This is a genomic window from Luteibacter anthropi, assembly GCF_011759365.1.
GTDB lineage: Bacteria > Pseudomonadota > Gammaproteobacteria > Xanthomonadales > Rhodanobacteraceae > Luteibacter > Luteibacter anthropi.
Genome location: NZ_JAARLZ010000004.1, coordinates 57,672 through 285,766 on the forward strand (window position 1 = coordinate 57,672; position 228,095 = coordinate 285,766).

The 228,095-nt window shown below is 64.8% G+C and carries 210 protein-coding genes, 1 tRNA gene and 1 riboswitch (2 of these 212 cut by a window edge); of the genes, 135 read left to right on the forward strand and 76 right to left on the reverse strand.

All coding sequences use genetic code 11. The features are described from left to right. The 3 genes in view from HBF25_RS08260 to HBF25_RS08270 are tightly spaced (at most 33 nt apart) and all read left to right on the forward strand, a layout consistent with a single transcriptional unit that may run on beyond the window. A protein-coding gene (locus HBF25_RS08260; RefSeq protein ID WP_166947395.1) for a sensor histidine kinase crosses the window boundary here: on the forward strand, positions 1-424 show its end. Its footprint begins 1,373 nt before the window's first position; 424 of the gene's 1,797 nt are visible here — the last part of the coding sequence; its start codon lies off the left edge, out of view; it ends in the stop codon at positions 422-424. Beyond that, positions 421-870 carry a response regulator gene (locus tag HBF25_RS08265; protein ID WP_166947396.1) on the forward strand — a complete coding sequence of 150 codons (450 nt, stop codon included), beginning with the start codon at positions 421-423 and terminating at the stop codon, positions 868-870. Before HBF25_RS08260 ends, HBF25_RS08265 begins: the two co-directional genes overlap by 4 nt. 33 nt (positions 871-903) lie before the next feature. Next, positions 904-2,445, forward strand: coding sequence for a response regulator (locus HBF25_RS08270; RefSeq protein ID WP_166947397.1), 1,542 nt, complete (start codon positions 904-906; stop codon positions 2,443-2,445). Positions 2,446-2,545: 100 nt separating this feature from the next. Here HBF25_RS08270 and HBF25_RS08275 read toward each other — a convergent pair whose 3' ends face one another. From HBF25_RS08275 to HBF25_RS08285, 3 genes are all read right to left on the reverse strand, one after another. Then, the gene (locus HBF25_RS08275) at positions 2,546-3,712 is read right to left on the reverse strand and encodes a M23 family metallopeptidase (protein WP_166947398.1); all 1,167 of its coding nucleotides are present in this window, start codon (positions 3,710-3,712) and stop codon (positions 2,546-2,548) included. A gap of 172 nt (positions 3,713-3,884) precedes the next feature. Beyond that, a complete protein-coding gene (locus tag HBF25_RS08280) occupies positions 3,885-5,282 on the reverse strand; it encodes a sigma-54-dependent transcriptional regulator (RefSeq protein WP_166947399.1) in 1,398 nt (465 codons plus the stop codon). Between the two features lie 67 nt (positions 5,283-5,349). Continuing rightward, positions 5,350-6,996, reverse strand: a complete 1,647-nt coding sequence (locus HBF25_RS08285) for a sensor histidine kinase (RefSeq protein WP_166947400.1) — start codon at positions 6,994-6,996, stop codon at positions 5,350-5,352. Positions 6,997-7,281: 285 nt separating this feature from the next. Here HBF25_RS08285 and sucC point away from each other — a divergent pair, with 285 nt between their 5' ends. Next, the gene (sucC, locus tag HBF25_RS08290) at positions 7,282-8,442 is read left to right on the forward strand and encodes an ADP-forming succinate--CoA ligase subunit beta (protein ID WP_166947401.1); all 1,161 of its coding nucleotides are present in this window, start codon (positions 7,282-7,284) and stop codon (positions 8,440-8,442) included. Positions 8,443-8,456: 14 nt separating this feature from the next. Next, positions 8,457-9,332, forward strand: coding sequence for a succinate--CoA ligase subunit alpha (sucD, locus tag HBF25_RS08295; protein ID WP_166947402.1), 876 nt, complete (start codon positions 8,457-8,459; stop codon positions 9,330-9,332). Positions 9,333-9,657: 325 nt separating this feature from the next. Here sucD and HBF25_RS08300 read toward each other — a convergent pair whose 3' ends face one another. The 5 genes from HBF25_RS08300 to HBF25_RS08320 all read right to left on the reverse strand — a co-directional run bounded on the left by HBF25_RS08300 (position 9,658) and on the right by HBF25_RS08320 (position 15,334). Continuing rightward, positions 9,658-10,755 carry a reprolysin-like metallopeptidase gene (locus HBF25_RS08300; RefSeq protein WP_166947403.1) on the reverse strand — a complete coding sequence of 366 codons (1,098 nt, stop codon included), beginning with the start codon at positions 10,753-10,755 and terminating at the stop codon, positions 9,658-9,660. A gap of 118 nt (positions 10,756-10,873) precedes the next feature. After that, positions 10,874-11,626 carry a L,D-transpeptidase family protein gene (locus HBF25_RS08305; RefSeq protein ID WP_166947404.1) on the reverse strand — a complete coding sequence of 251 codons (753 nt, stop codon included), beginning with the start codon at positions 11,624-11,626 and terminating at the stop codon, positions 10,874-10,876. A 38-nt stretch (positions 11,627-11,664) separates the two neighbouring features. Next, entirely contained in the window at positions 11,665-12,756 is a 1,092-nt protein-coding gene (locus HBF25_RS08310; RefSeq protein ID WP_166947405.1) for a dipeptide epimerase, read from the reverse strand. 9 nt (positions 12,757-12,765) lie between these two features. After that, entirely contained in the window at positions 12,766-14,172 is a 1,407-nt protein-coding gene (locus HBF25_RS08315) for a C40 family peptidase (protein ID WP_243853135.1), read from the reverse strand. 13 nt (positions 14,173-14,185) lie between these two features. Next, a complete protein-coding gene (locus HBF25_RS08320) occupies positions 14,186-15,334 on the reverse strand; it encodes a DUF819 family protein (RefSeq protein ID WP_166947406.1) in 1,149 nt (382 codons plus the stop codon). Between the two features lie 286 nt (positions 15,335-15,620). Here HBF25_RS08320 and HBF25_RS08325 point away from each other — a divergent pair, with 286 nt between their 5' ends. Next, a complete protein-coding gene (locus HBF25_RS08325; protein ID WP_341778061.1) occupies positions 15,621-16,256 on the forward strand; it encodes a M15 family metallopeptidase in 636 nt (211 codons plus the stop codon). 56 nt (positions 16,257-16,312) lie between these two features. Then, positions 16,313-17,929, forward strand: a complete 1,617-nt coding sequence (locus HBF25_RS08330) for an NAD+ synthase (protein ID WP_166947408.1) — start codon at positions 16,313-16,315, stop codon at positions 17,927-17,929. 269 nt (positions 17,930-18,198) lie between these two features. Here HBF25_RS08330 and HBF25_RS08335 read toward each other — a convergent pair whose 3' ends face one another. Continuing rightward, entirely contained in the window at positions 18,199-19,026 is an 828-nt protein-coding gene (locus HBF25_RS08335) for an outer membrane protein assembly factor BamD (RefSeq protein ID WP_166947409.1), read from the reverse strand. 69 nt (positions 19,027-19,095) lie between these two features. On the opposite strand from HBF25_RS08335, the gene rluD reads away from it, so the two are divergent. Further along, positions 19,096-20,070, forward strand: a complete 975-nt coding sequence (rluD, locus tag HBF25_RS08340) for a 23S rRNA pseudouridine(1911/1915/1917) synthase RluD (protein WP_166947410.1) — start codon at positions 19,096-19,098, stop codon at positions 20,068-20,070. A 4-nt stretch (positions 20,071-20,074) separates the two neighbouring features. Then, positions 20,075-20,818 (forward strand): peptidoglycan editing factor PgeF, encoded by a 744-nt coding sequence (gene pgeF / locus HBF25_RS08345; RefSeq protein WP_166947411.1) that lies wholly within the window; start codon positions 20,075-20,077, stop codon positions 20,816-20,818. A gap of 489 nt (positions 20,819-21,307) precedes the next feature. On the opposite strand, the gene otsA is transcribed toward pgeF, so the two are convergent. Both otsA and otsB read right to left on the reverse strand, forming a co-directional pair. After that, positions 21,308-22,744, reverse strand: coding sequence for an alpha,alpha-trehalose-phosphate synthase (UDP-forming) (otsA, locus tag HBF25_RS08350; protein WP_166947412.1), 1,437 nt, complete (start codon positions 22,742-22,744; stop codon positions 21,308-21,310). Beyond that, positions 22,741-23,526 (reverse strand): trehalose-phosphatase, encoded by a 786-nt coding sequence (gene otsB, locus HBF25_RS08355; RefSeq protein WP_166947413.1) that lies wholly within the window; start codon positions 23,524-23,526, stop codon positions 22,741-22,743. The genes otsA and otsB overlap by 4 nt, the downstream gene beginning before the upstream one ends. A gap of 176 nt (positions 23,527-23,702) precedes the next feature. Here otsB and clpB point away from each other — a divergent pair, with 176 nt between their 5' ends. The 9 genes from clpB (at position 23,703) to HBF25_RS08400 (ending at position 33,897) form a co-directional block, all read left to right on the forward strand. Further along, positions 23,703-26,285: an ATP-dependent chaperone ClpB gene (gene clpB, locus HBF25_RS08360; RefSeq protein ID WP_208392489.1), complete on the forward strand. Its 2,583-nt coding sequence runs from the start codon at positions 23,703-23,705 to the stop codon at positions 26,283-26,285. A 124-nt stretch (positions 26,286-26,409) separates the two neighbouring features. Next, positions 26,410-26,706 carry an FmdB family zinc ribbon protein gene (locus HBF25_RS08365; protein ID WP_166947415.1) on the forward strand — a complete coding sequence of 99 codons (297 nt, stop codon included), beginning with the start codon at positions 26,410-26,412 and terminating at the stop codon, positions 26,704-26,706. Positions 26,707-26,804: 98 nt separating this feature from the next. Continuing rightward, positions 26,805-27,359, forward strand: coding sequence for a DUF3011 domain-containing protein (locus tag HBF25_RS08370; protein ID WP_243853136.1), 555 nt, complete (start codon positions 26,805-26,807; stop codon positions 27,357-27,359). A gap of 96 nt (positions 27,360-27,455) precedes the next feature. After that, positions 27,456-29,222, forward strand: coding sequence for an aspartate--tRNA ligase (gene aspS, locus HBF25_RS08375; protein WP_166947416.1), 1,767 nt, complete (start codon positions 27,456-27,458; stop codon positions 29,220-29,222). A gap of 16 nt (positions 29,223-29,238) precedes the next feature. Further along, positions 29,239-29,874, forward strand: a complete 636-nt coding sequence (locus tag HBF25_RS08380) for an esterase/lipase family protein (protein ID WP_166947417.1) — start codon at positions 29,239-29,241, stop codon at positions 29,872-29,874. Positions 29,875-30,088: 214 nt separating this feature from the next. After that, positions 30,089-30,835: a YebC/PmpR family DNA-binding transcriptional regulator gene (locus tag HBF25_RS08385; protein ID WP_166947418.1), complete on the forward strand. Its 747-nt coding sequence runs from the start codon at positions 30,089-30,091 to the stop codon at positions 30,833-30,835. A 43-nt stretch (positions 30,836-30,878) separates the two neighbouring features. After that, positions 30,879-31,400: a crossover junction endodeoxyribonuclease RuvC gene (gene ruvC / locus HBF25_RS08390; protein WP_166947419.1), complete on the forward strand. Its 522-nt coding sequence runs from the start codon at positions 30,879-30,881 to the stop codon at positions 31,398-31,400. Beyond that, positions 31,397-31,993, forward strand: a complete 597-nt coding sequence (gene ruvA / locus HBF25_RS08395; protein ID WP_166947420.1) for a Holliday junction branch migration protein RuvA — start codon at positions 31,397-31,399, stop codon at positions 31,991-31,993. The genes ruvC and ruvA overlap by 4 nt, the downstream gene beginning before the upstream one ends. A 5-nt stretch (positions 31,994-31,998) precedes the next feature. After that, the gene (locus HBF25_RS08400; protein WP_166947421.1) at positions 31,999-33,897 is read left to right on the forward strand and encodes a potassium transporter Kup; all 1,899 of its coding nucleotides are present in this window, start codon (positions 31,999-32,001) and stop codon (positions 33,895-33,897) included. 64 nt (positions 33,898-33,961) lie between these two features. Here HBF25_RS08400 and HBF25_RS08405 read toward each other — a convergent pair whose 3' ends face one another. Together HBF25_RS08405 and HBF25_RS08410 are read right to left on the reverse strand one after the other, a co-directional pair. Next, complete coding sequence (locus HBF25_RS08405; protein ID WP_166947422.1) at positions 33,962-34,732, reverse strand: hypothetical protein; 771 nt, start codon at positions 34,730-34,732, stop codon at positions 33,962-33,964. Between the two features lie 19 nt (positions 34,733-34,751). After that, positions 34,752-35,111 (reverse strand): hypothetical protein, encoded by a 360-nt coding sequence (locus HBF25_RS08410; protein WP_166947423.1) that lies wholly within the window; start codon positions 35,109-35,111, stop codon positions 34,752-34,754. Positions 35,112-35,477: 366 nt separating this feature from the next. On the opposite strand from HBF25_RS08410, the gene HBF25_RS08415 reads away from it, so the two are divergent. The 11 genes from HBF25_RS08415 (at position 35,478) to queC (ending at position 43,889) form a co-directional block, all read left to right on the forward strand. Next, positions 35,478-35,732 (forward strand): hypothetical protein, encoded by a 255-nt coding sequence (locus tag HBF25_RS08415; protein ID WP_166947424.1) that lies wholly within the window; start codon positions 35,478-35,480, stop codon positions 35,730-35,732. Between the two features lie 156 nt (positions 35,733-35,888). Then, positions 35,889-36,929 (forward strand): Holliday junction branch migration DNA helicase RuvB, encoded by a 1,041-nt coding sequence (ruvB, locus tag HBF25_RS08420; RefSeq protein ID WP_166947425.1) that lies wholly within the window; start codon positions 35,889-35,891, stop codon positions 36,927-36,929. Beyond that, entirely contained in the window at positions 36,926-37,324 is a 399-nt protein-coding gene (gene ybgC, locus HBF25_RS08425) for a tol-pal system-associated acyl-CoA thioesterase (protein ID WP_166947426.1), read from the forward strand. The genes ruvB and ybgC overlap by 4 nt, the downstream gene beginning before the upstream one ends. A gap of 42 nt (positions 37,325-37,366) precedes the next feature. Continuing rightward, positions 37,367-38,050 carry a protein TolQ gene (gene tolQ, locus HBF25_RS08430; protein ID WP_166947427.1) on the forward strand — a complete coding sequence of 228 codons (684 nt, stop codon included), beginning with the start codon at positions 37,367-37,369 and terminating at the stop codon, positions 38,048-38,050. Positions 38,051-38,065: 15 nt separating this feature from the next. Further along, a complete protein-coding gene (gene tolR, locus HBF25_RS08435) occupies positions 38,066-38,509 on the forward strand; it encodes a protein TolR (RefSeq protein WP_166947428.1) in 444 nt (147 codons plus the stop codon). Further along, a complete protein-coding gene (locus HBF25_RS08440) occupies positions 38,496-39,437 on the forward strand; it encodes a cell envelope integrity TolA family protein (RefSeq protein ID WP_166947429.1) in 942 nt (313 codons plus the stop codon). The genes tolR and HBF25_RS08440 overlap by 14 nt, the downstream gene beginning before the upstream one ends. A gap of 124 nt (positions 39,438-39,561) precedes the next feature. Further along, positions 39,562-40,878: a Tol-Pal system beta propeller repeat protein TolB gene (tolB, locus tag HBF25_RS08445; protein WP_166947430.1), complete on the forward strand. Its 1,317-nt coding sequence runs from the start codon at positions 39,562-39,564 to the stop codon at positions 40,876-40,878. 255 nt (positions 40,879-41,133) lie between these two features. Beyond that, on the forward strand, positions 41,134-41,643 hold the full coding sequence (pal, locus tag HBF25_RS08450; RefSeq protein ID WP_166947431.1) for a peptidoglycan-associated lipoprotein Pal: 510 nt from the start codon (positions 41,134-41,136) through the stop codon (positions 41,641-41,643). 3 nt (positions 41,644-41,646) lie between these two features. Continuing rightward, a complete protein-coding gene (gene ybgF, locus HBF25_RS08455; protein ID WP_208392490.1) occupies positions 41,647-42,486 on the forward strand; it encodes a tol-pal system protein YbgF in 840 nt (279 codons plus the stop codon). Between the two features lie 4 nt (positions 42,487-42,490). Further along, positions 42,491-43,183, forward strand: a complete 693-nt coding sequence (gene queE, locus HBF25_RS08460; RefSeq protein WP_166947432.1) for a 7-carboxy-7-deazaguanine synthase QueE — start codon at positions 42,491-42,493, stop codon at positions 43,181-43,183. A 22-nt stretch (positions 43,184-43,205) separates the two neighbouring features. Next, positions 43,206-43,889, forward strand: coding sequence for a 7-cyano-7-deazaguanine synthase QueC (queC, locus tag HBF25_RS08465; protein WP_166947433.1), 684 nt, complete (start codon positions 43,206-43,208; stop codon positions 43,887-43,889). On the opposite strand, the gene HBF25_RS08470 is transcribed toward queC, so the two are convergent. Then, complete coding sequence (locus HBF25_RS08470; protein WP_166947434.1) at positions 43,880-44,860, reverse strand: AraC family transcriptional regulator; 981 nt, start codon at positions 44,858-44,860, stop codon at positions 43,880-43,882. The genes queC and HBF25_RS08470 overlap by 10 nt on opposite strands. Before the next feature lie 102 nt (positions 44,861-44,962). On the opposite strand from HBF25_RS08470, the gene HBF25_RS08475 reads away from it, so the two are divergent. Further along, positions 44,963-46,183: an MFS transporter gene (locus HBF25_RS08475; RefSeq protein ID WP_166947435.1), complete on the forward strand. Its 1,221-nt coding sequence runs from the start codon at positions 44,963-44,965 to the stop codon at positions 46,181-46,183. A gap of 19 nt (positions 46,184-46,202) precedes the next feature. On the opposite strand, the gene HBF25_RS08480 is transcribed toward HBF25_RS08475, so the two are convergent. Continuing rightward, positions 46,203-47,870 (reverse strand): M4 family metallopeptidase, encoded by a 1,668-nt coding sequence (locus tag HBF25_RS08480; RefSeq protein WP_166947436.1) that lies wholly within the window; start codon positions 47,868-47,870, stop codon positions 46,203-46,205. Between the two features lie 302 nt (positions 47,871-48,172). Continuing rightward, positions 48,173-48,910, reverse strand: coding sequence for a helix-turn-helix domain-containing protein (locus HBF25_RS08485; protein ID WP_166947437.1), 738 nt, complete (start codon positions 48,908-48,910; stop codon positions 48,173-48,175). 114 nt (positions 48,911-49,024) lie between these two features. On the opposite strand from HBF25_RS08485, the gene HBF25_RS08490 reads away from it, so the two are divergent. Together HBF25_RS08490 and HBF25_RS08495 are read left to right on the forward strand one after the other, a co-directional pair. Next, a complete protein-coding gene (locus HBF25_RS08490) occupies positions 49,025-49,585 on the forward strand; it encodes an NADPH-dependent FMN reductase (RefSeq protein WP_166947438.1) in 561 nt (186 codons plus the stop codon). Beyond that, positions 49,582-49,737 (forward strand): XapX domain-containing protein, encoded by a 156-nt coding sequence (locus HBF25_RS08495; protein ID WP_166947439.1) that lies wholly within the window; start codon positions 49,582-49,584, stop codon positions 49,735-49,737. The genes HBF25_RS08490 and HBF25_RS08495 overlap by 4 nt, the downstream gene beginning before the upstream one ends. Before the next feature lie 57 nt (positions 49,738-49,794). Here the strand turns inward: HBF25_RS08495 and HBF25_RS08500 are convergent, their stop codons facing one another. From HBF25_RS08500 to HBF25_RS08510, 3 genes are all read right to left on the reverse strand, one after another. Then, entirely contained in the window at positions 49,795-50,097 is a 303-nt protein-coding gene (locus tag HBF25_RS08500; protein WP_166947440.1) for a hypothetical protein, read from the reverse strand. Positions 50,098-50,133: 36 nt separating this feature from the next. Beyond that, a complete protein-coding gene (locus HBF25_RS08505) occupies positions 50,134-50,409 on the reverse strand; it encodes a hypothetical protein (RefSeq protein ID WP_166947441.1) in 276 nt (91 codons plus the stop codon). Positions 50,410-50,630: 221 nt separating this feature from the next. Then, entirely contained in the window at positions 50,631-50,978 is a 348-nt protein-coding gene (locus tag HBF25_RS08510; protein ID WP_166947442.1) for a hypothetical protein, read from the reverse strand. 227 nt (positions 50,979-51,205) lie between these two features. On the opposite strand from HBF25_RS08510, the gene HBF25_RS08515 reads away from it, so the two are divergent. From HBF25_RS08515 to HBF25_RS08635, 25 genes are all read left to right on the forward strand, one after another. After that, complete coding sequence (locus tag HBF25_RS08515) at positions 51,206-51,406, forward strand: hypothetical protein (protein WP_166947443.1); 201 nt, start codon at positions 51,206-51,208, stop codon at positions 51,404-51,406. A gap of 53 nt (positions 51,407-51,459) precedes the next feature. Beyond that, positions 51,460-51,939: a hypothetical protein gene (locus HBF25_RS08520; protein ID WP_166947444.1), complete on the forward strand. Its 480-nt coding sequence runs from the start codon at positions 51,460-51,462 to the stop codon at positions 51,937-51,939. A 188-nt stretch (positions 51,940-52,127) separates the two neighbouring features. Next, complete coding sequence (locus tag HBF25_RS08525) at positions 52,128-52,331, forward strand: hypothetical protein (RefSeq protein ID WP_166947445.1); 204 nt, start codon at positions 52,128-52,130, stop codon at positions 52,329-52,331. Next, entirely contained in the window at positions 52,328-52,798 is a 471-nt protein-coding gene (locus tag HBF25_RS08530; protein ID WP_166947446.1) for a lysozyme, read from the forward strand. The genes HBF25_RS08525 and HBF25_RS08530 overlap by 4 nt, the downstream gene beginning before the upstream one ends. Further along, positions 52,795-53,262, forward strand: coding sequence for a lysis system i-spanin subunit Rz (locus HBF25_RS08535; protein ID WP_166947447.1), 468 nt, complete (start codon positions 52,795-52,797; stop codon positions 53,260-53,262). Before HBF25_RS08530 ends, HBF25_RS08535 begins: the two co-directional genes overlap by 4 nt. Positions 53,263-53,773: 511 nt before the next feature. Continuing rightward, positions 53,774-54,715 carry a phage tail tube protein gene (locus HBF25_RS08540; RefSeq protein ID WP_166947448.1) on the forward strand — a complete coding sequence of 314 codons (942 nt, stop codon included), beginning with the start codon at positions 53,774-53,776 and terminating at the stop codon, positions 54,713-54,715. Positions 54,716-54,768: 53 nt separating this feature from the next. After that, on the forward strand, positions 54,769-55,191 hold the full coding sequence (locus HBF25_RS08545) for a hypothetical protein (protein WP_166947449.1): 423 nt from the start codon (positions 54,769-54,771) through the stop codon (positions 55,189-55,191). Positions 55,192-55,220: 29 nt separating this feature from the next. Continuing rightward, the gene (locus HBF25_RS08550) at positions 55,221-55,487 is read left to right on the forward strand and encodes a phage tail assembly chaperone (protein ID WP_425483455.1); all 267 of its coding nucleotides are present in this window, start codon (positions 55,221-55,223) and stop codon (positions 55,485-55,487) included. A gap of 7 nt (positions 55,488-55,494) precedes the next feature. Then, on the forward strand, positions 55,495-56,418 hold the full coding sequence (locus HBF25_RS08555; RefSeq protein ID WP_166947451.1) for a phage tail tape measure C-terminal domain-containing protein: 924 nt from the start codon (positions 55,495-55,497) through the stop codon (positions 56,416-56,418). Then, a complete protein-coding gene (locus HBF25_RS08560) occupies positions 56,411-56,749 on the forward strand; it encodes a phage tail protein (RefSeq protein ID WP_208392491.1) in 339 nt (112 codons plus the stop codon). The genes HBF25_RS08555 and HBF25_RS08560 overlap by 8 nt, the downstream gene beginning before the upstream one ends. Continuing rightward, positions 56,746-57,453 (forward strand): phage minor tail protein L, encoded by a 708-nt coding sequence (locus HBF25_RS08565; RefSeq protein ID WP_166947453.1) that lies wholly within the window; start codon positions 56,746-56,748, stop codon positions 57,451-57,453. Before HBF25_RS08560 ends, HBF25_RS08565 begins: the two co-directional genes overlap by 4 nt. Then, on the forward strand, positions 57,450-58,208 hold the full coding sequence (locus HBF25_RS08570; RefSeq protein WP_166947454.1) for a C40 family peptidase: 759 nt from the start codon (positions 57,450-57,452) through the stop codon (positions 58,206-58,208). The genes HBF25_RS08565 and HBF25_RS08570 overlap by 4 nt, the downstream gene beginning before the upstream one ends. Positions 58,209-58,219: 11 nt before the next feature. Next, positions 58,220-58,900 carry a tail assembly protein gene (locus HBF25_RS08575; protein WP_208392492.1) on the forward strand — a complete coding sequence of 227 codons (681 nt, stop codon included), beginning with the start codon at positions 58,220-58,222 and terminating at the stop codon, positions 58,898-58,900. 49 nt (positions 58,901-58,949) lie between these two features. Then, positions 58,950-59,630 carry a tail assembly protein gene (locus HBF25_RS08580; protein WP_166947455.1) on the forward strand — a complete coding sequence of 227 codons (681 nt, stop codon included), beginning with the start codon at positions 58,950-58,952 and terminating at the stop codon, positions 59,628-59,630. Positions 59,631-59,694: 64 nt separating this feature from the next. After that, entirely contained in the window at positions 59,695-63,288 is a 3,594-nt protein-coding gene (locus tag HBF25_RS08585; RefSeq protein ID WP_166947456.1) for a TipJ family phage tail tip protein, read from the forward strand. A gap of 309 nt (positions 63,289-63,597) precedes the next feature. Further along, positions 63,598-64,293, forward strand: coding sequence for a hypothetical protein (locus HBF25_RS08590; RefSeq protein WP_166947457.1), 696 nt, complete (start codon positions 63,598-63,600; stop codon positions 64,291-64,293). A gap of 33 nt (positions 64,294-64,326) precedes the next feature. After that, on the forward strand, positions 64,327-65,505 hold the full coding sequence (locus HBF25_RS08595) for a hypothetical protein (RefSeq protein WP_166947458.1): 1,179 nt from the start codon (positions 64,327-64,329) through the stop codon (positions 65,503-65,505). Between the two features lies 1 nt (position 65,506). Then, positions 65,507-65,881, forward strand: coding sequence for a tail fiber assembly protein (locus tag HBF25_RS22395; RefSeq protein ID WP_166947459.1), 375 nt, complete (start codon positions 65,507-65,509; stop codon positions 65,879-65,881). Between the two features lie 17 nt (positions 65,882-65,898). Further along, on the forward strand, positions 65,899-67,029 hold the full coding sequence (locus HBF25_RS08605; RefSeq protein WP_166947460.1) for a hypothetical protein: 1,131 nt from the start codon (positions 65,899-65,901) through the stop codon (positions 67,027-67,029). Between the two features lie 71 nt (positions 67,030-67,100). Beyond that, positions 67,101-68,252, forward strand: a complete 1,152-nt coding sequence (locus HBF25_RS08610; RefSeq protein WP_166947461.1) for a hypothetical protein — start codon at positions 67,101-67,103, stop codon at positions 68,250-68,252. Positions 68,253-68,277: 25 nt separating this feature from the next. Continuing rightward, entirely contained in the window at positions 68,278-69,351 is a 1,074-nt protein-coding gene (locus HBF25_RS08615) for a hypothetical protein (protein WP_166947462.1), read from the forward strand. Positions 69,352-69,667: 316 nt separating this feature from the next. Then, a complete protein-coding gene (locus HBF25_RS08620) occupies positions 69,668-70,450 on the forward strand; it encodes a hypothetical protein (protein WP_166947463.1) in 783 nt (260 codons plus the stop codon). Positions 70,451-70,531: 81 nt separating this feature from the next. Further along, entirely contained in the window at positions 70,532-71,785 is a 1,254-nt protein-coding gene (locus tag HBF25_RS08625; RefSeq protein ID WP_166947464.1) for a hypothetical protein, read from the forward strand. Between the two features lie 36 nt (positions 71,786-71,821). Further along, on the forward strand, positions 71,822-72,850 hold the full coding sequence (locus HBF25_RS08630; protein WP_166947465.1) for a tail fiber domain-containing protein: 1,029 nt from the start codon (positions 71,822-71,824) through the stop codon (positions 72,848-72,850). 161 nt (positions 72,851-73,011) lie between these two features. Further along, on the forward strand, positions 73,012-74,112 hold the full coding sequence (locus HBF25_RS08635; RefSeq protein WP_166947357.1) for a hypothetical protein: 1,101 nt from the start codon (positions 73,012-73,014) through the stop codon (positions 74,110-74,112). A gap of 63 nt (positions 74,113-74,175) precedes the next feature. Here HBF25_RS08635 and HBF25_RS08640 read toward each other — a convergent pair. The 7 genes from HBF25_RS08640 to HBF25_RS08670 all read right to left on the reverse strand — a co-directional run bounded on the left by HBF25_RS08640 (position 74,176) and on the right by HBF25_RS08670 (position 82,309). Further along, positions 74,176-74,251, reverse strand: a tRNA-Lys gene (locus HBF25_RS08640). Between the two features lie 65 nt (positions 74,252-74,316). After that, complete coding sequence (locus tag HBF25_RS08645; RefSeq protein ID WP_208392493.1) at positions 74,317-75,261, reverse strand: DedA family protein/thiosulfate sulfurtransferase GlpE; 945 nt, start codon at positions 75,259-75,261, stop codon at positions 74,317-74,319. 75 nt (positions 75,262-75,336) lie between these two features. Beyond that, positions 75,337-76,722, reverse strand: a complete 1,386-nt coding sequence (locus tag HBF25_RS08650; RefSeq protein ID WP_166947466.1) for a sensor histidine kinase — start codon at positions 76,720-76,722, stop codon at positions 75,337-75,339. A 143-nt stretch (positions 76,723-76,865) separates the two neighbouring features. Then, the gene (locus tag HBF25_RS08655; protein ID WP_166947467.1) at positions 76,866-77,555 is read right to left on the reverse strand and encodes a LuxR C-terminal-related transcriptional regulator; all 690 of its coding nucleotides are present in this window, start codon (positions 77,553-77,555) and stop codon (positions 76,866-76,868) included. Positions 77,556-77,643: 88 nt separating this feature from the next. Continuing rightward, on the reverse strand, positions 77,644-79,551 hold the full coding sequence (locus HBF25_RS08660; protein WP_166947468.1) for an ATP-binding response regulator: 1,908 nt from the start codon (positions 79,549-79,551) through the stop codon (positions 77,644-77,646). Positions 79,552-79,641: 90 nt separating this feature from the next. Continuing rightward, positions 79,642-80,568, reverse strand: coding sequence for a LysR family transcriptional regulator (locus HBF25_RS08665; protein ID WP_166947469.1), 927 nt, complete (start codon positions 80,566-80,568; stop codon positions 79,642-79,644). A gap of 13 nt (positions 80,569-80,581) precedes the next feature. Further along, positions 80,582-82,309, reverse strand: coding sequence for a glutamine--tRNA ligase/YqeY domain fusion protein (locus tag HBF25_RS08670; protein WP_166947470.1), 1,728 nt, complete (start codon positions 82,307-82,309; stop codon positions 80,582-80,584). Positions 82,310-82,411: 102 nt separating this feature from the next. Here HBF25_RS08670 and HBF25_RS08675 point away from each other — a divergent pair, with 102 nt between their 5' ends. Both HBF25_RS08675 and HBF25_RS08680 read left to right on the forward strand, forming a co-directional pair. Then, on the forward strand, positions 82,412-82,684 hold the full coding sequence (locus tag HBF25_RS08675; RefSeq protein ID WP_166947471.1) for a putative signal transducing protein: 273 nt from the start codon (positions 82,412-82,414) through the stop codon (positions 82,682-82,684). Positions 82,685-82,713: 29 nt separating this feature from the next. Further along, positions 82,714-83,232: an adenine phosphoribosyltransferase gene (locus HBF25_RS08680; protein WP_166947472.1), complete on the forward strand. Its 519-nt coding sequence runs from the start codon at positions 82,714-82,716 to the stop codon at positions 83,230-83,232. On the opposite strand, the gene HBF25_RS08685 is transcribed toward HBF25_RS08680, so the two are convergent. After that, positions 83,226-83,816, reverse strand: coding sequence for a hypothetical protein (locus tag HBF25_RS08685; protein ID WP_166947473.1), 591 nt, complete (start codon positions 83,814-83,816; stop codon positions 83,226-83,228). The genes HBF25_RS08680 and HBF25_RS08685 overlap by 7 nt on opposite strands. Before the next feature lie 46 nt (positions 83,817-83,862). Next, positions 83,863-84,780 carry a DNA-binding transcriptional regulator OxyR gene (gene oxyR, locus HBF25_RS08690; protein ID WP_166947474.1) on the reverse strand — a complete coding sequence of 306 codons (918 nt, stop codon included), beginning with the start codon at positions 84,778-84,780 and terminating at the stop codon, positions 83,863-83,865. Positions 84,781-84,932: 152 nt separating this feature from the next. Here oxyR and HBF25_RS08695 point away from each other — a divergent pair, with 152 nt between their 5' ends. The 3 genes from HBF25_RS08695 to HBF25_RS08705 all read left to right on the forward strand — a co-directional run bounded on the left by HBF25_RS08695 (position 84,933) and on the right by HBF25_RS08705 (position 89,266). Then, positions 84,933-85,481 (forward strand): peroxiredoxin, encoded by a 549-nt coding sequence (locus HBF25_RS08695; RefSeq protein WP_166947475.1) that lies wholly within the window; start codon positions 84,933-84,935, stop codon positions 85,479-85,481. 231 nt (positions 85,482-85,712) lie between these two features. Further along, entirely contained in the window at positions 85,713-86,255 is a 543-nt protein-coding gene (locus HBF25_RS08700; RefSeq protein ID WP_166947476.1) for a carboxymuconolactone decarboxylase family protein, read from the forward strand. A gap of 329 nt (positions 86,256-86,584) precedes the next feature. Continuing rightward, complete coding sequence (locus HBF25_RS08705; protein WP_166947477.1) at positions 86,585-89,266, forward strand: M1 family metallopeptidase; 2,682 nt, start codon at positions 86,585-86,587, stop codon at positions 89,264-89,266. A 71-nt stretch (positions 89,267-89,337) separates the two neighbouring features. On the opposite strand, the gene HBF25_RS22535 is transcribed toward HBF25_RS08705, so the two are convergent. The 3 genes from HBF25_RS22535 to HBF25_RS08720 are packed head-to-tail and all read right to left on the reverse strand — an operon-like array spanning position 89,338 to position 94,275. Next, positions 89,338-91,281: an ABC transporter ATP-binding protein gene (locus HBF25_RS22535; protein ID WP_166947478.1), complete on the reverse strand. Its 1,944-nt coding sequence runs from the start codon at positions 91,279-91,281 to the stop codon at positions 89,338-89,340. Next, entirely contained in the window at positions 91,212-94,088 is a 2,877-nt protein-coding gene (locus HBF25_RS08715) for a type 2 lanthipeptide synthetase LanM family protein (RefSeq protein WP_166947479.1), read from the reverse strand. The genes HBF25_RS22535 and HBF25_RS08715 overlap by 70 nt, the downstream gene beginning before the upstream one ends. A 4-nt stretch (positions 94,089-94,092) precedes the next feature. Beyond that, positions 94,093-94,275, reverse strand: coding sequence for a DUF6229 family protein (locus HBF25_RS08720; RefSeq protein WP_166947480.1), 183 nt, complete (start codon positions 94,273-94,275; stop codon positions 94,093-94,095). Positions 94,276-94,617: 342 nt separating this feature from the next. On the opposite strand from HBF25_RS08720, the gene HBF25_RS08725 reads away from it, so the two are divergent. Then, complete coding sequence (locus HBF25_RS08725; protein ID WP_166947481.1) at positions 94,618-95,631, forward strand: LacI family DNA-binding transcriptional regulator; 1,014 nt, start codon at positions 94,618-94,620, stop codon at positions 95,629-95,631. 1 nt (position 95,632) lies between these two features. Here the strand turns inward: HBF25_RS08725 and HBF25_RS08730 are convergent, their stop codons facing one another. Continuing rightward, positions 95,633-96,781 carry a Gfo/Idh/MocA family protein gene (locus HBF25_RS08730; protein ID WP_208392495.1) on the reverse strand — a complete coding sequence of 383 codons (1,149 nt, stop codon included), beginning with the start codon at positions 96,779-96,781 and terminating at the stop codon, positions 95,633-95,635. 104 nt (positions 96,782-96,885) lie between these two features. On the opposite strand from HBF25_RS08730, the gene HBF25_RS08735 reads away from it, so the two are divergent. Continuing rightward, positions 96,886-97,773: a phytanoyl-CoA dioxygenase family protein gene (locus HBF25_RS08735; protein WP_166947482.1), complete on the forward strand. Its 888-nt coding sequence runs from the start codon at positions 96,886-96,888 to the stop codon at positions 97,771-97,773. Here HBF25_RS08735 and HBF25_RS08740 read toward each other — a convergent pair. Together HBF25_RS08740 and HBF25_RS08745 are read right to left on the reverse strand one after the other, a co-directional pair. Beyond that, entirely contained in the window at positions 97,767-98,666 is a 900-nt protein-coding gene (locus HBF25_RS08740) for an alpha/beta hydrolase family protein (RefSeq protein WP_166947483.1), read from the reverse strand. The genes HBF25_RS08735 and HBF25_RS08740 overlap by 7 nt on opposite strands. Positions 98,667-98,810: 144 nt before the next feature. Then, positions 98,811-99,746: an alpha/beta hydrolase gene (locus tag HBF25_RS08745; protein WP_243853137.1), complete on the reverse strand. Its 936-nt coding sequence runs from the start codon at positions 99,744-99,746 to the stop codon at positions 98,811-98,813. Between HBF25_RS08745 and prmC the strand changes: the two genes are divergently transcribed. Both prmC and HBF25_RS08755 read left to right on the forward strand, forming a co-directional pair. After that, positions 99,745-100,563 (forward strand): peptide chain release factor N(5)-glutamine methyltransferase, encoded by an 819-nt coding sequence (gene prmC / locus HBF25_RS08750; protein ID WP_166947484.1) that lies wholly within the window; start codon positions 99,745-99,747, stop codon positions 100,561-100,563. The two genes, HBF25_RS08745 and prmC, sit on opposite strands and share 2 nt — an antisense overlap. A gap of 406 nt (positions 100,564-100,969) precedes the next feature. Continuing rightward, complete coding sequence (locus tag HBF25_RS08755; RefSeq protein ID WP_166947485.1) at positions 100,970-103,021, forward strand: glycosyl hydrolase family 18 protein; 2,052 nt, start codon at positions 100,970-100,972, stop codon at positions 103,019-103,021. 138 nt (positions 103,022-103,159) lie between these two features. Here HBF25_RS08755 and dxs read toward each other — a convergent pair whose 3' ends face one another. Continuing rightward, positions 103,160-105,055 (reverse strand): 1-deoxy-D-xylulose-5-phosphate synthase, encoded by a 1,896-nt coding sequence (gene dxs / locus HBF25_RS08760; protein ID WP_166947486.1) that lies wholly within the window; start codon positions 105,053-105,055, stop codon positions 103,160-103,162. Positions 105,056-105,167: 112 nt separating this feature from the next. Then, entirely contained in the window at positions 105,168-105,776 is a 609-nt protein-coding gene (locus tag HBF25_RS08765; protein WP_243853138.1) for an HNH endonuclease, read from the reverse strand. Positions 105,777-106,042: 266 nt separating this feature from the next. Between HBF25_RS08765 and HBF25_RS08770 the strand changes: the two genes are divergently transcribed. After that, positions 106,043-106,804, forward strand: coding sequence for a SapC family protein (locus HBF25_RS08770; RefSeq protein WP_166947487.1), 762 nt, complete (start codon positions 106,043-106,045; stop codon positions 106,802-106,804). A gap of 778 nt (positions 106,805-107,582) precedes the next feature. Here the strand turns inward: HBF25_RS08770 and HBF25_RS08775 are convergent. The 3 genes from HBF25_RS08775 to HBF25_RS08785 all read right to left on the reverse strand — a co-directional run bounded on the left by HBF25_RS08775 (position 107,583) and on the right by HBF25_RS08785 (position 110,531). Next, positions 107,583-108,059: a GNAT family N-acetyltransferase gene (locus tag HBF25_RS08775; RefSeq protein ID WP_166947488.1), complete on the reverse strand. Its 477-nt coding sequence runs from the start codon at positions 108,057-108,059 to the stop codon at positions 107,583-107,585. A gap of 181 nt (positions 108,060-108,240) precedes the next feature. Beyond that, positions 108,241-110,010: an acyl-CoA dehydrogenase C-terminal domain-containing protein gene (locus HBF25_RS08780; protein WP_166947489.1), complete on the reverse strand. Its 1,770-nt coding sequence runs from the start codon at positions 110,008-110,010 to the stop codon at positions 108,241-108,243. A gap of 26 nt (positions 110,011-110,036) precedes the next feature. Continuing rightward, entirely contained in the window at positions 110,037-110,531 is a 495-nt protein-coding gene (locus HBF25_RS08785; protein WP_166947490.1) for a hypothetical protein, read from the reverse strand. Between the two features lie 146 nt (positions 110,532-110,677). Here HBF25_RS08785 and HBF25_RS08790 point away from each other — a divergent pair, with 146 nt between their 5' ends. Continuing rightward, positions 110,678-111,160, forward strand: a complete 483-nt coding sequence (locus tag HBF25_RS08790; RefSeq protein WP_166947491.1) for an SET domain-containing protein — start codon at positions 110,678-110,680, stop codon at positions 111,158-111,160. A gap of 159 nt (positions 111,161-111,319) precedes the next feature. Here the strand turns inward: HBF25_RS08790 and fusA are convergent, their stop codons facing one another. Then, on the reverse strand, positions 111,320-113,359 hold the full coding sequence (fusA, locus tag HBF25_RS08795; protein WP_166947492.1) for an elongation factor G: 2,040 nt from the start codon (positions 113,357-113,359) through the stop codon (positions 111,320-111,322). 302 nt (positions 113,360-113,661) lie between these two features. Here fusA and HBF25_RS08800 point away from each other — a divergent pair, with 302 nt between their 5' ends. Further along, positions 113,662-114,657 (forward strand): hypothetical protein, encoded by a 996-nt coding sequence (locus HBF25_RS08800; protein WP_166947493.1) that lies wholly within the window; start codon positions 113,662-113,664, stop codon positions 114,655-114,657. 45 nt (positions 114,658-114,702) lie between these two features. Then, the gene (locus HBF25_RS08805) at positions 114,703-116,721 is read left to right on the forward strand and encodes a hypothetical protein (RefSeq protein ID WP_166947494.1); all 2,019 of its coding nucleotides are present in this window, start codon (positions 114,703-114,705) and stop codon (positions 116,719-116,721) included. Here HBF25_RS08805 and HBF25_RS08810 read toward each other — a convergent pair. Then, positions 116,714-117,199 (reverse strand): RDD family protein, encoded by a 486-nt coding sequence (locus tag HBF25_RS08810; protein WP_166947495.1) that lies wholly within the window; start codon positions 117,197-117,199, stop codon positions 116,714-116,716. The two genes, HBF25_RS08805 and HBF25_RS08810, sit on opposite strands and share 8 nt — an antisense overlap. 121 nt (positions 117,200-117,320) lie before the next feature. On the opposite strand from HBF25_RS08810, the gene HBF25_RS08815 reads away from it, so the two are divergent. The 7 genes from HBF25_RS08815 to HBF25_RS08845 all read left to right on the forward strand — a co-directional run bounded on the left by HBF25_RS08815 (position 117,321) and on the right by HBF25_RS08845 (position 126,255). Next, positions 117,321-117,671, forward strand: a complete 351-nt coding sequence (locus HBF25_RS08815; protein WP_166947496.1) for a hypothetical protein — start codon at positions 117,321-117,323, stop codon at positions 117,669-117,671. Positions 117,672-117,703: 32 nt separating this feature from the next. Further along, the gene (gene xerD / locus HBF25_RS08820; RefSeq protein WP_166947497.1) at positions 117,704-118,633 is read left to right on the forward strand and encodes a site-specific tyrosine recombinase XerD; all 930 of its coding nucleotides are present in this window, start codon (positions 117,704-117,706) and stop codon (positions 118,631-118,633) included. Between the two features lie 90 nt (positions 118,634-118,723). Then, entirely contained in the window at positions 118,724-119,461 is a 738-nt protein-coding gene (locus HBF25_RS08825; RefSeq protein WP_166947499.1) for a DsbC family protein, read from the forward strand. Between the two features lie 370 nt (positions 119,462-119,831). Next, the gene (gene purL, locus HBF25_RS08830; RefSeq protein WP_166947501.1) at positions 119,832-123,695 is read left to right on the forward strand and encodes a phosphoribosylformylglycinamidine synthase; all 3,864 of its coding nucleotides are present in this window, start codon (positions 119,832-119,834) and stop codon (positions 123,693-123,695) included. 16 nt (positions 123,696-123,711) lie between these two features. Continuing rightward, on the forward strand, positions 123,712-124,560 hold the full coding sequence (locus HBF25_RS08835; RefSeq protein WP_341778062.1) for a glycosyltransferase family 2 protein: 849 nt from the start codon (positions 123,712-123,714) through the stop codon (positions 124,558-124,560). Further along, on the forward strand, positions 124,557-125,456 hold the full coding sequence (locus HBF25_RS08840; protein ID WP_166947505.1) for a DMT family transporter: 900 nt from the start codon (positions 124,557-124,559) through the stop codon (positions 125,454-125,456). Before HBF25_RS08835 ends, HBF25_RS08840 begins: the two co-directional genes overlap by 4 nt. Positions 125,457-125,529: 73 nt before the next feature. After that, positions 125,530-126,255, forward strand: a complete 726-nt coding sequence (locus HBF25_RS08845) for a FadR/GntR family transcriptional regulator (RefSeq protein ID WP_243853139.1) — start codon at positions 125,530-125,532, stop codon at positions 126,253-126,255. Between the two features lies 1 nt (position 126,256). On the opposite strand, the gene HBF25_RS08850 is transcribed toward HBF25_RS08845, so the two are convergent. Together HBF25_RS08850 and HBF25_RS08855 are read right to left on the reverse strand one after the other, a co-directional pair. Then, positions 126,257-126,451, reverse strand: a complete 195-nt coding sequence (locus HBF25_RS08850) for a YbdD/YjiX family protein (RefSeq protein WP_166947507.1) — start codon at positions 126,449-126,451, stop codon at positions 126,257-126,259. A gap of 10 nt (positions 126,452-126,461) precedes the next feature. Then, complete coding sequence (locus HBF25_RS08855) at positions 126,462-128,537, reverse strand: carbon starvation CstA family protein (RefSeq protein ID WP_166947509.1); 2,076 nt, start codon at positions 128,535-128,537, stop codon at positions 126,462-126,464. Between the two features lie 190 nt (positions 128,538-128,727). Here HBF25_RS08855 and def point away from each other — a divergent pair, with 190 nt between their 5' ends. Beyond that, on the forward strand, positions 128,728-129,264 hold the full coding sequence (gene def / locus HBF25_RS08860; RefSeq protein WP_166947511.1) for a peptide deformylase: 537 nt from the start codon (positions 128,728-128,730) through the stop codon (positions 129,262-129,264). Positions 129,265-129,562: 298 nt separating this feature from the next. On the opposite strand, the gene HBF25_RS08865 is transcribed toward def, so the two are convergent. The 3 genes from HBF25_RS08865 to ettA all read right to left on the reverse strand — a co-directional run bounded on the left by HBF25_RS08865 (position 129,563) and on the right by ettA (position 132,710). Then, positions 129,563-129,946 (reverse strand): DNA-binding protein, encoded by a 384-nt coding sequence (locus HBF25_RS08865; protein WP_166947513.1) that lies wholly within the window; start codon positions 129,944-129,946, stop codon positions 129,563-129,565. 123 nt (positions 129,947-130,069) lie between these two features. Next, the gene (pyrF, locus tag HBF25_RS08870; RefSeq protein ID WP_166947515.1) at positions 130,070-130,882 is read right to left on the reverse strand and encodes an orotidine-5'-phosphate decarboxylase; all 813 of its coding nucleotides are present in this window, start codon (positions 130,880-130,882) and stop codon (positions 130,070-130,072) included. Between the two features lie 169 nt (positions 130,883-131,051). Then, positions 131,052-132,710 (reverse strand): energy-dependent translational throttle protein EttA, encoded by a 1,659-nt coding sequence (gene ettA / locus HBF25_RS08875; protein WP_166947518.1) that lies wholly within the window; start codon positions 132,708-132,710, stop codon positions 131,052-131,054. Positions 132,711-133,086: 376 nt separating this feature from the next. Here ettA and glyA point away from each other — a divergent pair, with 376 nt between their 5' ends. The 12 genes from glyA to HBF25_RS08935 all read left to right on the forward strand — a co-directional run bounded on the left by glyA (position 133,087) and on the right by HBF25_RS08935 (position 144,054). Continuing rightward, complete coding sequence (gene glyA, locus HBF25_RS08880; RefSeq protein ID WP_166947520.1) at positions 133,087-134,343, forward strand: serine hydroxymethyltransferase; 1,257 nt, start codon at positions 133,087-133,089, stop codon at positions 134,341-134,343. A gap of 3 nt (positions 134,344-134,346) precedes the next feature. Further along, positions 134,347-134,862, forward strand: a complete 516-nt coding sequence (gene nrdR, locus HBF25_RS08885) for a transcriptional regulator NrdR (RefSeq protein WP_166947522.1) — start codon at positions 134,347-134,349, stop codon at positions 134,860-134,862. A gap of 206 nt (positions 134,863-135,068) precedes the next feature. After that, the gene (gene ribD / locus HBF25_RS08890) at positions 135,069-136,136 is read left to right on the forward strand and encodes a bifunctional diaminohydroxyphosphoribosylaminopyrimidine deaminase/5-amino-6-(5-phosphoribosylamino)uracil reductase RibD (protein WP_166947949.1); all 1,068 of its coding nucleotides are present in this window, start codon (positions 135,069-135,071) and stop codon (positions 136,134-136,136) included. Between the two features lie 279 nt (positions 136,137-136,415). Next, the gene (locus HBF25_RS08895) at positions 136,416-137,405 is read left to right on the forward strand and encodes a Gfo/Idh/MocA family protein (RefSeq protein ID WP_341778063.1); all 990 of its coding nucleotides are present in this window, start codon (positions 136,416-136,418) and stop codon (positions 137,403-137,405) included. A 276-nt stretch (positions 137,406-137,681) separates the two neighbouring features. Next, positions 137,682-137,831, forward strand: a riboswitch (FMN riboswitch). 126 nt (positions 137,832-137,957) lie between these two features. Continuing rightward, positions 137,958-138,599 (forward strand): riboflavin synthase, encoded by a 642-nt coding sequence (locus tag HBF25_RS08900; protein WP_166947526.1) that lies wholly within the window; start codon positions 137,958-137,960, stop codon positions 138,597-138,599. A gap of 13 nt (positions 138,600-138,612) precedes the next feature. Further along, complete coding sequence (gene ribB, locus HBF25_RS08905; RefSeq protein ID WP_166947528.1) at positions 138,613-139,704, forward strand: 3,4-dihydroxy-2-butanone-4-phosphate synthase; 1,092 nt, start codon at positions 138,613-138,615, stop codon at positions 139,702-139,704. A 10-nt stretch (positions 139,705-139,714) separates the two neighbouring features. After that, positions 139,715-140,644 (forward strand): muramoyltetrapeptide carboxypeptidase, encoded by a 930-nt coding sequence (gene ldcA, locus HBF25_RS08910; RefSeq protein ID WP_166947530.1) that lies wholly within the window; start codon positions 139,715-139,717, stop codon positions 140,642-140,644. A gap of 45 nt (positions 140,645-140,689) precedes the next feature. Continuing rightward, on the forward strand, positions 140,690-141,157 hold the full coding sequence (ribH, locus tag HBF25_RS08915) for a 6,7-dimethyl-8-ribityllumazine synthase (RefSeq protein ID WP_166947532.1): 468 nt from the start codon (positions 140,690-140,692) through the stop codon (positions 141,155-141,157). Then, positions 141,154-141,588: a transcription antitermination factor NusB gene (gene nusB, locus HBF25_RS08920; RefSeq protein ID WP_166947534.1), complete on the forward strand. Its 435-nt coding sequence runs from the start codon at positions 141,154-141,156 to the stop codon at positions 141,586-141,588. The genes ribH and nusB overlap by 4 nt, the downstream gene beginning before the upstream one ends. Before the next feature lie 34 nt (positions 141,589-141,622). Beyond that, positions 141,623-142,576 (forward strand): thiamine-phosphate kinase, encoded by a 954-nt coding sequence (thiL, locus tag HBF25_RS08925; protein ID WP_166947536.1) that lies wholly within the window; start codon positions 141,623-141,625, stop codon positions 142,574-142,576. After that, a complete protein-coding gene (locus HBF25_RS08930) occupies positions 142,573-143,076 on the forward strand; it encodes a phosphatidylglycerophosphatase A family protein (protein WP_166947538.1) in 504 nt (167 codons plus the stop codon). Before thiL ends, HBF25_RS08930 begins: the two co-directional genes overlap by 4 nt. Before the next feature lie 9 nt (positions 143,077-143,085). Beyond that, positions 143,086-144,054, forward strand: coding sequence for a potassium channel beta subunit family protein (locus HBF25_RS08935; protein WP_166947540.1), 969 nt, complete (start codon positions 143,086-143,088; stop codon positions 144,052-144,054). A gap of 187 nt (positions 144,055-144,241) precedes the next feature. On the opposite strand, the gene HBF25_RS08940 is transcribed toward HBF25_RS08935, so the two are convergent. After that, positions 144,242-144,976, reverse strand: coding sequence for a 16S rRNA (uracil(1498)-N(3))-methyltransferase (locus HBF25_RS08940; RefSeq protein ID WP_166947542.1), 735 nt, complete (start codon positions 144,974-144,976; stop codon positions 144,242-144,244). An 88-nt stretch (positions 144,977-145,064) separates the two neighbouring features. On the opposite strand from HBF25_RS08940, the gene HBF25_RS08945 reads away from it, so the two are divergent. Then, the gene (locus HBF25_RS08945; RefSeq protein ID WP_166947544.1) at positions 145,065-145,691 is read left to right on the forward strand and encodes a 2-hydroxychromene-2-carboxylate isomerase; all 627 of its coding nucleotides are present in this window, start codon (positions 145,065-145,067) and stop codon (positions 145,689-145,691) included. Here HBF25_RS08945 and HBF25_RS08950 read toward each other — a convergent pair. After that, complete coding sequence (locus HBF25_RS08950; protein ID WP_166947546.1) at positions 145,688-147,058, reverse strand: adenosylmethionine--8-amino-7-oxononanoate transaminase; 1,371 nt, start codon at positions 147,056-147,058, stop codon at positions 145,688-145,690. The genes HBF25_RS08945 and HBF25_RS08950 overlap by 4 nt on opposite strands. A gap of 58 nt (positions 147,059-147,116) precedes the next feature. Here HBF25_RS08950 and gspN point away from each other — a divergent pair, with 58 nt between their 5' ends. From gspN to mazG, 5 genes are read left to right on the forward strand one after another with little or no spacing between them, the layout of a single operon-like run. Beyond that, the gene (gene gspN, locus HBF25_RS08955; RefSeq protein WP_166947548.1) at positions 147,117-147,890 is read left to right on the forward strand and encodes a type II secretion system protein N; all 774 of its coding nucleotides are present in this window, start codon (positions 147,117-147,119) and stop codon (positions 147,888-147,890) included. After that, positions 147,887-148,675, forward strand: coding sequence for an inositol monophosphatase family protein (locus HBF25_RS08960; protein WP_166947550.1), 789 nt, complete (start codon positions 147,887-147,889; stop codon positions 148,673-148,675). The genes gspN and HBF25_RS08960 overlap by 4 nt, the downstream gene beginning before the upstream one ends. Continuing rightward, a complete protein-coding gene (nudE, locus tag HBF25_RS08965; RefSeq protein WP_166947552.1) occupies positions 148,672-149,229 on the forward strand; it encodes an ADP compounds hydrolase NudE in 558 nt (185 codons plus the stop codon). Before HBF25_RS08960 ends, nudE begins: the two co-directional genes overlap by 4 nt. Further along, positions 149,229-150,047: a 3'(2'),5'-bisphosphate nucleotidase CysQ gene (gene cysQ, locus HBF25_RS08970; RefSeq protein WP_166947554.1), complete on the forward strand. Its 819-nt coding sequence runs from the start codon at positions 149,229-149,231 to the stop codon at positions 150,045-150,047. The genes nudE and cysQ overlap by 1 nt, the downstream gene beginning before the upstream one ends. After that, on the forward strand, positions 150,044-150,832 hold the full coding sequence (gene mazG, locus HBF25_RS08975) for a nucleoside triphosphate pyrophosphohydrolase (protein ID WP_166947556.1): 789 nt from the start codon (positions 150,044-150,046) through the stop codon (positions 150,830-150,832). Before cysQ ends, mazG begins: the two co-directional genes overlap by 4 nt. 672 nt (positions 150,833-151,504) lie before the next feature. Here mazG and HBF25_RS08980 read toward each other — a convergent pair. Beyond that, the gene (locus HBF25_RS08980; RefSeq protein ID WP_166947558.1) at positions 151,505-152,026 is read right to left on the reverse strand and encodes a hypothetical protein; all 522 of its coding nucleotides are present in this window, start codon (positions 152,024-152,026) and stop codon (positions 151,505-151,507) included. 165 nt (positions 152,027-152,191) lie between these two features. Between HBF25_RS08980 and HBF25_RS08985 the strand changes: the two genes are divergently transcribed. From HBF25_RS08985 to HBF25_RS08995, 3 genes are all read left to right on the forward strand, one after another. After that, entirely contained in the window at positions 152,192-152,956 is a 765-nt protein-coding gene (locus HBF25_RS08985; protein ID WP_166947560.1) for a DUF4097 family beta strand repeat-containing protein, read from the forward strand. A gap of 110 nt (positions 152,957-153,066) precedes the next feature. Beyond that, on the forward strand, positions 153,067-153,837 hold the full coding sequence (locus tag HBF25_RS08990; protein WP_166947562.1) for a GIN domain-containing protein: 771 nt from the start codon (positions 153,067-153,069) through the stop codon (positions 153,835-153,837). Between the two features lie 3 nt (positions 153,838-153,840). Then, a complete protein-coding gene (locus HBF25_RS08995; RefSeq protein ID WP_208392496.1) occupies positions 153,841-155,010 on the forward strand; it encodes an SLC13 family permease in 1,170 nt (389 codons plus the stop codon). 1,020 nt (positions 155,011-156,030) lie between these two features. Here the strand turns inward: HBF25_RS08995 and HBF25_RS09000 are convergent. Next, a complete protein-coding gene (locus tag HBF25_RS09000) occupies positions 156,031-156,957 on the reverse strand; it encodes a LysR family transcriptional regulator (RefSeq protein ID WP_166947564.1) in 927 nt (308 codons plus the stop codon). A 121-nt stretch (positions 156,958-157,078) separates the two neighbouring features. Here HBF25_RS09000 and HBF25_RS09005 point away from each other — a divergent pair, with 121 nt between their 5' ends. Then, complete coding sequence (locus HBF25_RS09005; RefSeq protein ID WP_166947566.1) at positions 157,079-157,780, forward strand: SDR family NAD(P)-dependent oxidoreductase; 702 nt, start codon at positions 157,079-157,081, stop codon at positions 157,778-157,780. 3 nt (positions 157,781-157,783) lie between these two features. Here HBF25_RS09005 and HBF25_RS09010 read toward each other — a convergent pair whose 3' ends face one another. From HBF25_RS09010 to HBF25_RS09030, 5 genes are all read right to left on the reverse strand, one after another. Then, positions 157,784-159,067, reverse strand: coding sequence for a polyhydroxyalkanoate depolymerase (locus HBF25_RS09010; RefSeq protein ID WP_166947568.1), 1,284 nt, complete (start codon positions 159,065-159,067; stop codon positions 157,784-157,786). A 79-nt stretch (positions 159,068-159,146) separates the two neighbouring features. After that, a complete protein-coding gene (locus tag HBF25_RS09015; RefSeq protein WP_166947570.1) occupies positions 159,147-159,911 on the reverse strand; it encodes a class I SAM-dependent methyltransferase in 765 nt (254 codons plus the stop codon). Between the two features lie 26 nt (positions 159,912-159,937). Then, positions 159,938-162,214 carry a xanthine dehydrogenase family protein molybdopterin-binding subunit gene (locus HBF25_RS09020; protein WP_166947572.1) on the reverse strand — a complete coding sequence of 759 codons (2,277 nt, stop codon included), beginning with the start codon at positions 162,212-162,214 and terminating at the stop codon, positions 159,938-159,940. Then, positions 162,211-162,762 carry a (2Fe-2S)-binding protein gene (locus HBF25_RS09025; protein ID WP_166947574.1) on the reverse strand — a complete coding sequence of 184 codons (552 nt, stop codon included), beginning with the start codon at positions 162,760-162,762 and terminating at the stop codon, positions 162,211-162,213. Before HBF25_RS09025 ends, HBF25_RS09020 begins: the two co-directional genes overlap by 4 nt. 47 nt (positions 162,763-162,809) lie before the next feature. Then, entirely contained in the window at positions 162,810-164,123 is a 1,314-nt protein-coding gene (locus HBF25_RS09030; protein ID WP_166947576.1) for an amino acid permease, read from the reverse strand. A gap of 386 nt (positions 164,124-164,509) precedes the next feature. Here HBF25_RS09030 and HBF25_RS09035 point away from each other — a divergent pair, with 386 nt between their 5' ends. The 3 genes from HBF25_RS09035 to murD are packed head-to-tail and all read left to right on the forward strand — an operon-like array spanning position 164,510 to position 169,756. Beyond that, the gene (locus tag HBF25_RS09035) at positions 164,510-167,071 is read left to right on the forward strand and encodes a bifunctional aspartate kinase/diaminopimelate decarboxylase (protein ID WP_166947953.1); all 2,562 of its coding nucleotides are present in this window, start codon (positions 164,510-164,512) and stop codon (positions 167,069-167,071) included. Beyond that, positions 167,068-168,417 (forward strand): UDP-N-acetyl-alpha-D-muramoyl-L-alanyl-L-glutamate epimerase, encoded by a 1,350-nt coding sequence (gene murL / locus HBF25_RS09040; protein WP_166947578.1) that lies wholly within the window; start codon positions 167,068-167,070, stop codon positions 168,415-168,417. Before HBF25_RS09035 ends, murL begins: the two co-directional genes overlap by 4 nt. Continuing rightward, complete coding sequence (gene murD, locus HBF25_RS09045; protein ID WP_166947580.1) at positions 168,404-169,756, forward strand: UDP-N-acetylmuramoyl-L-alanine--D-glutamate ligase; 1,353 nt, start codon at positions 168,404-168,406, stop codon at positions 169,754-169,756. Before murL ends, murD begins: the two co-directional genes overlap by 14 nt. A gap of 226 nt (positions 169,757-169,982) precedes the next feature. On the opposite strand, the gene HBF25_RS09050 is transcribed toward murD, so the two are convergent. Together HBF25_RS09050 and fliK are read right to left on the reverse strand one after the other, a co-directional pair. Beyond that, positions 169,983-170,246 carry a flagellar biosynthesis protein gene (locus tag HBF25_RS09050; protein ID WP_166947582.1) on the reverse strand — a complete coding sequence of 88 codons (264 nt, stop codon included), beginning with the start codon at positions 170,244-170,246 and terminating at the stop codon, positions 169,983-169,985. Continuing rightward, positions 170,243-171,397 carry a flagellar hook-length control protein FliK gene (fliK, locus tag HBF25_RS09055; protein WP_166947584.1) on the reverse strand — a complete coding sequence of 385 codons (1,155 nt, stop codon included), beginning with the start codon at positions 171,395-171,397 and terminating at the stop codon, positions 170,243-170,245. The genes HBF25_RS09050 and fliK overlap by 4 nt, the downstream gene beginning before the upstream one ends. A 126-nt stretch (positions 171,398-171,523) precedes the next feature. Between fliK and tgt the strand changes: the two genes are divergently transcribed. The 4 genes from tgt to secF all read left to right on the forward strand — a co-directional run bounded on the left by tgt (position 171,524) and on the right by secF (position 176,078). Beyond that, positions 171,524-172,657 (forward strand): tRNA guanosine(34) transglycosylase Tgt, encoded by a 1,134-nt coding sequence (tgt, locus tag HBF25_RS09060; RefSeq protein WP_166947586.1) that lies wholly within the window; start codon positions 171,524-171,526, stop codon positions 172,655-172,657. Positions 172,658-172,797: 140 nt separating this feature from the next. Continuing rightward, positions 172,798-173,151, forward strand: a complete 354-nt coding sequence (gene yajC / locus HBF25_RS09065) for a preprotein translocase subunit YajC (RefSeq protein WP_166947588.1) — start codon at positions 172,798-172,800, stop codon at positions 173,149-173,151. Between the two features lie 67 nt (positions 173,152-173,218). Continuing rightward, positions 173,219-175,096, forward strand: a complete 1,878-nt coding sequence (gene secD / locus HBF25_RS09070) for a protein translocase subunit SecD (RefSeq protein WP_166947590.1) — start codon at positions 173,219-173,221, stop codon at positions 175,094-175,096. A 13-nt stretch (positions 175,097-175,109) separates the two neighbouring features. Beyond that, on the forward strand, positions 175,110-176,078 hold the full coding sequence (gene secF / locus HBF25_RS09075; RefSeq protein WP_166947592.1) for a protein translocase subunit SecF: 969 nt from the start codon (positions 175,110-175,112) through the stop codon (positions 176,076-176,078). Between the two features lie 76 nt (positions 176,079-176,154). Here the strand turns inward: secF and HBF25_RS09080 are convergent, their stop codons facing one another. After that, positions 176,155-176,394 (reverse strand): hypothetical protein, encoded by a 240-nt coding sequence (locus HBF25_RS09080; protein WP_166947594.1) that lies wholly within the window; start codon positions 176,392-176,394, stop codon positions 176,155-176,157. Positions 176,395-176,597: 203 nt separating this feature from the next. Between HBF25_RS09080 and HBF25_RS09085 the strand changes: the two genes are divergently transcribed. Next, positions 176,598-176,933: a hypothetical protein gene (locus HBF25_RS09085; RefSeq protein WP_208392497.1), complete on the forward strand. Its 336-nt coding sequence runs from the start codon at positions 176,598-176,600 to the stop codon at positions 176,931-176,933. 9 nt (positions 176,934-176,942) lie between these two features. On the opposite strand, the gene HBF25_RS09090 is transcribed toward HBF25_RS09085, so the two are convergent. Continuing rightward, positions 176,943-177,317, reverse strand: coding sequence for a response regulator (locus tag HBF25_RS09090; RefSeq protein WP_166947596.1), 375 nt, complete (start codon positions 177,315-177,317; stop codon positions 176,943-176,945). Between the two features lie 136 nt (positions 177,318-177,453). Between HBF25_RS09090 and HBF25_RS09095 the strand changes: the two genes are divergently transcribed. From HBF25_RS09095 to HBF25_RS09110, 4 genes are all read left to right on the forward strand, one after another. Beyond that, positions 177,454-178,767 (forward strand): two-component system sensor histidine kinase NtrB, encoded by a 1,314-nt coding sequence (locus HBF25_RS09095; RefSeq protein WP_166947598.1) that lies wholly within the window; start codon positions 177,454-177,456, stop codon positions 178,765-178,767. An 81-nt stretch (positions 178,768-178,848) separates the two neighbouring features. Next, positions 178,849-179,703: a flagellar motor stator protein MotA gene (gene motA / locus HBF25_RS09100; RefSeq protein ID WP_166947600.1), complete on the forward strand. Its 855-nt coding sequence runs from the start codon at positions 178,849-178,851 to the stop codon at positions 179,701-179,703. A gap of 6 nt (positions 179,704-179,709) precedes the next feature. Beyond that, a complete protein-coding gene (gene motB / locus HBF25_RS09105) occupies positions 179,710-180,708 on the forward strand; it encodes a flagellar motor protein MotB (protein WP_166947602.1) in 999 nt (332 codons plus the stop codon). A 131-nt stretch (positions 180,709-180,839) separates the two neighbouring features. Continuing rightward, positions 180,840-181,067: a hypothetical protein gene (locus tag HBF25_RS09110; protein ID WP_166947603.1), complete on the forward strand. Its 228-nt coding sequence runs from the start codon at positions 180,840-180,842 to the stop codon at positions 181,065-181,067. A 9-nt stretch (positions 181,068-181,076) separates the two neighbouring features. On the opposite strand, the gene murU is transcribed toward HBF25_RS09110, so the two are convergent. Together murU and HBF25_RS09120 are read right to left on the reverse strand one after the other, a co-directional pair. Continuing rightward, positions 181,077-181,757, reverse strand: coding sequence for an N-acetylmuramate alpha-1-phosphate uridylyltransferase MurU (gene murU, locus HBF25_RS09115; RefSeq protein WP_166947605.1), 681 nt, complete (start codon positions 181,755-181,757; stop codon positions 181,077-181,079). Continuing rightward, the gene (locus HBF25_RS09120; RefSeq protein WP_166947607.1) at positions 181,754-182,767 is read right to left on the reverse strand and encodes an aminoglycoside phosphotransferase family protein; all 1,014 of its coding nucleotides are present in this window, start codon (positions 182,765-182,767) and stop codon (positions 181,754-181,756) included. Before HBF25_RS09120 ends, murU begins: the two co-directional genes overlap by 4 nt. Positions 182,768-182,927: 160 nt before the next feature. On the opposite strand from HBF25_RS09120, the gene HBF25_RS09125 reads away from it, so the two are divergent. Next, positions 182,928-184,205 carry a nucleotide sugar dehydrogenase gene (locus HBF25_RS09125; RefSeq protein ID WP_166947609.1) on the forward strand — a complete coding sequence of 426 codons (1,278 nt, stop codon included), beginning with the start codon at positions 182,928-182,930 and terminating at the stop codon, positions 184,203-184,205. 225 nt (positions 184,206-184,430) lie between these two features. Here HBF25_RS09125 and HBF25_RS09130 read toward each other — a convergent pair whose 3' ends face one another. From HBF25_RS09130 to HBF25_RS09160, 7 genes are all read right to left on the reverse strand, one after another. After that, on the reverse strand, positions 184,431-187,469 hold the full coding sequence (locus HBF25_RS09130; RefSeq protein WP_166947611.1) for a TonB-dependent receptor: 3,039 nt from the start codon (positions 187,467-187,469) through the stop codon (positions 184,431-184,433). A gap of 325 nt (positions 187,470-187,794) precedes the next feature. Then, complete coding sequence (locus HBF25_RS09135; protein WP_166947613.1) at positions 187,795-189,102, reverse strand: ammonium transporter; 1,308 nt, start codon at positions 189,100-189,102, stop codon at positions 187,795-187,797. Then, positions 189,092-189,430 (reverse strand): P-II family nitrogen regulator, encoded by a 339-nt coding sequence (locus HBF25_RS09140; protein ID WP_166947615.1) that lies wholly within the window; start codon positions 189,428-189,430, stop codon positions 189,092-189,094. Before HBF25_RS09140 ends, HBF25_RS09135 begins: the two co-directional genes overlap by 11 nt. 146 nt (positions 189,431-189,576) lie before the next feature. Continuing rightward, positions 189,577-190,497, reverse strand: a complete 921-nt coding sequence (locus HBF25_RS09145; protein ID WP_166947617.1) for an efflux RND transporter periplasmic adaptor subunit — start codon at positions 190,495-190,497, stop codon at positions 189,577-189,579. Beyond that, positions 190,494-191,270 carry an ABC transporter ATP-binding protein gene (locus HBF25_RS09150; RefSeq protein ID WP_166947619.1) on the reverse strand — a complete coding sequence of 259 codons (777 nt, stop codon included), beginning with the start codon at positions 191,268-191,270 and terminating at the stop codon, positions 190,494-190,496. Before HBF25_RS09150 ends, HBF25_RS09145 begins: the two co-directional genes overlap by 4 nt. Next, entirely contained in the window at positions 191,267-192,400 is a 1,134-nt protein-coding gene (locus HBF25_RS09155) for an ABC transporter permease (RefSeq protein ID WP_166947621.1), read from the reverse strand. Before HBF25_RS09155 ends, HBF25_RS09150 begins: the two co-directional genes overlap by 4 nt. After that, entirely contained in the window at positions 192,400-193,743 is a 1,344-nt protein-coding gene (locus tag HBF25_RS09160; protein WP_166947623.1) for a TolC family protein, read from the reverse strand. The genes HBF25_RS09155 and HBF25_RS09160 overlap by 1 nt, the downstream gene beginning before the upstream one ends. A gap of 403 nt (positions 193,744-194,146) precedes the next feature. On the opposite strand from HBF25_RS09160, the gene HBF25_RS09165 reads away from it, so the two are divergent. From HBF25_RS09165 to HBF25_RS09205, 9 genes are all read left to right on the forward strand, one after another. Continuing rightward, complete coding sequence (locus tag HBF25_RS09165; protein WP_166947625.1) at positions 194,147-194,599, forward strand: SUF system Fe-S cluster assembly regulator; 453 nt, start codon at positions 194,147-194,149, stop codon at positions 194,597-194,599. A gap of 14 nt (positions 194,600-194,613) precedes the next feature. Beyond that, a complete protein-coding gene (sufB, locus tag HBF25_RS09170) occupies positions 194,614-196,074 on the forward strand; it encodes a Fe-S cluster assembly protein SufB (protein WP_166947955.1) in 1,461 nt (486 codons plus the stop codon). Continuing rightward, the gene (locus HBF25_RS09175) at positions 196,074-196,475 is read left to right on the forward strand and encodes an ACT domain-containing protein (protein ID WP_166947627.1); all 402 of its coding nucleotides are present in this window, start codon (positions 196,074-196,076) and stop codon (positions 196,473-196,475) included. The genes sufB and HBF25_RS09175 overlap by 1 nt, the downstream gene beginning before the upstream one ends. Positions 196,476-196,495: 20 nt before the next feature. Then, entirely contained in the window at positions 196,496-197,281 is a 786-nt protein-coding gene (sufC, locus tag HBF25_RS09180) for a Fe-S cluster assembly ATPase SufC (protein WP_166947958.1), read from the forward strand. Beyond that, positions 197,278-198,594: a Fe-S cluster assembly protein SufD gene (sufD, locus tag HBF25_RS09185; protein WP_166947629.1), complete on the forward strand. Its 1,317-nt coding sequence runs from the start codon at positions 197,278-197,280 to the stop codon at positions 198,592-198,594. The genes sufC and sufD overlap by 4 nt, the downstream gene beginning before the upstream one ends. 14 nt (positions 198,595-198,608) lie before the next feature. Beyond that, positions 198,609-199,856, forward strand: coding sequence for an aminotransferase class V-fold PLP-dependent enzyme (locus tag HBF25_RS09190; RefSeq protein ID WP_166947631.1), 1,248 nt, complete (start codon positions 198,609-198,611; stop codon positions 199,854-199,856). Positions 199,857-199,995: 139 nt separating this feature from the next. Further along, positions 199,996-200,526, forward strand: coding sequence for a GNAT family N-acetyltransferase (locus HBF25_RS09195; RefSeq protein ID WP_166947633.1), 531 nt, complete (start codon positions 199,996-199,998; stop codon positions 200,524-200,526). Next, on the forward strand, positions 200,526-200,840 hold the full coding sequence (locus HBF25_RS09200; RefSeq protein WP_166947635.1) for a non-heme iron oxygenase ferredoxin subunit: 315 nt from the start codon (positions 200,526-200,528) through the stop codon (positions 200,838-200,840). The genes HBF25_RS09195 and HBF25_RS09200 overlap by 1 nt, the downstream gene beginning before the upstream one ends. 95 nt (positions 200,841-200,935) lie before the next feature. Next, a complete protein-coding gene (locus tag HBF25_RS09205) occupies positions 200,936-201,712 on the forward strand; it encodes a CPBP family intramembrane glutamic endopeptidase (RefSeq protein WP_243853141.1) in 777 nt (258 codons plus the stop codon). A 6-nt stretch (positions 201,713-201,718) separates the two neighbouring features. Here HBF25_RS09205 and HBF25_RS09210 read toward each other — a convergent pair whose 3' ends face one another. Continuing rightward, complete coding sequence (locus HBF25_RS09210; RefSeq protein WP_166947639.1) at positions 201,719-202,480, reverse strand: MipA/OmpV family protein; 762 nt, start codon at positions 202,478-202,480, stop codon at positions 201,719-201,721. A gap of 135 nt (positions 202,481-202,615) precedes the next feature. Between HBF25_RS09210 and HBF25_RS09215 the strand changes: the two genes are divergently transcribed. The 4 genes from HBF25_RS09215 to HBF25_RS09230 are packed head-to-tail and all read left to right on the forward strand — an operon-like array spanning position 202,616 to position 206,652. Next, the gene (locus HBF25_RS09215; RefSeq protein ID WP_166947641.1) at positions 202,616-203,329 is read left to right on the forward strand and encodes an HAD-IB family phosphatase; all 714 of its coding nucleotides are present in this window, start codon (positions 202,616-202,618) and stop codon (positions 203,327-203,329) included. Beyond that, positions 203,326-204,732 carry an aspartate aminotransferase family protein gene (locus tag HBF25_RS09220; RefSeq protein WP_166947643.1) on the forward strand — a complete coding sequence of 469 codons (1,407 nt, stop codon included), beginning with the start codon at positions 203,326-203,328 and terminating at the stop codon, positions 204,730-204,732. Before HBF25_RS09215 ends, HBF25_RS09220 begins: the two co-directional genes overlap by 4 nt. A 17-nt stretch (positions 204,733-204,749) precedes the next feature. Further along, positions 204,750-205,814: a GNAT family N-acetyltransferase gene (locus HBF25_RS09225; protein ID WP_425483451.1), complete on the forward strand. Its 1,065-nt coding sequence runs from the start codon at positions 204,750-204,752 to the stop codon at positions 205,812-205,814. Further along, positions 205,792-206,652 carry an arginase family protein gene (locus tag HBF25_RS09230; RefSeq protein ID WP_166947645.1) on the forward strand — a complete coding sequence of 287 codons (861 nt, stop codon included), beginning with the start codon at positions 205,792-205,794 and terminating at the stop codon, positions 206,650-206,652. Before HBF25_RS09225 ends, HBF25_RS09230 begins: the two co-directional genes overlap by 23 nt. A gap of 554 nt (positions 206,653-207,206) precedes the next feature. On the opposite strand, the gene HBF25_RS09235 is transcribed toward HBF25_RS09230, so the two are convergent. Next, a complete protein-coding gene (locus HBF25_RS09235) occupies positions 207,207-208,223 on the reverse strand; it encodes a YeiH family protein (RefSeq protein WP_341778066.1) in 1,017 nt (338 codons plus the stop codon). Between the two features lie 93 nt (positions 208,224-208,316). On the opposite strand from HBF25_RS09235, the gene HBF25_RS09240 reads away from it, so the two are divergent. After that, positions 208,317-209,204 (forward strand): LysR substrate-binding domain-containing protein, encoded by an 888-nt coding sequence (locus HBF25_RS09240; protein WP_166947647.1) that lies wholly within the window; start codon positions 208,317-208,319, stop codon positions 209,202-209,204. 684 nt (positions 209,205-209,888) lie between these two features. Here HBF25_RS09240 and HBF25_RS09245 read toward each other — a convergent pair. From HBF25_RS09245 to HBF25_RS09265, 5 genes are all read right to left on the reverse strand, one after another. Continuing rightward, complete coding sequence (locus HBF25_RS09245) at positions 209,889-210,881, reverse strand: two-component system response regulator (RefSeq protein WP_208392500.1); 993 nt, start codon at positions 210,879-210,881, stop codon at positions 209,889-209,891. Further along, the gene (locus tag HBF25_RS09250) at positions 210,878-211,447 is read right to left on the reverse strand and encodes a chemotaxis protein CheB (protein ID WP_166947649.1); all 570 of its coding nucleotides are present in this window, start codon (positions 211,445-211,447) and stop codon (positions 210,878-210,880) included. Before HBF25_RS09250 ends, HBF25_RS09245 begins: the two co-directional genes overlap by 4 nt. Continuing rightward, the gene (locus HBF25_RS09255) at positions 211,444-212,283 is read right to left on the reverse strand and encodes a CheR family methyltransferase (protein WP_243853142.1); all 840 of its coding nucleotides are present in this window, start codon (positions 212,281-212,283) and stop codon (positions 211,444-211,446) included. Before HBF25_RS09255 ends, HBF25_RS09250 begins: the two co-directional genes overlap by 4 nt. Before the next feature lies 1 nt (position 212,284). Next, positions 212,285-215,941, reverse strand: coding sequence for a response regulator (locus tag HBF25_RS09260; RefSeq protein WP_166947651.1), 3,657 nt, complete (start codon positions 215,939-215,941; stop codon positions 212,285-212,287). Positions 215,942-216,042: 101 nt separating this feature from the next. Beyond that, positions 216,043-216,837, reverse strand: coding sequence for a CPBP family intramembrane glutamic endopeptidase (locus HBF25_RS09265; RefSeq protein WP_243853143.1), 795 nt, complete (start codon positions 216,835-216,837; stop codon positions 216,043-216,045). A 201-nt stretch (positions 216,838-217,038) separates the two neighbouring features. Between HBF25_RS09265 and HBF25_RS09270 the strand changes: the two genes are divergently transcribed. From HBF25_RS09270 to HBF25_RS09280, 3 genes are all read left to right on the forward strand, one after another. Continuing rightward, positions 217,039-218,700 carry an FAD-dependent oxidoreductase gene (locus tag HBF25_RS09270; protein WP_166947653.1) on the forward strand — a complete coding sequence of 554 codons (1,662 nt, stop codon included), beginning with the start codon at positions 217,039-217,041 and terminating at the stop codon, positions 218,698-218,700. Between the two features lie 658 nt (positions 218,701-219,358). Further along, positions 219,359-219,568, forward strand: a complete 210-nt coding sequence (locus tag HBF25_RS09275; RefSeq protein WP_166947655.1) for a hypothetical protein — start codon at positions 219,359-219,361, stop codon at positions 219,566-219,568. Continuing rightward, the gene (locus tag HBF25_RS09280; RefSeq protein WP_166947657.1) at positions 219,565-219,780 is read left to right on the forward strand and encodes a hypothetical protein; all 216 of its coding nucleotides are present in this window, start codon (positions 219,565-219,567) and stop codon (positions 219,778-219,780) included. Before HBF25_RS09275 ends, HBF25_RS09280 begins: the two co-directional genes overlap by 4 nt. A 521-nt stretch (positions 219,781-220,301) precedes the next feature. Here HBF25_RS09280 and HBF25_RS09285 read toward each other — a convergent pair. Next, on the reverse strand, positions 220,302-221,903 hold the full coding sequence (locus HBF25_RS09285; protein ID WP_166947659.1) for a peptide chain release factor 3: 1,602 nt from the start codon (positions 221,901-221,903) through the stop codon (positions 220,302-220,304). A 181-nt stretch (positions 221,904-222,084) separates the two neighbouring features. Here HBF25_RS09285 and leuS point away from each other — a divergent pair, with 181 nt between their 5' ends. The 5 genes from leuS to mutL form a co-directional block, all read left to right on the forward strand. Further along, positions 222,085-224,832 (forward strand): leucine--tRNA ligase, encoded by a 2,748-nt coding sequence (gene leuS, locus HBF25_RS09290; RefSeq protein WP_166947661.1) that lies wholly within the window; start codon positions 222,085-222,087, stop codon positions 224,830-224,832. 2 nt (positions 224,833-224,834) lie between these two features. Continuing rightward, entirely contained in the window at positions 224,835-225,377 is a 543-nt protein-coding gene (locus HBF25_RS09295; protein ID WP_166947663.1) for an LPS-assembly lipoprotein LptE, read from the forward strand. Between the two features lie 13 nt (positions 225,378-225,390). Further along, positions 225,391-226,401 carry a DNA polymerase III subunit delta gene (holA, locus tag HBF25_RS09300; protein ID WP_166947665.1) on the forward strand — a complete coding sequence of 337 codons (1,011 nt, stop codon included), beginning with the start codon at positions 225,391-225,393 and terminating at the stop codon, positions 226,399-226,401. Between the two features lie 5 nt (positions 226,402-226,406). Beyond that, positions 226,407-227,039, forward strand: a complete 633-nt coding sequence (gene nadD / locus HBF25_RS09305; RefSeq protein ID WP_425483456.1) for a nicotinate-nucleotide adenylyltransferase — start codon at positions 226,407-226,409, stop codon at positions 227,037-227,039. Positions 227,040-227,118: 79 nt separating this feature from the next. Next, on the forward strand, positions 227,119-228,095 hold the 5' portion of the coding sequence (mutL, locus tag HBF25_RS09310; RefSeq protein ID WP_166947669.1) for a DNA mismatch repair endonuclease MutL. It continues 859 nt past the right edge of the window; the window shows 977 of its 1,836 coding nt (coding positions 1-977); it begins with the start codon at positions 227,119-227,121; its stop codon lies beyond the right edge, outside the window.

Below are 228,095 nucleotides of genomic sequence, written 5' to 3' on the forward strand. Positions count from 1 at the left end.
CATACGCGACCGCCGCATCGAGTGGCGCGTGGCGCCGCTGCCGATCGTGGTAGGCGACGAAAACATGTTGCGCACGGTGTGGCAGAACCTGCTGGGCAACGCCGTGAAGTACACCGGCAATCGCGAAATCGCGAAGATCGAGGTCGGTCTTGATCGTACGAGCTCTGGCGATTACGAGTTCTTCGTACGCGACAACGGCGCTGGCTTCGATATGCAATACGCGGGCAAGCTGTTCGGCGTGTTCCAGCGGCTGCACCGTGCTTCCGAATTTCCCGGCAACGGCATCGGCCTTGCCAACGTGCGACGCATCGTCGCCCGCCATGGAGGGCGGACCTGGGCCGAGGGCGAAACCGACCGCGGTGCCACCTTCCATTTTTCTTTGCCGGCCTCCGATCTACCGGGTGCCAGAACGGGTGACTCATGAACCAGCGCGAGAAACTGCGCACCATCCTCCTCGTCGAAGACTCGATGGCCGACGCCGAGATGGCGATCGATGCGCTTCGCGAGGCCAAGCTGGCCAATCCCATCGTGCACCTGGAAGATGGCGTGGATTGCCTCGACTGGCTGCATCGCCGCGGCGCCTATGCGAATCGCGAGGAAGGCGATCCGTCGGTGATCCTGCTCGATATCAAGATGCCGCGCATGGATGGCCTGGAGGTACTTCAGCATCTGCGTGACGACGAGCGCTGGAAGCGCGTGCCGGTGGTGATCCTTTCGTCCTCGCGTGAGGAAAGCGACCTGGCCCGCAGCTGGAACCTGGGTGTGAATGCTTATGTGCTCAAGCCCGTCGATGTCGATCAGTTCTTCCGCGCCGTACAGACGCTCGGCCATTTCTGGGCCGTGCTGAACCAGCGGCCCGACGGCGGCTGAGCGCGCGGACGTCAGGTAAGGATCATTCTCGCCATGAGTGCTCAAGACCATAAGGTCAGGATTTTGCAGGTCGAGGATAGTCCCCTCGATGCGGAACTGGTATTGACCGAGCTCGATCATGACGGGCTCGACTACGACGTACGCCTGGTCGATGACGAGGCCGCCTATCTCGATGCCCTCGATACTTTCCGGCCGGATATCGTTCTTTCCGACCTGAGCATGCCGGTGTTCAGCGGCGAACGCGCGCTGGAACTGCTGCGCGAGCGGAATACCGAGATACCCTTCATCTTCATCTCCGCAACGCTGGGCGAAGAAGCGGCCATCGCCGCGCTGCGCAACGGCGCCACCGATTACATCCTCAAGCAGAACACCGCGCGCCTGGCTTCGGCCGTGCGGCGCGCGCTGCGCGAAGCCGAGGAGCAGCGGGCGCGCATGCGCGCGGAGCAGGAGCTGATCCGTGCGCAACGCTTCGAAAGCCTGGCGTTGCTTGCGGGTGGCCTGAGTCACGATCTGCGCAACCTGTTGCAGCCGCTGCTGCTTGCAGGCGACACGCTGGAAGATTATGCGGACGACCCGCGGCTGGCGCGCCTGGGCACGCTGGTGCGTGACTGCGGGCGTCGTGGCCTTGAAATGGTGTCGTCGATGCTGTCCTTCGCGCGAGGCGCACGTCGCGCCGAGCAGGTGCGGCTGGGTGCCTTGCTCGACGCGCTGCGCCTGCTCATGCAGGGCAGCGTGCCGCGCAATATTGCGATGGAAGTGGACGTCGTCGATGCCGAAGTGACGTTCGAAGGCAACCATACGGAATTGCAGCAGTGTCTGCTCAACCTGTGCCTCAATGCGATCCAGGCGATGCCCGAGGGTGGCCGCCTGCGTATCGAGACGGCACAGGTCACGCTCGCGGACGACTTCTTCGCCGATGGCGAATCCACGGCGCCGGGACGTTACCTGCGGTTGTCGGTGATCGATTCGGGCCAGGGCATGTCGCCAGATGTATTGCAGCGCCTGTTCGAGCCGTTCTTCACCACGAAGGAAACCGGCACGGGCCTGGGGCTGCTGTCGTGCAAGCGCATCGTGGCAAGCCATGGTGGCCTCATGCGCGTGCGGAGCCGGGTGAACGAGGGGACGCAGTTCCATCTCTATCTGCCGCTGAACGTCGAGCACGACGAACATGGCGATCCGATGCTGATCGAGCCGTCGCTCCAGGGCGAGGCAGAGCGGGTGCTCGTGGTGGTGGAAGAAGCCACGCAGCTGTCGCTGCTTGTCGATACGCTGGATGCCTACGGCTATCAGGCAGGCGCCAGCCAGAGCGGCACGGCCGCGCTGCAATGGATCGAGGCGCATGGCGTGCCGGATCTGGTGGTGATGGACGCCGACATGAACCTGTTCACGGGCGTGCGCACGCTGGCGGCGTTGCTTGACCACGGTTACACCGGTGCGGTGCTGCTGCTGGCACGCAAGGATTCCCCGCCGAATCTCGACGAACTGCCGCAGCTCGATCGCCTGCATGTTCTCGAAAAACCCATCCAGTCGCGGGCGCTGTTGCGCAAGGTCCGCGAGGCGCTCGAAGAAGCCTGAGCACTGCTGCTCTTGTAGGAGCGCGCCTTGCGCGCGACCGGTCAATGCGATGGATTGAAGATTGTCGCGATACCGGTCGCGCGCAGGCGCGCTCCTACAGTCAACGGGGGGTGGGGAAGGATACGACTGTGTCGTTCAACGGCAGCTCGTTCTTCGAGTGCCGCACGGGAGCCGGTTTCCATGGATCGCCCATGCCGAACAGCTGCCCCTCACTCTCCGGGCCAAAGCTGTCCAGCGCCTCGAACACATAGGGAATGCCTTCGGACCCCTCGAACGCCGCCGCATCGGCAACCTGGAAGTGCAGGTGCGGCGCTGCGGAATTCCCCGACTGTCCCAGCGCACCGATGACGGCGCCACGCGCCACATGCTGGCCGGTCTTTACCTTGACGCTACCCTTTTCCAGGTGCGCGTACCCCGCATACCGGCCTTGCCCCAGATCGAGCACCACATAGTTGCCGAACAGCCCGTCGAGCGAGAGCGAGGCCGGTTCCGGCTGCGCCTCCAGCGGCGCATGTTCGTCCTGCCCGTCACGCATGGCCACGACGGTGGCATCGGCGACGGCCAGCACCGGCGCGCCATAGCCATACCAGTCGCTGTGTCGTGTCGCATGAATGTCTTTTACCGGTCGGAACGCACGCCCTTTCTTGTCGATGCCCACCAGATCGAGGGCGTAGCGCTGGGGAATGGTGAGCGATCCGTTGACTGCGACAAGGCTGCCCCAGTGATGTGAATGCGCATTGCCGGGTCCTTCGTGGGCCAGCCATTGGCCGCCGCGGACAGGCGGACCCAGCCGGATCGGTGTCGCGCCGCTTAGCGGTGTCGTGATTCCGTCCAGCACGAAGCCGGCCGGACCGGTGAAAGCGACGCGATGTTTCAATGTGTGCGGGCTGCTGCCCTCGGGCAAGGTGAGCCACAGGTAGAGAACGCCGCGCTTGCCGGGCTGGATCGTGGGTGGCTGGTTTTCGTCCGGCGAAGGCCGTATCGCGGCGGCAATGCCCGCCTGGTCCAGGTGCAACAGTGCATGCCCCAAGTCATCACTGACATCGATCGCGGTGGGTACGAGCGGCCCCGTATCGCCATAGAAGTTGGTGACGTGCAGCTCGTAGGCGAGATGCATGGCGCCATCGTTGCCACGGAACGGTGTCGGAGCGAAAGGAATGCGGGCTTCTACCGGTGCTGGCGTCGTCGCGCCGGCCATGCCGGCGAACAGGACACACGCGGCCAACGCAAGACGCCATGCAGACACGGCGCGATAGATCGATGTCATGGATGAGCCTCCCCCGGCGTCACCCTAGCCTAGCACTGTAGGAGCGCGCCTTGCGCGCGACCGGTTATCGCGAAAGCGTCCGCGTGGCGTGGCCTTTCGTTGCGCGAAGGGTTCGTGCCAGGGTGCGCCAAAAGCGGTCGCGCGCGAGGCGCGCTCCTACAGGGGAGGGCGGTTAGTCGATGCCCAGCTTTTTCAGCTTGTAGCGGAGGGCCCGGAAGGTGATGCCGAGCTTTTTCGCCGTGGCGGTCTTGTTATAGCGGGACTCCTCAAGCGCCTTGACGATGGTGTCTCGCTCGATGTTGGAGATGTAGTCCTCCAGCGAGCCATCGGTGACGACGTTGAGCGGTGCGGGCGGCGCGGCCACGGGCGTGGTTTCGGCCGGTGCTGGCGCTGCCGGCGCCGGTACGGTGCGCTGGGGCAGCATCAGGTCGTCGGCTTCGATCGATTCGCCCTCGCACATCGCCATGGCGCGTTCGAGGATGTTTTCCAGCTCGCGCACATTGCCGGGGAACTGGTACGACTCCAGGGCGGCCAGCGCCTCGGGCCTCAGGCGGTTCGGCGTCGTGCCTGCCTCGTTGGCGAGCTGGCGCAGGATGAACTCGGCCAGCCTGGGCACGTCGCCGCGACGCTCGCGCAGCGGCGGCACGCGCAGTTCGATGACGTTGATGCGATAGAACAGGTCCTGGCGGAACAGTCCCTGCTCGACCAGTGCGGCGAGGTTTTTGTGCGTGGCCGACAGGATGCGTACGTCGACGGGAATCTCGTCGCGACCACCGATGGGGCGCACGGCCTTTTCCTGGATGGCGCGCAGCAGCTTCACCTGCATGTGCAGGGGCAGCTCGGCGACCTCGTCGAGGAACAGCGTGCCCCCCTGCGCAGCCTGGAACAGGCCTTCCTTGTCCACATGGGCACCGGTAAAGCTGCCCTTGCGGTGACCGAAGAACTCGCTCTCCATCAGCTCGGATGGAATGGCGCCGCAGTTCACCGGTACGAAGGTGCCGGCCGAACGCGGTCCCAGCTCATGGATCAGGCGGGCCACCAGCTCCTTGCCCACGCCGGATTCCCCGGCGATGTAGACCGGTGCCTGGTTGCGCGCCAGCTTGGCGATCTTCGAGCGCACTTCGGTCATGACCGCCGAGTCGCCGATCAGGCGGTCGGCACCCGGGGCCGCCTTGGGGGCGCCCGCTTCGGCCTTGCGCTCTTCGGAGAGCCGCAGCGCCGTGCGCACAAGCCTGCGCAACAGCTGGATATCGACCGGCTTGGAGACGAAGTCGAAGGCACCGGCCTTCAGCGCGTTGACCGCGGCATCGACGTTGCCATAGGCGGTGATCATCGCCACCGGCATGTCGGGATGGGTGGCCGCGATGAGCTCGATGATTTCCTGGCCACTGCCGTCAGGCAGCCGCATGTCGGTGAAACACAGGTCGTAGCGGCGCGCAGCCAGTGCGCTCCGCGCCTCGGCGACGCTTCCCACGGCGTCGACGTCGAGTTCCATCCGACCGAGGGTGATGGTCAGCAACTCGCGGATGTCCCGCTCGTCGTCGATGACCAGAACGGTCTGCTTGCTCATGGGGTCCGAAAGGTTCGGTGAAGGCGCCCAATGTAACCGCCCCGGCCGTTCAGGCAAAGGGCGAAAGTCACGCCCTGGCCGCCATCAGGGGCATGCCGACGCTGCGGGCCGGGGGTGTGAGGCTGAGGCGGAAGCAGCTTCCGCCGCCTGCGACGCGCACGTATTCGAGCGCGGCCTGGTTGGCTTCACTCATCTGCCGGGCCAGGTACAGGCCAAGCCCGGTGCCGTATTCGTGGGTGGTGAAGAAGGGTTCGAAAATCTGTGCGGCCACCTTCGGTGGGATGCCGGGACCCCGGTCGATGACCTCCAGCGTCGGCACGCCGGCCTCGGAGTGGCGGGCCACGACCATCACCCGCGCGGCCTCGCCGGGAATGCGACCGTAGCGCAGCGCGTTCTGCACCAGGTTCCAGATGACCTGTTGCAGGTGCTGCGGGTCGGCCACGGCGGCTACCGGCTCACTGCCCGACACGGCGCGCAGGATATCGTTGCCCAGGTCGTTGCCCTGGCGATACTCCGCCACGAAGTGATGCACCCACTTGCTGAGGTCCAGTGTCTCCGGGCGCGAACGCTCGCGGCGGGAAAGTTGCAGGATGTTCTCGATGATCTCGTTGAGCCGCGCGCAATGGTTGTTGATGATCTCGACCATGCGCAGGTCGGTGTCGTTCATGTCGGTGGACTCGGCCAGCAGTTGCGCCGAGTAGTGGATCGCCGCGAGGGGATTGCGGATTTCATGGGCGATCGATGCCGACAGCCGGCCCAGCGAGCTGAGCGTGAGTTCTTCCGCGCGACGCGACAGCAGCGAGGTGTCGTCGAGAAAGATCAGCACGTGGGAATCGTCGTTCGCGGCCAGGCGCGAGAAGCGGGGCACCACTTCCGGGGTGCCGTCCGCGAGCGTGGTGGCGCTTTCGTCCAGCTTGCCCGAGGTGCGCCAGTGGTAGAGCCGTCGTGACAGCTCAGGCGCCAGCGTGCCGAGGTCGCGCTGGTCGGCGGATGGATTGCCCATCAGCATCCAGGCCGATTCGTTGAGCTGGTGGATGCGGTTGCTCTCGTCGACCAGCAGCACGCCGGTCTTCATGCGGCGGATGATCAACTCGTTGACCTGGGCAAGGTTGGCCAGGTCGATGCCGCGTTGTTCGGCCAGGGCTTCCGAGGCGCGGATATTGCGGCCGAGCATGTAGCACAGCGAGGCGCAGGCGAAGTAGGCCGCGCCGAACAGGCCGTATTCCACCAGTTCGCGGTCGGAGGTGTCCCGGGAATCGGCGATGTCGAACACCGAGTGGCCCAGCATGCCCAGGGTGGCCAGCGCGGCGAAGAACATGGACAGGCGCAGGGGCAGCAGCAGGGCGCCCGTGGCGATGTTCACCGCCAGCATCATCGAGATGCCCATGCGCACGTCGTGCATGAGCACCAGGGCCATCAGGGCGGCCACGATGTCCAGGATCAGGCCCGTGGACACCACCAGCACGGGCCGATGCAGCGATTGCCGGGTGCGGGCGACCATGACCAGGGCCGCCAGCAGGTAGGCCATGCCCATCAGGCGGGCCAGCAGCGGATCGGGCAGGGAGGGCCATGCCATGTGCTCCGGGCGGAAGGCCAGGGCGGTGTACACCGCCGCCTGTCCGAGCCGGAAGTAGTTGAAAAAGAACAGTTCGTGGCGTGCCGTGGCCGGCGTCGTGCTGGATCGGCTGGGCGTCGGCGGCGCGGGCGTGGACACGGGACGATTCTCTCCGCAGGCGACTCCGAAAGGCCGCAGGTGACAACCAGTATAGGCGCCGGGAACCGCGCGGCAACACGCCCTGCGGCCGGTCCGGCCGGCCCCGGCCGGGCACCATGCGCGGGCGAATGCGGGTCGCGCCCCTTTCCTTCCGGGGCGCCATACAGGAAAATACGCGGCCGTATTGCGTGAAAAAGGCGCAATCGCTCCATCCCCACACCCGTGCGTGTCGTTCGCGGCCGCGCGCTTTTCTCACGTGTTTCTCCCGTTCGCTCGAGGTATCGAATGAATTTCCACGAGTACCAGGCCAAAGAACTGTTCGCGAAGTACGGCATCGCCGTGCCCCCGGGCAAGGTAGCCAACTCGCCCGACGCAGCCGTCGATGCCGCCAAGCACCTCGGCGGTTCCCAGTGGATGGTCAAGGCCCAGATCCACGCCGGTGGCCGTGGCAAGGCCGGTGGCGTCAAGTTCTGCCGCAGCCTGGATGACGTCCGTGCAGCCGCCAAGGGCATGCTCGGCACGAACATGGAAACCTACCAGTCGGCCGGCCGCGCGCTGCCCGTCAACCTGGTTCTGGTGACCGACGCGACCGACATCGCGAAGGAACTCTACCTCTCGATCCTCACCGATCGTGACACCAAGTCGATCTCGTTCATCGCCTCCAAGCACGGCGGCGTGGACATCGAGCAGGTGGCCGCCGAAACGCCGGAAGACATCCACACTTTCCAGGTGGATTTCGTCGAAGGCCTCCAGCCGTACCAGTGCCGCGATCTCGGGTTCAAGATGGACCTGAACCCGAAGCAGGTCGGCCAGCTCGTCAAGATCATGCTTGGCCTGTACAAGCTGTTCAATGAAAAGGATCTTGCGCTGGTCGAGCTCAACCCGCTCGCCATCCTCGAAGACGGCAACCTCGCCGCCCTCGACGGCAAGGTCAACTCCGACGACAACGCCGAGTTCCGTCACCCGGACCTCGCCGCCATGCGCGACCTCACGCAGGAAGACGCCGCCGAAGCGGCCGCCGTCCAGCACAACCTCAACTACGTCACCATGGACGGCACCATTGGTTGCATGGTGAACGGCGCTGGCCTGGCCATGGCCACCATGGACGTCATCAAGCTGGCAGGCGGCGAGCCGGCCAACTTCCTCGACGTCGGCGGCGGCGCCACCAAGGAGCGCGTCTCCGAGGCGTTCAAGCTCATTCTCTCGTCCGACAAGGTCAAGGCCATCCTGGTCAACATCTTCGGCGGCATCGTCCGTTGCGACCTCATCGCCGAGGGCATCATCGCGGCCGTGAAGGAAGTGGGTCTGCAGATCCCCGTGATCGTGCGCCTGCAGGGCACCAACGTCGAGAAGGGCCGCGAACTGCTGGCCAACTCGGGCCTGGCGATCACGCCGGCCGACGATCTCAACGATGCGGCCCGCAAGGCCGTGGCCGCAGCGGCCTGAGGAGCGATAAATCCATGAGCGTCCTGATCAACAAGAACACCAAGGTCCTCGTCCAGGGCTTTACCGGCCAGCAGGGTACCTTCCACGCCGAGCAGGCTGTCGACTACGGCACCAAGGTCGTCGGTGGCGTGACCCCGGGCAAGGGCGGTACCGAGCACATTGGCCTGCCGGTCTTCAACACCGTGCGTCACGCCGTCGACCAGACGGGCGCCGATGCCTCGGTCATCTTCGTGCCGCCTCCGTTCGCGGCTGACTCGATCCTCGAAGCCATCGACGGTGGCATCAAGGTCATCGTGGCCATCACCGAAGGCATTCCGGTGCTCGACATGATGCGCGTCAAGAACGTGCTGAAGTCGCACCCGGACGTCGTGCTCGTCGGTCCGAACTGCCCGGGCGTCATCACCCCGGGTGAGTGCAAGATCGGCATCATGCCAGGTCACATCCACAAGCCGGGCAAGGTCGGCATCGTTTCGCGTTCGGGCACCCTGACGTACGAAGCGGTCTTCCAGACCACGAACGAAGGCCTCGGCCAGTCCACCTGCATCGGCATCGGTGGCGACCCGATCAACGGCCTGAACTTCATCGACTGCCTGAAGCTCTTCCAGGACGATCCGCAGACCGAAGGCATCATCATGGTCGGCGAAATCGGTGGCAGCGCAGAAGAAGACGCCGCTGAGTTCATCAGCCAGTACGTCAAGAAGCCGGTCGTGTCGTTCATCGCCGGCGCCTCGGCCCCTCCGGGCAAGCGCATGGGCCATGCCGGTGCGATCATCTCGGGCGGCAAGGGCACGGCGGAAGCCAAGTTCGCCGCGCTGGAGAAGGCAGGCGTCACCACGGTGAAGTCGCCGGCCGACCTCGGCAAGACCCTCGCCGGTCTGATGAAGAAGTAAGAAGCATCGTTCCTTCCGGACCGATCAAAAGCCGCGACCCCCGGGTCGCGGCTTTTTTATGTGCAAACGCGCACCCCGCCCTGTAGGAGCGCGCCTGCGCGCGACCGGTCATGAAACGTATGCCCCGGTTCCACGGATAGGTTTACCGCGCCGCCGGTCGCGCGCAAGGCGCGATCCTACAATGGCGAGGCTCCCGAACCTTGCACTATGCCCTGTAGGAGCGCGCCTGCGCGCGACCGGTCATGAAACGTATGCCCCGGTTCCACGGATAGGTTTACCGCGCCGCCGGTCGCGCGCAAGGCGCGCTCCTACAGTGGTGGGGTGCTTAGTTGATGATGGCGGGGCCGCGGTCGGCGTGACCGGTGGATCGTGGTCCCTCGACGATATAGGCCCTCATCCGACGCATGTTTTCGTCCGAATAGGTATAGCAGTTGGCACGGAACGCGGAGGCGGCCGGGTACATGTTGCTTTCGCAGTACCAGGCCCAACGGAAGCCCAGCTTCGCGTTGTCATGGGTGGCGCCGAACAAATGCCCCAGTTCGTGGGCCACGATCCGGTAGCGCCCGGTGATGGCGGACAACGCGGCGTTGCCTTCCTGCCAGGCGATACCTGTGACACCGGGCTGCGGATCCAGCAGGGTTACCAGCATGAATTTGTTGAGATGCGTGTCGTCGAAGTCGATGTCTTCGGCCTCTGCCCATGATTGCGCGATATGGGTCCAGTCCTGTAGTGCTCTCGAATGCATGTAAGGAATGTTCGTGATGCCTTCGACGAAAGCGTGATAGCTGACATCGAATCGCACGAAAGGCAACGCGGAGCCGATGGCATCGCTGAGCCACCACGCGACGTAGCCTGCATGAATCTGCGCGGGCGTCATGTAGTCCTTGATATCGTCATGGACGAAGATATTGAGCTTTACCGACCGGGATACCACGCCTTCTGGCAGCCCTTCGGAGCGCCTGGAGCGTTGCAGGGGCGCGCCGCCCGGAGTGCCACCACCGGCATCGGGAATGACGATGTTTTCGACCCGGGATTCGCCAGCCGAATATCCCGCCACGTGCATGCCGTCCTCCTGCGGCTGGCTGATGTCGATGTGCCCGTTCCTGCGGGTGAGAACAACGGGGCTATCGCTATACGTGCCCCGGAAGAGACGCCCCTGGGATTCATCGGGGAAGCCGATGGAAACGGGAAGTTCGGCGTCGATCGTCAATGCGGCGGACGCTTCCGTGGCGAGATCACGCTTTTCGCGTTCACGTTCCACCGGAAGGTCGAGCGTGAAAGGCAGGCCCGATGCCACGCCGAGGTCGAACGCCGCGACGACATCTTCCGTGCGCAAGGTGGCGCCATGGGCCCAGTTGGAAAAACTCATGCCTGCCATGAGCACCGCGGCCAGTGCCGGTATTTTCTTCGCCATGATCGTCACGCGTTGCTCCATCGTCCTGTTGGAAGCCCTTCACTCTAGAGCGAGGTGCGTGTCCGTGAATGCGTGTTTTACAGGCAAGGCGGCAGGACGACAGAAATATCGGCGCAGCCCGTGGCGCTCAGGGTGGCGGAAGCTTCCAGGCATCGCGAAGGCGCATGTACTCTGCCCTGGGAAGCAGGACGAAGACGGGATTTGCCTTCGGATCGAGCCATGCGAGCAGGCGCTCCATCGTTGCGTCCGTCATCGCCGTACAGCCGGCGGTGGTCGAGTCGGAAGCGCGCCAGAGATGGGCGAAGATGCAGCTGCCACCGCCCGGACGATTTTCAGGATTGTTCTCGATGACAAAGCCCAGCCGGTACAAGTGGTCGCCATTCAGATGAAGATCACGGCGCATCGGTTCGGTCGATCCTGCGACCGCCGCTTTGCCGACCGTATCTGCGTCCACGAGCTGGTTGTAGTAAGGCGACCCATCGACATCCACGCAGTAATCCGTAGCGGTGAGGCCTGTATACGGCATCGCAGTGCGTTGCGAAGCCGCATAGCCGAAGGCCTTGCCGATATGGAACACGCCGGCCGGGCTACGGTTGTCTCCCTCGTGCTTTTGGGGGCCGTCCTGTGGCAATGGATGAAGGCCGGTTCCCCACGCGCTTCCGTTCTTGCCGATCACGACATCCGCTGCCGGGCCTTCCTCCTTCCACGAGGACCCGTGGCGGACATAGGTGCGCAGCGTGCCATGGTTGGCCTGCCAGCCGTCGGTAGTCACCACGATCATCTGCCGGGCGTCGGCCCAGTTATGTGGCGCTCCGGTCGGCAGCACGGCAGAAGACCACGCGAACACGGCGACGTAGGACAGCAGGACGGCTATGCGCATGATGATTCCTGGTGAAACCCATGGCGACATGGGTAGTGTCAGAGCGGTTCAAGACCCTGGATGCCTCGTATTCCCAGTCCGGGCTCATCCGCGATACTGATCTGCGCAGCGTCGAAGAGAGTGCTGCTGTCCACCGGATCGAAAGCGCATAGCGCTGGCACATCGAGGTCGATCTTCGTGATGACGTCGGCCCTGGCTGTCGCCACATGAGCGGCAGCAGCAACACCGATACCCGATTCGAGCATGCAACCCATCATGCATTCCATGCCGTGTTCGCCGGCGATGTCGGCGATGCGAAGCGCAGCAGAGATGCCACCGGCTTTCATCAGCTTGATGTTCACGATGTCGGCGGCCCGCATGCGGATCAGCTCCAGCACGTCCCTGGGGCCGAAAACGCTCTCGTCCGCCATGACCGGCGTATGCACACGCTCCGTGATGTAGCGCATGCCTTCCAGGTCGTGTGCTTTCACCGGCTGTTCGAGTAGCTCCGGGTGGATGCCCTTGTTTTCCAGCGCATGCAGCACGCGCACCGCATCCCTTGCCTTCCAGCCCTGGTTGGCGTCCAGCCGCAGCGTTGCGCGGCCCTGTACGGCGTCGTGGATAGCCCGGATGCGGTCGAGATCCGTGCCGATCTCCTTGCCGACCTTGATCTTCAGCGAGGGGAAGCCGTTTTCAACGGCCGCGAGTGCATCGGCAACCATCTTGTCGATGCCATCGACGCTGATGGTGATATCGGTGGTCATTACAACGGGGCTGCCGCCCAGGAGCCGGTAAAGCGGCGCGTCATGCAACTGCCCCCATAGATCGTGCACGGCCATCTCCAGTGCAGCCTTTGCACTGGTGTTGTGCGCCATCGCCTGCTGGATGCTTCGTGTGATCCGGTTGAGATCGGCGATGTCCATGCCGATCAGTCGCGGGCCGATATGGTGCCGTATGGCGTCGATGATCGACGCATGGGTGTCGCCGGTGATTACGGCGGTGGCAGGCGCGCTGCCGTAGCCCGTACGACCGTCATCGGTATGCACGGTGACCACGACGTCTTCGACATGATCGACCTGGCGCAAGGCCGTCTTGAAGGGCGTCTTCAAAGGAGCGCGGAGCATGCCGAGGCGGATATCGGTGATCTTCATGGTGAGCCGTCAGTGCGCTGCCGGCCGGATGCGCACGATGCTTGTCATGCGGTCGACGAAGCTCTGGGTATCGTTGAACATCAAGGGCAGCAGCGGTGTCACAGCAACTTCATTCAACGTGATGCCGCGCATGGTTCCATCGGCCTGCCGGTAGGCGATGCCGCCGACGTCGTGGATCACATAGGGCTCGCCGTTGATCCGGCCGATCACCATCATGACGTGGCCGGGGATATAGACCAGGTCGCCGACGTCCAGTGCGGCGATGGCCTTGCTTCGCGCCTCACGGGAATCCTTGTCGGTATACACAGTGTGGTCCAGGCCGGGGCTGATGCTCTGGTCCCCGGTATTGCGGGGCATCTGCACACCCATGCTGCGATAGACATCGGAAACGAACCCGCTGCAATCGCGACCATTGAAGGCATGGCCCCAGCCGTAACGCTCGCCGAGGAAGCGGAAAGCCTGGCGCACGATGTTGGCGCGGGTCAGCGGGAGATAATCCGGCGCCGAGTCTTCGTTGCGTTGAAGCAGCGCGGGGTGAAACGACAGCGAACCATCGGCGGCGCGTACAGGAAGGCTGAGCACCCAGGATGTGTAGGGGCTCTGGCCGTTCACAGGCTGGTCGGCCGGTGCCTTCGTATCCAGCGGAACACGCGTACCCATGTCGAGCTGAAGCTCGGACAGGGCGGGCATGTCGGGCGTGTAAACCGTGCGTGGCTTGGCGCCGGTCACTATGCGGTATGGGGTGGCGTCTGCATGGGCAAAGACGTCGGTCGACGTTCCCGTCGCGGTATCCGCGGCGTGCACCCAGGCTGCATAACGGGGGCTCACCACGAAATGCCATAGTCCGTCGCGACTGGTATGCACGATGACGAGCGGATCTCCTGGAAAGAGCGCGCTTTCCTGGAAGCGATCGATATCCGTGTCGTCAGGGTGGCTGAAGACACGAAGGTCGGTAGGGTAGCCCCGCAGTGCCGTGCGTCGTATCGCCATGCCATAGCGAGGCGTTGTGGTTTCGGGGATGTGGTCCAGCGCCGCGTTGGCGAGGATGTCATCGATAGCGCTGGCCGTGACAGGCTTGCCGACGCTGTCGAACAACGGTTTGTCCGGGCGCTTCGTGAGCTTTGCTATCCAGCCGCTCACGGTTGCCCGCGGCAGCGTGGGCGACAGATGCCGGATGTCGTGCATGGAAGGGTCGAGCCGGACGATGCGTTCGTTCAAGGCGGCAATGGCCGTGCTATCCAGGATGACATCGTCCGGACGGCCCAGTGTGCCGATCCAGAAACCCGGTGTCAGTTGGGCCTCACCGATGCCGGGAACGCCCGAGGGCGGTATGGCGGCATCGGTTGCATAGGCAGGCAGGGCGCCTGCGACGGCGAGTGCAACGGCAAATAGTGTGCGACGCATGATGAGATTCATGTCCCGATCCCTGTCACGAGGCCAGTGACGAAAGCACGGAGGCGACGACGAGGCCAAAGCCCGTGCCAAGGATATATCCCAGCAAGGCCAGCAGGATGCCCACCGGTACCAGCGAGCGCGAATAAGTGGCGGCAAGTACCGGCGTTGCTGCCACGCCGCCGATGTGGGCCAGTGACGAGATGCCGCAAAGATACAGGTCGAAATGGAACAATCGCGCGAAGAGGCACAGCAGGATCGCGTGAAGCACGATGACCGTGACGCCGCAAAGGAGATAAAGCGGCGCGGCAGCGATGCCGGCAAAACTGCTTTGCGAGGCGAGCACCGCCACGACGGAAATAAGCAAGGCGCTTGAGATCGCTTGCGCGCCAGGAAGCCGGGTCAGCGGCGTATGTGCGGCCACCAGGCCGGCAATCGTAGCGATGAGAATGGTCCATGTCGTGGCCGAAATCATGCTGCCGACAGGCAACCGTGCGCCCATCAGCGAAGACAGCGCGGCCACCCCCAGGGCCAGTCCCAGCCACAGCAGCACGCTATCCCCTGTGGCGGGTGCGCGCGGTGCGGTATCGGCTACCACGAGGCCTGCGCTGGACGTGGCACGCGTCCAGCGGTTGAAGGCGGGGGCCAGTCGCGCCACGGCAAACAGCACCACCACCCACATCGAATAACACAGCGCATCGGTGAGCAGGGTCGTGGCAAGCGCAGCATCGGACATGCCAATGGCCTGCTTTACCGCAATCATGTTTGCCGTGCCGCCGACCCAGCTCCCGGACAGCGATGCCAGCGGCATCCAGCCATCGCCTGGCATCCAGTGGCGGAACAGCAGGTACGCGGTAACGAAGGCGATGAACAGGCTTACCGATGTGCATGCGAAGACACCGAGCACGCGCGGACCCAGCGCGAAGATCGCCCGCAGGTCGCAGTTGATCATCAGCAGGAAGAGCAGGGCGGGCACCAGTCGTGCGACCAGCATGTCCTGCGCGCCATGTATCTCGGGCGACGTGCTCCATAGCCCGGCGACGGACAGCGCGGTGACGGTGAGATAGGTGAGCACGATGGGCGGAAGGACGTTGAACACCTTCCAGCCGTAGCGACGTTCGATGGCGGGCCAGAAGCCCGCTGCGAGCAGCATGACGGCCAGATAAGGCCATACCGACTGGATCACGCGCCCCTCCCGGGATGTGGCCACGCCCCCAGCATACCCCCTCCGGCCCCGACTGTAGGAGCGCGCCTCGCGCGCGACCGCCACGCATCTATCGCACCCGTCCCACGACACCCCATCCCGCCACATTGCCGACAAGAAACGAATGACGTAGCGTCCCCGGCACGCCTCCGGCTGCACAGGCCCACCGATGCGCTTCGCAGACACATTCCCGGTTTCGCCGCACACGGCCACGAAACACGTGCACCTCATCGGTGCCGCATGCCTTTTCCTGACAGCTAGCCTTCCGGTGGCGGCCCATTCGCCAACCGATGCGCCAGATGCCGGCCTCACCGATATCCGCACCCTCGTCCCCGATATCGCCGAAGACATCCGCTACGCAGGCAGCGACAATTTCACCGGTGCAGTGATCGATGGCTACCGTGCACCCAAATGCCTCCTTCGTACCGCCGCGGCGAAGGCGCTGGCTTCGGCGGAAGCGGACCTGCGCCGCCAGGGCTACCGCCTGAAACTCTGGGACTGCTATCGCCCCGCACGGGCGGTGGCGGCTTTCGTGCGCTGGGCAGGTGAGCCCGAGGACGGTCGCACGAAGGCAGCGCACTACCCGGCACTCGACAAGCGCCAGCTGCTCGGCGAATACATCGCGCCGGTATCGGGTCACAGCAAGGGCGCCACGATGGACCTGACCCTCATGCGCTGCGAGGCCGGCCACTGCACGCCGCTGGACATGGGTACGCCGTTCGACTTCTTCGATCCGCGTGCACATACCGATGCCCCGGGCATCACGCCGGCACAGCGGGCCAACCGGCAACGGCTGCTGCGGGCGATGTCGGCTCATGGCTTCGTGAACTACGCCGCGGAATGGTGGCATTACACCCTGCCGGCGGCGGCCTCGCAGGCTGCCATGGACGTACCGGTGGAATAGTCCCGGGGCGCGACGGGAGTATCATGGCGCGATCCCCGAGACCGTACGGATTCTCCATGTCCACCCTTCGTTTCGCCCTGGCCCAGTACGATTTCCCGGTCGGCGCCACCGCCGGCAACGCACTGAAGGTCAAGGCCCTGGCCGAGGAGGCACGCGATCGCCTCGGCGCCTCGCTGGTCGCCTTTCCCGAACTCACCCTGTCCGGCTATCCGCCCGAAGACCTGCTCCAGCGCCCCAGCTTCCTCGAAGCCTGCACGCGCGAGCTGCAAACCCTGGCGCCGGGCATCAACGGCATATCAGCCGTCGTCGGCCACCCGGACACACGGGGTGAGGTGTTCAACGCCGCCTCGCTCATCCGCGAAGGCAAGGTCGAATGGACGTATCACAAGCAGGCGCTGCCCAATTACACGGTGTTCGACGAGAAGCGCTACTTCCGTCATGGCGAAGCGACCCGTGTCTTCACCATCGAAGGCGTGCGCGTGGGCATGCTGGTGTGCGAAGACATCTGGGAGGCCGAGCCGGCCGCTCATGCGGCGCAGGCCGGTGCCGAGCTGATCCTGGTCATCAACGCATCGCCCTACGATCATCGCCAGGCCGCAACCCGCGAGGCGCTGCTGCGCCAGCGTGCCACCGACAACGGTGTGGCCATTGCCTACGTGAACCTCGTGGGCGGCCAGGACGACCTGCTTTTCGACGGACATTCGCTGCTGGTGCAGCCCGATGGCGAGATCGTCGCGCGGGCGCCGTCGTTTGAGGAAATGCTGCTCACCGTCGAATACGACAGCGACACGCGCCGCCTCACGGCCGTCGACTGGCCGGCCACGGATACGCGCGACGCCGAAGCCATCATGTATGCCGGCCTCGTCCGTGGCGTGCGCGACTACGTGGGCAAGAACCACTTTTCCGGCGTGCTCCTGGGCCTGTCGGGCGGTATCGACTCCGCCTTGACCCTCGCCATCGCGGTCGATGCGCTGGGCAAGGACAAGGTCACGGCGGTGATGATGCCCACCGAATACACCTCCGACCTGTCGCTGCGCGAGGCCAAGGCCCAGGCGGAGCACCTGGGTGTCGAATACCACGTGCTGCCGATCGAAGGCATCTATGAGGCGTTCACCGGCGCGCTGGCTCCGGTATTTGCCGGTCGCGACCCGGACATCACGGAGGAAAACCTGCAATCGCGCACGCGCGGCGTGCTGCTGATGGCCATGTCGAACAAGACCGGCCGCCTGCTGCTGTCCACCGGCAACAAGAGCGAGATGGCGGTGGGCTACGCCACGCTCTACGGCGACATGTGCGGCGCCTATGCGCCGCTGAAGGATCTCTACAAGACCGTGGTCTACCGCCTGTCGCGCTGGCGCGCGGCCATCGACGGCGCCATTCCCGAGGTGGTGATCGATCGTCCGCCGTCGGCCGAGCTGCGTCACGACCAGGTGGACCAGGATTCCCTGCCGCCCTATGACGAGCTCGATGCCATCCTCGAGATGTTCATCGAGGGCGAGGCCTCGGCCGAGGACATCATCGCGGCCGGTTACGACGATGCCACCGTGCGCCGGGTCATCCGCATGGTCTTCGTCAACGAGTTCAAGCGCCGCCAGGCGGCTCCGGGACCGCGCGTCACCACCAAGGCCTTCGGCCGCGAACGGCGCTACCCAATCACCTCAGGCTGGCGCTGACCCGGTCGCGCGCCGACGCGCTTCTGCAAGGGCTTTGGGGCGACCTTCCCCGCCTGCCGTCGTTCCAGCGAACGCTGGAACCCAGCGCGGGGCAGTGGGTTGTCGCGAGGGAATTACCTACGCCAAAGCCGATACAGCGGCCCTTGCCATGCTGGGAAACCGAGGCGCTGGGTTCCTGTTTTCACAGGAACGACGAGCGGGAGGTTGTCGTTCCATCGATGATTTTGCAGTGAGCATAAAAAAGCCGGCTTTCGCCGGCTTTTTTTGGATCAATGGTGACCCGAGAACGGGATCGCCTTGCGCCACGTCGAAGGGTGGTGCGGCCAGGTCGGATCGGTGAGATACGGGTGGTCCGGGTAGTTCAGGGCCAGCACCGAGCGGGTCTGGTCGGCCAGCGGCTTGCGATCGAGCGCGAGGTAGCTGCGGGTGAGGATCGCCAGGGCGTCGGCCGTTTCCGGCGACTGCTGGTAGTGCTCGATCACGTACTGCGAGCGGTTGGCCGAGGCGATGTACGACTTGGTCCGCAGGTAGTACTCGGCCACGTTGATCTCGAAGCGGGCCAGCTGGTTGCGCAGGAAGATCATGCGCTGGCGGGCGTCCGTGGCGTACGAGCTGTTCGGATAACGGCGGGTCAGCTGGCTGAAATCGTCGAAGGCCGTGAGGTTGTAGCCCTGGTCGCGACGGGTCGCGGCGCTCTCCCCGCGCTGGAAATAGCGCTCGATGAAGCCGCTCGTGCGATCAAAATTGATCAGACCCCGCAGATAGTAGGCATAATCTGCATGCTTATGGGTCGGAAACGTCTTGATGAAGCGGTTGATCGTCGAGTACGCGTCGTCCGGCTTGTTGTCCTTGTACTGCGCGTAGGCGAGCTCAATCTGAGACTGCTCGTTGATGTCACCAGACGGGAAGCGGGCGATCAGGCGCTGGTAGGCCTTGGTCGCGGCGGCGTAGTCAGAGTGCTCTAGCGAATCGTGGGCAGTGGCGTACAGCCGGTCGACCGGCATGGTGTCGATCGTTTCCTTCTTGCTGCGGAACATCGAGCAGGCGCTCATCGACAGGGCGAGGACGAGCAAAATGATGATCTTGGTTGCACGCATTGAGAGAGTTCGGATGCTTGAGCGAATGGGCATGATAGCCGAAACCGGCCCCCGGCCGGGTGAGGGCCTATGAGGACGTTACGACACGAAGCCACGGTGCCCCTGACGGCGGCCGGACGGCGTTTCGACCAGTCACTGGCCGAGATGTTCCCCGATTATTCCCGATCCAGGCTCACGGCGTGGGTCAAGGAGGGCAAAGTGTTGCTGGACGGGGCCCCCGTGGCTCCCCGGCACCTGCTGCGGGGCGGCGAAACGGTGGTGCTGGAGGCCGAGCTGGCCCCCGAGGTAGACGCCCAGCCGGAGGACATCGCCCTGAACATCGTCCATGAGGACGATGACCTGATGGTGGTCGACAAGCCCGTGGGGCTGGTGGTCCACCCCGGTGCCGGCAATCCGGCGGGCACCATGCTGAACGCGCTGCTGCACCATGCGCCGAGCCTGGCCGAACTGCCCCGAGCGGGCATCGTCCATCGTCTGGACAAGGACACCGCCGGCCTCATGGTGGTGGCCAAGTCCATCGCGGCGCAGACGGCGCTGGTGGGCATGCTGTCTCGCCATGACGTCCATCGGCAGTACGAGGCCGTGGTGCTGGGCACGATGGTGGCCGGCGGCACGGTGGACGAGGCTATCGGCCGCCACCAGCACGATCGCCTGAAGCAGGGCGTTCGCGATGTGGAAATGGGCGGCAAGGAAGCGGTCACGCACTACAGGGTCCGTGAGCGTTTTCGTGCCCATAGCGTCATCCAGTGCAATCTGGAGACCGGGCGTACCCACCAGATCCGCGTCCACATGGCCCATATCGGCCATCCGCTGGTGGGCGACCAGCTCTACGGCAACGGCCTGCGCCTTCCGCGTGGCGCCAGCCAGGAACTGATCGACGCCCTGCGTGGCTTCCGCCGCCAGGCACTGCACGCCGAGAAGCTGGCCTTCGAGCACCCGATCACCGGTGAATACCTGGAGTTCAACTCGCCCCGTCCGGCCGACCAGGAGGAACTGATCGAGGCCCTGCGTGCCGATACGGTGCTGAACCCCATCGAGGACTGACAGCGTGCCCCACGAGTGGATCGTCCCGCACTGGAACGCGCCCGCGAGCGTGGGCGCGGCCGTTTCGACGCGGCTGGGGCCCGGGATGTCCGAGGCGCCTTACGACCGGCTCAACCTGGGCCTGCGTTCAGGCGACGAGCCGTCCACGGTGCTGGCCAACCGGTCGGCACTGAGGGATGCCCTGGCATTGCCATCGGATCCGCTGTGGCTGCGCCAGGTCCATGGCACCGCCGTGGCGGAAGGCGATGGCGGCGGCTTCGAACCGGAGGCCGATGCCGCCGTGGCTCGTGGTCCGGGCCGCGTGCTGGCGATTCTCACGGCAGACTGTCTGCCTGCCCTGTTCGTTTCCGCTGACGGGCAGACGATCGGTGCAGCCCACGCGGGCTGGCGTGGGCTGGCGGCCGGTGTGCTGGAGCGCACCGTGGAGCAGATGGGCGGCACGGATATCCAGGCCTGGCTGGGGCCGGCTATCGGGCAGGCTTCGTTCGAAGTCGGCGAGGAAGTGAGGGCTGCCTTCGTGGATACCGATGCCCGCGCGTCCTCAGCCTTCGTGGCGAACCGGCCGGGACACTGGCTCTGCGATATCTATCAACTGGCGCGACTGAGGCTTTCCTCGGTCGGCGTCAGACATGTGTCGGGGGGCGGTTTCGATACCCGCACGGACGACAGGCTTTATTCGTATCGTCGCGACGGCGCAAAAAGCGGCCGGTTCGCCTCCCTGATCTGGACAAACCCTTCGTCGCGTTGATGACCCAGCCCGTCGTTCCTGTGCAAACAGGTACCCAGCGCCCCGGTTTGCCGGCAGGGGGAGGACGCTTCAACGGTTTTACGTAGGGTATTTCGTCGCGACAGCCGATTGCATCGCGCTAGGTTCCAGCTTTCGCTGGAACGACGGCTTCGGGTGGGATTGCCGCCACCTGCCCACCCGTCGTTCCTGTGAAAACAGGAACCCAGCGCCCCGGTTCACCGACAGGGTGAGGGCGCTTTAACGGTTTTACGTAGGGTATGTCGTCGCGACACCCGATTGCATCGCGCTAGGTTCCAGCTTTCGCTGGAACGACGGCTTCGGGTGGGATTGCCGTCACCTGCCTACCCGTCAGCTTCGGGTGGGATTGCCGCCACCTGCCTACCCGTGGGCTGAGGTTGGGATTACCGCCACCTGCCTGTCCGTCGTTCCTGTGAAAACAGGAACCCAGCGCTCCGGTTCACCAGTACAGCGAGAGCGCCCCATCGGCTTTCAATGCGCGGCCGGCCCTCCGGGCGGTGACATGACCGGTGAGGGCACGTAGATCTCCGGCTTCACCTTGGGCGGCTCCATCAAGGCATGCAGAAACGCATTGCGCCATGCGGTGATGTCATTGCGCTCCAGCACGTCCATCATCGACTGCCAGCGCATCCGGCGTTCCTTCAGCGGCATGTCCAGCGCACGATGCAAGGCGTCCGATACCTCATCCAGGTCGGAAGGGTTCACCAGCAGCGCGGCGTCCAGCTCCTGCGCGGCACCGGCAAAACGCGACAGCACGAGCACGCCGGGATCTTGCGGATCCTGGCAGGCCACGTATTCCTTGGCGACCAGGTTCATGCCATCGCGCAGCGGCGTGACCAGCCCCACCTTGGCGACACGGAAATACCCCGCCAGCACCTTATGGGCGAACGACTTGTTGACGTAGCGGATCGGTGCCCAGTCCGGCTCGGCATACTGGCCGTTGATATGGCCCGCACTGCGTTCCAGCTCCCGGCGAAGTGAACGGTATTCGGGTACGTCGGAGCGCGACGGCGGCGCAATCTGCAACAACGACACACGACCGCGCATGTCCTTGTGATCGCGCAGCAGGCGCGCGAAGCCTTCGAACCGCTCCGGAAGCCCCTTCGAATAATCCAGCCGGTCCACACCGATGATCAGCGATCGATCATCGAGCGACGCCTTCAGCTTCGACACCGCGCCACTGTCCTCCGCACGATGCGCCAGCTCTACCGCCTCGGCCGTATCGATGCTGATGGGAAAGACACCGGCACGGAAAATCCGCCCGTTCGCTGCACGGATACGGCCGCCGGTGCGCATCGCAGCACCGAGTTCGTGCAGGAAATAATCCTCGAGCGCACGCAGGTCACGCTGCGTGTGCAGGCCGACAAGATCGTACGACGCCAGCGATTCGAGCAGTTCGCGATGGCGCGGCAGCGTAATAAGCAACCCCGCCGCCGGAAGCGGCGTATGCAGGAAGAAACCGATGCGGTTCTCCACCCCCAGCTCGCGCAGCATCGCTGCCAGCGGAATCAGGTGGTAATCGTGCACCCAGACGATGTCGTCCTTCTTCAGCAGCTTCGCCACGCGCTTGGCGAAGATGCGATTGACCCTCAGGTAGCCCTCGAGGTGATCGCGGCGATAGTCCACCAGGTCGCCGCGATAATGGAACAGGGGCCACAGGGCGCGGTTGGCGAAGCCACTGTAGTAGTCGTCATGATCCGCCTTGGACATGTCGATGGTGGCATAGCTGATGTGGCCATCCTCGACTTCGTGCAATTCCTTGCCGGTTTCGGCAGCGAGGTTGCCGCTCCAGCCGAACCACAGGCCGCCCATTTCCTGCAGGGCGGCATTCATCGCGGAGGCCAGGCCGCCGGTTTGCGTCTGCTTGGGCAGCGCCACGCGATTCGATATGACGACTAGTCGGCTCATCTTGCGGTTGCGGCTCCTCGCTTCAGTCGTTTGTTCACGTCATCCAGCCAATCCTGAACATCGGCCGGGCTAGACAATGTGAACGTCGCGCATGACGGTGTGCGGTCACCCACGCGTATCGCATGGCCTGCGCGCGCCAGGACGACGGCAAACGCGTGTTCGTCGGTGAGGTCGTCGCCCAGGTAGATGGGCGTGCGTCCGCGAAAAGGCGGTTCATCGAGGAAGGCGGCCACGGCCACGCCCTTGTCCATGCCCCGCGGCTTGAACTCATAGACATGGCTACCTGGTTGCAGTTCGAAGCCGGGAAAGGCCGCGACCAGCACGGGAGCCCTGCGTCGTAGTTCGTCTTCGTACCCGGGGTGCTCGCGGCAATGCAGCGCCACCGACCAGCTCTTGTCCTCGACCCGTACCCCGGGCAACTCGCGGGCCATGGCATGCGCCGCCGCGCGCAGTTTCGCCAGTTCGTCACGATCCACGGGCATGGTGCGGGTGTGGCCGGAAACATTGCGCCGTTCCAGTCCGTGCTGGCCGGCAGCGGCCCAGCGGGGGCGATCAAAGATGCGATCCAGGCCGTCGATGGCCCGGCCGCTGACCAGCGCGAGGGCGCCGCCGAGGGTATCGTGCAAGGCGTCCAGCGTCGCCATGAGGCCGGTGGCCGGGGCCACCTTGTCGGGATCGTCGGCGAAGGCAAGCAAGGTGCCGTCGGCGTCCAGGAACAGGGCGCAGTCGGGGGCGAGCAGGTCGAGCGGTGGGCGGGGCAGGATGTCGCGGGAGGCTGTCACGGGGACTCCGGGGCGAGGCAACCGGTCGAGGATGCCTGTACGGACGTGAAAAAAGCGCTGCCAAAGACACCCCGTGCACCGTTGAAGCCGCAGGATCTCACCCGCATCTGTGACGGCAGAGGCGGTCGCGGGGGAGGGCCCCGGGGCACGCCAGAACCTTTGGGAGAAACCATACGATGCGAATGGACAGACTTACCTCGCGTTTCCAGCAGGCGCTGGCCGACGCGCAGTCGCTGGCCGTGGGCCGCGACAACAACATGCTCGAACCGGTGCATGTCATGGCGGCCCTGCTCGACCAGCAGGGGGGCTCGACCGGCCCGTTGCTCACGCAGGCCCAGGTGAACGTGCCGGCCTTCCGCCAGCGCGTGGGCGAGATCCTGGAACGGCTGCCGCGCGTGAGCGGGCAGGAAGGCAACATCAATATCGGCAACGACCTGAGCCGCGTGCTCAATCTCACCGACAAGCTGGCCCAGCAGCGCGGCGACCAGTTCATCGCCAGTGAGCTGTTCGTGCTGGCGGCGCTGGAAGACCGCAGCGAACTGGGCGGTGCGCTGAAAGCCGCCGGTGCCACGAAGGAGCGCCTGGAGGCCGCCATCGACAAGCTGCGCGGCGGCGAAAAGGTGCAGTCGGAAAATGCCGAGGAACAGCGCCAGGCCCTGGAGAAATACACCATCGACCTCACCGAGCGCGCCGAGAGCGGCAAGCTCGATCCGGTGATCGGGCGCGACGAGGAAATCCGCCGCACGATCCAGGTGCTTCAGCGTCGTACCAAGAACAATCCGGTGCTGATCGGCGAGCCGGGCGTGGGCAAGACCGCCATCGTCGAAGGCCTTGCACAGCGCATCGTCAATGGCGAAGTGCCCGAAGGGCTACGCGACAAGCGCGTGCTGTCGCTCGACATGGGCGCGCTCATCGCGGGTGCGAAGTTCCGTGGCGAGTTCGAGGAGCGCCTGAAGGGCGTGCTGAACGACCTGTCCAAGCAGGAAGGTCGCGTGATCCTCTTCATCGACGAGCTGCACACGATGGTCGGCGCCGGCAAGGCCGACGGTGCGATGGATGCCGGCAACATGCTGAAGCCTGCGCTGGCGCGTGGCGAACTGCATTGCATCGGCGCCACTACGCTCGACGAGTACCGCAAGTACGTCGAAAAGGACGCGGCACTGGAACGACGCTTCCAGAAAGTGTTCGTCGGTGAGCCCAGCGTGGAAGACACCATTGCGATCCTGCGTGGTCTCAAGGAACGCTATGCGGTGCATCACGGGGTGGAGATCACCGATCCGGCCATCGTCGCCGCGGCCACGCTTTCCTCACGCTATATCCCGGACCGCCAGCTGCCCGACAAGGCCATCGACCTGATGGACGAAGCGGCTTCGCGCATCCGCATGGAAATCGATTCCAAGCCGGAAGAACTCGATCGCCTGGAGCGTCGTCTTATCCAACTCAAGATCCAGCGCGAGATGCTGAAGAAAGAGCAGGACGACGAATCGAAGCAGCGCCTGGCCACGCTGGAAAACGATATCGACAAGCTGGATCGCGAGTTCTCCGACCTCAACGAGGTGTGGAAGTCCGAAAAGGCCACCCTGCAAGGCGCCACCAAGATCAAGGAGCAGATCGAACAGGCCCGCCTGGAACTGGAAGGCGCGCAGCGTCGCCAGGATTACGGTGCGATGAGCGAGATCCAGTACGGCCGGCTGCCCGCGCTGGAAACCCAGCTCGCTGCCGCACAGAAGGCAGAAAAGCAGGACTTCACGCTATTACAGGATCGCGTCACCGCCGAGGAGATCGCCGAGGTGGTAGCCCGCTGGACGGGCATCCCCGTGGCGAAGATGCTCGAAGGCGAGCGCGAAAAACTACTGCACATGGAAGATGCGCTGCATGATCGCGTCGTCGGCCAGGAAGAAGCCGTGCGTGCGGTATCCGATGCGATCCGTCGTGCGCGCGCGGGTCTGTCCGATCCGAACCGGCCGTATGGTTCGTTCCTGTTCCTGGGCCCCACGGGCGTGGGCAAGACGGAACTGTGCAAGGCGCTGGCGGATTTTCTCTTCGACACGCAGGACGCCATGGTCCGCATCGACATGAGCGAGTTCATGGAGAAGCACTCCGTGAGCCGCCTCGTGGGCGCACCTCCCGGTTACGTGGGTTATGAAGAGGGCGGCTACCTCACCGAAGCGGTGCGTCGTCGTCCGTACAGCGTGATCCTGCTCGACGAGGTGGAGAAGGCGCATCCGGATGTGTTCAACATCCTGTTGCAGGTGCTGGACGATGGTCGCCTCACGGACGGCCAGGGCCGCACGGTGGACTTCCGCAACACGGTCATCGTGATGACGTCGAACCTCGGCTCCAACCTCATCCAGGAGCAGGCCGGCGACAGCGAAGCCGACTACATGCAGATGAAGGCCTCGGTGCTGGGCGTGGTGCAGGCGCATTTCCGCCCGGAGTTCATCAACCGTCTCGACGACCTCGTGGTGTTCCGTCCGCTGGACAAGAAGCAGATCCGCTCCATCGCGCGCATCCAGCTGGAATACCTGGGCAAGCGGCTGGCTGATCGCCAGCTGGGCCTGGATGTCTCCGACGCGGCGCTCGACCTGCTGGGCAGTGCCGGCTTCGATCCGGTATACGGCGCGCGGCCGCTCAAGCGTGCGATCCAGCAGCAGCTGGAAAACCCGCTGGCCCAGCGCATCCTGCGCGGCGAGTTCTCACCCGGCCAGACGGTCCGGGTGGATTCGGACGGCAACCACCTCCGTTTCGAGGCGGCGTGACCCACCCTGTAGGAGCGCGCCTGCGCGCGACCGGTAAAACCGGAATGCCCGGCAAACCCCGTTCGCGCGCAAGGCGCGCTCCTACAGGCCATAATGCGCGGCTGAGATAGCCGGAAATCCTTTCATGCCCATCTACGAATTCCAGTGCCAGGCCTGCGGCCACCGCTTCGAGCGCCTGCAGAAGATGTCCGACGCCGACCCGTCCAACTGCCCGCAATGCGGCGAGCCACGGGTGGGCCGCATGCTCAGCGCGCCGCAGTTCCGGCTGGCCGGTGGCGGCTGGTATGAGACCGATTTCAAGAAAGACGGCGACAAGAAGCGCAATCTCGTCGAAGGATCTTCCGGCGCACCGGCGGCCGGCAGTGCCCCAGCGGCGCCAGCCAGCACCAGCAGCACCCCGTCGGGCGGCTCCGACGCCTGACGGCGCAATGTTGGCGCAAGAAATCGTTCAATCCGCGTTGCAAATTCCTGCGCTAGCGTACGTCCCAAGATCCATCTGAACGACGATAGGAGTGGGGTATGCGCGCTGTACTGGGTGGCCTTGCCGTGGTGGCGATGGCGTTGACGATGAGTGCGGTGTCCCTTCCGGCGCATGCACAGCGCTACGGCGGGACCATCGATTGCGGCAGCAGCGACAACCGTCCGGGCCGCTGCCCGGTACCGTGGCGTGACGCCCGGCTGATCCGCCAGGACTCGAACTCTCCCTGCATCCGCGACCGCACCTGGGGCGTGGATCGCGACGGCATCTGGGTGGACCGCGGCTGCCGCGGCATCTTTGCCGACGCTGGCGGTGGCTGGGGTGGTGGTCGTCCGGGCTGGGGCGGCGACCGTCCGCCTCCGCCGCCTCCGGGCTGGGGCGACCGTCCCTCCTGGGGTGGTCCGCAGCAGACCATCGACTGCGGCAGCAGCAACGGTCGCTGGGGGCATTGCAACATCGACACCCGTGGCCGCGTGCGTCTGGTGCGCCAGAACTCCGATTCGCCCTGTGACGAAGGCCGTACCTGGGGCGTGGATGGCAGCGGTATCTGGGTCGACAAGGGCTGTCGGGGCATCTTCTCCGTAGGCGGTCGCTGAGCCCGGCAAGGGTAGGGAAGACCCCGGATCGTGCTACGATCCGGGGTCTTTTCCCATGCCACAGACCGCTTTCGCGGTAGCCGGAGCTTCAAGCGCATGCGCACCCATTTTTGCGGCCTCATCGACGAGTCGCTGATCGGCCAGGACGTCACCCTCTGCGGTTGGGTGAACACCATCCGCCTGCAGAGCCACACGGCCTTCGTCGATCTGCGTGACCACCACGGCATCGCCCAGGTCGTCATCGAACGTGAGAATGCGGATGCCTTCGCGGTTGCCGGCGAGCTGGGTTACGAATACGTGGTGAAGGTCACCGGCCAGATCCGCAAGCGCCTGTCGGTGAACGACAAGCTCAAGACCGGCACCGTCGAGCTGGTGGCCGAAAAGGTCGAAATCCTCAATGCCGCGCGCGACCTGCCGTTCGCGCTGCACGAGACGCCCAACGAGGACATGCGGATGACCTACCGCTACCTCGACCTGCGTCGCCCCGAAATGCAGCACATGATGCGCACGCGTACATCGCTGGTCCGCGCCCTGCGCCGGTACCTCGACGATGCCGGCTTCCAGGACATCGAGACCCCGATCCTCACCAAGGCCACGCCGGAAGGCGCGCGCGATTACCTCGTGCCCAGCCGCGTGCACCCGGGCCAGTTCTACGCGCTGCCGCAGTCGCCGCAGCTGTTCAAGCAGATCCTGATGATGGCGGGCTTCGACCGCTACTACCAGATCGCCCGTTGCTTCCGCGACGAAGATCTCCGCGCCGACCGCCAGCCGGAGTTCACCCAGCTCGACCTCGAGTTCGCCTTCGTCGAAGAGCGTGACGTGCAGGACTTCGTGGAAGACCTGATCCGCCACGTGTTCCGCGAGGTGCGTGGCGTGGAGCTGGACGCCAGCTTCCCCCGCATGACCTACGCGGAGGCCATGCGCCGCTTTGGTTCCGACAAGCCCGACCTGCGCAATCCGCTGGAACTGGTCGACATTGCCGACGCGGTGAAGCACATCGAATTCAAGGTGTTCGCCGAACCGGCGAACGATCCCGCCGGTCGCGTCGTCGCACTGCGCGTGCCGGGTGGCGCCGCGCTCTCCCGCAAGGAGATCGACGGCATGGCGGAATTCGCCGCCAGGTACGGCGCCAAGGGCCTCGCCTGGCTGAAGGTCGACGACCTGGCCAAGGGCCGCGAGGGCATCAATTCGCCGGTAGCCAAGTTCCTCGACGATCCCGCGCTGGAGCAGGTACTGAAGCTCTCCGGTGCCGCCGACGGCGACATCGTGTTCTTCGGCGCAGGCCGCTGGAAGACGGTCACCGACTTCATGGGCGCCGTGCGCCTGAAGGTCGGCCGTGATCGCGACCTGGTGGAAAACACCTGGAAGCCGCTGTGGGTCACCGATTTCCCGATGTTCGAGTACGACGACGAAGAGCAGCGCTACGTGGCGCTGCACCACCCGTTCACGGCACCCAAGGTCGACGACATCGCCGACCTGCGCACGAATGCCGCCGTCGCGGTGAGCCGTGGCTACGACATGGTGCTCAACGGCAACGAGATCGGTGGCGGCTCCATCCGTATCCATCGTCCGGAAATGCAGAGCGCCGTGTTCGAACTGCTGGGCATCGGTGCGGAAGAGGCCGAGGGCAAGTTCGGCTTCCTGCTCAAGGCCCTGCGCATGGGCGCGCCGCCCCACGGCGGCCTGGCCTTCGGCATCGACCGCATCGCCGCCCTCATGGCCGGCACCGAGTCGATCCGCGACGTCATCGCCTTCCCGAAGACCACCAGCGCGCAGGATCTGATGACCGACGCGCCGTCGCCGGTTTCCGAGCCACAGCTGAAGGAGCTCCACGTCCGCGTGGCGGCGGAGGCCAAGGCCTGATCCGGGCCAGCCGCCGATGAGCACCCCGCCTGACGATGTCCTGCTTCTCCATGGTCTGTGGATGCGGGGCTTCGCCATGGCGATGCTCCACCGGCGGCTTAAGGACGACGGTTTTCGCGTCCACCAGTTCGAATACATGAGCGTCGCCGCGCCGCCCGAACAGGCCATCGCGCGGCTGCGCAAGCGCATCCGCGCCCTGGCACCGGCGCCAGTCCACGTGGTGGGGCACAGCCTCGGCGGCATCCTGGCCCTGCTGGCCTGCCGTGAAGACGACCTGCCCACCGGCCGCATCGTCTGCCTGGGTTCTCCACTCAACGGCAGCGGCGCGGCCCGCGGCCTCACGCATCGTTGGGGCGGCGACATGCTCCTGGGTCGCTCCCGCGAGTTGCTGGAACACGGCCTGGACCACTGGGATGGCGGCCGCGAGGTCGGCATGATCGCCGGCCGGCAGCCCATGGGCCTGGGCGCTTTCGTAGGGGAGCTGGGCGACGAGCACGACGGCACCGTTGGCGTGGCGGAAACCCGCCTGCCGGGCCTGGCCGATCACTGCGTGCTGGAAACCAGCCACACGGGCATGCTCGTTTCGGCCGACGTCGCCCGCCAGGTAGCCTTTTTCCTCCGCGCCGGCCATTTCGAGCCCCACCCCCCGTAGGAGCGCGCCCCGCGCGCGACCGCCCAGGCGCCGGTCACCCATTCCCTTGTAGGAGCGCGCCTTGCGCGCGACCACCCAAGGCCGGGCAACAGGCCAGGGGCTCGCCAGTCTTAAAGCGCGAGGCCCCCCAGGTCGCGCGCAGGCGCGCTCCTACATGCAACCCACTTCCGCTAGAATCCCGCCCCTGTCCGTCCGGTAACTCCAGGAAACGCCCATGGGTAGAGGCCCGTCCATCGAAGGTCGCAAGAATGCCGAAGACGCCAAGCGCGCCAAGGTGTTCACGAAGCTGATCCGCGAAATCACCATCGCCACGCGTGGCGGCGTGCCCGACCCCAATGGCAACCCGCGCCTGCGCGCTGCCATGGACAAGGCCCTGGCCGCCAACATGACCAAGGACACCATCGAGCGCGCCATCAAGCGCGGCTCGGGTGCCGACGGCGGTGCCGACATGCACGAGATCCGCTACGAGGGCTACGGCCCGGCGGGCACCGCGCTCATCATCGACTGCGTCACTGACAACCAGACCCGCACCGTCGCCGACGTGCGCGCGGCGCTGAACAAGCTCGGCGGCAACATGGGCACCACCAATTCGGTGGCCTTCCAGTTCACCCGCGTGGGCCAGGTGCTGGTACACACCGGTGGCGATGCCGACGTCGAGGCGAAGCTTGAAGAAGCCGCCATCGAGAACAACGCCGAAGATATCGTCATAGAGAACGGCATCGGCACGGTGCTGCTGGCGGCCGACCCGGTCGCGGTGGAAGCCATGCGCAAGGCGCTTGCGGAAGCAAAGTTCGACGTCGAAAGCTCCGACGTGGTGATGCGCCCCAACGGCCCTCTCGTCACCCCGACGGGCGAGGCCCTCGAGCAGTTCGAGAAGCTGCTCGAACGCCTCGACAGCCTCGACGATGTCGACGAGGTCTATCACAACGCCGTGCTTCCCTCGGAAGCCGGGGACGCGTGAGGCCCTTCGGGCCCCACGTCGTTCACGCGTTTCCCTCGCTGTCATGACCCGCATCCTAGGTATCGATCCGGGTAGCCAGCGCACGGGCGTCGGGGTGATCGACGTGGCGGACAACGGCGCGCTGAGCCATGTCTGGCACGGCGCGCTGGCTGTCGCCGGGGAGGCTACCTTCCCGCTGCGCCTGAAACGCATCTTTGACGAACTCTGCGCCATCATCGGTACGCACGTTCCGGCGGAAGCCGCGATCGAGCGCGTGTTCATGGCCCGCAACGCCGACTCCGCCCTGAAACTGGGGCAGGCGCGTGGTGCGGCTATCTGTGCCGTGGTCAGCCAGGGAATCGTCGTGCACGAATATGCTGCGACCGAGGTGAAGCAGGCAGTGGTCGGTACCGGCCGCGCCGACAAGACCCAGGTCCAGCACATGATCGGGATGATCCTCGGCCTCAAGGGGCCGTTGCAGGCGGACGCCGCCGACGCACTGGCGATCGCCATCGCCCATGCGCACACCCGATCCAGCATTGAACGCGTGGGTATCCCGCGCACGGCCTGGAGACGACGCCGATGATCGGTCGCTTGCGCGGCACCCTGATAAGCAAGCAGCCTCCGTCGCTCCTCGTTGAAGTGGGCGGCGTGGGTTACGACGTCGATGCACCGATGTCGACCATCTACGACCTGCCGGCCACCGGCAAGGAAGTGATCCTGCTCATCCATTACGCGGTGAAGGAAGACGGCGTTTCTCTTTACGGCTTCATGCACGAAGCCGAGCGGGCCATGTTCCGCAACCTGCTGAAGGTGAGCGGCATCGGCGCAAAGATCGCGCTGGCCGTGCTCTCCGGCGTATCCACCGATGAGCTGTCGCGCCTGGTGCACACGGGCGACGTGGTGGCGCTGACCAAGATCCCCGGCATCGGCAAGAAAACGGCCGAACGCATGGTGGTGGAGCTGCGCGACCGCGTGGATGCCACAGGCGTGCGCTTGCCCGTGTCCACGTCCGCCGGCGCCGCACCGCTCGATCCGGCGGGCGAAGCCACCGTGGCGCTCCAGCAACTCGGCTACAAGCCGCCTGAGGCCCTGCGCCTCGTCACCAAGGTGAGCGCCGAAGGCGACACCGCAGAAACCATCATCCGCAAGGCGCTTCGCGCCGCGCTGGGAAGCTGATACCCATGGGCATGACTCACGCCGAAGAACTCCGCAACGCGCACGGCAAGAAGCTGGCGACTCTCGCCCTTGGTGCCATCGGCGTCGTCTTCGGCGACATCGGCACCAGCCCGCTGTACACCATGAAGGAGACCCTTGGCACGCACGGCATGACGCCCCAGCCGGCGGCCGTACTCGGCGTGCTGTCGCTGATCTTCTGGTCGCTGCTGATCGTGATCTCGCTCAAGTACGTCACCTTCGTGATGCGGGCGGACAACAAGGGCGAGGGCGGCATCATGGCGCTGATGGCGCTGGCCCAGCGCAGTGTCAGTGGCTCGCCGCGCGCTCGCTGGGTGCTGGCGGCCATCGGTATTTTTGGTGCCTCGCTGTTCTATGGCGATGGCGTCATCACGCCCGCCATGTCCGTACTGTCCGCAGTGGAAGGTATCGAGGTGGCTGCGCCATCGCTGGATACCTACGTGTTGCCCATCTGCCTTGTGATCCTGCTGGCGCTCTTCGCCATCCAGCGTCATGGCACCAACCTGGTCGGCAAGGCCTTTGCGCCTGTCATGTGCGTGTGGTTCATCGTGGTAGCCATACTCGGCCTGCGCCAGGTGATCCAGCATCCGCAGGTGCTGTGGGCGGTGAATCCCACCTACGCCGTGCAGTTCTTCATGGAGCACGGCAAACAGGCCTTCATCGCCCTGGGTGGCGTGGTGCTGGCGCTTACCGGCGGTGAGGCGCTGTATGCCGACATGGGCCACTTCGGCAAGAAGCCCATCCGCTATGCATGGTTCTTCTTTGTACTGCCGGCCCTGCTGATCAACTACTTCGGTCAGGGCGCGTTGCTGCTCAGCGACCCGTCGGCCATCGAAAACCCGTTCTATAAGCTCGTGCCCGAGTCGCTGCTCTATCCGATGATCGCCCTGGCGACCGCGGCGGCGGTGATTGCTTCGCAGGCCGTGATTTCCGGTGCCTTCTCGATGACCCGCGAAGCCATGTCGCTGGGCTACTCGCCGCGCATGGCCGTGGTGCACACCTCGCGCGAGATGTCCGGCCAGATCTTCGTGCCGTGGATCAACCGCATGCTGCTGGTGCTGGTACTGCTGGCGGTGGTGGGCTTCCGTTCGTCGAACAACCTCGGCGCGGCTTACGGCATTGCCGTGACCGGCACCATGACCATGACGACCCTGCTGGCCCTGGTGGTCGCCAAGCGCCGCTGGAACTGGCACTGGTCGGCCGTGATCACCGTTGGCGTCATTTTCCTCATCGTGGACCTGGCATTCTTCGGCGCCAACGCGCTCAAGATCGCCCATGGTGGCTGGTTCCCGCTGGTGCTTGGCGTGGTGATCTTCACTGTGATGACCACCTGGCGTCGCGGTCGCGACCTCGTGGTACGCGAGATCAAGCAGTCGGGCCTGGCCCTGGCACCGTTCGTCGAGAACATCGCCGACCATCCGCCGCTGCGCGTGCCGGGTACGGCCGTGTTCCTCACGGCCAACCAGCACTCCGTGCCGCACGCGATGCTGCACAACCTCAAGCACAACAAGGTGCTGCATGAGCGCAACGTGCTGCTCACCGTGGAAATGCTGGAAACGCCTGTGGCGGAATACGACGAGCGCATGGAGCTCATCGAGTACGGCGGCGGCTTCTATGGCCTGCAGCTGCGTTACGGCTTTGCCGAAGACCCGAACATTCCCGTTTCCCTGCAACGTGCCAGCAGCCTGGGCATCGACTTCGACATGATGGACACCACGTTCTTCCTGTCCCGCGAAAACATCGTGGCCGACGCCCGCCGCCCCGGCATGGCGCTGTGGCGCGACAAGCTGTTCGCCTTCCTGGCACGCAACGCGATGCCGGCCACGGCGTTCTTCCAGATTCCGGGTAATCGCCTGATCGAGTTGGGCGCCCAGGTCGAGATTTGATCGATGCCGATAGATGGCTGCTGTAAGGTAGCCATCGTCAGCGATCAAGGCTTGCTAAAGACCATCAGCTCTCGACGAGTTTGCGCGCGATATCGAGAAGTCTCGCCTGATTCTCCGCGCGGGCCTCCGGATGAAGCGGCTGCAGTTGCAATGAATAGAGCTTCCGCTCGTTGGCCCAGCCGATGGTTACGAGAGTACGTCCCGAGGCGTCGCGGGCCGTCCTGGCGGTGCCCGGCTGGCCATTGACCTCGATATTCACCCATTCCTTGATCATGGTGACGGACTCTTTTCCTGCAGCGTGATCGGTTTCATTGAGGATCACGACGCCAAGTTCAGGGACGTCGAAGCTGCGCCCCAGCCCTGTCCACTTTCCACGGACGTGGCTACCGCCGAAGCGGACCTCCAGCAAGCTCGCCGCCGATAGTTCGGATGATCCCAGGTCTACCGGTTCGACCAGGAGATCATCTTTAACATCTCCAAGGGAGGCAAAAGCCCGATCATGTCGAGGCACATGACTAAGCTCAGACGCCGATCTCATTGCCGCCCGGGTGCTGGCGACTTCGCTGACCTCGGCCGAATAAAATCCTTGGCTGCGCTGTTGTGCGATCTGTTTTCGCTCGATGTCGGCGTACTCCGCCGTGCTCCAGGATTCGCTCAAAGGAACAATGTGCAGCCCGGGTGCCGGATTGACTTTACCCAGATCGACCCCCTCGTCATGCGCGTCCTGAATCTGTGAGCGGGACAGTGTCGGTAGCGACATGCCGGAACTTGCAACGGCATGCGCGTGAGCCGGGGGTACGTAGCTGGAGAGATAGATGACAGACAAGGCGTACATTAGATTTCGGGTTGTCATCTCACCATTCTCCCAGGTTGCAATCGGTGGCAATCGTTTGTGTGTAGCGGTGCAAGCCTTGTTCGTCGACGAATAGATGCGTTCCGGTTACTGTGTTTCGATTCCTGTCGAATTGATCTCCTGCATAGGATCGCCAGGTAAAAGCTTTTCGTGCCGCTACCGTATGTCCGTGAACCGCCCCGAGCCCCGTGTGGGCGCTATAGGTGGTCATCCAATGCTTATTGAACTGTGGTCGGTCGTAGGTGACTGACTCATTGATGGCGCCAGCGACGCAATTCGCACGGCTGAGTGCTTTGATGGTCGCGGAAGCATCTGCCGCTGCTGTAGCGAAAACAGCCGCTGCAAATATTCGAGCTTTCATTCGTACTCCTTAAAGTGTCGCCCATAAGGGCCTCGACAAATTAGGACCACGTCCAAAAGCCGTGCAGTCGCCGCTGCCCGGTGGTGCGTGTGTGATTGAGTGGCCTGACGATGTTGGGGGCGCCCGACGTTCCCTAATGCCCCTGTGCGCGGCAACTGGTTTGCTTTCTTAGCCCGCAACATGCCGCCGTCGCCCTTGTAGGAGCGCGCCTCGCGCGCGACCGCTACTGCGAAAGCCAGACTCGAAATTCGGCCCGTCAAGCATCTTATCCACAGCGGTGAAGGGCATCAGGGCTCGCCCTGAATGCCGCTCCTGCGACGCCTCGCAAGGAACATCGGGCCGTGCCGATATCTGCTTGAAGACCTGATGCATACCTTGAAGGAAAGCGGCGGATCCATCACCCTGGTGAAGGAAGCCATCAACGTTGATATTCATGGATATCCGGGGGTGCTGAAGGTGTCGCGATCCGACGATGGGATGACCAGTCTTTCTCTCGGTTGGGTGACCGATCGCTCCGTGTACCGCCTGGACCTCCAGCCATTGGACCATCAGCAGGTACAGGCCAACCGGGAGGCGTTGCTGGCGGTAACCCGGGCGCTAGGCGCCGCAGGTAAACGCTGACCTGTAGGAGCGCGCCTTGCGCGCGACCGGTTTTCGCGATGGCGTACCAGCCTGCGTAATGGGTTTCGCGAAAAACGGTCGCGCGCAGGCGCGCTCCTACAGGGGTGTGGCATCGCCGGAGGGCTGTCCGCTGCGGGGGCATGCCATAATGCGCACATGTCCGACCATCGCATCATTTCCGCTGCCGCCGCCATGGACGACGAGGCGTTGGAAGCCAGCATCCGCCCCAAGCGCCTTGCCGAATACCTCGGCCAGAAGGCGGTGCGCGAGCAGATGGCCATCTATATCGAGGCGGCACGGCGACGGGGTGGGGCGCTCGACCACGTGTTGATCTTCGGGCCTCCCGGCCTGGGCAAGACCACGCTGTCGCATGTCATTGCGAACGAAATGGGCGTCAATGTCCGTTCCACGTCAGGCCCGGTGCTCGAGCGCGCAGGCGATCTCGCCGCGCTGCTGACCAACCTCGAAGCCAATGACGTCCTCTTCGTCGACGAAATCCACCGCCTGTCGCCCGTGGTGGAGGAAGTGCTCTACCCGGCGATGGAAGACTTCCAGATCGACATCATGATTGGCGAGGGCCCTGCGGCCCGTTCGATCAAGCTCGACCTGCCGCCCTTCACCCTCATCGGCGCCACGACCCGCGCGGGCATGCTCACCGGCCCGCTGCGCGACCGATTCGGCATCATCCAGCGCCTTGAGTTCTACAGCGTGGACGAACTGGCGGCCATCGTCCGTCGTGCGGCCCGCATCATCGGCGTGGATTGCGAAGTGGAAGGCGCGGAAGAAATCGCGCGCCGCTCGCGTGGCACCCCTCGTATCGCCAACCGCCTGCTGCGTCGCGTGCGCGACTACGCGGAAGTACGCGGCGACGGCCGGATCACCCGCGACGTGGCCCGGGCCGCCACCGACATGCTGCGGATCGACGCCGAAGGCATCGACGACCTCGACCGCCGCCTGCTGGGTACCATCATCGAGAGTTTCGATGGCGGGCCCGTCGGCGTGGAATCCCTGGCCGCCGCCCTCAGCGAGGATCGCGGCACCCTGGAAGACGTGGTGGAGCCCTACCTGATCCAGCAGGGTTTCCTGGTGCGGACCGCCCGCGGCCGTGCAGCCACGGCCAAGGCCTGGCGCCACCTGGGGCTCACGCCCCCGCCGAAGCAGTCCGCCATGCCCGACCTGTTCTCCGGCGACTCATGAGCGAGTTCACCTGGCCCATCCGCATCTACTGGGAAGACACCGATGCCGGCGGACTCGTCTACCACGCCAACTACGTCCGCTACTTCGAGCGGGCGCGGACGGAATGGCTGCGCTCCCATGGGATCGACCAGTCCGCCATCCGTGAATCCACCGGCCTGGCCTTCGTACTCAAGCACATGCACCTGGATTTCCATGCCCCGGCCCGTCTGGATGATGAACTCCTTGTAAGCGTGGCCGTCAAAGAGGCGCGGTCTGCCAGTATCCTGTTCAGCCAGAGCGTCGCCCGGGGGGAAACCCTCCTGGTCCAGGCCGAGGTCCGCGTCGCGATGGTCAACCTCGACACGATGCGCCCGGCGAAGATCCCGGCCGAACTGTTTCCTGCTTTCTTTTCCTAATCAACCCAAGCCTTTGATATTCCGGCGGAGAGCCTTCTTGCGATGAACGGTGGACTCAATATTTTCAAGCTTGTCGCGGAAGCGAGCCTGCCCGTGCAGCTGGTCATGCTGCTCCTGCTGGGGTTCTCCTTCCTGTCGTGGATGATCATCATCCGCAAGTTCTCGCAGCTGAAGCAGGCTCACACCAATGCCGAAGCCTTCGAGGACCGCTTCTGGTCCGGTGCCGACCTCGCTGCCCTGTTCCGTGAAGTGGGCAACCGCGAAGGCCAGAGCGGCATGGAGAACGTCTTCGAAGCCGGCTTCCGTGAGTTCGCCCGCCAGCGCCAGCGCCGCGTGACCGATGCCAACCGCGTGATGGAAGGCGCCGAGCGCGCCATGCGCGTGGCCGGCACCCGCGAGATCGGCAAGCTGGAGTCCAACCTCGAATTCCTGGCCAACGTGGGTTCGATCAGCCCCTACGTGGGCCTGTTCGGCACGGTGTGGGGCATCATGGGCGCCTTCCAGGGCCTGGGCGAAATGAAGGACGTCACCATCGCCGTGGTGGCCCCGCACATCTCCGAGGCGCTCATCGCCACGGCCATGGGCCTGTTCGCCGCCATCCCGGCCGTGTGGGCCTACAACCGTTACGCCAACAAGGTCGAGCGCATCGCCTCGCGCTACGAGGTCTTCCAGGAAGAATTCTCCTCGGTGCTGCAGCGCCAGATCCATACCGACGACGCGGCCTGAGCCGGAGCGTAAGCAATGCGCACTTCTTACCGCCGTCAGAAGCGGAAGCTCAAATCCGAGATCAACGTCGTGCCGTATATCGACGTGATGCTCGTGCTGTTGATCATCTTCATGGTCACCACGCCGATGATGAACCTCGGCGTGGACATCCAGCTGCCGCAGACCAATGCCAAGTCGCTCCAGGACAAGAAGGACCCGATCGTCGTTTCCGTCGACGAAAACGGCCAGATCTACCTGACGGCCAATGGCACCAAGCGCGAGCCGGTCAGCGAGGATGAATTCCGCAAGAAGGTCACCGCGTTCCACGATGCCAACCCCGAACTCCAGGTCCTGGTCGCGGGCGACCAGCGCGTGGGCTACGGCAAGGTGTATTCGATCCTCCCGATCCTCCAGGAAGCGGGCGTCTCCAAGATCGGCCTGATGAGCCAGCCGCAGTCCGCGCAGAATGGAAAACCGTAACGGTACCCCCCGCGCGGTCGTCCTGGCCGCGCTTCTCCACCTGGGCATCGTGGCCTTCCTGGGCCTCGCGGTGATCCCATGCTCGGACTACGAAAAGTGGGCCGAGGCCATCGGGCTGCCTGCGGAATGGAATCCGCTGAAGTGTCCCGCGCCGATCCAGCTGCCGGGCCAGATCATCGAGGCCACGCTCATCGGTCCCACGGGCGCGCCGCCGCCGAAGCACTCGCAGAAGCCGGTGCCCAACACCGTGCCGCCGCCGCCCACACCGCCCACGCCTCCGCCGCCGCAGCCCGAGAAGCCGGTGGTGAAGACACTGCCGCCGCCGCCGAAGCAGCCTGACGTCAAGGATCAGGAAAAAATCGTCGACGACGCCGTGCAGAAGGCCGAGGACGCCAAGAAGCTCCAGGAAGAAAAGCAGCGCCAGCAGCAGGCCGAACTGGACGCGCAGCAGGAGCAGAAGAAAAAGGAAAAGCAGAAGGAGATCGACGAGATCTTCAAGCAGCTCGATGCCGCGAAGTCGCAGACCAAGCAGGCCGACACGAAGAAGAAGCAGGCCGATCAACAGCTGAAGGACCTCCAGAACGCCAAGGACGACGGTCGCGACGACCTGCCCTTCGCCGAGAAGGCCCAGACGGGCCAGAACGGCAAGGACAACAGCAAGCAGGCGGCCTACATCGCGGCGATCCAGAACGCGGTCACCCCGAACTGGCTGCGTCCGGACAACACCCCGGCGGCGCCCTGTACGGTGCACATCGTGCAGATCCCCGGTGGCCAGGTACTGAGTGCCAAGGCCGATGCCAGCTGTCCTTACGACGCGGCAGGCAAGGCGTCGATCGAGAACGCCGTGCTCCGCTCGCAGCCCTTGCCGTACCAGGGTTTCGAGGATGTCTTCCAGCGCAACCTCACCTTCACGTTCCGACCGCAATGATGTAACGAGCCCCGTTCCGGCCCCTGGCCGGGGCGGGGTGGTTCAGACAGGGGTCATGCTTGGCATGGCTACCGCGTTAAGATTCCGTCGCCGTCTCTCCCTCCAGGTCGCAATGAACCAGCCCATGCGCAGAACGCTCTCCCGACTCGTCATCCTCCTGGCCGCGTTGACCGCTTTCGTGGCCGGGCCCGCCGTCGCCCAGTCGCTCAACGTGGATATCGTGGGCGGCCTCAAGACGGCCACCCCCATCGCCGTGGTGCCCTTCGCCCAGGCCGGCGGCGCGCCGCTGCCGACCGACGTGGCCGACGTCATCCGCGCCGATTTCAACCGCTCCGGCAAGTTCCGCTCGCTGGACAAGAACGACATCGTCGAGACCCCGTCGCAGGGCTCCGACATCAAGTTCGCCACCTGGCGCCTGCTCAAGCAGGACTACCTCACCATCGGCCGCATCAGCGATGCCGGCGGCGGCATGGTCAAGGTCGATTACGAACTGTGGGACGTGAACCGCCAGCAGAGCCTGCTGGCCCAGTCGTTCACCGCCCCCACGGGTGACCTGCGTGGCGTGGCCCACCAGATCGCCGACCAGATCTACGAAAAGATCACCGGCGTCCGCGGTGCCTTCTGGACCCGCATCGCCTATGTCACCGCCGTGGGCGTGGGCAACAACACCACCTACTCGCTGATCGTGGCCGACTCCGACGGCTTCAATCCGCAGGTCGTGGCCCGCTCGCGTGAGTCCCTGCTTTCGCCGGCCTGGTCGCCGGACGGCAGCAAGATCGCCTACGTCTCGTTCGAGAGCGGCAACTCGGCCGTGTACGTGCAGAACATCTCCACGGGTTCGCGTAGCCTGATCGCCTCGCACCCGAAGGGCATCAACAGCGCTCCCGCCTGGTCGCCGGATGGCAGCAAGCTGGCGGTGAGCCTGTCCTACGTGGGCAACCCGGAGATCTTCATCATCGACGTCGCCAGCCATGCCGAGACCCGGCTGACCAACAACTTCGCGATCGATACCGAGCCGACCTTCACCCCGGACGGCCAGAGCATCATTTTCACCTCCGATCGCTCGGGCAAGCCGCAGCTCTACCAGACCTCGATCAGCGGCGGTAACGCCACCCGCATCACCTTCCAGGGTGGCTTCAACGCCAGCGCCGACGTGAGCTACGACGGCAAGCAGATTGCGATGGTGCAGGGCAACGGGAACGTGTATCGTATCGCTATCTTGGACCGTAGCCTGGGTGGGCAGGTGCGCTTCGTTTCCCCCGGTAACGTGGACGATTCGCCCAGCTTCGCACCCAACGCGAGCATGCTGCTCTACGCGGCATCGCAGGGTACGCGTGGCGTCCTGTATGCGGTTTCGGCAGACGGTCTCGTGCGTCAGCGCCTGGTCCTTTCGGACGGCGACGTGCGCGAGCCGGCCTGGGGGCCCTACCGACAGCGTTGAGGGCGCACCCGAAAGGGTAGCGACTTCAACAACGTCCCAGGGAAGGGCGCGGAGATTTCCGCGCCTTTTCCTGCGGACGAACGATTGAAGGAACACCCGGCAGTCGCCTGACGGCGGCTGACGGAGCGAAGGCGTAGGGTGCGGGACAGCGCCCCGTCGACGTGGATGCAAGTAGAAAAACAGCCGGACAACCGGCGGTGTCTGTCCCGAAACCGTAAATCGACTGTCGGAACTCAACTGTTGAAGGAACGTCCCATGAACAAGACCGTTACCATCACCCTGGCCGCCCTGCTCTGCGTTGGCGCGGTCGCTTGCTCCAAGAAGCAGGTCAAGACCCCGCCGGCACAGCCGTCGGAGCCGGTCGCCCAGACCCAGGTCCCCACCAACGACGGTAAGTACCAGCCGTCCGATCTCGACACCGACGCTTGCCTGCGCCAGCGCGTTGTCTACTTCGACTTCGACAAGAACGACGTCAAGCCGGAGTTCCAGCAGATCATCGCCTGCCACGCCAAGTACCTGCGTGACCGTCCGCAGTCCGCCATGACCCTCGAAGGCAACACCGACGAGCGTGGCACCCGCGAGTACAACCTGGGCCTCGGCGAGCGTCGTGGCAATGCCGTCTCCAGCGCCCTCCAGGCTGCTGGTGGTTCGGCCAGCCAGCTCAACGTGACCAGCTACGGTAAGGAAAAGCCGGTCTGCCGTGAGCACAACGAAGACTGCTGGTCCAAGAACCGTCGCGTTGAGATCGTCTACACCGCGAAGTAAGTAATGAAGAAGACTCTGGCTAACAGTTTCACGGCCAGGCTTGGCGTGGCGGGCGCGATTGCGTCCGCCACGCTTTTTGCACTGCCCGCCATCGCCCAGGATCGCCTCAGCCTCGCCGACCGCGTGTCGCGGCTTGAGCAGCAGAGCCAGGCCAACGCCGGCAACACCTCGCTGGTCAACCAGGTCAACGACCTGCAACAGCAGCTGTCGCAGCTGCAGGGCCAGATCGAGGAGCTGCAGCACCAGAACCAGCAACTCCAGGATTCGCAGAAGGCACAGTACGCGGACGTCGATTCGCGCCTGGGTCGTCTGGAAAAGGGCGGTGCTCCCGCCCAGGCTCCGGCCACCGCACCGGCGCCGCAGGCTTCCGCTCCGGCTCCGGCCGCTCAGCAGCAGCCGCAGGCCGCTGCTCCGGCACCTGCCGCCGCGTCCAGCAGCCCGGGGCAGGCCGCGCCTGCCGAGCAGGCCGCCTACGATGCCGCGTTCAAATCCCTGCGTGGGGGTGACTACGTCACGGCCTCGCGCGGTTTCCGTGATTTCCTCACCAAGTACCCGGACAGTCCGCTCGCACCCAACGCCTATTACTGGCTGGGCGAGTCGTACTACGTGACCATGAACTACCCGGTGGCCATCGAGGCGTTCCAGCGCCTGGTGAAGCAGTTTCCGCAGAGCGAGAAGGTCTCCGATGGCCTGCTCAAGGTCGGCTATTGCCAGATCGAGCTCAAGCAGCAGGATGCCGCCATTGCCACGCTGAAGCAGGTCACCACCAAGTATCCGGGTACCAAGGCCGCAGGCCTCGCACAGGAACGCCTGCGCCGCCTGCAGCGCCAGACGGCCAACTGATCCCATGAACGGCAACACCGCAACTCCGGCGGGCGTTCCGCCGGTCGCTCCCGTCCGGGGGCGCCTGCGGATCACCGAGATATTCCACTCCGTGCAGGGCGAGGCCGATGCCATCGGCTGGCCCACGGTCTTCGTGCGCCTTACCGGCTGCCCGCTCCGCTGCGTGTGGTGCGACACCGAGTATTCCTTCCACGGTGGCCAGTGGCACGACATCGACGACATCGTGGCCCAGGTGGCCAGCTATGGCGCGCGCCATGTCTGCGTCACCGGCGGCGAGCCGCTGTCGCAGAAGCGCTGCCTCATCCTGCTGCGCAAGCTGTGCGATGCGGGGCATGACGTATCGCTGGAGACTTCCGGCGCCATCGATGTCTCCAGCGTCGATCCGCGCGTGCGCAAGGTCATGGACCTCAAGGCGCCGGATTCCGGCGAGAGTGCGCGCAACCTGTGGTCCAACCTCGACCACCTGCTGCCGCACGACCAGGTCAAGTTCGTGATCGCCAGCCGCGGCGACTTCGAATGGTCGCGCGACGTGGTTCGCGAGCATGCGCTCGACCGCAAGGTGATGCCGCTGTTCTCCCCGGTCTGGGGCAAGGTGGAGCCGCGCGAGCTCGCCGAATGGATCATCGAAGAACGACTGCCGGTGCGTTTCCAGCTGCAGCTGCACAAGCTGCTATGGAACGACGCCGCCGGTCATTGAGTAATTTCTACAAGGGCTAGCCATGAATACCTCGAACACTCCCCGCAAGGCCGTCATCCTCGTCTCTGGCGGCATGGATTCCGCGGTCACGATCGCGATGGCCCGTGAGCAGGGTTTCGAGGTGTATGCGCTCAGTGTCGCCTATGGCCAGCGCCACAGCTCCGAGCTGGAAGCCTCCGAGCGTGTATCGAACATGCTCGGCGCCAAGCGCCACAAGACCGTGCACGTGGACCTGCGCAGCATCGGCGGCTCGGCACTCACCGACGACATCGACGTGCCGGCCGACGGCGGCGAAGGCATCCCGGTGACCTACGTGCCGGCGCGCAACACCATCATGCTGTCCATCGCGCTGGGCTGGGCCGAAGTGCTTGGTTCCACCGACATCTTCTGCGGCGTCAACGCTGTGGATTACTCCGGCTATCCGGATTGCCGCCCGGCCTTCATCGACGCGTACGAAGCGCTGGCCAACGTTGCCACCAAGGCAGGCGTGGAAGGCGCGGGGATCCGCATCCATGCACCGCTCATGCACATGGGCAAGGGTGACATCGTGCGCGAGGGCGTACGCCTGGGCGTGGACTTCTCGCAGACGGTGAGCTGCTACAACGCCGACGACGAAGGTCGCGCCTGCGGCCATTGCGATGCCTGCCGCCTGCGTGCGGAAGGCTTCGCCAAAGCCGGCGAGAAGGACACCACGCGTTACGTGTGAGCTTCGGTCTGCCGCGCCGAACGCGCGGCGCCCGGCGGATAACCCAGCGTGCGCTTGAATGCACGGCTGAACGCGGCCAGTGACCCGTAGCCAAGACGGAAGGCCACGCTTTCGATCGGTTCGCGTGCGTGACCGATCCACTGCGCGGCCAGTCGCATGCGCAACTCGGTGAGATAGCGAACCGGCGTCATGCCGGTGACGGCGAGAAAGCGCTCGGCGAACACCGAGCGCGACGTGCCCATTTCATCGGCCAGTTCTGCCACGGTCCAGTTGCGCCCCGGTTCGCGGTGCAGCGCGACGATGACCTTGCCAAGGCGCGGATCGCGCAGGGCTTCCACCCATCCGGTGGCATCGCCGCAGCCGCATTCCACCCAGCCGCGCACGATAAAGGCCGAGACCACGTCGGCAAGACGGGCAAGAATGCCGGCGAAGCCAGCGCGACGTGTAAGCGACTCACGCTCCATGGCCGCAAGCATCGCGCATAGCTCCGGGTAGCGATCGAGCAGGGTGCCGACCAGCATCACCTCGGGCATCGAGCTCACCAGCATCTGCATGCTGCCCAGGTCGAACTCCATGCATGCGCTGAAAAGAAGCGCGCCATCGTGCTCTACCGGGACATCCTTCTGTGCACAACTTTCCACGGTGGGGCAGATGGGCACGCTGTGGAAGATCGAGAGATCCTTGCAGGGTGATACGTCGGGAGACGACAGGATCTGGTGTTCGCCACCGCGCGGCAGCAGCACCGCGTCTCCCGTATTCAGTTCATACAGCTGGCCCGATGCACTGCGCAGCCAGACAGGCCCCTGGCCCACGAAATGAAACTGTGCCCGGTCCGGCAGCTCGCCGAAGTCGAGCCCGAACGGCCGCGGCATCTCCACGCGACGGTATTTCACGCCCACCAGCCGCATGCCCAGCAGGAGTTCGCTGGCGGGGTCGGCATCGGCAGGCGGCTGGGAAACGTAGGCGACCATGGGTGTTCCGGACGATGGATCAATAAGTGCGGATTCTATGTCATAGACCGTCCGGCTGCGCGCCCCTAAACTAACCTCAGTCTTTTCTCATTCCCTATAGCCATGAATCCAGCCATTTCCTCCCCGGAAGGCGGCGTCGCGCCCGAAAAAGCCAACTGGGCAGCCGTGTTTTCCATGACCCTCGGTGTGTTCGGCCTGGTAACGGCCGAATTCCTGCCCGCAAGCCTCCTCACTCCCATGGCTGCCAGCCTCGGGGTGACCGAGGGCGTGGCCGGCCAGACGGTGACGGTGACCGCCGTCGTCGCCATGATCGCCAGCCTGTTCACCGCCTCGGCTACCCGTAACCTCAACCGGCGCTACGTGCTGCTGGGCTTTTCGGTGCTATTGCTCGCCTCCAACTTCATGGTGGCCTTTGCGCCGAGCCTGCCGGTCGTGCTCGCTGCACGCGTGGTGCTTGGTATCGCACTGGGTGGCTTCTGGACGATGGCGGCGGCCACGACCATGCGCCTGGTGCCGGAGGCCTACATCCCGCGCGCGCTGTCCATCCTCTTCAGCGGCGTTTCGCTGGCGACCATCGCGGCAGCACCGCTGGGCAGCTATTTCGGCGGCCTGATCGGCTGGCGTGCGGTGTTCCTGATCGCGGCGGGCATCGGTGCCGTGGCCTTTGCCTGGAAGCTCGTCGCGCTGCCGAGCATGGCATCGAACGGCAATACCAACCTGGGCACGCTGGTGCAGGTGCTGAAGCGCCAGGGCGTGGCACGCGGCATGTTTGCCTGCATCCTGGTGTTCACCGGGCACTTCGCGTTCTTCACTTACCTGCGTCCGTTCCTTGAAACGGTGACCGGTGTCAGCGTCAACGGACTGTCGGCGATCCTGCTGGGCTTCGGTGTCGCGAACTTCGTGGGCACGTCACTGACCGGCCTGCTGCTGGAGCGCAGTCTCTGGGTGACGCTGGTGATCATGCCTTTCGGTATGGCCTTGATTGCACTGATGCTGATCGCTTCTGGCACCATGCCGATGTTCCACGCCGTGATGGTGTCGCTGTGGGGCATGGCCTTCGGTGCCATTCCCGTCGCGTGGACCACCTGGGTCACGCGTATCGTGCCGGATGAAGCGGAGAGTGGCGGCGGCCTGATGGTAGCGGCGGTACAGCTTGCCATCACCACGGGTGCGGCCATGGGTGGCGTGGTCTTCGACGCGGCCGGTGTAAAGGCGGTGTTCCTCGCCAGCGCGCTCGTGTTGTTGCTTGCAACGCTGGTGATCTCGCTCGGCTTCCGTGCGCACACCACGTTCGATACCGTGGCCGAAGACGGGGCGGCATAAGCCGCCCCGCGTTTCCCGCTTAGTTGACCGACACCGCGCTCCATGCGGTGGCAACGGCCTGCGACTCCGTGGAATTCGCACCATAGAGATCGTTCGCCGCCTTGATGGTGGCAGCACGTGCATCGGGATAGGTGCTTGTCGAGGTGAAGTACACGCTCAGCGCGCGGTACCAGATCTTGCCCGCCTTATCCCGGCCGATACCGGCGAAGCTGGTGTTGCCGTTGCAGACCAGATCCTTCGGCTGGTAGTTGAAGCCGCTCGGCACCACCGGGCCTTCCGCCAGCAGGTAGAAGAAGCGGTTGCCCACACCCGAGCTGTAGTGCGGATCGTAGACACCACCCTGGGTGGTCTTCGAGGCGGTGAAGCCGCCCGACGGATAGCAGCTGAACGAGCGGCCGTCGGCGTCCTGCTTGAACATCAGGCGCAGTGCCTTCGTGCCGTTCGGGTTGCTGGAATACACCGCTTCGCCGATCAGGTAGTTGCCCGGATGCCCCGGTACGTTGGCGTTGAACTCGACCAGCGTGCCGAGGATGTCGGAGTTAGCCTCGTTGAGACCGCCGCTATCCTTCACGCTGTAGTAGCCGAGGTTGGCCGTGGCGCTGTTCACGCCATGGCTCATCTCATGGCCGGCCACATCGAGTGCCACCAGCGGCAGGTAACCCTGGCTGATGTTGCCGTCGCCGTAGTACATGCTCTTCGTACTGGCATACCAGAACGCATTGACGTAGTTCTGACCGACATGCGCATACGACTTCACGCCCTTGCCGTCGTTGAAGATGCCGGTGCGTCCATGCACGTTCTTGTAGTAATCCCACGTGGCAGCGACGCCGAAGTAGATATCCGCACCCACCGTGGCACGGTCGGACGTGGCGTTGTTGCCCCACGTATTGGTCGTGCTGGTATACAGCGTGGCCGACGAGGTGTTGAAGACATCCGACGGATTGTGCGCATCGTAGGTCGCGCCATTGCCGCGCGACGGATCGACCAGTTGGAAGCCGCCGCTCACCGAATTCGTGGTGATGCTGACATTGCCCAGCGTGAGCGACTTACCCGTGCCCTGGGCCGCTGCCGTTTCCACCTGGTCGTCAAGGCCGAGGATCGTGCCGGTCTGCGCATCCACGTAGTAGATGATGTCGCCGATGGGCACGCCGTCGTTACGTTCGCCGAGCACATGCACCTGATAAGCGAGGGTCGGCGCAACGCCACGTGCATACAGTGCCAGCGACGTTTCCGGCACGCCATTGATGTCGCCCGGGAAAGCGGCGGCCGCTTCGACACGCGCCTGGTCGGCGCTGATCTTCGGCGTCACCGAAGGACGCTTCGCGGTGGCGAGCTTCATGCTCACGCTGTTGAGCACGCCGCTGCGCGAGTGCGAAACGACATCGCCGCCAATGACAGGAAGACCACCGAAGAAGCGATCCAGTCGTACGTGCTCCGTGCCATCGGCATCCACGATGACATCGCGGGCCTTGAACTGGTCGGAACCGGACGTCGCCTGCGACGTCGAGAGTGACAGCGTCCTTGCCGAGCGCGACAGATTGGTCGCAGGCAGGCTGAAGCTGTCGGGATGGGCGTTGACGAGGCTGAGGGCCCGGTCGATGACGGCCTGGCGATCGACGTCGGCGGCAGACGCCGAACCGACGATGCCGAACACGGCAGCGGCAAGCAAGGTAATACGAAGTCGCATACTTCCTCCCTAGATGGACATGTGCGCGTCACGGCCTCGCATGTACCGTGGGCACGTATGGGCGTCGGCCCCCACCGACGCGAAATCGCGGATCAGTCGATCCGCGGGCATCGAGGATGGCATGGCGGGGATCATGAAAAACGCCCTTGTCGTTTCCGTGGAAGAACGACCTGTTCCCTGTAGCGGGGTAGGGTATTCGTGATTTCTTGCGTTATGCAAAGGGATCAAATGCACAAAAACGGCGACCAGGTTATCTCGCGAAACGTAGGGATATCCGGGCTTCGTCGAAAGCTTCGGCTCGACTAAAGCCCGAGCTCCTTAAGATATTCGCCGGGCGGTACACCCATGAGGCGCGCGAAGGCCGTGGAGAAACTACTGGCACTGCGATAACCCACATCCAGTGCCACTGCGATCAGTGGCTCTCCCTGGATCATGTGCTCGATGGCCATCACCACTCGCATGCGATCACGCCACTGGCGGAAACCAAGGCCGGTATCCTCCTGAAACTTTCGCGCCAGCGTGCGCTCGCTCGTGCCGACGCGCACCGCCAGTTCGGCAAGTGATTCGGACGAAGCAGGATGCTCGCGCAGATAGCGAGTGATGCTTCGTACGCGTTTGTCGCTGCCGTCAGGTATCGAAAGCATCGAACCTGCCTTGTACTGCTCCAGCTGAACGACCAGAAGCTCGCGTATGAGATCGCGTTCGCGATCATCCGCGATGCCCAGCCATGCCGTTCGCTTGACCAGTTCAAGGGCGAGGCCCGAGAGGGGTAACAGCACGCAATGATCGGGCAGCGCCCTTGCGTCCTCCGCCGGCAGATGCATGCGGATCAGTTCGCACACCTTTGGATAACTGGCCGCGTGCTCGTGCCGGGGTGGTACCCACACAGCCGTGCCCGGTGTCGCCAGATGCCATCCGGCGTGGTCCTGGATGCGGACCGTCCCATCAAGTGCGAGCGTGAGCTGGCCCTCGTGATGCGTGTGCAGATGAACCTCTGCGCCCGCGGGGTGGGTAACCCTGTTAGCGCGGAAAACGGGCATGGCGGGAGTCGAGGGCATCGTGACCGGGCGACAAAACGATTTGGCCGATTGGCGAAATAAAGGCTTCTTTGTTTCGCCTAACGTACTCCCATCGTCTACCAAAGGTAAATCGTCATGTGCCCCACCCGTATTCTTGGTATCTCCGGGAGCCTGCGCTCCGGCTCGCACTCCGATGGCATCCTGGCCAGCATTGCCGACATGCTTCCGGATAACGTCGCCTGGTCCACGCTGGACATCGGCGAACTGCCGCACTACAACGCCGACCTCGAGGCCAGCGCACTTCCGGCGGCCGTACTACAGGCGCGTGCCAAAGTAGAGGCTGCTGCCGCGGTTGTCCTCGCCGTACCCGAATATAACCACGGCATTCCCGGTGTACTGAAGAACACCCTGGACTGGCTCTCGCGTCCGGTCAGGGCCAGCTGCATGATGGGTAAGCCGGTATTCTTCGTCACTCAGTCGGCAGGTACGCTCGGTGGTGTACGCGCTCAATGCCAGCTGCGTGAAACACTGGCCTCGATGTTGTGTGAACTGCCGCCCATGAAAGAAATGGTAGTAACGCATGCAGGCGAAAAGATTCGTGGCGGACGCATCTGCGACGAAACCACTGCGCAGTTCATCGAGGCCCAGCTGCTCGCCTTTCTCGATCGCTATGTCCCTCTCGGAGAGATCGCATGACCACGGCCTTGATCGCACTCGCGACCGGACTCGTAGTCGGTGCCCTGTTCGCCTGGCTGCGTCTTCCGATTCCCGCACCGGCAAGCCTCCCCGGCATTGTCGGCGCCGTAGGCTGTTTCCTCGGTAGCGTCATCGTCCAGTCCTTCCGCTGAACACGACGCATAGTGGGGATGTCGCGCGCAAGGCGCACTCCTGCAAGAGCGGCCCCGTCAGCCCAGGCGGCGCGTCGGCTTGACGCGGTGACGATGATGCGTGCCTCCGCGTATGCGGCGGCGCTTTACGGCATCTTCAAGATCTTCTTCGATGCGTTCTGCGAGGTCGTCGCCATCACGCGTGTAGATGCCGACCAGTTCGTCATCGGGAGCCGTACCCGGATATTCGACCGTTACCATGCCATCGGGTCCCACGCAGACGGCCCGTGCGGATTCAAAGGTAAGAATCGCCGCCGCCGCACGACTGGCGCAGGTCGCCGTGGTGTGCTTGCCCAGGCGGCCGCAGTGTCGTTCACTCATCTCTTGCTCCATGGCTGGCGTTTTCGATGCCAGAGTTCAGATCGAATACCTGTCGATGGCGGTTTCCACGGAGTCGCGATCGATGCGTTCGTGGGTCATCGTCGTGAGCTTCGCGACGATTTCTTCCATGTGCTCGTCAATGATGGTGTCAAAGACCACGGCTACGTCACGGGGATGGGCTTCCACCAGCGAGCCGTCGCGCAATTCCACGTCGAATGGCAGCCGAAGGAAGTTCTCGTTACCGCGTCCGGATGCAGGCGGTGCGAACGGAGCGAGCGCTTTCGCCAGGGTCGGGTGCATGCCCTTCATCATGATTCTCTCCCGTAACCGACCGGGACGGTCGGTGCGAAAGTAGAATACGAAATGCATAGAATGACGTCAATACGATTTGTATAAAATCACGTCAAACCGTATGCGTACTGCATAGTTTGTTTATGCTGCGTTCACTAAAAAGCGTGACTTGTCATAAAGAGAGCGGTTTTACCTTGCTTCCGCAGCCGCGGAAGTCCGTAAGGTGACAGCGCTCCTTTGGGCTACTTCGACGTGCCGGAGCCCCCCCGCATGGCCCGGACCATCGCCAGAACGGCCTGCTGCTGCTCATCGCTGAGCCCGCGCATCTCGCGCGCCGTCGCTGCTGGCAGCTTTTCTTCCACGAGCTCCACCTGACCCTCGGTGATCGAGTCCAGATCGGTCTGGAGTACGTCCAATAGTGCTTTCAGCTCTTCCATATCCCAGCGCGACCCCCTGGTGCCGTTGAACCATGACGCGACGGTGGAGTAAGCACGCTCGATGCCGCGGCGGCTGAGTTCCGCCAGTACATCGTCGTTCTTGAGTCCGAGGGCGTCTCGCCGTGCTGTGAGATTCGCAGATATCTTGCTCATAGATTGAGACGCTTGGTACGCGCGGCTTTCAGGGGTGGTTCCCAGCCTAAGCGCGGGCTTGCATTCGTATTATACGATATGTATTGTTATTCACGATGCGAATCGTATAAATAAGGTTCGCGAAGGACAGGACGATCGACTGCAGCGATGCCGGACCTGTCGATACCGCGCGGGCCGCTCCACGGGGATGTCCCGCGTCGATTCCACTCCATTGTCCGGAGAACGCCATGGACGATCTTGATCGCGCCGAATCCTATGAATCCATCGCGCGGGAAGCCGCGCTCCACCGTCACGCGGCACGTCCCCGCTTCATTCCCGACTGCGAAGCCTGCGGCGTGGTTCCCGCCCATGTCACCTCCACGGGCGTGACATGGCGCTTCTGCTCCGACTGCGCCGAAGAACACCTGAAGAAACGACGCGACGCCTGATTCCCTACGCGGCAGGCCTGCATGACGACGTACCCATCGAGAAGGAGAGAGCCATGACGATTTCAAGCGACGTTTCCCATGCGTCATTCCGCGAGCGGGTGCATGCGCTGGTGGGGCATACGACATGGCGCGAGTCTTCCGGTGGCGGCCCACGCTACCGCAACGGCATTCCCGGCGATCACATGATCGCCGCGGCGCTTTCCTTCGGCCGTGCGCATGCGGAGGATATCGGCCCGGATATCGCATTCGACATCGCGACGGGGAGGGCAGGTCACTACGGCCGCGTCTGTGCGGCCCTGGGCAAGGCCCTCGGTCGCGATCGTTCAGTGCTGGTGCGACGAAATCGCGCGTGCCTGGGGCACGTGAGCATGGCGGCTTATCATGTCGTGATGGGCACCCCGTGCCCGGCCATGCCTGCCGGCATGGCCGAAGCCGACTGGCGCAACCTCGTCGCCGCCGGCGCCTGTGTGCTCGAACGCATGGCGGAAGATGCACTGGCACTCGCAGCGCGAAAGGCGCGTTTCGCCGCGTAGGCAAACCACGCTTGACAAGGTTTCAAACTGCGAGAAACTTTCACCATCGACTTCATATGCCCCGCCTTCGCGGGGCTTTTTTTTTGGCCGCCCCATCGCGCAGCCCCGATATCCCCACCCGTCACGTCACGACCCGAGGTCGTGACGCATCTTGTGCGAGTTCGACTCGCTCCATTACCGGGAGCACCATGATCACTAAGGACCTGGCGGCCGAATCCGGCGTTGCCCTGGCAAGACTTACCCCACCCGCTGCCGTCGTCACCGCCTCAGCCAGCGGTTACTCACTGCAGGACTGGACCTATATCGGCACCCTGGCCTTCCTGCTCATGCAGGGCGCCTACCTCGCCTGGAAATGGTGGAGGGAATGGCACTACAAGAGGCTGGCGCCATGAACGGCCGCTCGCTCGGAACCGTGACGGCCGTTGTGGTGACGGCAGCCGTTGCACTGGTCGCGCAGTTCGAAGGTACACGCTACGTGGCCTATCCCGATCCGGCCACTCGCGGTGCACCGTGGACCATCTGCAAAGGGCATACACGCAACGTCAAGGAAGGCGACACTGCGACGCGGAAGCAGTGCGACGATTGGCTTCGTGCGGATCTGGACGAAGCCAACGACGCGATCAATCGCTGTATATCGGTTCGACTCAACGACAACCAGCGGGCGGCCCTGATGTCGGCCGTGATGAATGCCGGGCCATCGCTGGTTTGCGGATCGAGTCTCCAGCGAAAGGCGAATGCCGGCGATCTGATGAGCATGTGTGGTGAACTGTCGAGATGGATTTACGCAGACGGGCGCGTGCTGCCTGGCCTGGTGAGGCGTCGTTCTGAGGAACGTGCCCTATGTGAGCGCAAGCCATGACCAGCGTTCGCATCGCAGGAACCGCAGGCTTCCTTCTTTGTATCGCGCTGGCTTATACAGCCGGGCACCGAATCGAAAGTCTTCGCGCTGACGCACAACTGGCCGCGTTCCAGAAACGTGCCGCCGAAGAACGGGATGTGGCAAACCAGGCCCAGCTACAGCGGGAACGGAACCAGGCGGCTGCCTTCGACCAGGTGGCCGCCCACTACGAGGAAGAACGGCAACATGCAAAGACCGAAGCTGATCGCGTCATCGCCGATCTTCGCGCTGGCACTCTGCGCCTGCGCGACCGCTGGGCCACCCAGATGCTCGCCGGCAAAGCCCTGGCTGCCACCCGTGCCGCGAGAACTGATGCAGGCACCGCAGACCGAGCGCAAAGTGCGGGACGAATTGTTCGAGCCGCCGTCGAATGCGACGCACAAGTCCGTGGACTCCAGTCCATTCTGACGAAGGAAAGAGAATGAACGATGCATCATTGAAGGAGCTGCTAGCGAACCAGCGCCTGCACGTGCGGGGAAAGTCGTTCGCCAGCGCGAAAATGGAATTTCTTTGTATAGAAAGCACCAAGGCCCGCATGCGTTCCCAGGGGATACGTATCCCGCCTGCGATGGCATCCGTGGATCACCGAAGGCGACGCGGAAAATCGTCCGTCCAGGGTGTTGACAAGGTTTAGATCTGCGCGAGAATTTCATCGTGGGGTGATTTCGTCACCGGACCACGGCATTTGCGATACCCGACGAACTATCGTCCCTGAACCCGCCTTTGCGGGTTTTTTATTGCCTGTCTGGTCAAGAACGGACCCGAGGCTTCGCTGAAACGATGTCCTTCTCGCCTCATCCACAGGCGAGAAGGCCGTTGCCATCGAGCGATACATCGCTCGCTCTCCTTCCGGCCGTGAGGCTGGTCTTCCACATGCCTTCCCATCCCCATGGACGGGTGGCTTCGCGTCATCTCTTTATTCGGGAGAATTCGTACATGACTGCTGGCATTGCCGCATCGGGCGCTCGCGCCGCTTACTATTTCGTCCTCGAGAACGCCGACGGCACCACGCCTGCCACCCCGGCGTTCAAGCCCCTCCGACTCACCCAGAACGGCCTGGTGGAACAGGCCAACGAGATCCAGTCCAATGAACTGGCGGCGGACCGCCACCGTCGTTCGGCACGCCGGGGCGCCACGAGCGTCAGCGGTGATATTGCCGCCGAACTGTCCTACGGTTCGTTCGACGACCTGCTCGAAGCCGCGTTCTGTGGCACCTGGGCTTCGGACGTACTGAAGACTGGCGCGACACGGCGTAGCTTCGCCATCCTCAAGCGCAACCTCGATATCAATGTCGACACGATCTATCGCGGCTGCCAGATCAACCAGCTGAAGTTCGCCTGTCCGCTGCAGGAGAAGATCACGGTGACGTTCTCGGTTGTCGGCAAGGCAGAAGAGTCGTACACCGTGCCGGCAGGTTCCACGTTCGCCACGCCGTCCACCAGCGACTACATGACCACCTTCGAAGGTTCGCTCGATCTCGATGCCGCTCCGCTGGGTGCCGCGACCGAACTGAACATCACGCTCGCCAACAACATCGAAGCCAAGTATGGCCTGTTCAAGCGTCCCGCCTATGCGATGAAGATCGGCATGATCGACGTGACCGGCGATCTCTCCGCGTACATCGAAGATGCGGCGCTCAAGGACAAGTACCGCAACGAAGTCGACACGGCGATGGTCGTCACCATGGCCGACAAGGCCAGTGGCGGCAACAGCTACGTGCTGACCCTGCCGCGCGAGCGCTTCACTTCGGCGAAGGACACCTTCAATGCCGACGACCTCGGTGTCCAGCAGCTCAACTTCCGCTCCCTGTATGACGCAACCTCCACGACGGAACTGATGATCCGACGCGTGGCGGCGGCTGCACCGGGCGGTAACTGACGGGCCCCGCGGGCCCGGTCGACCGACATCAACCTCTCATCATGGATTACGACGTGACCGACACCACCCACCTCGCAACGGTCGCAGCCGATATGGCTGCCTTCGCTACCCGAAAAGTCTCCAACGAAGGCATCCGCCTGCCGCTGGCCTTGCCTGACGGTACGCCGAGTGATCGCTACCTGGTCGTCCGCAACTATCGTTGCGATGCCTATCGGGCCAAGCTCAACCAGATCCGCGATCGCATCGCGGAGCATGGCAAGGCCAGCGATGCACAGCACGAAGCCGATCGCGTGGCGCTCATTTCCAGTCTCATCTCAGGCTGGAACTTCGAAATGCCGTGTACGCCGGAGAACGTGGCGGCTTTCCTGGCCGAAGCGCAGCTGGTCGCGGAACAGGTGGATCGCGTCGCCATGGAGGACGAGCGTTTTTTCGGCAAAGGTTCGACACCTTCCTCCGATGGATCGAAGGTGAACTGAAGCTCGACCGGGTCCGCGGCACGCGGACCATCCGGCAACACCTCCATGCGCACTGGAAAACCACCGGCAGGAAGCCGTTGGCGTTGACCGCGCACGGAGCATGCCCCGAAGGTTTCGGATTTCTCGTCGATGTGTTCAGGCGGTTGTCGCGCCAGCGCTGCCGCTCCACAGGCGTCGATCCGATCACCCTGGGCGACATCGACGCCTTCCAGCGACTGGAAGGCGTCTCCTTGCGACCCTGGCAGGTCCAGGCCATCGAGCAGATCGATGTGCTCTGGCGAGCCGTAAGCATATGAGGTCATCATGACGGACGAAGTCGCTCGTCTTGCCGTCACCGTCGACAGCGCGTCGGCGGCAAGCGCAACAAGCATGCTGGATACCCTGAAGGACGTTGCGTCTGCCGCCGAAACGGCGTTCAAGTCCCTGTCCCAGGCGCTGGGTCCTGCTTCCACCCAGTTCGACAAGCTGGCAGACCAGCTCAAAGGCGCGCGAACCGGCAAGGAAACCAAGAAAGATTCAAAGGACCTGGCAGACGTCGCGCAGAAAACGATGGAGGATCTGGCGGCCAAGGCGGCGGATTCCGCGGGCGTGTTCACCAAGGTGGTCGGTGACCTGAACACCGGCCTGGCCGATGTCCTTGCATCGGCGGCATTGAAAGGCAAGGCGAACATCAAGGGGTTGGTAACCAGCATCCTCACGGAAGTGGCGAAGCTGGAAGCCAGTCGCCTGGCGGCAGGCCTGCTCAGTTATGCCATCAATCTGTTTCTGCCAAGGAACAGCATCGATTCACCCAGTAATTTCAGCCTCACGGGTGGTGAATACAGTGGTCCGGGTTCGCTTTCCACGAGCTGGGCGGGCGATGGTACCGGTTCGAGTGCCGGGCTGGGCAGCCTGTACGGCCTTGGCTCCGGCACAAGCTCCGATTTTAGCGGGTTCAACCTCATGCAGTCGTATGCATCGCCGAGTGTGGATACCTCGTCGATCGTACCGGCGTCGTTCGCAGCACCCATGGCGTTCTCTGCACCCGACGTGGGAGCGTCCAACGCCCAGGTCGCCGTCACCGTGAACGTGGGTAGCGATGGTGGCGTATCCGGTGGCATGACATCGCACGACGCGGACGGCTTCGGCCGCGAGATGGGGCAGCAGATGCAGGCGGTCGCGGAACAGGTGGTCGCCAGGAACCTTCAGCCGGGCGGAAAATTGTGGAGGGCCAATGGCCGTGTCTGATGTATTCGATTTCGCCGTGGATGCCGGTACCAACGGCACGACCACGTTCCGCGTGAACAAGACCGCGTTCGGCGACGGTTATACGCAGCGCGTCCAGGACGGCATCAATAGCTCGAGCCGCCGCTGGAACATTACGGTCGCTGATCGTTATGACGATGAGATCCAGCCCATCAAGGCATTTCTCGACGCGCATGCCGGTGCCCGTGCATTCCTCTGGGCTCCACCCAACGGTGTACAGGGGCGTTATGTTTGCGAGACGTATAGCGAGACCCCGGCCATAGCGGGTCTCACCACGCTCACCGCGGTCTTTGAAGAGGACTTCGCACCGTGACCTTATTTGCCGATATCCAGACGCTGCAACCGGGTGCCTGGGTCGAGCTGTTCGAACTGGACGCTCGACCGATCACCGGTGGTGGTGCGGGTGATGTTCTGCACTTTCACGGCTATACGCAGCTTGGACCGATCACCTGGCAGGGTATTGCGTATGAGCCGTGGCCCGTAGAAACCCGTGGCTTTCGCCTTGATCCCGAGCAGCCGCCCGTGCCGACGTTGAGCGCGGGTAACGTGGATGGCCGGATGACAGCTCTTTGCCTGGCTTACCAGGACCTTGTCGGTGCTCGCCTTACGCGTCGCCGGACGCTCGGGCGATATCTCGACGCCGTCAATTTCCCAGGGGGCAATGCCACGGCCGATCCCGAGCAGGAGGTCGCGCCGGAGTTGTGGTTCATCGAACGCCGCTCCGCCGAGGACAAGACGCAGGTGACCTGGGAGCTTTCAAGCCCGATGGACTTCGGCAATCGCCAGCTCCCCCGTCGGCAGATCGTTGCCAACGTCTGCAGCTGGCTGGCGATCGGTGGGTATCGGGGGCCGAACTGCGGTTACACCGGTCCTGCGGTGGCTACCGCCGACGATACGCCCACGAGCGATCCGTCGCTGGATCGTTGTGGCGGGCGGATTTCATCGTGCAAGATGAGGCAGTGGCCGAACGACGAGTTGCCTTATGGTTCGTTCCCGGCGGCGGCGCTGATCAAATGACGCCCGAAACGCGAGCGGCGATCCATGGCCACGCACTCGCCGATTATCCCAGTGAGAGCTGCGGCCTGGTTGTCGTACGCAAGGGCAGGGAGCGCTACATGCCTTGCCGGAATGTAGCGGCCGACCCGAAAGCCCACTTCGTGCTTTGTCCACAGGACTACGCGATGGCCGACGATGCGGGTGAGATCGTCGCCATCGTGCATTCCCACCCCGATGTGCCGGCGCGTCCTTCAGAGGCCGACCTCGTGCAGTGCGAGGCATCGGGTATTCCCTGGATCATCGTCAGCGTGATGCCGGGAGCATCGTGTCCCGTGGTGACCGATACGCATATCGTGGAGCCGACGGGATACAAGGCACCCCTGGTGGGACGCTCCTGGTCGCACGGTACCTTGGATTGCTGGGCACTGGTCAGGGATTGGTATGCGATGGAGCGCGGTGTATCCCTGCCCGATCCCTATCGGGCCGACGACTGGTGGAACGACGGTCACTCCGATCTATATGGCGATCGCGCCATGGAAAGCGCGGGCTTCTTTCGCATCGATCTTGAATCCGTTATCGCCGGCGATGTGATCCTGATGCAGATAAGAGCAGCGAACCTGGTGCCAAACCATGCGGCGATCTACCTCGGCGACGGATTGATCCTGCACCACCTTTACGGCCGGTTGAGTTCCCGCGATGTCTTTGGCGGGTACTGGCAGGAGGTGACCCGTTCGGTGTGGCGACACGCTTCCTCGTCGTTGGTTACAACCGAATAAGAGGAAAAGACATGACAGCAACGACGGTCCTGCTTACCGGCGAGGCCCGAAAACGGTTCGGCGCCGAATTCAGGCTTCATCTGGAAACGCGAACTCCCGCCGAGGCCATTCGGGCATTGTGCGCCACGGTTGTGGGCTTCCGGGATTATTTGTTCTCTGCCCGCGGACGGGGCATCGAATTCGCCGTCTGGCGAGGCCGGGGTGGCACGGCGGAGAACATCGGCTACGGACAGCTGCGTGAACCCGCGGGCGATACGATCCGCATCGCACCGGTGCATCTGGGCTCGAAGAATGGCGGTGTGCTGCAGACGATCGCGGGTGCCGTGCTCTTTGTCGTCGGCGGGCTGATTTCCGGCTGGACGATGGGTGCCGGCTCCGGTATCGGTGGCGCGATGATGTCCGCGGGTATCGGCATGATGGTGGGTGGCGTGGTCCAGATGCTGACGCCGCTTCCCAGGCTCAACCAGAGTATCGAGTCATCCGGCAACCAGCCCAGCTACATCTTCAATGGTGCCGTCAACGTCACCGCCCAGGGAAACTGCGTGCCGGTGTTGTATGGCGGCCCACTTGAGATCGGAAGCACCGTGATGTCCGCAAGGATCGATGCGATGGATTACAGTTCCCGGCCGACCAACGTCGGTATGGGCACGCCCCGGGGAAATGCGAAGACATCGCTGTACGAACCCGAATGAATGCATGGGTGGTCCTGTGATAAAGCGGATCATCTTTACTGGAGAAGCCATGACAGCCACCACTGTCTTACTTAGCGGCGAGGCGCGAAGGCGCTTCGGTCGGGAATTCAAGCTCCATCTGGACACCAATACACCGGCCGAGGCCATTCGTGCGTTGTGTTCGATCCTCGGCGGGTTTCGCGCGTATCTCATGAATGCCAGGGAGCGAGGCATGGAATTCGCCATCTGGCGGGGTAGCGGCAAGCAGGCGGAGAACCTGGCCTACGATCAGCTCAGGGAGCCGGCCGGTGGCTTGATCCGTATCGTTCCCGTCCATGCAGGCGCAAAGAATGCCGGTGTGCTCCAGACCATTGTCGGGGTCGCCCTGGCCGTGGTGGGAAGCATCTACCTGCCGGGCTCGACCGGCTTTGCCAAAGGTCTGTTCGCCAGCATGCAGGCGACCGGTATCGGCATGGCTGCCGGTGGTGTCGTGCAGCTGCTGAGCCCGCAGCCGAAGCTGCAGGCCAAGGCCGACAAGCCCGAAAACCAGGCCAGCTACCTCTTCAACGGAGCGGTGAACACGACAGCCCAGGGAGGCTGCGTACCCGTGTTGTACGGTGGCCCGATGGAAATCGGCAGCACGGTGATCTCCGCGCGCATGGATGCGGTGGATTACAGCTCGCGGCCCTCCAACGTGGGGCTGGGCACGGCCACGGGCAACCTCAAGCAGACGCCCTACGACGCCGCCTGACGCGTCCTGCAGACCCAGATCAATCACCACGGCCCGCTTTCGCGGGCCTTTTCATGGAATCCGCATGGGAATCGATCCTCGCATTACCGGCGCCAAGGGCGGCGGTAGCTCGCACACGCCTGTCGAAGCGCCTGACACCCTGCGTTCGATCTCTTATTTCCAGATCGAGGACGCACTGTCGGAAGGTGAAATCGGCGGCCTGGTCAATGGCCTGCAATCGGTACGCCTCGACGGTACGCCGGTGGCGAATCCCGACGGCAGCCTCAACTTCAAGGGTGTCTCCGTCCAGGTACGCGCAGGTACCCAGGACCAGAGTTATATCCCGGGCTATGGCTCGGTGGACAACGAAATCTCCATATCCACCGAGCTGAAGTCCGAGTCGCCATGGGTGCGCGCCGTCAACAATACGCAGTTGTCCGCCGTGGCCATCACCTTGCAGGTCGATGCACTACAGAAGAACAACGCCAAGAACGGTGACATCAACGGCTATCTCATCCAGTACGCCATCGATGTGTCTACCGACAACGGCGCTTACCAGACGGTCATCAACGGTGCCTTCAACGGTAAGTCCAGCGGACCTTACCAGCGTACGCATCGCGTCGATCTTCCCCAGGCTACCGCCGGATGGAACGTGCGCGTGCGTCGCCTGACCGCGAACGCACACAGTGCGACCACGGCGGATACAACCCGGGTCGTATCGATGACGGAAATCATCGATGCGAAGCTTCGCTATCCCAATACCGCGTATGTCGCCATCAGCGGTGACGCGTCCCAGTTCCAGAATATTCCTGTCCGTTCCTACGTCTGCTTCGGTCGCCTGCTTCGTGTGCCGTCGAATTACGATCCATCCACGCGAACTTATTCAGGCGTGTGGGATGGCTCATTCAAGGCCGCGTGGACCGATAATCCGGCCTGGATCCTCTACGACATGGTGTCGAACAACCGCTTCGGCCTGGGCGACCTGATCGATGCGTCGCTTGTGGACAAATGGGAGTTGATGCGCATCTCGCAGTACTGCGACCAGCTCGTGCCGGATGGCAAGGGCGGGCAGGAGCCCCGCTTCCGGTGTTCTGTCTACCTTCAGAGCCGCGAGGACGCCTTTCGCCTCATCGGTGACATGGCTTCCGTCTTCAGTGGCGTCAGCTACTGGATGGGCGGCGCGATTACCACCGTTGCGGACATGCCGCAGGATCCGGTGTACACGTACTCGGCCGCGAACGTCATCGACGGCAACTTTTCCTACCAGAGCAGCCCGCGAAAGACGCGCTTCACCACGGCCCTGGTGACATGGAACGATCCGGAGAGCAACTTCCGGCAGCGCGTCGAGTATGTGTCCGACGATGCGGCCATCGCGCGATACGGTATCCAGCCGACCGAGTTCGTTGCCTTCGGCTGCACGAGCCAGGGCCAGGCCCACCGACGGGGGCTGTGGTCGCTGCGTACCAGCCAGTACGAAACCGACTCCGTGACCTTTGCCGTGGGCCTGGAAGGCCTGCGCGCGGCGCCGGGCCAGATCATCCGCGTGCAGGATCCGCATCGCGCGGGCATGCGACAGGCCGGTCGTCTCAGTGCGGCGACGACCACCACGGTTACCCTGGACAAGGCTCCCGGCGAAGCGGTGGTTGGCGACACCCTGACGGTGCATCTGCCTGGTGGTATGGCCGAAACGCGTACGATCACCGGCATCGACGGCCTCGTCTTCACCGTGAGTCAGCCGTTTACCGATGCACCGGTCGCGGAATCGGTATGGACGGTGGAAAGTGCCACCCTGCAGACGCAGACCTATCGCATCCTGAGCGTTAGCGAAGATACCGGCCAGAATGAGATCCGCTTCACGATCAATGCTGTCCAGCATAACGCCAGCAAGTTCGAGTCGATCGACAAGGGTGCACAGATCCAGGTGCCCCCGATCAGCAAACTACCCGTAGGCGCACAGGTACCTCCCTCCAACGTCCGCATCGGCGGCCACGTGGTGGTGGAACAGGGCATTGCAAACAACGTGATGACCATCGAGTGGGACGCGGCCAAGGATGCGGCCAGTTACAAGGTCGAATGGCAGAAAGACAACGGCGCCTGGATTCCGGCGGGTACGGTAGCGACTACCTCGATCGATGTGGTGGGTGTCTATACCGGTACCTACGTTGCGCGGGTGACGGCATACAACGCGGCAAATACACCGTCGCTGGCGGCGATGAGTGCCCCCACGGCGATCACCGGCAAAACGGGCGCGCCGCCGGCCATGACCAGCTTGAGCTGCCAGAGCCTGGTCTTCGGTATCGGCATCAAGTGGACGTTCCCGGAAGGCGCCACCGATACGCAGCGTACGGAAATCTGGGCAAGCACCACGCCGCAGCGCCCGGACGCAGATAACCCTGCCGTCGTGCCATATCACCTTGGTGACTATGCGTATCCTTCGAGCAGCACGGAACTTCACGGCCTCATGGCCGGCACATCGTTGTACTTCTGGGGTCGTCTGGTCGACAAGGCCGGCAATATCGGTCCGTGGTATCCACAGACAGGGGCGATCAACGGCCAGAGCAGCAGTGATGCGAGTGCGATTCTCGACGTACTCACGGGTCAGATCGAGAAGGACCAGCTCGCCCAGGATCTGCGCAGCACCATTGACTCGGTGGCTGACCTGCAGTCGTTCGTGAAGCCGCCGGCGCCCTGGGACACCACTCACGCTTATGCAGTGGGTGATGCGGTCAGCAAGGATGGCCGGATGTACCGTGCCCTGGTGGCGGTGCCATCCGGAGGCGTCGTACCCGGTACGGATTCCCATACCTGGCAGGATGTTGGCGCGGCGGTCCAGACCGCTACCGGCCTTGCGCTGGGCATGGCGGATACTTCGCTCAAGGTCGAGCAGCTGGATGGCGTGGTCAAAGCCACCGCCGAGAAGACGGACTCCGTTTACGCCGAAGTGAACCCGATCGGCGCGGGCGAGATGACCGGCGAGCCGGCTGGCAGCGTGACGCGCATTCCGTCGGCAGGCTTTTATGTGCAGACGATCGCGCAGGTCGATAACGACCACGCTCTCGGTCGCCGCATCGAGACCACGCAGGCCCAGATCGGCGATGTCCGTTCGGCAGTTACCGTGGAAACGCAGGCGCGCATCGATGGTCAGAATGCGCTGGCGTCCCAGGTGACCTCCGTGGATGCCAAGGCAGGGACGGCACAGGCCACGGCACAACAGGCGTTCAATGTGGCTGCCGGCCTGGATGGCAAGGTATCGGCAACGCTCAGCTCGAAGGTGGCCATTACCGCAGACGGCCAGTATTACTCCGCCGGCTATGCGGTGGGTATCGACAACAGCACCGGACCCGTCCAGTCGCGGTTCCTGGTCATGGCGGATCGCTTTGCAGTCTTGCCGAGCACGGGCGGCGGATCGGCCGTTTCTCCATTCGTCATCCAGAATGGCCAAACCTTCATCAACCAGGCGCTGATTGGCACCGGCTGGATCACGAACGCGATGATCGGCAATGTCATCCAGTCCACGGCCGTGGACAGCACCGGCAATCCGGTATGGAAACTGGACAAGAGCGGACAGATCAGCCTGCGCAGTTCGTCAGCCGCAGGGCGCGTTGAGCTGGACGGTACAGGTGGGCGCGTTTACGACGCGAACGGCACCTTGCGTGTTCGCTGGGGTATCTGGGGGTGATATGGCGTCGGGATATCAGGTTTTCGATGAGCGCGGGCAGGTCGTCCTGGATACGACGGCGCGTACAGGACGCATTTTAGGATCCGTGAAACTGCAAGGCGCTGTCGGACGAATGGATATTCCCGGCATTGAAGGCACGCCTTTTGTGTTGGTGCCTCAGTGGCCTAGGTCAATGGGCAGCGGGCAGTTTGGAAATGCCTCCATGGGGGGATCCGTGTCGTTCTCCGGAGCGACGCTTTCCTGGTCGTTCAACACCGGGTTCGGTACCACGTTCACCGGATCGACCCTCGTTTACTACGGAGCTTATTGATGTCGGTCGGCTATCAGGTATTGAACGATGCAGGCGGCATCCTTCTGGATGCGAACTATCCCAATCTGGCTCTTATCGCAAAAGGTACGGTGAACATCGGAACGAATACCTATGCAGGTGGCTGGTACGGTCAGTTAAACGTACCTGATACAGGCCCGTCCATGGTGTTCATACGTAGCCCGGGCTTCGCCGCGGTCCTGGGGGTGGACGCCGGCGTGATCCAATACTACCTGGGCAAGGGGTCGACGAGTTTCGATTACTGGGTTTTCGGGCCACCGCAGGACGTCGGCGCGAGATTCGGCATGCAGGTCTTCACCGATGACGCCCGGCTCGCCTTCGATGCGGCACAGCGATACCTGCGGGTCATCGGTTCGATCAATACGAACACCGGCCTGATCTTTCCGGATCAGGGTGGTGTCGGTCCCGTTCAGTCCTTTGCATTGCCGGGCGGAACGCCGGCGGTATGTTTTGTCGATCCGGGGTTCCAGTATCAGGTACTCACGGGCGATGGCGTATGGGGCGGCTTTACCTTTCGCACCGTTGCGCAATGCGCGATGCGCATATCGGGACAAAGCCTGGATATTGCACTTGTCCAGAACGTCGGATCACTTGACCTGCCCGGCAATGTCCGGGTGAACACCCGGGGAGGCGGTGCACCCATATCGGTCATTCTCGCGGATGTATCGGGGTTCTGAGGGCGCCTTTCGCATAGTGAAATGGAGTAAATCATGCAGTTCTCCAGAGTCGATTTTCGTCCGATCGCCAGTAGCGGAGATGACGTAACGGCAGCCCTGAAAAAACTCGATCTCAACTTCGGCGACCTGCAATCGGCACTCTCCGACAGTGGTGAGATCGGTGCCAGGCAAATCCAGCTTGAGGCGAAGATGAATCGCCTGGCGACCTCGATGTCGGCCTATCGCAACCGCCTAATCAACGGAAACTTCGATTTCTGGCAGCGTGGATCGTTGGGTACCGTTCCAGCGTCTTCATCGCGTTTTCTGGCGGATCGCTGGCGCGTAAGGACGGTAGAGTCGAAGGTAGACGTCGCGCGCGTACCGCTTGGCGTGTGGGCACCTGTCTTTCCAGGATGCGGCCGTTACGCCTTCCGTGCGACGGTGTCCAGTGCGGGTACGCAGAGTTCCTATGCCGTGCTGGCACAGGCCGTCGAAGATGCAGCAACGCTGGCAGGTGGAAAAGTAACCTTGTCGTTCTGGGCCTACGTCAGCAGCCCGGCCGGCATCGGTGTCGAGCTGGTGCAGAGCAACGGAGGGAATGTGACCACCGGTATCGGTTCACGCAAGTTCGTTGCCTCTACCGTCGGTACCTGGAGCCGCTATGCGACGACGATCGACGTGCCGGCGTTATCTGCACCAGAAGGGTCGGGTGATAACCTCCAGGTGATCATCTGGCTGGATGCAGGAAGCGATTTTGCAGCGCGGTCCGGTGGTGTCGGAAACCAGTCGGCAACCATCTGTATTTCGCAGATCCAGCTTGAAACGGGAGACCAGCTGACGTCGTTCGAGCGCAGGCCTTATGCGATCGAACAGCAGCTGTGTGAGCGCTATTTCCAGAAGAGTTTCGATATCGACCAGCCCCCCGTCAGTACGATCTCGGCACAGCCCAGAGCAAACATGGTGTATGCCGATACCGGCGTGGTGGCCTCCGTACCCTTGCGTGTCCGCATGCGGGTACCGCCAGCGCTGACGTTCTGGGGATCATCGACCGTTCCGTCGTCCGGCAACAACTGGGTGATTCTTTCCGGGACAGGGTGGCAGGCAGGTCAGACGGCGCCCTTCATCGTGACGGAAAGCGAGTTCTCGTGCACGACGATATTTCCTCCGGGCGGGTTCAACACCATCAAATCCATTTACGTCCAGGGCAGCTGGACGGCAGACGCGGAGTTATGAAATGGCTCGTTACCAGCTGACATCCAATCCCGGCTATGTGCATGACACTGAGACCGGTGCATTCGTACCTCGTACCGGTACTTATCAATCTGATCTGTTCCAGGCATGGCTCGATCAGGGCCACGTTCCCGATCCCGTACCTGCCCTTTCTCCGGAAGAAATCCTGTCGTTCAATATAGGACGCCAGCGTGACCTGCTCCGTAGCGCTGCCGAGGCCATCGCTCCGCTGCAGGATGCAACCGACCTTGGCGTTGCCACACAGGAAGAAGCCAACGCGCTCAATGGATGGAAGGCCTATCGCGTCCAGTTGAACAGGGCGGATACAAGCGTGGCAAACCCTGCATGGCCGGCTGTACCCGGCCAATCGGCGGGCTGACGATGCAATTCTCCAGAGTGAGCTTCGTTCCGGTTTCCATCGGCGGTGACGACGTCACCGGTGCCCTCCGAAAGCTAGATCTCAACTTCGGCGATCTCGGGCAGTCCCTCGGCAACGCTGCAGGCATGAACGTCGGTACGGTCGAAGGTAGCGTTGCGGCGGGAAACGATGACCGGTTGACCAGGGATATCTGGCGCAACAAGATACTCAATGCATCATTCGACGTGTGGCAACGCGGGCCGGGGCCGTTTACGAACGGTTATACCGCTGACCGCTGGCTTACCACCAGCGCGGGAAATACCTGTGTCGTGGATCGATTCCCACTAGTGGCAGGGGCCTCGTCGTCACGTAATGCCGTAAGGTGTTCAGTGGCATCTGTACCCGGCGATGGCAGTTTTTCCGCGCTACAGCAACGTATCGAGGATGTGGTCACGCTTGCCGGGAGCACGGTGACTGTGTCGTTCCTTGCATCGGCTTCCTTGGATGGCAAGCGCATCGGTGTCAACCTGGAGCAGAACATGGGGCCCGGCGGCTCCGCGGTCGTGCAACTTCCGGGGCAGTCAATCGCCCTTTCCGGGAGCCTGCGTCGATACACACTGCACTTCGATCTTCCATCGCTATCGGGCAGGCTCATCGGGGCATCGGGAAGCGATTTCCTGGAATTGATCTTCTGGTTGGATGCGGGTCCTTCTTTTGCCATGCGGTCGGGATCCATTGGCCAGCAGAGTGCGACTGTCTATATCAGCGATGTGGAGGTGAAGCCCGGCACCGTGGATACGGTCTTCGAGCGTCGGGATCGCGCGGCTGAACTGGCCTTATGCCAGCGTTATTACGAGAAGAGCTACAACCTGGAAACGAAGCCGGGGGCGATCGAATGGCAGGGGCGCGTTTGCATCGACAGCAATGGTATCTCGCATGGCACGACCATCATCATGAAGGAGGGTTTTTCTGTAAGGAAACGGAAGTCGCCCGTCATCACGGGATACTCTGCCGTCGATGGAGCCGTCAACCAGGCAGCTCAAAGTGATAGTTCGAATACTGGCCTGGGGATAAGGGTGGTCGGTGAAAGTGGCTTCGAATGGTTCGTGAACAACGCACCTGGTGCCGGTGGCGCTTATTTTCACTGGACGGCCGACGCTGAGCTTTGATGCTCGGGGGCCTCGTCCAGCACAGACCGTGCTTTCACTGACTCATCCGCCGGCCCTATGAGGATATTGCAATGAACTTCTCACGTGTCAGCTTCCAGCCGATCCAGACGGGCGGCGACGACGTCACGGGTGCCCTGCGAAAACTGGATCTGAATTTCGGATCGCTTGCCTCGGCATTGGGACCGGTATCCGCCATGAATACGGGGACCGTGGCCGGTACCGTGGCGGCGGGTGATGATCCCAGGCTTGTGTGGGGCGGATTCCGGAATGTACTCATCAATCCGTCGTTCGACATCTGGCAGCGGGGCGTGGGGCCCTTCTCTGTGGGCTACACCGCTGACCGTTGGCTGGCCAGCAATGTCGGCCTGTCCTGCATCAGCGAAAGAATTCCCATGTCACTCGACGTGTCGACGTCGCGCTACGCAATCCGGCATACCATCGCGTCGACTCAGGCAAGTAACAGCTATTCTGTCTTTCAACAATGCATTGAAGGCGTGGGTACGTTGGCGGGACGAACAGTCACCGTATCGTTCCTGGCATCGGCTTCCGTTGCGGGAAAGCGCATTGGCGTAAATCTGGAACAGTATTTCGGCGCTGGTGGATCCGCGGCTTCCGGCGTCGCAGGACAGTCGGTGAGCCTTGACGGTACCTGGCGTAGGTATTCATTGACTTTCGACCTGCCTTCGATCAGCGGGAAGGTGCTCGGAGCCGATCACACCGATTTCCTGAAGCTGAACATCTGGCTGGATGCAGGTAGCAGCTTCGGCCCGACATCGGGATATGCCGGACAGCAGAGTGGAGTGGTCTGCCTTGCCGATGTGGAGCTGAAGGCCGGTGAGGGGGATACCGGGTACGAGAATCGCCCGCTGGCCCTGGAACTCCAGCTTTGCCAGAGATACTTCGAGAAGTCCTATGGCATGGACGTGCGTCCCGGTACGCCCCAGGCAGGCGGATTTCTGAATGAATGGACGCCCGGACTTGCTTCGGCGGTGGCGTTCAGCCGCCCCGTGTACTTCAGGGTACCCAAGCGTGTGACACCTGCCATCACCTTGTATGCCAGCGTATCTGGTGCATCCGGAAAAATCTCCGACGGCGGTGCCGCAACCGACATCGCCGCCGCCATCTACACGGCGACCGATTCGGCTTTCACCTGGACTTCCACTATGAAGTCCACAAACCAGATCAATTACGGCATGCACTTTACTGCGGATGCCGAGCTATAACGAATCCGATCGGGGGAATCTGGTAATGGAATTCAGCAGGGTAGATTTTGGCGCCATGAAGGATGGCGGGGACGATGTGACCGGAGCACTTCGGAAACTTGACCTCAATTTCAGCCAGTTGAACTATTCGCTGGCTGACCAGGGTGAGATCGGTCAGCGTTTTGTTCGTCTGGAAAGGATAATCGGTGGACTCGGAGACGCAGCGAGCCGGAACGTGGGGCTCGGGGCGGGCACTGTGGCCGCGGGCGATGACCGGCGCTTCTCGGATCTGGCGGATCGTGCGGCCCAGGCCAGATCCGTGGCGGATGGAGCGCTTCAACGATCAGGCGGCGTGGTGTCAGGCTCAGTCATGGTGGGACGCGATGCCGTTCCTGCGGGTAAGCTTGATGTTCGCACGGGCGCAGGCGGCTATATCTTCCGCACATTCAATAGCGGGGTGATCGACGAGCCCATCATCGACGGCGTCAACGACACCAACGATGCTTTTGGCATGTTCGGTGTCGGCGGCGCGGTCTTCAGCTACCTCTCGCGGTCAGGCGACGGACGTCTTCTGATGCGTATGAACCCAGTCATGAGCCTGGATTCGGTAAATGCGGCTAACAGTACGTTCCGGGCGATGCAGTTCACCGCAACGGGATTTACGTTCAATGGTGGAAATATCCAGGTCAATGGAAGCATCGTGGCCACCGGATCGGTTACGCCATCGGATGAGCGACTGAAGAAGAATATACGGCGACGTGATGTGAAGCGCGGAATGGCTCTGTCACTTGCAAATGCTTTCTCCGAGTGGGACCTCATCGACGGCGGACAACATCAGGCCGGCGTGGTAGCGCAGAAAGCATTGGATATATGTCCGTTCTGGGTTACTGAGGTTGATTATTGCGCGACTCCGGTATTTGTCGATGGCAAGACCGAGATGGTTGCATCGGAGTCTGTGAAGCGTCTTGCAGTCGATGCCAAGGGTATGGCCCTGGAAGCAAGCATGGACAACGCACTTGCCATCGAAGAGCTACGTCGTGATCTGAAAAGTGCCGTCGCACGAATTGCAGATATCGAATCCGTAATTTGCGAAAGAATCGATCAAAAGCAGATTAAGTAGCGATATTCCATAAGATCCACGGAGATAGCAAGATGCCACAGGGATTGCAGGTCTGGGACAGGAATGGAAGTTCCACCCTTGATGTCAGCGACAGTCTTACCCGTGTTCTCGGGATGATTCAGACCAAAGGTGGCGACGGTGATAGCGGATCTTTCAACGATGATCGGCTTCTCTCCGGGAGGCCATGGTTTGCGATTGTTCTTCAAAAGGTGGAGTTCGTCATGCCAGCGGTAACCATTAGCGGATCCACGATCAGCTGGGCTTCCGAGAAGTACTTCAATACATCTGCGTGTAACTTGTACTACGGGGTCTATTGATGTCGAGCGCAGGATGGATCGTTTCCAATGACACTGGGAATCTCGTTATTGATTCCCAGTCGAAGAATCTGGCGCTTCGTTACAAAGGGTATGTGACGTCCGCCCAGGGTACGCCGACGGGAGGCTCCCAATATATGGGGATCGACATGGCATATGACCGGGTTATTCAGATTCCTTTGAGCGTACGTAACCCCGTAATTGCCATTCGTCCGGATTCATCCTCGGCGCCATCGTCGCCCTTTGGCGACTGGTCGAGTGCTTCTAACCTCGCCACCCTTTCCCATATGGCGTCGCTTGGGGGCGACCTTTACCAGTTTGAGTTCTGGTACAGGGGGGCCTTTACTTACTACGTGTTCGACGAGCCACAGGCCCCGAGCGACGCAGATGGTGCAGGACTGAGAGTATGGAACGAGCGCGGAGAACTTTGCTTCTCGTCTGCTTTCCAGTACATGCGCATCGCGAGTTCGTTCGTTGGTTCATTCGATATGGATGGCCCCTATGCTCGTGTCAATCACGTGCCGGAGCCATCCGGAAAGGCGTATGCCCTGGTCCAGAGCAAGAGCCATTCGCAGGAATACAAGGTGGGTGAGCCTGTGGAGCACCAGAAGTACGGCATTGTCACCACGAGTAGCTTCGTGCTTCGCTCGCCGGGTTTTGGCATAGGACTTGTCATGGGCATTATGAACTTCAGTGGGTACTTTTTCTTCAACCAGCAGGTCATACCCGGCCTTGGAACCTTTCTCAAGGGATCAAGTCTTCTGGTCGATGTCACTGGATATTGAGGAAGGTCGACGCGTGCCCGATGGCGTCTTTCAAACGCCAGTTCAACATCATTCAATTCCCCTATATCCAGGAAGCTAATTATGGATTTCTCAAGGGTCAATTTCGTGCCATTGCAAATGGGCGGCGACGATGTGACAGGAGCCCTGCGCAAGCTTGATCTGAACTTTGGCGCGCTAGGCGATGCCCTTGTTGATCAGAACGCCATCGATAAACGACTGGGTAACGTCGAAACCATCGTGGCGGGTCTCGGACAGGCATCCGTCATGAACGTGGGCAATCGCGCTGGTACGGTGGCAGCCGGCGACGACACCCGGTTCAACATGGGTGCCTGGCGCAACAAGGTCATCAATGGCAACTTCGACTTCTGGCAAGGTGGCCTGAACGTGACGGCGCCGGGTGGCCCCAATACCATTATCTGGGGTCCCGACCGCTTCCTCGGGCAGGCATATACCGGCTCGAGCGGAAGCGGCAGTTCCACGGTCAGTCTGTCTGCGCAGGCATTTCCGGCCGGCCAGACGGAGGTTCCCGGCGATCCGGCTTACTTCGCCAGGCTTCAACCTGTATCGCTCGCCACGCTTGGTGGTGCAGGAGGGATCATCCGTGTCGGCCATTACATGGAAAACGTGGCTACGTTGAATGGTCGCTACGTTGCCGTATCCTTCTGGGCCAAGTCGAATGCATCTCGAACCATCGCCGTAGCGTTGCAGCAGAACTTCGGAAGCAATGGATCGACCTCGGTCGTCAAGAGTACGTCCTTGTCGATCAGCGCCAACTGGGCCCGATATACGGTCAGGTTCCCGGTAGGCGGCATCGTGGGGAAAACGATAGGCGACAATAGCAACCTGTTCCTTGGTATCTACCTTTTCAACAATGACAGTACCGGGGGCGTGGTTCCTGTTGGTAGCTGGACGACCGGTCAGTACCTGGATCTTTCACAGATACAGGTTGAGGAGGTGGATGATCCGGCTGCTCCGGCGACACCATTCGAGCGCCGGCCCATGTCCGTCGAGGAAGCTCTTGTCCGTCGTTATACGACCACCAGCAAACTTTACATGATTGGTCGCTGGGGTTCGGCGACGAATGTCAGGTTCTACAACCAGTATGAAGTTCCCATGCGACGTACGCCCGATTGCATCCTGCAGAGCACGACATTCGGTTGTGAAATGGCCCAGGTCGCGGCGTATACGATGTCGAACGCCAGCATCGCCCAGTACTCGGGGGATAACCGCCAGTGTTTCATTGATTTCTCGGGCAGCCCCAATGGAACGCCTTCCGGTGGCGCGATGGCGCAGATGAATAGCAGTGGCGTCGTTCTTTTCCGCGCCGAGTTCTGATTGTTCCGAAGCCAAGGATACTCAGCGGAGGTATGAATGGAGTTTTCACGTATCAATTTTCGGCCTGTCGTCGAAGGTGGGGACGACGTCACGCGTGCGTTTCGAAAGATTGACCTGAACTTCGAGTCGCTGGGTACGGCATTCTTGCCTACAGGCGAGGTGGGGGCGCGGTTGACGGCACTGGAAACGGTGGCTGGGGAACTGGGCGACGCGGCCCGCAGGAATGTCGGGGCGGTGGCCGGAACAGTCGCCGCCGGGGACGATCCCCGGTTTCTCGCGGTCGGCGATGTGGCAGGCTCTGTCGCCGCAGGAGACGACTCCCGTTTTGCCTCGAACGCTGCTGCTGCGGGGGCTGCCCAGATGACGGCTAACAATGCGTTGCCCCGATCCGGTGGATCGATTACGGGTGCTATCAGCGCGAAGCTCGGGGGTGTGGTTGCCTTTGGAACGACCGGCTCGGCAAATATCGGTGGCCTGGTATATAGCGACTATTTCCAGAACACCATCGCCGACGTCAGCGGAAATATCTTCATGCGTCTGCAATGCGTGGATGTCACGGGTGGCGCGACCTACTCGCGGCTGGTCACTTCGCATTTCGATGGAACGAATGCCTCGTTCATGTTTCAGCACAATGGCGTTGCCCAGGCTACAACGTGGCAGAGCACGTCGGATGCCCGGCTGAAGCGCCACATGGTCGTTCTCACCGAGCCCCTCGACAAGATCGATGCGATCGTCGGGTATGAGTCCTATGAGAAGCGGGTGCTTGGTAACGCCACCGATTCCGAGGGGAACTCCGTTCCCGCTCAATACACGCGTACGTGTGGCGTGCTTGCGCAGGACGTCAAGCAGGTGCTTCCTGCGGCCGTCGACAACCTCGGGTCCGGTTGGGATACGAACGACAAGCCGATCGATGACGTGCTTGGCGTCAACGACGCGGGTCTGTCGGCACTCTTCGTCGAGTGTATCAAGGCTCTGAAAGCCCAGAATGCACTGCTGTCACAGCGCGTGTCATTGCTGGAGGCCGGGTCGGTCTCGCAGAAATCCGTTTCTAAACCAGATCGGTAGCCGCTGGCATGGATGGGCGATGCCGCCATCTTGAGTGGCAAGGCGAGCAGTCCCGGGAATATCCATTCTCGCAGCAATTTTATTGGAAAGTCTGGGTTCCAGCGTAAGGGCCTGATGAGGGGATTTCCTTGCTTTTCCTATTCGCAATTTAAGGAGGCCATATGGCGATGAATATCCAGAGAATAAACTTCGATCCCATCGGCGGTGACAGCGTAACGGCTGCTTTCAGAAAGCTGGATCTTGATGTGGGTGAGGTTGTCAATGCTATAGATGGCGATGGCTCGACCACATCAGGTATTTCGAATCGACTTGCCCTGGCCGAAAATAAACTCGGTGCACTTGGCAACGTATCTACGAGGAACATCGGTACATCGGCTGGCACGGTGGCTGCCGGAGACGATGCGAGATTCCTGACTGTTGGTACGACACCCGGTACGGTGGCTGCCGGTGATGACGCGAGAATCACCAGCGCATTGCCGAAGGTCAATCCGACGTTCAGCGGCGGCTCCGGTATCGGCCGGACAGGCGTCAAGTTCGAATATGCATTCAGGGTCAGCAACGGCAATTCGGACAATGGCATCGGAGGTGCATACGGTGAATGGGCGGGGGATCTGACGCCGGCCGTACAGATCGACTGCCAGGCTCCGTCCAGTCATTACATGGGTATCAGGTGGACGCACTGGGGCGTCAAGCACCTGGCGGCGATTCATGCATACGAGGGTGGTGCCGGCAGCCCGACCACACTCATCGGCTTTCACATTGCGGGCAAAACAAATAGCCACATTTTCGACAGCAACGGAAACGCCTTCTTTGCCGGTACGCTGTCACAGAACTCCGATTACCGGATCAAGGCAAACGCCAGCTCGCTATCTGCGCCAGAGGTTGCTGCCGGCCTGCGTGTCCTCAATCCCCTGACGTATAACGACACCCGCCGGCCGGCGACGGACAGGCCGCTGGTTGGACTGTTCGCTCATGAGCTGCAGGCTCAGTTTCCACTGCTCGTGGATGGCGAGAAAGATGCGGTGCAAACAGAAATGGTGTGGGTGGGGGACACGACGCCATATCTACCGGGCATGGAACCATCTGATTACACGCCGCCACATCAGGAGAGCCGGCAGATGCCTCTCTTGCAGAACGTGAATTATGTCGGACTGGTACCGTACCTGATTGCCGGCTGGCAGCACAGCGATCAGCGCCTCGGCGCTTTGGAAGCAGAGATCGGCGCGCTACGTACTCAGGTCGAGGCACTGCTGGCGCGTTGACGACGATGGCGGACGGTCTGTCGAAGGGCGCTGGTATACAACACAGCAACCGCGTGACGCGAATGGTGGGTCGTGACGGACTCGAACCGTCGACCTACGGATTAAAAGTCCGCTGCTCTACCGACTGAGCTAACGACCCATGCGCACGAAGCCGGCTAGTTTAGTCGGCGCGGGAGGGGGGCACAAGTCGGAAGGCGAGTTTGTTCAGGTGGTCGCGACGATCGCCTGCACGTCCCGGCCGGCCGCACGCCAGGCGTCGAGGCCGCCCGTGAGGGGATGGACGTTGGAAAAACCCAGTTTCACGAGACGTTCGGCCACCTTGGCGGCGGAGGCTTCGTTGGGGCACGAGCAGTAGACCACCACGGAGCTGTTCCGGGGCAGTGTCGCCAGGGCGGCGTCCGCGGAGGCGAAGTCGAACAGGTGGGAGCCAGGTATCACGTAGGGATCGGTGCGGCGGCTGGCGGCGGAGCGCACGTCGACGATGAGCGCGCCCGGGTCCGTGGCGAGCAGCAGTACCAGTTCGTCCACGGAAATCCGTGCGCGTCGGAAGCTCATGATGAGCAACTGGCGGCGGACGAAGCGAAAGCCGATCCAGACCAGCAGGCCGACGACGGCCAGGGCCGCCAGACCGATACCGAACTGGCGCAGCAGTGAGAGTACGGCATCGATCTGCCGGTAGAACACCAGTCCCACGACGAGACCCACGGCGATCCAGAGCGCGGCGCCCAGCAGGTCGTAAAAGGTGAAACGCGAGAACCGCGTATCGCCCGCACCTGCGATGGGAATCGCGACCAGCGACAGGCCCGGCACGAAGCGGGCGATCAGCAGCAGCTTGACGCCACGTTTCTCGAAAAAACCGCTGGCGCGACGTACGCAGGTATCCGGTGACAGGGAGATCCGGCACAGGCCGTCGAGCACGCGGTAGCCGAAGCGGCGGCCGGTGAGGAACCACGCGGCATCGCCCGCGAAGGCGCCGGCCAGCGCACCGATGAAGGTGGACAGGATCAGCAGCGGCGAGTGCGCGGTGGCCAGGCCGCTGCCCACCAGGATGAGGGTGGGCATGGCCGGGACGGGCAGGCCGATGGCGGCCGCGAAGGTACCCACGAACGCCACCATGGGCGCCGTTTCCGACCAGTTGACGCTTGTCACGAACCCATCCTCGATGGCCCCACAGGGAGCCCGACAAAGATACGCCGGTCGGCTCGCCGACGACAGGGGCTGGCGTCAGGGCGTGGTGAATCGTGAGACGGGCGGCACGCCCCGGGGCAGGCCTGCCCCGGCACCGGGCAGCTTCACCCAGTACAGCGTGCCCCGGCCGGGAATGGAGCGGGCACCGATCCGGCCGCCCAGGGTATCGACGATGCGGCGCGCGACGGCCAGTCCGAGGCCAAGGCCCGGATGACCGGGCAGGCGGGCGAGTCCGTCGAACAGCCGGGCCAGTTGGTCGGGCTCGAAACCCATGCCGTTGTCGCGGACTTCCAGGCGGATGTCGTCGCCACGCCGGCGGATGGCGACGAGCACGCGCCCGTGCGGCGTGCTGGCGATGGCACTGACCAGGAGGCGGTGCAGCAGCTCGCCCAACAGGGCGGGGTCGCCGTGCAATGCCGTGCTGCCGCCACGCCAGCGCAGCGTGACGCCTTGCCGTCCGGCATCGCCGGCGGTGACGGTGCGCTGCCGCACGAAGAGGTCGGCGGCCAGCAGGCGTACCGGCGCGGGTTCGACGGCGCCGGCGTCGAAGCGGGCGAGATCGAGCATGCCGTCCAGGAGCTCGCCCAGGCGCGTGAGGTTGCCACGCATCTGCGACTGCACGGCGCGCTGGCGGACGTCGTCACCGGGTTGCATGCCCGCCACGAAGAGGGAGAGAGCATGCAGCGGCTGGCGGAAGTGATCGCCCAGCTGCTCGATGAAGCGCGTGTTGCGCGCGATGTCGTGCAGGCGCAGCCGCATCGCATGGGTCATGGCCAGCTCGTGCCGGTGGCGCACGTCGTCGAGTTCGGCCAGCAGGCCATCGAGCGCTTCGGCTTCGCCTTCGGCGGAATATCGCGTCACGGGCTGGCGACGATGCAGCGCATGTTCCACTCTCACGCGGATGGCTCGCAGCGTTACGGCCGTCTCGTTTTCGATGCTGCGCAGGCAGAGGAACAGCGTATAGACAATGCCGGCCACCAGCCACAGGCCCATGAATCCGGCGGCCACGCGACGCTCGTACAGCGATGACGCATCCGAGACGGTCTCCAGTTCGCCGGAGGGGGTATTCAATCGTACGGTCAGGGTATGTCGCGTCGATAGCCGGCGTTCGCTGTCCACTACCAGCGTATTGCCGTCGTCCTTGCGCAGCGATGCACGCCCCGTGGGAACACTGCGTGCCAGCGTCCTGGCCATGGCCACCCGAAGTGCATCGTCACCTGCATTGCGCGGCAGTGCCGCCGCAATGCGAATGGCCTGGATGCGGGCAACGTTGCGCGCCTCGGCCGAGATCGCCTCGGCGTGCAGATAGATGAGTGCGGCGACCAGGGCGAGGGCGATCAGGGTTATCGGCAGCAGGCCCTTGCGGACGATAAGCCGATGGGGCGACGCGGTCCTGCCATGAAAGGAATGCGACGCGATCATGAAAGCGGCCCTTGGGGCGCGTGGTCTCATGACGAATGTAGGGGACCGCGAGATGCCGCGCGATAGTCAAGGGGGCGTAACCGGGCGGCCTAGTGCTTCTGGCGTATGCCTTATGGAGCGGGCATGCCACGGGATTCGCGCGGTCAGTCGATCAGGTGTTGCGCGGCGACCAGCGCCTCCAGGCGGTTGCGCACGTGCAGTGCGCGGAAGATGGCGGCGAGGTGGATCTTCACCGTGCCCTCGCTGATGCCCAGATCGGTGGCGATGCGCTTGTTCGGCTTGCCCTTGGCCAGCAGGCCGAGCACGTCGATCTGCCGGTCCGTCAGGATGGTTGCCAGGCGTTCCTTGGCGACGAGCTTGTCGTTGCCTTCCGTTGCGAAGCTCATGGTGTTGTTCGACGGAGCCGGTGGCTTCATCGCTTCGGGCGGTACGTAGATGCCGCCGCCCAGCACGAGGCGCACGGCGTTGAGCAGCACGTCCGGTGGCGAAGACTTGGGAATATAGCCCTGTACGCCCAGATCGAGGACATGGCGGATGGCGTTGGAATCCTCCGTGCCGGAAAGCACGACGACGGGCCGCTTGCGACTCAGGCCGTTTTCATCCTCGGTTTCCCGCAGTGCCTCCACGGCATGCCTGATGTGCTCGATGCCATCGGCACCGGGCATGGCCATGTCGATCAGGGCCAGTTCGGGGAGTGGTTTTTCCGCGAGCCGGCTACGCAATTGCGCCACCGATTCGGCTTCGACGAACTGGACATGATCGCCCAGCTCGAGGAGCTTGATCTTCACTCCGTCGATGATGAGCCGATGATCGTCCGCGATCAGAATACGCATTCCAGTCCCTCCGCCTGTGGTGCCACAGGCTACCCCGTACGGGGAAACATAGCCTTCCCCCGGTCCGCGGGCAAGCAGGCCATTCGGCTCAGACGGCTGCCCGATGGACAGAAAGGGCAGAAACCATTACATCGTGAAGCCGGTCGGGAGAAACCGGCTTGTAAAGCACGGGTGTCGTGCTCGGGTCGACGTTTCGCAGGAAATCGCTGCGGGTCTCGCCTGTGATCAGCACTCGTGCGAAAGGCGGCGGATCGCCGGGGCGGCGACGGTAGTAGCGATCGAGCAGGGCGATCACGTCCAGGCCCGTGCCTTCGCGCAGGCGCAGGTCGGAAATCACGATGTCCGGAGGCTGCATCCACAGGTGCACGGCTTCCATGGCCTGCTGTGCATCCTCTGCGGTCATCACTTCGCATCCCCAGCTGCCCAGCAGATAGCTGATACCGGCGAGGATGCTCGGCTCGTCGTCGATCACCAGCACCCGCATGCCGGTGATGTCCTGCCGCACGACCGGCGCGCTGGCGACCGGCGCCGGCGTTTCGATTTCGCCTGGCTGTGTCTCGGGCAGCGTGATGGAAAACACGCTGCCGCGCCCCGGCCTGGAGCGCACGGTGGTTTGCGTGCCGAGCAGGCCGCCCAGCTTCTGCACGGTGGACAGGCCCAGTCCCAGGCCACGCCGGGGACCTTCGTTGCGACCGGCTTCGGGGCCATTCTCCACACGATAGAACTCGTCGAAAATGTGCTGGAGGTGCTCCCGGGCGATGCCGGGGCCGGTGTCCCATACATCCACGCGCACCGTGCCGTCCCGGCGGCGACGGGCTCCGACGAGAACGCCGCCGCAACGCGTGTAGCGCAGCGCATTGCTCACGAGGTTGTTGAGGATGCGGGCCAGCATGGTGCGATCGGTGCGCACCCACAGGTCGGTGGTGCGCACGACCAGGCGCAGGTCGTGCTGTTCGGCCACCATGCGGAAATTCACGCTCACTTCCTCGAACACCTCGTCCAGCGGCACGTCGCGATGTGCCGCTGGCATGGCACCGGTTTCGAGGCGGGAAAGGTCCAGCAGTTCGCTGAAGAGGTGATCGAGCGCTTCGACGCATTCCTGGATGTGGGCGATGCGGTTGAGCCTGACCGGGTCGTATTCGTCCACGGCCAGCCCGGACGAGAACAGGGTCAGCGCATAGAGCGGCTGGCGCAGGTCGTGCGAGGCGGCGGCAAGGAAACGTGCCTTGGCGACGCTGGCCGCTTCCAGCGCGGCGTTCTTTCGTGCCAGTTCCTCGGTGGCATAGGCGATCTCGCGTTCCATGCCGATCTGGGCGTGGAGCAGCTTCGACGCAGCGCCGTTGAAACCACGCTGGAGGTCGCCGATCTCGGTGTCGTCGGTGATGGGCACCACCACGGTGCGATCGCCCAGACCGAGCTGGCGCACGGCAATGGCGAGGTTGCGTAGCGGGGCGCTCAGCCAGCGGGCGGTGGACCAGCCGATCATGGCGGCGATCAGCAGACTCATGCCCAGCCAGAGCAGGGCGTTGTGCACGCTGGCCCGTTGCGCCGCCACGGCGTCTTCGACGCTCACGTCCACCGTCACGGCGCCGACCACGCGATGGCCTTCCGGATCGAGCACCTGGCGTGACACGGTAAGGCTTTCGTCGTCGTCCACGGAGCCGTTGCCGCGATCCACCAGCATGCCGCCATCCGCATCGCTGATCCGCACGCGGGAGACCTGGGGCAGTTGCACGATGGACTGCGCGATGCGGCCCAGTTCGTGTCGCTCGCCGTCGCGCAGGGCCTCACCGGATATCGAGGCGGCCTGCTGGGCGATGGCGTCGGCGGTGGAGCGGCCCATGTCGCGCAGGCTGTCCATCTGGTGACGGGTAAGCAGGGTGACCAGCAGGATCGCGCTGATCGCCGTGGGCACCAGGGCGACGCAGGTCAGGCGCTGCACGAGCGACGTGCGGCGCCAGACTTTTTCCAGCCATGAAGCGGGTACGTCACGCATTCGCCATTCCCTGTCCCGTGCCGCGCGGGGCGACGAGGGAAAGCCTAGCGCACTTCGCGGGAAAGGCCGTATCTGCCTTCTGGCTGGCGGTCAGGGCGGCGAAGGTCGTGTAGTGCGGCCGCCGACGTTGCCGCGGTCGGCATGCTTCATCAGCTCGATCAGCCGGCGCGCCGCAAGGCCCAAGGGGCGTTCGCGGGACCACACGATGTCCACCAGCAGGTGCAGCTGGTTGCCGGTATTGTCGAACTCGATGGCAAACAGCTCGCCGGCCTCGATCAGCGGCTGCGCCAGTGCGCGTGGCAGCAAGGCCCAACCCAGCCCGGCCTGCACCAGGCGCAGCGTGGCGGAGGGGTTGTCGGTGTGCCAGACACTACGCGAGAAGATGAGGCGGGAGTCCACGTGGGTGCCGCTGCGGCCGGTCATGACGATCTGGCGCAGGTCCAGCAGGTCTTCCAGGCGAAGCCGGCGTCGCCGCTGGCCCGGTGGACGAAAACCTGCCGCCACCACGGCGACCATGGTGTCGCTGTCCACCACCTCGAAGCCTTCGCGCTCGTCCAGGTGCTCCCGCTGGAAGGCAATGGCGAGGTCTACCTCACCCTCGTGCAGCAGCCGCAGCGCGTCGCGTTGCGGCGCCGAGGTCACGTCCACTTCCAGCGAGGGAAACTCGCCGGCCAGCACGGCCAGCGGATCGGTCCACGGTGCCGAGACCAGTTCCGGTACCACGGCGATGGTCAGGCGGCGTTCGAGGCCGTGATGCAGGGAAAGCGCGTCGGCCTCCATCTGCCGGAGCTGGCTGGCGATGTGCCGGGCCCGGGGTTCCAGCGCACGGGCGGCATCGGTGGGCTGGGGTTCGCGGCCGCTGCGATCGAACAAGGCCACGCCCAGGTCCGTTTCCAGCTGGGAGATCGTCATGCTCACGGCCGATGGCACCCTGCCCAGGGCTCGCGCGGCGGCCGAGAAGGAGCCGCGGTCGAGGACGGTCAGGAAGACGTTCACGCTCTCGCTGGAGAGGGCCATGATCTATCAGTGCTTATGCCTGCTTTGCCCACGAATCGCGCAGCGTGACCACGCGATTGAACACGGGGGCGTCGGCCGTGTGGTCGTGCATATCGGCCACGAAATAGCCGAGGCGCTCGAACTGCATGCGGTCTTCGCGGCTGGCGTGGGCGGCGGCCGGTTCCACGTAGCCCCGCACGACACGGCGCGATTCGGGGTTGAGGTGGTCCTTGTAGGTCTTGCCGTCGGTGTCGTCGTCCGGATCGGTGACGTCGAACAGGCGGTCGTACAGGCGCACTTCGGCAGGGACGGCATCACGGGCGCTGACCCAGTGGATCGTGCCCTTCACCTTGCGATCCGCACCCGGCAGCCCGGTGCGCGAATCGAGGTCGAGCGAGCAACGCAGCTCGACGATATCGCCCGCTTCGTTCTTCACCACTTCGTCGCAACGCACGATACCCACGCCGCGCAGGCGCACTTCGCCCTCGGGCTTCAGGCGATGGAAGCCCTTCGGCGGCACCTCGGCGAAATCCTCGCGCTCGATCCACAGTTCGCGCGAGAAAGGCACTTCGCGCGTGCCGAAGGATTCGTCCTTCGGATGGTTCGGGAAGACCAGCGTTTCGCGATGATCGTCGGCCAGGTTGGTGATGACGAGCTTCACCGGGTCGATGACGGCGAGGCGGCGCGGGGCGCTGCCATCGAGGTCTTCGCGCACGCAGCCTTCCAGCACGCCCATGTCGATGATGCTGTTCTGCTTGCTGACGCCGATGCGTTCCCAGAACAGGCGGATGCCCGCGGGCGTGAAGCCGCGACGGCGCACGCCGGCGATGGTGGGCATGCGGGGATCGTCCCAGCCGTCCACGAGGTTTTCGGTGACCAGCGTGATGAGCTTGCGCTTGCTCATCACCGTGTAGTTGAGGTTGCCGCGGGAGAATTCGATCTGGCGCGGCTTGCTCGGCGCGGTGGGCAGGCCGGCATCGACCAGCGGCTGCCACAGCTCCGGATCGTTGGCGAGATCGACCTTGTCCACGCACCAGTCGTACAGCGGGCGGTGGTCTTCGAATTCCAGCGTGCACAGGGAGTGCGTGATGCCTTCGAGTGCATCGGACAGCGAATGCGCGAAGTCGTACATCGGGTAGATCGGCCATGCATCGCCGGTGTTCTGGTGATGCACCTTGCGCACGCGGTATAGCGCCGGATCGCGCAGGTTGATGTTGCCCGAGGCCATGTCGATCTTCGCGCGCAGCGTCTTGCTGCCGTCGGCGAATTCACCGGCGCGCATGCGCTGGAATAGATCGAGGTTTTCCTCGATGGAGCGGTCGCGGTAGGGCGAGTTGCGGCCCGGTTCGGTGAGCGTGCCGCGGTATTCGCGCACTTCCTCGGCCGAGAGGTCGTCTACATAGGCCACGCCCAGGCGGATTAGCTTCTGTGCCGAGCGGTAGAACACCTCGAAGTAATCCGAGGCGTGACGCAGCTCTGACCACTCGAAACCCAGCCACTTCACGTCGCGCTGGATGGCGTCGACGTATTCGACGTCTTCCTTCGACGGGTTGGTGTCGTCGAAGCGAAGGTTGCAGGTGCCGGCCGATTCGCTGGCCAGGCCGAAGTTCACGCAGATCGACTTGGCGTGGCCCAGGTGCAGGTAGCCGTTCGGCTCCGGCGGGAAGCGCGTGTGGATCTTCGTGTGCTTGCCGGAGGCCAGGTCCTCGCGGACGATCTGGCGGATGAAGTGCTGCTGCAGGACGGGCGTATCGGTCGACATCTCGAATGACTCGGAAGTGGGGTCGCGGCAAACGTCCGAGTTTACCTTTCTTGCGCCGCTGGCGCTTGCTGCCCGCCGGCTGGCCGGGTTAGCTTGGGGCCCATGCGCACCGCCTATCACGCCGAGACCCTCATCGATGCCCATCTGGTGAAGGATGCGCTCGAGCATGCCGGTATCCCGGCCTTCATCGCCGGTGAATTCCTCACCGGGGCGGTGGGACAGCTGCCCGCCCGCGATTTCATCGCGGTGATGGTGCCCGAGTCCGCGGCCGGGGAGGCCGACGAGATCGTTCGCGCCATCGACGCCCAGCTGGCCGAGTCGCGTGCCGCCCTGGCAGCCGACGACGACCTGGACACGGCTATTCTTCCCGCCTGAGCCGCTTTCCCTTTCCCCAGGATTTACCCATGCCGTCCATTTTCGACCTCGTCCGCGACGTGCCGGACTTTCCGTGTCCAGGCGTCCTGTTCAAGGACATCACGCCCCTGCTGGCCGACGCGTCCGCGTTCGACCAGTGCATCGACCAGCTTTGCGCCCCCTGGCAGGGCCAGGGCATCGGCGCCGTCTGCGGCATCGAGTCGCGCGGCTTCATCTTCGGCGCCGCCATGGCGCGGGCGCTGGGCGCCGGCTTCGTGGCGCTGCGCAAGAAGGGCAAGCTGCCGCCGCCGGTGTTCGGCGTGGATTACGGCCTGGAATACGGCAAGGACCGCCTGGAAATCGGCCAGCACACGCTGTCGGCGGGCGAGCGGGTCATCATCGTGGACGACGTGCTCGCCACGGGCGGCACGCTGGATGCCGGCCGCCGGTTGGTGGAGCAGTTCGGCGCGCATGTGGCCGGTGCCAGCGTGGTGATCGAGCTGGAGGCCCTGAAGGGCCGCCAGCGCTGGGAAGGCCCCGCGCCCCTGCATTCCCTGGTGGTTTACTGATCCAGCGCCTGCACGAGGACGATCTCGCAGCCTGCGGGACCGTCGTCGTTGCGGACCAGTGAGGTGGTAACTCGCCAGCCATCGTCGCGGCGCACGTCCACCAGCATGCCTTTCACATGCACCACGTCGCCCGGGCGGATATCCCGCAGGCGGGCGGCGATGGCGTCGTTGGCGGGCACCATGTGCATGTTGGCGCTGGAGTTGAGGATCTCGTCGCGGGAGATCACCGGGTTTTCGCTGGCATACCAGTAATAGAGCCGGTTCGACTGCGATATGCGGATGTGATGCAGCACCGAGTTGTCCGACATGCGGCCCCAGCCCAGCGCGAAGTCGGTGGGCGAGATCGGCGCCAGTTCGTCGAGCTGGTAATCCTCGCGGGACAGCAGGCGGGCATCCATGTCGAACGTGGCCCGTGGCTGTAGAACGAAGTGCCCCATCGTGACCGGGCTGGCATCCACCAGGTCGTGCTGGGCTGGCGCCTCGGCGGCCACCACGCCCCGTGCCCTCGCGGCTCCGCCGTGCGACCAGCACGCGTAGCCTGCCAGGGCGCACAACAGGAGCAGTGGAGCGAGCCAGAAGCGCATTCGGCGGAAACCGTCGGAGTGATGACGACGCAACGGTTGAAAAAACTTATGGTTGACAGTCGCCCGTGGCGAACAGCTCTTCGGGGATGTCGCGGATCACCGCCGCAAGGGCCTCGAAGAACGGCGTCATGGCTGAACTCTTGCGCCAGAGCATGGCGATGCGCCGGCTGGGTGCCGGGGCCGCGAACTCGATGAGGCTGACGTTGGGCGACTGCGCCACCGGTGCCTTCACCGCCAGGGCGGGTAGCAGCGTGATGCCCACGTTGGCCGAGACCATCTGCCTGAGCGTTTCCAGGCTGGTCGCGCGGAATCCCGTCTTCTCGCCGGCACCGGCCAGATGGCAGACCTCCAGCGCCTGGTCGCGCAGGCAGTGCCCATCTTCCAGCAGCAACAGGTTCTGCTCGGCCAGTTCGTCCATGCGCATGCAGCGGCGACCGGCCAGTTCGTGATCGCCGGGAACGGCCAGGACGAAGGGTTCCTCGAACAGGAACTCGGTGTGCAGGGAGTCGTCATGGACGGGCAGGGCAAGGATGCCGGCGTCGAGGGTGCCCTCGCGCAGCATGTGCAGCACCTGTTCGGTTTTTTCCTCGCGCAGCAGCAGTTCCAGGCGGGGGAAGCGCTCGCGCAGGCGCGGGATCACGTGCGGCAGCAGGTAGGGTCCCAGGGTGGGGAAGATGCCCAGGCGGATCGTGCCCGATTCGGGGTCGCGGGTGCGCTGGGCGATCGACTTGATCTCATCGATCTGCGACAGCACCCCCCGTGCCCGGCGGGCGATTTCCCGGCCGGTTTCCGTGAGCAGGACTTTGCGGGGCGTGCGTTCCACCAGGGCCACGCCCAGCTCGTCTTCGAGCTTGCGGATCTGGGTGGAAAGGGTGGGCTGGCTGACGAAGCTGGCTTCGGCGGCCCGGCCGAAATGGCGGTACTCGGCCAGGGCGACGAGGTACTGGAGGTCCCGAAGGTTCATGCGGCGGCTCTAGGGGCTCTTGATAGCCAAAGCCTATCACATTGATGCCTACAATCGATTTGAGATATGTGCGCGGGGTCGCTAACCTTGGGCTTCAGTCGCGTTACCAAGCGCGCAACGAGTTCACCCAAACCCTCAACGGAGAGTCGAAAATGCTGACCATTGGCGATAAGTTCCCCGAATTCAACCTGCTGGCCGTCGACGGTGGCCCGCTGGCCAACAAGATCGAAGACGCCTTCACCACGATTTCCGACAAGTCCTACGAGGGCAAGTGGAAGCTCGTGTTCTTCTACCCGAAGGACTTCACCTTCGTGTGCCCGACCGAGATCAAGGGCTTCAGCGACCTGAACGAGCAGTTCGCCGACCGTGACTGCCAGGTGCTGGCCGCGTCGACCGACTCCGAGTTCGTCCACCGCGCCTGGCGCATGGACCACGCCGACCTGAAGGACCTCAAGTTCCCGATGCTGGCGGACATCAAGAAGGAGCTGACCACCGCTCTCGGCATCCTGACCGCCGACGGCGTTGCCCAGCGCGCGACCTTCCTGGTCGATCCGAACGGCGAGATCCAGTTCGCCTACGTCACCGCCGGTTCGGTCGGCCGTAACCCGGACGAAGTGCTGCGCGTCCTCGACGCCCTGCAGACCGACGAACTGTGCGCATGCAACTGGAAGGCCGGCGAAGAGACCCTCAAGGTCGCCTGATCCTTCGACGCTCGACGTCCCGCGCCGCATCCCTCCCTCCCCCGCGCGGCGCGGGCACCCTGCAGGAGCGCGCCTGCGCGCGACCAAGGTCGCCGCAGGCACCGGTGACGCGCAAGCGCGCTCCTGCAACCCTCTGGCTACATCCCGTATGCCCTCGCGTGAACCGGAGCCCGCGCTCCGAGCCATTCCGCGCCCCTTTCCCATGTCCCATTCGATAAAGAAGGTGCATCCATGAGCGTCGCCGAACTCCGCAGCAAGCTTCCCGAATACGCCAAGGACCTCAAGCTCAACCTCGATTCCGTGTTGAGCGAAGCCGGTGCCCCGGGCCTCAACAAGGCGCAGATCGCCATGGTCGCGCTGGGTTCGGCCATCGCCGCCCGCTACAAGCCGCTGACCGAGGCGCTGGCGGTGTTTGCCGAAGAGAACGCCACGCCGGAACAGGTGACCGCCGCCAAGGGTTCGGCCGCGATCATGGGCATGAACAACATCTATTACCGCTTCCAGCACCTGGTCTCGCACCCGGAATACGCGTCCATCCCGGCCAAGCTGCGCATGAACGTCATCGGTGCCTACAAGGGCGATGCAAAGAACGATTTCGAACTGGTCTCGCTGGCGGTGTCCGCCGTGAACGGTTGCGGCATGTGCATCGATTCGCACGACAAGGTGCTGCGCGACGGTGGCATTCCGGTGCAGGCGATCCAGAGCGCCGTGCGCATCGCGTCGGTGATCCATGGCGTGGCCGTGGTGCTTGAGCAGGCTGACGCGGCGGGTTGATCGTCGCCCCGTTTTAACCGGTCGCGTGCGAGGCGCGGTCCTGCAAACCGCCGCTCCGGACAGGTCGCGCGCAAGGCGCGCTCCTACAGACCACCGCTCCGGATCGGTCGCGCGCGAGGCGCGCTCCTACAGGGCGGTTTTTGTAGGAGCGCGCCTTGCGCGCGACCGGTGAAACGACCGCCTCGACGGCCCGGATGCGACCGGTAAATCGCACCCGTACGCCCCCCTTTCTGCCGCACCGCCGCACCCCAGGGGTGCCTTCTGGCACTGTGTCGAAGGTCACCCGGTTCGCACGATGGCGGGATCGTCCAAATGGGGATCTTCCTGCCATGCGTCGTTTCGTACGCCCTCTACTCCTGACCGCGCTCGCCGCCAGCTGCGGTGCCGCCCTGGCCGCCGGCACGGAGGCCCCGCCGCTGGGCCACCTGCCCACCTGGGCCCAGCCCGAAAGCTACCGCCTGACCTTCAAGGTGGACCCGAAGCAGGAAGACTACGCCGGCAGCAGCACGATCAAGGTCAAGCTGACCCAGCCGTCGGACTTCATCTGGCTGCATGGTAAGGACCTGAAGGTCTCCCGGGTTACCGTCACCGACGCCGCCGGCAAGAAGCACGCGGGCAAGTACACCGTGGCCGCCGAGCAGGAAGGCGTGGCCCGCGTCGATCTGGGCGCGAAGCTGGATGGTGAGATCACCCTCGCCATCGACTTCACCGCACCGCTCAACAAGCAGCTCCAGGGCCTCTACAAGGTCTCGCACGAGGGTATCCCCTATGCGATGACCCAGATGGAGCCCGTCTCGGCGCGCTACGCATTCCCTGGCTTCGACGAGCCATCGTTCAAGACGCCGTACGACATCAGCCTGACCATTCCCTCCGACGACCAGGGCGTGGCGAACACCGCGCAGATCAAGGAAGAGAAGGCCGGCGCCGGCTGGAAGACGCTCACCTTCTCCACGACCAAGCCGCTGCCCACCTACCTTGTCGCCTTCGCGGTGGGTCCGTGGGATGTGGTGAAGGGCCCGGACATCTCGCCGACGCAGTACCGCGCCACGGCGACGCCGCTGCGCGGCATCGCTGCCAAGGGCGAAGGCCACCGCATGCAGCACGTGCTGGGTGAAACCAACTCGATCATCCACACGCTCGAGGACTACTACGGCTTCGGCTATCCGTTCGACAAGCTCGACCTGCTGGCCGCACCGGACTTCAGCGCGGGCGCCATGGAAAATGCCGGCCTGGTCACCTTCCGCGATTGGCTGCTGCTGATCGATCCGGATTCCGCCGCGTCGTACGTGCGCGGCTCGTTCAACGTGAACGCCCATGAGCTGGCTCACCAGTGGACCGGCGATACCGTCACCATGGCCTGGTGGGACGACCTCTGGCTCAACGAAGCCTTCGCGACGTGGATGCAGCAGAAGGTCACGCAGAAGGTGCATCCGGAATACCGCGCCGATCTTGATCGCGTGCGTGGCGCGCAGGGTGCGATGAATGGCGACAGCCTGGTCAGCTCGCGCAAGATCCGTCAGCCGATCACCGGCAACGGCGACATCGAGACCGCATTCGACGGCATCACCTACCAGAAGGGCGCCGCCGTGCTCGGCATGTTCGAAGGCTATGTCTCCGAACCGGTGTTCCAGAAGGGCATGCGTGCCTACATCCAGAAGCACAAGTTCGCCAACGCCACGGCAGACGATCTCGTCGATTCCATCGCCGAGGCCGCAGGCCAGGGCGATGCATTCAAGAAGGCCTTCAACAGCTTCCTCGACCAGTCCGGCGTGCCGTACGTCACCGCCGAGGTGAAGACCGAAGGCGGCAAGGCCGTGCTGCACCTGGCGCAGAGCCGTTATCTGCCGCTGGGCAGCACTGGTGATACCAGCCGCGTGTGGGGCGTGCCCATGTGCGTGCGCTATGCCACCAACGGTGGCGGCAACAAGGTCAAGTGCGAGCTCTTCGACAAGGCCACCGGTTCGATGGTGCTTGAAGATGCCGCGAAGAACGCCTGGGTGCTGCCGAACGCCGATGGCCGCGGCTACTACCGCTTCGCGCAGAGCAAGGCCGACCTCGCCGCACTGGCGAAGGTGGTGGGCACGCTGAGCGATGCCGAGCAGCTGGCTTATGCCGATGCCGTGCGCGCCGGCTTCCAGCATGGCGACCTCGACGCGGGCGACGTGCTCGCTGCCTACAAGCCGCTGACGGCATCGAAAACCCGCGAGGTCTTCACCGCCCCGCTGCAGACCTTTGTCTGGATTCTCAACAACGAAGCCGTCAACGATGCGCAGCGTGATCACCTGCGCAAGTGGGCCATCGATGCGTACCTGCCCAAGCTCAAGGAACTGGGCTATCGCAAGAAGGCCGGCGAGCCGGACAACGATACGCTCACGCGTACGGCGCTTGCGGGCTTCCTTGGCGACGACCAGATCGCCGCGCCGGAAGTGCGTGCCGAACTGCTCAAGCAGGGCGATGCCGCGCTGAAGACGAAGGACGGCCACCTCGACCTCGACGCGGCCGATCCGGATCTTCTGGGCGACGCGCTGTCCGTGGCCGTGCAGGAACATGGCGCACCGGCGGTCGATGCGCTCATCGCGGAAATCCCGAAGACCTCCGACCCGGCCAAGCGCAACGCGATGCTGAGCGCCCTGGCCGATACGAAGGACCCCGCCCTTGCCAACAAGGCGCGTGACTTTGCGCTCGGCAAGAACGTGAAGGTGGGCGAGATGGCGATGGTGCTGCGTGGTGCACGCGGCACCGAAGCCTCGCGCAACGACCTGTGGAAGTGGTTCGTGGCCAACTACGACCGCATCGTGGAGCGCACCGGCAGCTTCGCCGGCGGCCAGCTGCCCGGCCTTGCCGGCGGTGGTGGCTGCTCGAAGGCCGAAGCCGATCGCCTGGGCGAGTTCTTCAAGACCCGCGCGGCGAAGGTGACAGGCGCCGAGCGTGGCCTGGCACAGACGAGCGAGTCGATCCTGCTCTGCACGGCCCTGAAGGCCAAGCAGGATCCGAAGGCCATCCTGCGCTAACGCACCTGTAGGAGCGCGCCTCGCGCGCGACCGGGTTTTTCGTGAAAACCGGTCGCGCGCGAGGCGCGCTCCTACAGCAGGCTTGCCTGCAAGGTGTACATCCCGGCATAGCGGCCACCGAGCGCCATCAGCGCATCGTGCGTACCTTCTTCCACGATGCGTCCGCGCTCAAGGAAACAGATCCTGTCCGCATGCCGGATGCTCGCCAGCCGATGCGTGATCAGCACCACGGTGCGATCCCGGGCCATCCTGCGCAGCGATTCATAGACCGCGAATTCCGCCTTCGCATCCAGCGACGACGTCGGCTCGTCCCAGATCACCAGCCGTGCATCACGGTACAGGCCGCGCGCAATCGCCATGCGTTGCCATTGGCCTCCCGACAGTTCCTGGCCACCGTGGAACTGGCGCGAAAGCAACGTATCCCATCCTTTTTCCAACCTCGCCACCACGTCATCCGCACCGGCTTCTCTCGCCGCGGCGAGCAGGCCTTCGTCGTGGGTGTCCTCACGCGTATGCCTGCCGAGACGCACGTTTTCCCGTGCACTTCGTGGCCAGCGCAGGGGGGCCTGCAAGACCATCGCCACGCGGTCGGCAATCGAGGTTTCGGACAGCCCGCGAAGGTCCAGTCCATCCCAGCGGACACAACCCGTGTCGGGCTCGTACAGGCCGGCGATGAGCTTTGCCAGCGTCGTCTTGCCCGAGCCGTTTTCGCCTACCAGCGCGATGCTCTGCCCACGTGAAATGTGCAGGTCGACGTTGCTCAGCGCATCGCTGGACGCGCCGGCATAGCGAAACGAAACCTGCTCGACCACGATATCGCCCGGCGTGGCGGGTGCCTCGCCTTGCGCCTGTGCAGAGCGGTTGCGCCTGCGCACCGCCGTATCCAGAAACGTCTGGTAGTCGCTGATATAGAGCCCTTTCTCGAAAAGCTCGCGCGCCACCACGACTAGCCGCTGTACGGACATCGCCGCACCGCGCATGGCCATCACGGCCGTGCCGGCGACGGCAATACCGATCCAGCCCAGGTGAAGCATGGCAGCGAGCGCGATGTAGGCTGTCCATTGCCCAAGTCCCGAAAAGACATGCCCCCAGGTGGCCGCTCGCGCCTCGGCCAGCCCCTGGCGCACGAGGTGATCCTCCAGTGCGGTCGTCGCCTGCGCGAATTCGTGCACCACGTGATCGCGCGCCTGGGTGACGCGCAGTTCCGCCGCCGCATCGCGTTCCATCGCAAGATCGCCGATAAGGCGCGCCTGTCGTGTGAGCGAAATCGTCGTCGCCATGGCGGCATATTGCAGGCTGGCAGCGCGCAGCGTGGCCCATGCTTCCGGCCATAAGGCCAGCAGCATCAGCAACGGCAGCACGGGATGCAGTACGGCAAGCGCTACCGTGGCGCCTCCCACGGTGACGAGCGACGAAAGCAGGTCCACCACCGAGGCCGTGGCGGTTTCCAGGTGCAGGATGCCGCGCTCCTTCGCGCGATGGAGCTGGTCGTAGAAGTCCGGGTCGTCGAAGGCGGCCAGTTGCACATCCAGCCCGGCGGCCAGCAGTTGTTCTTCGGCAAGCCGGTGTACGCGCGGCGAGAGCCTTGCCCGTGCGCGGGCGGTGACCGCATCAAGGCCTACGCGCAGGGCCTGCACCGCCGCCAGCAAGACGATGGTGGGCAGTAGCGCCACCATGTGATCGAGGGCGAACTGCCCTTCGATGAGTTTGCGCAGCACGTCGGCGGCCATCACCAGTGAGCCGGCGGTGGCGATGCCCGAGCCCAGCTGCGATGCAAGGACGACGGCGGCCGTCCATGGCGCCGCCTTGCGCAGGATGGCGAGCACGGGACGTACGGCCATCGACAGACGTTGCAGCGTAGCGGTGGCGCCATGGCGCGATCCCGGCGCCGCACCTTCGATCCGCCAGTAAGGTGCGTGCAACCGGGTATCGTCGGCAGACGTGCTCACACGTCGTCTTCCATGGTGAGGATGGTTGGCAATTCGTGCCCTTCGCCTGCGCGCAGGAGCTGCCATGCGATACCGCCGAGACCGGACATTAAGCCCGGCGCGAAGGCATCGCGGACGATGCCGCATACGGGGCCGTGGTCTTCCATGGATGTCAGCCATCCGGCCAGCAGCGATTCGCGACTCACGCTTTCAGGGCCTACGCCACGGCGGATGGCGGCATCCAGAAGCTCCCATGCCGATGCATCACCGTGGCAGGTGGAATGATTCCAGCCGAGTCCGCGTGCCCACGTGGCCTGTGCCGCACAGTGCAGGCGATGCAGCGATGTATCGCCGGTTTCGTTGCGTCGTGAGAGTCCGATGCCCACGGCACCGTGACACCACGCAGCCGCCGTGGGTGCGTCGGGCAGCATGCGCAGGTCTTTCCATCCCCCTAGTGTCTCGTCATACAGTGCGTCGTCAAAGGCAAAGGCCTCGGCGGCCAGCTGCGCGATGTCGGTATCTCCGGATACATCGGCGAGCTTCTGCAACGCCCAGCCGATACCAGTGGTGCCATGGGCAAAGCCGCCGATGCCATCGGGCCATTGTGCGTGCGGCCACCATGCATGGCCTTGCTCGCGCGTGGCCTTGTCGCGCAGCATGCCGGCGAATTCCGTGGCCATCGAAAGGAACCGTGTTTCGCCGCTGGCGCGGTAAAGCATGAGTAGCGCAGGAATGGCCCCGGCCGTCCCCGACAGTACGTCGGGCATGTCGTCGGCAGCCACCGCATCCGGCAACGTATCCGCCAGGGCCATTGCATGAGCCAGTCCATTGGCGTCGATGCCCCAGGCATGCAGGCGCAGGCGCACCCAGATCAGCGAGCCCACACCGAAGTAGCCGCCGGGTTGCGGTGGCCGGATGCGGATGACGTCCTCGCGTTGCGCGGCCCACTTTGCCTCGGCGAGATCCATCGTGCGCAGTGTCGCGGCCAGCACCCCGTCCAGACCGTGCACAGGGTCTGCGCGGCCGGCCTGCATCTCGCGGCGGTAGCCGGCCACCAGCAGGGCAATACCCGCAATACCGCCGTAGACGTCGTGGCCCAGCGGGCGTACCGCCCAGCCGAAGGTCGGGTCGAAGACCGGTGCAATCCAGGCGATGCTGCCGTCTTCGCCGAGGATGGCGCTGGCGACGATGCCGCGCAGGATGTCGGCGGCGATCTGTCGGCGACGGCTGTCCAGATCGCCCGGGCGCGGTTGTGCCGGCCACAGGGACGTTTCCTCGGGAACCCAGCCTTCGTTGATATAGGCACTGACGAGGGCCGCGCGAATGATGTTGCGCTCCAGGGTGAAGTCCGCATGCCGCCAGTGCAGCAGTGCCTCGTCCACCAGGTTGCCGACCTTGCCCCAGCGCGTGCCGCGCGGACCGTCGAGGCGGCCATAAGCCGGCGTGGTTTCGAACAGCGGGATGTCGCCTTCCAGCAGTTCGTCGATTTCTGCCGCGATGACGGTGGCCGAGCCGGGCGCGGTGGCGACATTGCCGGCCATGCGCTCCAGCAGGGCACGTGCGCGTTCGCGAGCACTCGCTTCGTCGTGCAGCGACACGGGGTGCCAGAGCATGCGCGCCAGTTCGGCGTATACCTCGGTGGCGCGCGTCACCACGCGCACGCGGCAGGATTCGAAGCTGCCCATGATGGGACGCAATGCGCCAGCCGCATCGAGGGCTTGCAGGGTGGCGGTCAGTGAGTCGAAGCCCGCGAGCACGTCGGGCCAGAAACGCGACAGTACCGGTTCGGTGCAGGGGTGATTCTGCGCAGCGGCTTCCACCGTGACCATGCGCGTGCCGATGCGCACGCGGTCGGTGCCGGCATCGATGAGGTCGAGCTGGGAAAGCATCGGCTGCTGACCCGGCAAGGCGCCCAGTGCAGACATGTCCACGCCGCGCCAGCCCAGGCCCATGCCGCGCCCGGGCAGCATGCCGATGCTGAGCACGGTGCCTTCGACCGTCTGGGCCGCGCGATCCACGGCCGCGCCGAAACCGGATGGCCGGGGCGGACGTCGAGGGGTGAAGAGCGTCTCGCAGTCGATGACATAAGGGTGCGCACCGTGCGCGATCAGGTTCTCCGCGTGCAGGTCGGTGCCGCCCAGCAGGCGCATGACGGCCAGCCACTGGCCGATGCCGCGATAGAACTCATGCAGCTCTTCGTCGTTTTCCGCGTGGCGATGGGTGACGTGCGCGCTCCAGCCGTGTTCTTCGAATCCCAGGGAGTGCGGCAGACGCATGGCCATGGTTTCGGTATGCACGGGGCGCAGCTGGGCGAGGAAGCCGGCAAGCGCGGCGTCGATCGCCATGGGGCGTGGCTTGTAGACGAGCCGCCCCCCTTCGCAGTGCAAAAGAGCAACCGTCTTGCCACCGCGATGGCTATCCCCGGCGCCGAACGAGAGCTGCCACAGTTCACCGGGAGGGCAACCGTCGAGCAAGGCATGCAGCGCGGGCCGGTCGGCAGCCCAGTGCAGCGCGAAGGTCAGCGCGGCGTCGCAGCGTTGCTCGATGAGCCGGCTCGTGCGCGCCGCGAGGGTGGGGTAGTGCTGGCGCAGTTCATCCCAGAAAGCCTGGGTGGCCGACAGCGCCAGGAATTCGTTCCAGCGTCCTTCGCTGGTGTCCGCGTGCAGGCGTCCCGCCTTGCGGGCTTCGTGCAGTTCGAGCACAAGCAGGCGGGCAAGGCGCGCATGCAACACCGCATGCAGGGTTTCCTCCACGGCGCCGAGGATCACGCCGCGTTCGCGGTCGGTCAGGCCGGCGACGGTATCGAGCCGGGTTGCCAGTCCGCCCACGGCAGGACGGAGCAGGCAACCCAGCGAGACATCGAAATCGCCGGCGTCCGTCGTCACGGACGCCATGCGATCAGCAACACTGACGGGTGCGCGAGCCCGTACAGGCGGTACCGCAACCGCCGACGGTGGTCGGGATGGCCTCGTTGGCAATCTCGGACTCGGCGAACGCGCCGGCGGCGTACAGCGGGCCCGCCGGGTTGTCGCTGCCGGCCTCGTTGCGCCACAGGCTGTTCACGTCGTTGTACTTCTCCATGGTTCCACCCTCATGCTGTAAGTGACAGTTGCAAGGAAGGACGCGCCGCACGGTCCGGGACGTGCGAGTGGCGAAGTACGAAAGACGGCATGCCAACGGCAAGACCATCGACCCCTGGGCGCGCGAAGGGACAGGGCCCTCCGTCGGCGGTTCTAGAAACGAAGCGGGAGGAAAGTCAATCGTGAGGCTCCGCGTGCCGTGGCGGCGCATAGGGCGTGTTACAGCTACTCCGGGACGACATCGATCTTTTGCCGTTTTCGTGCAGGTGCGACCGACGGCTCACATCGCGCCGCGGCGTGGTGATTCCCGTGGGCATCCCTCGCGTCGGCTATATTCGTTTCCATGCCTACGCGTGTTCCTTCTGCCCGCATCACTGCCAAAGACGTCGCCGAACGGGCCGGTGTTTCGATATCGGCGGTCTCGCGCACCTTTACCGAAGGTGCCAGCGTCTCGGAGCGCACGCGCCTGAAGGTGACCGAGGCGGCGACCGAACTGGGCTACCGCCCCAACCAGCTGGCTCGCAGCCTGATGACCGGGCGCACGGCGCTCATCGGCCTGGTCTCCAATCACTTCGCCAATCCGGCCTTCATGGAGGTCTTCGACCTGTTCACCCGCGAATTGCAGGCCCGTGGCCTGCGCCCGTTGCTGGCGAACCTGGGTGAAGACGAGGACGGCCTTGCCGCCCTGGACATGATGCGCCAGTACAGCGTGGACGCCGTGCTGATCGCCACGTCGGCGCCGCCGGAAGGTTTCGCTGCGTCGTGCCGGGAGGCCGGCATGCCGGTGTTGCATGTGTTCGGTCGGGCAGGGCGATCGTCGCCGGCACCGGTCGTCACCGTCGACAACGTGGCAGGCGGCCGGCTCGTGGGCGAAGCGATGCGGGCGGCAGGCCGCCGACACCTGGCCTTCATCGGCGGATCGTCGCACGACGCATCCACGATCGACCGGGGCAGGGGGTTCTCCGATGCCGTGGGGAGTGCCTTGAGCGAGGTGGTGCATGCGGGCGATTACACCCATGCCCATGGCCGCAGTGCGATGCTTGGTCTGCTGGATGGCGGCTCGAAGATCGACGGCGTCTTCTGTGCCGACGACGTGCTGGCGCTGGGTGCGCTGGATGCGTGTCGTGAGCGCGGCGTCGAAGTACCGGGACGTATTGCCGTGGTAGGTTTCGATGACATGCCGCTGGCATCCTGGGCGTCGTATTCGCTGACCACCGTGCGTCAGCCCATTCGCGCCATGGTGCTGCACGCGATCGAACGGATCGTCGCGTGGACCGATGGCGAAGGCAGCGTGCCGCGCAGCCGCCTGTTCCCCTGCGAGCTGGTGTGGCGCGACAGCCTGCCCGGGCCACGCTAGCTCAGACGTCCACCCAGCGCCGTTCGCATGCGGATACGAGCGCGGCGGAAATCACGCGGTCTACTTCGTAGCCGTCGCGGAAGGTCGGCCATACGGATTCGCCCGTGGCGATGGCCTGGAGGAAGTCGCGCATCTCGATCACGATCTGCTCGTTGTACCCCGTGCCATGCCCGACACCCTGGTTGAAGGCGAGATAGTCGGGGTGCGCCGGGCCCATCAACAGCTTCTGGAAACCACGGCGCGACGCATCGCGCGACGCGTCGTAGAGCCACAAGGCGTTCTGGTCTTCCTGGTCGAAGGCGAGGGCACCGCGCGTACCCGTGATGCGGTAGGTGTAGCCCATCTTCCGGCCGGCAGCCGTGCGGCTGAAGCTCAGGCTGCCGCTGGCGCCGTTGGCGAAACGCAGCAGCATCTGGCCCAGGTCGTCGTTCTCCACGGCTTCCGGTCCATGGGGCCCGGGGCGCGTCGCCTGCACGATGCGTGTATCGGCTACGAGACTTTCGATGGGGCCGACCAGGCGCAGACAGGCATTCACGATATGCGGCGCGACATCACCCAGGGCACCGGCTTCCGTACCCGTGGCGATACGCGTGCGCCATGAAGCCGGCAACGCGGGATCGTGCAGGTAGTCCTCGACATGTTCTGCGGTCACCTGGATCACGTCGCCGATCTCGCCCGAGGCGATGATCTGCCGCGCGAGCTGGCTGGCAGGCGTGCGGATGTAGTTGAAGCCGGTCATGTTCGCCAGGCCAGTACGTTCCACGGCTTCGGTCATGGCCAGTGATTCGGTCACGTTCGCACCCAGTGGTTTTTCGCAGAACACCGGTTTGCCCGCGCCGATGCAGGCCATGACCATGTCCAGGTGCGTACGTGGCGGGGTGGCGATGATCACGGCGTCCACGTGCGGATCGTTCACCAGTTCACGCCAGTCACCGGTGGCGTGTCGCCAGCCCCAGCGCCGGGCATGTCCGGCCGCCCCTTCGGGCGTGGAGGTGGCCAGCACCTCGCACACCGGGCGCAGGGTGGGTTCGAAGATGGCGCCGACAGCCTGCAAGGCCACCGTATGCGCCTTGCCCATGTAACCGGCCCCGATCAGTCCGATCCGTATCTCGCCCATCGTCGGCAATCCCGTGGTGGCAGTGGATGCCACCGACTCTACGCATGCTGCACTGCGGTTTGCAAGCGCTTGCAAAACGGCCTAGCGTAAGCCCGTAGCCAACCACCCGATGCCGCGTTTCGCGGCAGGAGACCACCATGAACGCCATCGCGACATCGATTCGTCCAGCCTTCCCGCTGCGTGTCTTTACGGAGGCGGCCCTGGACACCGACGCCATCGTGGCGGAGCTGCTGGAAGGTGCGGGGGCGGTGATCCTGCGAGGCTTGTTCACCCCGGCAGAGATCGCCGAGGCACGGCGCATCGTCATGGACGAATCGGATGCGGACGCCGGCGGGGCGAAGGTCACGCATTTCCAGGGCGATGCGGAGAAGGCGGGCCGGATCAACCTGCAGCGCCGCGTGTGGAACCTGCTGGCCAAGGGCGAGATCTTTTCTCGCATGGCGGCGCACCCGGCGATCATGAAAGTCATGCGTGCCTTCCTGGGCACGGAGTTCATCATGGGCTCGATCGCAGCCAACCGCATCCTGCCGGGTGGTCCGGGGCAGGAGCCGCATATCGATTATCCCTACTGGGACTACCACTCGCCGGAGACTCATCCGGCGCGGATCAATTCATCGTTTCCGTTGAACGGGCAAGTCACGATCATGCTCGATCCGTTCACCGCCGAAACGGGTGCCACGGCCTTCGTGCCGGGTACACAGCGCGAACTGCGTTATCCGGACGAAGGTGATGGTTTCTTTGACCGTTGCGAACGCATGCTGGGCGAGGTGGGCGATACCGTGGTCTTCTTCGGTGCCGTATGGCATTGCGCGATGCCGAACCGCAGCCAGGTTGATCGTTCCGCGATCATCACGCAGTACCTGCCGAAGTTCGTCAAACCGATGGAAAACCTGCCCGCTGCCTTGCCGGCGGAGTTCGTGAAGCGGGCAAGTCCGGATATCCGGCAGTTGCTGGGGCTCAACTATCCGTATCCGGAAGTGCTTGATGCCGCGCGCGGCGGCAACAAGGAGGGACGGGGCTACTGACGCGGCGGTGCATTAAGCGTGCCGGACTTGATCCACTGCACGGCGGTAGCAACGGCCTCTTGGCCCGCCGGGGTCCTGGTTGACGACGTATTGTGCGTCAGCGTGGGAAATACGCGGTATGCGTAAGGCTTGTGTTGGGCCTTCAGCGCATCGAGCCTTTCGGTAGACAGCTGCACGGGAGCCTGCACGTCCTTTCCGCCAAAGAGCCACAGGCCACGAATGGTCAGTTTGGCGAGGCTTGTACGCGGATCGGTATCGGGAAAGTCATAGCGATCCGCGTCGTTGGCGATGTGCTGTCGTGCATCGGCTTCGGAGTGAGTATCCCAGAAGTTGGGCTTGCTCTCCGTATAGAACTGGAAGCGCAGCTGTTCGCGGGCCGTGGCGACGGGGCCGCTGAACATCACCATGAATTTCACTTTCGGATTCTTTTCCGCAGCCAGGGGAATGATCCAGCCCGCCTGGCTGAAACCCAGCAGGCCGATATCGCCGTGGGTCTTGGGTAGTTTTGCTGATAGCGCATCGATCGCGGCGCTGGCGTCGGTGGCCAGCAGGGCGAGATTGTCTGCGCCGATATTGTTGGTGCCGACTTCCGGTCCTGCGTAGACACCACCGGATTCACCTACACCTCGCTTGTCGTAGGTGAGCGTGGCGATACCTTGCCTTGCCAGCAGGGTGGCGAAGCCGTTCATGCGCTTTTCCTGTCCGGATCCGTGGACGAGGACAAGGGCGGCCACCGTTTTTTCCGGGCGATAGATCGTGCCCGAGAGCGTGATTCCTCCGCTCTGGAAGGTGATGTCTTCCTTGGCGATATCGGCATCCGCCGCGATGGCAGTGACCATGGGCACACCTGCGAACAGGAATGCGAGCAGTAGCCCTATGACGAAACGATGCATCGTGAACCCCCGTGACGATATGAGAGTTCGAAATAACTTGCGCCGACCGGCCGGTCAATAGCCCAGAAGTTGCCAGGCCCCTGTAGGAGCGCGCCTTGCGCGCGACCGGTTATCGCGATGACCTGGCCGCGCGCAGGCGCGCTCCTACAGGGGTGGGGTGTCGCGAGGGCCGGTCGCGCGCAGGGGCTGGCTGGATCGCTCATGGATGAAGCGCATGACATCGTCCATGACCGGCGCGATGCGATGCAGCGGGCCTAGCGCAAACACCAGCTTCTCGTGGCCGAGCTCCGGATATAGCTTCAGCTCTATCGGCTCGCCCATCGCGCGATAGCGGGCTTCCAGCGAGACGGCCTCGATGGGATACACCTCGGTATCCCGTTCGCCCTGCAGCAGCAGTGCAGGCGGCTCATCGCCATCGACGAAGTTCACCGGTTGCGAGCGGGCCTGTTCGGCATCGGTGGCGCCGAACATGTCGATGTACCCCGGGTCGTCGAGGGGGAGGAAATCGTAGGCACCCGCCACACCGATCATGCCGGCGAGGTCGCGGGGCTTCATGCCGACATGGGCCAGCCATTGCTTGTCGGTGGCGAGCATCGCCGCGATATGACCACCGGAGGAGTGGCCCATGACGAACAGGTGGGCGGGATTGCCGCCGTACCCGGCAGCGTGGTCATGCGCCCAGCGGACGGCGTTGGCACCATCACGGAGAAACCCTCCCATGCGTACCGCCGGCCATAGCCGGTAGTCCGCCACGATGGCGACCACGCCCCGGCGGGCCAGGGCCTCGCCCACCCAGCGATACCACTGACGCTTTCCCTTGCGCCAGTCACCCCCATAGAAATACACCACTACCGGCGCTCCCACGACGTGTTCCGGCGCGTAGACGTCAAGCGCCAGGTCGTGGGCAGGGTCGTAGACGATGTCTGCATGGGTCGTCACGCCCGACGACGATTGCGTGGCATTCACCGCGCCGAAGAACGTGGCATGGCAGCCGGAGAGTCCGATCAGGGCGACGAAGGCGAAAAGCAGGGCGAGAGGGCGCATGCTGGAATTGTAGGCCTGCCGGTAGAATGCGTTCATGACCGATATACGCACGATCCTTCGAAACGCCACCGACATGCTTGGCGAGCGCCTTGAAGCCGAACTGCTGCTGGCCCACGTGCTGGACGTCAATCGTGCGTGGTTCTTCGCCCATGCCGAAGACGTGATCGGTGCTGCCGCGCAGGCACGTTTCAACGAACTGGTGCATCGGCGTGCCGGTGGCGAGCCCGTGGCCTACATCACGGGGCGACGGGATTTCTGGTCACTTCCCCTCGATGTCAGCCCGGCCACCCTGATTCCGCGCCCCGAAACCGAATTGCTGGTCGAGCAGGTACTCGCGCGATTGCGTGGTGGTGGCAGCCTCCTCGACCTCGGCACGGGCAGCGGCGCCATTGCCCTGGCGGTGGCCAGCGAGCGGCCCGATGCCGTGGTGGCCGCGGTGGATGCCAGTGCGGCTGCACTGGAGGTGGCCCGTGGAAACGCGACGAAGCTGGGGCTCGGGCGTGTCTGTTTCTTCGCGGGCGACTGGTTCGTTCCGGTGGCAGGGCGTCGTTTCGACGTGGTGGCAAGCAATCCGCCCTACATCGAGGCCGACGACCGGCACCTGGGCGAAGGCGACCTGCGCTTCGAGCCGCTGTCGGCCCTGGCCTCGGGGCCTGACGGGCTTGACGATATCCGCCGTATCGCCGCGAACGCACCTGCCCACCTCGCGCCGGGAGGCTGGCTGCTCGTCGAGCATGGCTGGAACCAGGGCGCTGCCGTGCGCGACATCTTCCTGGCGGCCGGCGGTTCGGACGTCTTCACCGCCAGGGACCTCGAAGATCGCGATCGCGTCACCGGTGCCTGCTGGAAATAGTTGCCGCGTATTCGGCAGCTTCGTGTCATCGCTGGAACACGGCTGACCCAGGACAAAAATAGGTGCGCTGCACCATATGCGTATAAACGAGATGCGCGTCGCTTTTAGCAATTTCTTGCGTTGACATCGTTGTCAGCCTGTAGGCAACGTCGGTGCGTTGGCGGGGTTCCGTGCTCATGGAGTCGCGCTGGCGAAGGGAGCCGAAGGCACATACGTGTCAGGCGAACGCAAGCTGTCCGTTGTACCGGGTAGGGCCGGAGGCAGGTGCGTCTTAAGGGGAAACGCATGCGTGGAAAGCCCGTGCAATCGGGCCTGCGCATGAGCGACATCGCCATGTGGTGAGGCGGCTCCCGTCTCGATGTCTGGCTGCGGCCAGGCGCACTACGACCCTGTCACGGAGTTTCCCATGCGTGTCACGTTCCGACACTTGATCCTTTCCTGTGCCCTGCCACTCGCGTGGCTGGCCACGTCCGCCCATGCGCAGTCCGCCACCTGTACCGGCGTCTCGGCATGGAATGCCGCCACCATCTACAACGCCGGCGACAAGCTGACCTACAAGAACCACCTGTACCAGGCGACGTCGCAGATCTGGAATACCGCGCCCGATTACTGTCCGAGCTGCGGCTGGTACCAGGACCTCGGTACCTGTAGCGGTGGAGGCAGCAACCAGCCGCCCACCGCTGCCATCACCGCACCGGCAAACGGTGCGACCTTCACCGCCGGTGCGAACATCACGCTGACCGCCAATGCGTCCGACAGCGACGGCACGGTCGCCAAGGTGGAATTCTTCCGTGGCGCCACGTCGCTGGGCAGCAAGACGTCCGCGCCGTGGTCCGTGGTGTGGAGCAATGCTCCAGCGGGCAGCTATGTGCTGACAGCCATCGCTACCGACAACGCGGGCGCCTCGACCACATCGTCCGCGGTGAACATCACCGTTTCGCCTGCCAGCAACGACACCACGCCACCGTCCGTGCCTTCGGGTCTTGCCGGTACGCCGTCGTCGAACAGCGTGTCGCTCAGCTGGAGCGCTTCCACGGACAACGCCGGTGGATCGGGTGTTGCGGGATATGACATCTATCGCAATGGTGCGCTGGTGGGTAACTCGACCTCGCCGTCGTATACCGATACTGGCCTTGCGGCCAGCACGTCGTATACCTATACGGTGCGTGCGCGTGACAATGCGGGTAATGCCTCCGCGCAGTCCGGCTCTGTCGTCGTGAAGACCACGGCAGGCGGTGGTGGCGGCAATCGCCGTGTCATCGGTTACTTCACGCAGTGGGGCATCTACGATCGCGCCTACACGGTGAAGAACATCGAGACGAGCGGTTCGGCCGCGCGCCTTACCCACATCAACTACGCCTTCGGCAACGTGCGCAACGACCGTTGCGAAGTGGGCGTGATCCAGCCGTCCGATCCGAACACGGGCGTGGGTGGCGATGCGTTCGCCGACTACACCAAGTCGTTCGGTGCAGGCGACAGCGTGAGTGGCACGGCCGATACCTGGGACCAGCCGCTGCGTGGCAACTGGAACCAGCTCAAGCAGCTCAAGGCCAAGCATCCGGGCCTGAAGGTGCTCATTTCGCTCGGCGGCTGGACCTGGTCGCGTGGCTTCGCGCACGCGGCACGTCCTGAAAACCGCCAGGCTTTCGTGGCCTCGTGCGTGGACGCATACATCAAGGGCAACCTGCCGGTGACCGACGGGGCCGGTGGCACGGGTGCGGCGGCCGGCGTGTTCGACGGTATCGACATCGACTGGGAATACCCGGCAGCCTGCGGCCTGCAGTGTGGTGGTCCGGAAGACACCGCCAACTTCACCGCCTTGCTCGCGGAATTCCGTCGCCAGCTCGACGCCGTGCGTCCGGGCCTGCTGCTGACCATCGCGGCCGGTGCCGGCGTGGACAAGATCCGTGTGACGCAGCCGGGGCAGTACGCGCAGTACCTCGACTACATCAACGTCATGACCTATGACTTCCACGGTGCATGGGACCCGACGACGAATCACCACTCGGCGCTGTATGCCACGGCGAGCGACCCGTCCACGGGCGACACGAAGAAGTACAACACCAACGACGCCATCCAGGCTTTCCTCGCCACGGGCGTGCCGGCGTCGAAGCTCAACGTCGGCATCGGCTTCTACGGTCGCGGCTGGACGAATGTGGCGAAGACCAACAACGGTCTCTACCAGTCGGGCACGGCGGCCCCGGGCCGCTACGAAGCGGGCATCGAAGACTGGAAGGTGCTGAAGGCCCTGAACTACCCAGGCTATGACGATGCAGCTGCCGGTGCGCACTGGATCTACAACGGCACCACCTGGTGGAGCGTGGACGATCCGGCGAACATCCAGCGCAAGATGAGCTACGTGAAGTCGCAGTCGCTGGGCGGCGCCTTCTCGTGGGATTTCAGCGGCGACGACGCCAACGGCACGCTGCTGAAGGCGATGGCCGACGGCTTGCAGTAAGCCATCAACCCCCTGCCGCGGCCCTCACCGCGGCAGGTCTTCCATGTAGGAGCGCGCCTTGCGCGCGACCGGTTCTGGCGGAAGTCATGCATTCATCGCCAAAACCGGTCGCGCGCAAGGCGCGCTCCTACAGGGGTTTTAGCCGGCGCTGGCTACCGGGGAGGCTACGTACTGCGGGAAGCGGTTGCGGATCGCGTTGCGGATCTGCGGCAGGTCGAGGCCGGCCATGGTCAGCACTTCCTCGCGGCTGCCGTGTTCCAGATACGTATCGGGCAGGCCCAGGTGGAAGATGGGCAGCGTGACGCCGTGGGCGGCGAGGCACTCGGCTACGCCGGCACCGGCACCGCCGGCGATGGCGTTGTCTTCGATGGTGACGAACGCCTTGTGCGTGCGGGCCAGTTCGAGGATCAGTTCCTCATCCAGCGGCTTCACGAAACGCATGTTCACCAGCGTGGCATCCACTTCCGCCGCGATGACGGCGGCCGGTGAAAGCATGGTGCCGAACGACAGGATCGCCAGGCCATGGTGGCCGCGGCGACGCACTTCGGCCTTGCCGATGGGCAGGGTATCGAGCGATTCGGACAGGCGCGCACCCGGGCCGGTACCGCGCGGATAGCGGATGGCGGCGGGGCCTTCATAGGCGAAGCCCGTGCTCAGCATCATGCGGCATTCGTTTTCGTCTGCCGGTGCCATGATCACCATGTTCGGCAGGCAGCGCATGAAGGAGAGATCGAAGCTGCCTGCGTGCGTGGCACCGTCAGGGCCCACGACGCCGGCGCGATCGATCGCGAAGGTGACGTCGAGGTTCTGCAGGGCCACGTCGTGGATGGCCTGGTCGTACGCGCGCTGGAGAAAGGTGGAGTAGATCGCCACCACGGGCTTCGCGCCTTCCACGGCCATGCCGGCGGCAAGCGTCACGGCATGCTGTTCGGCAATGGCGACGTCGAAATAGCGCTGCGGGTATTCCTTCGAGAAACGCACCAGGCCCGAGCCTTCACGCATGGCGGGGGTGATGCCGAGCAGGCGCTCGTCGGCGCCGGCCATGTCGCAGAGCCAGTCGCTGAAGATGTCGGTATAGGTGGGCTTGGCCGGCGCGGATTTCTTCGCCAGGCCGGCAACCGGATCGAACGGACCCACGGCGTGGTATTCGATCTGTGCCTTTTCGGCAGGCTCATAGCCCTTGCCCTTGGTCGTCATCACGTGGATGAGCTGCGGGCCCGGGAGGTCCTTCACCGTGTTGAGCGCGTTCACCAACTGGGCCATGTTGTGGCCTTCGATGGGACCGGTGTAGTGGAAGCCCAGTTCCTCGAACAGCGTGGACGGTACGAACATGCCCTTGGCGTGTTCCTCCCAGCGCTTGAAGAAGCGACCGAACAGCGACTCGCGCGGCATGGCCTTCTTGGCACGCTCGCGCCAGACATTGAGGGTGCGACTGGACATCGCGCGCGCCATCATCTTGGTCATCGCACCGACGTTTTCGCTGATCGACATGCCGTTGTCGTTGAGGATCACCAGCATGTTCGGTTCGACGTCGCCGCCGTGGTTCAGGGCCTCGAAGGCCATGCCCGCGGTGATCGCGCCGTCACCGATCACGGCCACGACCTTGCGCTGGTCGCCGCGGCGCTGCAGGGCGATAGCCATGCCGAGCGCCGCGGAAATCGAGGTGGACGAATGGCCCACGCCGAAGGTGTCGTATTCGCTCTCCTCACGACGCGGGAAGGGGGCCAGGCCGTCCTTCTTCTTGATCGTGGTGATGCGGTCGCGGCGACCGGTGAGAATCTTGTGGGGGTAGCACTGGTGGCCGACGTCCCAGACCAGGCGGTCGTTCGGGGTGTCGAACACATGGTGCAGGGCCACGGTGAGTTCCACCACGCCCAGTCCCGCGCCGAAATGGCCACCGGATGAGGCCACCGCCTCGATGAGGTAGCGGCGCAGCTCGTCGGCGATGGCCGGCAGTTCTTCGGCCGGAAAACGGCGAAGGTCCTCCGGCGAGTCGATCTGCGCCAGATACGGGTAGCGGGAAAGGTCGTTCATGCGCGTATTGTTCGCCTACGGCGGGGCCGGGGCAAGGGAGGGTGCGTGAACGGGAGGGGGCGAAACGGGGGCGGAGGCCGGATTGCGGCGGTTTGCCGCGCTGGAACGGGCCCTAGAGGCGGCGGCGGTCCCTTGGCAGGTGGTTCACCAGGAACTCCATCTGGTCGGCCAGGATGTTGCGATTGGACAGGATCAGGTGCTCGACCCAGCTAGGTCGGTAGGGCACGGCCAGCAGGGGCATGTTGGCCTGCTGCGGGGTGCGGTTGCTCTTGCGCAGGTTACAGGCCAGGCAGGCGCTGACCACGTTTTCCCATTCGTCCTGGCCCTTCTTGGAGAGGGGCACCACGTGGTCGCGGGTGAGGTCGTGGCGGGTGAACTGCTGGCCGCAGTACAGGCACACGTGGCGGTCGCGGGCGAAGAGGGCCGTGTTGGTGAGGGCCGGGGACGGGTCGATCGCGTGTTCGCGGCAGTGGCCGGTGCTGGCCACGATGGGGTGGAGCTGGAGGGTGCTGCGCAGGCCGTTGTCGCGGTTGGTACCGCCGTGGACGGTGACGCACGGGTCGCCCAGGGTCCAGGCGACCACGCCGCGCACATAGAGGCAGACTGCGTCCTGCCAGCTGATCCAGTCCAGGATGCGACCCGCAGCGTCGAGGGAAAGCACCCGCGTCGCATGCAACGCGGTGACCCTCGGCAGATCGTCATGGAGCACTTCCATCGTCATCGTGTCTCGTCCTTCACGTAAGCGAAAGAGCGTTCCAGCAAGTCGAACTCCGTGCGGATCGCGGGTGCGATCCCGCTCCCAAAGGGGGCGTTGGCCCGAGCATAGCCCATAATTGCTACAGAAAAGCATCCGTCCGGTACGCTTCTTGCGGGGCTGTTGCCATCATTCGGCGCTGCTATAGTTGGGGTTCGCACCATCAGCCCGACGGGTTTGGAAGGGGGGCCGGGGTGGCTTCCCAGGTCCGCCGGGTCCAAGAGGGATAGACAGTGGCAGAAGTGCTTTTCTACGAGCGTCCGGTTCCCCTGAACCGCACCGCCCATCGCAACCTTCGCCTGAAGGCCGTGAACAACATCAATTTCGCCGTCAAGGCCCACTCCGTGCCCCTGACGGGCGTGGAATTCGCCCCGGCCTCGCGCGATTTCCCGATCCTGTTCGCTGGCGACAGCATCGAGACCGCCGGTCCGATGGCCCTGCTGGGCCTGCGCCAGAACGAAAACCTGCTGGTCGGCGAAAACGGCTTCTGGGAGCAGGGCGTGTACATCCCGGCTTTCGTGCGCCGCTATCCGTTCGTGCTGGCCGAGAAGCCGGCCGGCGCCGAGGGCGACGATTTTACCGTGTTCCTCGATGAGGCCTATGAAGGCTTCAACGACAGCGAAGGCGAGCGCCTCTTCAACGAAGACGGTACCGATGCCCCGGCACTCACCAATGCCGTGAACTTCCTCGGCGAGTTCCAGGATCACGTGGCCCGCACGCAGTGGTTCATGGGCAAGCTGCGCGAGCACAACCTGCTCGAGCCGCGCACCATCACGCTGCAGAAGGAAGGCAAGAACATCAACCTCAACGGCCTGTTCGTGATCAACGAAGAGCGCCTGCGCGGTCTGGACGAGAAGACGGCCCACGAGTTCCTGCGCGAAGGCGCCTTCGGCTGGATCTACGCCCACCTGGTGTCGCTCGCCAACATCGACCGCATGGCGGCTCGCCTGGATGCACGCGAGTCGAAGGAAGCTCCGGCTACTGTCGAGGCCTGAGTTTTCCGGTAACGCTTGCGTTGAGAAAGGCCGTCTTTGGGCGGCCTTTTTCGTTGGTGAAAGTCGATGTTGCGTTATCGCTGTGCTGGCAAACCGGGGCGCTGGGTTCCTGTTTTCACAGGAACGACGGGTAGGGAGGTGGTGGTGACGCCACCCGAAGCCACCGGGTAGGGCGGAGACGATAATCTCACCCGAAGCCGTCGTTCCAGCGAAAGCTGGAACCTAGCGCGGTGCAGACGGTTGTCGCGATAACACCCCTACGCCAAAGCCGATGCAGCGCCCTCGCCGTGCTGGCAAACCGGGGCGCTGGGTTCCTGTTTTCACAGGAACGACGGGTAGGTAGCGATAACTCCACCCGAAGTCGAAGGGTAGGGAGGTAGCGGTAACTCCACCCGAAGCCGAAGGGTGGGTATAACGATGATTCCACCCGAAGCCGTCGTTCCAGCGAAAGCTGGAACCTAGCGCGGGGCAATCGGTTGTCGCGAGATAGCCTCCTACGCCAAAGCCGATGCAGCGCCCTCGCCATGCTGGCGAACCGGGGTGCTGGGTTCCTGTTTTCACAGGAACGACGGGTAGGTAGCGGTAACTCCACCCGAAGCCGAAGGGTAGGTGTAACGATGATCCCACCCGAAGCCGTCGTTCCAGCGAAAGCTGGAACCTAGCGCGGGGCAGTCGGTTGTCGCGAGATAGCCTCCTACGCCAAAGCCGATGCAGCGCCCTCGCCGTGCTGGCGAACCGGGGCGCTGGGTTCCTGTTTTCACAGGAACGACGGGTAGGGTTACCTGACGGGTTTTGCCATGCGTACCAGGTCGGTATCGAAGCCGTGCTTTGCGTACAGCTCGCGAGCGCGTTCGTTGCCGGGAAATACGGCCAGGGTCACGAACTGGCAGCGATGTTCCTTTGCCCAGGTATGCGCATGATCGAGCAGCACCTTGCCCACGCCGGTGCCTTCGAACTTCTCCGCTACTGCGATATCCGAGATATGGCAGTTGTCACGATGGGTGAAGAAGTCCTTGGTCTTCTGCAGATGGATGAACCCCGCCGGATCGCCATCCTCGTTCTCGACGATGAAGATGTAGCTGTTCGGTGGCTGTTCGTCGAGGTGCTTTACCAGGTCGGCTTCGATGCCCTTGAGGCAGTCCGTCTTCGTGCGGCCGTTGGGCAGCGGGAAGTGGATGAAGCGGTGGACAAGGCCGAGGATGAAGTCGTCATCGTCGCTTTCGGCGAGACGTATCAGGAACGCTGGATCGCTCATCAGGTCGGGAGCCGTTGGGTCAAGGGGTGTCCGGTTCCGGCAAGTTCTACACCTGATGGCAGGATGGGGGAAGTCCCCGGCGGAAAGTCCGGGGCTTCATTTTCCTTGGGCCGTGAGCCCGATGCCGTGACCCGCAAGTTGCTGCCGGCAGCTTGCGGGTCACGCTTTAATGCCCCGGAACTCAGGCGATATCGGGCAACGTCGCCACACCGGCCTCGATACCCGCCTTGTGCAGGACGATGCGCGGCAGGATACGGGCGAAGTAGAAGTTGGCCGTGTCGATCTTGGCCTGCCTGCGCTCTGCCGGCAGGACATCGGCGGCCACGACACTGCGGGCCCAGAAGTAGGCCAGGGTGATGTAGCCGGAGAAGTAGAGGTAATCGACGGCGGCGGCGCCCAGTTCTTCCGGGTTGGCCTGGGACTTCTGGGCGAGACTCTGCGTGACTTCGCCCCAGGTGGCTGTGGCAGCGGCCAGCTGCATCACCAGCGCCTTCACGGCGTCGTTGTTGGCGTTGGCCTTGCAGAACGCCTGGATTTCAGCGAGGAAATGCTTCAGGCCCGCGCCCTGCAACTGCATGACCTTGCGGCCGAGCAGGTCGAGTGCCTGGATCTGCGTGGTGCCCTCGTAGAGCGTGATGATGCGGGCATCACGGACGAACTGCTCCATGCCATGCTCAGCGATGAAGCCGTGGCCGCCGAAGATCTGCAGGGCTTCCTTCGTGCACTCCTGGGCGGCTTCGGTGATAAGGCCCTTGGCGATGGGAATGAGGAAGGACAGCAGTTCGCCGGCTTCCTTGCGCTTGTCGGCGTCCGGATGGCGTGCCTCGATATCGCTTTGCAGGCCGGCATAGGCCGCCAGCACGCGGCCGGACTCCACGAACGCGCGCTGCGTGAGCAGCATGCGACGCACATCCGGATGAACGAGCAGCGGATCAGCAGGCTTTTCCGGCAATTTCGGACCCGACAGGGCGCGCATCTGCAGGCGCTCGCGGGCGTAGTTGAGGCTGTTCTGCAAGGCACGTTCGGCGATGGCCAGGCCCTGCACGCCCACGCCGAGGCGTGCTGCGTTCATCATGGTGAACATGGCCATGAGGCCCTTGTGCGGGGCGCCGATCAGCCAGCCCTGGGCATCGTCGAAGTTCATGACGCAGGTGGCCGAACCCTTGATGCCCATCTTGTGTTCGATGGCGCCGGCAGCGGCCGTATTGCGCTCGCCCACCGAGCCGTCGCGGTTCACCTTGAACTTCGGTACCACCAGCATCGAGATGCCGCGGCTGCCGGCCGGCGCGTCCGGGAGACGGGCCAGCACGAGGTGGACGATGTTGTCGGTGAAGTCGTGCTCACCGGCCGAGATGAAGATCTTGGTGCCGCTGACGCGGTAGCTGCCGTCGTCGTTGGGTTCGGCGCGGGTCTTCAGCAGGCCCAGGTCAGAGCCGGCCTGCGGCTCGGTGAGGCACATGGTGCCGGTCCAGGTGCCGTCGACGAGGCGCTTGAGGAAGACCTCCTTCTGCCAGTCGTCGCCGTGATGCTCGATGGCATCGATGGCGCCGTGCGAGAGCAGCGGGTAGATGCCCCAGGCCAGGTTGGCGGCGTCGATCATTTCCTTGGTGAGCAGGCCCAGCACGGCGGGCAGGCCCTGGCCGCCGTGTTCTTCCTTCGCGGTGAGGCCGGCCCAGCCGCCGTCGGCGTACTGGCGATAGGCCTCCTTGAAGCCCTTGGGCGTGGTCACCGTGGCGGTGGCCTTGTCGTAGTGGCAGCCCTCGGCATCGCCGGAGGCATTCAGCGGTGCCAGCACCTGCTCGTTGAAGCGGGCGGATTCGTCGAGCACGGCGTCGAGCAGGTCGCGGGTATGCGCGTCGCCGCCATCGAGGCCGGTGAGCACGGCTTCGGCGCCGAGCACGTCGTAGAGCGCGAAGCGCATGTCATCGAGCGGGGCTTTGTAGATCGTCATGGAAGCGTCCTGGCGAAGGCTTGGGGTTAGCGGTAGGTGTCGGCGATGCCCGGCACCGGCGAGAGCCAGTCCTTGCCGTGCACCTCGAAGGAACGGGGTTTGTCTTCCTGTTCGGGCGTGCCGGTGATCCGGCCCTCGATGGTGTAGGGCAGGGTGCCTGCGCTGCCCTTGGCAGCGAGCGCGGCCAGTGCCCTGGCCATGTCGGGAGTGGGCAGGATGTCGAGCTGGGTGACGTCGGCGGCGAAGGACGGGATGTCCTGGTCGATCTTCGCGTCGAGCAGCACGCCGCCCAACTGGCCCACCGTGAGGGTGCCCTGGAAGCGGTCGAAGGCCATGCCGCCGTAGCTGTTGTTGCGCACGCGCAGGGTCACATGCCAGGTGCCGCCCGGCTTGGCGTGGACTTCCTGTAGCGAAAGACTCGGCGGAAACACGCTTTTCTTCGCGGGCCCGCAGGCGGCAAGGAGGGTGAGGGCGGCGAGCGTGGCCGCTCGTACGGCATGCGTGCGAATGATCGGGGTCATCCCTAGGGCTTCCGGCGTTGGACGTCGAACAGGTGTTCGATGGTAGCGCCCGCACGTGGTGCGCGCGAGACGGGCGTTTGAAACGCGGTTCCCAAGCGGGAGCCGAGCAGGCATCATGCCCGTTCCGCTTGACACTCGAATCGCCCATGACCCGACGCATCGCCGCCCGCCGTTCCCCCATCCATGGAAACGGCGTCTTCGCCACCGCCCACATCAAGGCCGGCGATGAAATCATCGAATACAAGGGCGATCACATCACCCACGCCCAGGCCGACAAGCGCTATGGCGACGGCGGTGAAACCGGCCATACCTTCCTGTTCACGCTGAACGAGCGCTACATCGTCGACGGCAACAGCAACGGCAATATCGCCCGCTGGATCAACCACAGCTGCGATCCGAACTGCCAGGCGCTGATCGAGGAGGATGTGGAGGGCAAGCCGTCGAAGAAGGATCGCGTCCTCATCGAGGCTATCCGTGACATCGCGCCGGGTGAAGAGCTCACCTACGACTACGGCATCACGCTCGACATGCCGCACACCGCGCGCCTGAAGAAGATCTGGGCCTGCCGCTGCGGCTCGCCCAAGTGCATCGGCACCATGCTGAAGCCCAAGCGCAAGGCGGCGAAGTAAGCCTTCGCGTTTGCCTCCGGCGCGTCGATACGTGCGACGCGCCGGGGTTCTTCGTCACCATGTCGACACCATGCCCCTGTAGGAGCGCGCCTTGCGCGCGACCGGTCTGGCGTGGGTGTTACAGCATGACCGGGCGCGCGCAAGGCGCGCTCCTACAGGTCAGTCTTCTTCTGCCCTGGGTTTCCAGGCTTCGGCCAGTTTCTTCTGTATGCCGGGCGGTACTGCGTCGTAGTGGCTGAATGCCATGGCGTAGCGTCCCAGCCCTCCGGTCATCGACTTCAGCTGCGTCGGATAATCGACGAGCTCCGCCAGCGGCACGCGTGCGCGGATCATCGTTTCTCCACCGCGCAACGCATCGGTGCCCATGATCTGCGCCCGTTTCGATGCCAGGCCGCCAGTGACGTCGCCAACGTAGTGATCGGGGATGGATACCTCCAGATCCACCACCGGCTCCAGCACCCTGGGCTGAGCGCGCGACATGGCATCGAGGAACGCCTTGCGCCCGGCACTGACGAAGGCCACCTCCTTGGAATCCACGGGATGGTGCTTGCCGTCGTACACCACGACCCGCACGTCCTGGATCGGATACCCGGCCACGGCACCGCTATCCAGCGCCTGTCGCACCCCTTTTTCGATGGCCGGCATGAACTGCCCGGGGATCACGCCACCCTTCGTATCGTCGTCGAATACGAATCCCTTGCCGCGCTCAAGCGGCTCGACACGGAGAAACACCTCCCCGAACTGGCCCGCGCCACCGGTCTGCTTCTTGTGCCGGTGATGGCCTTCGGCATGCCCTCCTACTGTCTCGCGGTAGGCGATGCGCGGCGGATGCGTGACGACGTCCACGTCGTAACGGGCCTTCATCCGTTCCAGCATCAGCTTCACATGCAGGTCGGACAACCCGTAGATCACGGTTTCGTTGAGTTCCTTGTGGTGTTCGACGCGGAAGCACGGGTCTTCCTCGGTCAGTTTCGCCAGTGCCTGCGACAGCTTCTGCTCCTGTCCCTTGTGGGCAGGCTCCACGGCCACGCCGTACATCGGCGCGGGAAACGCAGACGGTGCGAGATGAATGCGGCCTTCCTCCACTGCATCGTGCAGCACGGCATCGAAGTGGATGTCGTCCACCTTGGCCACCGCGACGATATCGCCGGGAAGTGCCTCGTCGATTTCTACGTGGTCCTTGCCCTTCAGGCGGAAAAGATGACCCACGCGAAAGGGCTTGCGCCCGTCGTCGACCAGCAGCTGGGAATCCTTGCGCACCGTGCCCTGCCACACGCGAAACACCCCCAGCTTGCCCACGAAGGGATCGTTCACGATCTTGAAGACATCGGCCACGACGTGACCGTCCGCCTTCGCGGAGATAGCGAAAGGCGCGCCATCGTCGGCACGGAACGGCGGCGGATTGACCTCGGTGGGGCAGGGCAGGATGCGCTCCACCAGTTCAAGCAGTTCGTTTACGCCGATGCCGTCGCGCGCACCGGTGAACACGATAGGCACGAGGTGTCCGTCGCGAAGACAATGCTCCAGCGCACCGCGAAGCTCGGCAGCCGTAAGCGCGGATTCACCGGCTTCAAGATAGTGCTCCATCACGTCGTCATCGATCTCCACGACCTGGTCGATGAGCTGCTGGTGGGCTTCGCCGGGCGAGGAGAAATCCGTATCGCCGCGGGTCTGGAAGAATGCATCGCGTACGGCGTGCCCCTTCGATGCGGGCAGGTTGAGCGGCAGGCATTCGTTGCCGAATTCGCTGCGCAGGTCGTCCACCAGCGCGCGCAGGTCCACGCCATCGGTATCTATGCGATTGACGATGAGGATGCGTGCAAGGCCGCGTTCCCGTGCATGTTGCATCATGGCGCGCGTGCCGTGTTCGATGCCGTTGGCTGCATTGACCACGATGGCGACGGTATCGGTGGCGGACAGCGCCGCCAGTGCGGGACCGAGGAAGTCGGCATATCCCGGTGTATCGACCAGATGGATGCGGTAGCCGTTGCGTTCGATAGACGCCACGGCGGCGTCGATGGAATGGCCGCGGGCCTTTTCCATGGGATCGGTATCGGAAACGGTGGTGCCACGTTCGACCTGACCCATGGCGTTGAGCGCGCCACCGGCATAGAGCATGGCTTCGAACAGGGTGGTCTTGCCGGCACCGGCGTGGCCGGCGAGGGCGAGGCTGCGGATACGTTCCGTGGTGGGAGACACGATGCGACCCTCCTTCAGTGGGAGGGAAGGCGTGTGGATGCGGCGTCATCCTTCGGCGTCGCCTCGGGCACGCCTTCCGGCATGACGATGGCGGGCCGTCACGGTCGTCCGGTGGCATGGACGGTCATGGCGGTGATGCGGGCTGGGCCCGGCCCAAGGGTTCTCCTTCGCGGCGGCGGAATCAAGTGCCCGGGGGAATCTTCCGGCCCATGCGTTGTCTAGCCACGGGGCTTACGTTGCGTTTAGTCGCAAATCGCTATGCTCGCCTACTCTTTCGCGACCCAAGAAGGGACCTCGTTCGCGTGCAATACCCAGGTAAGGCCCCACCGCCCTTCGTCGAATCGCACCGGCTCACGCCGGATACGTCGTCGCGTGGGCGCGGCCTGGTGCCGATCGACGCTTCCACGATTGCCGCATTGCACGCCATCGGGCGGCGTCCGCCACCGCGCGACCGCGTGCGCTTCACGCTGGCGCTGGTGCTGGCCCTGGTTTTCCATATTCTGCTCATCGTCCTGATGCGCTACGAGATGCTGCCGCGGCCGCTGGAGGGTTTTGCCATCCCCCGCGACAAGGACGAAGTGATGGAAGTCCGCTTCATCGAGCCGACGCCGCCTGCGCCTGCCGTGGCCAACGTGCCGCCCCCTCCGCCGGTGGCCGAGCCGCCACCGAAGGTGCGCTCGCGTGAGGCTACCCGTCCCGAACCTCCGCGACCGAAGGAAGAGCCGGCACCCCAGGCCGAAACACCGCCGCCCCCGCCGCAGCTGAATCTCTTCGGCAAGGACGGCTCCATCGCGATGCCGAAGGCCGGTGCGGGCAACGGGACCACCCAGGCGAGTTTCGTGCCGCGCGCGCCCACGGGCGATTTGCAGATCATGTCGCACAAGACCACGGTTACCTACAAGGAAACCCGGTTCGAAAAGGACTGGGCGCCACGCGACGAGAACATCGTCAACGGTGGCCTGCGCAAGGCCATGGAAAAAACCACGCTCAAGAAAACCTTCGACCTGGGCCATGGCGTGCGTGTGAAGTGCGCGACGGTGTTCCTCGTGCTGCCTGTGGGTTGCGGCGGGGAAGACCCGTCGAAGGCCTCGAGCAAGGTGGGCGATACGCGCCTCAACATGGCGCCCGCGAAGTCGCTTGCCGGTGACGATCCCAACCAGCCACCTCCCCCCAGCCAGGCCGAATGCATCGCGTCCTACCGCCGCAACGAGACGGTGATGGCCGGTTGCCCGTCCGATACCCCGCTCAAGGCCATGGACCAGGAAAACGCCGAGCGCGCACGCCGCGCAGGATCGTAAGGAAACGATTGTCCTGCGCCGCGCGAGCATGGACACTAGCCCTCCATGCCGACCCCGTTGCCGCCGGACAGCGATCAATCGATCGCCGAAGAATCGCTGCCCGTCTCGCCCCGCGAGGCGGCCATGCGCGCGCTCGTCTATCGTCGCCTCCTGCGCGAGAAACCGCGCGAAAGCCTGCGCCGCATCGCCGGCTGGGTCGGCACGATCATCATCCACCTGCTGTTCCTCATCGGGTTCGTGCTGGGGCCGGCCTACGTGCCTCCGCCGTCGCCGCCGGACCAGGAAACCACCGACGTGCTGAAGGTGCGGCTGATCGACAAGCCGCCCGCGCCATTGCCGCCACGGCGTGGCACGCAGTCGCGTGCACCTGTCGTGCAGACCACCTGGAATACCAAGCGCTCGGCCGCTGCCGCGGCGTCCGGCGGCACGCATGCCGCCGCCGTTGCCAGTGCCACCAAGGCGAGCCGCCCGGCGAAAGCTACTCCGGCCGCCCCTGCGCCTCCGGTGAAACCGGCACCGAAACCTGCCGCGCCGGCACCGAACACGGTGGCCGAGGAAAAGCGTCCACCGACCCGCCCGAAGGCCCCGCCGAAACAGCCTCAACTTGAGCAGGTCCCCGTGCCCACCCAGGCACCACCAGACCTGGCGGTGGATACGCCCAGGCCGGAAGTCGTACCGCCGAAGTTCCAGCCCGAGCCCGTGCGCAAGGCGCAAGTCGAGGGCACCGAAGTCATGCCGCCGCCGGCATCGCTGGCGATTCCGCCCACCCCTGCCTCGCAGGTGGCGGTGACGCCGACACCGCCGCAGATCACCTCCGAGCACACCACGCCGGTGGCCACCTCGCCGATCACCCTTGCCACCGTGCCGCGCCCGGAGGTTGAGGCTTCGTCGGCACCGCCGACCCCGCAGGACGAGCCGCTTCCGGCCATCGCGCAGGAGCCGTCGGCGCCGCCGCGCCCGGATCTCGCGCCTGCGGACCGGCCCGTGCCGCCGAAGGTCTCGGTCGATACGGTTCGCGCACCCGCGGTGGACGTGCAGGCCGACCTGGAAGCCGTGCCCTTGCCCGACGCCGTGGCGAAGCCCGACGTCTCCGCGCCCGTGGCGACCACCGAGCGCCCGGCAGTGCAGGCACCGGCCGTGACGCCGGGCGAGATGCAGCGTCCGGTGGCCGGTGCGGATACGTCGCCTGCTACGCCGGGACAGACGCAGGCGCCCGGTGAAAATCCGACCGCCCAGTCCACCGCGCAGGCGACCAACGGTCAGGCCAAGTCGGGCGAAAAGCAGGCTCCATCGACGGGCCAGGGTTCTACACCCGCTCCCGCGCCGGGTCCGGCCATCGCGTCGGCATCGGGCACGAACACCCCGGGCGCCGAAGCGGCAGACAGCGCAGGCCGACCCGGCTCTCCGAACGGCACGGACGACAGCCAGCGCACGACCGGTGCCAACGGCAGCTCGCAGCGCGACGATGGCATGGTCGGCGGGCAGGGCGACAAGACGGGCCAGGTAGGCCCCGGCGGCGCCTATACCGAGCTGAAACCGCGCGGCAACGTCACGGTGCAGCAGGGCCAGCGGGTGCATATCGAATACAAGGCCACCCGCTTCGACAAGGACTGGACGCCGAAGAACGAATCCTCGGTGGATACCGCCGTGCGACAGGCTGCAGGCGAGGCCACGGTGCACTCCACCTTGTCGCTTCCGCGCGGGCTGCGGCTGAACTGCACGGCGGGCCCCGGCAACACCGGCGGCAAGATGAACGCGGTGTCGCTGTTCACGCTGGGCTGCGGCGGCGATCCGCCGTCGAAGCCGGATCACGAGACGGCCGACAACCTCGTCAAGAACCAGACCATGGCGCCCGCGAAGCCCCTGGCCGCGGATCTTCCGCCGGCCAATGCGGCGACGGTGGCGCACCCCGTGGCTATCGACAACACGGCGTTCTGCGCCACGGCGCGTGTCGCGGGCGGTCCGCTGCCGCCCGGTTGCGAGCCGACGATCAAGATCAACGTGCAGCAGAAGACACCGGCACCGAACGGCTCGTGGGTGCCGGCCAGCGACCAGTTCAAGTAAGCGAACGGATTTCCGTGCCGGCCAGCATGTCGTATACCGCGCGCCGGCGGGCGTCGAACAAGGTCGGAAGCAACAGGATCAACCATCCTGCCAGCGGGGCGTAGAGGGCGGTCTGAAGAGATGCCCACGGTCGTATCAGCAACAGGGTGACCGGCAGCGCGGCGATGATCAGCCTGAGCAGGCCGCGTGGCCACTCGACAGGTGAGCCGTCGCTACCGGTGATCCTGATCCGCCAGGGGCGCATGCCCAGGGTCTGCCCACCGCGCAGCCACGACACCAGGAAGTAGGTGCCCACGACCACCCCCTGTAAAGGCTGGTACCACCATGCCAGCAGGTGTCCGTGGTCATCTGCGAGCTTACCCATGGTCGCTATCTGAGCGAGCAATCCCACCACCATCACGATAGCCGCCACGGCTAATACGTCGTATATGATCGCCGCGAAACGGCGCCAGGCGGGGGCTTGGAGCATCAGTGGCATGTCGCGTGCCTTAGGTGAATAAGTTCTGGATGCTAACTGTAACCAGGCATATGCTTCACCTGCGGGCGGGATGTCCGGACACACCTCGTCAGTCTCGATGTATGACCTAAGGAGAGCGACCATGAGCCTGACATTGCATTCGTCCCATAAGGACCTCGATAGTTACCTGCGTTCGATCGACGGTGATGAGAACGTTACGCCGCTGGAATTCCAGCACTTACGCGATGATGCCGACCAGCATCTTGACCATGCACTGGATCCACTCGGGGGCGTATGTCCTGAGTTGAGCGAAGCCGTGAAAGCTTTGCAGTCATCCATGGACGTTGTTGCCGAATACCTGCAGAAGACGGCCATTGCGGCGAGAAAATGCAAGGCGCTTCCGGCGGAAGGGCGCGAAAGGCTGAAAGAGGCTATCGAGCACCAGATTGCCTATGTCGTTGCCGCGTATCAGTCGAGCATTCAACGCCTTTGAGCCGTTTGCGGTGGGCATGCGACCATGTGGCCATGCCCATCGCAAAAGACAATGAATCTGCGGTCGAACTCGCTAATGATGACGCCCGCCTCATCGACCGCTTCATCGAACGGGTCTGGTCGGAAGACGGCCTTGCCGAACGCACGCTGGAAGCCTATCGCCGCGACCTTGAGCAGCTGGCGCGATGGCTTGCTCCACGGGGCCGTACGCTCGCTACCGCCGGCCGTGAGGATGTGTCGGCGTATCACGGCAGCCAGCCGGTGTCCGTGCGCAGCATGGCGCGCCGGCAGTCGGCGTTCCGGCGCTTCTATGCGCAGCTGGCACGAGATGATGGTGCCCGCGAGGATCCCACGCTGCTGATGCAGCGGCCACGCATGCCGCGCAGCCTGCCCAAGGCGCTCGCCGAGCGTGAGATCGAAGCACTGATCGTTGCGCCCGATGGCGGTACGCCACTGGGGCAGCGCGACCGCGCGATGCTCGAATTGATGTACTCGTCCGGCCTGCGCGTATCGGAACTGGTGGATCTGCCGCTGTCGGGCCTCAATCCGCGACAAGGCGTATTGCGGGTTACCGGCAAGGGCGGCAAGGATCGCCTCATTCCGGTGGGCGAGGAGGCGCTGGCGCATATCGACACCTATCTGCGCGAAGCGCGGCCTTTGCTGGCGAAGGGGCACGGTCAGCCCGTCGCGCTGTTCCTGTCACGCCGCGGTGGTGCGATGACCCGGCAGATGTTCTGGACCCTGGTCAAGCGCTATGCCGTGCAGGTGGGCATTCCGTCGCAGAAGGTGTCGCCGCATGTGCTGCGTCATTCCTTCGCCACGCACCTGCTCAATCATGGGGCTGACCTGCGTGCCTTGCAGATGCTGCTGGGTCACAGCGCGCTCAGCACCACGCAGATCTACACCCTGGTGGCGAAGGAAGGCCTGAAGCGCCTTCACGCCCAGCATCACCCGCGCGGCTGAAGGTCCATGCCACAATGGATTGAACCGATCGCGCGGTACGTGTTCAAAGGCTGTTCCGCGTATCCCCCGGTCACAGATGGAGTCGTACCGATGCTGAAGAAAATCCTGCCCGCGCTGTGCCTTGGCGCGTTTGCCGCCACGGCGATGGCCGCCGACGACGCCGGCAAGGCCGCCCGCGACGCGGTGGAATCGCTCGCCCCGGGCATCAAGGTGGAAAGCGTCACCCCCGCGCCCATGCCGGGCTTTTTCCAGGTGGTGGCCTCCGGTCGCATGGTCTACGTGACGGCGGATGGCCGTTACATGATCAACGGCAACCTGGTCGACCTGAAGGACAAGACCGACCTCAGCGCCGCCAGCTGGGCCGTGACCCGCAAGGCCGCCCTGGCCAAGGTGCCTGCGTCGCAGCGCCTGATCTATTCGCCGGCCAATCCCAAGCACACGGTCACGGTCTTCACCGACGTGGACTGCGGCTTCTGCCGCCAGCTGCATGCGCACATCGACGAATTCAACAAGCAGGGCATCGCGGTCGAATACGTGTTCTGGCCGCGTGAGGGCCTGAAGACCACGGCCGGCAACGACACTCCCTCGTATACCAAGGCCGTGTCGGTCTGGTGTGCCAGCGACCGCAAGAATGCCTTCAATGAGGCCATGGGCGGTGCGGCGGTGAAGCCGGCGTCCTGCGAGAACCCGGTGAAGGACGAGTTCGAGCTGGGTGAGCGCCTGGGCGTGAACGGCACGCCGACCATCGTTACCGAGAATGGCGACATCGTGGGTGGTTATGTCACTCCGGCGCAGTTGTTGAAGGCGCTGACGTCCAAGGGCGGTTGAGGCCCTTTCTCACTTCCGGTCGCGCGCAAGGCGCGCTCCTACACAATCCGCCCCGTAGGAGCGCGCCCGGATCGAAGCGGCGTATGTAGGAGCGCGCCCCGCGCGCGACCGGCCCCAAGGCGGCGTGTAGGAGCGCGCCTCGCGCGCGACCGGCCCCAAGGCGGCGTGCAGGAGCGCGCCCCGCGCGCGACCGGCCCCAAGGCGGCGTGCAGGAGCGCGCCTCGCGCGCGACCGGTCCAAGGCGGGATTCCACAGGGGGGCGCGCAACCGGATTCAGGGCGAGGCGCCGGCCGGCACCTGGCCCCCGAACCTGCTGCCCTGCAACATCATGTAGAATGGGCGTTTTCCTCCTGCGCCTTTTCCCCTCCGTATGATCGCACTCGACGGGCAGAGCGCCCTTTCGCCGTTTCGCCTCGAACGACTGAACGCCCACCTTGAGGCCCTGCACCACGGGACCCGCGTCCAGGCCGCCTGGTTCACGTACTTCGTGGATGCCGCCGTGTTGCCCGAAGGCGAGGCCCGTGCCCGCCTGCTGGCCGTGCTGGAAGCGCGCGATGCCACGCCGGAAGCCGCCACCCTCTGGGTCGTACCCCGCCTGGGCACCATCTCGCCCTGGTCGAGCAAGGCCACCGACATCCTCCACGGCGCCGGTTTCGACGTGCGTCGCGTCGAGCGTGGCGTGGCCTGGCGTGTCAACGGCATGCCCAACGCCTCGGACCCCGCCTACGCCGCCGTCATGGCAACGTTCTGCGACCCGATGGTGCAGTCGCCGCTGACGAGCCTTGCCGAGGCCTCCGGCCTGTTCCTGGCCGGTGAGCCGGGTCCGCTGGGTCACGTCGAGCTGGGCAGCGACCCGCGTGCCGCATTGTCGGCGGCGAACAAGGAACTGGGCCTGGCCCTGGCCGACGACGAAATCGACTACCTCGCCGAGCGCTACGCCGAGATGGGCCGCGCGCCCACCGACGCCGAACTCATGATGTTCGCGCAGGCCAACTCCGAGCATTGCCGCCACAAGGTATTCAATGCCACGTGGACGCTCGACGGCACGCCGCAGGACACCTCGCTGTTCGGCATGATCAAGAACACGCACCAGAAATCGCCCGCGCATACGCTGTCGGCGTATCACGACAACGCGGCGGTCATCGAAGGCTACGAAGGCAGCCGCCTGTTCGTGAATCCCGATGACGGCGTGTTCCGCAAGGTCACCGAAGCCGCGCCGTACGCCATCAAGGTCGAGACGCATAACCATCCCACGGCCATCGCGCCGTGGCCGGGCGCGGCGACGGGTGCCGGCGGCGAAATCCGCGACGAAGGCGCCACGGGCCGCGGCGGCAAGCCGAAGGCCGGCCTCACGGGTTTCTCGGTGTCGCACCTGCGCATCCCGGGCCTTTCGCGCCCATGGGAGAAGGAGCGTCCGCTGCCGCCGCGCATGGCGTCGGCCTTCGAGATCATGCGTGACGGCCCGCTGGGCGCCGCCGCATTCAACAACGAATTCGGCCGCCCCGCGCTGGGCGGCTACTTCCGTACCTTCGAGCAGGAAACCGGCGAGAAGGGCGTGCGTCGTGGCTACGACAAGCCGATCATGATCGCCGGCGGCCTTGCGGCCATCCGTCCCGACCACGTGCAGAAACGCGCGGTGCGTCCGGGCGACCGCGTCATCGTGCTGGGTGGCCCGGCCATGCTCATCGGCCTGGGTGGTGGTGCGGCCTCGTCCGTCGCTTCCGGCACGTCCAGCGCCGAACTCGATTTCGCTTCCGTCCAGCGTGACAACGCGGAAATGGAGCGTCGCTGCCAGCAGGTCATCGACTCGTGCTGGATGCGCGGCGAGCGCAACCCGATCGTCAGCATCCACGACGTCGGCGCGGGCGGTGTGTCCAACGCCATTCCTGAAATCCTCAACGACGCGGGCGTCGGCGGCATCATCGATCTCTCGAAGCTGCCCTGCGACGATCCCACGCTCTCGCCCATGCAGGTGTGGAGCAACGAGTCGCAGGAGCGCTACGTCCTCGCCATCGGTGAGGAAGACCTTGCGCTGTTCGAATCGTTCTGTGCCCGTGAGCGTTGCCCGTTCGCCGTGGTGGGCGAAGCGACCGAAGACGCGCGCCTCATCGTGCGCGACACGCGCCGCGACATCACCGTGATCGACCTGCGCATGGATGTCCTGTTCGGCAAGCCGCCGCGCATGCATCGCGATGCCTCGCGCGTGAAACCGCGCGTCGACCTGGTAGCCGACCTCACCGGCATCGGCATGGACGAAGCGCTGATGCGCGTCCTGCGCCTGCCGGCCGTGGGCAGCAAAAATTTCCTCATCACCATCGGTGACCGCACCGTCGGCGGCCTCAACCATCGCGATCCCATGGTGGGTCCGTGGCAGGTGCCGGTGGCCGACGTTGCCGTGACCATGACCGACTTCGACGGCTACACGGGCGAGGCGATGGCCATGGCCGAGCGCGCTCCGGTGGCGCTGCTGTCGAGTGCCGATGCCGCGCGCATGGCCGTGGGCGAAGCCATCACCAATCTCGCGGCCGCGTCGATCAAGCTCGACGAAGTGCGCCTGTCCGCGAACTGGATGGCCGCCGTGAATCACCCGGGTGAAGACGCCGCGCTGTTCGACGCCGTGAAGGCCGTCGGCATGGAGCTTTGTCCGAGCCTCGATATCTCGATCCCCGTTGGCAAGGACTCCCTGTCCATGCAGACCGTGTGGACCGACGACACCGGCAAGGCCCAGAAGACCGTATCTCCGGTGTCGCTGGTCATCACCGGCTTTGCCCGCGTGGACGACGTGCGCCGCACGCTCACTCCGCAGCTGAAGCTCGATCGTGGCGACACCGACCTGTGGCTGATCGACCTCGGCGCAGGCCGCGACCGTCTCGGCGGTTCGGCGCTCACCCAGGTATTCAACCGTGGTGGCGGCGTGCCGCCGGATCTCGACGACGCAAAGCGCTTGCGCGCGATGTTCGAGCTGATCCAGGAAGCCAACCGCTCCGGCCTGTTGCTCGCCTATCACGACCGTTCCGACGGCGGTGCCATCGTCACCCTGCTCGAAATGGCCTTTGCCGGTCGTTGCGGCCTTGAAATCCGCCTCGACGGCTGGGCCGATGCCACGCTGCGCGCGCTCTTCAACGAAGAGCTGGGCGCCGTGGTGCAGGTAGCCTCGGCCAACCGCGAAGCCTTCGAACAGCTGCTGGTAAAGCACAACCTCGCCGGCCTCACCCACAACGTGGGTCGTCCCAAGGAAAAGCTCGGCATCAAGCTGCACCTGAACGGCGAAACCCCGTTCAAGTGGAACTGGACCGAACTGTTCCGCGCCTGGAACGAAACCAGCTACGCGATGCAGCGCCTGCGCGACAACCCGGCCAGCGCCGACCAGGAAAACGAGTGGCGCTTGGACGATGCCGATCCGGGCATCTCTCCGAAGCTCACCTTCGACCCGGCCGACGACATCGCCGCGCCTTACATCGCCACCGGCGTGCGTCCGCGCGTTGCGATCCTGCGCGAGCAGGGGGTGAACGGCCAGGTGGAAATGGCGGCGGCGTTCGACCGCGCCGGCTTCGAGGCCGTGGACATCCACATGACCGACCTGGCCACCGGTCGCCATCACCTGAAGGACTTCCGCGGCTTTGCTGCCTGCGGCGGCTTCTCGTACGGTGACGTGCTGGGCGCCGGCCGTGGCTGGGCCACGTCCATCCTCTACAACGACGCACTGCGCGAGCAGTTTGCCCGCTTCTTCGAAGATGGCTCCAAGTTCGCGCTGGGCGTGTGCAATGGCTGTCAGATGATGTCGCAGCTGAAGGACATCATCCCCGATGCGAAGCACTGGCCGCAGTTCCTGCGCAACCAGTCGGAGCAGTACGAAGCCCGCGTCGCCACGCTCGAACTGCTCGACTCGGGCAGCATCTTCTTCCGCGACATGGTCGGCTCGCGCATCCCCGTGGCCGTGGCCCACGGCGAAGGCCGTGTGCACTTCCCGAACGCATGCAGCCCGTCGAAGAGCCACGGCGCCGCGCGCTTCGTCGACAACCGTGGCAAGCCCACTGAGCTTTACCCGCTGAACCCGAACGGTTCGCCGGGTGGTCTGGCCGCCTTCACGGCCGCCGATGGCCGCGTGACGATCATGATGCCGCATCCGGAACGCGTGTTCCGCAGCGCGCAGATGAGCTGGCATCCGGAGCAGTGGGGCGAAGATTCCCCGTGGATGCGCATGTTCCGCAATGCGCGCGTCTGGGTCGGCTGAGCCAGGACACCCCATCGTGACCACCCAGGGCCTCACCAGCATCATCGTGGTGCTCGCCAACAGTGGCCCGCTGACGCGTGATTGCGTCGAGCGGGCCCTGCTCAGCAACGTCCCTGTCGAAGTCATCGTGGTCGACAACGGTTCGGCAGATGGCATCCCCGAATCCCTCGACCGGGCCTATGCCGACGACGCGCGCGTGCGCATCGTCTACAACCGCGCCAACCTGGGTTTTGGCCCTGCGGTGAACCGTGGTGCCGCCGAAGCACGAGGCGATAGCCTGCTTGTGCTGAATCCGGATTGCCTCATCGATCCGGACACCATCGCGCGCATGGCGCGGCACGTGGACATCCACACGGCCATGGTCGGTGCGGTGGTCTGCGACGAGCAGGGCCGTCCCGATCCGGCATCGCGCCGCTTCGATCCGCTGCTGCGTCGCGCGATCAACACCAAGCTGGGGCGCGAGGGAGGTATCGACATCCGCGGCCCCATGCCCGAGGGGGCCGAAGACGTCGAGATCGTCTCCGGTGCGATCATCCTCATGCCACGTGCTGCCTTCGATGCCCTAGGTGGCTTCGATGAAACCTTTTTCCTGCATTGCGAGGACATGGATCTGTGCCGTCGCGCCCGCGATGCGGGTTATCGGGTGATCCTCGCTGGCGATGTGCGCGTGCTGCACGGCAAGGGCGTTTCCAGCCGTCGTCGGCCGGTGTTCGTCAGCCGGCACAAGCATCGCAGCATGTACCTGTGGTTCCGCAGGCACGATCCCGCTGCGAAAAATCCCATCACCCGCACCGTCGTCTGGCTCGGTATCTGGGCGCACTTTCTTCTGAAGATCCCCGGCCAGCTCAAGCGGGCCCGTCGATGAGCGAGGCGAAGGGAAGCGGCCTGGCCACGCTCGGACTGCTTGCCGTCACCGCCGTCTGGGGCTCCACCTTCGTCATGATCAAGGACGTGGTCGGCCGCATGCTGCCGATCGACTTTCTTGCCGTGCGTTTCACCATCGCCGCCGTGCTGATGCTGCTGTGTTTCGCCCTGCCTCTGCGCCGGTTGGGACGTACGCAGACCTGGCGTGGCCTTGCGCTGGGCGTGCTCTACGGCGTGGCCCAGTGGCTGCAGACCGAAGGCCTGGCGCTCACGTCGCCGAGCGTGAGTGGATTCGTAACCGGCATGTATGTGGTGATCACGCCGATCCTGGCTTTGCTGCTGTTCCGCCAGCGCATGCCTGCAACGACGTGGGTGGCCGTGCTGCTGGCCACGCTCGGTCTTGGCGTGCTGGCGCTCAATGGATTCAGCGTGGATCTCGGCGTGCTGCTGACGCTGGGTTCCGCCGCGCTTTACGCCCTGCATATCGTGGGCCTCGGGCACTGGTCCAAACCCGGGGATGCCTTTGGCATGTCGGCCATACAGATGGTCGGCATTGCCGCCGTCTGCCTGCTCGCGACACTTCCCCATCATGGCCCGGCGCTGCCACCTGATCGCAGTGCCTGGATGGCCGTGCTTTACATGGCGCTCGTGGCGGGTGCGCTTGCGATGCTGGTGCAGACCTGGGCACAGGCCCATATGCCTGCAACGCGTGCGGCCATCGTCATGACCACAGAGCCTGTCTTCGCGGCGGGCTTCGCCGTGGCCCTCGGCGTGGACCAGCTCACCATGCGCATGCTGGGCGGTGGCGGCCTCGTGCTGGTGGCGATGTACATGGTGGAGCTGGCGCCCCGGCTTCGTCGTCGCCGGCCGGCCGAATCGTTGCACCACGACGTGTAAACGCATTTACGTTGCGCCGCGTCATCGCAAGAACGCGCGATGACGTTAGGATGGCCGCCTGTTGAAGGGCGGGATGACACACACCATGGCACCACGGGCTGCAACCGGCAGGAACCTGCATGCGCGGGTGATCGACGAGATCGGCGAATCCATCGTCGGCGGCGCGTTGCGTGCCGGCGATGCACTGCCGGGCGAATCGGAACTGGCCGAGCACATGGAGGTAAGCCGCACCATCCTGCGCGAGGCGCTCAAGGTGCTCGCGTCGAAAGGGCTTATCGAAACCCGGCAGAAGATCGGCATGCGCGTGCGTGATTCGCGTTTCTGGAATCATCTGGACGCCGACATCCTCGCCTGGCGCTGCGCCTCGATGCCCACGGACGATTTCGTCGACAAGCTGGTGGAAATGCGCGGCATCATCGAGCCGGCGGCGGCGATGACGGCGGCACGCCGACGCGATGCCGGGCAGCTGGCGGCCATCGGTGAGGCACTTGCCGGCATGGAGGCTGCCATGGATCTCGACAGCTGGGCGGAAGCCGATCTTCGTTTCCACGAAGCCGTGCTTGCCGCGACGAACAACGAACTGCTGAGCTCATTGTTCTCGGTGATCGAGACGGCGCTGGGCACGTATTTCGTGATGTCGGCGCGCACGGCAAAGAACTTCCGCTATTCGCTGCCGTATCACCGGGAGGTGTACGAGGCGATCCGCCGCCGTCGCCCCAACGAGGCGGCGGCAGCGATGCAGGCGATGATCGACGACTCGAAGGGCAATATGCGCCGCGGCCGCCGCAAGGCTTCCTGAGTCAGCAGCAACGTCCGCCCGTGCCGCGATAACGGGCTTCCTGCCGCTCGCGGAAAAATGCACCGTAGCTGGGCACGGGGCACTCGGGATGATGCTCACGCAGGTGCCGCACGTAGGCGTCGTAGTCGGGCACGCCGCAGCAGAGGCGGGCGGTCTGCACCGCCCATCGCCAGAAAGCCTTCGGATACTTCAGCATGGCAGCCTCCTTACGGCGCGACGCTCGATAGCGCCACATAGGGTTCTTCACGGGTCGAGGGCCGGTTGTCTTTCCACGCCCGCACGATGACGCGCAGGCAGAAGGCCAGCATGGTCAGCACCAGCAGCATGAAGATGGCTGTCAGTGCCATGTCCACGCGGTTGTTGGTGACGATGCGTTGCATTTCCTCGGCCGTTTTCGCCGGTGCAAGCAGTTTGCCGTCGGCGATGGCCCGAGCGTACTTGTCCGCGGCGGCGGTAAAGCTGATCTTGTCGTCGAACAGCTTCTGCCAGCCGGCGGCGAGCGTGCAGATCACCAGCCATGCGGCCGGCACCGCCGGCACCAGCACATAGCGCTCACGCTTGAGTTTCACCGTCACCACCGTGGCCAGCATCAGGGCGATGGCGGCCAGCATCTGGTTGGCGATGCCGAACAGGGGCCAAAGGGTGTTGATGCCGCCGAGCGGGTCCACGGCGCCCTGGTAGAGGAAATAGCCCCAGAGCCCGACACAGATCAGCGTGGCGATGACGTTGCCGATCCATGAGTCGGTACGCTTCAGCGGCGCCCAGGCCATGCCGGCCAGTTCCTGGATCATGAAGCGGCCCACGCGGGTGCCTGCATCCACGGTCGTCAGGATGAACAGGGCTTCGAACAGGATGGCGTAGTGGTACCACATGGCCATCATGCCTTCGCCGGGCAGGATGCCATGCAGCAGCTGGGCCATGCCCACCGCCAGGGTCGGTGCGCCACCTGCGCGGCCGAGGATGCTGCCTTCACCGATATTCTTCGCGGTTTCCGCCAGTTCGCCCGGCGTGACCAGGAAGCCCCAGTCGCTGATGGTGCGTGCGGCCTGTTCCACCGTGGTGCCAACGAGCGCGCCGGGAGAGTTCATGGCGAAGTACACGCCCGGATGCAGCGAGGCGGCCGCGATCAGCGCCATGATGGCGACGAAGGCCTCCATGAGCATGCCGCCGTAACCCACCATGGTGGCTTCGCGCTCGTTGGCGAGCAGCTTGGGCGTGGTGCCCGAGGCGATGATCGAATGCCAGCCCGACACGGCGCCGCATGCGATGGTGATGAACAGGAAGGGGAACAGGTTGCCCTGGAAGACCGGGCCCGTGCCGTCGACGAACTGCGTAAGTGCCGGCATGCGCAGCATTGGCGCCGCGAGCATGATCGCCAGTGCGAGCAGGGCGATGGTGCCGATCTTGAGGAAGGTGGAAAGATAATCGCGCGGTGCGAGGAGCAGCCACACCGGAAGCACTGAAGCGAAGAAACCGTACCCGATCAGCAACCACGCGAGCGATTTCGCATCGAAGTCGAACAGCACTGCCAGCGCCGGCGTGTCGTTCACCGTCTTCCCGAACCAGATCGAGCCCAGCAGCAATACGAGGCCGATCAGGGACACCTCAAGAATGCGTCCCGGACGGATGTATCGCAGGTACAGGCCCATGAGCAGCGCGATGGGGATCGTGGCCGCCACGGTGAACGTGCCCCATGGGCTGTGCGTGAGTGCCTTCACCACGACCAGGGCCAGCACGGCCAGCACGATCATCATGAGCACGAGCACGCCCACCATGGCGATCACGCCAGGCACCTCGCCCAGTTCCTCGCGCAGCATGTGGCCTAGCGAACGACCGTCCCTGCGAAGGGACAGGCCAAGGATCATGAAGTCCTGCACGGCACCGGCGAAGACCACGCCGATCAGGATCCACAAGGTGCCGGGCAGGTAGCCCATCTGTGCGGCGAGCACCGGTCCCACGAGGGGCCCTGCCCCCGCGATGGCGGCGAAATGGTGACCGAAGACCACCCATTTGTCGGTGGGTACGTAGTCCAGGCCGTCGTTGCGCAACACGGCCGGCGTGGCGCGTGACGGGTCCAGTACGAGGACGCGCCGGGCGATGAAGCGGCCATAGAGCCGGTAGCCGATCAGGAAGACCGCAATGGAGGCCGTGACCAGCCAGATCGCATTGATCGGCTCGCCACGACGCAAGGCCACGACGCCGAGGCACCATGCGCCGACGATGGCGATGGCCACCCACAGGATTTTCCCCGCGGGACTGGGTTTGGGTGTGGCGCTGTGCATGTCGGGGGCTCCCCTTGCGAATGGCACTAAGGGTCGTCCGCCACGTCGCGGGGGTCAATCTCTGCCGGGGAATTCAGGCATTAGCCATTGGTCGAATGGGGTGGAGCCGCTCTGATCCGTGGGAGAGGCTTGAGCCGGAGGCATTCCGGCGCCATGCTGGATGTATTCCCCTTTACCTATGGGTGCCCCGATGATCCGCGAAATCCTGAAGATGGGCGACGAGCGCCTCCTGCGCGTCGCACCAGCCGTCCCGAAGGAGATGATCGGCTCGGCCGAGCTGGACGCCCTCATCGCCGACATGTTCGACACCATGCATGATGCCGGCGGCGTGGGCCTGGCCGCTCCGCAGATTGGCGTGGACCTGCAGCTGGTGATCTTCGGCTTCGACAGCAGCGAGCGTTATCCGGATGCACCGCCCGTGCCGCAGACGATCCTGCTCAACCCGGTGATTACGCCGTTGTCGCAGGATATGGAGGAGGGTTGGGAGGGCTGCCTGTCGGTGCCGGGGCTGCGTGGCGCGGTAAACCGGTATTCGCTGATCCGGTACCAGGGCGTGGACCCGAAGGGTGAGCCGATCGACCGCACGGCCGAGGGTTTTCATGCGCGCGTGGTCCAGCACGAATGCGACCATCTCATCGGCAGACTGTATCCCTCGCGTATCACCGACTTTACAAAGTTCGGCTTTACCGAGGTGCTGTTCCCGGGGATGGATGTCGGGGACGACTGAAGGGTCGGGTCTGGTTGGCTGTTTTCGCCGGTGTGGCGGGACTTCGTGCCGGGTGATCGGGGGCAGGAGGGTTTTCGCGGTAACGGTCGCGCGCAAGGCGCGCTCCTACAAGAGCACCCGACAAGCAATAGCAAAACAGCCCACCGCACCTTCGTAGGAGCGCGCCTCGCGCGCGACCATCATGCAGCGTCACAGCAGCCCACCGCACCTTTGTGGGAGCGCGCCTCGCGCGCGACCGGCGCAGCCGAAACACGACAACACTAGCGGCAACCCACCGGTTGCCGCTTGAGAAAGGGCTTCACTCCGCCTCGGCGAGTGCCTCGACAATAACCAGCAACGCCTTGCGACGTTCCTTCGAAAGGCGGCTGACCAGCCCCACCAGGCGAAGCTGCTCGCGCGAATCGGCGCGATAGAGGGCAGGGCTTTCACGGACGCCGGTTGCGCCATTGGGGGCGCCACGGCCGGTAGCCAGCCACTCGAAATTGACGCCGAACCTCACCGCCATGTCGATCTGGCGTTCCAGTTCCGGAAGGCCAAGGTCGCTGAGCCATTTTCGGGCGGTCTCACGGCTGACGTCGAAAAGATCGGCCAGCTGGGTGATTCGGCCTCGGCCTTTCTTCACGCCAGCCATGTCCAGCGCGACATGCAGACGTTGGGAAAAACCTCGGTTGGTAGGTGGCATGACAACTCCGGTGGAACGCGTTGGCGCCTGAAGACCCGGTATTGTTGGATACCGCGGAGCGACAGCGTAAGCCTTTTGCAGTTGCCAAGTAGTGCAATTTACGACTGCTTTTGCTTCAACGGCTCAATGTCGGAATGAGTTGACCAATTTTCTCATTTCATCCGCGGCGCGATGTGCTGCGTCTGCGAAGTCCGGGCCCGGGCTGGCGTAAATGATGGCGCGGGAAGAGGAAATCATGAGGCCAGTGCCGTCGGCCGTCTTGCCGTGTTCCATCACCGCGGCAACATCGCCGCCCTGCGCACCGATGCCGGGCACCAGCAGCGGCATGTCGCCTACGACGGCACGCACACGGCCCAGCTCTTCCGGCCAGGTCGCACCGGTGACGAGGGCGCAGTTGCCGTTTCCGTTCCATTCGCGCGCGATGGTCTCGGCGACACGGATGTAGAGTGGCTGTCCACCGCAGTCCAGCGCCTGGAAATCGGCGCCGCCCGGGTTGGACGTGCGGCACAGCAGGATGACGCCCTTGTCCTTGTGTTCAAGGAACGGCTCGATGGAATCGCGGCCGAGATAGGGGTTGAGCGTGACCGCATCCGCGTCGTAGCGTTCGAAGGCTTCGGCCGCGTAGTGCTTCGCGGTGGAGCCGATGTCGCCGCGCTTGGCGTCGAGCACCACGGGTACGCCTGGGTGCTTCGCATGGATGTGGGCGATCAGCCGCTCCAGCGCGCCTTCCGCACGTTGCGCGGCGAAGTGGGCGATCTGCGGTTTGAACGCGCAGGCCAGGCCCGCGGTGGCATCCACGATGTCGCGACAGAATGCGAAGATGCCTTCCTCGCCGGAAAGGCCAGCCGGCAGGCGGCCCGGCTCGGGATCGAGCCCCACGCAAAGCAGGGAGTCGTTGCGACGCCAGGCGTCCTTCAGGGTGGTCATGAAGTTCATGGGATGGCCTCGCTGCAGATGGAGGCGACCACGGGCCGCCGATGAATTGTAGGAGCGCGCCTCGCGCGCGGCCGTCCAGCGCGCAACCCCGGGGCTGCAATAAAGCAAACCCCGGGGCTACCGCTTCGTCAGCCTGTCGCGCGCAAGGCGCGCTCCTACATGTGTTGCGTCAGACCAGCTTCTTGTACTTCACGCGCTTCGGGCCGGCGTCATCGCCGAGGCGGCGCTTCTTGTCGGCTTCGTACTCGTTGTAGTTGCCCGGGAAGAACTCGACGTGCGAGTCGCCTTCGAACGCGATGATGTGCGTGGCGATGCGATCGAGGAACCAGCGATCATGCGAGATGACGATGGCGCAGCCCGGGAATTCGAGCAGGGCGTCTTCCAGTGCGCGCAGCGTTTCGACGTCGAGGTCGTTCGACGGTTCGTCGAGCAGCAGCACGTTGCCACCCTGGAGCAGGGTCTTGGCCATGTGCAGGCGGCCGCGCTCACCGCCGGACAGCTGGCCGACGATCTTCTGCTGGTCGGTGCCCTTGAAGTTGAAGCGACCGATGTAGGCACGCGACTGGATCTCGAAGGTGCCGATGGTGAGGATGTCCGAACCACCGGAGACTTCCTGCCACACGTTGTTCTTCGAATCGAGCGCATCGCGCGACTGATCGACGTACGCGAGCTTCACCGTGTGGCCGAGCTTCACCTCGCCCGTGTCCGGCTGCTCCTTGCCGATGATCATCTTCATCAGCGTGGACTTACCGGCACCGTTCGGACCGATGACGCCGACGATGGCGCCAGCCGGGATCTTGAACGAGAGGTCTTCGATGAGCACGCGGTCGCCGAACGACTTGGTGACGTTCTTGAACTCGATCACTTCCTGGCCCAGGCGCTCGCCCGGCGGAATGAAGATTTCGTTCGTTTCGTTGCGGCGCTGGTACTCGACCGAGTTCAGTTCCTCGAAGCGGTTCAGGCGTGCCTTGCCCTTCGACTGACGGCCCTTGGCCGCCGAGCGCACCCACTCCAGTTCCTTCTTGATCGCCTTCTGGCGCGACTTTTCCTGGTTGGCTTCCTGGGCGAGGCGCTGGTCCTTCTGTTCCAGCCACTCGGTGTAGTTGCCCTTCCAGGGGATGCCGCGGCCGCGGTCGAGTTCGAGGATCCACTCGGCGGCGTTGTCGAGGAAGTAGCGGTCATGGGTGACCGCCACGACGGTACCCGGGTAGTCGTGCAGGAAGGTTTCCAGCCAGTCGACCGATTCGGCGTCGAGATGGTTGGTGGGCTCGTCGAGCAGGAGCATGTCGGGCTTGGACAGCAGCAGGCGGCACAGCGCCACGCGGCGCTTCTCACCACCGGAAAGCGGGCCGATCCTGGCATCCCATGCCGGCAGGCGCAGGGCGTCGGCAGCCACTTCGAGCTGGCGCTCGAGTGCGTGGGCGTCGTTGGCGGCCAGGATGCCCTCGAGGGTTTCCTGCTCCTTGGCGAGCTTGTCGAAGTCGGCGCCGTCTTCCGCGTAGGCGGCATAGACTTCCTCGAGGCGCTTCTGCGCGTCGAGCACGACGGACACGCCTTCCTCGACGGCTTCGCGGACGGTCTTCTCCGGATCGAGGTCCGGCTCCTGGGCCAGGTAGCCGATCTTGGTGCCCGGGTTGGCGCGGGCCTCACCCTGGAAGTCGGTATCCACGCCGGCCATGATCTTGAGCACGGTGGACTTGCCCGCGCCGTTGATGCCGAGCAGGCCGATCTTGGCGCCAGGGAAGAACGAGAGCGAGATGTCCTTGATGATCTCCCGCTTGGGAGGGACGATCTTGCTCACCTTGTTCATGGTGTAGATGTATTGCATGGACGCTCCGTCAGGAAAGCCGTGCCCCGGGACAGGGGAGTTCCCGGCAGGCAAACCCTGATTATAGCCGGCTCGCGGTAGGCTTGCCGTGACAAGGGCCCGCGGGCAGCGACGGCTATGCCGCCGTACGGCGCCCTCTTTACGGGACCTCGCCCATCCCGGGGTGATGACGGGATGGCAGTGGTCTCGTAAGATGCTGAGACCCTTTCCGTCATGTCCCTGTCATCCAGGGGCCGCGCCGGTCCGGCCGTCGTGACCTTGCCTTGCTGCCACTGAACATGGCCGGCCCCGGTCGCTCGCGGGCCGGAAGGTGGCTGCAAACGCCCGCTGAAGCTACACTTTCGGCTTATTTCCCCACCCGCCGCATGAGGTCGAGATGTTCCCGAAGGATGCAAAGATCGCTGGCTACGACGACGAACTCGCCAAGGCCATTGCCGACGAATCCCGCCGCCAGGAGGATCACGTCGAACTGATCGCCTCGGAGAACTACGCCAGCCCGCGCGTGATGGAGGCCCAGGGCTCGTCGCTCACCAACAAGTACGCCGAGGGGTATCCCGGCAAGCGTTACTACGGTGGCTGCGAATACGTCGATATCGCCGAGAAGCTGGCCATCGACCGCCTGAAGGAGCTGTTCGGCGCCGATTACGCCAACGTGCAGCCGCACTCCGGCTCGCAGGCCAACCAGGCCGTCTACTTCGCCCTGCTGCAGCCGGGCGACACCATCCTGGGCATGAGCCTGGCCCACGGCGGCCATCTCACCCACGGCGCCAAGGTCAACCTCTCGGGCAAGATCTTCAACGCCATCCAGTACGGCATCGACCCGGACACCGGCCTGGTCAACTACGACGAAGTCGAGAAGCTGGCCGTCGAGCACAAGCCGAAGATGATCGTCGCCGGTTTCTCGGCCTATTCGCAGGTGCTCGACTGGGCGCGCTTCCGCGCCATCGCCGACAAGGTGGGTGCCTACCTGTTCGTGGACATGGCCCATATCGCCGGCCTGGTCGCCGCAGGCGTCTACCCGAGCCCGCTGCCGCACGCCCATGTGGTCACCTCCACCACGCACAAGACCCTGCGCGGTCCGCGCGGCGGCATCATCGTGGCCAAGGGCCTCGGCGAAGAGATCGAGAAGAAGCTTCAGTCCGTGGTATTCCCGGGCATCCAGGGTGGCCCGCTGATGCACGTCATCGCCGCCAAGGCGGTGGCCTTCAAGGAAGCCCTCGAGCCGTCCTTCAAGGAGTACCAGCAGCAGGTCGTGAAGAACGCCAAGGCCATGGCGAAGACCCTGATCGAGCGCGGCTACAAGGTCGTGTCCGGTGGCACCGAAAACCACCTCATGCTGGTGGACCTGATCGGTCGCGAGGTCACCGGCAAGGATGCGGAAGCCGCGCTGGGCAAGGCGCACATCACGGTCAACAAGAACGCCGTGCCGAACGATCCCCGTTCGCCCTTCGTCACCTCGGGCCTGCGCGTCGGTACGCCGGCGATCACCACCCGTGGCTACAAGGAAGCCGACACGATCGAGCTGGCCCACTGGATCTGCGACGTGCTCGACGCGCCGGCCGACGAAGCCGTGATTGCCGCGGTGCGCGAGAAGGTCACGGCGCAGTGCAAGAAGTACCCGGTATACGGCTGATCGATGCATTGTCCGTTCTGCCAGCATGAAGACACCCGCGTCATCGATTCCCGGCTCACCGAAGACGGTGGCACGGTGCGGCGGCGGCGCGAGTGCCCGCAATGCGGCGAACGCTTCAATACCTTCGAAACCGCCGAGCTGAAGCTCCCGGCGATCGTCAAGTCAGGCGATCGCCGGGAGCCGTTCGATGAACACAAGCTGCGGGTGAGCTTCGAACGCGCCCTGCAGAAGCGTCCGGTAGCCAGCGACGCGGTGGATTCGGCCGTGCGTGCCGTCACCAACGACCTGCGCCGCTGTGGCGAGCGGGAGGTGCCGTCGCGGCAGGTGGGCGAGCTGGTGATGCGTGAGCTGAAGGCGCTCGACCAGGTGGCCTATGTGCGTTTCGCGTCGGTATACCGCCGCTTCGAGGACGTTCACGCCTTCCGCGAGGAAATCGAGAAACTGGAACGCGATCTCCCGAAGATCGAAGGCCTGCAACTCCCCCTGCTTGACGTCACCAAGCGCGGCCGCAAAGGCTAAGTTCCCTGTAGGAGCGCGCCTCGCGCGCGACCGGCACAGGCGATCCCGCTCGTTTCATACCTCAGCATTCCGTTCCAGCCCGGTCGCGCGCGAGGCGCGCTCCTACATGTCAGGCTCCTGTTCCTTCGGGGGAGGGGAAGGGGCTTTCGATCTGCGAGAATGGCGGCATGTCCAAGCCCTTCTTTCCCGCTCTCGACCACGTCCACATGGCGCATGCCCTGCGCCTGGCGGAGCGTGGCCTGCATACCACCCAGCCCAACCCCCGCGTCGGCTGCGTCATCGCCCGCGGCGAGACCGTGCTCGGCACCGGCTGGCATCCCAAGGCCGGCCAGCCCCATGCCGAGGTGTTCGCCCTGCGCGAAGCGGGCGAAGCGGCCCGTGGTGCCACGGCCTACGTCACGCTGGAACCCTGCGCCCATCACGGTCGTACGCCGCCCTGTGCGGATGCCCTGATTGCCGCCGGGGTAGGGCGTGTCGTCATTGCGCATGAAGATCCCTTCGACAAGGTGGCCGGCAAGGGCATCGAAAAGCTGCGTGCCGCTGGTATCGGCGTGCAGGTGGGGCTGATGCGCGACGCGGCGCATGAGTTGAACATCGGCTTCTTCAGCCGTATCCAGCGCGGCCGACCGTGGGTACGGGTCAAGCTCGCCATGAGCCTCGATGGCCGCACTGCGCTGGCGGACGGCTCGTCGAAATGGATCACCGGCGATGCGGCGCGCGCCGACGTGCAGCGCTGGCGCGCCCGGGCTTCGGCCATCCTGTCGGCCAGTGGCACGGTGCTCGCGGACAATCCCCACCTCACGGTGCGCCTGCCCGCAGGCGAAGCCTTCGTACCGCCGCTGCGCGCGATCCTGGATACACACCTGCGTACGCCTGCCGGCGCCAACGTGCTCGATGAAAACGCACCCACGGTGTTGTTTCATGCGGCGGCCGCCGAGGTTCCGGCGCATCTGCAAGAGGCCACACGTGTAGATATCCGCCGCGACGATGGTGGCCTCGATCTGCACGCGGCCCTGCACTGGCTGGCATTGAACGACATCAACGAGGTACACGTCGAAGCCGGCCCGGTGTTGTGCGGCGCGTTGCTCGCGAAGGGACTGGCCGACGAACTGCTCGTCTACGTGGCTCCCGTCCTGCTGGGAAGCACGGCAAGACCCATGCTCGAACTGCCACCGCTGGACGACATGGCCTCACGGTGGCAGATGGAAACCCTCGACCGACGCCAGGTAGGCGACGACATGCGCCTGCTGATGCGTCCGGCAGCGAGAGCCTGAATGGCCATCGCACTCCACCCTGCCGTGAATCCTGCACATGGGCCGTAACGTGATCGCACTCCCGCCTATGCGCACGAGCCGTACCGTGATCGCACCCCCGCCTACCGTCATTCCTGCGTACGCAGGAAACCAGCGCCCCGGTCTGCGGTTGTCGCGAGAGCGCCGAATCGGCTCTGCGGCCCGTCCCCACGCTCCGCGCTGGGTTCCTGCTTTCGCAGGAACGACGGGTCGTGGGCTGGATGGGCGTGCCACGGAACCCGGCGTCGAGCAGGGCGGTGCGTGGTCATGATGCACGTGGGGTGGGGCATTATCGGGTGCGGCGCGGTGACCGAGGTAAAGAGCGGCCCCGCTTTTTCCAAAGTCCCCGACTCATCGCTGGTTGCCGTCATGCGTCGCGATGCGGACAAGGCGCGTGACTACGCAACGCGCCACCATGTTCCTTGCTGGTACGACAACGCCGAAGCGCTGATCGCCGATCCGCAGGTCGATGCCGTCTACGTTGCGACCCCGCCGTCGAGTCATCGCGACTATGCGCTGAAGGCCATCGCCGCCGGCAAGCCTGTCTACCTCGAAAAACCCATGGCGATGAATCATCGCGAATGCATGGACATCGTGGAGGCGGGAAAGGCCGCGAACGTACCTGTATTCGTTGCGTACTACCGCCGGGCGCTGCCCCGTTTCACCACCCTCGCCAGCCTGCTTCGCGACGGCGCCATCGGCACGCCGCGCCTGGTGAACGTGCTGCTGCACCACCCGTTGGAAGCGCGCTACCGCGACCCGGCCAACCTCCCCTGGACGGTGCGCCCCGAACTCTCCGGTGGCGGCATCTTCGTGGATATCGGCTGCCACACGCTCGACATCCTCGATTTCCTGCTGGGCCCGATCGTCGACGTACGTGGCATGAGCGCGAACCAGATGGCCGCCTATCCGGCCGAAGATACCGTGGCCATGGCATTCGCCTTTGGCAGCGGGATACTCGGCACGGGCCTGTGGAATTTCGGGGCAGACCGGCGCGAGGATCGCGTGGAGATCGTGGGCGACCGTGGCCGGCTGGTATTCGCCACGTTCGGCGATGGTCCGATCCGCGTCGAATCCAACGGAAAGGTGGAAGAGCTTCGCATCGCCAATCCCTTGCATATCCAACAACCATTGATCAGCACCGTGGTCGATGCCTTGCTGGGGCGCGGGGGATGTCCCTCCACCGGTGAATCAGCCGCGCGGACGAGCCAGGTGATGGATCAGGTATTGCAGCCACCCCGCCACACATAGGCAGCGACGCTCATTGTAGGAGCGGGCCTCGCCCGCGACCCCTCAACATCGGTTCCCTGCGAATGAGGCTTTGTGCGCCATCGGGCGAGCGTTTAGCGCCTGCCCGGTGGCGCCTGCGTCATTAGTCATCGTTGATCTTCGCAGGGGTCGCGGGCAAGGCCCGCTCCTACAGGAGATCGGCGGCAGGGAGGAATCTTCAGCGGGGCCTTGAAAGCGGCAGGGAAGCCCCCCATCCCGCCATGGCGCACGGAAAGCCCATGCTATCCTTGCGCCTCACAGCGTCTTCAGGGCGGGGCGAAATTCCCCACCGGCGGTAGGTTTCCTTCGGGAAGCGAGCCCGCGAGCGCTCCCGGTCCTGCCGGGAGGTCAGCAGATCCGGTCGAATGCCGGAGCCGACGGTCACAGTCCGGATGAAAGAAGACGGCGACAGGCATCCCCTTGCGGGGAGGCATGCCGCCATGCGCCTTGGGGCGTTTTTCGCTCACCACCGCGGGAAACGTTTCATGAAAAACCAAAGCTGCACCGTCGCCTTCCCCATGGGAGGCCACTGACATGTTCACCGGCATCATCCAGGCCGTCGGTCGCATTGCGCGACTCGAACCGCGCGGCGGCGACGTTCGCCTCGTCGTGGACACCGCCACTCTCGACATGACCGACGTCGCCCTGGGCGACAGCATCGCCGTGTCCGGCGTGTGCCTCACCGTGATCGAGTTCGACACCCATAGCTTCGCCGCAGACGTCTCCAACGAAACCCTCGCTCATACCTCGCTCGGCAACTACAAAGCCGGCGATGCGGTGAATCTCGAAAAGGCCCTGCGCCTCGCCGACCGCCTGGGCGGCCATCTGGTCTCGGGCCACGTCGACGGCACCGGTAAGGTGGTGTCCATCGTGCCCGACGGCCGCTCGCTGCGCTGGACGTTCGAAGTGCCGCGCGAGCTGGCGCGCTACATCGCGCACAAGGGTTCGGTCTGCATCGACGGCACCAGCCTCACCGTGAACGAAGTCAACGGCAACCGCTTCGGCGTGAACCTGATTCCGCATACGGTGGATCAGACCACCTTCTCCGCGCGCCGCCCCGGGGACTCGGTAAACATCGAAGTCGACGTGGTCGCCCGTTACGTCGAACGCCTGCTTTCGGCAGGCGAAGCACCGCGCCTCGACGAGGCCTTCCTGAAACAGCACGGCTTCGCCTGACCCCGGACCTGTCATGCCATTCAATACCATTCCCGAAATCCTCGAAGACATGCGCAACGGGCGCATGGTCGTGATCCTCGACGACGAAGACCGCGAAAACGAAGGCGACATCGTGATGGCCGCCGAGAAGGTGCGCCCGGAAGACGTCAACTTCATGGTGAAGGAAGCCCGCGGACTGATGTGCCTGACGCTGACGGAGCAGCGCACGCGCCAGCTCGGCCTGAAGCCGATGGTCAGCGACAACAACTCGCCGTACCACACCAACTTCACCGTCTCCATCGAGGCCGCCGAAGGTGTCACCACGGGCATCTCTGCCCATGATCGCGCCCGCACGGTGCAGGTGGCCGTGGCAAAGAACGCCTCGCCGGCCGACATCACCATGCCGGGCCACGTCTTCCCGCTCACCGCCCAGCCCGGTGGCGTGCTGACCCGCGCCGGCCACACCGAAGCCGGTTGTGACCTCGCGGCGCTGGCCGGCCTCGAACCGGCCTCCGTGCTGATCGAGATCCTGCACGACGATGGCTCCATGGCCCGTCGTCCCGAACTGGAAGCCTTCGCGGCGAAGCATGGCCTGAAGATCGGCACCATCGCCGACCTGATCCGCTATCGCCTGGAAACAGAGAAGACCATCGAGCGCGTCTTCGCCGAAGACGTGGAAACCGAGTTCGGTCCGTTCCGCCTCGTGGCCTTCCGCGACGCCATCCGTCGCGGGCTGCACTTCGCGCTCACCCTGGGCGATGTCGGCAACGGCGACCCCGTGCTTACCCGCGTCCATGTGCGCAATACGCTCTCCGACGTGCTGCACCTGAAGCGCGACGACCTGGGTCAGACCGTCACCGAAGCGCTGCGTCGCATCGCCGGCGAAGGGCGCGGCGTGCTGCTGGTGCTGTCCGGCGAAGACACTCCCGACGCCCTGCTGGCCCGCCTGCGTCGCGAGGCTGCCCCCCAGCCGCCGCCGAAGGACGACCAGGAGTGGCGCCAGCTCGGACTGGGCGCCCAGATCCTTGCCGACCTGGGCGTGAAGCGTCTCACGGTCATCGGAACGCCACGCAAGTTCGTCGGCATCGCCGGCTTTGGGCTTGAAGTGGTCGGTCAGGCCAGTTAAACACGTCACCATGCCTGCCTCCTACGACATCCGCCTGTTCGCACCCGCCGGTTACCCCCACAACGCCGAGGCCATGAGTCGCGGCATCCTCCGCCTGGAGGAGGCCGGGCATCGCCTGTCGGGCAAGGAGGTGCTGGAGCGCCGTGAACTGCGTTTCGCCGGCACGGACGCGGAGCGGGCGGCGGATATCAACGCCCTGACCGATCCATCGCGTCCGCTTCCCGACGTGATGCTGGCCATCCGGGGCGGCTACGGGGCCCATCCCCTGTTGCCGCTGCTGGACTACGAGGGCCTGCGTCGGCTGCAAGGCGCGCCGATGGCCCTGGTCGGCCACAGCGACTTCACCGCGCTGCAATGCGCGCTGCTCACCCGTAGCGGCGTCACCACGCTGGGCGGCCCGATGCTCGGTGCGGATTTCGGGGCACCCGAGCTGGATCCGCTCACCTGGAACCACTTCTGGCATGTCCTCGGTTCCGACGAGGCCGAAGCGACCTGGGACGCCCCGGACAGCGACGACCTGGAGGTCTCGGGCACCCTTTGGGGCGGCAACCTCGCCATGCTCACCAGTCTGGTGGGCACGGAGTACTTTCCCCACATCGAAGGGGGCATTCTCTTCATCGAGGAAATCGCCGAGCCGCCTTACCGGGTCGAGCGCATGCTCTACCACCTCATCCATGCAGGCGTACTGGGCCGGCAGAAGGCCCTGGTGCTGGGCGATTTCACCAGCTACCGGGTGGCCGGCTACGACAACGGCTACGACCTGCCCGTCACCTTCGAGCGTATCGCCGCCGCCTGTGGCATCCCCGTGATCCACGGCCTGCCGTTCGGCCATGCACCGGCCAAGTTCACCCTTCCGTTCGGCGTGCCCGGCATGCTGCAAGTGAACGGCGGGCGGGCCCGGCTGGCCTTCAGCGGCCATCCCCGGCCCAAAACCCCGTAAAATATCCGGCCGCCCGGCGGCCGATCCGCCATCAGGACACCCCACATGAAGATCATCGAAGGCGATTTCGCCACTCCCAAGGGCCGTTTCGCCATCGTCGCCGGCCGTTTCAATGCGTTCGTCGTCGAGCCGCTGGTGGAAGGCGCGCGTGACGCGCTGGTCCGCCACGGCGTGAAGGACGACGCGATCGACCTGATTCGCGTGCCGGGCGCGTGGGAAATCGCGCAGGCCGCCTACAAGGTCGCCGGCTCCGGCAAGTACGCCGCCGTGATCGGCCTGGGTGCCGTCATCCGCGGTTCCACCCCGCATTTCGACTACGTGGCCGGCGAAGCCGCCAAGGGCCTGGGCCAGGCGGCCTATGCCTCCGGCGTGCCCGTGTGCTTCGGCGTGCTCACCACCGACAGCATCGAGCAGGCCATCGAGCGTGCCGGTACCAAGGCCGGCAACAAGGGTGCCGACGCCGCCATGGTCGCGATCGAGATGACCAACCTCTATTCGAAGCTCGGCAAATGACCAACATCGATCTCGCTGCGCGTTCGCGCGCCCGCCGCCGTGCGCTCCAGGCCCTGTATGCCTGGCAGGTCGGCGGCAGCCGCATGGGCGCGGTCATCGCGCAGTTCCGTCACGAGCAGGACATGGAAGTGGCCGACCTCGAATACTTCGAGGACATCCTGCGTGGCGTCGAGCAGCACCTCGCCGAACTCGACGACGGCATCAAGCCGTTCGTGGATCGCGAAGTGGGCCAGATCGACCCCATCGAGCGTGCCGCCCTGCGCATGGGTGCCTACGAGCTGAAATACCGCCCGGACGTCCCGTACCGCGTGGTGATCAACGAAGCGGTGGAAGCCACCAAGCGCTTCGGTGCCGATCACGGCCACAGCTATGTGAACGGCGTTCTCGACAAACTCGCGACGCACTGGCGTACGGCCGAAAAGCGATCCTGAGGAAAGGCATCCGCCCTTCCTCACCAGGACACGCATGGAATTCGACCTGATCGAACGCATCCGCCGGCATACCGAGTCGCACCGCGACGACGTAAAGATCGGCATAGGCGACGATGCCGCCATCGTCGCGGTTCCCGCAGGACGGGAACTTGCCATTGCAGTGGATACCCTCGTGGAGGGTATCCACTTTCCCGTGGGTACCGATCCGGCCGACATCGGCTGGAAGGCACTGGCGGTGAATCTTTCCGACCTCGCGGCCATGGGCGCCACGCCGGCCTGGGCGCTATTGGCGCTCACGATCCCCACGCAGGACGAGGCCTTCATCGATGGCCTTGCCCGCGGTTTCGCCGAGCTGGCCACGCCATTTCGCCTCGCACTGATCGGTGGAGATACCACGCGCGGCCCGTTGACCGTGACCGTCGCGGTGCATGGTTTCACCGCACCGGACGAAGCACTGTTGCGCTCCACTGCGCGCGTGGGTGACGTGGTGATGGTCACCGGTACGCTGGGCGACGCGGCCGCTGGCCTGCGCTGTCTTGCCGAGGCCGATACCTCGCCTTATGCCGAACTCATCGGCCGGCTCAACCGGCCCACGCCACGGGTGGCGGTGGGGCAGGCGCTGCGTGGCATCGCCACGGCCTGCATCGATGTGTCCGACGGCCTCGTGGCCGATCTGGGCCATATCTGTGCGAAGAGTGGCGTGGGTGCCGATATCGATGCGGCCCTGCTGCCGCGTTCGTCGGCGATGATCGCCCACTTCCACGACGCCGATGCCATCGACTTCGCGCTCGGTGGCGGCGACGACTACGAGCTGTGCTTCACCGTACCTGCCGAACGTGCAGGCGACCTGTCCGCCGATCTGGCCCGGCTTGGCTGCGGCGCCACGCGGATCGGCCGCATCGTGGAAGGGCAGGGCGTGCGCGTCATCGGCACCGATGGCGAAACGCTTGCCCCTTCGCGTGCGGGCTGGAACCATTTCGCGGCATGAGCAGCACCAAATACGTCCTGGACCCGGCGGATCGGCGCCGCCTGCTGGCCTCGCCGGCAGGCTGGATCGCCTGTGGCTTCGGCTCGGGCCTGACGCCGAAGGCGCAGGGCACGGCCGGTTCGTTGGCGGCCCTCCTGCCGTGGCTGCTGCTGCGTGGCCTTTCGGTGCCGGCATGGCTGGTCGTGATCGGCGTGTCTTTCGTGATCGGCGTGTGGGCCTGCGATCGGGCAGGGCGCATCCTGGGCGTGGACGATCATCGCAGCCTCGTCTGGGATGAATTCGTCGGCCAGTGGATTGCCTTGCTCCCGGCGTTGTTCGCGCCGTGGTGGGCGGTGATCCTTGGCTTCGTGCTGTTCCGCGTGTTCGACGTGGCCAAGCCGCCACCCATCGGCTGGTTCGACCGGCGGGTGAAAGGCGGCCTGGGTGTCATGCTCGACGACGTGATCGCCGGTATCTTCGCCGGGGTGGTGCTTTACCTCGTCCTTTCGCTCATCCGCTAGGAATTTGCCATGCAATACCGTCGCCTCGGTTCCACAGGTCTGAAGATCTCCGCCCTGTCCTATGGTGCATGGGTCACCTTCGGACGACAGGTGGGGCGATCGGCTGCACGCGACCTGATCGCGCTGGCGTACGACAACGGCGTCAATTTCTTCGACAACGCCGAGACATACAACGCCGGCGAAGCCGAAAAGCTGATGGGCGACGTGATCGCCGACCTGCGCCTGCCGCGCGATGCGTACTGCGTATCGAGCAAGGTGTACTTCGGCGCCAGCAAGGATCCAAAGCCGACGCAGCGCGGCCTGTCACGCAAGCACGTGTTCGATGCCTGCCACCAGGCGCTGGATCGACTGCGCGTCGATTACCTCGATATGTATTTCTGCCATCGTGCCGATCCGGACACGCCCGTGCTGGAGACGGTGTGGGCGATGGATACGCTGGTGCGCCAGGGCAAGGTGCTCTACTGGGGCACGAGCGAGTGGCCGGCGGAGCGGATCGAGGAAGCGCATCGCGTGGCGCGCGAGAATCATCTCGTACCACCGTCGATGGAGCAGCCGGAGTACAACCTGCTGCATCGCGAGCGGGTTGAGAAAGAGTATGCCTCGCTGTACGAGAAGCACGGCATGGGCACCACGATCTGGTCGCCGCTGGCATCGGGTTTGCTCACGGGCAAATACAACGACGGCATCCCCGACGACTCGCGGCTGGGGCAGCCAGACAACGCATGGCTGCGAAAGGGGCTGCTGGAAAACGATGGCGCCAGACTGAAAACGGTGCGTGCGCTGGCGCCCATCGCCGAAGAACTCGGCATCCCGCTCGCCCGCCTGTCGCTGGCGTGGTGCCTGAAAAACCCGCACGTTTCCACGGTCATCCTCGGCGCAAGCCGCAAGGAACAGCTATCAGAAAACCTGCTGGCACTCGACGCCCTGCCGCTTCTCACCGACGACGTGATGTCCCGCATCGCCAAGATCACCATGTAGGAGCGCGCCTCGCGCGACCGGTTGTTGCGTCAGCGTTCCATAGGACTGTCGCGCGCAAGGCGCGCTCCTACAAAAGCCCTGTGACCGCCTATGACGATGTAGGAGCGCGCCTGCGCGCGACCGGTTATCGCGTCACCGTTCCATAGGCTGTCGCGCGCAAGGCGCGCTCCTACAGAAGGTGGGGTGATCAGACGTCGCCGTATAACGCCTGCAATGCCGCGATGGCGGCAAGCCCTGCTGTTTCGGTGCGCAGGATACGTGGCCCCAGCTTCAACCCGGTAAACCCCGTCGCCGCCAGCGCCGATCGATCCCGCTCACCGAAGCCGCCTTCCGGTCCGATGGCCAGGATCGCGGCGTCCTTCAGTGCCAGCTCCCCGGGGCGCTTCGACCCCTCCGGCAACAACGCCAGTCGCATCGGGCCGCCCTCGCCGAGCGAACCCAGCCATGCCCCCAACGCCACCGCCGGCTCGATTACCGGCACCCGCGCCCGACCGGACTGCTCGCACGCGCTGGCCGCCACGGCACGCCAGTGCAGCAAGCGTTTTTCGGCACGCGTCGCATCGAGCTTCACCTCGGAACGCTCGGTAAGAATCGGCACGATCCGCGCGATACCCAGCTCCGTGGCCTTCTGCACGATCAGGTCCATCTTCTCGCCACGGGCCACGCCCTGGGCCAGGGTGAGCGCCAACGGCGACTCGTTCTCCACCGCGCGACCTTCGCCAACGGTGGCAACCACCTCCCGTTTGCCCACGGCACTCAGCGTAGCGTCGTATTCCAGGCCGTCGTCGCCGGAAAAGAGCACCACAGGAGCGCCGACATCAAGCCGAAGCACCCGGGCGACGTGCTCTGCGGCCTGGGCGGGAAGGGTGAAGTCCGTGCCGCTGGCGAGCGGGCGGTCGACATGGATACGGATGGTGCGCATGGGGCAGTCTGACGCATTCGATGGATCGCACATTGTAGCCAGCCCCGGGCCCCGCTATCGTCGGCCCACTCGCGAGGGAGCCCAAGGCATGTCGATCGTCTGGTACTTCGATTTCGTCTCGCCGTTCTGCTGGCTCCAGTGGCCTGCCATCCGCAAGCTGGCCGGGGAACGCGAAGTGACCCTCCGGCCGATCCTCTTCGGCGCCCTGCTCAACCAGCTCGAACAGCGCGGCCCGGCGGAAATCCCGCGCAAGCGCGAGTTCACCTATCGCTATGCCCTGTGGCGGGCCCGCCAGGCAGGCACGCCCCTGAAATTCCCGCCGGCCCATCCGTTCAATCCGCTGCCCGCACTGCGCCTGTGCATCGCCGCCGGTACCAGCATGGATGTCGTGGGTACGCTCTTCGAATGGATATGGGCGCACGGCCGCGCGGCAGACAGCGCCGACGCCCTGGCGCCACTGGCGACGGCACTGGGCATCGACGACATGCAGGCAGCGCTGTCGTCATCCGAGGTCAAGGCCGCCTTGCAACGGAACTTCGAGCTTGCACTCGAAGACCGGGTTTTCGGCGTCCCCACGCTCGCCATCGACGGCGAGCTGTTCTGGGGCGCCGATGCCCATGGTTTCGCGATGGACTACCTGTCGCATCCTCAGCTGTTTGCCGAAGGCGAGATGCATCGCCTCGGCGAACTGCCCGTGGCTGCTTCGCGCCGTTAGGCCACGGCCTTTGCGATACCGGCGATGGCGGTATCCACCATGAAATCGATCTCGTCCTTCGTCACCACGTAAGGCGGCATGAAGTAGACGATGTTGCCCAGCGGTCGCAGCAAGGCACCGTTTTCCAGCCCATGCCGGTAAACGCGCAGACCGCGACGGTCACCGGCAGGGAAGGGCGTGCGGGTGGCCTTGTCGGCGACCAGTTCGATGGCGGCGATCATGCCGGTCTGGCGCACGTGGGCCACGTTCGGATGATCGTTGAGCGGCGCGATGCGCGCGGCCATATGCGCCGCCAGCTCGCGGTTGCGTTCCAGCACGGGATCGTCGCGGAAGATCTTCAGCGTGGCGGTGGCCGCGCGGCAGGCCAGCGGGTTGCCCGTGTAGCTATGCGAGTGCAGGAAGGCCTTGCCCGCAGCGTACTCGGCGTAGAAGGCCTCGTAGACCTCCTTCGTGGTGAGCACGGCCGACAGCGGCAGGAAACCGCCGGTAAGCCCCTTCGACAGGCACATGAAATCGGGCGATACACCGGCCTGTTCGCAGGCGAACAAGGTGCCCGTGCGCCCGAAGCCCACGGCGATCTCGTCGGCGATGAAGTGCACGTCGAACTCGTCGCACAGCTTGCGCAGGCCGGTGAGATAGGACGGATCGTACATGCGCATGCCACCTGCGCATTGCACCAGCGGCTCGACGATGACCGCGCAGGTTTCGTGCGCATGGCGTTCCAGCAGCGTGCGCATCTCGCCGAGGCGGCGCTGGGCGATATCGCGCGGCGACTCGCCCGGTTCGCCTTCGTAGGTATCCGGCGACGGGGCCAGTTCCGGTGTGAGCAGCAACGGGGCGTAGGTCTTGCGATACAGCGCCACGTCGCTCACCGAGAGCGCGCCCAGGGTTTCGCCGTGGTAGCTGCCGGTGAGTGCGATGAAGCGGGTCTTCTCGCCGTGGCCGCGGTTGAGCCAGTAATGGAAGCTCATCTTCAGGGCCACTTCGATGGCCGCCGAGCCGTTGTCCGCGAGGAAGACGCGATCCAGTCCCTTCGGGGTGATCCGCACCAGCTCTTCGGCCAGTTCCACCGCCGGCTCGTGGGTGAAGCCGGCGAAGATCACGTGTTCCAGCTTGTCGAGCTGGTCCTTCAGGGCGGCGCCGATACGGGGTTCCGCATGGCCGAACAGGTTGGTCCACCAGGAACTTACCGCGTCGAGGTAGCGTTTACCGTCCGTTCCGACGAGCCACGCCCCTTCGCCACGAAGGACGGGTACCATCGGAAGGGTTTCGTGGTCGTGCATCTGGGTGCACGGGTGCCAGAGGGTCGAAAGGTCTCGCGCCACGAGCGCGTCGGCCGCCGGAGCGGTGAAAAGGGCGTCGGTCATCCGCCCATGATCCCCCCTCCGCCGACCGCTTCTCAAGTGAACGTTTCGAGGTGACGGTTTGAAGTGGTTCCGCTGGATCGGCCTGACGGTCGTGCTGCTGGCGCTCGGCGCAGGGCTGCTTTACTGGTTCCTGCCGGCCAGTGTCGCCGCAGCCTTCATCACTGCGCGGGCGCACGGCCTGGTGCTGGAAGACGTCTCGGGCACCGCCTGGGACGGTCGCGCCGGCCGGGTGGCAACGGCCAGCGGCCGTGAGCTGGGCGAGCTGCGCTGGCGGCTGGGGCGCGATGCGATCCTGGGCCGCACCCATCTGGATATCCATCTGAACGGCCAGTCGGGCCGCTTCGACGGCCACCTCGACCGCACCGACCCCGATCGCATGACCTGGACCGGCGTGGACTTCCGCCTGGACGCCGCCGTGCTGACCGGCCCCGCACTGCCGCCGGAGCTGGTGCCGGTGGGCGTGGTCGAAGGCACGGTGCCGCGCGCCGAGTTGCAGAACAACTGGCCCATGGCGCTGGATGCCGAGGTGCGCTGGCGCGCCGCGGCGGTGAAAACGCCCGAAGGCCACGTCGCCCTCGGCGGCATCGCCCTCAAGGCACGCAGCGATGCGGGCGTGCTGCGCGCCGACCTGCGCGACGACGGCGAGGGCTCGCTTGCCGTCACTGCCGCCCTGGCCGGCTCGCCGCTGGGCTGGCGTTTCCAGGGGCGCCTCGTGCCACGCATCGCCGACAGCGCGCTCACCCATCTCATCGCCCGTTTCGGCCCCGTGGCCCGCGACGGCTCCGTCACCCTCCAGCGCAAGGCGGGCCTGGCGCCCACCCTCGACCCATGACCGATACCCTCGACAAGGCCCTGGCCGCCGCCCGCGATGCCGCAGGCGCCGCCGCCGACATCATTCTTCATTACTGGCGCTCGGGCGTGGACGTCATCGTCAAGGGCGACGACACGCCGGTGACCGTGGCCGACCGCGAGGCCGAACTGGCGATCCGCGAGATCCTGGCCCGCGCGCTGCCCGAGGCAGGCATCTACGGCGAGGAATACGGCGCGGACGACACCTCGCGCGAATGGCTCTGGCTGGTCGATCCGCTCGACGGCACCAAGAGCTTCGTGCGCCGCACGCCGTTCTTCTCCACCCAGATCGCCCTGATGCACCGTGGCGAGCTGGTGCTGGGTGTCTCCTCCGCGCCGGTCTATGACGAACGCATGTGGGCGGTGCGCGGACGTGGCGCCTTCCTGGATGGCGAGCCCGTCCGCGTCGCGGATACCACCGCGTTCTCGCAGGCCGCGATTTCCACCGGCAACGTGAAGACACTGACCTCCGATGCACGCTGGAATGCGCTGGGCGCCATGATCCGCGACAGCAACCGTATCCGCGGCTATGGCGATTTCTGCCACTACCACCTCCTTGCACGCGGCAGCCTGGACCTCGTGGTGGAATCCGATCTCAACATCCTCGACATCGCTGCGCTGGCCGTGATCGTGCGCGAGGCGGGCGGCGTCTTTACCAATCTGGACGGTGGCCAGATCGGCCTGGATACCCGCAGCGTGCTCGCCGGCACGCCGGCCATCCATGTCGAAGCACTGTCGCGATTCCGGGGCGCTACAATCGACCGATGAACAAGCGCCCGACCATCCTCGCCACACGTGACGCGCCACAAGACCATTTCCGCCGTGTGGAGGAGGTCGATCTCGAATTCTCCAACGGCGAGCGTCGTACCTTCCATCGACTGCATAGCGGCGGCCATGGCGCCGTGCTTATCGTCGCCATGCGCGATGCCGACACGGTGCTGCTGGTGCGCGAGTATGGCGTCGGCATCGACAGCTACGAACTGGGCGCACCCAAGGGGCGCATCGACGAAGGCGAAACCGCCGAACAGGCCGCCGACCGCGAACTGAAGGAAGAAATCGGCTTCGGCGCGCGCAGCGTGCAGTTCCTGGGCACGCTGTCGCTGTCGCCTTCATACATGAGCCACACCATCCAGGTGATGCTCGCGCAGGATCTCTACCCCGAGCGCCTGCCCGGCGACGAACCGGAAGAACTCGAAGTGGTGCCCTGGCGGATGGATAAACTGCACGAGCTGATCGCCCGCGACGACGTCACCGACGGCCGCTCCATCGCCGCCCTGTTCATGGCCCGCGAATTCCTCGCCGGTCGCTATCGTCCCTCGTGATGTCGCCGGCCCCCGCCCAGTGCCTCGATGCCGTGTGTGCCATCGCACGACGTGCCGCCGAGGCCATCCTGGCGATCTACGCGCAGGATTTCGAAGTAGTCCGCAAGGACGACGATTCCCCCGTCACCGCCGCCGACCTCGCCGCTCAGCGCATCATTGCCGAAGGGCTACGTGAGATTGCCCCGGGCGTGCCGGTGATTTCCGAAGAGGCGCTTGCCGCGCCCTGGTCCGAGCGCCGCACCTGGCGTCGGCACTGGCTGGTCGATCCGCTTGATGGCACGCGTGAATTCGTCAAGCGCAATGGCGAGTTCACCGTGAACATCGCGCTCATCGAAGATCATCGCCCGGTCCTGGGCGTCGTGCTCGCACCGGTCGGTGGCGATACGTACTTCGCAGCCAGCGGTGCCGGCGCGTGGCGCCAGCACGAACCGGGCGCGGAAAAGGAGCGCATCCGCACGCGCCGCGCCGATGGGCGCCTGCGCGTCACGGGAAGCCGTTCACACGCCGGCGCACGGGCAGGCGCATTGCTCGACCGCCTGGGCGAGCACGAAACCTTTGCGCTGGGTTCGTCGCTGAAGTTCTGTGTGATCGCACGCGGCGACGCCGATATCTACCTGCGCCTGGGCGCCACGTCCGAGTGGGACACGGCAGCGGCGCAATGCGTGATGGAAGAAGCCGGCGGCGCCGTACTCGATCTGGCCGGGCGTCCCTTCCGCTACAACACGCGCGATTCGCTCATCAATCCCGAATTCATCGCCTGCGGCGACACCACCGTCGACTGGACGGCACGCCTCATCGATCCGGACGACCACGCATGACCCGACCCGTCGACGACCTCCTCGCGATCATGGCCCGCCTGCGCGATCCCGAAGGAGGTTGTCCGTGGGACCTGCGTCAGAATTTCTCGACGATTGCACCCTACACGATCGAGGAAGCCTACGAGGTGGCCGACGCCATCGACCGCAACGACATGCACGACCTGCGTGATGAACTGGGCGACCTGCTGTTGCAGGTGGTATTCCATTCGCGCATGGCGGAAGAGGGTGGTCACTTCACCTTCGGCGATGTAGTGCAGGCCATTTGCGACAAGATGGAACGCCGCCATCCCCACGTGTTTGGCGACCTCACGCACGAAAGCGACAGCGCACGTTCCCGCGACTGGGATCGCCTGAAGGCGGAAGAACGCAAGGCAAAAGGCGGTGACGACACCAGCGCACTGGCAGGCATCTCTCACGGACTGCCCGAATGGCAGCGCGCAGTGAAGCTGCAAAAGCGCGCCGCCAACGTCGGCTTCGACTGGCCCGACCACCGCCCGGTACTCGACAAGCTGGCCGAAGAACTGGACGAAGTCCGCCACGAATTCGACAACGGCGCCGTGGAAGAACGCCTCGCCGACGAAATCGGCGATCTGCTGTTCGTAGCCGCCAACCTGGCAAGACACGCAAAGGTAGATGTCTCCCGCGCCTTGCGCGGCGCCAACGCAAAGTTCGAACGCCGCTTCCGTGCCATGGAAACACTGGCCGCGCAAGACGGTCGGACACTCGCATCCTACCCACTGCAAGAGCAGGAATCGCTCTGGGCAAACGTAAAAAGCAAAGAGTAGAAGCGTGCTAGCGCACGACCGTTCGAACGTCCAACTCCCCTGTAGGAGCGCGCCTCGCGCGCGACCGGTTGAAACGATACCGCTCCGTAGTAAAGCAGCCCATGTGGTGCGTCGCTCCGTAGGAAGGGCTCGCCTATTGGCCTCGCACTCGGCGCGTGAGGCGTGGCGGCGAACGAGGCGGCGGGGGCGGCCCTTGTCGCTCCGGCCTGCGGTGTCCCTCGGGAAAGGAGAGCCGCTGCGCGGCTCAGTGTCTTATGGCTTACGCCCCTTCGGGCACGGTGAGCGTGCGGGGTTTTTCGACTCGGCTCCTGCCTCGGCGAAAAAGGCCGGCCTTCCTGGCCGGCCCCGCTACGCGGCCTGGTCCGCCCACCCCCTCACCTCCATCAAGTCGCGCCAAGGGCCGCCCCCGTCGCCTCTGCAACGCCACGCCTCACGCGCCGATGCGAGGCCGTAAGCCGAGCCTTCCCTACGGAGCGACGCACCACATGGGCTGGGTTCCTACGGAGCGCAACATCGCCGATACGATCGGCTCCTACCCCTTCGGTAGGGATGCCTCTTTCAACTGGCGATGCGGCGTATCAAACGGTCGCGCGCAAGCACGCTCCTACAACGCATATCGGGGCGGAAAAGAAACGGAGCCATGAGGCTCCGTTTCTCGTGCTCGCAGCGGTCTTACTTGCTATCGGGGGTCTTTGCCGATGCGCGCTGCTGCATGCGTGCCTTGAAGGCTTCCATTTCCTGGTGGCGCTTCTGGTCCTGCGCGAGGCTTTCGTCGAGGCTCTTGCGCATCGTGGCGATGGCGGCGTCTACGTTTTGCGGCTGCATCTGCGTGCGGGCCAGGTGACGGTAAGCGTAGTCACGCACGCGCGGGTTCTGCGACTTGGCGAGGATGTCGTTGTACAGCGCCGGCAGTTCCTTCTGGCGACCGGACATGATGTACAGGCGTTCCAGGCCGCGGATGTCGCCGATTACGCCACTGCGCATGCCGCCGTGGCCGTGCTGGCTCCAGCCGCCCTTACCGTGGTCGCCACCGGGGCCGCGGCCCCACTTCTGACCCTGGCCCTGGCCCTGCGGGGCACTGTGTGCGGCCGGAGCGGCCGGAGCTTGCGGGGCGGCATCCTGCGCGAACGCGAAGGCGGCCGAACCGGCAAGGAGGAGTGAAACTGCGCTGGCGATAAGGGTCTTGCGTTGCATGAGATGTCTCCGGGTTGGGCTTGCACGGGGAAAAACGTGCCGTAACGACGACGGTTGACCGTTACGTTGGCGTTCGCTCAGATTCGCGGGAACTCCCGGTATGCAACCTTTTACGGTCGGGCGGCATCCATGCCCGGGTCAGACACGCCCCCGGAGGATTTACCCATGCGTCAGTCACTGTTTGCCTTGCTGTTGCTTGTCCCCGCCGTTGCCATGGCCGATGGCCGTTGCGAATTTCACGCCGACCGCCATCTCGACCTCGATTTTTCGGGCGTGCGCCAGGTGCGTTTCCTCACCGGTTCTTACGAGCTGGAGGTTGCCGGAAATGCCTCTGGTAATCGTGGTTCGGCCGATGGAAAGGCTTGTGCATCCGACAAGGATGCCCTGGAGAATCTGGTCATCACCCAGAGCCGGGACGGCGATGTGCTGACGATCACCCTGGGAAATTTTGCTCCCCAGTGGCACTGGAATAGTGGCTATAACGATCTGCGCGTAACGGCCAGCGTGCCAGCCGGCGTGCCGGTTCGCGTCGAGGTGGCTTCGGGTACCGCGAAGGTGCGTAGCGTGGCGTCGCTGGACACCACCGTGGCCTCCGGCCTGCTCAAGGCCGAGGGTGTCAAGGGCCAGGTCGGTGCACGGGTGGCTTCCGGGCAGGCGACGTTCACCGACATCGGCTCCTTGAATGTCGAAAGCGTCGCGTCCGGGTCGCTCGATGCCCGCCAGATCCGTGGCAATGCCACGCTGGGGCCCGTGGCCTCGGGTTCCCTGCGGGTCAGCGGGGTGAACGGTAACGTCAGCGCGCGTGGCGTGGCCTCGGGCGGCCTCACGGTCAGCGACGTGAAGGGAAGCCTCGCCGTGGACCACAAGGGTAGCGGCAGCATCAACTACTCCGGCATCGGCGGCACGGTAGACGTGCCGAAAGACCGATAAACACCGACGACCACTTCCGGCATGCTCGTGTCGGCGAAATTCCATCCTGTAACGTTTGGCTGTCCAGCCGCTCATCTCTACCGGCCCAGACTTCCACGGAGGCTTCATCCATGCGTCAACTCATCCTCGCCGCCCTCCTGCTGGCACCCGCGGCGGCATTTGCCAGCAATCACTGCGAGTTTCACGCCGACCGCAATCTCGATCTCGACCTGAGCGGTATCAGCAAGGTGCACTTCGTCACCAACGCCTTCGACCTCACGGTGGAAGCCAAGGGCAGCGGCACGCGTGGCAGCGTGAGCGGCAAGGCATGCGCATCGGACCAGAAGCTGCTCGACGGCCTGGCGGTTACCCAGCAGAAGAACGGCGACACGCTGACCATTGCCCTGGAAAGCAAGGAGAGCAGCTGGGGATTCGGTAGCCACTACACCGACCTCAAGGCCAACGTGACCATTCCGGCCAGCATCCCGGTCGAGCTGGAGGTGGGCTCGGGCAGCGCCAAGGTACGTGGCCTGAAGTCGCTGGATACCCAGGTCGGGTCAGGCGAGCTTGAAGCCAACGACATCGCCGGACCGGTCACCGTGAAGGTGGGTTCGGGTGAAGCCGCATTCCGCGGCATTGGTCCTCTCACTGTGACGGCGGTGGGCTCGGGTGACCTGCGTGCCAATGAGATTGCCGGCGATGCCAGGGTGGACACCATCGGCTCCGGTGACGCCGAGATTGGCGGCGTGAAGGGCAGCCTGTCCGTGGACCGCATCGGCTCGGGCAGCCTGGCTGTCGGTCATGTCGACAAGAATCTCACGGTGCGCAAGAAGGGCAGCGGCGACCTGAACTACACGAAGGAAAACGTCGGCGGCAAGCTGGATGTCCCGAAGCAGGATTGATTCATGCCTGCACGTGGCCGCGACGATCGCGGCCACTATCATCTGCCCATCTTGGGTGGGAATCTGCGGATGAACTGGTTGCCGGAGTCGCTGCGCGGATTGCGCCGCGACATGTTGTTCCTCACGCTCCTGGCAGCGTCGGTCGTGTTCGCGATCGCGCTGCCGTCGCGCCTGCCCGAATGGCCCGGGCTGGTCGACTGGCCGACTATCGCGGCGCTTACAGGTTTGCTACTGCTCACCAAGGCAGTGGAGACGAGCGGCGCCCTGCATGTGGCGGGTCACTGGCTGATCGATCGCACGGCCACCCGTCGCATCGCGGCGCTCGGCCTCGTCGCGGCCACGGCGCTCCTCTCGATGCTGCTGACCAACGACGTCTCGCTCTTTGTCATGGTGCCGTTGACACTCAGCATGTGCCGCATCGCGCGCATGCCGGCGACCAAGCTGGTGATCTTCGAGGCGCTGGCCGTCAATGCTGGCTCGATGCTTACGCCCATCGGTAACCCGCAGAATCTGTTCCTGTGGCAGCAGTGGGGCAACGGCTTCGGCGGCTTCGTGCTGGCGATGTTGCCGCTGGTGGCCTTGGCGCTAGGTTTGTTGCTGGTTGTAACGGCTTTTGCTTTTCCCGCAACGCGCCTCGAAGTGCACGACCGTGGCGACGAGCAGGTGGATCACCGCATGCTGATTGTCGCGGCAGTGCTGTACCTGCCTTTCATCGTGCTTGCCGACATGCACATGGCTGGCTGGGCGTTGCTCGGTGTCTTTGTCGTATTCCTGGCGTTCCGGCCGCGTATCGTCGCTGCGATCGACTGGGGGCTGTTGCTGACCTTCGTGCTGATGTTCATCGACCTGAAGCTGCTGGCCGGGCTCCAGGTAATTCGTGATTTCATCGGTGGCCTGGGTCTGGATCATCCGGGGCATCTCTACGTCACCAGCGCATTGGTATCCCAGGTGATGAGCAATGTGCCGGCGACCATCCTGCTCAGCGAGTACTCGCATGACTGGCGCACGCTTGCGTGGGGCGTGAATGCAGGCGGATTTGGCGTGGTGCTTGGTTCGCTCGCAAACCTGATTGCCTTGCGCCTGCTTGGCGAGCGCAAGGCATGGCTTGCGTTTCATATCTGGTCGATTCCCTTTTTCATCGTGGTGGGCTTGCTGGGCTGGGCGTTGCTCTAGCTCGCGTTATCCACACGGAATGTGGAAAGCCACTGCATAAGGGTGTGGATAAGCCGGAACCGGGCTTTCGTGTCAGTAGGTTGCATTGCCTTGGTCAAACCGTGACCACTGTAGGAGCGCGCCTTGCGCGCGACCGGGGTCGTCGTGCTGACCGGTCGCGCGCGAGGCGCGCTCCTACAGAAGCTGGTTATCCACATGGAGTGTGGATACGCGCTGCATAAGGGTGTGGATAAGCCGGAACCGGTCTTTCGTGTCAGCAGGTTGCGTTGCAATGGTTAAAACGTAACCACTGTAGGAGCGCGCCTTGCGCGCGACCGGTTTCCGCGACAACCCCGGTCGCGCGCAAGACGCGCTCCTACAGAAGCTGGTTATCCACATGGAGTGTGGATACGCGCTGCATAAGGGTGTGGATAAGCCGGAACCGAGCTTGCGTGTCAGCAGGTTGCGTTGCAATGGTTAAAACGTAACCACTGTAGGAGCGCGCCTTGCGCGCGACCGGTTTCTGCGACAACCCCGGTCGCGCGCAAGGCGCGCTCCTACAGAAGCTGGTTATCCACATGGAGTGTGGATACGCACTGCATAAGGGTGTGGATAAGCCGGAACCGGGCTTTGGTGTCAGCAGGTTGCGTTGCAATGGTTAAAACGTAACCACTGTGGGAGCGCGCCTTGCGCGCGACCGGTTTCCGCGACAACCCCCGGTCGCGCGCAAGGCGCGCTCCTACAGAAGCTGGTTATCCACATGGAGTGTGGATACGCACTGCATAAGGGTGTGGATAAGCCGGAACCGGACTTTGGTGTCAGCAGGTTGCGTTGCAATGATTAAAACGTAACCACTGTAGGAGCGCGCCTTGCGCGCGACTGGTTTCCGCGACAACCCCGGTCGCGCGCAAGGCGCGCTCCTACACAAGCGGTTATCCACATGGAATGTGGATACGCGCTGCATAAGGGTGTGGACAAGTCGGATCGCGCTTTCGCAGTCAACGACTTGCGTTTCACTGGTCAATTCATGAGCAGCGCACGTCAATCGGGATAAGCCTGCTGGCACAGTGACACCATGACATCGCGCAGCCAGCGATGCGCCGGGTCTGCATCCATGCGTGGATGCCAGATGGCGCAGATGGTGAAAGGCGGCGTTTCCAGCGGCAGCTCGAATGACACCAGCCCCGTGGTGCTCGTGTCGGTGGGGGTCAGTGCATTGCCCAGGCAGGAGCGTGGCACGGTCGCGACGAGGCCGGCATGTTGCGCGATGCGCAAGGCATCGGGGAATCCGGGCACTTCGACGCGTACGTCGCGCCTCAGGTCCCGTGCGTAGAGCGCCTCGTCCAGCGGATGGGGAGCACTCCCTTTCGGCAACACTGCGACATGAGCAAAGGCCGCGAATTGCTCTGCGCTGATGCGTCGCTGTTTCAACAGGGGATGGCCTTCCCGCACCACGCCGACCAGCCGGTCCTGAAACAAAGGCTGTGACTGCATTTCCGGCGCAGGAGACTCCACCACGCCGACGTCCAGGTCGATCTGCCCCTCGCGCAGCGGCGTCGCATCCTTGTCCGGCTTCGGCGCGAAACGAAGGCGTACGAGAGGTGCCGCTTCGTTGATCGCCTTCAGCAACGGCAACGAGAAGAACGCGATGAACGCCTCGTTTGCGCGGATCGTGAACAGGCGGTCCAGCGAGGTGATGTCCACGCGGTCGCTGGGCGGGCTCAGCACCGCATGTACGTCCCGCGCGAGCGCAGGCACGCGTTCGCGCAGGGCAATGGCGTGCGGGGTGGGTACCAGGCCGCGACCGGCGCGCACGAGCAAGGGATCGCCCGTGGCCGAACGCAGGCGCGTGAGCGTGCGGCTCATGGCCGAGGCACTCAGGCCCAGGCGACGCGCGGCGCGGGTCACACTGCCTTCGGCAAGCAGCACATCCAGGGCGGTCAGCAGGTTGAGGTCGATGAGGTCCATGGCGCGAGGATACCGCCATATATGGCGTTGAATGCAATCATGTATTGATTCCTATGCGTCTTGCGCATGTATCCACCCGGGCGCAGCATGCGTCGGGTCACGACCTCCGAAGGACTCTCCCATGGTTCACACCCCCTCTATCCTCCTCATCGGCGCCTCGCGTGGACTTGGCCATGCGATCGCTGCGGAATGCCTTGATAAGGGCTGGCATGTCGTCGGCACGGTACGTCGCGGGAGCGGACATACGCCGCTGCACGCGCTGGCCGATGCCCATCCCGGTCGCGTAGAGATCGAGGTGGTGGACGTTTGCGAGCAGGCCCAGATCGCCGCGCTGCGCGACCGCCTGGAAGGGCGACGCTTCGACATCCTCTTCGTCAACGCGGGAACGACCAACCGCGACCCGAGCCAGACCATCGGCGAGGTGGCAACGGACGACTTCATGCACGTCATGCTGACCAATACGCTCGGCCCCATGCGCGTCGTCGAGGCGCTGGAGCGCAACGTGCCGGCAGACGGCATCGTTGCCGTGATGTCGTCGGGGCAGGGCAGCGTGGGCAACAACGAAGGCGGCCAGCGCGAGGTCTATCGTGCGAGCAAGGCGGCACTGAACATGTGCATGCGCAGCTTCGCTGCACGTCATGCCGGTTCGTCACGGGCGATGGTGCTGATGGCGCCGGGCTGGGTGCGCACGGAGCTGGGTGGTGCGGGTGCGCCGCTCACCATCGAGGAAAGCATTCCCGGTCTCGTGGACGTGCTGCTGAAGCAGCAGGGCACTCCGGGCCTGCGATACCTGGACTATCGCGGCCGGACGGTGCCCTGGTGACACTCAGGCGCGGCGTGTGCCCTTGGCGCCCGTATTGCTGTTGCCCTTGTCGAACTTCTTGATGAAGTCGCGGACATCCGGGTAGACGATCTCGCGCCAGCGGCGGCCACTGAAGATGCCGTAATGGCCGGCCCCTTCGATGGTGATGTGCTTCTTCTGCTTCTTCGGGATGCCCTTGCAGAGGCCATGCGCGGCTTCGGTCTGGCCCAGCCCGGAGATGTCGTCCAGCTCGCCTTCGATGGTGAGCAGGGCGGTATTCTTGATCTTCGCCGGCTGCACCAGCTCCCCGTGCACTTCCCACGTGCCCTTGGGCAGGCGGTGTTCCTGGAACACGGTTTCGATGGTGTCGAGGTAGTACTCGGCCGGCATGTCGAGCACGGCGTTGTATTCGTCGTAGAACTTGCGATGCGCCTCGGCGTCGTCGAGGTCGCCCTTGCGCAGGTTTTCGTAGAAGTCCCAGTGCGACATGAGGTGGCGGCTGGGATTCATCGCGATGAAGCCGGCATGCTGCAGGAAGCCCGGATACACGTCGCGTCCCGCACCCGGATACTGGTAAGGCACCTTGTGGATCAGCTGGCCGCTGAACCACGACAGCGGACGCGTGGTGGCGAGGTTGTCGACACTGGTGGGGCTCTTGCGCGTGTCGATGGGGCCACCCATGAGAGTGAGCGACGCAGGCGTGTCTTCGCCACGGGCCGCCATCAGCGAGACAGCTGCGAGCACCGGCACGGTGGGTTGGCACACCGAGATGACATGCGCGCGATGCACGCCGACATGGCGGATGAATTCCTCGATGTACGACACGTAGTCGGCCAGCGAGAACGAGCCTTCTTCCACCGGGATCATGCGCGCGTCGACCCAGTCGGTGATGTACACCTTGTGATCGCGCAGCAGGGTGCGCACGGTATCGCGCAGCAGGGTGGAGTGGTGGCCCGAGAGCGGCGCCACCACGAGCACCGCCGGATCGTGCTTCATCTTGTCGACGGTGGCCTGATCGTCGGAGAAGCGCTTGAAGCGCTTGAGCGTACAGAACGGCTTCGCCATGGCTACCTGTTCGACGATGGCGACGTCATGCCCGTGGGCGTGCACGCTGTGGATGCCGAACTCGGGTTTCTCGTAGGCCTTGCCCAGGCGGAACATCAGCTCGTAGCCCGCGGCGGCGCGGTCGGCTCCCGGCATGCGGGCGAAGGGGCTGGCGGCATCGCCGAACATCTTCGCGCTGGCTTCGGCCCAATAGGTAAGCGGGCTGAGCATCGAGCGCTGCCATTCGTGCATGAGGTAGAGCATGCCGGTTCCGGGGGCGGGGAGATGGCGCATCATAACCAGTTGCGGCGCGCCATGTGTAAAGCCCCTGTTTTTACTCGATTTAAGGGGTGGCCTTGCGGCAGACCAGCAGGACTTCGTCCACGCCAGCGCCCGGCGTGAAGCCCGGCGTGAAAGCCAGGGGCTTCTGGAAACGCACGCCCAGCGGCATGAAGACCTTGTTGTACCACCACATGGCGCGGGCCCGGCGATGGGTCAGGAACCACTGGCCCAGATCCAGCAGGCGGGAGGACTTCGGCTGCATGCCATAGACGGCGCTGCGCTCGATGGTGATCCCATGGCGGGCGAGCAGGGCGCGGATGCCGTCGGGCTCGTAGCGGCGGTAGTGGCCCACGAATTCGTCGAAGGCGGTCCAGGCGGCAGGGTCCAGCGGCACCGACAGCAACAGGTGCGCTCCTGGCGTGGCGACGCGGGCCAGTTCGGCCACGGCGCCTTCGTCGTCCACCACGTGTTCGAGGATGTCGAGCGCGCAGACGAAGTCGAAGCTGGCGTCCTGGAAGGGCAGTTCACCGATGAGGCCGTGCGCCACATTGGCGCCGTGCTTCGCCAGTTGTGTGAGCGCGGGCTGGCTGAGGTCCAGGAACTGGGTATCGGCCAGGGGCAGGCGAGGGCGCAGGCCCGGGGCGATTTCCAGTCGACGGGTGGTCTTCGCCACCAGTTCGCTGACCAGCGGCCAGGTGTTGAAACGCTCCGGAGCGAAAAGCTTCGCCTCGGACCACAGGCTGTCGTAGAAACGGCGGTTGGTGCCGACCAGGTCGGCGTCGCTGCGCGGTGCCGATGGCCCCGAGGTGAACGATGAGAATGTCATGCGATACCTCGGGAACCGGTCGGGATTTACCGCAGCCGCGCCAGTTCGCGCAGCAGGGGGAGCCTGCGTACGCGCACGGCCGTGGCACGGAAGACGGCATTGGCCAGGGCCGGTGCCGCGGAAGGAACGCCAACGACGCTCGCACCCGCCGGATCGGCGGTGGAGGGCACGATGATGGTCTCCACTTCGTTAGGCATCGGCTGCGTCGCGGACAGCGCGTAATCACGCAGGCCGCTCTGCTGCACCTTGCCATCCTTGATGGTGATGGCAAGGTTGAGGGCCGTGGACAGTGCGTCCATGGTGGCGCCCTGCAACTGCGCTTCCAGGCCCTTCGGGTTGATGACCCGGCCGACATCGGCCGCCACCACGACACGCACGATGTCGATACCGTCCTGGGTGGGGGCGACTTCAACGGCATGGGCCACGTAAGCGCCGAAGACATAGGCGCAGGCGATGCCCAGGCCGTTCTCGCTACGCAACCAGCGGCTCCAGTCGAGCTTGTCGGCGGCGAGCTTCAGCACGTTCGCCATGCGGGCGGTATCGATGGGGCCACCGCGTCCGGCGTAGGGCAGCTGACGCGGGCTGCCCAGCAGGGCCAGGCGGAAATCCAGTGGATTGGCCTGCACCGAATGCGCCAGTTCGTCGATGAAGCTTTCGCTGGCGAAGGTGGGCGTCACATGGGGTGAGCCGCGCCATTCGCCACGCTGCAACTGCGACGACAGCGGATACCAGTCGCTGCGGAAGTTCGGCACCAGGCCGGCAGGTAGCGCGTCGGCTACCAGCTCGGACTGCCAGAGACGATTGTCGGGAACGTTGCGGTTGACCAGCGCCGAGGGGCTGGCCATGCGCTGGTGCCAGCCGACGATGTTCTTCTTGCGGTCGAGCGAGGCATTGAGACGGTGCACCGCCATGGGGCGGTAGTAGTCGTGACCGAGATCGTCGTCACGGGTCCACAGCACCTTGATCGGGCGATTGCGGATCGTGTCCGGCTTCTTCGCCAGGGCGATGGCCACCGCCTCGGCCACGTAGTCGGCTTCAAGGCGACGACCGAAGCCGCCACCGCCGCGCGGTACGCGGATATCGATCTGGTCCGGCTTCAGGCCTGTCATCCGCTGCACCACCGAGTACACCTGTCGCGGCGACTGGGTCGCGGCGATGACGGTAATGCTGGTGTCCGGGTCGAGGCGAACGGTGCAGTTGGGTGTTTCCGCGGTGGCATGGGCCACCCACGGCTGGAAATAGGTGGCTTCGAGGGCGCGTGCGGCCTTCTTGCGCACGGCGAGCACGTCGCCGTCGTTGCGCACCGTCGATGGCGTGGCCTGTTCGTTGCCGAACAGGTCGAGGGCCTGCTGTTCGAGCGTGCCGGTGGATGGCTCGGCGTTTGCGCCAGGTTTCCAGGTGGCCTTGAGCGCGTTGCGACCGGAGAGCGCCGCCCAGGTATCGCTGGCGAGCACCACGATGGCGGGCGCCTGCGCGGCGAGTCCTGCGGGCTGGCCTTGCTCAGGCGTCAGGTCGATGACCGCATGCACGCCCGGAATGCGCCCGGCGGCTTCCCTGTCGGCCTGGTCGAGCGAACCGCCCGGATAAGGGCAGCGCGCCAGCACGGCGATGACGGGGTCGCCGATGTTGTCGTCGCCGGCATAGGCCAGCGCGCCCGTCACCACGGCAAGCGCATCGACGTCACCGGCCGGCTGGCCGATGAACTGGTAGCGGTCGGCCTGCTTCACCGGCGGCGCGCTGGACGGCGCGTCGATATCGGCGGCGCTGGCTGCGAGGTCGGCGTAGGAGATGCGGCGGCCATCGGCGGCCACGGCCATGCCGTTTTCGCCACGAAGCTGGTCGGCGGGGATGCCGAGACGGCGGGCGGCCGCCTGTAGCAGCAACCAGCGCGCCAGGGCGCCGGCCTGGCGCAGGTCGGCCCAGGCGGCCGGGATGCTGGTGGCATCGCCGCTGCGCTGGTGGCCGTAGGTGAATTTCGCCTGGCCGTTGTCGACGCTGACGCCGAGGCCCAGCGGCTCGACGATGATGCGGCTCCAGTCGGCGTCCATTTCCTCGGCGATGATGCGGGCCAGGGAGGTGGCGGTGCCTTCGCCGTTATCGGGGTCGCGTACGCCGATGAACACACGGCCATCGGCGGCCACGCGCAGGTACGGGCCCACCTGAGACCAGCTGTCGCCCAGCAGGGCCAGGGGCACCGGGCGCTCGGCGGCCTCGACGGAGCCGATGCCGATCACCAGGGCGCCAGCGGCACCGGCGGCGTACTTCAGGAAGCGGCGGCGGGAAAGACGGATCTCACCGCTCATGCCTTGCCGTCCTTCATGGTGTCGGCGGCGCGCTTGATCGCCTTGCGGATACGGCCATAGCTGCCGCAGCGGCAGAGGTTGCCGATCTTGTCGATATCGGCATCGGAAGGATTCTTCTGCCGGGAGAGCAGGTCGACCGCAGCCATGATCTGGCCCGGTTGGCAGAAGCCGCACATGATGGCGTCCTCGTCGATCCAGGCCTGCTGCACGGGATGCAGCTTGCCGTCCTTGCCGGCCAGTCCCTCGACGGTGGTGACCCGCTTGCCGGTCATCTTTTCCATCCGGGTCTGGCACGACGCCACGGCCTTGCCGTCGACGATGACCGTGCAGAAGCCACAGTCGCCCTGCTCGCAACCGTACTTGGCGCCGGTCAGACGCAGCACGTCGCGCAGGTACCACAGCAGCGGCATGGCCTTGTCGCCGGTGTGGCGGTAGCGCTTGTCGTTGACGATCAGATCGATGCCTTCGCGTACGGGCTTGGGCGCCGGTTGACTGGCGTCATGGGCGTTGGGGACGGGTACGGGAGACGTCGGGCCTTGCTGTGCCATCTGCTTTCCTCAGCTGAACGGACGCATTGTGGCATCCGTTCAGCTGTTCAGCGAGCCACTTGGCTGAACAGCCGGCGCCACACGGCGTACACGGGCAATCCGGCAAGCACCACCAGGCAGACGACGCCGGCGCTGAGCGGTTTGGACCACGCATACGCCGTGACCACGGCGATCACCGTGACCAGGAACAGCAGGGGCAGCAGGGGGTATGCCGGGGTGACGAAGGCAGGGCGCTCGTTCACGCGACGGCGGTACCAGAACAGGGTGGCGATGGTGACGGCGTAGGCGGCCCAGTCGCCGAAGGTGGCGAAGTCGAGCAGCTGGCCGTAATTGGCTACCAGCACCAGGAAGATCGCCCAGCCGGAGAGCATCATCAGGGCGATGTTCGGCGTGCGGTGGCGCGGGTGCAGGCGCGACACCATGGAGAAGAACAGGCCGTCCTCGCCCATCACCTGCAATACGCGCGCACCGGCGACGAGGGTGATGTTGCAGAAGCCCAGCGTGGAAATGGCAATGCCGATGGCGATGATCTTCGCGCCCGAGGCACCGAATACGCGGCTCATGACATCGGCAGCCGGCGCCTGGCTGGCGGCGAGGCCGTCGTGGCCCAGCACGGCGAGGTAGGCGTAGTTGGTGAGCACATAGGCCGTGATCACCACCAGCATGCCAAGCACCAGGGCGCGCGGCAGGGTCTTCTGCGGCTCGCGCACTTCGCCGGCGAGGTTGTTCAGATAAGCGAAGCCGGAGAAAGCGAACAGCACCGGCAGCAGGGCGCCGGCGAGGTTGCCCGAGGGCGGCGAGGCGCTGGCAGCGAGGGCCTGCGTGGTGCCGGCACCGGCGAACGCAAGCCCCGTGACCACCAGCACGGCAATGGCCGTGAGCTTCAGGATCGCGAACACGTTCTGTATCTGCGCGCCCAGGCGGATGCCGAACAGGTTGATGCCGGTCACGAAGACCAGGGCACCGGCCGCCAGCGGCTTCACCAGGGTGGGCGACAGCCCGAACACGGAGGTGGCATAGCTGCCGAAGATGGTCGCCACGGCGGCGGCACTGCCGCTGTAGATCACCAGCAGCATCGTCCAGCCGAACAGAAAGCCGGCCAGACGGCCAAATGCCTCGCGCAGGTAGACGTAGCTGCCGCCTGCTTCGGGCCGGCGCGCGCCCAGCTCGGCGTAGCAGAGGCAGCCCACCAGGGTGAGCAGGCCGCCGGCCACCCACAGACCCAGCAGGATCAGCCCCGAGTCGGTGCGCTGCGCGGCGATGCCCGGATTGAGGAAGATCCCCCCGCCGATGATGCCGCCGACGACGATCAGTGCGGCGTCCATGAGGGTGAGGCGGCGGGCGTAGCCGGGGTTTTCCATGATGGGCGTCGCGGTGTGGTGATGATGGCCGTGCAGGATGGCGCGCGCCCCCACCTTACGCAAGGAAATGTCAGCGCTACCCCTGCAGGAGCGCGCCCGCCACGGCCCCATTCCCCTGTAGGAGCGCGCCTTGCGCGCGACAGGCCAACGAAGCGATGACGAGGCGTGTTTCCATCGTCGCGTTCGGATTGCGTGCAAGGCGCCTGGCATACCGGTCGCGCGCAAGGCGCGCTCCTGCATGGGTGGCGGTTTGCCTTTTTCCCGTTGCAGCGCAACACTTCGGTGAATTTGCCGGGTAACCCGGCACCCGCTTTCCCCACCAACCGAAGAGTCCCGTGAGCGAGAACGCAAACGCGCCGTTGCCAGTCAACGCGCCCTGGATCGTCATGAAGTTCGGCGGCACCTCCGTGGCCACCGCCGCACGCTGGCGCAATATCCTCGAGCTGGCCGCCAGCCGCCGCGCCGAAGGCGCCCGCGTGCTGATCGTGGTATCCGCCCTGTCCGGCATTACCGACGGGCTGAAACAGCTTTGCACTCACTCCGAACCCAAACGCCGCTCGGATGCGGCCTCCGCACTGGCCGATCGCCACCATGCCCTGCTCGCCGAGATGTCCCTGGCGATGCCGGAGACCCTGGGTGCCCGCCTCGCGGACCTCGCCGGACTCGCCGACACCGGCGCGAACGTGCTGGGTGAGCTGGCCTGGCAGGCCGCCGTGCAGGCGCATGGCGAGCTGATGTCCAGCGCCCTGGGTGCGGCCTTCCTCAGTGCCAACGGTCTGCCTACCACCTGGCTGGACGCCCGCGAGTGCCTGCACGCCGTGGCGCTGCCCAACCAGAACGAGCGCACGCGACTGCTCTCGGCCATGGTCGAGCCCCACCACGACGCCGCGCTGTCGGCGATGCTGGCGGAGCGGGGCGAGGTCTTCATCACGCAGGGTTTCATCGCCCGCGATGACGACGGCCGCACGGTGCTGCTGGGTCGTGGTGGCTCGGATACCTCGGCGGCGTACTTCGGTGCGCTGCTTGCGGCGGCCCGCGTGGAAATCTGGACCGACGTGGCCGGCATGTTCAGTGCCAACCCGCGCCAGGTGGCCAGCGCCCGCCTGCTCCAGCGCCTGGACTACGAAGAGGCCCAGGAAATCGCCTCCACCGGGGCCAAGGTGCTGCATCCGCGCTGCCTGTCGCCGTTGCGCGAGCCGCGCGTGCCTCTGCTGGTGAAAGATACGAATCGTCCGGAACTGGAAGGCACGGTCATCGGCCCCGAGGTGCGCGAGCATGCGCCCAGCGTCAAGGCGATCAGTGCCCGCAAGGGCATCACGCTGATCTCCATGGAATCCGTGGGCATGTGGCAGCAGGTCGGCTTCCTGGCCGACGTGTTCGATGCCTTCAAGCGCCACGGCCTGTCGGTCGACCTCATCGGCTCGGCGGAAACCAACGTCACCGTGTCGCTCGATCCCACCGAGAACCTGCTCGATTCCGACGCCATCGCGGCGCTGGCGGCCGATCTCGCCCGCGTCTGCCGGGTGAAGGTCATCGCTCCGTGCGCGGCCATCACCCTCGTGGGTCGCGGCATGCGCTCGATGCTGCACAAGCTGTCGGGCGTGCTGGCGGAATTCGGCCAGCTGCGCGTGCATCTCATCTCGCAGTCGTCCAACAACCTCAACCTCACCTTCGTGGTGGACGAGGACGTGGTGGACAACATGCTGCCGCGCCTGCACGAGCTGCTGATCGGTGCCGGCGCGCTGCGCACCGACGACAGCGTGGTCTTCGGTCCCAGCTGGCAGTCGCTGTATGGCACCGGTGAACCGGTGCTGCCGGCGGCCGCATGGTGGCAGGCCGAGCGTCCGCGCCTGCTCGAACTGGCTGGCGAACGCACCCCGCGCTACGTCTACCACCTGCCCACCGTGCGTGCGCAGGCACGTCGGCTGAAGGCGCTGAACGCCGTGGATCGCGTGCATTACGCGGTCAAGGCCAATACGCATCCAGCCATCCTGCGCGCTCTTGCGGAAGAGGGTTTTGCCTTCGAATGCGTGTCGCCGGGCGAACTGGCGGCGGTATCGGCCGTGGTGCCCGAAAGCGCGCCGTTGCTGTTCACCCCCAACTTCGCCTCGCGTCGCGACTTCGCCGCCGCACTGGCAACCCGCGCCACCATCACCATCGATGCGCTGCATCCGGTGGAGCACTGGGGCGAGATGTTCGCCGGTCGCGACATCGTGCTGCGCGTGGACCTGGGCCGCGGCCTCGGTCACCACGACAAGGTGAAAACCGGTGGCACGGGCAGCAAGTTCGGCGTGCCCATCGAACATGTGGACCGCTTCCTGCGCCTGGCCGATGCGGCCGGTGCACGGGTGATCGGCCTGCATGCGCACCTGGGCTCGGGCATCCTCGATGCCGGTCACTGGGGCGAGGTGTATTCGCAGCTTGCGGCGCTGGCCGAACGCATCGGCACCATCTCGGTGCTGAACATCGGTGGTGGTCTCGGGGTGCCGTCGCATCCGGGCGAGGCGCCGCTGGACATGGCCGCGCTCGATCGCGTCATCACCTCCGTGCGCCAGGCGTATCCGCAGTTCCAATTGTGGATGGAACCCGGGCGTTTCCTCGTGGCCGATGCCGGCGTGCTGCTGGCGAAGGTCACCCAGGACAAGGAGAAGGGCGCGAACGTGCGTTACCTGGGCCTCGATACGGGCATGAACAGCCTGATTCGCCCGGCGCTTTACGATGCCTGGCACGAAATTGCCAACCTCACGCGTTTCGGCGAACCCGCCACCACGATGTACCAGGTGGTCGGCCCGATCTGCGAGTCCGGGGATATCCTCGGCTCCGACCGGCGCCTGCCCGAATCGCGCGAGGACGATGTCATCCTCATCGCCCAGGCTGGTGCCTACGGTGCGGCGATGGCGTCGCGATACAACCTGCGTGACGAGGCCGACGAGGTGATCCTCCCGTGACAACCCGGTTCACCGATCCACGCGGAAGCCAGCGCTTCCGCTTTGTCCGCCATGCCTTCACCGATGGCGTGGCCGAACTGGCGTATGCGTTCGACGAGGGTCCCGAACTCGTCGAGCGCGTGACCTTCCCCGGCGCGCCCCAGGTGCCGGCCGGACGCGAGGCCGCTTTCGCGGCGGCCCTGCGCCTGCTCCACATCGTCGCCGGTGTCAGCTACTACAAGGCGGGCATTCCGGAAACGATCGTCGTCGAGGGCGAGCCCCTCGACGAGGACAGCGCGTCGCTTGCCGACGCGCTGTACCTGCATGGCCTGGCCGAGTTCGCCTATCGCAACCGGCTCGACCTGCGTGGTCGCATCCGCTTTCCCTTCGAGGGCAAGGGCGGTGGTACCGCGCCGGCCGTCGGCCTGCCGCATCGCTCGCTGCTGCCCATCGGTGGCGGCAAGGATTCGGTGGTGGCCGTCGAGGCGGTGAAATCCATCGGTGCCGAGGCCACGGCGGTATGGGTCGGCAATTCGCCGCTCATTGCCGAATGTGCTGCCCGCACCGGCCTGTCCACGCTCAATATCTCGCGTGAACTCGCGCCAGGGTTGTTCGAGCTGAACCAGCTCGGCGCGTGGAACGGCCACATTCCGGTGACCGCGATCAACTCCGCGATCCTTACGCTGGCCGCGATCCTGTATGGCTACGATTCCATCGTGTTTGCCAACGAGCGTTCGGCCTCCGTGGCTACGCTGGAATACGACGGCCAGGAAGTGAACCACCAGTGGAGCAAGGGCTTCGGTTTCGAGAAGACCTTCCACGATTATCTGCATTCACATGTCGCATCCGATCTCGACTACTGCTCGTTGTTGCGGCCGTGGTCGGAGCTGGCGGTCACCAGTGCGTTTGCTCGCCTGGGTGGTGAGTACTTCAGCGTGTTCTCCAGCTGCAATCGCAATTTCAGGATACTGGGCCCCAAGCCGGCGGATCGCTGGTGCGGGCAGTGTCCGAAGTGCCATTTCGTGTTCCTCGCGCTGGCGCCGTTCATGCCCAAGCCGCGGCTGGTGTCGATCTTCGGCCGTAACCTGCTCGATGACGAATCGCTGGCTGGCGCGTTCGATGCGCTGCTGGAATACAAGGATCACAAGCCGTTCGAGTGCGTGGGCGAGGGCGCGGAAGCGCGCGCTGCGCTGGCCTCGCTGGCCGAGCGGCCGGAGTGGCGTGAAGACGCCCTCGTCTCGCGCTTCCGTCGCGAGATCCTTCCGCAACTGGACAAGGACGAACTGGATATCGACGAATGGCTGAAGCCAGGCGCATCGCATCTGGTGCCGGAACGCCTGCGCGGAGCGCTGGATGCACTGGGCTGAGCTCGACGGTCGACGCGTTGCCGTCTGGGGATTCGGCCGCGAGGGGCGCGCTGCGCTGAATGCGCTGGCGCGGCACCTGCCGGGGCAGGCGGTTGATCTGTATGGCTCCGCCGAGGAGGCCGATATCGCACGGAAGGATTTTCCTTCCGTGGCGGTGCACGCCGTCGCGCCGGACGCGGATGCGCTGGCGTCGTTCGATATCGTGATCAAATCGCCCGGTATTTCCGCCTATCGGCCGGAACTGCTGGCGGCGAAGGAGCGCGGCACACGTTTTACCTCGGGCACGGCACTGTGGTTCGCATCACATGCTGATACGCGTAGCATCGCGGTGACCGGTACCAAGGGAAAGAGCACCACCTCTGCGCTCATCGCGCATCTGGCGCGATCGCTTGGCGTGCGGACGGCGCTGGCGGGCAATATCGGCCTGCCGATGCTCGAACTCGATGACGGCGTGGCCGATCTGTGGGTGATCGAGCTGTCGAGTTACCAGACGAGCGAAGCCAGCGGTGTGGATCTGGGTGTGGTCACCAGCCTGTACGAGGAGCATCTCGACTGGCATGGATCGCGCGAGCGTTACATCGATGACAAGTTGAAGCTGCTGGCTGCGTCGAAGAATGTGCTGGTGAATGCGATGCAGCCGGCGCTGCTTGATCGCGCTCGTGCGCATCCAGGATTGCACACGTTTGGCGACATGGCCGGCTGGCATGTCGACGATGGTTTCATCCTGCGTGGCGATGAGCGCATCGCCCCGGCCACGGCGGTGTCGGCACCGGGGCTGCACAATGCCATCAACGCTTGTGCCGCACTGGCGGCGCTGGAACTCATGGGCTTCGATGCGAAGGCCGCGGTGCCCGCGTTGTCGACTTTCGCTCCGCTGCCGCATCGTCTGCAACCGCTGGGCGAGCGCGATGGCCTGCACTGGATCAACGACTCCATCAGCACCACGCCGCTGGCGAGCCTTGCTGCGCTGGAAAGCGTGCCTGGGCAGCGCGTGGCGTTGATCGTCGGCGGGCACGATCGCGGGCTCGACTGGGCGCCGTTTGTCGATGCCATGCGTACGCACTCACCCGAGGCGATCATCTGCGAAGGGGCCAACGGGCCGCGTATTGCGGCGGCGCTGGAGGACGCGGGTGTGTGTAACGTGTATCGGGTGACGGACCTGGCGGCTGCGGTGGAGGCATCGCGGCGCGTGCTGGGTCACACCGGCTGCGTCGTACTTTCGCCGGGGGCGCCGAGTTTCGATCAGTTCAAGGATTACACCGAGCGTGGCAGGCGTTTTGCCGAACTGGCGGGGTTCGAGCCGAAGGTGGCTTCGATTCAGGGGATGGGGATTTTTTAGGGTTCGTCACCTGCGGTCGCGCGCAAGGCGCGCTCCTACAAGGCAACGCATCCCATCCTGCGCAAAGCAGTGCCATGTAGGAGCGCGCCTCGCGCGCGACCCCGCACGCCAACGCATTCCCATCCTGTGCGCCCCCGATTCAAAGCGGCCGCCTTCCGCGCGACAACGCATCCGCTTCTGTAGGAGCGCGCCTCGCGCGCGACCGGTCAGGCGATAACGACCGTACTTACTCCGCTGCCGCGGCCAGCAACGTTCCCACTACGGCTGCCAGCGCCGCATAGAGCTCCGGCGGCACATCCTCACGCAACCTCACGGCCGCCAGCAGCGTCGCCATCTGCGGATCGAGCTGCGGGGCCAGTCCCAGCGCCTGCGCACGCTCCAGCATCGCCTTCACCCCGTCGGCGTCGATCCGCTGGTTCTGTCCGTTGCTGGTAGGGGAGGCGAGTCGCAGCGTGACACTGCGGCGCGGGGAAGGAAGCGAATGGGTCATGCGCGTGCTTCGAGCAGGACGGCGCTGTACGCGTTCGTCGGGGCAGGCAAGCCGTGCGTGCAGGAGAACTGATCGAGCTGCAGCCCACTCTTTTCCAGCAGATGGCGCAGCGAAAGGAAACTGTCTTCCAGGCGGCCCACCGTCAGCTCGTGCTGCGCCCAAAGGCGCACCGAAACGCGCGGCACGCGAAGCTGGATTTCCCCCTGCACGGCACCCAGCGTCGGCGGATCGATGGCAAAGCCGATCGTCCACAGGCCCTCGGCTTCGACCGCGCCGGCCTTGCCCTCCTCGATACGCAGCTGGAGCACGTCATACCCACGCACGCCGGCCAGCGGAATCTCGACCATCCACAGCCCATGCTGCGGCTGGGATTCCAGCTGCCCGATCTCGACGCGGGCCAGCGCGGCGCGGACATCGGTGCGCAGGTTGGCGACGAGGGTTTCCACCTCGTCGTCCGCGATCGCCAGTTCGGCGGCGCGCGGCTGTGCCACGAGGGCGCGCTGCGCCAGCGGCGGGGGAGTGTCGGCCAGGGTCCGTGGCGCCGCCAGTCCGGGGCGCGCCGTGGGCAGGTCGGCCAGCGCGCGGCGCAGCGCAAGCAGGGCCGCCTTGAAATCATCGGCGGCCGGAGTGGATTCGTCCGGTTGGGCGAGATGGGCTTCGAGGAAGCTGCCGCTGCGGGCGATGGCCTCCTTCATGCCCAGCGGCGTGGCCACGTCGGCGGGCTTGTTGATCGAGGCTTCCAGCGTGGCGAGCGCGGCGCGCAGCGGGGCCGGAAGCGCCCGGGCCACCGGGCTGCGGGCCAGCTGCGCCAGCACGCCGAGCAGGGGCGCGTAACCGTTCTGCTGGGGAAGCCGCTCGCGCAGGCCCTGCATGGCCACGCGCTCATCCAGGCTGGCCATCAGCACTTCCAGCTGGGGCTGCGCACCCTGGGTCAGCACCCGCACCTGGAACTGCTGGGGGAGCTGGGTGCCGGTGGCATCCGCCTCGACGGCGATGCCGCCGATATCCAGCAGCACCTTGCCCACGTCGTTCTGGCCCATGATGCGTGCCGACAGCAGCGTACCCACCCGCCATGCATCGACGGCGGCCGTGGTGCCTGCGGCCGCGCCGGCCCACAACTGGGCGGCGAGGCTGGTCGGCTGGATGATCAAGGGCAGGTCCTCCGGGGGCCTGGGCGTGCCCCGGATGGGCGCGCTCCTATGGGATAAGGATCGGCCTGCCCGGCAAGAACTTTAGGTGGGTCGGCCGCACGGGCCGAGTCCGCTAGAATGGCGCCCATGACCAATCTTCCCTTCGAACTCCTCGCCACCGACGGCGCGGCCCGGCGCGGTCGTCTCCGTTTCGGCCGTGGCACCGTGGAAACGCCTGCCTTCATGCCGGTGGGTACCTATGGCTCCGTGAAGGCCATGACCCCGCGCGACGTCCTGGACACCGGCGCGGAGATCATCCTCGGCAACACCTTCCACCTGTTCCTGCGGCCGGGGCTGGAGATCGTGGGTGAGTTCGGCGGCCTGCATCGCTTCATCGGCTGGGACAAGCCGATCCTGACCGACTCCGGCGGCTTCCAGGTGTTCTCGCTGGCACACAAGCGCAAGATCACGGAAGAGGGCGTCACCTTCGCCTCGCCGGTGGACGGCTCGAAGGTATTCCTGTCGCCCGAGGAATCCATGCGCATCCAGAAAGTGCTGGATTCCGACATCGCGATGATCTTCGACGAATGTACGCCGTATCCAGCTACGGAGAAGGTCGCCTCCGACTCCATGGAGCTGAGCCTGCGCTGGGCCGAACGCTCGCGCCAGGCGTTCAACGACCTGCGCAACCCGAACGCCCTGTTCGGCATCGTCCAGGGCAGCACCTATGAGAATCTCCGTGCCCGTTCGGCCTCGAAGCTGATCGAGATCGGCTTCGACGGCTATGCCGTGGGCGGCCTCGCGGTGGGTGAGCCGGAGGCCGAGCGCAACCACACCCTCGACTTCACCCTGCCGATGCTGCCGAAGGATCGCCCGCGCTATCTCATGGGCGTGGGCCGGCCGGAGGACATCGTCGAGGCCGTGCGCCGGGGCATCGACATGTTCGACTGCGTGATGCCCACCCGCAACGCCCGCAACGGCTTCCTGTTTACCCGGGAAGGTACGTTACGCATACGTAACGCGAAGTTCGCCACCGATACGCGCGTGATCGAGGAAGGTTGCGATTGCTACGCCTGCGCCAACGGGTTCTCCCGCGCCTATCTGCGCCATCTCGACCGCTGCAACGAGATCCTGGGCAGCCAGCTGGCTACCATGCACAACCTGCGTCACTACCAGCGGCTCATGGCCGGTTTGCGTGGCGCGATCGAGGCCGGCACGTTGGATGATTTCGTGGCTGACTTCTACGAGGCCCGCAAAAAGGCGCAGGTGGACGGCCTGTAGAGCCTTGCGGCTTGCTCGCATCGCCCCAAAAGCCGTGACGGGGTGCGGTTCATTACCGCCGGGGCGCGTGGCATAATCCACGATCTTTTTACGTGAACGGTCGCTTTTCCTTGATCGTTCCATGACTTGCGAGAAATCCGATGAGCCTTACGACGTTTGCCACCGTTGCACAGCAGGGCGCCGCCGGCGCCACCGCCGGCGCTCAGCAGGGCGGAGCCCTCGGCCTTTCCCCGCTCATCATGATGGCGGTGCTGTTCGGCATCTTCTATTTCATGATGATCCGCCCGCAGATGAAGCGGCAGAAAGAACACCGCGCGCTCCTGTCCGCCCTCGCCAAGGGCGACGAGGTGGTGATGAGCGGCGGCATGGCCGGTCGCATCGAAGACGTCGGCGAATCCTTCGTCCGTGTCGAGATCGCCCCGGGCACCGTCGTGCAGGTGCAGAAGGGCTCGATCACCCAGGTGCTTCCCAAGGGCAGCCTGAAGAAGTCCTGAGGGCCTTGTCCTCACCCGAGCGTCAGCCGCGGCCGGTTTCCCCGGCCGCCTTCATGGAACGTAATACATGAGTGATTTTCCACGCTGGAAGTACGCGCTGGTCGTGATCGTGCTGCTGTTCGGCATCGTTTACGCATTGCCGAACGTCTTCCCGCCGCAGCCGGCGGTGCAGGTTTCCGGCAACCGCGGTGCCGCGGTCGACGCCTCCCTCAAGAGCAAGATCCAGACCCTGCTCGACACCGCCAAGGTGCCGCCCTCGTCGATCGACGTCGACGACAAGGCAGGCCGCCTGCTCGCCCGCTTCGGTAATGCCGACGCCCAGTCGAAGGCGTCCGAGACGCTGCGTACGGGCCTGGGCGATGACTACACGGTGGCGCTCAACCAGGCATCCACGGTGCCGGGCTGGCTGCAGGCCATCAGCGCGAACTCGATGCCGCTCGGCCTCGATCTCCAGGGTGGCGTGCACTTCCTGATGGAAGTCGACCCAAACGCCGTGGTCGACGCGCAGGAAACCCGTTACACCGACGACATCCGCGCCCTGCTGCGCGAGAAGAAGGTCAACTACGACTCGGTCAACCGCAATGCGCGCGGCCAGGGCGTGAACCTCGTGCTGCGCACCGATGCCGACCGCCAGCAGGCTGCCGCGCTGATCGGCACGGATTACCCCGAGCTGCAGGTGGCCGACGGTCCATCCAGCGGCAACCGCTTCACCATCAACGCCACGATCAAGCCGGCCAAGCTCCGCGAGCTGTCGCAGGCCATGATCACGCAGAACCTCACCACGCTGCGCCAGCGCGTCAATGCGCTGGGTGTGTCCGAGCCGCTGATCCAGCAGCAGGGCGCCAACCAGATCGTGGTGGAACTGGCGGGCGTGCAGGACACGGTCGAAGCCAAGAAGATCATCGGCGCCGTGGCCACGCTGCAGTACCGCGCGGGCCTCTACACGCCGCAGCAGGCGCTCGACGCAGCCCGTTCGGGCAACATCCCGCCCGATGCCAAGCTTTACTGGGATCGCGATCACCAGCGCCCCTACCTGCTCAGCAAGTCCATCATCGCCACCGGCGACGAGCTGATCGACGCCACCTCGGGCCGCGACCAGCAGAACGGTTCGCCGAACGTGAGCGTCACGCTCAACGCCGCTGGTGCGCGCAAGATGCAGGACTTCACCAACAACAACGTCGGCAAGCCGATGGCGGTGCTGTACATCACGCGCACCACCGAAACCAAGATGGTCGACGGCAAGGAAGTGAAGACGCCGAAGATCACCGAGGAAGTCATCAACTACGCCAACATCAGCAGCCCCTTCGGCAAGAAGTTCCAGACCAACGGCTTGCCGTCGGACTCGGAAGCCTCCGAACTGGCCCTGCTGCTGCGCGGCGGTTCGCTGGCCGTGCCCATCGATATCGTGGGTGAAAGCGTGATCGGCCCCAGCCTGGGCGCCGACAACATCGACAAGGGCTTCAAGGCAGTGATGCTGGGCCTGGGCCTCGTGCTCGTGGCCGCCGCCATCTACTACAAGCTCTTCGGCCTGGTGGCCGACATCGCCCTGTTCTTCAACCTCGTGTTGCTCGTGGCCGTGATGTCGCTGATCCACGTGACCCTCACCATGCCGGGCATCGCCGGTATCGTGCTGACACTGGGTATGGCGATCGACGCCAACGTGCTCATCTGCGAACGTATCCGAGAGGAACTGCGTAACGGCTCGTCGCCGCTGGCGGCGATCCGCACGGGTTACGACAAGGCATGGGCCACCATTCTCGATGCCAACGTCACCCACCTGCTCGCAGCGCTCGGCCTCATGACCATGGGCTCGGGCCCGATCAAGGGCTTCGGCGTCACGCTCTTCATCGGTATCCTCACCTCGATGTTCACGTCGGTGACGGTGACCCATGCCATCACGGCGCTGATCCACGGCGGCCGCAAGCTCAAGACCCTGTCGGTCTGACGGGAGGGACGCCATGGAAATCTTCAATCACAACTCGAACTTCAACTTCCTCGGCCTGCGCAAGTACAGCATCGGCCTTGCGGTGTTGCTGATGGTTGCCTCGCTGGCCCTGATCGGCGTGCGCGGCTTCAACTACGGGCAGGACTTCCTGGGCGGCGTGGCTGTGTCGGTGGCCTTCGATCATCCGGTCGATACCAATGACGTCCGCGTGGCCCTCGAAAAGAATGGCCTGGAAAATCCCCTGGTGCAGGCCGTGGGTGGCAATCGTGAAGTCACGGTGCGCCTCCAGCCCAAGGATGACAGCAAGCAGGCAGCCACCAACGAAAAGGGTGACGAGGTGGCTTCCAAGGTAGCCGCCGACGTCGTCACCGCCATCAAGGTGGGCCGTCCCGACGCGACCATGAAGAGCTACTCCTTCGTTGGCCCGCAGGTGGGCGAGGAACTGCGTAGCGACGGCATCGTGGCCGTGATCTTCGTGATCGTCGGCATCATGGGCTATCTGTGGATCCGCTTCGAGAAGCGTTTCGCGATCGCCGCGCTGGCGACCGAAGTGCATGACGTCCTGGTCACCCTGGGTATCTTCGCCCTGACCCAGCGCGAGTTCGACCTGACGGTGCTGGCCTCGGTGCTGGCGGTGGTCGGTTACTCCATCAACGACAAGGTGGTGGTGTTCGACCGTGTTCGCGAACTGTTCCGGTCCAGCCGCAACGCCACGCCGGAAGAAGTGCTGAACCGTTCGATCAACAGCACGCTGTCGCGAACCATCATCACCTCGCTGTTCACCGGTATCACCATGGCGGCGCTGTTCTTCATCGGCGGCCCGGTGGTTCACGGCTTCGCCATCACGATGCTCATCGGCATCCTGGTGGGCACGCTGTCGTCCATCTTCGTCGCCAGCCCGATCCTCCTGTGGCTGGGCGTGTCCAAGCAGGACCTCATGCCGCGCACCAAGGAAGATCCGGAACTGGAGCGTCGCCCGTAACAGGGCGTGTCTCCGGGCAAAGAAAAACCCGCCATCGGCGGGTTTTTCTTTGCGGTCACGACCTCGTCCCTGAGATTCAGTGGTCGTCGCCATCCTCGAGGGCGCCTTCGGTGTCGTTGGCCAGAGTGACCACGACATAGGCGGACCCGACGAGTGAAGCGCACAACCAGGCGTATACCATCTGGATCGCCGTGCGAGGAATCGCGGCGGCTACCCTCGGCGTAAGCGCCAGGCCAACGAGGCCGACGATCGCGAGGATGGCGGCGGCGGCCCACGCCAGGCGCCGGGATGGCGACGTGGTGGTGGTGACGTTCATGGTGTTCAGCTGCCCCTGTTTGTTTCGTGTCACACCGCGTGAAGGATGCGTGACGGTGCTTGATGTAGGAAATACCCTACAAAAACTTGCGCGGCAAGTGCCAAAAACCTGAACGATGCCCTTGCTATTTTCATGTGCTTCTTGCAGGACGAATGGCAAATTCCTGCCTGCTTTGAATTTTTTTCTTTTTGAGGTCCCCATCGATGGCTGAGCGCTCATTTCCCGGTTTCACACTTCGCAGCAGCGCCACCAGGGATGGGAGCCGCTTCAAGGCGCTTATATCCTCCCACCCCGTCGCGAGCGGGTTTCCCAGCTACTTCACCGTCTACGACAACCGCAGCTTCCGGGAGGAATCGGTGGCCGCCGAAGCCGCTGAAAAGGCGCTCGGGCTTGTCCTGGAGGTGGATGAAGAAGGCACGCCGGTCTTCGCCGAGGGAGAAACCGGTTTTGACGACGACCGGCCCGGTGCCGGGCCCGGCGAAGAGGGCGACGAAGACGATGGTGAGAATGAGGACGACGAGGACGAGGGCAAGGACTGAACCCTGCGCTCAGTGATGGGTGGTGCGCATCGCGTCTTCGACGGCCTTCAGCAGGCTGCGCCGGTCGTAAGGCTTGGGCAGGAACGGGGCCAGATCGCCCAGACGGTCGGCGGCGTGGAACGCGTCGCCCGACACCACCACGCAGCGCACCGGATTGCCCAGGCGCCGAAGTTCGCGAACGAGCTCGATGCCGTCCATGTCGCCGGGCATGTTCACATCGGTGAGCACGAGCAGGATCTCCCGATGCAGGCCCAGCTCCACGAGCGCCTCGCGGGCGTTCATCGCGGTAAGCACGTCGTATCCCGCGGTCTCCAGGACGAAACTGGTGATGTCGAGGACGTTGCGATCATCTTCGACGACCAGAACGGGTCCTTTGGTGGCCATGCCGGCTCCATGCGAGAACTTCGATAGCACTGTCCGCTTCCATGTGTCGGGATGGCGTGAGAGTGGTGCTTGACAGGTGAAGGGCCGGCGTTGCGTGATAGAGGTGTTCAGGGGGCAGACGAACGGCGGGCGAGTCATGAGCGACTGGGAAGGACGGTACCGGCAATTCGTCGAGGCGTCGGCCGACTGCATGAAAGAACTGGATCGTGATGGCGTGATCCGGTTCGTATCGGGACTGGGGTGTGCTGCGCTGGCGCCGGATGGCCCGGAGCGGCTTATCGGTCGCCGCTGGGTCGATCTGTGGCCTGTGGAGGCGCGCGACATGGTGGCGCGGGCGCTGGATCGTGCCGCGACAGGTGATCGCGTGGACTTCGTAAGCGTCCGCGAAACCACGCTGGGAGCATCCCGCTGGTGGGAAGTGATGGTGGCGCCGGTGGTTGCGGGCGATGTCCTGGATCACTTCATCGTCATCAGTCGTGACGTCACCGAGCGGGTGCAGTTGCAGACAGCGCTGGAATCCATCAACGAATTGCTCCAGGACCGCCTGAACGAGTCCGTGGCCCGTTCGCTCAGTGCATCCACGCGTTACGGCACCTTGCTGGAGCGCCTGGAGTCCGAGCACGGCGCCCGGGAGGATGCGGAGAGCCGTCTTGCCGGTGTACGCGAGCAGCTGGACATGGCCCATAGTGCCCTCGACCTGGCCGAAGCCAGCGCCCGCCAGGCACAAAAACAGCATGCCATCGGGCAACTGGTAAGCGGCGTCGCCCACGACTTCAACAATATGTTGCAGACGGTCATCGTCAGCCTGTCCGGGCTGGAAGACGAGGCCACCAACCTCACGCCACGTCAGGGCCGGATGCTCTCCTATGCGATGGAGGGAGCCCGCCACGCCACGGCCCTCACCCGGCGTCTGCTCGCCTTCGCCCGCAACCAGCCGGAGCGCGCCGAGCCGGTGGAACTGGGCGAGCTGGTGAACAGCTTCGCCGACTTCGCACGTCATGCCATGGGCGGGCGGGTAGGGATACGGATCGAACGGCGGGACGGGGCGCTGCCCGTTTGGGCGGATCGTCACGCGCTGGAGCAGGCCCTGATGAATGTGTGCCTCAATGCACGCGATGCGATGGGCAATGCAGGCGACATCCGGATCGAACTGGGTGAACGCCCGGCGGCCTTGCCCCATGAACGCACCTTGCGTGAATCAGCTTCGGGCGTGCAGGTGTACGTGAGCGTGGCCGATACCGGCGGCGGCATGCCCGAGGAAGTTCGCCAGCGCCTGTTCGAGCCCTATTTCACCACCAAGGAAGGGGGCTCCGGCCTCGGACTGGCCCAGGTCTACGGCACCATGGCACAGGTGGGCGGCGGGGTGGAGATCGAGAGCGAGGCGGGAATCGGCACGCGGATTCGGCTCGTTTTCCCAAGGTATCCGGGACCGCTCACACTGGCGGAGTGATTCATGGACAAATCGTGATGGAATTCCTCAATTTGGCGAGCAACCAGCCGATAACGGAAACGACTGGGAGGAAGTGAAGTCATGTTGGTCATTATCGGTTCGATTATCGTCCTGGTCTCGGTGCTGGGTGGCTATGTTCTTTCGCACGGCACCATCGGGGCGCTGTGGCAACCTTACGAATTGCTGATCATCTTCGGCGCGGCCCTGGGTGCGTTCATCAGCGCCAACCCGCTGGATATCGTGAAGCGCTCCGCCAGCGAAGCCCTGGCCCTGTTCAAGGGGCCGAAGTACCGTAAGCAGGATTACGTGGACCTGCTGTCCCTGCTCTATGACATCTTCACCAAGATGCGCAAGGAAGGGCAGCTCGGCATGGAGGCCCACATCGAGGACCCGGCGAACAGCACGCTGTTCTCCGCGTACCCGAGGTTGATCGCAGAACACCACCTCATCGATTTCATCACCGACTGCCTGCGCCTGATCGTGGGCGGCAGCATGGACCCGCTTGAGCTGGAGCAGCTGCTGGAAGTGGAGCTGGAAACCCACCACCACGAGGCGCTGGCACCGGCGCTGGCGGTGCAGAAGATGGCTGACGCGCTGCCGGGCTTCGGCATCGTGGCGGCCGTGCTGGGTATCGTCATCACGATGCAGGCCATCGAGGGTGACACCGCGATGATTGGCCTGCACATCGCCGGCGCGCTGGTCGGCACCTTCCTGGGCATCCTGCTGTCCTATGGTTTCATCGGGCCGCTTTCGGCCGCGATGGAGTCGCGGGTGAACACCGACGGCAAGGCATTCGAATGCGTGAAGGTCGGGCTGATGGCCAACCTTCGCGGCTACAACCCCATGGTGGCGGTGGAATTCGCACGAAAGTCGCTGCACTCGGGCTCGCGCCCGAGCTTCCAGGATCTGGAAACGCACCTGAAGGGTGCCCGGTAAGTCGTCATGAGCGAGCTGAAGCAGGTTGTCATCATCCGGCGTCGGCGCAAGGGCGGCCATGGTCACCATGGCGGTGCCTGGAAGGTCGCCTATGCCGACTTCGTCACGGCCATGATGGCGTTCTTCCTTGTGATGTGGCTGGTGGGCGCGGGTACGAAGCAGCAGCGTGCCGCCGTGTCGGAATACTTCAAGAATCCCAGTATGACGCAGGGGCAATCCACCATGGCGCCGTCGGGAAAACTGGGGCCGGGTGGGGCGAGCACGAGCATGATCAAGCTCGGCGGCGCGATGGACCTGCCCAAGGGTCCGGGCGACCAGCAGGCGTTTGCCAAGCCCACCGACGCCGATGTGGATCGCCTGGCGAAGGAGAAGGAAAAGAAACGCCTCGAACAGCTGATGAAGGATCTCGAGGACGCCATCGCCAAGAGCCAGGCCATGGCTCCCTACAAGGATCAGTTGCTGCTCGATATCACGTCCGAAGGCCTGCGCATCCAGATCGTCGACAAGCAGAACCGTCCGATGTTCGATACGGGCAGCGGCGCGCTGAAGGTCTACACCGTGCAGATCCTTCACGAACTGGCCGGCTTCATCAATCAGGTGCCGAACCAGATCAGTATTTCAGGACATACGGACAATGCGCGGTATGTCCGTGCCGACAGTGCCTATGGCAATTGGGAACTGTCCGCCGACCGTGCCAATGCGGCGCGTCGCACCCTGGTGGAAGGCGGCATGCAGGCGGAAAAAGTCGCCCGCGTGGTGGGCCTTGCCGCGTCCGTACCCTTTGACAAGACCGATCCGTCATCGGCAGTGAATCGTCGCATCAGCATCGTGGTGATGACCCAGCAGGCGGCCAGGGCCGCGGCCGAAGTGGCCGGTGAGCCCGCGCCTTCGGATACACCGCGGGCACAGGGCGGCTCCCAGGCCGGAGCCCGTGGTGACCCCGCAGCGACGGCTCCTCCGATCGGCACGGCCGCGGTGTCTCTGCGGATGGCACACAACGGCTGAGTGGCCTGACTGACGAATGGACGTCCATTCGCCATCGGCCGTGATCGTGCCGTCTTCGGCCCGCAACGACCGCCACTTGCAACGGTCATCTTCCCCCGTCAGTATCGGTTGCCTGGGGGAGGAAAACCGCAGTGGACAATCACAGCAAGTTTCGTGTGGTGGCCAAAGCCGTAAAACATCACGGCGATGAAGGCCACGTGTTCTACCGTTCGAGCTACCGTATCCTCGATCACATCGGTGAAGAAATCGATGCCTGTGATGGTGCGGTGGATCATCCCGATGTCACCAGCGCTTATAACGAAGCGTTTGCGCTGGGTCGCGAGCGATTGCGTGAGCTGGCCGCGGAATCGGTGCCGTGACGTAGCGGATCAGTTGCCTGCGACGATATCGCGCAGTTCTTCCAGCTGCGCCGGCGTACCCACATTGCGCCAGAATCCCGTGTACTTTTCCGCGGAAAGCTGCCCTTGCGCGATGGCGCGTCGATACATCGGACCCAGCTTGAACGCGCCGGGTGCTTCACCCGCCACCAGTGCGGGACGATAGACGCCGATGTTGCCGAACGTCAGTCGCTCTGCGCCGGCGGGTGCGTTTTCGTCATGCAGGCGACCTGCGTATAGCGAGAAGTCGCCTTCCGGATGAAACGCCGGATTCGGCACCATCACCAGATGGGCCAGGCCATCGGGCTCATGCGGCAAGGTGGCGTAATCGACATCGCTCCATATATCCGCGCTCACCACGATGAATGGCGCGGTGCCCAGCAGCGGAAGTGCCTTGAGCATGCCGCCGCCGGTTTCCAGTGGTTCCGGCCCTTCATAGGAATAGCGGATACGCACGCCCCATTGCGCACCATCGCCCAGTGTTTCGGGAAACCGGTCCGCGAGATGCGCCGTATTGATGACGATATAGTTGACGCCGATCGCCGCAAGCTTCTCGATGTGATGCACGATCAGCGGCTTGCCATGCACCTCGAGCAGCGGCTTGGGCGTGGCATCGGTGAGCGGACGCATGCGTTCGCCGCGCCCCGCTGCCAGGATGAGTGCATGCCTCATGCCGGGTTGGCCATCCGGATGTCGCGTCCGCCAATCTTCGCTTCGATGAGATCGGCGAGCGGCGCCGTATCGGCATGACGCCGCGCCGTGTCCAGTACATATCGCAGTACACGGGGAAGATCGGCAAGGTAGCCCGGTTTGCCGTCGCGATAACAAAGCCGGCAGAACAGGCCGAGAATCTTGATGTGACGCTGCAGGCCGGTAAGGTCGAACCAGCGACGGAAACGGTCGGTGTCCACCGTTTCGTCGAGCATGCGCGCATCGAGCAGGCGCAGGCGATACGCCTCGACCCAGCCTTCCACCTGTTCGTTGTCCCATACGATGTAGGCATCGCGCAGCAGCGACGCGAGATCGTAGGTGATCGGGCCCGACATGGCGCCCTGGAAATCGATGACACCGGGAGAGCGTTCTTCCGTCACCAGCAGGTTGCGGCTGTGGTAGTCGCGATGCATGAAGGCGCGAGGCTGCTCTGCAATGGTGCGCATGATGGTGCTGAACGCATTCTCGATGACATCCCAGTCGCCGCACGCCAGCGATACACCAAGATGCTTTTCCAGCAGCCAGCTGGGCATCAGTTCCATTTCCATGGTCTGCCAGGCGTGGTCGAAGGCGGGCAGGCCGCTGGTATCCACGTGCATCTGCATGCGCAGCAACGCGTCGAGCGCTTCGCCGTAAAGTGCATCCACCGTGCCCTCGTTCAACTCGGGCAGGAAGGTGCGGGTGCCGAGGTCCTCGATGAGCAGGAATCCCTGCTCCAGATCAGCCACCATTACCGTCGGCGTATGCAGCCCGGCGCCATGGAGGCGCTTGCCGATCTCCACCCAGGGGGCGGGGTTTTCCTTCTCTGGCGGGGAGTCCATCACGATGACCGGCTGGCCGTCGACGTAGCCGCGCCAGTAGCTGCGGAAACTGGCGTCCGCGGAGGCGGGTTCCAGGTCGAGGGAGGGCAGGCCGGTGGCGTGGCGGGCCCAGGCCAGGCGCGCGGCGGAGCGATCGTCGGTGGCGGTCATGCAGCGGATCGTAGCGGATGTGGGGCGCGAGCTTAGAGGGTTTGCCGGTCACTGTCATAGCCGGGTCGTGGCGCCGCAGGGGCCGGGCTCCCCCGTCTGGTGGTACTAAGGCGGCGCTCCGGCGTGTACGCTTCGTTTCTTTTGGAAGCCCGGGCGCCTCATGGCTCTTACCCCTGATCCGCGGATCGGCATCATCGGTCTCGGTTATGTCGGCCTGCCGCTGGCCGTCGAATTCGGCAGACATTTCGATACCCTCGGATTCGATATCGATCCGAACCGCCTGGCCGAACTGCGCGAAGGTCGCGACCACACGCGCGAAGTGGATGGGCAGGCGCTCGCCACGGCCGCCCGCCTTCGCTACAGCGGCGAGCTGGCGGATCTCGCCAGCTGCAACGTCTATATCGTCACGGTGCCTACGCCCATCGACGAAGCCCAGCGGCCGGATCTTTCTCCGCTGGAAGGCGCCTGTCGCATGCTGGGCGGCCTGCTGAAGCGCGGCGACCTGGTGATCTTCGAGTCGACCGTGTATCCGGGCACGACCGAAGAAATCTGCGTACCGATCCTGGAGGCCGGTTCAGGGCTGTCGTTCAATGTCGATTTTCATTGCGGGTATAGCCCCGAGCGCATCAACCCGGGCGACCATGCGCGCCGCGTGATCGACATCCGCAAGCTCACCTCGGGCTCGTCGCCCGCGGCGGCCGACCGCGTCGACGCGCTGTACCGCACGATCATCCGCGCCGGTACGCACAAGACGTCCTCGATCCGCATCGCGGAAGCGGCCAAGGTCATCGAGAACGTGCAGCGCGACGTCAATATCGCCCTGGTCAACGAACTGGCCCTCATCTTCAATCGCCTGGGCATCGATACGGGCGAAGTGCTGGAAGCCGCCGGTACCAAGTGGAATTTCCTGCCGTTCCGTCCGGGTCTCGTTGGCGGCCACTGCATTGGCGTCGATCCGTACTACCTGACGCACAAGGCGGAAGTCACGGGGTATCACCCGGAGCTGATTCTCGCCGCACGACGTATCAACAGCCGCATGGGTACCTATGTGGCCGACCGCGTCATCCGCCTCATGAGCGAGCGACGCCTGCATATCGTGGATGCGCGCGTGCTGGTGCTGGGGTTTGCCTTCAAGGAAAACTGCCCCGACCTGCGCAATACGCGGGTGATCGATATCGTGCGTGAACTGCGCCAGTCGATGGCCGATGTCGATGTCTACGATCCGTGGGTCGAAGCCGACGAGTGCGATCGCGAGTATGGCGTACGTCCGGTGACGACCCTCGATGAGGGCGCTTACGACGCGGTGATCGTGGCCGTGGCGCATGACGAGTTCCGCGATTTCGGCGCGGAAAGGATTCGTGCGTTCGGCAAGCCCGGTGCCGTGCTTTACGACGTGAAATCGGTGCTTCCGCAGGATGCCGTGGACGGGCGCTTGTAAAGACGCGGGACGACCGACCTGGTTTCGACACCAGCGATCAACTTACGATAACCCTGTAGGAGCGCGCCTTGCGCGCGACCGGGTGATCGCGAAAACCGGTCGCGCGCAAGGCGCGCTCCTACAAAGGGCTGCGAAAAAAGACCCGGCTTCTCAGCCGGGTCAATAAGGGGAGGAGACGCCGTGCGATGGGAGAGTCGCACGGCGCCGATGTCGTAGTGATTGTTATCAGAGGTCGTAGCGCACCGCGAAACGGAAGTAACGCGGGGTCGAGAAGGTGATCGGGCGCATGTAGGTCACCACCGGGGCGCCGGCGGCGCTTTCGCCCACTTCGATCACGCTGGTCTTGCGCTGCTGCGTGAACACGTTGAACACGTCGATGTTGAAGCCCAGCTTGTGATCGGCGAACGCCGGACGGTACTCGGCACCGATGTTCAGCTGTTCCGTCCACGGCAGGCGGCCACGCGAACCACGCGGCGACACCTTGCCGTCGCAGTAGAAGTACGACGCACCGTAACGGATCGGGTCACCCGGGGCCACGCCGATGCAGTTCACCGGACGACCGGACGCCACCGTGAGGTTGGCGCTGAACAGCCATTCCGGGGTCATCTGGTAGTAGCCGTACGCCTTGAACTGGTGCTTGCGATCGTTCGGCAGCGGACCGTTCGAACCTACCATGATTTCCGGTGCATCCCAGTCCTGCGTCACCGACGGGTCACGCTGGCCGATGTCCGACTTCAGCATGCCTTCGGAGTTGCCGTAGCTACGCGAGAACACGTAGTCGAACTTGCCGTACCACTTCTGGCTGAACTGGTGTTCGGCGTACAGGTTGAGCGCGTAGTACTGGCGCTTCAGGTCCGGGAAGCCCACGCCGTTGTTGGTGAAGTCCTGCTTGGTCAGCGTGACGTCGCGGTAGTTGCCCTTGCCGTCCATGTCTACCTGGAAGGTGTTGCTCTTGCCCGGGTTGAACAGGTAGCAACCCGAGATGGTGGCGTGGCTCATGTCGACGTTGTTGCGCTTGCCCCAGTTCGAGAACGGACGCGAGTCGCAGAAGTCGTCGATGGAGCTCTTCAGCTTGCGGTAGGTCGCCTTGGCACCGACCACCCACTCGCTGTCCAGCATCTTGTCGAAGCCCAGGATGTATTCGTCCTGGTAGTACGCGCCCATGCCCTTGGCGGCGATGGTGCGCGGGTCGGGCTGCGTGCCGTCGTGACCGTTGGAGGCATATTCGCTGCCGTTGGGCTTGAAGCCGACCGGCACGCCGGTCACCGGATCGACGCTGTCGAAGGTGCCGTACTGGCGCAGGAAGTACGAGCCCGACGCGGCGCGCACGGCCACGTTCGACGGGATGGCGAGGTGGTAGCGACCGGCGTTGCCGTAGATCTTCAGCGACGAGTCGCCGTAGACGTCCCAGGTGAGGCCCAGGCGCGGGGCGAGCTGGTGACGCTGCTTCACGTAGACGTCGCCGTTGCCGTTGATGTTCTTGAACTGCTCGTTACGCAGGCCGACGTAAGCCAGCCAGCGATCGTTGATCTGCCAGTGGTCTTCGATGAACTGGGCTTCCTGTACCGTCTTCACGTTGGACGCGGCGTAGTAGTAAACGCGCTGGACGTACTTCGTGGTGCCCTGGGGGAAGAGCACATCCGGGTAGCCGGCCACCGTACGGGCGTAGGTGCCGTCTGGGTTCTTCTTCAGGTCGCCGTAGGACCAGTAATAGGCGCCGCCCTTGGCGCGACCGGAATCCGGGCCTTCGTAGAAGTTGCCCGCGAAGGATTCGAGGGTCTGGTTGTCGAGACCGGCGCGGATGTCGTGGTCACCCAGGCGGTACTCGACGTCGAGACGCCAGCCGTGAGTCTTGTCCTTGGCACCCGGCGCGATCATCTGGCCCTGCAGGTAGCAGCTGGGCGGGAAGACGGTCTTGCCGTTCTGCGTGTAGTTGCCGCTGATCAGCGGGCATTCGCCGCCGATGCTGTTGGTGCTCTGCACGTGGTCGGACACGCTGCGGCCGTACAGGGCATTCACCGTGAGGTTGTCGGTGAGGTAGCCGGTGTACTTGCCGATATAGACGTCACCACCCGGGGTGGCGCCGGCCGTGCCGTAGTTCTTGGTGCTGATCGAGCCGCGGTAGGCGCCGCGCTGGCCGGTGGCGTAGCTGTAGCCGTAGATCTGGTCCTTCTCGGTGGTCTTGTCGCTGAAGCCGGTGAGCTCAAGCAGGTGGTTGTCCGAGATGTTCCAGTCGATCTTGGCGAGCCAGCGGCTGGTCTTGGTGACCCAGTTCATGTCGGTCGGCGCGGCGGTGGAGGCGCGCGTGAAGCCATCCGTCTTGATGAAGTCGCCGGTAGCGTAGAGGAACAGCTTGTCCTTGATCAGCGGGCCGCTGACGTAGGCCGAGTATTCGGTGCCCGTGCTCTTGTTCTTGTGGCGGTCCTGGTAGAGCGTGCCGTTGACCAGGTAGATGTCGCGCGGGGAGTCGCGCAGGCCGCTCGGGGTGTAGACGATCTGGCCGCCGGCCTTCCAGGTGTTGCCGCCGCGCTTGGTGATCATGTTGACCACGCCGCCGGTGGAGCGGCCGTACTCTGCGCCATAGCCGCCGGTGTAGATCTGCTGCTGGTCGATGGCGTCGTAGGGCAGGCTGGTGAGGCCCAGGCCCGTGAGCGCGTTGGTCACGGCGTAGCCGTTGACGTAGTACTGGTTTTCCGCTGCCGACGAACCGCCGAACGAGGCGACGTTGCCGTAACGGCCGTCGCCACCCACGGCACCCGGGGCGAGCAGGGCGGCCGAGGTGACGTCACGGGCGATGGGCAGCTTCTGCAGCTGCTCGGAGGTGAGCACGGTGCGCGAATCGACCGACGAAACGTCGATGGACGGCAGCACGTTGCCGGTGACCTGCACGCCTTCGAGGTCGTGGGCGGACGACGAGGAAGCGGCTTCAGCGGCGAACGATACATCGACGCCGGTGCCGACCTGCACGGTGACGTTGTCACGGCTGCTGACGGTGGTGCCGTCGCGCAGGACCGAGATCTTGTAGCGGCCGATCGGCAGCGACGAGGCGCGGTAGCGGCCTTCGCCATCGACGTTGATGTCGCGGGTCAGGCCCGTGTCGAGATTTTCCAGGTGTACGACGTTGCCCTGGCCAGCCGCAATGCGACCGAAGACGACGCCCGAAGCATTCGACTGCGCGTGAGCGGTACCGACCACCGCCAGCCCGAGGGCGAGCGCGAGAGCGGTGGGACGCAGGATGCTGCGGACGGGAGAGGAATAAAACATGCAAAAAGCCCCTACCGGACCCTGCCGCGCAGGGCCCCGATTCGATGAACAGATGAGCGGCGCCCATGGGGGAATGCCGCGTGGATGCCCCGTTTACTTCGGCTGTCGACCTACCCAGCGACAGATGAAGAACGTCAGGCTATGACTGTTCTAGAGCAACATTTTGCGATTGTCAAATTCTTGTGAATCTGTTGTGACAGTTATATCTCAGGCATGATTCTGCCGAAAATGAGCATATTCTCAACGCGGTCAGCCACGTAAAAAGGCCGGCATTCCTGCCGGCCTCGTAAAATCCTGCAATTCGTTATCTGCCCGGAAGCGGGTATCAGGACAGGTTGTAGCCCCGCTCCTCATGCAGGGCGATATCCAGGCCTACCTGCTCTTGTTCCTCATCCACGCGTAGGCCCACGATGACATCCACGAGTTTGAGAATGATCCACGTGGACACGAGGCTGTAGACCACGGTGAAGGCCACGCCCTTGCACTGGATCCACAGTTGCAGGCCAAGGTCGGTCACGGAGCCGAAGCCGCCGAGTACGGGCGCGGCCAGTGGTCCGGTCAGCAGGGCGCCGACGATGCCGGCCACCGCGTGCACGCCGAACACGTCCAGGGAATCGTCGTAGCCGAAGTGACGCTTGAGCCGCGTGGCGCAGAAGAAGCACACCACGCCCGCGATCAGGCCCAGCACCAGCGCTCCGCCGGGGCCGCAGGTGCCGGCGGCGGGCGTGATGGCAACGAGGCCTGCCACGGCGCCGGAAGCAATGCCCAGTACGCTCGGGCGACGGTGGGTGAGCCACTCCACGACGGTCCAGCCGATCGCTGCGGCAGCGGTGGCGATCTGGGTCACCAGCATGGCCATGCCGGCGCTGCCATTGGCCGCCACGGCGGAGCCGGCGTTGAAGCCGAACCAGCCCAGCCAGAGCATGCTGGCGCCTACCAGGGTGTAACCCAGGTTATGCGGCGGCATGGGCGTGTGCGGATAGCCGCGCCGCTTGCCGATCACCAGGCAGCCGACCAGGCCGGCGATGCCCGCGTTGATGTGCACCACGGTGCCGCCGGCAAAATCGAGCACGCCCAGGTCGCCGAGGAAGGCGCCTGGGCCGCCCCACACCATGTGCGCCACGGGCAGGTAGGCCACGGTGAACCACAGGGCAGTGAACAGCAGCAGGGCGGAGAACTTCATGCGTTCCGCAATGGCACCCACGATGAGCGCCGGGGTGATGATCGCGAAGGTCATCTGGAACATCACGAACACCGCTTCGGGCACGGTGTTGTACAGGCTGTCGGGCTTCAGCCCGGCCAGCATCGCGTGGCCGAGGCCGCCGACGAAGGAATGCCAGCCGGTTGTTCCTGCGGCCATGCCGGTGGTGTCGAAGGCCACCGAATAGCCATAGACCACCCACAGCACCGTGACCAGCGCCGTGATGGCAAAGCACTGCATCAGCACCGAGAGCAGGTTCTTCGCGCGGACCATGCCGCCGTAGAACAAGGCCAGCCCGGGAATCGTCATCAGCAGCACGAGCATCGTGGCCGTGAGCATCCACGCGGTATCGCCCGAATCCAGCTTTGCAGGAGCGGCGAGGGCCAGGGCGGGAAGCAGGCAGGGGAGGGTGATCAGGGATTTAAAGCGCATCGGCGTCCACCTCCTGGGTGCGGATGCGGATGGCCTGCTCAAGCTCCATCACGAAGATCTTGCCGTCGCCGATCTTGCCGGTACGGGCGGCTCCGCTGATGGCCTCGATGGCGCGCTCCACCTGCTCGTCGGTGACGGCGATCTCGATCTTGAGCTTGGGCAGGAAATCCACCACGTATTCCGCGCCGCGATACAGCTCGGTGTGTCCGTGCTGGCGGCCGAAGCCTTTCACCTCGGTTACCGTCATGCCCTGCACGCCCACCTCGGCAAGGGCTTCACGTACGTCGTCCAGGGTGAATGGTTTGATGATCGCGTTGATCCACTTCATGACAGCGCCTCCCGTATCTGGACTACGGGAGGCTCAGCAGGATGCGTGCCAGCGGATCGCGCCTTGTGCACCGCCGCACGGCGGCTCAAGGTGAAATGATTTGCACCATATGAGGGAGGTTGATCGCCCGCCCTTGGTGCAAGGGGTTACTTGGCGGCCTTCTCATCGTTGACGAAACGCACCAGCACGCGCTGACCGATGCGCATCGCCTGGCCGTCCGGATTGTCGAGGGTGAGGATGCAATCCACGGCACGCGAGTTGGCACGAACGGTGGGATCTTCCTCCAGCGTGCTGGCGCTGAAGACGGCACCGATGCGCTGCACGTGGGCGGCGATGGGTGTCTGGTCGCTGCCGTTGTCGTCGAGGATCTGCGCGACCATGCCCGGGTGGACATTGCCGACGAACGACTCGTTGAGCTCGGCACGTACGATCTTCGACCGTTCCGGCAGCAGGATGAAGGCCGCACCGGACTGCGCGGAAACACTGGTGCCCGGCTGGATGGAGCGCTTCACGACCTCGGCGGCCAGCGGCGCGCGCAGGCTGTGCTGGGCCAGGTCGTAGCGGGCCGATGCGAGCTTCTGGGTGGTCAGAGCTACGTTGGCGCGGGCGGCTTCCAGCTCGCCCTGCAACTGGGCGGCGCCCGCGTGGGCGTCGTCTGCGCTCTGGCCGTCGCCGGCACCGGCGCTGGCGGCATCCGTCAGGCGCTTCGCATGTAGCTGGGCCGCCTTCAGACGGCCTTCCAGCTGCTTGACCTGGGCCTGGGCCTGCGCCTGCTCGGCCTCGGCGGCACTGACCGCCAGCTTGGCCGGCTCGGTATCCAGCACAGCCAGCAACTGACCCTTGCGGACCTTGTCGCCCTCATGCGCACTGACCTCGGTAACGATGCCTTCGCGCGGCATGGCGAGGTTGACCAGCCCACCTTCGACATCGACGCGGCCGCGTGCCATGGCGGCGTAGGCCGGTGTGGCTGCGGTCGCGGCCGCCGGAGCCGGGTCGTTGTGCGAACACGCCGCCAGGGCCAGCGCGGTGGCGAGGGCGGCAAGCGAGAGGAGAGGACGGGCATTCATGGAGCGGATTCCTCGGTGCCGGGCGCGGCGTGCCCGGTAGTCGGACGCAGGGGGCCCTGCTGGCGACGATCGCTGAGTATGCGTCCGTCTTCCATCGTCAGCACGCGGTCGGCGTGGCTGACCAGTCGTGGGTCGTGGCTGACGCACAGCACCGTGGTGCCGTGGTCGCGGGCAATGCGGTGCAGGATGTCGATGATGATCTGGCCGTTGGCGGCATCCAGGGCGCTGGTGGGTTCGTCGGCGAACAGCAGTTCCGGTTCCTTGGCCAGGGCGCGGGCGATGGCCACGCGCTGCTTCTCGCCGCCGGAAAGCTCCGAAGGGCGCAGGCGCATGCGCGGACCCAGGCCCACTTCTTCGAGCGACTGCACCGCGCGCTTCCTGGCTTCGCCGGGAGCGAGGCCAAGGTAGTGCAGGGGCAGTTCCACCTGCTCGACCGCGCTCAGCGCCGGAAACAGGTTGAAGCCCTGGAACACGAAGCCTGTGTGATGCAGGCGGAAGCGTTCGAGCCTGCGGGTGTCGTAGTCGCAGAGGTTTTCGCCCAGCGCGTGCACGCTGCCTTCGTCGGGCGGCTGCAAGCCACTGAGGATCGCCAGCAGGGTGCTCTTGCCGCAGCCCGAGGGGCCCGAGATCAGCGTGAGTTCGCCTGTCTCGATGTCGATCGACAGGTCGCGCAGCACGCTGCTGCGCACGCGCCCGGAAACGAACGACTTGTGGATGCCGCGGGCCTGCAGGGCGATGCCGCGCGTGGATGCCGGAGTGTTCATCGCATTCATCGCAGCAGGGTGGCAGGGTCGGCGCGGCGCAGGCTGCGCATCGCGGCCAGTCCCGAGACGATGGCCAGGCCCATGACGAGGCCGAGGCAGGCAAGCGTGGCCACGGGGCTGAGCGCCACGGGCACGCTGTAATGGTGTGCGGCGAACAGGAACAATGCGCCGAGGATCATGCTGCCGACCAGCCCGATGGCGCCGACCCAGAAAGCCTGCTCCATGACCACGCGGCGCAGGGCGCCCACGCCGACGCCCAGGGCGTTCAGCGTGGCGTATTCGCGCACCGAACCCACGACGGCGGCGACCAGGGTCTGGCTGGTGATCACGGCACCCACGAGGAAGACGATGCCGGCAAGGAACAGCACGCCTGCACCGGCGCCTGTATCAAGCATCCAGTACATCTGCGATTGGTGGGCGAAGTCGTCGGCCGTCCAGACGTCGTAGCGACCGAACGAGTTGGCGCCTTCCAGGCGTTCGGCCACGGCACTGGCTTGCGACGGATCGGCAACGCGGGCAACGAAATACGTGGTGCGGTTGCCGTCGCCCGGCGTGGTGTCGATGCGCCGGGCGGTTTCCAGCGAGGTGACGATGTTGACGCCGCCCAGGGCGCGCAGGCCCCGGCTCACGCCCACCACGCGCACGCGATGACCATTGATGGCGGCGACGCCACCGATGCCGACCCCAAGGTTGTCCAGGTCGGCGCGATCCACGATCACGGCGTCCGGCTCGGCGAGTTTCGCGCGCAGTGCAGGCGAGAGCGCCTTGGAGAACATCATGCCGTCAGGGCGGATGTCGATGCCGGAGACGAAGACGGAGACGCCGCCCGTGTCCTGCGGCCCGCGCCAGTCGGAATCCACCCACTGGAACGGCTCCACCTTCGTCACGGACGGGTCCATGCGCAGGTGCATCTCGATGCCGTTGTCGATGGTGCGCCCGAGGTTCACGCTCTGCGTGCCGGGGTAGCCCACCCACAGGTCGGCCGACGATCCGGTGATGTAGACGCTGGAGCTGCCGAAGATGCCGAGCACGAGCGCGGCCTGCAGCAACTGCAACAGGCCGGCGAAACCCACCGCGAGGATCGCGGGCAGGAACCGGCGCCATTCGTAGATGAGGGTCTTGCGGGCGAGGGCGACCATCAGTGCTCGCCTTCGGCCGGATGCGGCGGCAGCGGCGCGCCGCCCAGGGCCTTGTAGAGCGAGACATAGGCGAGGTCGCGTTCCACGCGGGCCTGGAGAAGGGCCAGTTCGCCATGGTCGCTTTCGATCTGGCTCTGGCGTGCATCCAGCGGGCTGGCGAGCTTCAGGCCCACCCGGGTCTGCAAGGCATCCGCACCCTGTCGCAATGCGGTGACGGCCTCGATGCTGGCCTGTTCGCGCTCGGACGACTGTTGCAGGTCGCCCATGGCGGTCTCGGCTTCGGCTACGCCCTGCAACACCGCCTGCCGGTAAGCCAGCACGGCGGCCTTGAGTTCGTAGCCCTTCGCGTGCGCGGCGGCAACGCGATTGCCCCAGTCGAACAGGGGAATGTCGATGATCGGGCCAAGCGAAACGATGCCGCGGGACCGCGTATGCCGATAGCTGGTGATATCGGTGGACCACTGCATGGCCGCGCCGATTTGTAGATTGGGATACATCTGCGCGCGGGTCAGGCCCAGTTCGCCGGCACTGCGCAGCACGTTGGCTTCGGCGGCCACGATTTCCGGCCGCGTGCGGACCAGGTCGGCAGGCGCGGTGGCAACGCGCAGCTCGCCCAGCTGCGGCAGGTCGCCGGCCTCGAGCCATGCGGCATCGGGTTCGGAACGACCGAGCAGCAAGGCGAGTTGCTGTGCGCTGGCGTTGATGGCCTTGCGAGGATCGGCAAGCGTTGCACGGGCCTGTGCCTGGGCGACGCGTGCCTGGGCGACATCCTGGGTGGAGGCCAGGCGCAGTCCCTGGCGCACTTCGAGCAGGCGCAGTTGTTCTGCCTGGGCATCGACGGTGCGCTGGAGCACGGCTTCTTGCTGCTGCGCGGCGCGCAGCTGGATCCACTGGCGCACGACTTCGGCCACCAGCGACACACGCGCACCCTGCAGGGAGGCCTCGGCGTTTTCCAGGTCGCCCTGGGCGACGCGCTTCGCGCCCTTGTGAGCGCCGAACAGGCCAAGCTCCCAGGTGGAATCGAAGCCGGCGATGAAGAACGACGCGCTGGCGTCGGGATCGATCGCGTCGTTGGTGCGGGCATGCAGGTTGGGCAGGAAGCGGTCGCCGCTGTGCCGCGCCATCAGGCGTGCGGCGCGGATGCGCTCGGCGGCCTGCTGGAGATCGAGATTCGTCTTCAGTGCTTCATCGACGAGGGCATCGAGCCGGGAGTCGCCGAAAGCGTGCCACCAGCCACGCAGGTCAGGCGTTGCGGCACCGCCTTCGGCGGGCGTCGCATTGCGCCACTGGCTGGGCAGGTCGGGCTTGAGGTCGGGGGTTTGCACGCTGGCGCAGGCTGTCATGACAGCTATCGTCAGCGCCGTCATCGAGGCCCTAAGCAGGAGGCGCCTTGCGCCGGGTTTACGTTGGTTCCTGTCTGCCGGACAGCGAGACGGCGACAAATGAGCGAACACGTAACTTCCTGTACAGGACGATGAGGGTCCGGACGCGATCGCCAGCCAATCGCGTTCGGGCAGTGGATATCGAGAGGGCTGGGCCGGCATCCGGAACGCGGGTTCCGATGGGCCGCGGGTGGGGACCTCTCGTCCGGTGCGTATGTTAACCGCTCAGGCTTTCGCCAAGCTAAGGATGCGCTGATCTATTTCCATTCTCAAGCATGGCGGCGACAGGTATTCAGCCTCGCGTTGCACGCCGGGACGGAAAACAGTACCATTTTGGTCTGATTTCAACTGTCCCCCTTCCCCGATGCTCCGTGTCAGCCGACTGACAGACTACGCGACCGTGGTGATGACCTGCATCGCCGCGCACCCCGCCGACGTCCTCAGCACGGCCCAGATCGCCGACGAGGCGAGGCTGGAGCTGCCCACCGTGTCCAAGCTGCTCAAGCTGCTGGGGCACGCCGGGCTGGTGGAGTCGTTTCGCGGAGTCAACGGCGGTTATCGCCTGGCGCGTCCGGCCGAGGCGATCAGCCTCGCCGACATCGTCGAGGCGATGGAAGGTCCTATCGGTCTGACCGAATGCAGCATGGCCCACGGCCAGTGCGACCGGCAGTCCCAGTGCGGGGTCAGCGGCAGCTGGCAGTCCGTGTCCGGGGCCATCGGTGGCGTGCTGCGCGGCATGACCCTGGCACAGATGCTGGCCGGGCGCCCCGTGGCGCCGGTCGGGAGCGCGGCAAGCACCGCGCAGGCAAACGCATGAACGAGAGCGAACACATGACACGCGACGTGGCAGCGCCGGTGCGCGACAACGCCGAAGTCGAAGCGGCCCTCAACCGCCGCTACGAGGCCGGTTTCGTCACCGATATCGAATCCACCAGCCTTCCGCCGGGCCTGAACGAAGACACCGTTCGGCAGCTTTCGGCGATCAAGGGCGAACCGGAGTGGATGACCGAGTGGCGCCTGGCCGCCTACCGTCACTGGCTGACCATGCCGGAGCCGGACTGGGCCAAGCTCGACATCGCGCCTATCGATTACCAGTCGGTCAGCTACTACTCGGCGCCAAAGGCGGGTCCGAAGTCGCTCGACGAGGTGGATCCGAAGCTGCTGGAAACCTACGAGAAGCTGGGCGTGCCGCTGCATGAGCGCGCGAAACTCGCCGGCGTGGCCGTGGATGCGGTGTTCGACTCCGTGTCCGTGGGCACCACCTTCCGCAAGGAACTGGCCGAGGCCGGGGTGATCTTCTGCTCCATGTCGGAGGCCATCCGCGAGCATGGCGACCTGGTGCGCCAGTACCTGGGCAGCGTGGTGCCGGTAGCCGACAACTACTTTGCCGCCCTGAACTCGGCGGTGTTCTCCGACGGCAGTTTCGTGTTCATCCCCAGGGGCGTGCGTTGTCCCATGGAGCTGTCCACCTACTTCCGCATCAATGCGATCAACACCGGACAGTTCGAGCGCACGCTGATCGTGGCCGAGGACGACGCCTATGTCTCCTACCTCGAAGGCTGCACGGCGCCGATGCGCGACGAAAACCAGCTGCATGCGGCGGTGGTCGAGTTGGTGACGCTGGAACGCGCGCAGATCAAGTATTCCACCGTGCAGAACTGGTACCCCGGCGACGAGAACGGCGTGGGCGGTATCTACAACTTCGTGACCAAGCGTGGCGACTGCCGTGGCGCGGATTCCAAGATCTCCTGGACCCAGGTGGAAACCGGTTCGGCGATCACCTGGAAATACCCCAGCTGCGTGCTGCGCGGCGATCGTTCGGTGGGCGAGTTCTACTCCGTGGCGCTCACGCACCACCGCCAGCAGGCCGACACCGGCACCAAGATGATCCACATCGGCAAGAACACCAAGTCGAAGATCGTCGCCAAGGGCATCAGCGCAGGCCGCAGCTCCAACAGCTACCGCGGCCTGGTGAAGATCGAGAAGGGCGCCGACGGCGCGCGCAACTACACGCAGTGCGATTCGCTGCTGATCGGCAAGAAGTGCGGCGCGCACACCTTCCCTTACATGGAAGTGAAGAACCCCGGCGCCATCGTCGAGCACGAGGCCACCACCTCGAAGATCTCCGACGACCAGCTGTTCTATTGCCTTTCGCGCGGTATTGGCGAGGAAGACGCCGTGTCGATGATCGTCGACGGCTTCTGCAAGCAGGTGTTCCGCGAGCTGCCGATGGAGTTCGCCGTGGAAGCCAAGAAGCTGCTCGAGGTGTCGCTCGAAGGTGCCGTGGGCTGATGGGCATCGTCGGCTCCGCTCCGGGCCTCACCGATCTGCGCGCGCTGCTGGCCGCGCTGGACCCGGTGTTGCATCCGGTGCCCAAGCGATTCCTGCATGTCTCGCATGAGAAGGCCCGCGAGCGCATGGCCGATGCGTTGATGATGTTCCGTGAAGACGAGGGCAGCACGCTCATCGTCGATGCGGAAGAAGACGCCTCCGAACGCATGCTCTGGGCCTGCATCACGCTGCGCGTGCAATCCAGCCTTACCGCCGTCGGCATGATGGCGGCCGTATCCGCCGCGCTCGCGAAGCGCGGCATTCCCTGCAACCCCGTTTCCGCGTTCCTGCACGATCACATCTTCGTGCCCTGGGACCGCCGCGACGACGCGCTCGACGCGCTCTCGCACCTGACGCCCTGATGGACAGCACCGCCATGCACATGCTCAAGATCGACAACCTCCATGCCCGCGTCGAAGGCAAGGAGATCCTGAAAGGCCTTTCGCTCGAGGTGAAGCCGGGCGAGGTGCACGCCATCATGGGGCCCAACGGCGCGGGCAAGTCCACGCTGGGCAACGTGCTCTCGGGGCGCGAAGGCTATGAAGTGACCGAAGGCTCGGTCACCTTCGACGGCCGCGACCTGCTGGCGCTGGAGCCCGAAGAGCGCGCCGCCGTCGGCGTGTTCCTGGCCTTCCAGTACCCGGTCGAGATCCCCGGCGTAAACAACACCTACTTCCTGCGTGCCGCGCTCAACGCGCAGCGGAAGTTCCGTGGCGAGGAAGAACTCGACTCCATGCGCTTCCTGAAGCTGGTGCGCGAGAAGCTGAAAATCATGCAGATCTCCGACGAACTGCTGCATCGCGCCGTCAACGAAGGTTTCTCGGGCGGCGAGAAGAAGCGCAACGAGATCTTCCAGATGGCGGTGCTGGAGCCGAAGCTGGCGATCCTCGATGAAACCGACTCCGGCCTGGACATCGATGCGCTCAAGCAGGTGGCCGAGGGCGTCAATGCCCTGCGTTCGGCGGAGCGCTCGTTCATCGTCGTTACTCATTACCAGCGCCTGCTCGACTACATCGAGCCGGACTTCGTCCACGTGCTGGCCGGTGGCCGCATCGTGGAAAGCGGCGACAAGCACCTGGCCCTGAAGCTCGAAGCCGAAGGCTACGCGTGGCTGGCCGACGCGCATCCCGAACTGCGCAAGGCCGACCTCGCCGGAGCGCCGGCATGACCAGCGCGCCGTCCCCGTTCGTGCGGGCGGCGCTGGACGCCGCCGCGACCGTACCGGCCAGCGGCATCGCCTGGCTCGACGCGGCCCGTCGCGAAAACCTCGATGCCTTTGCCGAGGCCGGCCTGCCCGAGGCCCGCAATGAAGCATGGAAGTACACTCCGCTGCGCGCGCTGGCCCAGCGTGCCTATGCGCGCGCCGATGCCGGTGTTGCCGCTTCCGTACCGCTGCCGTCGTTCACGCTGCCCGGTCTCGATGGTGCCCGCGCGGTGTTCGTCGATGGCGTGTTCCGTGCCGACCTGTCCTCGCTCGATGCGGGGCAGGGCGTGGAGCTGTCCTCGCTCGCTGCCGCCGTGCTGGCGCAGCCCGAACCGCTGCGCTTCGCGCTGGCGAACCGCTACCGCCGTGGCGCCGCCGATGCCTTCGCGCATCTGAACGCCGCGCTGGCCACCGATGGCCTCGTGCTGCGCGTGGCCGATGGCGTGCGCATGGCGAAGCCGCTGCACGTGGTTCACGCCACCAGTGGCGCACAGCCGGATACCGCCTGGCATGCGCGCGTGCTGGTGGAGGTGGGCAAGGGTGCCCATGCCGATGTCGTGGAGCATTTCGTGTCCGCCGGCGACGGTGCGCAGCTGGGCACCGTGGTGGCCGATTACGCCGTGCGTGAAGGCGCCACGCTGGGCCTCGTGCTCGTGCAGGACGCCGCGGCCTCGACGACGCTGGTCCGTCGCGGCCATGTGCGCCTCGACGCAAAAGCCGAAGTGACCGTGCATGCGGTGGAACTGGGTGGTGCGCTGGTACGTCACGAACTCACGGCCGACGTGCTCGGTGATGGCGCCCGTTTCGACACGCGCGGCGTGTTTGCGCTGTCGGGCCGCCAGCATGTCGATACGCAGCTGGAAATCCATCACAAGGCGCGTGATACGGCATCGGATGCGCTCTGGCGCGGCATTGCGGACGGCCGTTCGCGCGGCGTCTTCCGTGGCGCCATCGTGGTCGCCGAAGGTGCCGATGGCACCGACGCGTCGCTGAGCAACAAGAACCTGCTGTTGTCGGGTCAGGCGGAAATCGATACCAAGCCCGAGCTCGAGATCTACGCCGACGAGGTGAAGGCCGCCCACGGCGCCACCATCGGCCAGCTCGACGAACGCTCGCTGTTCTACCTGCGCTCGCGCGGTATCCCGCTCGTGCAGGCCCGCAGCCTGCTTACGCTGGCGTTCTGTCGTGCCGCGCTGGAGTCGCTGCCGAACGAAGCCCTGCGCGAACACCTGGGCGAGCTGCTGGTGGCGCACCTGCCGACCAGCATCACCGAATAAGTCCGGAGCCAGCCATGAACGCCAAGCCCGAACCGGCCGTCCTTCCCCTCGACGTGGAACGCATCCGCGCCGATTTTCCGCTGCTGTCGCGCACCGTGCACGGCAAGCCGCTGATCTATTTCGACAACGCGAACACGGGGCAGAAGCCGCTTTCCGTGATCGAGGCGGTGGATCGCCACTATCGCGAGCACAACGCCAACGTGGCCCGCGCCGTGCACCAGCTGGGCGAGGAGGCCACGTCGGCCTACGAAGGCGCGCGCGATGCCATTGCCCGTTTCATCAATGCATCGTCGCGCGATGAAGTGATCCTTACCTCGGGTACCACGCAGTCGATCAACCTGGTTGCGTATAGCTATGCGCTGCCGAAGCTGAAAGCGGGCGACGCCATCGTCACCACGGTGATGGAGCACCACGCCAATATCGTGCCGTGGCAGCTGGTGGCCGAGCGCACGGGCGCCACGGTGAAGGCTGCGCCGATCGATGCCAATGGCGAGCTCATCCTCGAAGAGTATTTCAAGCTGCTGACGCCGGAAGTGAAGCTGGCCTGCGTCACGCATGTGTCCAACGTGCTGGGCACGGTCAATCCGGTGCGCGAGATTGCCCGCGAGTGCCGCAAGCGCGGTATCCCGCTGCTGGTCGACGGCTCGCAGGCCGCGCCGCACCGCCCCATCGACGTGCAGGCACTGGGCTGCGACTTCTACGCGATCACCGGCCACAAGATGCTGGCGCCCACCGGCACGGGCGCGCTGTGGGCGAAGCGCGAACACCTGATGGCGATGCCGCCGTTCTTCGGCGGTGGCGAGATGATCCGCGAGGTGCGCTTCTCGGGCACCGTGTTCGCCGATCCGCCGCATCGTTTCGAGGCGGGTACGCCGAATATCGCCGGTTTCGCGGGTGTGAAGGCGGCCATCGATTATCTCGGCGGCATCGGTTTCGAGCGGATCAACGCCTACGAGCAGGATCTGCTGGCCTACGCCACCACGGCACTGGAAAGCGTGCCGGGCGTGCGGATCTTCGGCCGTGCGAAGGACAAGGAGCCTGTGATCTCGTTCCTGATCGAAGGCGCGCACGCCAACGACATGGCGACCCTGCTCGATCTGCAGGGCGTGGCCGTGCGCTCCGGACACCATTGCGCCCACCCGCTGATGCAGTTCTTCGGCGTGCCTGCGACCCTGCGTGCTTCGCTGGCGTTCTACAACACGAAGGCCGAGGTGGATGGGTTTATCGAGGCGATCGGCAGGGTCAGGAAGCTGCTGCTCTGAGATATGGCCGGTCGCGCGCGAGGCGCGCTCCTACAGACGCCGCTTCGGTCCGGTCGCGCTCCTGCACAAGCTGTCCTGTAGGAGCGCGCCTTGCGCGCGACCGACGAAGTCATGATCCCACCGGGTTAGAATCCGCCCCATGACCACCCCGCACACTTTCCGCAACGCCACCCTAGCCGATGCGCCCCTCATCGCCGCCCTGGTCGAATCGGCTTATCGCGGCGACGCCAGCCGGGCAGGGTGGACCACGGAGGCCGATTTCCTGCATGGCCGCCGCACCGATGCCACCGAGATCACGGAACTGCTTGCCAGCGGTAACGGCCGTTTCGTCCTCCTCGAACGCGACGGCACGCTGGCCGCTTCCTGCTACATCGAGCGCCAGGGCGTGGTCTGTTACTTCGGCATGTTCTCCGTGCACCCGCCCCTGCAAGGCAGCGGTATCGGCCGCCTCGTGATGGCCGAGGCCGAACGCATCGCTCGCGAGGAATGGACATGCGAGCGCGTGGAAATGACCGTGATCGACATCCGCGACGAGCTGATCGCCTGGTACGAGCGCCGCGGTTACGCCCGCACCGGTCGCACCAAGGCCTTTCCGTATGGCGACGAGCGCTTCGGCCTGCCCCAGCGCGACGACCTGCGCTTCGAATACCTCGTGAAGGAACTCGCCTGATGGACGGCTGGATCCTCGTCGGTACCCGCAGCGAGCTGCTTCCCGGTGAATTCCGCGTGGCCTGGGATGGCGACACGGCCATCGCGGTCTACAACATCGACGGCGATCTCTACGCCATCGAGGACGTCTGCACCCACGACGGTGGCGAGCTGGCCGGTGGCCCGGTCATCGGGCACGAAGTGGAATGCGTACGCCATGGCGCCCGTTTCGACGTGCGTACCGGGGAGGTCACCTGTCCCCCGGCCTACGAACCGGTGGCGACTTTCCCTGTGAAGGAAGACAACGGCGCGATCTGGACCCGCGACGACCGCTGATCCGTCAGTGGTAACCGATAGCCGGTGGCGCGCAAGGTCCTGCGCCCCTTAAGCTTCGCGCCTGCACGCCCACTCCCCCTGAGGAATCCATGCCCTTGAACGTCCATCGGCGCGCCGTGCTCGTGTTCGCGCTCCTGTTCGTTCTGTACCAGGGCGCGGAGGGCATCGGCGACATCCTGCTCGGCCGTTTCTGGGTCCAGGCCGGTTTCATGCTCGCCATGGTCGCGGCGGCGTGGCCGCTCGGCCGCTGGCTGGGTTTCCGCGGCTACGACGCCTATGCGCTGGAATGGCGCCGGGTGACGCCCGTGCTGCTGATCGGCGGCCTGATGCTGGCGCTCATGGCCAAATACATCGGCGTATGCGTGGGCATGGCCTTCGACATCTACGCGGCACGCGCACGCAACGCGACGCCCGTGGCGGCGGTGTCCTTCCTGTCGTCCATTCCCTGGGTGCTGGCGATCACCTTCGTGCCCTCGATCGCCGAAGACATCCTCACCCGGGGCTTCCTCTGGCGGGCGATCCGTCCGCGTTGGCCGTCACCGGCGGTGTTCGTGCTGGCATCGGCAACGCTCTACGTCGCCAACCACATCTACCGGCTGGATGGCGGGGTGTCGGAGTGGGTGATGCTGTTCTGCTTCGGCCTGGCCTATGCCACGGCCGTGGTCCGCACCGGCTCGCTCTGGCTGGCCGTGGGCCTGCACTGGGGCTGGAACCTCGCCAACATCCTCATGGACGACATCCTGCCGTACGACACGCTGTCGATGGGCTGCTCCAACCTGCTGTCTGCCGCCGCCCACCTGGTGATGTTCGGCGTGATGTTCGCCATACCGTCTGTGCAGGAAACGGACGGCATGGACGCCGAGCCGGCCTGATCCCGCTCAGAAGTGGTAGACGAAGGCCAGGGTCTGGGTGAACTGGTTGCGGGTGCCGAATCGGCGCACCAGCGGGCTGGCGGCCGCATTGCCCAGCAGCCGGCCGTAGGTGAGGCCCAGGGCGAAGCCCGTGTGCTCCGAGGTGGGAATGAACGCGTCGTAGCCCAGGCTGACCTGCTGGCGGCCGCCGCCGGGATGCCAGGTCGGGGTGCCGAGGTTTTCGGCCTCCAGGGCGGTCAGGCCGAAGAAGCGACCCATGGCCGAGCCGTTCATACCCTCCACCAGCAGCTCCACCGAATGCTCGATATAGCCGATCTTCGGCAGGTCCAGGTCGGCATAGACGCCCCAGTAGGCGCCCGCGCCATCGAGATCGTGGGCCACGTGGGTGCCCACGGTCAGCTGCTTGCTGAGGTCGTATTCCAGGTAGCCGCCCCCGATGAAACGGGGCGAAAGCGAGGTTACCTTGCCGCCCAGGCGGCCCAGGTCATCGTGGGTCCGGCCCCACAGCCAGTTGCCGTAAATGCCCCCGTGCCAACGGTCATCACCTAAAAGGTCGATTGTGAGGCCGTCAGTAGTGGATAATTCACCTACGCCCGGCAGGTTGATGTCCACATATGGAATGGCCTGGTTGCGGTGATCCTTCGATCCCTGCCATGTAGGCATCCGCTGCACGCCTGCACCGAATGCATAGGTAGGGGTTTCATCCTCGGCGTGAGCTGCGGAACAGGCGAGCATCAGCACGGAGATGGCGGTGAGCCAGCGACGCATGCGGAACAACCATCGGGAAAGGGGCGGCGAGCATGCCACATCTCCCGTATATCGGGCCTTCACGAGCGGGAAAGCCCTTGGAAAGGATGCTCACGTAGCCTCCACATTAACCTGGAACAAGGCTGTATCAACGTGGTGAGCAATACCTCCTGGAACATCCTCTGCGACTTCGACGGCACCATCGCCGTGGAAGACGTCATCGACTCGCTGCTCGACAATTTCGGCCGTCCCGGCTGGGAAGTCCTTGAGCGCGACTGGCGCGCGGGCATCATCGGTTCGGCCGTGTGCATGGCCGGCCAGGTGGCCCTGCTCGACATGGATCGCCCGCAGCTCGACCGCCACCTGGCGGGCCTGCGCATCGACCACGGCTTTGCCGCGTTCGTGAAGGCCACCATCGAACACAACATCCCCATGGAGATCGTCAGCGACGGCCTGGACCACGCGATCCACGCGATCCTCGCCAACCATGGCATCGCCAGCCTGCCCACCGTGGCCAACCACCTGAACCAGGCCGGTCCGCGCCAGTGGAACCTCACCTCGCCGTTCAGCGCCCCGGGCTGCCGCAGCGGCACCTGCAAGTGCGCGCGCGTGGCCTCGGCCAAGGCGCGTGGCGGCAAGACCCTGCTCATCGGTGATGGCGCCTCCGACTTCTGCGCGGCCGACCGCGTCGATTTCGTATTCGCCAAGAACCGCCTGATCGAACACTGCCGCGCCGCGGGCATCCCGTATGCCCCGATCGCCAGCTTCGACGAAGCCCTCGAATTGCTTCCCGCCCTGCTCGACGGTCGCCTGCCTCCGCAGGCCGTCATGCCCACCATTCTGCCGAGCTCCCAGGAAATCCCTGCATGAACGTGTTTGCCAAGAACTCCGATGTCGTGATCGACGACGCGACCCTGCTTGCCGACGAAGCGAAGTACTGCTCGTTCGGTGACACCGTCCATTACGTCGATCCGCCGAAGATCTTCCGCCACGCCGAAGGCAGCTACATCTACGACAGCGAGAACATCCCGTTCCTCGACCTGCAGATGTGGTACTCGGCCGTGAACTTCGGTTACGGCAACAAGCGCCTCAACGATCGCCTGAAGTCGCAGATCGACCTGCTGCCGCAGGTGGCCAGCCAGTACCTGCACCAGGGCAAGATCGAACTTGCCAAGACCATCGCGGTCGATGCGAAGCAGAAGTTCGGCGTCGACGGCCGCTGCCACTTCAACGTGGGTGGCGCGCAGGCGGTGGAAGACTCGCTCAAGCTCGTGCGCAACGCGCGCGGCGGCAAGAGCCTGATGTTCGCCTTCGAGGGCGGCTACCACGGCCGTACCCTGGGCGCTTCGTCCATCACCTCCAGCTACCGCTACCGTCGTCGCTTCGGCCACTTCGGCGAGCGCGCGCAGTTCATCCCGTTCCCGTATCCGTTCCGTCGTCCGAAGGGCATGACCCCCGAGGAATACTCCGACGCCTGCGTCCGTCAGTTCGAGCGTCTGTTCGAGACCGAATACAACGGCGTGTGGGACCCCAAGGTCAACGAAGCCGAATACGCTGCTTTCTACGTCGAGCCGATCCAGGGCACCGGCGGCTACGTCATCCCGCCGAAGAACTTCTTCATCGACCTCAAGAAGGTGCTCGACAAGTACGGCATCCTCATGGTCGTCGATGAAATCCAGATGGGTTTCTGGCGTACCGGCAAGCTGTGGTCGATCGAGCACTTCGGCGTCACGCCGGACGTCCTCGTCTTCGGCAAGGCACTCACCAACGGCCTGAACCCGCTGTCGGGCATCTGGGCCCGTGAAGAGCTGATCAACCCGACCGTGTTCCCGCCGGGTTCCACCCATTCCACGTTCAACTCCAACCCGCTGGGCACCGCCCTGGGCCTGGAAGTGATCCAGATGGGTTACGAGCTCGACTACGAAACCAAGGTGGCCGAGAAGGGCAAGCACTTCCTCGAGGGCCTGCGCGACCTGCAGAAGCGCCACAAGGAAATCGGCGACGTCGACGGCCTGGGCCTCGCGCTGCGCGCCGAGATCTGCACCGAAGACGGCTTCACCCCGAACAAGGCGCTGCTCGACCGCATGGTCGACATCGGCCTGGCCGGTGGCCTGACTCATGAAGGCAAGAAGATCGGCCTCGTGCTCGACGTGGGCGGCTGGTACAAGAACGTGATCACGTTCGCGCCGTCGCTCGACATCAGCCACGACGAGATCGACCTCGCCATCTCCCTGCTCGACCAGCTCCTCACGCTTGCCAAGCGTGGCGGCTGATCGCCGGTAAAGATCCGGTGGCGTTCGTGAACCAGCTCGAGCCGGATTCCCTGCTCGGGCACTTCAGGCGCCATCCGCCGCCGATGTTTCATCCCATCCCCGCGGCGGATGGCGCGCCACTTTTCGTGGCGCCGTTCGATCTGCTCACGACCGCCGACGAAGACCTTCGTCGGCGTGTTTCGTCGTGGCCGCTGCAAAAACTGCTCAGGCGCCTGCTGGTGCAACGCACCTGCTTTGCCGGCACGACCGTGTCGGAATACTCGCTGTTTGTCGCGTCCAGCGATCCGGTGAAGGTGGCGCGTGACTGGGTGCGTCAGTTCGGCAGCGAAAATCCGCTGCTGATCGTGAAGGATCTCGCCGTCGACTCGCCGCTGACCAGCGCGGCCGATCGTGCGTGGACCGGGCGTTTCGTCGAGGCGGCGCGTGATGTGGGCTACATCCTCGTCGAGGGCCAGGCCCTGGCCTATGTGCCCATCGATTTCACCTCCACCGACGAATACCTGTCGCGCCTTTCGTCGTCGCGCCGGAAGAACCTGCGCCGCAAGCTGCGCTCGCGCGAAAAACTCCGGGTGGAGCGCATCCTCACGGGTGAGGCGTTCGCCACCGATGCCATGGTGGACACCTATTACGCCCTGTTCGAGAACGTCTACGACCAGAGCGAAATCCACTTCGACAAGCTCAGTCGCGATTTCTTCGCAGCGGTGCTGCGCGATGCCGGTGCCGTCGTTTTCAGCTACTACGCCGATGACCAGCTGGTCGGCTGGAATCTCTGCTACGAGCACGACGGCAAGCTGCTCGACAAGTACGTGGGCTTTTCGTATCCCGCAGCGCGGGATCTCGACCTGTATTTCGTCAGCTGGTTCGTGAACCTCGAATACGCCATCGAGCGCGGCCTGACTCACTACGTGGCAGGCTGGACCGATCCGGAAGTGAAGGCGCAGCTGGGTGCGCGCTTCCATCTCACCCGCCATGCGGTGTACGTGCGCAATCCGATCCTGCGCACGATACTGCGGCGTTTCCAGCATCACTTCGAATCCGATAGCCAATGGGGGGCACACGATGCGGCAGCCGGTCGTTCTTGATGTCGACGGCTCGCTCGGCCCCCTGGCGCGGCGCATCGTATTGCCGTTGCGCGAGTGGGAAGAGACGATCCGATTCGGTTGTTCGCTGGCCAACATGCAGCGTTTTTCGAAGACGCTGGTGGAAACCCTGCCGCGTGAACATGGCACGGTGTTCCTGGGCAGCGGTGACTTCCATCACCTGACCTGGCCGCTGGTTGAGCGGGTGCCGGGCAGCGAGCGTTTCCAGGTGGTGGTGCTCGACAACCACCCCGACAACATGCGTTTTCCCTTCGGCGTGCATTGCGGTTCATGGGTGCGCAAGGTGGCGATGATGCCGCGCGTATCGCACGTGCATGTCATCGGTATCACGTCGTCCGACATCGGCCGTGGGCATTCGTGGGAGAACTATCTCGGTCCGCTACGCGCGGGCAAGCTCACGTACTGGTCCACAGGCGTGGATGTGAGCTGGGCACGCCGGGTTGGTCTGGCGCAGGGGTTCCGCAGTTTCGAGTCATCGGAGGCGATGGTGGATGCCTTCGTTGACGACCAGCAGGGCAGCCGCGAGGCCACCTACCTGTCGATCGACAAGGACGCCTACGCACCCGACGTGGCAATGACGAACTGGGACCAGGGCACGCTCAGCGAGGCGGGCGGTGCGGCAATCATCGACGCGCTGCGCGGCCGCGTGATCGGCAGCGACGTCACCGGTGAGATTTCGCGCTACCAGTACAAGACATGGTGGAAGCGTCGCCTGAGCGCGATGGACGGCCAGGAAGACATCGACCCGGCCCGCCTGGCCGCATGGCAGGCCCAGCAGCACGCCCTGAACGTCCGCCTCCTCTCCCTCATCCACCGCTAACCCCTGTAGGAGCGCGCCTGCGCGCGACCGGTTGAAACGGCGCGCTCCGTAGCAAAGCCACGCTCCCTACCGAAGGGGGGCGAATCGCATCGGCGATGGTGAGCTCCGTAGTTAAGCAGCCTTTGGAGGCTTCGCTCCATAGGAAGGGCTCGCCTTCCGGCCTCGCGCTCGGCGCTCGAACGTGGCTAAGAACGAGCCGGCGAGGGCGGCCCTTGTCGCTCCGGCCTGCGGTGTCCCTCGGGAAAGGAGGAGTCGCTGCGCGGCTAGTGTTTTAATGGCTTGCGCCCCTTCGGGCCCGGTGAGCGTGCGGGGTTTCTCGACTCGGCCTCCGTGTCTCGGCGGGAAATGGCGGTCATCCTGACCGCCACCCTTCGGGCCTTTTCCGCCCACTCCCCTCACTTCCATCAAGTCGCGCCAAGGGCCGCCCCGTCGCCTCTGTCGAACGTGATCGCAGGCTGTTGTAGGAGCGTGCTTGCGTGCGACCGGTTGTCGCGAGAATTATCATCGCATTCGCATAACCGGTCGCGCGCAAGGCGCGCTCCTACATGGTGTGGTTACCAGCGGCCTATGAGGTGTTGTACGAGCAGGCTGGTCAGTGCCACGGCGGCCCACACGCCCAGTCCCAGCAGGATCGGGCGTGGTCCCGTCGATGCCATGCGGCGCAGGTCGGCGGAGAGGCCGATGGCGGTCAATGCCACGATGATCAGGCATTCCGCGATGAAGTGGATCACCGGCAGGGCTGCTTCGGGAATGACGCCTGCCGTGCGGATCGCCGATGCGACCAGGAACCACAGGATGAACCAGGGGAAGATCTTCGCCAGGCTGAAGTCGGTGGCGCCGCCGCGCTTTTCTTTCCACGCGACGACGAGTGCGATGACGAGGCAGATGGGAATGATCAGCGTGGCGCGGGTGAGCTTCACGATGGTGGCGTAATCGCCCGCCGCGTGGCTGTAGCTGTAGCCGGCCGCTACCACCGACGAGGTGTCGTTGATCGCCGTACCAGCCCACAGGCCGAAGCCGAGGTCGGAGAGGCCGAGCCAGTGGCCGAAAGCGGGGAAGGTGAGCACCGCCACGAGGTTGAACAGAAAGATGGTGGATATGGCGAACGCAGTGTCGTGTTCGTCGGGTTTCACGATGGGCACGACGGCGGCGATGGCGGAACCACCACAGATGGCGGTGCCTACGCCGACGAGCAGCTTGAGCATGTCATGCACGCGCAGCAGCTTGCCCAGGCCCCAGGCAGCGAGGCCGGCGGCCGCCACGGTGGCGAGGGTCACAGACAGCGATTCCATGCCGGTGTGTGCGACCTGGGTGAGGCTGAGGCCGAAGCCGAGCGCGATGATCGACCATTGCAGCACCTGCTTGGAGGCGAAGCGGATGCCGGGCTGGAAGCGGGCGGAAGGAGCGGCTAAGTGGCGGACGAGGATGCCGAGCACGATGCCGCAGACCGCGCCTCCGACCAGGGGCATGAGCCGGCCAAGGCCGTAGGCGATGGCGGCGACGCCGAAGGCCAGCGCGATGCCGGGCAGGCGGGATTCGGCTGCGGGAGATGAGAGGGGGACGGTAGCCACGGGGTGGATCCTTCGCTTGGGACCCGGGAATTGTCGCGTGCCCACATCCATAAGCATATTGAAAATGATTTATTCAGTGTATAAATCATCCTTATGCATTCGGTCAGCCCTCGTCAGTTGGATGTTTTCGTTGCCATCGCGACGACGGGCAGCGTGCGCGCTGCCAGTGAGCAGTTGTTCCTGAGCCAGCCTGCGGCGTCCATGGCGTTGGCGGAGCTGGAGCGGCAGCTCGGGGCGCCGTTGTTTGACCGTGAGCGGGGGCGTCTGCGTCTGAACGATCGTGGCCGCGATCTGCTGCCGCTGGCCCGCGAGCTGATCGAGCGTCACGCGGAATTCGGTCGTCGCGCGCAGGGTGGTGTGGCCGAGCTGGCGGGGGAGATCGGGGTCGGGGCGAGCAATACGGTGGGCAATTACCTGGTGGGTGACCTGCTGGGGCCGTTCGCCGAAGCCCATCCTGGTGTGTCGTTGCGTCTGGGTGTGTCCAATACCGCACAGATTGCGCAGGGCGTGCTCGACCATGAGTACGACATCGGTTGTGTCGAAGGGCCGGTGACGCATCCGTCATTGGAATCGCGGCCGTGGCGGGAGGATCGGCTGGTGGTCTGTGCGCGTCCTGCGCATCCACTGGCGGGTAAGAAGCGTCTGCGGCGTGAGGATTTTGCCGGTGAGCGCTGGGTATTGCGCGAGCGGGGCTCGGCTACGCGAGCGCTCAGCGAACGTGCCCTGGCGGAATTGCCGGAAGGGCACACCGTGCTGGAGCTGGATCAGTCGGAGGCGATCAAGCAGGCAGTGATTGCCGGACTGGGTATTGCGTGCCTGCCCGTAGTGGCGGTGAGCGACGCTGTGCAGACCGGGCGCCTGTGCGTACTGCCTACGCCCTTTCTGGATTTGCGAAGAATGCTGTCGATCCTGCTGCACCGGCGGAGATACCGTGGAGCGGTACTCGAAGCGTATCTTGCGTCCCTGAATCAGACCACCTAGCCGTCGTTCCAGCGGAAGCTGGAACCTGGCGCGATGCAGTCGGTTGTCGCGAGGACGCTTCCTACGCCAGAGCCGATGTAGCGCCCTTGCTGTGCTGGTGAACCGGGGCGCTGGGTTCCTGTTTTCACAGGAACGACGGGTAGGAATGTAGCGGTAACCCTAACCAAGCCGCCGGGTAGGGACGTTTCGACAACCCCGCCCGAAGCCGTCGTTCCAGCGAAAGCTGGAACCCAGTGCGATGCAGCCGGTTGTCGCGCTAACACCCCCTACGCCAGAGCCGATGCAGCGCCCTCGTCTTACTGGCAAACCGGGGCGCTGGGTTCCTGTTTTCACAGGAACGACGGGTAGGAATGTAGCGGTAACCCTAACCAAGCCGCCGGGTAGGGAAGTTTCGACAACCCCGCCCGAAGCCGTCGTTCCAGCGAAAGCTGGAACCCAGCGCGGTGCAGACGGTTGTCGCGCTAACACCCCCTACGCCAGAGCCGATGCAGCGCCCTCGCCTTACTGGCAAACCGGGGCGCTGGGTTCCTGTTTTCACAGGAACGACGGGTAGGAATGTAGCGGTAACCCTAACCAAGCCGCCGGGTAGGGACGTTTCGACAACCCCGCCCGAAGCCGTCGTTCCAGCGAAAGCTGGAACCCAGTGCGGTGCAGTCGGTTATCGCGATAACGCAGCTACAGCTCTCAAACACCAAGCACGCTACGGTTCTTCCCGTTTCGCTTCGCCTCATACATCGCCTCGTCGGCAGAGGCGACCAGGCGATCATAGATATCGCCCTGCTGGAACAACGTCACGCCGATGCTCGCACCGATGCGGGCGGGAATACGAAGATCAACGACGTCGAGCACATAAGGCTCGGCGATCACTTCGCACAAGGTCTTACATCGCGCAAGCGCACCTTCCGCGTCGGCCGTGTCGTGCAGGAGGATGGCGAACTCGTCACCGCCAAGACGGGCCACCGTATCGCTGCCACGTGTGCGCGCATCGATGCGCGCGGCAATCGCCTTGAGCAGCTCGTCACCGGCCGCATGGCCATGACCATCGTTCACGCCCTTGAAGCCATCGATATCGATATAAGCCAGGGCAAACGAAGGGCCGCCGGCATTCGCAGCGTCGATGGCGCTCTCCAGCCGCTCGCGGAACAGCACGCGATTGGGCAGGCCGGTGAGTGCATCGTGCATGGCCTGGTGACGAACGACCTGCTCCATGCGCGTGCGCTCGGCCACTTCGCGGGTGAGCTGCTCGTTACGCTGCGACAGCTCATCCAGTGCCTGCTGCAACAGCGCACGCGCCTTGTACAGCTCCAGGAAGATCTTCACCTTCGACTGCAGAATCACGTCGTTGATCGGCTTGGCGATGTAATCGACCGCACCCGCCGTGTAGCCCTTGATCCGGTTGATATCGTCCGAATACGCCGCCGTGACGAAGATGATCGGCGTCTCGCTCAGGTGGTCGTTCTCGGAGATGAGCTGCGCCACCTCGAAGCCGTCCATCTCCGGCATGTTGACGTCGAGCAACACCAGTGCGAACTGATGGTCCAGGCACAGCACCAGGGCGTCGTTACCGTTTTCTGCTTCGTAGATATCGGCATCAGCGCGCGCGAGCAGGCGGCGCATGGCGATGAGGTTGGCGGGGGTGTCGTCAACGACGAGGATCTTCGGGCGAATCGGATTCATGGCATGCACAATCGGTTGAGCTCGGCCGCGATGGCATCCAGCGGAAGCAGGACATCGGCACCTGCGACTTCCAGGCCGGCAAGCGGCATGACGTCGACTTCGGCGGTGGCAGGGTCCTGGATCACGGCGTAGCCACCCGCGTCGCGCACGGCCTTCAGGCCGTTGGCTCCGTCGGAGTTGGCGCCGGTCATCAGTACGGCGACGAGGCCGTCGTGCCATGCCGCGGCAGCGGTTTCGAACAGGACGTCGATCGAAGGGCGCGCATAGGCAACCTTGGCATCGACACTCAGGGAAAAATGGGCGTTGCTTTCCACCAGAAGATGGTAGCCAGTGGGTGCCACGTGCACGACTCCCGGATCGATCGGTGAGCGTTCGCGCGCCTCGACCACGGGTAGCGGGCTGTGCAGCTGGAGCAGTTCAACCAGCAGCGATACGTCGGGCGATCCGGTATGGCAGCAGACCACGACAGGTACTGGCAGCTGCGGATCGAGACCGGGAAGCAGCCGCTCCAGGGCGATGAGCCCACCGGCACTGCAACCGATGGCGATGGCCGTACGCAGGCTCATTTGCGCAACGGCCTCGCGCCGGCACCACCGACCTGATAGATGCGCAGGGCACCATCAATATCGGCGAAGCCTGCGGCGGAAGGGGAGAAGTCGATGTTCTCGCGCGTACCCAGGCAAAGGAAGCCGCCACGGACGAGGCTGTCGCGGAACAGGCCGAGCGTGCGGTCCTGCAAGGTGTTGCTGAAATAGATCAGCACGTTGCGGCACAGGATCAGGTGGGCTTCGCAGAACACCTCGTCGGTGACGAGGTTATGGTTGAAGAAGGTAACGTTGCGGCGCAGGCGCTGGTCGATCTTGATGAAGTCGTAGCGTGCGCTGTAGTAATCGCTGAACGAGCGCGCACCGCCGGCCTCGATGTAGTTGCGCGACCATTCGCGGGCATCGCGGGTGGCATAGATGCCTTCCGCTGCGGCGGCGAGCGCTGCGTCGTTGAAGTCGGTGGCATAGATGCGCGAGCGATCGTAGAGGCCGGCTTCTTCCAGCAGGATCGCAAGGGAATAGACTTCCTGCCCGTGCGCGCAGCCGGCCTGCCAGATGTTGATCTCCGGATAGGAGGCCAGCACCGGCAGCACCTTGTCGCGCAGCGCGCGGAAGACGGGCGGATCGCGGAACATCTCCGAGACCGGCACCGAGAGCCCTTCGATCACGCGCGACAGGAAACCATCCTCGTGCAGCACGCGATTCACCAGTTCGATGATCGTGCCGGTGTCGTGCGTGCGCACGAGCTGCTGCACCCGGCGTTTCAGGGACGCCGGAGCATATTCGCTGAAATCGTGCCCGTGGCGCAGCTGCATGGCGCGCACGAACAACTGGATCTCGATGTCCTCGATGTCCAAGTCAGTTCCTTGCCGGCAACCACACGCGGATCATCGACAGCAGGCGATCGATGTCGATGGGCTTGGACAGGTAATCGTTGGCACCCGCTTCAAGACACTTCTCGCGATCGCCACGCATGGCCTTGGCGGTGAGGGCGATGATGGGCACCTTGGCCACGGCCGGCCGCGCGCGGATCGCGCGGGTGGTTTCGTAGCCGTCCATGACCGGCATCATGATGTCCATCAGCACCAGCTCGATGGCGGTGTCCCTGTCCAGCGTGTCGAGGGCCTTCTGGCCATCCTGCGCCATGGTGACGTCGATGCCCTTGGCACGCAGCACCTTGGACAGGGCGAACAGGTTGCGCATGTCGTCGTCCACGAGCAGCAGGCGGCGCCCGCGCAGATCGGCCTCGTCCACGCCGCCGGCTGCCGTCGCGGCTTCAGAACGCGCACCGCCGCCATGGCGGATCGAATGCAGGAACAGGCTCACCTCGTCGAGCAGTCGATCGGGGGAGCGCGCGCCCTTCACCACGATGCTGTCGGTGTACTGGCGGATGCGCATGCTTTCCTCGCGGGAAAGATCACGACCGGAATAGACCACCACGGGCGGCGTGTGTCCGTTGCGAGAGAGGTGCTCCAGGAACTCCATGCCCGACATGCCGGGCAGGCCGAGATCGAGCACGATGCAGTCGTACGAGGTCTGCGTGCAACGGGCGAGGGCTTCCTCACCCGAGGCCGCCTCGTCGATCTCGACCGAGTCATCCTTCAGCAAGGTGCGAACGGCCGTGCGAGCGCTGGCATCGTCATCCACCACCAGCAGGTGGCGTGTACGGCCTTCAGCGAAGTGCAGCAGGCGTTCGAACGCCGTGGAAATGGATTCGCGGCTGACCGGCTTGGTGAGGAAGCCGACGGCGCCCAGTTCGAGGCCGCGGCTGGCATCGTCGGTGGCGGAGATGAAATGCACCGGGATGTGTCGCGTGGAAGCATCGGACTTCAGGCGCTCGATGACCGTCCAGCCATCCATGCCCGGCAGCATCACGTCGAGCAGGATGCCCGTGGGACGGTACTGGCGGGCCAGGGCAAGGCCCGACTCGCCATCGCCGGCCGCAAGTACGCGATGCCCCTTGCGATGGATCATGTCCGCGAGAATGCGCGCGAAGGCCGGGTCGTCTTCCACTACCAGGATTGCCGTGTCGCCCGGGGCGATCGAACTGCGATCATCCGGAATGCTGTCGGCGATGAGCGATGGAGACAGGGGCAGGGTGGCCTCGGCGGCGGCCTGCTGGAGCGGCACTGGCTCGGCGCGGATGCCGCTGCCTTCGGGCGCTTCGTCGGGCAGGAAAATGGTGAACGTGCTGCCTTCGCCGGGCTGGCTTTGCAGCACGATGTCACCACCAAGCAGGTTGGCGATGCGCCGGGAGATGGCAAGCCCCAGGCCGGTGCCGCCGTACTGGCGGCTGGTGCTCGCATCCACTTGTTCGAAGGCGTGGAACACACGCTCGAACTTGTCGGCGGGGATGCCGATGCCGGAGTCGGTGACGGCGATGGCCACCGTATGCGCGCGGTCCATGCCGGTCGGGATCTTCGTGTCGGCATCCGGCCGGGCGATGCGCAGCGTGACGCGGCCTTCCGATGTGAACTTGAAGGCATTGCTGAGCAGGTTGTTCGCCACCTGTTCCAGCTTGCCGCCATCGGTGCGGATCGACTCCGGAATGCCGCTGTGCAGATCGACGTCGAACCGCAGGCCTTTTTCCTGGGCCACGTGGTTGAAGGTGCGATCCAGCGTGCGGGCGAGGTCGCCCAGCGAGAAGGTGTCGACCACCAGTTCCATCTTGCCCGCCTCGACCTTGGACAGGTCGAGGATGTCGTTGATGAGGCGCAGCAGGTTGCTGCCGGCATCGTGGATGATGCGTGCGGATTCGACCTGCTCGCCGGTGAGGTTGTGTTCGTCGTTGTCGGCCAGGCTGCGCGAGAGGATCAGCAGGCTGTTGAGCGGCGTGCGCAGCTCGTGCGACATGTTGGCGAGGAATTCGGACTTGTACTGGCTGGCACGGGCCAGCTCTTCGGCCTTGTCCTGGGTGTCCTTTTGCAGGGATTCCAGGGCGTCCTTCTGCTGGTTGAGGGTGACGCTTTTCTCGCGCAGCTCCTCGTTGGATGCGTGCAGCTCTTCGGTCTGCACGCGGAGCTCTTCCTCGGAAGCGACCAGACGCTGCGACTGTTCTTCCAGCTCGGCCGTCTTGTTCTTCAGCTCTTCGTTGGTCTCGCGCAGGTCTTCCTGCTGGCGGCGCATGGCTTCTTCCGAAGCGCGAAGTTCGTCGGCCTGGCTCTGGGTCTGTTCCAGCAGCACGCGGGTGCGCAGCGCGCGGGTGAGGTTTTCCAGCGAGAGCGCCACCACCGGCATCAGCTCGTCGAGCAGGCGTTCCTCGATATCGCTCAGGTGCGCGAAGCTGGCGATTTCCAGCACGCCCAGCAGGTTGTCGCGCGAGACGATGGGCACCACGGCCACGCTGCGCGGCGAAGCTTCGCCGGTGCCGGAGTGGATGCGGGTGTAGTCGTCGGGAACGTCCTGCAGGATGATCGAGCGGCGTTCGGTGGCGGCCTGGCCGATCAGGCCTTCACCCAGGGCGTATTCGGTGGTGACGTGGCGACGCTGCTTGAAGCCGTAGCTGCCCAGCAGTTCGAGCCGCGAATTGTCCTCGCGGAACAGGTAGACGACACCGACGCCGGCCTTCAGTGCCGGCACGAGTTCAGTGACCAGCGTGTCGGCGAATTCCCGGTACGTGGTGGCTTCCTGCAACTTGCTGGAAATGGACGAGGCGACCGACTTGAGCCAGGTCTGGCCCGCCGTCTCGATCGCCATTTCCTTGAAGATCTGCAACGCGCGGGCGATTTCGCCGATCTCGTCGCGCCGGCGCAGCTGGCGTACCTCGATGCTGTGGTCATGCGCCGCGAGGCGGGTCATCAGCTCGGTCATCCGCACGATGGGGCGCGTGATGAGGCGGAAGGTCATGGCAATGACCAGCGCGCCGAATACCAGGCAGAGCACCAGCGAGGCAATGTTGATGTACTTGGTGGCACGCAGCGTGCTGTCGAGTTCGCCGTTGCGGATGTCGAGCAGTTTTTCCTCGGTGTCCGACATCTCGTCGATGAGCTTGCGGATGTCCGTCATCAGCACCGTGCGCTGGGCGAGATAGCCCCGGCGAATGGTGTCACGAGCGGCGAGTGTTTCCGGGGTGATCTCCGTGCCCGTCTTGCGGATCGGATCGAGGGCGATGGTCTTCACCTCGGTCTTCCAGCGATCCAGCATGTCCTGGAGCCGGTCGATGCGCGCCTGCTGCAGCGGGTTGTCGATGGTGAGCTGGCGCAGCTTGCCCACGCTGTTCACAAGGTCGCGGTCGGCCGATTCGAAGTCGGCCGTTTCGCTATCGGACTGGTTCAGCAGGTAGCCCCGCGCTGCGACCTGCCGCGACTGCGCATCGGCGCTCACGTCGGCCAGGGTAAGCAGCACCACATAGGTGTGCCGCGACCAGCTCCGTGTGTCGCTTTCCCGCTCCATGGATATGAGGTTGGCGATGCATGCCGCCACGAACAGCACCAGCAAGGCACCGATGGCGATGACGATCTTGCGCTGAAGGGGCTGGTCGGCCAGCCAGTGACGCTGTTTTTCTTCGGTGGACATGCGATGACCGGTGGGATGCGGGTAAAGGGCGATGGCCCCTGGGGTAGTACATCGGAACGGTGTGTCCCATCCATGGGCGTCGCCACATTATCAGCGATCCGTCATGCCGGTGGCGTGTCACGGCGCCAGGGCGGCGGCACGAGGCTGCCCCGGCGCATCGCCAGGGCCAGGAAGCCGGCGGTCACCATGGAACAGATTCCCACCGTCACCACCGAGGCCTCCACGCCAAAAGCGCCGCCGGTCAGCCAGTCGGGGCCCTGCATGTGGGACGCCAGGAGACCGTGCTGCTCGAAGCCCGACACAGGGATGCCATAGAACGGTCCCTGGGTGACGTTCCAGGCCGCGTGGGCGCCCATGCACGCCCAGAGCGAGCGGGTCACATGGAAGAGCAGGCCAATAAGAAGGCCCGCCTCGATGGCGATGGCCACGGCAGACCAGGTGGTGGCGTTGGGGTTGGCGATATGCAGGCCACCGAAGACCGCGGCCGAGACCAGCAGGGCCGCCCAGGTACCCAGCCCTTCCTCGACGATGCGGAAGATCACGCCCCGGCTGATGATTTCCTCACCGACTCCGGCACCCACGCCCATGACGAGGATGGGCCCGAGCCAGTCCACATCGTGATGGATGCCACTCACGCCATAGGCGCCAAGCGCCCACAAGGCACCGACGATGAGGGAGAACATGGCCGCGCCCCCGGCCAGCCCGAGAAGAAGGTGGGGCAGGGCCTTGCGTGGCGCCAGTTCGTTCACGCGCCGCCATTCGATGAAGCGGACGAGCAGCCAGTAAGCCAGCACGATAGGCAGCAGGCGAAAGAACTGGATGGCAGGGGTGACGTCACGGAACGCGATATGTCCGCGCGGCAGGCCCAGCGCGTTATAGCCGAGCTTCGTGAGCATATGGAGGATCGCCATGATCACGAAGAAAGCGACGATCCGCCCGAGAGGGCTGCGGAGCAGGCGGAGGGGGAGGCGGGGCGATGGCGCGTCAGGTTGCATGAAGGTCTCGTGGATGGGCTTGCGCGGGCAGTCTACGCAGGCATGATGTGCGGCATAAGCCCGATCGTGCCGTCAGCTCCATCCCTCCCTGGAACGCCGCCGATGTCCAAGCCGTCCGAGAACGACCCGTCCAGCCCGCTGAACCGTCGCGAGCAGACCTTTCCCCGCCTCGATGCGGACATGGCAGGCCGGATCGCCACCTATGGCCGCGAGGAGTACGTGCCCGCCGGCACCATGCTCTTCCAGCGGGGCCAGCGCCGGGTCGATTACTTCTTCATCATCGAAGGCTGCATCGAGATCTACGACTTCGGCGAAGACGGCCAGCCGCGCATCTTCAATGTCCACGGCCCCAGCCAGTTCACAGGCGAGGTCGATCTCTTCAGCGAACGACAGGTCATGGTCAACGGCCGCACGGGCGCCGACACCCACCTGATCCGCGTCGATCCGGCCGGCTTCCGTCGCATGGTCTCGGCCGAGCCGGACATCGGCGAAATCATCATGCGCGCCTTCATCCTGCGCCGGGTGGGCTTGATCCAGAGCGGGCAGGGCGGCGTGACCCTGGCCGGTTCGGCCCATGCGGCGGATACCGTGAGGCTACGCAGTTTCCTGATCCGCAATGGTTACCCCTATCGCCTGCTCGACACCGACGTGGACGAGGATACCCGTCACCTCATCGACGGCTTCGGCCTGGATCCGACCGAATGCCCCGTCGTGATCCTGCCCGACCGCCGCGTGCTGCGATGTCCGTCCACCGCCACGCTTGCCGACGAACTGGGCATCACCATCGAACTGGATGCATCCCATGTCTATGACACGACGGTGATCGGCGCCGGGCCGGCCGGTCTCGCGGCGGCTGTCTACGCTGCATCCGAAGGCCTCGATACGCTCGTGCTGGAGGCACTGGCGCCGGGTGGTCAGGCCGGCACCAGTTCCAAGATCGAGAACTACCTGGGCTTTCCCACCGGCATCTCCGGCCAGGCCCTCGCCGGTCGCGCGCAGGTGCAGGCCATGAAGTTCGGCGCACACATGGCCATCGCCCGTTCGGTGGAACGCATGGATTGCAGCAGCCACCCCTATCGCCTCCACCTGGACGACGGCAGCGTCGTCACCACGCGTTCGGTCGTGATCGCCACGGGCGCGCGCTATCGCAAACTGGTGCAGGTGGATTACGAACGCTTTGAAGGGCAGGGCATCCACTACGCGGCCACGGCGATGGAAGCCACGCTATGTGCCGGCGAGGAAGTGGTGGTCGTCGGCGGCGGCAACAGCGCCGGCCAGGCAGCGGTGTTCCTCGCACGCACCGTGGCACACGTACATATCCTCGTGCGTGGCGATGGCCTCGCCGCCACGATGTCCGACTACCTCGTGCAACGCATCGCGCAATCGCCACGCATCACGCTGCATTCGCACTGCCAGATCGATCACCTCGATGGCGATGGCTATCTGCGCGAAGTCGGCTGGCACTGCACGCGCACCGGTGTCACCACGCGCCGCGGCGTCGGCAGCCTCTTCGTGATGATCGGCGCCGAACCAAACACCGCCTGGCTACGCGACTGCCTCGACCTCGACCGCAAGGGTTTCGTGCTGACCGGCCGCGACGCAGACGGTTTCGCCACGCCATCCCCCTATGCCACCACCCTGCGCGGCGTATTCGCCGTGGGCGACGTACGCTCGGGCTCCGTAAAGCGCGTAGCCTCCGGCGTAGGCGAAGGCTCGGTAGTCGTCCAGGCCATCCACCGCTACCTCAACCCCTCCCCCGTGTAGGAGCGCGCCTTGCGCGCGACCGGTTGGAATGGTGTCGCTCCGTAGTAAAGCGGCCCATGTGGTGCGTCGCTCCGTAGGGAGGGCTCGCCTATCGGCCTCGCGCTCGGCGCCTGTGGCGTGGCTGCGCACGAGGCGACGGGTGCGGCCCTTGTCGCTCCGGCCTGCGGTGTCCCTCGGGAAAGGAGAGCCGCTACGCGGCTAGTGTCTTATGGCTGCGCCCCTTCGGGCACGGGTAGCGTGCGGGGCTTTTCGACTCGGCCTCCGTGCCTCGGCGAAAAGGGCCGGCCTTCCTGGCCGGCCCCGCTTCGCGGCCTTTTCCGCCCACTCCCCTCACCTCCATCAAGTCGCGCCAAGGGCCGCCCCCGCCGCCTCTACCCATTTCACGGTGATCTTGTAGGAGCGCGCCTGCGCGCGACCGGTTGTCGCAAAAACCATCATCGTTTCGATCCAACCGGTCGCGCGCAAGCACGCTCCTACAGGGGGACGGTGTCGCAAGATGGATCGCCGATGCGACCGGCGCCACCTCACGACTAACCTGACGCAACTACTGTCGTGTAGGAGCGCGCCTGCGCGCGACCATTCATCGCGCAGAACATCATCGTTGCCGTTCAACCGGTCGCGCGCAAGGCGCGCTCCTACAGGGGGCGGGTGTCGCACGATGGATATCGAATCGATCGGCGCCAAAGCCGATGCGATGCAGTGCGTCTTTACGGAATACATGGCCGAAATCGAGTTGCCGAATCAACGCTGTGTCGCCCGGGCGATGTCGGGCGTCAACGTGCTGTATCGCATGCGTCTGCAATGCATCAAGCAGGCGAACGGGCGGCGCATATGGGGCGAGGTGCGTGCGCTGGGAGGCGCGAAATGATCGTGGGGCTGTGGGAAGTGGGCGTCGCGCTGGTGTTGCTGCTGGTGAACCTGCTTGTCTACCTGAGCAGCTATGGCCGCACGTGTTCGCTGGCGACGGGTGCGCGGATATTTTCGGTACTGTCGTTTTTGGCGTTTATTGCCAGGTCATTCGCCGTGGGCGATATGGCGAGCATCCATCGCCGATGCGATCGGCTCCTACCCCTCCGGTAGCAGCGTTGCATTGTAGGAGCGTGCTTGGGCGCGACCGGTTGGATCGAAACGATGAAGGTATTCGCGATAACCGGTCGCGCGCAGGCGCGCTCCTACAGGGGTGCAGTAACCCCAGAGGTTTTTCCACACGATCACCGTGAGATCGGTAGAGGCGGCGGGGGCGGCCCTTGGCGCGACTTGATGGAGGTGAGGGGAGTGGGCGGAAAAGGCCGCGTAGCGGGGCCGGCCAGGACGGCCGGCCTTTCCTGCCGAGACAGGATGTCGAGTCAGGAAACCCCGCCCGCTCCCCGGGCCCGAAGGGGCGCAAGCCATAAGACACTGAGCCGCGCAGCGGCTCCTCCTTTCCCGAGGGACACCGCAGGCCGGCGCGCCAAGGGCCGCCCCCGCCGCCTCGTGCGCCGCCACGCCACAGGCGCCGAGTGCGAGGCCGAAAGGCGAGCCCTTCCTACGGAGCGAAACACCACAAGGCCGCTTTACTACGGAGCGACACCATTCCAACCGGTCGCGCGCAAGGCGCGCTCCTACAGTTCGATGGAGGCGGCGTGTTCGCGGGTGGCGGAGAAGCGGATGGTGGGCCAGCGTTCCTGCGCGAGTTGCAGGTTGACGCGGGTGGGGGCGAGGTAGACGAGTTCGCCGGCAGCGTCGATGGCGAGGTTGCCGGCGTTTTTTTCGCGGAACTCTTCCAGCTTCTTCGGATCGTCGCAGTGGATCCAGCGGGTAGTTGCAACGCCTACCTGTTCGAAGGCTGCATCGACGTTGTATTCGTCTTTCAGGCGGTAGGCCACCACGTCGAACTGGAGTACGCCGACGGCACCGAGGATGAGGTCGTTGGACATCAGCGGGCGGAAGAACTGCGTGGCGCCTTCTTCCGACAGCTGCGCCAGGCCCTTCTGCAGGGCCTTCATCTTCATCGGGTCGCGCAGGCGCGCACGGCGGAACAGCTCTGGTGCGAAGTTGGGGATGCCGGTAAACGACAGGCCTTCACCTTCGGTGAAGGTGTCGCCGATGGTGATGGTGCCGTGGTTGTGCAGGCCGATCACGTCGCCGGGATAGGCTTTTTCCACGATTTCGCGATCCGACGCCATGAAGGTGAGTGCATTGGCGATGCGTACTTCCTTGCCCGTGCGCGTCTGCTGCATCTTCATGCCGGCGGTGTACGTGCCCGAGCAGATGCGCATGAATGCCACGCGGTCGCGGTGTGCCGGGTCCATGTTGGCCTGGATCTTGAAGACGAAGCCCGAGAGCTTTTCTTCATCCGGAGCGACTTCGCGGGTGAGCGTCTGCCGCGAACGCGGCGACGGGGCGTGTTCCACGAAGAAGTCGAGCAGCAGCTGCACGCCGAAGTTGTTCACGGCGGAGCCGAAGAACACGGGCGTCTGCTTGCCGGCCAGGTAGTCTTCCACGTTGAACGGGTTCGATGCGCCCAGCACCAGTTCCAGTTCGTCGCGCAGGTCGTTCAGGGCTTCCTCGCCGATGCGTGCGGCGAGTTCGGGGTGGTCCAGGCCCTTGAAGATGGTGGAATCCTGGCGGGTGAAGTTCTTGCCCGGCTCGAACACATGCACTTCGTCGAGCAGCACGTGGTACACGCCCTTCAGGCGCGAGCCCATGCCGATCGGCCACGTGAGGGGAGCACAGGCGATGCCGAGCACCGATTCCACTTCGTCGAGCAGCTCGATGGGCGAGCGGCCCTCGCGATCTAGCTTGTTGATGAAGGTCATGATCGGCGTGTCGCGCAGGCGGCAGACCTCCATGAGCTTGATGGTGCGTTCTTCGACGCCCTTGGCGCAGTCGATCACCATCAGGGCCGAGTCCACGGCCGTGAGCACCCGGTAGGTGTCCTCGGAGAAGTCCGCGTGGCCCGGGGTGTCGAGCAGGTTGACGATGGCGTCGTTGTACGGGAACTGCATCACCGACGAGGTGACCGAGATGCCGCGCTCCTTTTCCAGGGCCATCCAGTCCGAGGTGGCGTGACGGGCCGCCTTGCGGCTCTTCACCGAGCCGGCCATCTGGATCGCGCCTCCGAACAACAGCAGTTTTTCGGTCAGCGTGGTCTTGCCCGCGTCGGGGTGGCTGACGATGGCGAAGCTGCGGCGGCGCCGGGTTTCGGAGAGGTGTGAGGACATGGAATCGTGGCCGTGGATGGGGCTAACCGCCTATTCTAACGCGGATTTGCCCCGCCGCCTGCCCCGGAAGCCGAGGGGGCGGACTTGGCCCGGATACCCCCCGTGGGATAGTCTCCCGCGATTGCAGGCCGCATACGACAGGGGCGGCCCTCCAGCCTTTCATCCGGATTACCAGGACATCATGCAGGACACCCACGATCAGGGAACGCGCGAACAGGGCGGTTACGCCCCCGACGCCGTCGAGACCGCCGCCCAGCGCTTCTGGAACGACACCCGCGCCTTCGAAGTGACCGAGGCCACGGACAAGCCGAAGTACTACTGCCTCTCGATGCTCCCGTACCCCTCGGGTGCCCTTCACATGGGCCACGTCCGCAACTACACCATCGGCGACGTGATCAGCCGCTTCCAGCGCCAGCAGGGCAAGAACGTGCTCCAGCCGATGGGCTGGGATGCCTTCGGCCTGCCCGCCGAGAACGCCGCGATCAAGAATCGCACGGCGCCGGCAAAGTGGACCTACAAGAACATCGAGCACATGCGCGAGCAGTTCAAGCGCATGGGCTTTGCCTACGACTGGACCCGCGAGGTCACCACGTGCCGCCCCGAGTACTACCGCTGGGAGCAGCAGATGTTCACCCGGCTCATGAAAAAGGGCCTGGTGTACCGCAAGAACAGCGTCGTGAACTGGGACCCGGTCGACCAGACCGTGCTCGCCAACGAGCAGGTCATCGACGGCAAGGGCTGGCGTTCCGGCGCCGTGGTGGAGAAGCGCGAGATCCCACAGTGGTTCCTCAAGATCACCGCCTATGCGCAGGAACTGCTCGACGGCCTGGACACCCTGCCGGGCTGGCCCGATGCCGTGAAGACCATGCAGCGCAACTGGCTGGGCCGCTCGCAGGGCCTGGAAATCACCTTCGACGTCGAAGGCCAGGCGGAGCCGCTGAAGGTGTTCACCACCCGCCCGGACACCCTGCTGGGCGTGTCCTACGTGGCCGTGGCCGCCGAGCACCCCATCGCCACGCGCGCCGCCGCGGGTAACGCGGGACTCACCGAATTCATCGAAAGCTGCAAGGCCGGCGGCATTTCCGAGGCCGAGCTGGAAACCCAGGAAAAGCGCGGCTACTACACGGGCGTGGACGCCATCCACCCCATCACGGGCGAGAAGGTGCCCGTGTGGGTCGCCAACTTCGTGCTGATGGGTTACGGCACCGGTGCCGTCATGGCCGTACCCGGTCACGACCAGCGCGACTGGGAGTTTGCCCAGAAGTATTCGCTGCCGATCAAGATGGTGGTGGTCGACCGCGGCGTGCTCGACGCGCTGGCGGAAATGAGCCGCGACCTCAACAAGGGCGACGGCGCCGACGCCACCCAGCAGGCGCTGGAGGGCGGTCACACCGATGCCTACGCCACCTCGGCCGCCGTGGAAACGGTGCGCTCGTTCGAAGTGGCCATCCAGGATGCCGCCGCCTACACGGAGCACGGCTACCTGGTGAATTCCGGCGAATTCGACGGCCTGGATTTCGACGCGGCGTTCGACGCCATCGCGGCGAAGCTGGAAGCGGCTGGTCGTGGCGAGCGCCGGGTGAACTGGCGCATCCGCGACTGGGGCGTCAGCCGCCAGCGTTACTGGGGCTGTCCGATCCCCGTGATCTACTGTCCCCAGTGCGATGCCGTGCCGGTGCCGGAAGACCAGCTGCCGGTGGTGCTGCCCGAGGACGTCGAGTTCTCCGGCGTGCAGTCGCCGATCAAGGCCGACCCGGAATGGCGCAAGACCACCTGCCCGAACTGCGGCGGCCCGGCCGAGCGCGAGACCGACACCTTCGACACCTTCATGGAGTCGAGCTGGTACTACGCCCGCTACACCAGCCCGGATGCACAGGCCCAGGTGGACGAGCGCGCCAACTACTGGACGCCGGTCGACCAGTACATCGGTGGCATCGAGCACGCGATCCTGCATCTGCTGTACTTCCGCTTCTATCACAAGCTCATGCGTGACGAAGGGCTGGTGAACAGCGACGAGCCGGCCACGAACCTGCTCTGCCAGGGCATGGTCATCGCCGAAACTTATTTCCGCAAGGAAGCCGACGGCTCCTTCACCTGGTACAACCCGGCCGACGTGGACGTGCAGCGCGACGATCGCGCGCGCATCGTCGGCGCCACCTTGCGTGCCGACGGTCAGCCGGTGGAGATCGGCGGTGTCGAGAAGATGTCCAAGTCGAAGAACAACGGCGTGGACCCTCAGGAAATGATCGCGAAGTACGGCGCCGACACCGTGCGCCTGTTCTCCATGTTTGCCGCGCCGCCCGACCAGTCGCTGGAATGGAACGAGGCGGGCGTGGAAGGCATGTCGCGCTTCCTGCGCCGCCTGTGGCGCGATGTCACCGCGCATGTCGAGGTGGGCGCGGGGCAGGGCGACCATCCGGCCGGCGACGCCGCCCGCAAGACGCTGCGCCGCCAGTTGCACGAAACCATCCAGAAGGTCACCGACGACATCGGTCGCCGGCAGTCCTTCAACACGGCCATCGCGGCCCTGATGGAACTGCTGAACGCCGTGGGCCGGTTCGACGATGCCAGCGCGCAGGGCGTGGCCCTGCGCCAGGAAATCTTCACGGCCGTGATCCGGCTCATCAACCCGTTCACGCCGCATGTGTCCCATGCGCTGTGGCAGGCGCTGGGCCATGCCGAGACGCTGGTGGAGGACGCCGGCTGGCCGGCCGTCGATCCGGCGGCCCTGGTTCGTGACTCGCTCACCTACGCGGTTCAGGTGAACGGCAAGCTTCGCGCTACCATCGAGGTACCGGCTTCCGCTTCGAAGGAAGAAGCCGAGTCCATGGCGAGGGCCGTGCCGCAGGTGGAGGCCTTCCTCGAAGGCCTGACCGTGCGCAAGGTGATCGTCGTGCCCGGCAAGATCGTCAACATCGTCGCAGGATAACCATGAGCCTGAAGCTTCCCTGTTTGCTGCGTTCCGCCCTGGTGGTGGCCACCGTTGCCCTGCTGGCCGGTTGCGGCTTTCACCTTCGCCAGTCGGCCGCGCTGCCGGCGGGGATGAAGAAGATCCACCTCACGGTATCCGGTGGCGGCAAGCTCGAGCGCGACCTCACCCGCGCGCTGGAGGGCTCCGGCGCCGTTGTCGTCGACAAGCCTTCGGCCGATTCGGCCGAGCTGGCGGTGACCAGCAACACCTTCCGTACCGATTCGCTCACCGTGAGCGGCACGGCGCGCGTCACCGAATACGCCGTGCGCTACCACGTCGAATTCAATGCGAAGGCACCGGACGGCACGCAGATCATTCCGACCCAGTCGGTCGATATGTCGCGCGAGTTCAGCTACGACGCCACCAACACCATCGGTACCGCCAGCCAGACCGAAGAACTGCAGCGCAGCCTGATCGGCGACATGGTGCAGTCGATCCTGTTCCGCCTGCAGGCGGCGGGTGCGCACCCGGCATTGGCAACACCAACACCCGCCGCGCAGTAAGGGAGCAACTCCGGTGTCGATGAATCCCGGCCAGTGGCAGAAGCACCTTGCCGGCGATCGCATGGCGCCGGTGTATCTGCTGGTAGGCGAGGAACTGCTCGTGCTCGAAGCGGCCGACGCCGTGCGCGCCATGGCGCGCCGGCTGGGCTATGCCGAGCGCGAGGTGCTGGAAGCCGACAGTCGCTTCGACTGGGACGACCTGGCCCGCGCCTCGGCCGGTCTTTCCCTGTTCGCAACCCAGCGCCTGCTCGACCTGCGCCTGGCCGGTGGCAAGGCAGGCAAGGATGGCGGCGCCGCCATCACGGAATTCGTGGGCAATCCGCCACCCGACACCACGCTGCTGATTACCGCCACCGAGTGGAGCAGCAAGCATGATGCGGCCTGGACCAAGAACGTGGACAAGGCCGGCATCCAGATCATCTTCAATGCGCCGCGTCCGCACGAGTGGACCCAGTGGATCGGCGCGCGTCTCGCCTCGCGCGGCGTGCAGGCCACGCCCGACGCCGTGGCCATGCTGGCCGAACGCGTGGAGGGCAACCTGCTCGCCGCCGCCCAGGAAGTGGACAAGCTCGTGGTGCTGGCGGGCGACCGCCGCCTCGATGCCGATACCCTGGAAAGCCTTGTCGCCGACAGCGCGCGTTTCGACGCCTTCAAGCTCACCGATGCGGCCTTCGCCGGGGAGGGCGGCCGCGCGCTGCGCATCCTGGCCGGGCTGCGTGCCGAGGGCGAGGAATTGATCGTACTGATGGGCTGGATGGTCAACCAGCTCCAGTTGGCCCTGCGCCTGGCCAACGCCCGCGACTTCGCCTCCCAGGCCCGGGCCGAGCGCCTGTGGCCGGCGCGCGAGCAGTTGTTCCGCAAGGCCCTGCGACGCGCACCGCGTGAACACTGGCTGGCCTGCCTGGCCCGTGCGGCGCGCATCGACCGCATGGCCAAGGGCCGCCAGCAGGGCGATCCCTGGCTCGAGGCGGAGCGCCTTGTCGCCGCCATTGCCGAACCCCGCGCTGCCACGGCCTTCGCATGAGTGAATTGCGTCCGCTCGCCATTCTTGGCGGCACGTTCGATCCCATCCACAACGGCCACCTGCGCGCCGCGTGGGAGGCCGTGGAGGCACTGGACGCCGAGGTGCGCATGGTGCCGGCACGCACGCCGCCGCACCGGCCGCCACCGGTGGCGGATGCCGCTGGTCGCGTTGCCTTGCTGCGTGCGGCGTTGTCGGGGCAGGACCGCCTCTCCATCGACACGCGCGAGCTGGATCGCGACGGTCCGTCGTACACCGTCGATACGCTGGCTTCGTTGCGTGCCGAGATCGGCCCCGATCGCCCGCTGGTGCTGCTGGTGGGTGCGGATGCCTTTGCCGGCCTCGCGTCCTGGCATCTGTGGAAGGAACTGTTCCGCCTGGCACATATCGGCGTGCTGACCCGGCCCGGTGGTGATCATCCGCTGCCGGACGAACTGGCCGCCTTCGTGGCGGACCGCCGCGCGCCTCGCGTGCAGGGCCCCGCAGGCCTCGTGGTGGACATCGCCATCACGCCGCTGGATATCGCCGCCACCGCGATCCGCGAGACCTTCGCCGCCGGCCACGAACCGCGCTTCCTGATGCCCTCCGAATGCTTCGCCGACGAGGCCTTGCTGGCGCCGTACCGCGCGCTCGGGCGCTGATCCGGCGCAAGTCGCGGAGAGCGTCGCGACAGCCCATGGGCTATCCTTCCGGCTTGCAAGCCCGTCAGGTCTTACCGTCATGCCCATCCGTGTCCTGCCGCCCGAACTGATCAACCAGATCGCGGCCGGCGAAGTCATCGAACGCCCCGCCTCGGTGGTGAAGGAACTGGTCGAGAACAGCATCGACGCCGGTGCCCGCCGCATCGAAGTGGATATCGAGCAGGGCGGTTCGCGCCTGATCCGCGTACGCGACGACGGCGGCGGTATCCCGCGTGACGAACTGCCCCTGGCCGTGGCATCGCATGCCACCAGCAAGATCGGTAGCTTCGACGATCTCGAACGCGTGGCCAGCATGGGTTTTCGTGGCGAGGCGCTGGCGTCGGTGTCGTCCGTGGCCCGCTTCTCGCTCACCTCGCGGCATGGCGGCGAAGACGCGGCGTGGCGCATCGAGGTAGACGGTGGAAAGTTGCAGGATGCACGCCCCGCGCAGCATCCCCCCGGCACCACCATCGAAGTACGCGACCTGTTCTACAACGTGCCTGCACGCCGCAAGTTCCTCCGCGCCGAGCGCACGGAGTTCGCGCATATCGACGACCTGCTGAAGTCACTCGCGTTGGCTCGCGAAGGCGTGGACATCCGCCTCACGCATAACGGCAAGCCCGTGCGCCTGTTGAAACCGGCGCGCGACGAGAACGCCGCACTGGCGCGTGTCGCCGAAGTGCTGGGGCCGGAATTTCCGGGGCAGTCGTTGCGGGTGGATCACGAAGCCGCGGGCATGCGTTTATCGGGGTGGGTTGGATTGCCCACGGCATCGCGCGCGCAGGCAGACCAGCAGTATTTCTACGTCAACGGGCGTCTTGTGCGTGATCGCGTCGTGGCCCATGCGGTTCGCCAGGCGTATGCCGACGTGCTTTTCCACGGGCGCCATTCGGTGTTCGTGCTGTTCCTGGACGTCGATCCGGCGGGCGTGGATGTCAACGTGCATCCGGCAAAGAGCGAAGTGCGTTTCCGCGAGCAGCGCCTGATCCACGATTTCCTGTTCCGTACCTTGCACGA

Excerpts from the sequence above, each read along its gene's own strand:
- HBF25_RS08265 (WP_166947396.1), top strand. The coding sequence starts at position 421 with ATGAACCAGCGCGAGAAACTGCGCACCATCCTCCTCGTCGAAGACTCG.
- HBF25_RS08270 (WP_166947397.1), top strand. The coding sequence starts at position 904 with ATGAGTGCTCAAGACCATAAGGTCAGGATTTTGCAGGTCGAGGATAGT.
- HBF25_RS08275 (WP_166947398.1), bottom strand. The coding sequence starts at position 3,712 with ATGACATCGATCTATCGCGCCGTGTCTGCATGGCGTCTTGCGTTGGCC.
- HBF25_RS08280 (WP_166947399.1), bottom strand. The coding sequence starts at position 5,282 with ATGAGCAAGCAGACCGTTCTGGTCATCGACGACGAGCGGGACATCCGC.
- sucC (WP_166947401.1), top strand. The coding sequence starts at position 7,282 with ATGAATTTCCACGAGTACCAGGCCAAAGAACTGTTCGCGAAGTACGGC.
- sucD (WP_166947402.1), top strand. The coding sequence starts at position 8,457 with ATGAGCGTCCTGATCAACAAGAACACCAAGGTCCTCGTCCAGGGCTTT.
- HBF25_RS08305 (WP_166947404.1), bottom strand. The coding sequence starts at position 11,626 with ATGCGCATAGCCGTCCTGCTGTCCTACGTCGCCGTGTTCGCGTGGTCT.
- HBF25_RS08310 (WP_166947405.1), bottom strand. The coding sequence starts at position 12,756 with ATGAAGATCACCGATATCCGCCTCGGCATGCTCCGCGCTCCTTTGAAG.
- HBF25_RS08315 (WP_243853135.1), bottom strand. The coding sequence starts at position 14,172 with ATGAATCTCATCATGCGTCGCACACTATTTGCCGTTGCACTCGCCGTC.
- HBF25_RS08330 (WP_166947408.1), top strand. The coding sequence starts at position 16,313 with ATGTCCACCCTTCGTTTCGCCCTGGCCCAGTACGATTTCCCGGTCGGC.
- HBF25_RS08335 (WP_166947409.1), bottom strand. The coding sequence starts at position 19,026 with ATGCGTGCAACCAAGATCATCATTTTGCTCGTCCTCGCCCTGTCGATG.
- rluD (WP_166947410.1), top strand. The coding sequence starts at position 19,096 with ATGAGGACGTTACGACACGAAGCCACGGTGCCCCTGACGGCGGCCGGA.
- otsA (WP_166947412.1), bottom strand. The coding sequence starts at position 22,744 with ATGAGCCGACTAGTCGTCATATCGAATCGCGTGGCGCTGCCCAAGCAG.
- clpB (WP_208392489.1), top strand. The coding sequence starts at position 23,703 with ATGCGAATGGACAGACTTACCTCGCGTTTCCAGCAGGCGCTGGCCGAC.
- HBF25_RS08365 (WP_166947415.1), top strand. The coding sequence starts at position 26,410 with ATGCCCATCTACGAATTCCAGTGCCAGGCCTGCGGCCACCGCTTCGAG.
- HBF25_RS08370 (WP_243853136.1), top strand. The coding sequence starts at position 26,805 with ATGCGCGCTGTACTGGGTGGCCTTGCCGTGGTGGCGATGGCGTTGACG.
- aspS (WP_166947416.1), top strand. The coding sequence starts at position 27,456 with ATGCGCACCCATTTTTGCGGCCTCATCGACGAGTCGCTGATCGGCCAG.
- HBF25_RS08380 (WP_166947417.1), top strand. The coding sequence starts at position 29,239 with ATGAGCACCCCGCCTGACGATGTCCTGCTTCTCCATGGTCTGTGGATG.
- HBF25_RS08385 (WP_166947418.1), top strand. The coding sequence starts at position 30,089 with ATGGGTAGAGGCCCGTCCATCGAAGGTCGCAAGAATGCCGAAGACGCC.
- ruvC (WP_166947419.1), top strand. The coding sequence starts at position 30,879 with ATGACCCGCATCCTAGGTATCGATCCGGGTAGCCAGCGCACGGGCGTC.
- ruvA (WP_166947420.1), top strand. The coding sequence starts at position 31,397 with ATGATCGGTCGCTTGCGCGGCACCCTGATAAGCAAGCAGCCTCCGTCG.
- HBF25_RS08400 (WP_166947421.1), top strand. The coding sequence starts at position 31,999 with ATGGGCATGACTCACGCCGAAGAACTCCGCAACGCGCACGGCAAGAAG.
- HBF25_RS08405 (WP_166947422.1), bottom strand. The coding sequence starts at position 34,732 with ATGTACGCCTTGTCTGTCATCTATCTCTCCAGCTACGTACCCCCGGCT.
- HBF25_RS08410 (WP_166947423.1), bottom strand. The coding sequence starts at position 35,111 with ATGAAAGCTCGAATATTTGCAGCGGCTGTTTTCGCTACAGCAGCGGCA.
- HBF25_RS08415 (WP_166947424.1), top strand. The coding sequence starts at position 35,478 with ATGCATACCTTGAAGGAAAGCGGCGGATCCATCACCCTGGTGAAGGAA.
- ruvB (WP_166947425.1), top strand. The coding sequence starts at position 35,889 with ATGTCCGACCATCGCATCATTTCCGCTGCCGCCGCCATGGACGACGAG.
- ybgC (WP_166947426.1), top strand. The coding sequence starts at position 36,926 with ATGAGCGAGTTCACCTGGCCCATCCGCATCTACTGGGAAGACACCGAT.
- tolQ (WP_166947427.1), top strand. The coding sequence starts at position 37,367 with ATGAACGGTGGACTCAATATTTTCAAGCTTGTCGCGGAAGCGAGCCTG.
- tolR (WP_166947428.1), top strand. The coding sequence starts at position 38,066 with ATGCGCACTTCTTACCGCCGTCAGAAGCGGAAGCTCAAATCCGAGATC.
- HBF25_RS08440 (WP_166947429.1), top strand. The coding sequence starts at position 38,496 with ATGGAAAACCGTAACGGTACCCCCCGCGCGGTCGTCCTGGCCGCGCTT.
- tolB (WP_166947430.1), top strand. The coding sequence starts at position 39,562 with ATGCGCAGAACGCTCTCCCGACTCGTCATCCTCCTGGCCGCGTTGACC.
- pal (WP_166947431.1), top strand. The coding sequence starts at position 41,134 with ATGAACAAGACCGTTACCATCACCCTGGCCGCCCTGCTCTGCGTTGGC.
- ybgF (WP_208392490.1), top strand. The coding sequence starts at position 41,647 with ATGAAGAAGACTCTGGCTAACAGTTTCACGGCCAGGCTTGGCGTGGCG.
- queE (WP_166947432.1), top strand. The coding sequence starts at position 42,491 with ATGAACGGCAACACCGCAACTCCGGCGGGCGTTCCGCCGGTCGCTCCC.
- queC (WP_166947433.1), top strand. The coding sequence starts at position 43,206 with ATGAATACCTCGAACACTCCCCGCAAGGCCGTCATCCTCGTCTCTGGC.
- HBF25_RS08470 (WP_166947434.1), bottom strand. The coding sequence starts at position 44,860 with ATGGTCGCCTACGTTTCCCAGCCGCCTGCCGATGCCGACCCCGCCAGC.
- HBF25_RS08475 (WP_166947435.1), top strand. The coding sequence starts at position 44,963 with ATGAATCCAGCCATTTCCTCCCCGGAAGGCGGCGTCGCGCCCGAAAAA.
- HBF25_RS08480 (WP_166947436.1), bottom strand. The coding sequence starts at position 47,870 with ATGCGACTTCGTATTACCTTGCTTGCCGCTGCCGTGTTCGGCATCGTC.
- HBF25_RS08485 (WP_166947437.1), bottom strand. The coding sequence starts at position 48,910 with ATGCCCGTTTTCCGCGCTAACAGGGTTACCCACCCCGCGGGCGCAGAG.
- HBF25_RS08490 (WP_166947438.1), top strand. The coding sequence starts at position 49,025 with ATGTGCCCCACCCGTATTCTTGGTATCTCCGGGAGCCTGCGCTCCGGC.
- HBF25_RS08495 (WP_166947439.1), top strand. The coding sequence starts at position 49,582 with ATGACCACGGCCTTGATCGCACTCGCGACCGGACTCGTAGTCGGTGCC.
- HBF25_RS08500 (WP_166947440.1), bottom strand. The coding sequence starts at position 50,097 with ATGAGTGAACGACACTGCGGCCGCCTGGGCAAGCACACCACGGCGACC.
- HBF25_RS08505 (WP_166947441.1), bottom strand. The coding sequence starts at position 50,409 with ATGATGAAGGGCATGCACCCGACCCTGGCGAAAGCGCTCGCTCCGTTC.
- HBF25_RS08510 (WP_166947442.1), bottom strand. The coding sequence starts at position 50,978 with ATGAGCAAGATATCTGCGAATCTCACAGCACGGCGAGACGCCCTCGGA.
- HBF25_RS08515 (WP_166947443.1), top strand. The coding sequence starts at position 51,206 with ATGGACGATCTTGATCGCGCCGAATCCTATGAATCCATCGCGCGGGAA.
- HBF25_RS08520 (WP_166947444.1), top strand. The coding sequence starts at position 51,460 with ATGACGATTTCAAGCGACGTTTCCCATGCGTCATTCCGCGAGCGGGTG.
- HBF25_RS08525 (WP_166947445.1), top strand. The coding sequence starts at position 52,128 with ATGATCACTAAGGACCTGGCGGCCGAATCCGGCGTTGCCCTGGCAAGA.
- HBF25_RS08530 (WP_166947446.1), top strand. The coding sequence starts at position 52,328 with ATGAACGGCCGCTCGCTCGGAACCGTGACGGCCGTTGTGGTGACGGCA.
- HBF25_RS08535 (WP_166947447.1), top strand. The coding sequence starts at position 52,795 with ATGACCAGCGTTCGCATCGCAGGAACCGCAGGCTTCCTTCTTTGTATC.
- HBF25_RS08540 (WP_166947448.1), top strand. The coding sequence starts at position 53,774 with ATGACTGCTGGCATTGCCGCATCGGGCGCTCGCGCCGCTTACTATTTC.
- HBF25_RS08555 (WP_166947451.1), top strand. The coding sequence starts at position 55,495 with ATGACGGACGAAGTCGCTCGTCTTGCCGTCACCGTCGACAGCGCGTCG.
- HBF25_RS08570 (WP_166947454.1), top strand. The coding sequence starts at position 57,450 with ATGACGCCCGAAACGCGAGCGGCGATCCATGGCCACGCACTCGCCGAT.
- HBF25_RS08575 (WP_208392492.1), top strand. The coding sequence starts at position 58,220 with ATGACAGCAACGACGGTCCTGCTTACCGGCGAGGCCCGAAAACGGTTC.
- HBF25_RS08580 (WP_166947455.1), top strand. The coding sequence starts at position 58,950 with ATGACAGCCACCACTGTCTTACTTAGCGGCGAGGCGCGAAGGCGCTTC.
- HBF25_RS08585 (WP_166947456.1), top strand. The coding sequence starts at position 59,695 with ATGGGAATCGATCCTCGCATTACCGGCGCCAAGGGCGGCGGTAGCTCG.
- HBF25_RS08590 (WP_166947457.1), top strand. The coding sequence starts at position 63,598 with ATGTCGGTCGGCTATCAGGTATTGAACGATGCAGGCGGCATCCTTCTG.
- HBF25_RS08595 (WP_166947458.1), top strand. The coding sequence starts at position 64,327 with ATGCAGTTCTCCAGAGTCGATTTTCGTCCGATCGCCAGTAGCGGAGAT.
- HBF25_RS22395 (WP_166947459.1), top strand. The coding sequence starts at position 65,507 with ATGGCTCGTTACCAGCTGACATCCAATCCCGGCTATGTGCATGACACT.
- HBF25_RS08610 (WP_166947461.1), top strand. The coding sequence starts at position 67,101 with ATGAACTTCTCACGTGTCAGCTTCCAGCCGATCCAGACGGGCGGCGAC.
- HBF25_RS08615 (WP_166947462.1), top strand. The coding sequence starts at position 68,278 with ATGGAATTCAGCAGGGTAGATTTTGGCGCCATGAAGGATGGCGGGGAC.
- HBF25_RS08620 (WP_166947463.1), top strand. The coding sequence starts at position 69,668 with ATGTCGAGCGCAGGATGGATCGTTTCCAATGACACTGGGAATCTCGTT.
- HBF25_RS08625 (WP_166947464.1), top strand. The coding sequence starts at position 70,532 with ATGGATTTCTCAAGGGTCAATTTCGTGCCATTGCAAATGGGCGGCGAC.
- HBF25_RS08630 (WP_166947465.1), top strand. The coding sequence starts at position 71,822 with ATGGAGTTTTCACGTATCAATTTTCGGCCTGTCGTCGAAGGTGGGGAC.
- HBF25_RS08635 (WP_166947357.1), top strand. The coding sequence starts at position 73,012 with ATGGCGATGAATATCCAGAGAATAAACTTCGATCCCATCGGCGGTGAC.
- HBF25_RS08650 (WP_166947466.1), bottom strand. The coding sequence starts at position 76,722 with ATGATCGCGTCGCATTCCTTTCATGGCAGGACCGCGTCGCCCCATCGG.
- HBF25_RS08655 (WP_166947467.1), bottom strand. The coding sequence starts at position 77,555 with ATGCGTATTCTGATCGCGGACGATCATCGGCTCATCATCGACGGAGTG.
- HBF25_RS08660 (WP_166947468.1), bottom strand. The coding sequence starts at position 79,551 with ATGCGTGACGTACCCGCTTCATGGCTGGAAAAAGTCTGGCGCCGCACG.
- HBF25_RS08665 (WP_166947469.1), bottom strand. The coding sequence starts at position 80,568 with ATGGCCCTCTCCAGCGAGAGCGTGAACGTCTTCCTGACCGTCCTCGAC.
- HBF25_RS08670 (WP_166947470.1), bottom strand. The coding sequence starts at position 82,309 with ATGTCGACCGATACGCCCGTCCTGCAGCAGCACTTCATCCGCCAGATC.
- HBF25_RS08675 (WP_166947471.1), top strand. The coding sequence starts at position 82,412 with ATGCGCACCGCCTATCACGCCGAGACCCTCATCGATGCCCATCTGGTG.
- HBF25_RS08680 (WP_166947472.1), top strand. The coding sequence starts at position 82,714 with ATGCCGTCCATTTTCGACCTCGTCCGCGACGTGCCGGACTTTCCGTGT.
- HBF25_RS08685 (WP_166947473.1), bottom strand. The coding sequence starts at position 83,816 with ATGCGCTTCTGGCTCGCTCCACTGCTCCTGTTGTGCGCCCTGGCAGGC.
- oxyR (WP_166947474.1), bottom strand. The coding sequence starts at position 84,780 with ATGAACCTTCGGGACCTCCAGTACCTCGTCGCCCTGGCCGAGTACCGC.
- HBF25_RS08695 (WP_166947475.1), top strand. The coding sequence starts at position 84,933 with ATGCTGACCATTGGCGATAAGTTCCCCGAATTCAACCTGCTGGCCGTC.
- HBF25_RS08700 (WP_166947476.1), top strand. The coding sequence starts at position 85,713 with ATGAGCGTCGCCGAACTCCGCAGCAAGCTTCCCGAATACGCCAAGGAC.
- HBF25_RS08705 (WP_166947477.1), top strand. The coding sequence starts at position 86,585 with ATGCGTCGTTTCGTACGCCCTCTACTCCTGACCGCGCTCGCCGCCAGC.
- HBF25_RS22535 (WP_166947478.1), bottom strand. The coding sequence starts at position 91,281 with ATGGCAGCTCCTGCGCGCAGGCGAAGGGCACGAATTGCCAACCATCCT.
- HBF25_RS08715 (WP_166947479.1), bottom strand. The coding sequence starts at position 94,088 with ATGGCGTCCGTGACGACGGACGCCGGCGATTTCGATGTCTCGCTGGGT.
- HBF25_RS08720 (WP_166947480.1), bottom strand. The coding sequence starts at position 94,275 with ATGGAGAAGTACAACGACGTGAACAGCCTGTGGCGCAACGAGGCCGGC.
- HBF25_RS08725 (WP_166947481.1), top strand. The coding sequence starts at position 94,618 with ATGCCTACGCGTGTTCCTTCTGCCCGCATCACTGCCAAAGACGTCGCC.
- HBF25_RS08735 (WP_166947482.1), top strand. The coding sequence starts at position 96,886 with ATGAACGCCATCGCGACATCGATTCGTCCAGCCTTCCCGCTGCGTGTC.
- HBF25_RS08740 (WP_166947483.1), bottom strand. The coding sequence starts at position 98,666 with ATGCATCGTTTCGTCATAGGGCTACTGCTCGCATTCCTGTTCGCAGGT.
- prmC (WP_166947484.1), top strand. The coding sequence starts at position 99,745 with ATGACCGATATACGCACGATCCTTCGAAACGCCACCGACATGCTTGGC.
- HBF25_RS08745 (WP_243853137.1), bottom strand. The coding sequence starts at position 99,746 with ATGAACGCATTCTACCGGCAGGCCTACAATTCCAGCATGCGCCCTCTC.
- HBF25_RS08755 (WP_166947485.1), top strand. The coding sequence starts at position 100,970 with ATGCGTGTCACGTTCCGACACTTGATCCTTTCCTGTGCCCTGCCACTC.
- dxs (WP_166947486.1), bottom strand. The coding sequence starts at position 105,055 with ATGAACGACCTTTCCCGCTACCCGTATCTGGCGCAGATCGACTCGCCG.
- HBF25_RS08765 (WP_243853138.1), bottom strand. The coding sequence starts at position 105,776 with ATGACGATGGAAGTGCTCCATGACGATCTGCCGAGGGTCACCGCGTTG.
- HBF25_RS08775 (WP_166947488.1), bottom strand. The coding sequence starts at position 108,059 with ATGAGCGATCCAGCGTTCCTGATACGTCTCGCCGAAAGCGACGATGAC.
- HBF25_RS08780 (WP_166947489.1), bottom strand. The coding sequence starts at position 110,010 with ATGACGATCTACAAAGCCCCGCTCGATGACATGCGCTTCGCGCTCTAC.
- HBF25_RS08785 (WP_166947490.1), bottom strand. The coding sequence starts at position 110,531 with ATGACCCCGATCATTCGCACGCATGCCGTACGAGCGGCCACGCTCGCC.
- HBF25_RS08790 (WP_166947491.1), top strand. The coding sequence starts at position 110,678 with ATGACCCGACGCATCGCCGCCCGCCGTTCCCCCATCCATGGAAACGGC.
- HBF25_RS08805 (WP_166947494.1), top strand. The coding sequence starts at position 114,703 with ATGCCGACCCCGTTGCCGCCGGACAGCGATCAATCGATCGCCGAAGAA.
- HBF25_RS08810 (WP_166947495.1), bottom strand. The coding sequence starts at position 117,199 with ATGCCACTGATGCTCCAAGCCCCCGCCTGGCGCCGTTTCGCGGCGATC.
- HBF25_RS08815 (WP_166947496.1), top strand. The coding sequence starts at position 117,321 with ATGAGCCTGACATTGCATTCGTCCCATAAGGACCTCGATAGTTACCTG.
- xerD (WP_166947497.1), top strand. The coding sequence starts at position 117,704 with ATGCCCATCGCAAAAGACAATGAATCTGCGGTCGAACTCGCTAATGAT.
- HBF25_RS08825 (WP_166947499.1), top strand. The coding sequence starts at position 118,724 with ATGCTGAAGAAAATCCTGCCCGCGCTGTGCCTTGGCGCGTTTGCCGCC.
- purL (WP_166947501.1), top strand. The coding sequence starts at position 119,832 with ATGATCGCACTCGACGGGCAGAGCGCCCTTTCGCCGTTTCGCCTCGAA.
- HBF25_RS08840 (WP_166947505.1), top strand. The coding sequence starts at position 124,557 with ATGAGCGAGGCGAAGGGAAGCGGCCTGGCCACGCTCGGACTGCTTGCC.
- HBF25_RS08845 (WP_243853139.1), top strand. The coding sequence starts at position 125,530 with ATGACACACACCATGGCACCACGGGCTGCAACCGGCAGGAACCTGCAT.
- HBF25_RS08850 (WP_166947507.1), bottom strand. The coding sequence starts at position 126,451 with ATGCTGAAGTATCCGAAGGCTTTCTGGCGATGGGCGGTGCAGACCGCC.
- HBF25_RS08855 (WP_166947509.1), bottom strand. The coding sequence starts at position 128,537 with ATGCACAGCGCCACACCCAAACCCAGTCCCGCGGGGAAAATCCTGTGG.
- def (WP_166947511.1), top strand. The coding sequence starts at position 128,728 with ATGATCCGCGAAATCCTGAAGATGGGCGACGAGCGCCTCCTGCGCGTC.
- HBF25_RS08865 (WP_166947513.1), bottom strand. The coding sequence starts at position 129,946 with ATGCCACCTACCAACCGAGGTTTTTCCCAACGTCTGCATGTCGCGCTG.
- pyrF (WP_166947515.1), bottom strand. The coding sequence starts at position 130,882 with ATGAACTTCATGACCACCCTGAAGGACGCCTGGCGTCGCAACGACTCC.
- ettA (WP_166947518.1), bottom strand. The coding sequence starts at position 132,710 with ATGCAATACATCTACACCATGAACAAGGTGAGCAAGATCGTCCCTCCC.
- glyA (WP_166947520.1), top strand. The coding sequence starts at position 133,087 with ATGTTCCCGAAGGATGCAAAGATCGCTGGCTACGACGACGAACTCGCC.
- nrdR (WP_166947522.1), top strand. The coding sequence starts at position 134,347 with ATGCATTGTCCGTTCTGCCAGCATGAAGACACCCGCGTCATCGATTCC.
- ribD (WP_166947949.1), top strand. The coding sequence starts at position 135,069 with ATGGCGCATGCCCTGCGCCTGGCGGAGCGTGGCCTGCATACCACCCAG.
- HBF25_RS08900 (WP_166947526.1), top strand. The coding sequence starts at position 137,958 with ATGTTCACCGGCATCATCCAGGCCGTCGGTCGCATTGCGCGACTCGAA.
- ribB (WP_166947528.1), top strand. The coding sequence starts at position 138,613 with ATGCCATTCAATACCATTCCCGAAATCCTCGAAGACATGCGCAACGGG.
- ldcA (WP_166947530.1), top strand. The coding sequence starts at position 139,715 with ATGCCTGCCTCCTACGACATCCGCCTGTTCGCACCCGCCGGTTACCCC.
- ribH (WP_166947532.1), top strand. The coding sequence starts at position 140,690 with ATGAAGATCATCGAAGGCGATTTCGCCACTCCCAAGGGCCGTTTCGCC.
- nusB (WP_166947534.1), top strand. The coding sequence starts at position 141,154 with ATGACCAACATCGATCTCGCTGCGCGTTCGCGCGCCCGCCGCCGTGCG.
- thiL (WP_166947536.1), top strand. The coding sequence starts at position 141,623 with ATGGAATTCGACCTGATCGAACGCATCCGCCGGCATACCGAGTCGCAC.
- HBF25_RS08930 (WP_166947538.1), top strand. The coding sequence starts at position 142,573 with ATGAGCAGCACCAAATACGTCCTGGACCCGGCGGATCGGCGCCGCCTG.
- HBF25_RS08935 (WP_166947540.1), top strand. The coding sequence starts at position 143,086 with ATGCAATACCGTCGCCTCGGTTCCACAGGTCTGAAGATCTCCGCCCTG.
- HBF25_RS08940 (WP_166947542.1), bottom strand. The coding sequence starts at position 144,976 with ATGCGCACCATCCGTATCCATGTCGACCGCCCGCTCGCCAGCGGCACG.
- HBF25_RS08945 (WP_166947544.1), top strand. The coding sequence starts at position 145,065 with ATGTCGATCGTCTGGTACTTCGATTTCGTCTCGCCGTTCTGCTGGCTC.
- HBF25_RS08950 (WP_166947546.1), bottom strand. The coding sequence starts at position 147,058 with ATGACCGACGCCCTTTTCACCGCTCCGGCGGCCGACGCGCTCGTGGCG.
- HBF25_RS08960 (WP_166947550.1), top strand. The coding sequence starts at position 147,887 with ATGACCGATACCCTCGACAAGGCCCTGGCCGCCGCCCGCGATGCCGCA.
- nudE (WP_166947552.1), top strand. The coding sequence starts at position 148,672 with ATGAACAAGCGCCCGACCATCCTCGCCACACGTGACGCGCCACAAGAC.
- cysQ (WP_166947554.1), top strand. The coding sequence starts at position 149,229 with ATGTCGCCGGCCCCCGCCCAGTGCCTCGATGCCGTGTGTGCCATCGCA.
- mazG (WP_166947556.1), top strand. The coding sequence starts at position 150,044 with ATGACCCGACCCGTCGACGACCTCCTCGCGATCATGGCCCGCCTGCGC.
- HBF25_RS08980 (WP_166947558.1), bottom strand. The coding sequence starts at position 152,026 with ATGCAACGCAAGACCCTTATCGCCAGCGCAGTTTCACTCCTCCTTGCC.
- HBF25_RS08985 (WP_166947560.1), top strand. The coding sequence starts at position 152,192 with ATGCGTCAGTCACTGTTTGCCTTGCTGTTGCTTGTCCCCGCCGTTGCC.
- HBF25_RS08990 (WP_166947562.1), top strand. The coding sequence starts at position 153,067 with ATGCGTCAACTCATCCTCGCCGCCCTCCTGCTGGCACCCGCGGCGGCA.
- HBF25_RS08995 (WP_208392496.1), top strand. The coding sequence starts at position 153,841 with ATGCCTGCACGTGGCCGCGACGATCGCGGCCACTATCATCTGCCCATC.
- HBF25_RS09000 (WP_166947564.1), bottom strand. The coding sequence starts at position 156,957 with ATGGACCTCATCGACCTCAACCTGCTGACCGCCCTGGATGTGCTGCTT.
- HBF25_RS09005 (WP_166947566.1), top strand. The coding sequence starts at position 157,079 with ATGGTTCACACCCCCTCTATCCTCCTCATCGGCGCCTCGCGTGGACTT.
- HBF25_RS09010 (WP_166947568.1), bottom strand. The coding sequence starts at position 159,067 with ATGCTCTACCTCATGCACGAATGGCAGCGCTCGATGCTCAGCCCGCTT.
- HBF25_RS09015 (WP_166947570.1), bottom strand. The coding sequence starts at position 159,911 with ATGACATTCTCATCGTTCACCTCGGGGCCATCGGCACCGCGCAGCGAC.
- HBF25_RS09020 (WP_166947572.1), bottom strand. The coding sequence starts at position 162,214 with ATGAGCGGTGAGATCCGTCTTTCCCGCCGCCGCTTCCTGAAGTACGCC.
- HBF25_RS09025 (WP_166947574.1), bottom strand. The coding sequence starts at position 162,762 with ATGGCACAGCAAGGCCCGACGTCTCCCGTACCCGTCCCCAACGCCCAT.
- HBF25_RS09030 (WP_166947576.1), bottom strand. The coding sequence starts at position 164,123 with ATGGAAAACCCCGGCTACGCCCGCCGCCTCACCCTCATGGACGCCGCA.
- HBF25_RS09035 (WP_166947953.1), top strand. The coding sequence starts at position 164,510 with ATGAAGTTCGGCGGCACCTCCGTGGCCACCGCCGCACGCTGGCGCAAT.
- murD (WP_166947580.1), top strand. The coding sequence starts at position 168,404 with ATGCACTGGGCTGAGCTCGACGGTCGACGCGTTGCCGTCTGGGGATTC.
- HBF25_RS09050 (WP_166947582.1), bottom strand. The coding sequence starts at position 170,246 with ATGACCCATTCGCTTCCTTCCCCGCGCCGCAGTGTCACGCTGCGACTC.
- tgt (WP_166947586.1), top strand. The coding sequence starts at position 171,524 with ATGACCAATCTTCCCTTCGAACTCCTCGCCACCGACGGCGCGGCCCGG.
- yajC (WP_166947588.1), top strand. The coding sequence starts at position 172,798 with ATGAGCCTTACGACGTTTGCCACCGTTGCACAGCAGGGCGCCGCCGGC.
- secD (WP_166947590.1), top strand. The coding sequence starts at position 173,219 with ATGAGTGATTTTCCACGCTGGAAGTACGCGCTGGTCGTGATCGTGCTG.
- secF (WP_166947592.1), top strand. The coding sequence starts at position 175,110 with ATGGAAATCTTCAATCACAACTCGAACTTCAACTTCCTCGGCCTGCGC.
- HBF25_RS09080 (WP_166947594.1), bottom strand. The coding sequence starts at position 176,394 with ATGAACGTCACCACCACCACGTCGCCATCCCGGCGCCTGGCGTGGGCC.
- HBF25_RS09085 (WP_208392497.1), top strand. The coding sequence starts at position 176,598 with ATGGCTGAGCGCTCATTTCCCGGTTTCACACTTCGCAGCAGCGCCACC.
- HBF25_RS09090 (WP_166947596.1), bottom strand. The coding sequence starts at position 177,317 with ATGGCCACCAAAGGACCCGTTCTGGTCGTCGAAGATGATCGCAACGTC.
- HBF25_RS09095 (WP_166947598.1), top strand. The coding sequence starts at position 177,454 with ATGAGCGACTGGGAAGGACGGTACCGGCAATTCGTCGAGGCGTCGGCC.
- motA (WP_166947600.1), top strand. The coding sequence starts at position 178,849 with ATGTTGGTCATTATCGGTTCGATTATCGTCCTGGTCTCGGTGCTGGGT.
- motB (WP_166947602.1), top strand. The coding sequence starts at position 179,710 with ATGAGCGAGCTGAAGCAGGTTGTCATCATCCGGCGTCGGCGCAAGGGC.
- murU (WP_166947605.1), bottom strand. The coding sequence starts at position 181,757 with ATGAGGCATGCACTCATCCTGGCAGCGGGGCGCGGCGAACGCATGCGT.
- HBF25_RS09120 (WP_166947607.1), bottom strand. The coding sequence starts at position 182,767 with ATGACCGCCACCGACGATCGCTCCGCCGCGCGCCTGGCCTGGGCCCGC.
- HBF25_RS09125 (WP_166947609.1), top strand. The coding sequence starts at position 182,928 with ATGGCTCTTACCCCTGATCCGCGGATCGGCATCATCGGTCTCGGTTAT.
- HBF25_RS09130 (WP_166947611.1), bottom strand. The coding sequence starts at position 187,469 with ATGTTTTATTCCTCTCCCGTCCGCAGCATCCTGCGTCCCACCGCTCTC.
- HBF25_RS09135 (WP_166947613.1), bottom strand. The coding sequence starts at position 189,102 with ATGCGCTTTAAATCCCTGATCACCCTCCCCTGCCTGCTTCCCGCCCTG.
- HBF25_RS09140 (WP_166947615.1), bottom strand. The coding sequence starts at position 189,430 with ATGAAGTGGATCAACGCGATCATCAAACCATTCACCCTGGACGACGTA.
- HBF25_RS09145 (WP_166947617.1), bottom strand. The coding sequence starts at position 190,497 with ATGAATGCCCGTCCTCTCCTCTCGCTTGCCGCCCTCGCCACCGCGCTG.
- HBF25_RS09150 (WP_166947619.1), bottom strand. The coding sequence starts at position 191,270 with ATGAATGCGATGAACACTCCGGCATCCACGCGCGGCATCGCCCTGCAG.
- HBF25_RS09155 (WP_166947621.1), bottom strand. The coding sequence starts at position 192,400 with ATGGTCGCCCTCGCCCGCAAGACCCTCATCTACGAATGGCGCCGGTTC.
- HBF25_RS09160 (WP_166947623.1), bottom strand. The coding sequence starts at position 193,743 with ATGACAGCCTGCGCCAGCGTGCAAACCCCCGACCTCAAGCCCGACCTG.
- HBF25_RS09165 (WP_166947625.1), top strand. The coding sequence starts at position 194,147 with ATGCTCCGTGTCAGCCGACTGACAGACTACGCGACCGTGGTGATGACC.
- sufB (WP_166947955.1), top strand. The coding sequence starts at position 194,614 with ATGACACGCGACGTGGCAGCGCCGGTGCGCGACAACGCCGAAGTCGAA.
- HBF25_RS09175 (WP_166947627.1), top strand. The coding sequence starts at position 196,074 with ATGGGCATCGTCGGCTCCGCTCCGGGCCTCACCGATCTGCGCGCGCTG.
- sufC (WP_166947958.1), top strand. The coding sequence starts at position 196,496 with ATGCTCAAGATCGACAACCTCCATGCCCGCGTCGAAGGCAAGGAGATC.
- sufD (WP_166947629.1), top strand. The coding sequence starts at position 197,278 with ATGACCAGCGCGCCGTCCCCGTTCGTGCGGGCGGCGCTGGACGCCGCC.
- HBF25_RS09190 (WP_166947631.1), top strand. The coding sequence starts at position 198,609 with ATGAACGCCAAGCCCGAACCGGCCGTCCTTCCCCTCGACGTGGAACGC.
- HBF25_RS09195 (WP_166947633.1), top strand. The coding sequence starts at position 199,996 with ATGACCACCCCGCACACTTTCCGCAACGCCACCCTAGCCGATGCGCCC.
- HBF25_RS09200 (WP_166947635.1), top strand. The coding sequence starts at position 200,526 with ATGGACGGCTGGATCCTCGTCGGTACCCGCAGCGAGCTGCTTCCCGGT.
- HBF25_RS09210 (WP_166947639.1), bottom strand. The coding sequence starts at position 202,480 with ATGCGTCGCTGGCTCACCGCCATCTCCGTGCTGATGCTCGCCTGTTCC.
- HBF25_RS09220 (WP_166947643.1), top strand. The coding sequence starts at position 203,326 with ATGAACGTGTTTGCCAAGAACTCCGATGTCGTGATCGACGACGCGACC.
- HBF25_RS09230 (WP_166947645.1), top strand. The coding sequence starts at position 205,792 with ATGCGGCAGCCGGTCGTTCTTGATGTCGACGGCTCGCTCGGCCCCCTG.
- HBF25_RS09240 (WP_166947647.1), top strand. The coding sequence starts at position 208,317 with ATGCATTCGGTCAGCCCTCGTCAGTTGGATGTTTTCGTTGCCATCGCG.
- HBF25_RS09245 (WP_208392500.1), bottom strand. The coding sequence starts at position 210,881 with ATGAATCCGATTCGCCCGAAGATCCTCGTCGTTGACGACACCCCCGCC.
- HBF25_RS09250 (WP_166947649.1), bottom strand. The coding sequence starts at position 211,447 with ATGAGCCTGCGTACGGCCATCGCCATCGGTTGCAGTGCCGGTGGGCTC.
- HBF25_RS09260 (WP_166947651.1), bottom strand. The coding sequence starts at position 215,941 with ATGTCCACCGAAGAAAAACAGCGTCACTGGCTGGCCGACCAGCCCCTT.
- HBF25_RS09265 (WP_243853143.1), bottom strand. The coding sequence starts at position 216,837 with ATGCTCACGAAGCTCGGCTATAACGCGCTGGGCCTGCCGCGCGGACAT.
- HBF25_RS09270 (WP_166947653.1), top strand. The coding sequence starts at position 217,039 with ATGTCCAAGCCGTCCGAGAACGACCCGTCCAGCCCGCTGAACCGTCGC.
- HBF25_RS09275 (WP_166947655.1), top strand. The coding sequence starts at position 219,359 with ATGGATATCGAATCGATCGGCGCCAAAGCCGATGCGATGCAGTGCGTC.
- HBF25_RS09280 (WP_166947657.1), top strand. The coding sequence starts at position 219,565 with ATGATCGTGGGGCTGTGGGAAGTGGGCGTCGCGCTGGTGTTGCTGCTG.
- HBF25_RS09285 (WP_166947659.1), bottom strand. The coding sequence starts at position 221,903 with ATGTCCTCACACCTCTCCGAAACCCGGCGCCGCCGCAGCTTCGCCATC.
- leuS (WP_166947661.1), top strand. The coding sequence starts at position 222,085 with ATGCAGGACACCCACGATCAGGGAACGCGCGAACAGGGCGGTTACGCC.
- HBF25_RS09295 (WP_166947663.1), top strand. The coding sequence starts at position 224,835 with ATGAGCCTGAAGCTTCCCTGTTTGCTGCGTTCCGCCCTGGTGGTGGCC.